Origin of the sequence: Pantoea sp. UYEF8 (assembly GCF_040546285.1) — a bacterium.
GTDB lineage: Bacteria > Pseudomonadota > Gammaproteobacteria > Enterobacterales > Enterobacteriaceae > Pantoea > Pantoea brenneri.
On record NZ_JBEPNM010000004.1, the window covers coordinates 56,483 to 284,055 of the forward strand.

The 227,573-nt window shown below is 55.8% G+C and carries 215 protein-coding genes, 4 tRNA genes, 3 pseudogenes and 1 other annotated feature (2 of these 223 running past the window's edge); of the genes and pseudogenes, 84 read left to right on the forward strand and 138 right to left on the reverse strand.

Annotated elements, in window-relative coordinates:
- The 15 genes from cheZ to otsB form a co-directional block, all read right to left on the reverse strand.
- Positions 1–511, reverse strand: the 5' portion of a protein-coding gene (gene cheZ, locus ABIB18_RS09250; RefSeq protein ID WP_031376442.1) for a protein phosphatase CheZ. 131 nt of this gene lie to the left of the window's left edge; 511 of the gene's 642 nt are visible here — the first part of the coding sequence; its start codon is at positions 509–511; its stop codon lies off the left edge, out of view.
- A gap of 9 nt (positions 512–520) precedes the next feature.
- The gene (cheY, locus tag ABIB18_RS09255; RefSeq protein WP_046288263.1) at positions 521–910 is read right to left on the reverse strand and encodes a chemotaxis response regulator CheY; all 390 of its coding nucleotides are present in this window, start codon (positions 908–910) and stop codon (positions 521–523) included.
- Positions 911–949: 39 nt separating this feature from the next.
- On the reverse strand, positions 950–1,999 hold the full coding sequence (locus ABIB18_RS09260; protein ID WP_031376440.1) for a protein-glutamate methylesterase/protein-glutamine glutaminase: 1,050 nt from the start codon (positions 1,997–1,999) through the stop codon (positions 950–952).
- The gene (gene cheR / locus ABIB18_RS09265; protein WP_031376439.1) at positions 1,999–2,868 is read right to left on the reverse strand and encodes a protein-glutamate O-methyltransferase CheR; all 870 of its coding nucleotides are present in this window, start codon (positions 2,866–2,868) and stop codon (positions 1,999–2,001) included. Before cheR ends, ABIB18_RS09260 begins: the two co-directional genes overlap by 1 nt.
- A gap of 83 nt (positions 2,869–2,951) precedes the next feature.
- On the reverse strand, positions 2,952–4,628 hold the full coding sequence (locus ABIB18_RS09270) for a methyl-accepting chemotaxis protein (protein WP_089562018.1): 1,677 nt from the start codon (positions 4,626–4,628) through the stop codon (positions 2,952–2,954).
- A 106-nt stretch (positions 4,629–4,734) separates the two neighbouring features.
- Entirely contained in the window at positions 4,735–6,297 is a 1,563-nt protein-coding gene (locus ABIB18_RS09275) for a methyl-accepting chemotaxis protein (protein WP_354474022.1), read from the reverse strand.
- A gap of 205 nt (positions 6,298–6,502) precedes the next feature.
- Complete coding sequence (locus ABIB18_RS09280; protein ID WP_354474023.1) at positions 6,503–8,173, reverse strand: methyl-accepting chemotaxis protein; 1,671 nt, start codon at positions 8,171–8,173, stop codon at positions 6,503–6,505.
- A 161-nt stretch (positions 8,174–8,334) separates the two neighbouring features.
- Complete coding sequence (gene cheW / locus ABIB18_RS09285; RefSeq protein WP_031376437.1) at positions 8,335–8,832, reverse strand: chemotaxis protein CheW; 498 nt, start codon at positions 8,830–8,832, stop codon at positions 8,335–8,337.
- A gap of 23 nt (positions 8,833–8,855) precedes the next feature.
- Positions 8,856–10,847 carry a chemotaxis protein CheA gene (gene cheA, locus ABIB18_RS09290; protein WP_031376436.1) on the reverse strand — a complete coding sequence of 664 codons (1,992 nt, stop codon included), beginning with the start codon at positions 10,845–10,847 and terminating at the stop codon, positions 8,856–8,858.
- 11 nt (positions 10,848–10,858) lie between these two features.
- The gene (motB, locus tag ABIB18_RS09295; RefSeq protein WP_031376435.1) at positions 10,859–11,800 is read right to left on the reverse strand and encodes a flagellar motor protein MotB; all 942 of its coding nucleotides are present in this window, start codon (positions 11,798–11,800) and stop codon (positions 10,859–10,861) included.
- Positions 11,797–12,684 carry a flagellar motor stator protein MotA gene (gene motA / locus ABIB18_RS09300; RefSeq protein WP_031376434.1) on the reverse strand — a complete coding sequence of 296 codons (888 nt, stop codon included), beginning with the start codon at positions 12,682–12,684 and terminating at the stop codon, positions 11,797–11,799. The genes motB and motA overlap by 4 nt, the downstream gene beginning before the upstream one ends.
- A 132-nt stretch (positions 12,685–12,816) precedes the next feature.
- Positions 12,817–13,395 (reverse strand): flagellar transcriptional regulator FlhC, encoded by a 579-nt coding sequence (gene flhC / locus ABIB18_RS09305; protein ID WP_031376433.1) that lies wholly within the window; start codon positions 13,393–13,395, stop codon positions 12,817–12,819.
- On the reverse strand, positions 13,395–13,745 hold the full coding sequence (flhD, locus tag ABIB18_RS09310) for a flagellar transcriptional regulator FlhD (protein WP_031376432.1): 351 nt from the start codon (positions 13,743–13,745) through the stop codon (positions 13,395–13,397). The genes flhC and flhD overlap by 1 nt, the downstream gene beginning before the upstream one ends.
- Before the next feature lie 1,018 nt (positions 13,746–14,763).
- Entirely contained in the window at positions 14,764–16,200 is a 1,437-nt protein-coding gene (gene otsA, locus ABIB18_RS09315; protein ID WP_031376431.1) for an alpha,alpha-trehalose-phosphate synthase, read from the reverse strand.
- Positions 16,197–16,985 carry a trehalose-phosphatase gene (gene otsB / locus ABIB18_RS09320; RefSeq protein ID WP_031376430.1) on the reverse strand — a complete coding sequence of 263 codons (789 nt, stop codon included), beginning with the start codon at positions 16,983–16,985 and terminating at the stop codon, positions 16,197–16,199. Before otsB ends, otsA begins: the two co-directional genes overlap by 4 nt.
- Before the next feature lie 446 nt (positions 16,986–17,431).
- Between otsB and eptA the strand changes: the two genes are divergently transcribed.
- The 6 genes from eptA to msrA all read left to right on the forward strand — a co-directional run bounded on the left by eptA (position 17,432) and on the right by msrA (position 23,412).
- On the forward strand, positions 17,432–19,066 hold the full coding sequence (gene eptA, locus ABIB18_RS09325) for a phosphoethanolamine transferase EptA (RefSeq protein ID WP_279810398.1): 1,635 nt from the start codon (positions 17,432–17,434) through the stop codon (positions 19,064–19,066).
- On the forward strand, positions 19,063–19,743 hold the full coding sequence (gene pmrA / locus ABIB18_RS09330; protein WP_031376428.1) for a two-component system response regulator PmrA: 681 nt from the start codon (positions 19,063–19,065) through the stop codon (positions 19,741–19,743). The genes eptA and pmrA overlap by 4 nt, the downstream gene beginning before the upstream one ends.
- Positions 19,740–20,798, forward strand: coding sequence for a two-component system sensor histidine kinase PmrB (gene pmrB, locus ABIB18_RS09335; protein WP_031376427.1), 1,059 nt, complete (start codon positions 19,740–19,742; stop codon positions 20,796–20,798). Before pmrA ends, pmrB begins: the two co-directional genes overlap by 4 nt.
- A 337-nt stretch (positions 20,799–21,135) precedes the next feature.
- Positions 21,136–22,125 (forward strand): aldo/keto reductase, encoded by a 990-nt coding sequence (locus tag ABIB18_RS09340; RefSeq protein ID WP_354474024.1) that lies wholly within the window; start codon positions 21,136–21,138, stop codon positions 22,123–22,125.
- A 127-nt stretch (positions 22,126–22,252) separates the two neighbouring features.
- Complete coding sequence (locus ABIB18_RS09345; protein ID WP_354474025.1) at positions 22,253–22,819, forward strand: flavin reductase family protein; 567 nt, start codon at positions 22,253–22,255, stop codon at positions 22,817–22,819.
- A gap of 59 nt (positions 22,820–22,878) precedes the next feature.
- Positions 22,879–23,412, forward strand: a complete 534-nt coding sequence (gene msrA / locus ABIB18_RS09350) for a peptide-methionine (S)-S-oxide reductase MsrA (protein WP_031376424.1) — start codon at positions 22,879–22,881, stop codon at positions 23,410–23,412.
- A gap of 40 nt (positions 23,413–23,452) precedes the next feature.
- On the opposite strand, the gene phoA is transcribed toward msrA, so the two are convergent.
- On the reverse strand, positions 23,453–24,871 hold the full coding sequence (gene phoA, locus ABIB18_RS09355; RefSeq protein WP_046288258.1) for an alkaline phosphatase: 1,419 nt from the start codon (positions 24,869–24,871) through the stop codon (positions 23,453–23,455).
- Positions 24,872–25,114: 243 nt separating this feature from the next.
- Here phoA and ABIB18_RS09360 point away from each other — a divergent pair.
- Positions 25,115–25,202 (forward strand) — tRNA-Ser (locus tag ABIB18_RS09360).
- A 247-nt stretch (positions 25,203–25,449) separates the two neighbouring features.
- Here ABIB18_RS09360 and ABIB18_RS09365 read toward each other — a convergent pair.
- The 14 genes and pseudogenes from ABIB18_RS09365 to ABIB18_RS09430 form a co-directional block, all read right to left on the reverse strand.
- On the reverse strand, positions 25,450–25,773 hold the full coding sequence (locus ABIB18_RS09365) for a LexA family transcriptional regulator (RefSeq protein ID WP_354474026.1): 324 nt from the start codon (positions 25,771–25,773) through the stop codon (positions 25,450–25,452).
- Position 25,774: 1 nt separating this feature from the next.
- Positions 25,775–26,014 (reverse strand): DNA polymerase V, encoded by a 240-nt coding sequence (locus ABIB18_RS09370; RefSeq protein WP_308546676.1) that lies wholly within the window; start codon positions 26,012–26,014, stop codon positions 25,775–25,777.
- A 179-nt stretch (positions 26,015–26,193) separates the two neighbouring features.
- Positions 26,194–26,358, reverse strand: a complete 165-nt coding sequence (locus ABIB18_RS09375; protein ID WP_354474027.1) for a con-10 family general stress protein — start codon at positions 26,356–26,358, stop codon at positions 26,194–26,196.
- 1,156 nt (positions 26,359–27,514) lie between these two features.
- Positions 27,515–28,900 (reverse strand): tail fiber domain-containing protein, encoded by a 1,386-nt coding sequence (locus ABIB18_RS09380; RefSeq protein ID WP_354474028.1) that lies wholly within the window; start codon positions 28,898–28,900, stop codon positions 27,515–27,517.
- The gene (locus ABIB18_RS09385; RefSeq protein ID WP_354474029.1) at positions 28,827–29,915 is read right to left on the reverse strand and encodes a DUF6453 family protein; all 1,089 of its coding nucleotides are present in this window, start codon (positions 29,913–29,915) and stop codon (positions 28,827–28,829) included. Before ABIB18_RS09385 ends, ABIB18_RS09380 begins: the two co-directional genes overlap by 74 nt.
- Positions 29,915–32,587, reverse strand: a complete 2,673-nt coding sequence (locus tag ABIB18_RS09390) for a phage tail tip fiber protein (RefSeq protein ID WP_354474030.1) — start codon at positions 32,585–32,587, stop codon at positions 29,915–29,917. Before ABIB18_RS09390 ends, ABIB18_RS09385 begins: the two co-directional genes overlap by 1 nt.
- Positions 32,587–32,985, reverse strand: coding sequence for a DUF6950 family protein (locus ABIB18_RS09395; RefSeq protein ID WP_354474031.1), 399 nt, complete (start codon positions 32,983–32,985; stop codon positions 32,587–32,589). Before ABIB18_RS09395 ends, ABIB18_RS09390 begins: the two co-directional genes overlap by 1 nt.
- A 6-nt stretch (positions 32,986–32,991) precedes the next feature.
- Complete coding sequence (locus ABIB18_RS09400) at positions 32,992–33,576, reverse strand: hypothetical protein (protein ID WP_354474032.1); 585 nt, start codon at positions 33,574–33,576, stop codon at positions 32,992–32,994.
- Positions 33,576–34,169: a hypothetical protein gene (locus ABIB18_RS09405; protein ID WP_354474033.1), complete on the reverse strand. Its 594-nt coding sequence runs from the start codon at positions 34,167–34,169 to the stop codon at positions 33,576–33,578. Before ABIB18_RS09405 ends, ABIB18_RS09400 begins: the two co-directional genes overlap by 1 nt.
- A gap of 14 nt (positions 34,170–34,183) precedes the next feature.
- A complete protein-coding gene (locus ABIB18_RS09410; protein ID WP_502922709.1) occupies positions 34,184–34,852 on the reverse strand; it encodes a phage tail tape measure protein in 669 nt (222 codons plus the stop codon).
- 22 nt (positions 34,853–34,874) lie between these two features.
- Positions 34,875–35,693: pseudogene (locus tag ABIB18_RS09415) on the reverse strand (terminase); the annotation flags it as partial.
- Complete coding sequence (locus tag ABIB18_RS09420) at positions 35,693–36,208, reverse strand: hypothetical protein (protein WP_308546730.1); 516 nt, start codon at positions 36,206–36,208, stop codon at positions 35,693–35,695. The gene ABIB18_RS09420 and the pseudogene ABIB18_RS09415, both read right to left, overlap by 1 nt.
- Positions 36,209–36,387: 179 nt before the next feature.
- Positions 36,388–36,582 (reverse strand): hypothetical protein, encoded by a 195-nt coding sequence (locus ABIB18_RS09425; protein WP_354474034.1) that lies wholly within the window; start codon positions 36,580–36,582, stop codon positions 36,388–36,390.
- 63 nt (positions 36,583–36,645) lie between these two features.
- The gene (locus ABIB18_RS09430; protein ID WP_354474035.1) at positions 36,646–37,068 is read right to left on the reverse strand and encodes a hypothetical protein; all 423 of its coding nucleotides are present in this window, start codon (positions 37,066–37,068) and stop codon (positions 36,646–36,648) included.
- Between the two features lie 337 nt (positions 37,069–37,405).
- Between ABIB18_RS09430 and ABIB18_RS09435 the strand changes: the two genes are divergently transcribed.
- Positions 37,406–38,038, forward strand: a complete 633-nt coding sequence (locus ABIB18_RS09435; RefSeq protein WP_354474036.1) for a hypothetical protein — start codon at positions 37,406–37,408, stop codon at positions 38,036–38,038.
- 33 nt (positions 38,039–38,071) lie between these two features.
- Here the strand turns inward: ABIB18_RS09435 and ABIB18_RS09440 are convergent, their stop codons facing one another.
- From ABIB18_RS09440 to ABIB18_RS09455, 4 genes are all read right to left on the reverse strand, one after another.
- Positions 38,072–38,539, reverse strand: coding sequence for a lysis protein (locus ABIB18_RS09440; protein WP_354474037.1), 468 nt, complete (start codon positions 38,537–38,539; stop codon positions 38,072–38,074).
- Complete coding sequence (locus ABIB18_RS09445; protein ID WP_354474038.1) at positions 38,523–39,032, reverse strand: lysozyme; 510 nt, start codon at positions 39,030–39,032, stop codon at positions 38,523–38,525. Before ABIB18_RS09445 ends, ABIB18_RS09440 begins: the two co-directional genes overlap by 17 nt.
- A 3-nt stretch (positions 39,033–39,035) precedes the next feature.
- Positions 39,036–39,278: a phage holin gene (locus ABIB18_RS09450; RefSeq protein ID WP_033772838.1), complete on the reverse strand. Its 243-nt coding sequence runs from the start codon at positions 39,276–39,278 to the stop codon at positions 39,036–39,038.
- A 144-nt stretch (positions 39,279–39,422) separates the two neighbouring features.
- A complete protein-coding gene (locus tag ABIB18_RS09455; protein WP_354474039.1) occupies positions 39,423–39,755 on the reverse strand; it encodes a hypothetical protein in 333 nt (110 codons plus the stop codon).
- Positions 39,756–40,417: 662 nt separating this feature from the next.
- On the opposite strand from ABIB18_RS09455, the gene ABIB18_RS09460 reads away from it, so the two are divergent.
- Positions 40,418–40,570, forward strand: coding sequence for a transmembrane anchored protein (locus ABIB18_RS09460; RefSeq protein WP_143788985.1), 153 nt, complete (start codon positions 40,418–40,420; stop codon positions 40,568–40,570).
- A 32-nt stretch (positions 40,571–40,602) separates the two neighbouring features.
- Here ABIB18_RS09460 and ABIB18_RS09465 read toward each other — a convergent pair whose 3' ends face one another.
- The 14 genes from ABIB18_RS09465 to ABIB18_RS09530 form a co-directional block, all read right to left on the reverse strand.
- Positions 40,603–41,370 carry an antitermination protein gene (locus ABIB18_RS09465; protein WP_354474040.1) on the reverse strand — a complete coding sequence of 256 codons (768 nt, stop codon included), beginning with the start codon at positions 41,368–41,370 and terminating at the stop codon, positions 40,603–40,605.
- Entirely contained in the window at positions 41,367–41,975 is a 609-nt protein-coding gene (locus ABIB18_RS09470) for a recombination protein NinG (protein ID WP_354474041.1), read from the reverse strand. Before ABIB18_RS09470 ends, ABIB18_RS09465 begins: the two co-directional genes overlap by 4 nt.
- Positions 41,950–42,111 (reverse strand): protein NinF, encoded by a 162-nt coding sequence (locus ABIB18_RS09475; protein WP_078805219.1) that lies wholly within the window; start codon positions 42,109–42,111, stop codon positions 41,950–41,952. The genes ABIB18_RS09470 and ABIB18_RS09475 overlap by 26 nt, the downstream gene beginning before the upstream one ends.
- Positions 42,112–42,230: 119 nt before the next feature.
- The gene (locus ABIB18_RS09480) at positions 42,231–42,431 is read right to left on the reverse strand and encodes a hypothetical protein (RefSeq protein ID WP_163851667.1); all 201 of its coding nucleotides are present in this window, start codon (positions 42,429–42,431) and stop codon (positions 42,231–42,233) included.
- Positions 42,406–42,657, reverse strand: a complete 252-nt coding sequence (locus tag ABIB18_RS09485) for a protein ninH (RefSeq protein ID WP_313903594.1) — start codon at positions 42,655–42,657, stop codon at positions 42,406–42,408. Before ABIB18_RS09485 ends, ABIB18_RS09480 begins: the two co-directional genes overlap by 26 nt.
- Positions 42,627–43,061, reverse strand: coding sequence for a recombination protein NinB (locus ABIB18_RS09490; RefSeq protein ID WP_354474042.1), 435 nt, complete (start codon positions 43,059–43,061; stop codon positions 42,627–42,629). Before ABIB18_RS09490 ends, ABIB18_RS09485 begins: the two co-directional genes overlap by 31 nt.
- 190 nt (positions 43,062–43,251) lie before the next feature.
- Positions 43,252–44,007, reverse strand: coding sequence for a hypothetical protein (locus ABIB18_RS09495; protein WP_354474043.1), 756 nt, complete (start codon positions 44,005–44,007; stop codon positions 43,252–43,254).
- The gene (locus ABIB18_RS09500) at positions 43,973–44,209 is read right to left on the reverse strand and encodes a hypothetical protein (RefSeq protein WP_354474044.1); all 237 of its coding nucleotides are present in this window, start codon (positions 44,207–44,209) and stop codon (positions 43,973–43,975) included. The genes ABIB18_RS09495 and ABIB18_RS09500 overlap by 35 nt, the downstream gene beginning before the upstream one ends.
- A complete protein-coding gene (locus ABIB18_RS09505) occupies positions 44,206–44,358 on the reverse strand; it encodes a hypothetical protein (RefSeq protein WP_354474045.1) in 153 nt (50 codons plus the stop codon). The genes ABIB18_RS09500 and ABIB18_RS09505 overlap by 4 nt, the downstream gene beginning before the upstream one ends.
- On the reverse strand, positions 44,351–45,010 hold the full coding sequence (locus ABIB18_RS09510) for a replication protein P (protein WP_354474046.1): 660 nt from the start codon (positions 45,008–45,010) through the stop codon (positions 44,351–44,353). The genes ABIB18_RS09505 and ABIB18_RS09510 overlap by 8 nt, the downstream gene beginning before the upstream one ends.
- A gap of 41 nt (positions 45,011–45,051) precedes the next feature.
- On the reverse strand, positions 45,052–45,912 hold the full coding sequence (locus tag ABIB18_RS09515; protein ID WP_354474047.1) for a replication protein: 861 nt from the start codon (positions 45,910–45,912) through the stop codon (positions 45,052–45,054).
- Positions 45,913–45,958: 46 nt separating this feature from the next.
- Complete coding sequence (locus tag ABIB18_RS09520) at positions 45,959–46,798, reverse strand: ParB/RepB/Spo0J family partition protein (protein WP_354474048.1); 840 nt, start codon at positions 46,796–46,798, stop codon at positions 45,959–45,961.
- A gap of 37 nt (positions 46,799–46,835) precedes the next feature.
- Entirely contained in the window at positions 46,836–47,135 is a 300-nt protein-coding gene (locus ABIB18_RS09525; RefSeq protein WP_354474049.1) for a CII family transcriptional regulator, read from the reverse strand.
- 116 nt (positions 47,136–47,251) lie between these two features.
- Positions 47,252–47,467: a helix-turn-helix domain-containing protein gene (locus ABIB18_RS09530; RefSeq protein WP_201499392.1), complete on the reverse strand. Its 216-nt coding sequence runs from the start codon at positions 47,465–47,467 to the stop codon at positions 47,252–47,254.
- Between the two features lie 100 nt (positions 47,468–47,567).
- Between ABIB18_RS09530 and ABIB18_RS09535 the strand changes: the two genes are divergently transcribed.
- The 6 genes from ABIB18_RS09535 to ABIB18_RS09560 all read left to right on the forward strand — a co-directional run bounded on the left by ABIB18_RS09535 (position 47,568) and on the right by ABIB18_RS09560 (position 50,022).
- Entirely contained in the window at positions 47,568–48,209 is a 642-nt protein-coding gene (locus tag ABIB18_RS09535) for a LexA family protein (protein ID WP_266306046.1), read from the forward strand.
- A 40-nt stretch (positions 48,210–48,249) separates the two neighbouring features.
- The gene (locus tag ABIB18_RS09540; RefSeq protein ID WP_354474050.1) at positions 48,250–48,408 is read left to right on the forward strand and encodes a hypothetical protein; all 159 of its coding nucleotides are present in this window, start codon (positions 48,250–48,252) and stop codon (positions 48,406–48,408) included.
- Positions 48,409–48,445: 37 nt separating this feature from the next.
- Entirely contained in the window at positions 48,446–48,754 is a 309-nt protein-coding gene (locus ABIB18_RS09545; protein ID WP_354474051.1) for a hypothetical protein, read from the forward strand.
- Positions 48,751–49,209, forward strand: coding sequence for a hypothetical protein (locus ABIB18_RS09550; RefSeq protein ID WP_354474052.1), 459 nt, complete (start codon positions 48,751–48,753; stop codon positions 49,207–49,209). Before ABIB18_RS09545 ends, ABIB18_RS09550 begins: the two co-directional genes overlap by 4 nt.
- Before the next feature lie 330 nt (positions 49,210–49,539).
- On the forward strand, positions 49,540–49,830 hold the full coding sequence (locus ABIB18_RS09555; protein WP_354474053.1) for a transcriptional antitermination N peptide: 291 nt from the start codon (positions 49,540–49,542) through the stop codon (positions 49,828–49,830).
- 3 nt (positions 49,831–49,833) lie between these two features.
- Positions 49,834–50,022, forward strand: a complete 189-nt coding sequence (locus tag ABIB18_RS09560) for a hypothetical protein (protein ID WP_069728509.1) — start codon at positions 49,834–49,836, stop codon at positions 50,020–50,022.
- Between the two features lie 132 nt (positions 50,023–50,154).
- On the opposite strand, the gene ABIB18_RS09565 is transcribed toward ABIB18_RS09560, so the two are convergent.
- On the reverse strand, positions 50,155–50,496 hold the full coding sequence (locus ABIB18_RS09565; RefSeq protein WP_354474054.1) for a hypothetical protein: 342 nt from the start codon (positions 50,494–50,496) through the stop codon (positions 50,155–50,157).
- 240 nt (positions 50,497–50,736) lie between these two features.
- On the opposite strand from ABIB18_RS09565, the gene ABIB18_RS09570 reads away from it, so the two are divergent.
- The 6 genes from ABIB18_RS09570 to ABIB18_RS09595 all read left to right on the forward strand — a co-directional run bounded on the left by ABIB18_RS09570 (position 50,737) and on the right by ABIB18_RS09595 (position 53,830).
- On the forward strand, positions 50,737–50,874 hold the full coding sequence (locus tag ABIB18_RS09570; RefSeq protein ID WP_137244741.1) for a protease FtsH-inhibitory lysogeny factor CIII: 138 nt from the start codon (positions 50,737–50,739) through the stop codon (positions 50,872–50,874).
- Between the two features lie 106 nt (positions 50,875–50,980).
- Positions 50,981–51,292, forward strand: a complete 312-nt coding sequence (locus ABIB18_RS09575) for a hypothetical protein (RefSeq protein WP_354474055.1) — start codon at positions 50,981–50,983, stop codon at positions 51,290–51,292.
- Complete coding sequence (locus ABIB18_RS09580) at positions 51,292–51,996, forward strand: PD-(D/E)XK nuclease-like domain-containing protein (RefSeq protein WP_354474056.1); 705 nt, start codon at positions 51,292–51,294, stop codon at positions 51,994–51,996. The genes ABIB18_RS09575 and ABIB18_RS09580 overlap by 1 nt, the downstream gene beginning before the upstream one ends.
- Positions 51,997–52,111: 115 nt before the next feature.
- Positions 52,112–52,681, forward strand: coding sequence for a hypothetical protein (locus ABIB18_RS09585; protein ID WP_354474164.1), 570 nt, complete (start codon positions 52,112–52,114; stop codon positions 52,679–52,681).
- 357 nt (positions 52,682–53,038) lie between these two features.
- Entirely contained in the window at positions 53,039–53,320 is a 282-nt protein-coding gene (locus tag ABIB18_RS09590) for a hypothetical protein (protein ID WP_354474057.1), read from the forward strand.
- Between the two features lie 99 nt (positions 53,321–53,419).
- Positions 53,420–53,830 (forward strand): hypothetical protein, encoded by a 411-nt coding sequence (locus ABIB18_RS09595; RefSeq protein ID WP_354474058.1) that lies wholly within the window; start codon positions 53,420–53,422, stop codon positions 53,828–53,830.
- A gap of 622 nt (positions 53,831–54,452) precedes the next feature.
- Here the strand turns inward: ABIB18_RS09595 and phoH are convergent.
- The 5 genes from phoH to putP form a co-directional block, all read right to left on the reverse strand.
- Positions 54,453–55,241 (reverse strand): phosphate starvation-inducible protein PhoH, encoded by a 789-nt coding sequence (gene phoH, locus ABIB18_RS09600; protein WP_031376423.1) that lies wholly within the window; start codon positions 55,239–55,241, stop codon positions 54,453–54,455.
- A 583-nt stretch (positions 55,242–55,824) separates the two neighbouring features.
- Positions 55,825–57,102, reverse strand: coding sequence for an iron uptake transporter deferrochelatase/peroxidase subunit (gene efeB / locus ABIB18_RS09605; protein WP_159223695.1), 1,278 nt, complete (start codon positions 57,100–57,102; stop codon positions 55,825–55,827).
- 2 nt (positions 57,103–57,104) lie between these two features.
- Positions 57,105–58,220, reverse strand: a complete 1,116-nt coding sequence (gene efeO, locus ABIB18_RS09610; protein WP_046288256.1) for an iron uptake system protein EfeO — start codon at positions 58,218–58,220, stop codon at positions 57,105–57,107.
- Between the two features lie 52 nt (positions 58,221–58,272).
- Positions 58,273–59,100, reverse strand: coding sequence for an iron uptake transporter permease EfeU (efeU, locus tag ABIB18_RS09615; protein ID WP_031378123.1), 828 nt, complete (start codon positions 59,098–59,100; stop codon positions 58,273–58,275).
- A gap of 193 nt (positions 59,101–59,293) precedes the next feature.
- Positions 59,294–60,778 carry a sodium/proline symporter PutP gene (putP, locus tag ABIB18_RS09620; protein ID WP_354474059.1) on the reverse strand — a complete coding sequence of 495 codons (1,485 nt, stop codon included), beginning with the start codon at positions 60,776–60,778 and terminating at the stop codon, positions 59,294–59,296.
- Positions 60,779–61,226: 448 nt separating this feature from the next.
- On the opposite strand from putP, the gene putA reads away from it, so the two are divergent.
- Complete coding sequence (gene putA / locus ABIB18_RS09625) at positions 61,227–65,174, forward strand: trifunctional transcriptional regulator/proline dehydrogenase/L-glutamate gamma-semialdehyde dehydrogenase (RefSeq protein WP_354474060.1); 3,948 nt, start codon at positions 61,227–61,229, stop codon at positions 65,172–65,174.
- A 2,354-nt stretch (positions 65,175–67,528) separates the two neighbouring features.
- Here the strand turns inward: putA and ABIB18_RS09630 are convergent.
- Entirely contained in the window at positions 67,529–68,827 is a 1,299-nt protein-coding gene (locus ABIB18_RS09630) for an NCS2 family permease (RefSeq protein WP_218833860.1), read from the reverse strand.
- 198 nt (positions 68,828–69,025) lie between these two features.
- Positions 69,026–69,196, reverse strand: a complete 171-nt coding sequence (locus ABIB18_RS09635; protein WP_158087053.1) for a hypothetical protein — start codon at positions 69,194–69,196, stop codon at positions 69,026–69,028.
- Positions 69,197–69,261: 65 nt separating this feature from the next.
- On the opposite strand from ABIB18_RS09635, the gene ABIB18_RS09640 reads away from it, so the two are divergent.
- Positions 69,262–70,005 carry a response regulator gene (locus tag ABIB18_RS09640; protein WP_031378040.1) on the forward strand — a complete coding sequence of 248 codons (744 nt, stop codon included), beginning with the start codon at positions 69,262–69,264 and terminating at the stop codon, positions 70,003–70,005.
- Positions 70,006–70,029: 24 nt separating this feature from the next.
- Here the strand turns inward: ABIB18_RS09640 and ABIB18_RS09645 are convergent, their stop codons facing one another.
- The 4 genes from ABIB18_RS09645 to ABIB18_RS09660 all read right to left on the reverse strand — a co-directional run bounded on the left by ABIB18_RS09645 (position 70,030) and on the right by ABIB18_RS09660 (position 74,289).
- Positions 70,030–70,713, reverse strand: a complete 684-nt coding sequence (locus ABIB18_RS09645; RefSeq protein ID WP_354474061.1) for a D-lyxose/D-mannose isomerase — start codon at positions 70,711–70,713, stop codon at positions 70,030–70,032.
- Between the two features lie 42 nt (positions 70,714–70,755).
- Positions 70,756–71,694 (reverse strand): ABC transporter substrate-binding protein, encoded by a 939-nt coding sequence (locus ABIB18_RS09650; protein WP_031378038.1) that lies wholly within the window; start codon positions 71,692–71,694, stop codon positions 70,756–70,758.
- 89 nt (positions 71,695–71,783) lie between these two features.
- Positions 71,784–72,764 carry an ABC transporter permease subunit gene (locus tag ABIB18_RS09655; RefSeq protein ID WP_031378037.1) on the reverse strand — a complete coding sequence of 327 codons (981 nt, stop codon included), beginning with the start codon at positions 72,762–72,764 and terminating at the stop codon, positions 71,784–71,786.
- A gap of 10 nt (positions 72,765–72,774) precedes the next feature.
- Entirely contained in the window at positions 72,775–74,289 is a 1,515-nt protein-coding gene (locus ABIB18_RS09660) for a sugar ABC transporter ATP-binding protein (protein ID WP_031378036.1), read from the reverse strand.
- A 147-nt stretch (positions 74,290–74,436) separates the two neighbouring features.
- Between ABIB18_RS09660 and ABIB18_RS09665 the strand changes: the two genes are divergently transcribed.
- Entirely contained in the window at positions 74,437–77,040 is a 2,604-nt protein-coding gene (locus ABIB18_RS09665; protein ID WP_046288246.1) for an ATP-binding protein, read from the forward strand.
- Here the strand turns inward: ABIB18_RS09665 and phnE (ABIB18_RS09670) are convergent.
- The 14 genes from phnE (ABIB18_RS09670) to phnF form a co-directional block, all read right to left on the reverse strand.
- The gene (phnE, locus tag ABIB18_RS09670; RefSeq protein ID WP_046288245.1) at positions 76,994–77,878 is read right to left on the reverse strand and encodes a phosphonate ABC transporter, permease protein PhnE; all 885 of its coding nucleotides are present in this window, start codon (positions 77,876–77,878) and stop codon (positions 76,994–76,996) included. The genes ABIB18_RS09665 and phnE (ABIB18_RS09670) overlap by 47 nt on opposite strands.
- Positions 77,875–78,735, reverse strand: coding sequence for a phosphonate ABC transporter, permease protein PhnE (gene phnE / locus ABIB18_RS09675; protein ID WP_031377626.1), 861 nt, complete (start codon positions 78,733–78,735; stop codon positions 77,875–77,877). The genes phnE (ABIB18_RS09670) and phnE (ABIB18_RS09675) overlap by 4 nt, the downstream gene beginning before the upstream one ends.
- Before the next feature lie 103 nt (positions 78,736–78,838).
- Entirely contained in the window at positions 78,839–79,765 is a 927-nt protein-coding gene (gene phnD / locus ABIB18_RS09680) for a phosphonate ABC transporter substrate-binding protein (protein ID WP_031377627.1), read from the reverse strand.
- Between the two features lie 26 nt (positions 79,766–79,791).
- Complete coding sequence (phnC, locus tag ABIB18_RS09685; protein ID WP_031377628.1) at positions 79,792–80,622, reverse strand: phosphonate ABC transporter ATP-binding protein; 831 nt, start codon at positions 80,620–80,622, stop codon at positions 79,792–79,794.
- A gap of 79 nt (positions 80,623–80,701) precedes the next feature.
- Complete coding sequence (gene phnP / locus ABIB18_RS09690; RefSeq protein WP_279810469.1) at positions 80,702–81,472, reverse strand: phosphonate metabolism protein PhnP; 771 nt, start codon at positions 81,470–81,472, stop codon at positions 80,702–80,704.
- Positions 81,473–81,536: 64 nt separating this feature from the next.
- On the reverse strand, positions 81,537–82,073 hold the full coding sequence (gene phnN, locus ABIB18_RS09695) for a ribose 1,5-bisphosphokinase (RefSeq protein WP_046288244.1): 537 nt from the start codon (positions 82,071–82,073) through the stop codon (positions 81,537–81,539).
- On the reverse strand, positions 82,073–83,209 hold the full coding sequence (gene phnM, locus ABIB18_RS09700; RefSeq protein ID WP_354474062.1) for an alpha-D-ribose 1-methylphosphonate 5-triphosphate diphosphatase: 1,137 nt from the start codon (positions 83,207–83,209) through the stop codon (positions 82,073–82,075). Before phnM ends, phnN begins: the two co-directional genes overlap by 1 nt.
- The gene (gene phnL, locus ABIB18_RS09705) at positions 83,206–83,919 is read right to left on the reverse strand and encodes a phosphonate C-P lyase system protein PhnL (protein WP_031377909.1); all 714 of its coding nucleotides are present in this window, start codon (positions 83,917–83,919) and stop codon (positions 83,206–83,208) included. Before phnL ends, phnM begins: the two co-directional genes overlap by 4 nt.
- Positions 83,920–84,681, reverse strand: a complete 762-nt coding sequence (phnK, locus tag ABIB18_RS09710) for a phosphonate C-P lyase system protein PhnK (RefSeq protein WP_031377908.1) — start codon at positions 84,679–84,681, stop codon at positions 83,920–83,922. It lies immediately after the preceding gene.
- Positions 84,671–85,519 carry an alpha-D-ribose 1-methylphosphonate 5-phosphate C-P-lyase PhnJ gene (locus ABIB18_RS09715; protein ID WP_046288242.1) on the reverse strand — a complete coding sequence of 283 codons (849 nt, stop codon included), beginning with the start codon at positions 85,517–85,519 and terminating at the stop codon, positions 84,671–84,673. The genes phnK and ABIB18_RS09715 overlap by 11 nt, the downstream gene beginning before the upstream one ends.
- Positions 85,512–86,588 carry a carbon-phosphorus lyase complex subunit gene (locus ABIB18_RS09720; protein ID WP_031377907.1) on the reverse strand — a complete coding sequence of 359 codons (1,077 nt, stop codon included), beginning with the start codon at positions 86,586–86,588 and terminating at the stop codon, positions 85,512–85,514. The genes ABIB18_RS09715 and ABIB18_RS09720 overlap by 8 nt, the downstream gene beginning before the upstream one ends.
- Entirely contained in the window at positions 86,588–87,163 is a 576-nt protein-coding gene (phnH, locus tag ABIB18_RS09725; RefSeq protein WP_354474063.1) for a phosphonate C-P lyase system protein PhnH, read from the reverse strand. The genes ABIB18_RS09720 and phnH overlap by 1 nt, the downstream gene beginning before the upstream one ends.
- Entirely contained in the window at positions 87,163–87,609 is a 447-nt protein-coding gene (gene phnG / locus ABIB18_RS09730; protein ID WP_031377905.1) for a phosphonate C-P lyase system protein PhnG, read from the reverse strand. Before phnG ends, phnH begins: the two co-directional genes overlap by 1 nt.
- Positions 87,609–88,322: a phosphonate metabolism transcriptional regulator PhnF gene (phnF, locus tag ABIB18_RS09735; RefSeq protein ID WP_159223972.1), complete on the reverse strand. Its 714-nt coding sequence runs from the start codon at positions 88,320–88,322 to the stop codon at positions 87,609–87,611. The genes phnG and phnF overlap by 1 nt, the downstream gene beginning before the upstream one ends.
- Before the next feature lie 338 nt (positions 88,323–88,660).
- Here phnF and ABIB18_RS09740 point away from each other — a divergent pair, with 338 nt between their 5' ends.
- The gene (locus ABIB18_RS09740; RefSeq protein ID WP_354474064.1) at positions 88,661–90,850 is read left to right on the forward strand and encodes a putative bifunctional diguanylate cyclase/phosphodiesterase; all 2,190 of its coding nucleotides are present in this window, start codon (positions 88,661–88,663) and stop codon (positions 90,848–90,850) included.
- 21 nt (positions 90,851–90,871) lie between these two features.
- Here ABIB18_RS09740 and biuH read toward each other — a convergent pair whose 3' ends face one another.
- Genes biuH through ABIB18_RS09755 form a run of 3 tightly spaced genes read right to left on the reverse strand, consistent with a single transcriptional unit; the run spans position 90,872 to position 94,288 of the window.
- Positions 90,872–91,558: a biuret amidohydrolase gene (biuH, locus tag ABIB18_RS09745; protein WP_046288241.1), complete on the reverse strand. Its 687-nt coding sequence runs from the start codon at positions 91,556–91,558 to the stop codon at positions 90,872–90,874.
- Complete coding sequence (locus tag ABIB18_RS09750; protein WP_046288240.1) at positions 91,551–92,855, reverse strand: purine-cytosine permease family protein; 1,305 nt, start codon at positions 92,853–92,855, stop codon at positions 91,551–91,553. Before ABIB18_RS09750 ends, biuH begins: the two co-directional genes overlap by 8 nt.
- Positions 92,852–94,288 carry an amidase gene (locus ABIB18_RS09755; protein ID WP_046288239.1) on the reverse strand — a complete coding sequence of 479 codons (1,437 nt, stop codon included), beginning with the start codon at positions 94,286–94,288 and terminating at the stop codon, positions 92,852–92,854. Before ABIB18_RS09755 ends, ABIB18_RS09750 begins: the two co-directional genes overlap by 4 nt.
- Positions 94,289–94,666: 378 nt before the next feature.
- Here ABIB18_RS09755 and ABIB18_RS09760 point away from each other — a divergent pair, with 378 nt between their 5' ends.
- Positions 94,667–95,236, forward strand: coding sequence for a hypothetical protein (locus ABIB18_RS09760; RefSeq protein ID WP_089562005.1), 570 nt, complete (start codon positions 94,667–94,669; stop codon positions 95,234–95,236).
- The gene (locus ABIB18_RS09765; protein ID WP_031377802.1) at positions 95,220–95,435 is read left to right on the forward strand and encodes a hypothetical protein; all 216 of its coding nucleotides are present in this window, start codon (positions 95,220–95,222) and stop codon (positions 95,433–95,435) included. Before ABIB18_RS09760 ends, ABIB18_RS09765 begins: the two co-directional genes overlap by 17 nt.
- A gap of 113 nt (positions 95,436–95,548) precedes the next feature.
- Here ABIB18_RS09765 and ABIB18_RS09770 read toward each other — a convergent pair whose 3' ends face one another.
- The 24 genes from ABIB18_RS09770 to ABIB18_RS09885 all read right to left on the reverse strand — a co-directional run bounded on the left by ABIB18_RS09770 (position 95,549) and on the right by ABIB18_RS09885 (position 128,987).
- Entirely contained in the window at positions 95,549–96,391 is an 843-nt protein-coding gene (locus ABIB18_RS09770) for an oxidoreductase (RefSeq protein WP_089562004.1), read from the reverse strand.
- 106 nt (positions 96,392–96,497) lie between these two features.
- On the reverse strand, positions 96,498–98,279 hold the full coding sequence (locus tag ABIB18_RS09775) for a thiamine pyrophosphate-requiring protein (RefSeq protein ID WP_354474065.1): 1,782 nt from the start codon (positions 98,277–98,279) through the stop codon (positions 96,498–96,500).
- 62 nt (positions 98,280–98,341) lie between these two features.
- On the reverse strand, positions 98,342–100,300 hold the full coding sequence (locus ABIB18_RS09780; protein WP_089562002.1) for a hydantoinase B/oxoprolinase family protein: 1,959 nt from the start codon (positions 100,298–100,300) through the stop codon (positions 98,342–98,344).
- Position 100,301: 1 nt separating this feature from the next.
- A complete protein-coding gene (locus ABIB18_RS09785; protein ID WP_354474066.1) occupies positions 100,302–102,347 on the reverse strand; it encodes a hydantoinase/oxoprolinase family protein in 2,046 nt (681 codons plus the stop codon).
- An 18-nt stretch (positions 102,348–102,365) separates the two neighbouring features.
- Complete coding sequence (locus ABIB18_RS09790; protein WP_031377063.1) at positions 102,366–102,812, reverse strand: GNAT family N-acetyltransferase; 447 nt, start codon at positions 102,810–102,812, stop codon at positions 102,366–102,368.
- 405 nt (positions 102,813–103,217) lie between these two features.
- Positions 103,218–103,730: an Lrp/AsnC family transcriptional regulator gene (locus ABIB18_RS09795; RefSeq protein WP_354474067.1), complete on the reverse strand. Its 513-nt coding sequence runs from the start codon at positions 103,728–103,730 to the stop codon at positions 103,218–103,220.
- 289 nt (positions 103,731–104,019) lie between these two features.
- Entirely contained in the window at positions 104,020–105,336 is a 1,317-nt protein-coding gene (gene gabT / locus ABIB18_RS09800; RefSeq protein ID WP_031377061.1) for a 4-aminobutyrate--2-oxoglutarate transaminase, read from the reverse strand.
- Positions 105,337–105,449: 113 nt separating this feature from the next.
- Positions 105,450–106,583 carry a M20 aminoacylase family protein gene (locus ABIB18_RS09805; RefSeq protein ID WP_354474068.1) on the reverse strand — a complete coding sequence of 378 codons (1,134 nt, stop codon included), beginning with the start codon at positions 106,581–106,583 and terminating at the stop codon, positions 105,450–105,452.
- A 1-nt stretch (position 106,584) separates the two neighbouring features.
- Positions 106,585–107,511 (reverse strand): 2-hydroxyacid dehydrogenase, encoded by a 927-nt coding sequence (locus ABIB18_RS09810; protein WP_279810483.1) that lies wholly within the window; start codon positions 107,509–107,511, stop codon positions 106,585–106,587.
- The gene (locus tag ABIB18_RS09815; RefSeq protein WP_089561999.1) at positions 107,511–108,353 is read right to left on the reverse strand and encodes a GNAT family N-acetyltransferase; all 843 of its coding nucleotides are present in this window, start codon (positions 108,351–108,353) and stop codon (positions 107,511–107,513) included. Before ABIB18_RS09815 ends, ABIB18_RS09810 begins: the two co-directional genes overlap by 1 nt.
- Before the next feature lie 9 nt (positions 108,354–108,362).
- Positions 108,363–109,694 (reverse strand): NAD(P)/FAD-dependent oxidoreductase, encoded by a 1,332-nt coding sequence (locus tag ABIB18_RS09820; RefSeq protein ID WP_354474069.1) that lies wholly within the window; start codon positions 109,692–109,694, stop codon positions 108,363–108,365.
- A gap of 155 nt (positions 109,695–109,849) precedes the next feature.
- Positions 109,850–111,514 (reverse strand): ABC transporter ATP-binding protein, encoded by a 1,665-nt coding sequence (locus ABIB18_RS09825; protein ID WP_031377058.1) that lies wholly within the window; start codon positions 111,512–111,514, stop codon positions 109,850–109,852.
- On the reverse strand, positions 111,511–112,362 hold the full coding sequence (locus ABIB18_RS09830; protein WP_031377057.1) for an ABC transporter permease: 852 nt from the start codon (positions 112,360–112,362) through the stop codon (positions 111,511–111,513). Before ABIB18_RS09830 ends, ABIB18_RS09825 begins: the two co-directional genes overlap by 4 nt.
- Entirely contained in the window at positions 112,359–113,315 is a 957-nt protein-coding gene (locus tag ABIB18_RS09835; RefSeq protein ID WP_031377056.1) for an ABC transporter permease, read from the reverse strand. Before ABIB18_RS09835 ends, ABIB18_RS09830 begins: the two co-directional genes overlap by 4 nt.
- A 172-nt stretch (positions 113,316–113,487) precedes the next feature.
- Positions 113,488–115,095: an ABC transporter substrate-binding protein gene (locus ABIB18_RS09840; RefSeq protein WP_031377055.1), complete on the reverse strand. Its 1,608-nt coding sequence runs from the start codon at positions 115,093–115,095 to the stop codon at positions 113,488–113,490.
- Between the two features lie 80 nt (positions 115,096–115,175).
- Positions 115,176–116,453, reverse strand: coding sequence for an NAD(P)/FAD-dependent oxidoreductase (locus ABIB18_RS09845; protein WP_354474070.1), 1,278 nt, complete (start codon positions 116,451–116,453; stop codon positions 115,176–115,178).
- Between the two features lie 10 nt (positions 116,454–116,463).
- Entirely contained in the window at positions 116,464–117,132 is a 669-nt protein-coding gene (locus ABIB18_RS09850) for a haloacid dehalogenase type II (protein ID WP_031377053.1), read from the reverse strand.
- Positions 117,133–117,160: 28 nt separating this feature from the next.
- Entirely contained in the window at positions 117,161–118,630 is a 1,470-nt protein-coding gene (locus tag ABIB18_RS09855) for an aldehyde dehydrogenase family protein (protein WP_354474071.1), read from the reverse strand.
- Between the two features lie 465 nt (positions 118,631–119,095).
- Entirely contained in the window at positions 119,096–120,553 is a 1,458-nt protein-coding gene (locus ABIB18_RS09860) for an NAD-dependent succinate-semialdehyde dehydrogenase (protein ID WP_031377052.1), read from the reverse strand.
- A 158-nt stretch (positions 120,554–120,711) separates the two neighbouring features.
- Positions 120,712–121,671, reverse strand: a complete 960-nt coding sequence (gene cbl / locus ABIB18_RS09865) for an HTH-type transcriptional regulator Cbl (protein WP_354474072.1) — start codon at positions 121,669–121,671, stop codon at positions 120,712–120,714.
- A 2,430-nt stretch (positions 121,672–124,101) separates the two neighbouring features.
- On the reverse strand, positions 124,102–125,019 hold the full coding sequence (gene nac / locus ABIB18_RS09870; RefSeq protein ID WP_279811243.1) for a nitrogen assimilation transcriptional regulator NAC: 918 nt from the start codon (positions 125,017–125,019) through the stop codon (positions 124,102–124,104).
- A gap of 478 nt (positions 125,020–125,497) precedes the next feature.
- Positions 125,498–126,523: an ABC transporter permease gene (locus tag ABIB18_RS09875; protein ID WP_176035913.1), complete on the reverse strand. Its 1,026-nt coding sequence runs from the start codon at positions 126,521–126,523 to the stop codon at positions 125,498–125,500.
- A 23-nt stretch (positions 126,524–126,546) separates the two neighbouring features.
- Positions 126,547–128,031, reverse strand: a complete 1,485-nt coding sequence (locus ABIB18_RS09880) for a sugar ABC transporter ATP-binding protein (protein WP_159223615.1) — start codon at positions 128,029–128,031, stop codon at positions 126,547–126,549.
- A 32-nt stretch (positions 128,032–128,063) separates the two neighbouring features.
- Positions 128,064–128,987 (reverse strand): sugar ABC transporter substrate-binding protein, encoded by a 924-nt coding sequence (locus tag ABIB18_RS09885; protein WP_069729732.1) that lies wholly within the window; start codon positions 128,985–128,987, stop codon positions 128,064–128,066.
- Positions 128,988–129,492: 505 nt separating this feature from the next.
- Between ABIB18_RS09885 and ABIB18_RS09890 the strand changes: the two genes are divergently transcribed.
- A tRNA-Asn gene (locus ABIB18_RS09890) sits at positions 129,493–129,568 on the forward strand.
- Between the two features lie 129 nt (positions 129,569–129,697).
- Here ABIB18_RS09890 and ABIB18_RS09895 read toward each other — a convergent pair.
- Complete coding sequence (locus ABIB18_RS09895; RefSeq protein WP_354474073.1) at positions 129,698–130,789, reverse strand: YncE family protein; 1,092 nt, start codon at positions 130,787–130,789, stop codon at positions 129,698–129,700.
- Positions 130,790–131,216: 427 nt separating this feature from the next.
- Between ABIB18_RS09895 and fhuE the strand changes: the two genes are divergently transcribed.
- Positions 131,217–133,385 (forward strand): ferric-rhodotorulic acid/ferric-coprogen receptor FhuE, encoded by a 2,169-nt coding sequence (gene fhuE / locus ABIB18_RS09900; RefSeq protein ID WP_354474074.1) that lies wholly within the window; start codon positions 131,217–131,219, stop codon positions 133,383–133,385.
- Between the two features lie 202 nt (positions 133,386–133,587).
- Here the strand turns inward: fhuE and ABIB18_RS09905 are convergent, their stop codons facing one another.
- Complete coding sequence (locus ABIB18_RS09905) at positions 133,588–134,661, reverse strand: class I mannose-6-phosphate isomerase (RefSeq protein ID WP_316552685.1); 1,074 nt, start codon at positions 134,659–134,661, stop codon at positions 133,588–133,590.
- A 16-nt stretch (positions 134,662–134,677) separates the two neighbouring features.
- Complete coding sequence (locus tag ABIB18_RS09910; RefSeq protein ID WP_354474165.1) at positions 134,678–135,004, reverse strand: SDR family oxidoreductase; 327 nt, start codon at positions 135,002–135,004, stop codon at positions 134,678–134,680.
- Between the two features lie 229 nt (positions 135,005–135,233).
- Here ABIB18_RS09910 and ABIB18_RS09915 point away from each other — a divergent pair.
- Positions 135,234–135,309, forward strand: a tRNA-Asn gene (locus ABIB18_RS09915).
- Between the two features lie 275 nt (positions 135,310–135,584).
- Here the strand turns inward: ABIB18_RS09915 and ABIB18_RS09920 are convergent.
- Positions 135,585–135,869: a hypothetical protein gene (locus ABIB18_RS09920; protein ID WP_354474075.1), complete on the reverse strand. Its 285-nt coding sequence runs from the start codon at positions 135,867–135,869 to the stop codon at positions 135,585–135,587.
- A gap of 160 nt (positions 135,870–136,029) precedes the next feature.
- Entirely contained in the window at positions 136,030–136,950 is a 921-nt protein-coding gene (locus ABIB18_RS09925; protein WP_354474076.1) for a DMT family transporter, read from the reverse strand.
- A 239-nt stretch (positions 136,951–137,189) separates the two neighbouring features.
- Between ABIB18_RS09925 and ABIB18_RS09930 the strand changes: the two genes are divergently transcribed.
- From ABIB18_RS09930 to ABIB18_RS09940, 3 genes are read left to right on the forward strand one after another with little or no spacing between them, the layout of a single operon-like run.
- Positions 137,190–138,029 (forward strand): transporter substrate-binding domain-containing protein, encoded by an 840-nt coding sequence (locus ABIB18_RS09930; RefSeq protein WP_354474166.1) that lies wholly within the window; start codon positions 137,190–137,192, stop codon positions 138,027–138,029.
- 3 nt (positions 138,030–138,032) lie between these two features.
- Positions 138,033–138,743 (forward strand): 5-oxoprolinase subunit PxpB, encoded by a 711-nt coding sequence (gene pxpB / locus ABIB18_RS09935; RefSeq protein ID WP_354474077.1) that lies wholly within the window; start codon positions 138,033–138,035, stop codon positions 138,741–138,743.
- An 11-nt stretch (positions 138,744–138,754) separates the two neighbouring features.
- A complete protein-coding gene (locus ABIB18_RS09940; protein ID WP_354474167.1) occupies positions 138,755–139,741 on the forward strand; it encodes a 5-oxoprolinase subunit C family protein in 987 nt (328 codons plus the stop codon).
- A 68-nt stretch (positions 139,742–139,809) separates the two neighbouring features.
- On the opposite strand, the gene ABIB18_RS09945 is transcribed toward ABIB18_RS09940, so the two are convergent.
- The gene (locus ABIB18_RS09945; RefSeq protein ID WP_354474078.1) at positions 139,810–141,015 is read right to left on the reverse strand and encodes a pyridoxal phosphate-dependent aminotransferase; all 1,206 of its coding nucleotides are present in this window, start codon (positions 141,013–141,015) and stop codon (positions 139,810–139,812) included.
- A gap of 369 nt (positions 141,016–141,384) precedes the next feature.
- Here ABIB18_RS09945 and nac (ABIB18_RS09950) point away from each other — a divergent pair, with 369 nt between their 5' ends.
- The 8 genes from nac (ABIB18_RS09950) (at position 141,385) to ABIB18_RS09985 (ending at position 147,253) form a co-directional block, all read left to right on the forward strand.
- Positions 141,385–142,308 (forward strand): nitrogen assimilation transcriptional regulator NAC, encoded by a 924-nt coding sequence (gene nac, locus ABIB18_RS09950; RefSeq protein WP_354474079.1) that lies wholly within the window; start codon positions 141,385–141,387, stop codon positions 142,306–142,308.
- Between the two features lie 140 nt (positions 142,309–142,448).
- A complete protein-coding gene (locus tag ABIB18_RS09955) occupies positions 142,449–142,889 on the forward strand; it encodes an acetyl-CoA carboxylase biotin carboxyl carrier protein (RefSeq protein ID WP_354474080.1) in 441 nt (146 codons plus the stop codon).
- Positions 142,886–143,668, forward strand: a complete 783-nt coding sequence (locus ABIB18_RS09960) for a LamB/YcsF family protein (RefSeq protein ID WP_354474081.1) — start codon at positions 142,886–142,888, stop codon at positions 143,666–143,668. The genes ABIB18_RS09955 and ABIB18_RS09960 overlap by 4 nt, the downstream gene beginning before the upstream one ends.
- A gap of 133 nt (positions 143,669–143,801) precedes the next feature.
- Positions 143,802–144,551 (forward strand): SDR family oxidoreductase, encoded by a 750-nt coding sequence (locus tag ABIB18_RS09965; protein ID WP_354474082.1) that lies wholly within the window; start codon positions 143,802–143,804, stop codon positions 144,549–144,551.
- A 50-nt stretch (positions 144,552–144,601) separates the two neighbouring features.
- Positions 144,602–145,297 (forward strand): amino acid ABC transporter permease, encoded by a 696-nt coding sequence (locus ABIB18_RS09970; protein WP_354474083.1) that lies wholly within the window; start codon positions 144,602–144,604, stop codon positions 145,295–145,297.
- Between the two features lie 4 nt (positions 145,298–145,301).
- The gene (locus tag ABIB18_RS09975) at positions 145,302–146,051 is read left to right on the forward strand and encodes an amino acid ABC transporter permease (RefSeq protein ID WP_013576020.1); all 750 of its coding nucleotides are present in this window, start codon (positions 145,302–145,304) and stop codon (positions 146,049–146,051) included.
- A gap of 12 nt (positions 146,052–146,063) precedes the next feature.
- Positions 146,064–146,801 (forward strand): amino acid ABC transporter ATP-binding protein, encoded by a 738-nt coding sequence (locus ABIB18_RS09980; protein ID WP_354474084.1) that lies wholly within the window; start codon positions 146,064–146,066, stop codon positions 146,799–146,801.
- Between the two features lie 248 nt (positions 146,802–147,049).
- Positions 147,050–147,253: a hypothetical protein gene (locus ABIB18_RS09985; RefSeq protein WP_354474168.1), complete on the forward strand. Its 204-nt coding sequence runs from the start codon at positions 147,050–147,052 to the stop codon at positions 147,251–147,253.
- A 72-nt stretch (positions 147,254–147,325) separates the two neighbouring features.
- On the opposite strand, the gene ABIB18_RS09990 is transcribed toward ABIB18_RS09985, so the two are convergent.
- The 5 genes from ABIB18_RS09990 to ABIB18_RS10010 form a co-directional block, all read right to left on the reverse strand.
- Positions 147,326–147,871, reverse strand: a complete 546-nt coding sequence (locus ABIB18_RS09990) for a hypothetical protein (protein ID WP_354474085.1) — start codon at positions 147,869–147,871, stop codon at positions 147,326–147,328.
- Positions 147,872–148,258: 387 nt separating this feature from the next.
- Positions 148,259–149,620, reverse strand: coding sequence for a NosD domain-containing protein (locus tag ABIB18_RS09995; protein WP_354474086.1), 1,362 nt, complete (start codon positions 149,618–149,620; stop codon positions 148,259–148,261).
- A gap of 50 nt (positions 149,621–149,670) precedes the next feature.
- Positions 149,671–151,395 (reverse strand): glycoside hydrolase family 32 protein, encoded by a 1,725-nt coding sequence (locus ABIB18_RS10000; RefSeq protein ID WP_354474087.1) that lies wholly within the window; start codon positions 151,393–151,395, stop codon positions 149,671–149,673.
- Positions 151,343–152,764 carry a glycoside-pentoside-hexuronide (GPH):cation symporter gene (locus tag ABIB18_RS10005; RefSeq protein WP_031376315.1) on the reverse strand — a complete coding sequence of 474 codons (1,422 nt, stop codon included), beginning with the start codon at positions 152,762–152,764 and terminating at the stop codon, positions 151,343–151,345. The genes ABIB18_RS10000 and ABIB18_RS10005 overlap by 53 nt, the downstream gene beginning before the upstream one ends.
- Positions 152,765–152,888: 124 nt before the next feature.
- Positions 152,889–153,899 (reverse strand): LacI family DNA-binding transcriptional regulator, encoded by a 1,011-nt coding sequence (locus ABIB18_RS10010; protein ID WP_046288232.1) that lies wholly within the window; start codon positions 153,897–153,899, stop codon positions 152,889–152,891.
- Positions 153,900–154,230: 331 nt separating this feature from the next.
- Between ABIB18_RS10010 and ABIB18_RS10015 the strand changes: the two genes are divergently transcribed.
- Positions 154,231–154,929, forward strand: a complete 699-nt coding sequence (locus ABIB18_RS10015; protein WP_354474088.1) for an RluA family pseudouridine synthase — start codon at positions 154,231–154,233, stop codon at positions 154,927–154,929.
- 69 nt (positions 154,930–154,998) lie between these two features.
- On the opposite strand, the gene ABIB18_RS10020 is transcribed toward ABIB18_RS10015, so the two are convergent.
- A complete protein-coding gene (locus tag ABIB18_RS10020) occupies positions 154,999–155,538 on the reverse strand; it encodes a DUF2058 domain-containing protein (RefSeq protein WP_031376317.1) in 540 nt (179 codons plus the stop codon).
- A gap of 186 nt (positions 155,539–155,724) precedes the next feature.
- On the opposite strand from ABIB18_RS10020, the gene ABIB18_RS10025 reads away from it, so the two are divergent.
- The 3 genes from ABIB18_RS10025 (at position 155,725) to ABIB18_RS10035 (ending at position 158,669) form a co-directional block, all read left to right on the forward strand.
- Positions 155,725–156,357 carry a TetR/AcrR family transcriptional regulator gene (locus ABIB18_RS10025; RefSeq protein ID WP_046288231.1) on the forward strand — a complete coding sequence of 211 codons (633 nt, stop codon included), beginning with the start codon at positions 155,725–155,727 and terminating at the stop codon, positions 156,355–156,357.
- An 82-nt stretch (positions 156,358–156,439) separates the two neighbouring features.
- Positions 156,440–157,822, forward strand: a complete 1,383-nt coding sequence (locus ABIB18_RS10030; RefSeq protein ID WP_069729569.1) for a D-arabinono-1,4-lactone oxidase — start codon at positions 156,440–156,442, stop codon at positions 157,820–157,822.
- Between the two features lie 16 nt (positions 157,823–157,838).
- Complete coding sequence (locus ABIB18_RS10035) at positions 157,839–158,669, forward strand: glycosyltransferase family 8 protein (protein WP_354474089.1); 831 nt, start codon at positions 157,839–157,841, stop codon at positions 158,667–158,669.
- A gap of 56 nt (positions 158,670–158,725) precedes the next feature.
- Here ABIB18_RS10035 and ABIB18_RS10040 read toward each other — a convergent pair whose 3' ends face one another.
- Positions 158,726–159,847, reverse strand: coding sequence for a Gfo/Idh/MocA family protein (locus ABIB18_RS10040; protein ID WP_354474090.1), 1,122 nt, complete (start codon positions 159,845–159,847; stop codon positions 158,726–158,728).
- A gap of 343 nt (positions 159,848–160,190) precedes the next feature.
- Between ABIB18_RS10040 and ABIB18_RS10045 the strand changes: the two genes are divergently transcribed.
- Positions 160,191–160,266: transfer RNA gene (locus tag ABIB18_RS10045), tRNA-Asn, on the forward strand.
- Positions 160,267–160,338: 72 nt separating this feature from the next.
- On the opposite strand, the pseudogene ABIB18_RS10050 reads toward ABIB18_RS10045, so the two are convergent.
- Positions 160,339–160,661, reverse strand: a pseudogene (locus tag ABIB18_RS10050) (zincin-like metallopeptidase domain-containing protein); the annotation flags it as partial.
- A 245-nt stretch (positions 160,662–160,906) separates the two neighbouring features.
- Between ABIB18_RS10050 and ABIB18_RS10055 the strand changes: the two are divergent.
- Both ABIB18_RS10055 and ABIB18_RS10060 read left to right on the forward strand, forming a co-directional pair.
- Entirely contained in the window at positions 160,907–162,157 is a 1,251-nt protein-coding gene (locus ABIB18_RS10055; RefSeq protein WP_069729567.1) for an MFS transporter, read from the forward strand.
- Between the two features lie 282 nt (positions 162,158–162,439).
- Positions 162,440–162,844 (forward strand): tautomerase family protein, encoded by a 405-nt coding sequence (locus tag ABIB18_RS10060; protein ID WP_031376322.1) that lies wholly within the window; start codon positions 162,440–162,442, stop codon positions 162,842–162,844.
- Positions 162,845–163,223: 379 nt separating this feature from the next.
- Here ABIB18_RS10060 and ABIB18_RS10065 read toward each other — a convergent pair whose 3' ends face one another.
- The 4 genes from ABIB18_RS10065 to ABIB18_RS10080 form a co-directional block, all read right to left on the reverse strand.
- A complete protein-coding gene (locus ABIB18_RS10065) occupies positions 163,224–164,213 on the reverse strand; it encodes an isopenicillin N synthase family dioxygenase (RefSeq protein ID WP_031376323.1) in 990 nt (329 codons plus the stop codon).
- A gap of 25 nt (positions 164,214–164,238) precedes the next feature.
- Positions 164,239–165,666, reverse strand: coding sequence for an amidohydrolase family protein (locus ABIB18_RS10070; RefSeq protein ID WP_031376324.1), 1,428 nt, complete (start codon positions 165,664–165,666; stop codon positions 164,239–164,241).
- An 11-nt stretch (positions 165,667–165,677) separates the two neighbouring features.
- A complete protein-coding gene (locus ABIB18_RS10075) occupies positions 165,678–166,667 on the reverse strand; it encodes an ABC transporter substrate-binding protein (protein WP_069729564.1) in 990 nt (329 codons plus the stop codon).
- Positions 166,668–166,928: 261 nt separating this feature from the next.
- Positions 166,929–167,852, reverse strand: coding sequence for a LysR family transcriptional regulator (locus ABIB18_RS10080; protein ID WP_031376326.1), 924 nt, complete (start codon positions 167,850–167,852; stop codon positions 166,929–166,931).
- Positions 167,853–168,072: 220 nt separating this feature from the next.
- Between ABIB18_RS10080 and ABIB18_RS10085 the strand changes: the two genes are divergently transcribed.
- Genes ABIB18_RS10085 through ABIB18_RS10120 form a run of 8 tightly spaced genes read left to right on the forward strand, consistent with a single transcriptional unit; the run spans position 168,073 to position 175,769 of the window.
- Positions 168,073–169,041: a PDR/VanB family oxidoreductase gene (locus ABIB18_RS10085; RefSeq protein ID WP_354474169.1), complete on the forward strand. Its 969-nt coding sequence runs from the start codon at positions 168,073–168,075 to the stop codon at positions 169,039–169,041.
- A 20-nt stretch (positions 169,042–169,061) separates the two neighbouring features.
- Positions 169,062–170,342: an amidohydrolase family protein gene (locus tag ABIB18_RS10090; RefSeq protein ID WP_354474091.1), complete on the forward strand. Its 1,281-nt coding sequence runs from the start codon at positions 169,062–169,064 to the stop codon at positions 170,340–170,342.
- Positions 170,332–170,793, forward strand: a complete 462-nt coding sequence (locus tag ABIB18_RS10095) for a RidA family protein (RefSeq protein WP_069729560.1) — start codon at positions 170,332–170,334, stop codon at positions 170,791–170,793. The genes ABIB18_RS10090 and ABIB18_RS10095 overlap by 11 nt, the downstream gene beginning before the upstream one ends.
- 21 nt (positions 170,794–170,814) lie before the next feature.
- Positions 170,815–171,693, forward strand: coding sequence for a creatininase family protein (locus tag ABIB18_RS10100; protein ID WP_354474092.1), 879 nt, complete (start codon positions 170,815–170,817; stop codon positions 171,691–171,693).
- 13 nt (positions 171,694–171,706) lie between these two features.
- Positions 171,707–172,690 (forward strand): ABC transporter substrate-binding protein, encoded by a 984-nt coding sequence (locus tag ABIB18_RS10105; protein ID WP_069729559.1) that lies wholly within the window; start codon positions 171,707–171,709, stop codon positions 172,688–172,690.
- Positions 172,687–173,514, forward strand: a complete 828-nt coding sequence (locus ABIB18_RS10110; RefSeq protein WP_031375216.1) for an ABC transporter ATP-binding protein — start codon at positions 172,687–172,689, stop codon at positions 173,512–173,514. The genes ABIB18_RS10105 and ABIB18_RS10110 overlap by 4 nt, the downstream gene beginning before the upstream one ends.
- 4 nt (positions 173,515–173,518) lie before the next feature.
- The gene (locus ABIB18_RS10115; RefSeq protein WP_069729557.1) at positions 173,519–174,334 is read left to right on the forward strand and encodes an ABC transporter permease; all 816 of its coding nucleotides are present in this window, start codon (positions 173,519–173,521) and stop codon (positions 174,332–174,334) included.
- 25 nt (positions 174,335–174,359) lie between these two features.
- On the forward strand, positions 174,360–175,769 hold the full coding sequence (locus tag ABIB18_RS10120; RefSeq protein WP_069729556.1) for an FAD-binding oxidoreductase: 1,410 nt from the start codon (positions 174,360–174,362) through the stop codon (positions 175,767–175,769).
- A 106-nt stretch (positions 175,770–175,875) separates the two neighbouring features.
- Here the strand turns inward: ABIB18_RS10120 and katG are convergent, their stop codons facing one another.
- Together katG and ABIB18_RS10130 are read right to left on the reverse strand one after the other, a co-directional pair.
- Positions 175,876–178,086 carry a catalase/peroxidase HPI gene (gene katG / locus ABIB18_RS10125; RefSeq protein WP_094106276.1) on the reverse strand — a complete coding sequence of 737 codons (2,211 nt, stop codon included), beginning with the start codon at positions 178,084–178,086 and terminating at the stop codon, positions 175,876–175,878.
- 408 nt (positions 178,087–178,494) lie between these two features.
- Positions 178,495–179,517, reverse strand: a complete 1,023-nt coding sequence (locus ABIB18_RS10130; protein WP_031375219.1) for an LLM class flavin-dependent oxidoreductase — start codon at positions 179,515–179,517, stop codon at positions 178,495–178,497.
- A gap of 210 nt (positions 179,518–179,727) precedes the next feature.
- Here ABIB18_RS10130 and ABIB18_RS10135 point away from each other — a divergent pair, with 210 nt between their 5' ends.
- Complete coding sequence (locus tag ABIB18_RS10135) at positions 179,728–180,699, forward strand: fatty acid desaturase (protein ID WP_046288225.1); 972 nt, start codon at positions 179,728–179,730, stop codon at positions 180,697–180,699.
- On the forward strand, positions 180,692–181,465 hold the full coding sequence (locus ABIB18_RS10140; protein WP_354474093.1) for a phosphate/phosphite/phosphonate ABC transporter substrate-binding protein: 774 nt from the start codon (positions 180,692–180,694) through the stop codon (positions 181,463–181,465). Before ABIB18_RS10135 ends, ABIB18_RS10140 begins: the two co-directional genes overlap by 8 nt.
- Before the next feature lie 34 nt (positions 181,466–181,499).
- Here ABIB18_RS10140 and fusA read toward each other — a convergent pair whose 3' ends face one another.
- Positions 181,500–183,596 (reverse strand): elongation factor G, encoded by a 2,097-nt coding sequence (gene fusA / locus ABIB18_RS10145; RefSeq protein WP_354474094.1) that lies wholly within the window; start codon positions 183,594–183,596, stop codon positions 181,500–181,502.
- A 138-nt stretch (positions 183,597–183,734) separates the two neighbouring features.
- Between fusA and ABIB18_RS10150 the strand changes: the two genes are divergently transcribed.
- Both ABIB18_RS10150 and ABIB18_RS10155 read left to right on the forward strand, forming a co-directional pair.
- The gene (locus ABIB18_RS10150; RefSeq protein ID WP_046288224.1) at positions 183,735–184,088 is read left to right on the forward strand and encodes an ArsR/SmtB family transcription factor; all 354 of its coding nucleotides are present in this window, start codon (positions 183,735–183,737) and stop codon (positions 184,086–184,088) included.
- Positions 184,089–184,113: 25 nt separating this feature from the next.
- Positions 184,114–185,028 carry a ketopantoate reductase family protein gene (locus ABIB18_RS10155; protein ID WP_354474095.1) on the forward strand — a complete coding sequence of 305 codons (915 nt, stop codon included), beginning with the start codon at positions 184,114–184,116 and terminating at the stop codon, positions 185,026–185,028.
- Positions 185,029–185,064: 36 nt separating this feature from the next.
- Here the strand turns inward: ABIB18_RS10155 and ABIB18_RS10160 are convergent, their stop codons facing one another.
- Entirely contained in the window at positions 185,065–185,841 is a 777-nt protein-coding gene (locus tag ABIB18_RS10160) for a YdcF family protein (RefSeq protein ID WP_354474096.1), read from the reverse strand.
- 95 nt (positions 185,842–185,936) lie between these two features.
- Between ABIB18_RS10160 and ABIB18_RS10165 the strand changes: the two genes are divergently transcribed.
- On the forward strand, positions 185,937–186,998 hold the full coding sequence (locus tag ABIB18_RS10165) for a LacI family DNA-binding transcriptional regulator (protein ID WP_031375225.1): 1,062 nt from the start codon (positions 185,937–185,939) through the stop codon (positions 186,996–186,998).
- A gap of 122 nt (positions 186,999–187,120) precedes the next feature.
- On the opposite strand, the gene tmaR is transcribed toward ABIB18_RS10165, so the two are convergent.
- Together tmaR and ABIB18_RS10175 are read right to left on the reverse strand one after the other, a co-directional pair.
- Positions 187,121–187,447 (reverse strand): PTS system regulator TmaR, encoded by a 327-nt coding sequence (gene tmaR / locus ABIB18_RS10170; RefSeq protein WP_004571340.1) that lies wholly within the window; start codon positions 187,445–187,447, stop codon positions 187,121–187,123.
- A 160-nt stretch (positions 187,448–187,607) separates the two neighbouring features.
- The gene (locus tag ABIB18_RS10175; protein WP_069729551.1) at positions 187,608–188,666 is read right to left on the reverse strand and encodes an FUSC family protein; all 1,059 of its coding nucleotides are present in this window, start codon (positions 188,664–188,666) and stop codon (positions 187,608–187,610) included.
- A 209-nt stretch (positions 188,667–188,875) separates the two neighbouring features.
- On the opposite strand from ABIB18_RS10175, the gene ABIB18_RS10180 reads away from it, so the two are divergent.
- The 3 genes from ABIB18_RS10180 to ABIB18_RS10190 are packed head-to-tail and all read left to right on the forward strand — an operon-like array spanning position 188,876 to position 192,602.
- Positions 188,876–189,622, forward strand: coding sequence for a gluconate 2-dehydrogenase subunit 3 family protein (locus ABIB18_RS10180; protein ID WP_031375227.1), 747 nt, complete (start codon positions 188,876–188,878; stop codon positions 189,620–189,622).
- Positions 189,622–191,388 carry a GMC family oxidoreductase gene (locus ABIB18_RS10185; RefSeq protein ID WP_031375228.1) on the forward strand — a complete coding sequence of 589 codons (1,767 nt, stop codon included), beginning with the start codon at positions 189,622–189,624 and terminating at the stop codon, positions 191,386–191,388. Before ABIB18_RS10180 ends, ABIB18_RS10185 begins: the two co-directional genes overlap by 1 nt.
- Positions 191,385–192,602 carry a cytochrome c gene (locus ABIB18_RS10190; protein ID WP_354474097.1) on the forward strand — a complete coding sequence of 406 codons (1,218 nt, stop codon included), beginning with the start codon at positions 191,385–191,387 and terminating at the stop codon, positions 192,600–192,602. The genes ABIB18_RS10185 and ABIB18_RS10190 overlap by 4 nt, the downstream gene beginning before the upstream one ends.
- A gap of 54 nt (positions 192,603–192,656) precedes the next feature.
- Here the strand turns inward: ABIB18_RS10190 and dacD are convergent, their stop codons facing one another.
- Positions 192,657–193,820, reverse strand: a complete 1,164-nt coding sequence (gene dacD / locus ABIB18_RS10195) for a serine-type D-Ala-D-Ala carboxypeptidase DacD (protein ID WP_201306438.1) — start codon at positions 193,818–193,820, stop codon at positions 192,657–192,659.
- A 462-nt stretch (positions 193,821–194,282) separates the two neighbouring features.
- Here dacD and ABIB18_RS10200 point away from each other — a divergent pair, with 462 nt between their 5' ends.
- The 3 genes and pseudogenes from ABIB18_RS10200 to sbcB all read left to right on the forward strand — a co-directional run bounded on the left by ABIB18_RS10200 (position 194,283) and on the right by sbcB (position 197,486).
- A complete protein-coding gene (locus ABIB18_RS10200; RefSeq protein WP_354474098.1) occupies positions 194,283–194,975 on the forward strand; it encodes a hypothetical protein in 693 nt (230 codons plus the stop codon).
- A gap of 241 nt (positions 194,976–195,216) precedes the next feature.
- Positions 195,217–195,695: pseudogene (locus ABIB18_RS10205) on the forward strand (Hcp family type VI secretion system effector).
- 363 nt (positions 195,696–196,058) lie between these two features.
- Positions 196,059–197,486 carry an exodeoxyribonuclease I gene (gene sbcB / locus ABIB18_RS10210; protein WP_354474099.1) on the forward strand — a complete coding sequence of 476 codons (1,428 nt, stop codon included), beginning with the start codon at positions 196,059–196,061 and terminating at the stop codon, positions 197,484–197,486.
- Positions 197,487–197,560: 74 nt separating this feature from the next.
- Here sbcB and ABIB18_RS10215 read toward each other — a convergent pair whose 3' ends face one another.
- From ABIB18_RS10215 to ltnD, 5 genes are all read right to left on the reverse strand, one after another.
- Complete coding sequence (locus ABIB18_RS10215; RefSeq protein WP_089561755.1) at positions 197,561–198,919, reverse strand: GntP family transporter; 1,359 nt, start codon at positions 198,917–198,919, stop codon at positions 197,561–197,563.
- Positions 198,920–199,047: 128 nt separating this feature from the next.
- Positions 199,048–199,833 (reverse strand): HPr family phosphocarrier protein, encoded by a 786-nt coding sequence (locus ABIB18_RS10220; RefSeq protein ID WP_046288223.1) that lies wholly within the window; start codon positions 199,831–199,833, stop codon positions 199,048–199,050.
- Positions 199,833–200,477, reverse strand: coding sequence for a 3-oxo-tetronate 4-phosphate decarboxylase (gene otnC / locus ABIB18_RS10225; RefSeq protein WP_069729547.1), 645 nt, complete (start codon positions 200,475–200,477; stop codon positions 199,833–199,835). Before otnC ends, ABIB18_RS10220 begins: the two co-directional genes overlap by 1 nt.
- Positions 200,470–201,735, reverse strand: a complete 1,266-nt coding sequence (otnK, locus tag ABIB18_RS10230) for a 3-oxo-tetronate kinase (RefSeq protein ID WP_354474100.1) — start codon at positions 201,733–201,735, stop codon at positions 200,470–200,472. Before otnK ends, otnC begins: the two co-directional genes overlap by 8 nt.
- Positions 201,735–202,640 (reverse strand): L-threonate dehydrogenase, encoded by a 906-nt coding sequence (gene ltnD, locus ABIB18_RS10235; protein WP_031375365.1) that lies wholly within the window; start codon positions 202,638–202,640, stop codon positions 201,735–201,737. Before ltnD ends, otnK begins: the two co-directional genes overlap by 1 nt.
- Positions 202,641–202,909: 269 nt before the next feature.
- Between ltnD and ygbI the strand changes: the two genes are divergently transcribed.
- A complete protein-coding gene (gene ygbI / locus ABIB18_RS10240; protein WP_354474101.1) occupies positions 202,910–203,671 on the forward strand; it encodes a DNA-binding transcriptional repressor YgbI in 762 nt (253 codons plus the stop codon).
- Between the two features lie 54 nt (positions 203,672–203,725).
- Here ygbI and ABIB18_RS10245 read toward each other — a convergent pair whose 3' ends face one another.
- Positions 203,726–205,084 (reverse strand): APC family permease, encoded by a 1,359-nt coding sequence (locus ABIB18_RS10245; RefSeq protein ID WP_069729544.1) that lies wholly within the window; start codon positions 205,082–205,084, stop codon positions 203,726–203,728.
- A 381-nt stretch (positions 205,085–205,465) separates the two neighbouring features.
- Complete coding sequence (locus tag ABIB18_RS10250) at positions 205,466–206,881, reverse strand: glutamine synthetase family protein (RefSeq protein ID WP_046288221.1); 1,416 nt, start codon at positions 206,879–206,881, stop codon at positions 205,466–205,468.
- Between the two features lie 204 nt (positions 206,882–207,085).
- Here ABIB18_RS10250 and puuD point away from each other — a divergent pair, with 204 nt between their 5' ends.
- Genes puuD through ABIB18_RS10265 form a run of 3 tightly spaced genes read left to right on the forward strand, consistent with a single transcriptional unit; the run spans position 207,086 to position 209,700 of the window.
- Positions 207,086–207,853 (forward strand): gamma-glutamyl-gamma-aminobutyrate hydrolase, encoded by a 768-nt coding sequence (puuD, locus tag ABIB18_RS10255; protein ID WP_046288220.1) that lies wholly within the window; start codon positions 207,086–207,088, stop codon positions 207,851–207,853.
- The gene (gene puuR / locus ABIB18_RS10260) at positions 207,846–208,403 is read left to right on the forward strand and encodes an HTH-type transcriptional regulator PuuR (RefSeq protein WP_031375362.1); all 558 of its coding nucleotides are present in this window, start codon (positions 207,846–207,848) and stop codon (positions 208,401–208,403) included. Before puuD ends, puuR begins: the two co-directional genes overlap by 8 nt.
- 19 nt (positions 208,404–208,422) lie before the next feature.
- Positions 208,423–209,700: an NAD(P)/FAD-dependent oxidoreductase gene (locus ABIB18_RS10265; protein ID WP_031375361.1), complete on the forward strand. Its 1,278-nt coding sequence runs from the start codon at positions 208,423–208,425 to the stop codon at positions 209,698–209,700.
- Positions 209,701–209,864: 164 nt separating this feature from the next.
- On the opposite strand, the gene ABIB18_RS10270 is transcribed toward ABIB18_RS10265, so the two are convergent.
- Positions 209,865–210,692: an SDR family oxidoreductase gene (locus tag ABIB18_RS10270; RefSeq protein WP_031375360.1), complete on the reverse strand. Its 828-nt coding sequence runs from the start codon at positions 210,690–210,692 to the stop codon at positions 209,865–209,867.
- Positions 210,693–210,872: 180 nt separating this feature from the next.
- Between ABIB18_RS10270 and hisL the strand changes: the two genes are divergently transcribed.
- The 13 genes from hisL (at position 210,873) to ABIB18_RS10335 (ending at position 221,431) form a co-directional block, all read left to right on the forward strand.
- Entirely contained in the window at positions 210,873–210,920 is a 48-nt protein-coding gene (gene hisL, locus ABIB18_RS10275; protein ID WP_100396937.1) for a his operon leader peptide, read from the forward strand.
- Positions 210,896–211,016: a sequence feature (His leader region), on the forward strand. Its footprint overlaps the gene before it by 25 nt.
- A 197-nt stretch (positions 211,017–211,213) precedes the next feature.
- Entirely contained in the window at positions 211,214–212,113 is a 900-nt protein-coding gene (hisG, locus tag ABIB18_RS10280; RefSeq protein ID WP_031375359.1) for an ATP phosphoribosyltransferase, read from the forward strand.
- 3 nt (positions 212,114–212,116) lie between these two features.
- Positions 212,117–213,421 (forward strand): histidinol dehydrogenase, encoded by a 1,305-nt coding sequence (gene hisD, locus ABIB18_RS10285; protein ID WP_031375358.1) that lies wholly within the window; start codon positions 212,117–212,119, stop codon positions 213,419–213,421.
- Positions 213,418–214,494 carry a histidinol-phosphate transaminase gene (gene hisC / locus ABIB18_RS10290; RefSeq protein ID WP_159223587.1) on the forward strand — a complete coding sequence of 359 codons (1,077 nt, stop codon included), beginning with the start codon at positions 213,418–213,420 and terminating at the stop codon, positions 214,492–214,494. The genes hisD and hisC overlap by 4 nt, the downstream gene beginning before the upstream one ends.
- On the forward strand, positions 214,491–215,558 hold the full coding sequence (gene hisB / locus ABIB18_RS10295) for a bifunctional histidinol-phosphatase/imidazoleglycerol-phosphate dehydratase HisB (protein ID WP_354474102.1): 1,068 nt from the start codon (positions 214,491–214,493) through the stop codon (positions 215,556–215,558). Before hisC ends, hisB begins: the two co-directional genes overlap by 4 nt.
- The gene (gene hisH / locus ABIB18_RS10300) at positions 215,558–216,148 is read left to right on the forward strand and encodes an imidazole glycerol phosphate synthase subunit HisH (protein WP_031375355.1); all 591 of its coding nucleotides are present in this window, start codon (positions 215,558–215,560) and stop codon (positions 216,146–216,148) included. Before hisB ends, hisH begins: the two co-directional genes overlap by 1 nt.
- Positions 216,148–216,885 (forward strand): 1-(5-phosphoribosyl)-5-[(5-phosphoribosylamino)methylideneamino]imidazole-4-carboxamide isomerase, encoded by a 738-nt coding sequence (hisA, locus tag ABIB18_RS10305; protein ID WP_089561750.1) that lies wholly within the window; start codon positions 216,148–216,150, stop codon positions 216,883–216,885. Before hisH ends, hisA begins: the two co-directional genes overlap by 1 nt.
- Positions 216,867–217,643 carry an imidazole glycerol phosphate synthase subunit HisF gene (hisF, locus tag ABIB18_RS10310; RefSeq protein ID WP_031375353.1) on the forward strand — a complete coding sequence of 259 codons (777 nt, stop codon included), beginning with the start codon at positions 216,867–216,869 and terminating at the stop codon, positions 217,641–217,643. The genes hisA and hisF overlap by 19 nt, the downstream gene beginning before the upstream one ends.
- The gene (hisIE, locus tag ABIB18_RS10315) at positions 217,637–218,248 is read left to right on the forward strand and encodes a bifunctional phosphoribosyl-AMP cyclohydrolase/phosphoribosyl-ATP diphosphatase HisIE (RefSeq protein ID WP_089561749.1); all 612 of its coding nucleotides are present in this window, start codon (positions 217,637–217,639) and stop codon (positions 218,246–218,248) included. The genes hisF and hisIE overlap by 7 nt, the downstream gene beginning before the upstream one ends.
- A gap of 123 nt (positions 218,249–218,371) precedes the next feature.
- A complete protein-coding gene (locus tag ABIB18_RS10320; protein WP_354474103.1) occupies positions 218,372–218,689 on the forward strand; it encodes a helix-turn-helix domain-containing protein in 318 nt (105 codons plus the stop codon).
- Complete coding sequence (locus ABIB18_RS10325) at positions 218,686–219,162, forward strand: YbaK/prolyl-tRNA synthetase associated domain-containing protein (RefSeq protein ID WP_089561748.1); 477 nt, start codon at positions 218,686–218,688, stop codon at positions 219,160–219,162. The genes ABIB18_RS10320 and ABIB18_RS10325 overlap by 4 nt, the downstream gene beginning before the upstream one ends.
- Before the next feature lie 71 nt (positions 219,163–219,233).
- On the forward strand, positions 219,234–220,025 hold the full coding sequence (locus tag ABIB18_RS10330; RefSeq protein WP_089561771.1) for an ABC transporter substrate-binding protein: 792 nt from the start codon (positions 219,234–219,236) through the stop codon (positions 220,023–220,025).
- Positions 220,026–220,132: 107 nt separating this feature from the next.
- Complete coding sequence (locus ABIB18_RS10335; RefSeq protein WP_159223584.1) at positions 220,133–221,431, forward strand: succinylglutamate desuccinylase/aspartoacylase family protein; 1,299 nt, start codon at positions 220,133–220,135, stop codon at positions 221,429–221,431.
- A 96-nt stretch (positions 221,432–221,527) separates the two neighbouring features.
- Here the strand turns inward: ABIB18_RS10335 and ABIB18_RS10340 are convergent, their stop codons facing one another.
- The 4 genes from ABIB18_RS10340 to ABIB18_RS10355 form a co-directional block, all read right to left on the reverse strand.
- Entirely contained in the window at positions 221,528–225,346 is a 3,819-nt protein-coding gene (locus ABIB18_RS10340; RefSeq protein WP_354474104.1) for a glycosyltransferase, read from the reverse strand.
- A gap of 102 nt (positions 225,347–225,448) precedes the next feature.
- Complete coding sequence (locus tag ABIB18_RS10345; RefSeq protein ID WP_354474105.1) at positions 225,449–226,723, reverse strand: class I SAM-dependent methyltransferase; 1,275 nt, start codon at positions 226,721–226,723, stop codon at positions 225,449–225,451.
- A 19-nt stretch (positions 226,724–226,742) separates the two neighbouring features.
- On the reverse strand, positions 226,743–227,486 hold the full coding sequence (locus ABIB18_RS10350; protein ID WP_354474106.1) for an ABC transporter ATP-binding protein: 744 nt from the start codon (positions 227,484–227,486) through the stop codon (positions 226,743–226,745).
- Positions 227,487–227,497: 11 nt separating this feature from the next.
- On the reverse strand, positions 227,498–227,573 hold the final stretch of the coding sequence (locus ABIB18_RS10355) for an ABC transporter permease (RefSeq protein ID WP_354474107.1). The gene runs 725 nt beyond the window's last position; 76 of the gene's 801 nt are visible here — the last part of the coding sequence; its start codon lies beyond the right edge, outside the window — the gene reads right to left on this strand; its stop codon occupies positions 227,498–227,500.

Below are 227,573 nucleotides of genomic sequence, written 5' to 3' on the forward strand. Positions count from 1 at the left end.
GCATGTTTTCCAGCAGCACCATTAACAGCTGGCGCTCAATTTCCTGGATAACATCCATCATGCGTTTGATCACCTGACCGGTCAGGTCCTGGAAATCCTGCGCCATCATGATTTCAAGCAACTGCTTGTTGGTAAAGGACGTATGATCCGGCACGGCAGCAAGGTATTCGCGAGTATCCGTCACCAACTCACGCGCATCGGCCAGTTCAATTGGGTTTTCAAACCATTGGTCCCAACGCCCTTTCAGCTGGGTTGCCCCGGCTTCCATCTTATCCTGATGCGGTTGTGCCGCTTCAACGCAGTTCAACGCACGGTCGGCGGCCTGCGCCGTCATCTGCACCACATAATCCAGACGATCGCGGGCATCGGGAATGGCTTCAGCCGCATCGGCAATGGCTTTATCCAGCCCCAGCTCACGCAGGCTATCGCGCAGCATACGCGTCAGAGAGCCGATGCGGGTAATGATGTCGTGTGCCGAGGCATCCTCAGTTGGTTTCGGAAGGTCGCTCATCACATCTCCTTACATGCCCAGTTTTTCGAAAATTTTGCCCAGTTTTTCTTCCAGCGTGGCGGCAGTAAATGGCTTCACTACGTATCCACTGGCGCCGGCCTGAGCGGCAGCAATAATGTTTTCTTTTTTCGCTTCCGCGGTCACCATCAATACCGGCAGGCTGCTCATCGCAGCATCGGCACGGATGGTTTGCAGCAGCTGCAGGCCATCCATGTTCGGCATGTTCCAGTCGGAAATGACGAAGTCAAAACCACCTGCTTTCAGCTTTGACAGCGCGTCCACGCCGTCTTCTGCTTCTTCTACGTTATTGAAGCCCAGCTCTTTCAGCAGGTTACGTACAATACGACGCATCGTATTGAAGTCGTCTACTACCAAAAAGCGCATGTTTTTATCAGCCATATCTACTCCTGTGTTATCTCGCCCGGCAGGACGGGCCTGTTAAATACGCAATGCCTGTCCGGCGCTAATTTTCGCCAGCATGTGCTGGCTGATGTTGCTTAAATCCACCACTTCGCTCACGCCGCCTGTGGCAATCGCCTCACGCGGCATGCCAAATACCACACAGCTGGCTTCGTTCTGGGCAATCGTCCAGGCGCCGGCCCGATGCATTTCCAGCATCCCGGCCGCGCCGTCGTTGCCCATGCCGGTGAGGATCACACCGACCGCATTTCGTCCGGCGTTGATCGCTACCGATTTGAACAGCACATCCACTGAAGGCTTATGCCGGTTAACCGGTGGCCCTTCATTCAGTTTCACCACATAGTTGGCCCCGCTACGGCCCAGCTCCATGTGCATCGCACCTGGCGCGATGTAAGCGTGTCCCGGCAGAATACGTTCACCGTCTTCCGCTTCTTTCACCGTGATCTGACACAGTTTGTTCAGACGCTCGGCGAAGGAGCGGGTAAAACCTGGCGGCATATGCTGGGTAATCAGCAGCGCCGGACTGGTGGCAGGCAGCGGCTGCAGCACATGGCGAATCGCCTCGGTGCCGCCGGTAGAGGAGCCAATCGCAATCAACTTCTCGCTACTCAGCAGCGGACCCGCCTTCAGCGCGACCGGCACCGGCATCGCCGCCCGGTTGTGCAGTCGGGCGCGCGCCGCCGCACGAATTTTGTCGCCAATCATCTGGCTGTACGCCAGCATCCCTTCACGGATGCCGAGCTGCGGCTTGGTGACGAAGTCCACCGCCCCCAGCTCCAGCGCCCGCAGGGTAATTTCCGAGCCTTTGCCGGTCAGCGAAGAGACCATCACTACCGGCATCGGCCGTAAACGCATCAGTTTTTCGAGGAAGTCGAGGCCATCCATGCGCGGCATTTCCACATCCAGCGTCAGCACCTGCGGATTAAACTGCTTAATCAGATCGCGGGCGACTAACGGATCGGGCGCCGTAGCGACCATCTCCATATCCGGATGGCTATTGATGATTTCCGTCATCAGTTGCCGCATCAGCGCAGAGTCATCTACGCACATCACGGTGATTTTGCTCATCATCTTTCCTTCGTCAGTCCATAGACGGTTTGTCCGCGCAGCCAGAACTCTTTACTGATCTGACTGAAGTTCTCTGAGTGACCGGCAAACAGGATGCCGCCGGGCTTGAGCAGCGGAACAAACCGACGCAGAATTTTCTCCTGCGTCTCTTTATCGAAATAGATCATCACATTGCGGCAGAAAATGGCGTCGAACTGGCCCGGCAGCGCCCAGTCATTGGCCAGCAGATTGAGCTGGGCAAAGCTGACCATGCTGGCCAGTTCAGAACGCACCCGCACCATCCCGGCGTGAGGACCGGTGCCGCGCAGGAAGAAGCGTTGCAGCTGCGCCGGTGACAGCGTGCGCAATTCCTCCTGGCGATAGACGCCGGCCACCGCTTTCTCCAGCACCTGGGTGTCGATATCGCTGGCGTGGACCTGGAACTTACCCGGTCCGGTACCCAGCGTTTCGGCCAGCGTCATGGCAATCGAGTAAGGCTCTTCACCGGTTGACGCGGCGGTACTCCAGACGCTGAAATTTCCCTGACGCTTACGGGCATGCTCCGCGAGAATTGGAAAGTGATGCGCCTCGCGGAAAAACGCCGTCAGGTTGGTGGTCAGGGCATTGATAAACGCCTGCCACTCTGCGCTGTTAGGATCGTGTTCCAGCAGCGCCAGGTAACGACCGAAATCATCAATATTCAGCGTACGCAGACGACGAACCAGACGGTTGTAAACCATCTCGCGCTTGTGATCGGCCAGCACGATACCGGCACGCTGATAGATCAGCTGGCTGATGCGACGGAAATGCGTATCCGAGAGCGGTAAGCGCTGCACCATTTGCGACAGCAGCGTTGTCGTCTCATTTTGCTCGAATGTCGATTTTTTCATTTCTGCACCTGGCCTGAACTAAAACACATTAATTTTCTGCTGCGATGCCCGACTGCCACAGGGTGGTCGGGCCTTCCAGGCGATTAAAAGGTTTCCCAGTTGTCGTCGCCGCGAGAGGCAGACTGACGGGCAACGGTTAACGGCGCATCCAGCTGGAGGCTTTTTGTCGCCGTTGTCTTGTTAACGGCCTGGGCGACAAATTCTTTACCAATATTGAACACTGAGACCGCTTGTTTTAAGTGGCTGGCCTGATCTTCCAGTGCCGCCGCCGCCGCAGCCGACTCTTCCACCAGTGAGGCGTTCTGTTGCGTAACCCGATCCATCTCGGTTACGGCCAGACCGACCTGATCGATCCCGCGGCTCTGCTCATCCGACGCCGAGGCGATTTCGCCCATGATGTCGGTGACGCGCGTCACCGCACTGACGATGTTGCTCATGGTGTCGCCGGCGCTCTCTACCAGCACCGAGCCGGTATTGACGCGGCTGACCGAATCTTCAATCAGACCTTTGATCTCTTTAGCGGCCTGCGCGCTGCGCTGTGCCAGGCTGCGCACCTCGCCCGCCACCACCGCAAAACCGCGACCCTGTTCACCGGCACGGGCAGCTTCCACCGCGGCGTTGAGCGCCAGGATGTTGGTCTGGAAGGCGATGCCGTCGATCACGCTGGTGATATCAGCAATCTTCTTCGAGCTACCGGCAATCTCTTTCATGGTGGTCACGACGCCATCCACCACTTTGCCACCCTGCTGGGCCGTTTCTGAGGCGTTGAGCGCCAGCTGCGACGCCTGACGGGCGTTTTCGGCGTTCTGCTTCACGGTTGCGGTCAGCTGCTCCATGCTGGCAGCGGTCTGCTCCAGCGAGGCGGCCTGCTGTTCGGTACGCGATGAGAGATCGTTATTGCCGATGGCGATTTCGCTGGCACCGGTATAAATGGCGTCAGACCCGTCGCGCACGGTACGCACGGTGCGCACCAGCTCCTGCTGCATGTACTGTAATGAGGTCAGCAACTCGCCAATTTCGTTACGCACTGAAAGATCAATCGGCTGAGTCAAATCGCCGCGCGCAATATGCTGGATATGCTCAATGCTCTGACGCAGAGGACGGATCAGTACGCTGCGCATTACGTTCCACACCAGGATAATCATCAGCAGAGTGACGGCCAGCGTCGCGATCACGATGGTGATTGAGCGGCTGTAGGCCTGTTCATTGGCCTGAACGCCCTGCTTCGACAGCACCAGGTTGTACTCCAGCCAGGCGTTGTAATCTTTCTGAAATTTGTCCTGATAACTCTGGGTCGGCTGATCGACAAAGCCCTTGAAGTTGCCGCTGTTGAAAAACACCATCAGCTCTGCCAGCGCGTCGTGGTACGCCTGGTAGTTGGCCTGCAGCGCCTTGACGTTATCGGCATTTTTGCCTTTTTCCGACAGGTTGGCATTGAACTGTTGATAGCCCAGTTCGGCCTGTTTCAGCTCCTCACCCGCCAGCGCCACCAGCTCTTTGACCGTGGCACCCGATCCCGACATCTGCGCATCCTGCAGGAAGCGAATACCGGCGCGGTTAAGGGTGTTACGCGCCTGAACCAGCGAAACCCATGAGGTGCCCATCGCCTGCTGCAGCGTGTTCAAACGCTGGTTATAAGCAAAATTTTCTTTATCTGAACTAACGGTTTTGAAAAACATTCCGCCGGAAAACAGCTGCAGCAGCGCAAACAGCGCCAGCACGCACAGCAGACCGGTCACAACACGTACACGACTAAACATACACACCTCATTGGTTGGCGATTCGCTTCTATTTATCGGCGCATCGGAGGGGAACTTTATGCACGGCGGCGGCTTTACCGCAGCCGCCGTGAGGAGAGGAGAGAAATTACGCGCGGGAGACTTTAAATACGGAGACGGCCTGGGTCAGCACGCTGGCCTGCTGCTCCAGTGCAGCAGCAGCCGCGGCGGATTGTTCAACCAGTGAGGCGTTCTGCTGGGTGACGCGATCCATCTCGGTAACCGCCTGGCCGACCTGCTCAATGCCACGGCTCTGCTCATCAGACGCCGAGGCGATCTCGCCCATGATGTCGGTCACGCGGGTTACCGCCCCGACGATATCGTTCATGGTGCTGCCGGCGCTTTCAACCTGCAATGAGCCGCTGTTGACGCGCGCCACCGAATCTTCGATCAACCCTTTGATCTCTTTAGCTGCCTGAGCACTGCGCTGCGCCAGGTTACGCACTTCACCGGCCACCACCGCAAAACCGCGACCCTGCTCACCGGCCCGGGCGGCTTCCACCGCGGCGTTGAGCGCCAGGATGTTGGTCTGGAAGGCGATGCCGTCAATCACGCTGATGATGTCGGCAATCTTCTTCAAACTGCCGGCGATCTCTTTCATGGTGCTGACCACGCCATCAACCACTTTGCCACCCTGCTGAGCGGTTTCTGACGCGGTCAGCGCCAGCTGTGATGCCTGACGTGCATTGTCTGCGTTCTGTTTCACCGTGGCGGTCAGCTGCTCCATGCTGGCGGCGGTCTGCTCCAGTGAGGCGGCCTGCTCTTCGGTACGGGCGGAGAGATCGTTATTGCCGGCGGCGATCTCACTGGCACCGGTAAAGATGGCGTCAGATCCGTCACGCACGTTGCTGACGGTCATCACCAGAGACTGCTGCATTTCCTGAATGCCGGCCGCCAGCTGGCTCATTTCATTGCGTCCTTCCACGACGATCGGCTGCGTCAGATCGCCAGAGGCGATCGCGCGGATCTGCGCCAGCAGCTGTTGCAGCGGCTGAATCAGCACCTGACGCAGGCCAAACCAGCAGGCGACGATCACCACCAGCACCGATACGGCAATTACGCCCAGCAGCCACATCATCTGGGTAAAGGCCTGCTGGTTCTGTTCGATTCCCTGCTCAGCCAGTGCGGTCTGACGGGCGCGCCACTCACCGTAGCTGCCCTGCATCGCCACCTGTTTCTGTTCAATATTCTGTTTGAACATCCCTTCCAGATCGCGCGCCTGCAGACTTTTAATCATCTCTTTCAGGCCGCTGTCGTAGCGGGCGTAATCAGCTTCCAGCCGGTCGCGCAGCGACACCTCCATGCCTGCGGTGCCCGGCAGATTGTAATAAACCTGGAAGTGACGATCGGCTTCGGCTAACTGTGCGTTAGCTTTGTTCATCAGATCGTCGAGCTGACCGCCGTTCATCTGTGAAGCCATGCTGGTTTGCAGTCGCAGCATGGCGCGGTTCAGCGTGGTCCGGCTGTTGTTTAACGAAATATAGGCGTCGGTCATCGCCGTGACGTTACGATTGGCGACTTGCGACAGGGCAAACGCCGCTTTGTCGGTGTTCAGCGCTGACCAGAACAGGCTGCCAGACAGCAGCTGGAGCGCGCCAAAGATCACCAGTACCGCGATCAGACTGGTCACCACTTTTATTCTTTTTAACATCTTGTTCCCCTGCAGGTTGATTAAGGTGCAGCGGCTATATCGGCGGCCAGTCGCGATGTGTTAACGCTTTTCGCCGCTTTTCAGCGACAATCGGCTTTTGTAATTAATGATATTGCGGCAGGACGGTGGGTTTGGCTTTAGTCAGGCTGGCGGGAGAAAAAGCGCAGGTGCGCGCCCCGGCTATGCAGACGGGGCGCGCGATCGATCAGAAGGTTTCCCAGTGGGTATCGCTGACCGGTGCGGTCAACGCTTTACGCGGCGCCAGCGCCGTCGCTGGTGCGGCAATCGGCAGATGTTTAGTCAACGCCTGGCCCACGGCTGCACGCTTAATCTTAAACACCGCAACCGACTGGCTGAGGCGACTGGCCTGATCTTCCAGTGAGGCCGCCGCGGCAGCGGACTCTTCCACCAGCGAGGCGTTCTGCTGAGTCACGCGATCCATTTCGGTAACCGCCTGGCCGACCTGGTCGATACCGCGACTCTGCTCATCCGACGCCGAGGCAATCTCGCCCATGATGTCGGTTACGCGGGTCACCGCATTGACGATATCGCTCATGGTTTCACCGGCGGTGCCGACCAGCTGAGAACCGGTGTTCACCCGGTTAACCGAATCTTCAATCAGCCTTTTAATCTCTTTGGCTGCCTGCGCGCTGCGCTGGGCCAGATTACGCACTTCACCGGCCACCACCGCAAAACCACGGCCCTGTTCACCGGCGCGAGCGGCTTCCACCGCGGCGTTGAGCGCCAGGATGTTGGTCTGGAAGGCGATGCCGTCAATCACGCTGGTGATATCGGCAATCTTTTTTGAGCTGCCGGCGATGTCGCGCATGGTTTTCACCACGCCATCGACCACATTGCCGCCTTTCTGCGCCGTTTCTGAGGCGCTTAACGCCAGCTGCGACGCCTGACGCGCGTTCTCGGCGTTCTGTTTCACCGTGGCGGTCAGCTGTTCCATGCTGGCAGCGGTCTGCTCCAGCGAAGCCGCCTGCTGTTCAGTACGGGCCGAGAGGTCATTGTTACCGGCAGAAATTTCGCTGGCTCCGGTGAAAATGGCATCTGAACCTTCACGCACGTTGCTCACGGTGCGCACCAGCGACTGCTGCATATCGTGCAGGCTGGCCGCCAGCTGGGTCATCTCATTACGGCCTTCAACCGCGATCGGCTGGGTCAGGTCGCCCTGAGCGATGTGCTGAATATGAGTAATGTTGGTGTTCAGCGGAGTAATTAATACCTTACGCAGACCGAACCAGCACAGCACGATCACTGCTGCCACCACCGCCATGATGGTACCCAGTATCCACAGCATCCGGCTGTAGGCAGAACTGTTCTCGTCAACACCGATGGTGGTCAGGCGGTTCTGATCGGTACGCCAGTCGGTATACAGCTTCAGAAACGCACTCTGGCTGGGCGCCACCGGGGCTTTGCCGGCCGCTACCAGATCGTCAGACTGCAACGCGACCTGCAGCGCATTCAGCGCATCGGCGTAGGCGCTGTAGCGCTGATCCAGCTGCTCGTTAAGCTGCAGATTTTGTCCCGGCGTATCGGGCGTCTCTTTGAACACTTTGTAAAAACCGGCCGCCGCCTGCTGAAAGCCTTTGCTGTCGTCAAACAGGCCGGCTACGTCCGCCGGTTTCCCTTCCAGTTTACTGGTGGCGAAACGCAGCTGAATGCGGGTCAGTAACACCCGGCTCTGGTTAAGACTCATATAGGCATCATTGAGCGCCTGGGTGTTCTGCATCGCCAGCTGCGAAACGGCAAAACTTTGCTTGTCGTGGCTGAGGGCGGAATAAAAAACGGAGCCGGAAAAGGCCTGTAACAGCCCAAACATCAGCAATACCAGCAGCAAACTGGTAACTACGCGGATTTTCGTTAACATGATTAACCCTGAAAAATGTAAGTGGTAAAGCAGCAAGGTGATTATCGGCAGGCGATAGCGGGAAATTAGGCCAGACAGAATTTTTATTGATTGAAAAATAAAGAAATTATTCAGCAGAAAAACTGTCACAGGCCGGGCATATCCGGCCTGTGACGGTGGGATTATGCGCTACGCAGATTATCCACCAGCGCCATTTCATCGCTGCTCAGCAGCTTCTCAATGTCCACCAGAATCAGCATCCGCTCGCCGAGTGCGCCCAGCCCGGTCAGGTACTCGGTCGACATGGTGACCGCGAACTCCGGTGAAGGACGGATCTGATCCTGAGTCAGCGACAGCACATCAGAGACGCCATCCACCACGATACCGACCACGCGGTTCTCAAGATTCAGTACGATCACCACGGTGTTGTCGTTGTATTCAACATCGGGCTGCGAAAACTTCACCCGCAGGTCGATAATCGGCACGATCACGCCACGCAGGTTGGTGACGCCGCGAATAAATTCAGGCGTATTGGCGATACGCGTTACCTGATCGTAACCGCGAATTTCCTGAACTTTGAGAATATCGATGCCGTACTCTTCGTCGCCCAGCGTGAAGACCAGAAACTCCTGACCCACAGTTTCGCCAGCGATTTTTGTCACGGTTGCCATTCCATTCATGTTATTTACCCTTTCGTTATCAATCAGGCGGCAGCGCCGGCCACACGTTTTTCACGGTTAAGTGATTGCAGTGCTGATACATCGACAATCAGCGCTACGCTACCATCGCCAAGAATGGTGGCGGCTGAGATGCCCGGCACTTTGCGATAGTTACTTTCCAGATTCTTCACCACCACCTGATGTTGACCAATCAGCTGATCGACCAGCAGCGCGTAACGCTTGCCCGCGCTTTGCAGAATGACGACGATGCCTTGCGTGGCCTCGGTTTTCGCCCCCTGCACATCAAAGACGTTCCACAGCTCGACCAGCGGCAGATATTCTCCGCGCACTTCCAGAACGCACTCGCCACCGGCCAGCGGTTTCAGCTCTTCGGCGCGCGGTTGCAGTGATTCCATCACCGCATTCAGCGGCAGGATAAACACTTCATCGGCAACGCGTACCGACATGCCGTCGAGGATCGCCAGCGTCAGTGGCAGCAGGATACGGATGGTCGTGCCCTTGCCCTGCTTAGACGAGATTTCGACGTGACCGCCCATCTCCTGGATGTTTCGTTTCACCACGTCCATGCCAACGCCGCGTCCGGAGACATCGGTCACCTGCTCGGCGGTTGAGAAGCCAGGCGCGAAAATCAGCATGCCGACATCTTCGTCGCTCATGTTTTCGCTGACCGGCAGGCCGGATGACAGCGCTTTCGCCAGGATACGCTCACGGTTCAGGCCGGCACCGTCATCGGATACTTCGATGCAGATGTTGCCGCCCTGATGTTCCGCTGACAGCGTCAGGTTACCGGTCGCCACTTTACCGGCTGCCAGACGTTTATCCGGCGATTCGATACCGTGGTCGAGGCTGTTACGCACCAGGTGAGTTAACGGATCGATGATGCGTTCAATCAGGCTCTTATCGAGTTCGGTTGAGCTGCCCAGCAGGGTCAGTTCCACCTCTTTGCCGAGCTTGCTCGCCAGGTCACGCACCAGACGCGGGAAGCGGCTGAAGACATATTCCATTGGCATCATACGAATCGACATCACCGATTCCTGCAGATCGCGGGCGTTACGCTCCAGCTGACCCATGCTGTTAAGCAGGTCGCCGTGGGCTACCGGATCGAGTTCGCCGGAACGCTGGGCCAGCATCGACTGGGTGATCACCAGTTCGCCAACCAGGTTGATCAGCTGATCGACCTTTTCCACCGCGACGCGGATGCTGGTTGATTCGTTTGATTTGGCCGGGGCCGCCACGCGCTTGCTTTCGCGTTTCACGGCAGCAACCGGCAGTTCGGTAACGCTGGCCGTCTGCACTTCAGCAGCCACCGCTGCCGCTGGCACTTCTGGCGCCACAACCGCCGCGACCGGTGCGTTCTCTTCAGGCTGCGGGAAGCGAATCTGGGCTTCATCAATCACGAAGCAGAGCACCGCAACGATGTCATCTTTACCGACGCCATCAATGCAGACGTCCAGCATGTTGCTGCCCTTCTGCACGTTGGTCAGGGTGCCGAGATTGCCCATCTCTTCCAGCATCAGATCGACTTCTTTCTCTTTCAGGTCGATCAGCTGTACCCGCAGCGCACTGCTGCTGGTCGCGGGCGCGCTGGCAGATGGCGCAGCACTGGCTGGCGCTTCAACCGGCAGGCCTTTAGCCTCTAACGCCAGCTGACGCAGCGCTTCACAGATATATTTAAAGCTCTCCGCGTTCGGCTCTTGCGCGGTTTTATAAGCATCGAGCTGTTCCTGCATAATATCTTTGGTTTCCAAAAACAGGTTGATGATGTCGGTGCTGAGCTGCATCTCGCCGCGACGAGCACCATCCAGAATGTTTTCCAGGATGTGAGTGGTTTCCTGTAATACCGTAAAACCAAAGGTTCCGGCTCCACCTTTAATCGAGTGGGCGGCGCGGAAGATGGCGTTAAGCTGTTCAGAGTCTGGTTCCTGCGGGTCGAGACCCAACAGGTGTTGTTCCATATCCGCTAACAGCTCATCGGCTTCATCAAAAAACGTCTGGTAAAAATCGCTGATGTCCATACTCACGGGGATCACCTCGGCTGTGAGGGGGCTGCTGTATTCACCGCGCTGCCTGGTGATGCAGGTGCGGTAATCTGTTCAATCGCCGCCGGATCGCTGATCTGGACGGCATCACTTTCTGCGTTCTCTTTTTCTATTGCCGCTTCGGTGTCGTGGTTCAACACCAGCAGGCTGATACGGCGGTTAACCGCATCATTCCCGCCGCGATTTTTCAGGCGCATGGTGTCGGCCATGCCTAACACCCGCAAAATTTTGCCGCTGTCTAACCCGCCAATGACCAGTTCACGCCGCGAGGCGTTGGCACGATCGGCCGATAACTCCCAGTTGCTGTACCCTTTTTCACCGCTGGCATACTGGAAGTCATCGGTATGACCCGCCAGGCTGATGCGGTTAGGGATGTCATTCAGAATCGGCGCAATGGCGCGCAGAATGTCGCGCATATAAGGCTCGACTTCGGCTCTGCCGGTCTTAAACATCGGGCGATTCTGGCTGTCGATAATCTGGATACGCAGCCCCTCTTCCACCATGTTGATGATCAGATGCGGGCGCAGCGCTTTCAGACGCGGATCGGCTTCAATCAGCTGATCGAGCTTTTCCCGCAGCCGGTTAAGACGAATCTCGTCCAGCTTGCGTTTCTGCTCATCCATATCGACCACTTTCTTTACTTCACCAATCTTTTGCGTCGGATCGTCACCGCCGCCAGGGATCGGGCTTTCACTGTCGCTGCTGCGCTGTCCACCGGTTATCGCCACTTTAAGCGGCGTTTTGAAGTAGTCAGCGATCTGCACCAGCTGCTGCGGGTTAGCGATAGAGAGCAGCCACATCACCATAAAAAACGCCATCATCGCCGTCATAAAGTCGGCATAGGCGATTTTCCACGAGCCGTGGCTGCCTTCATGTCCTTTATGTTTGCGCTTTTTAATCAGCACAATTGGGCGATTGCCGTGCTTCATGAGGTCTCGTCCGAAGTCTGTTTAGCCGGGTTTTTCGCGTTACGTACGTGCTCTTCCAGTTCGCTGAAGGAAGGACGTTCAGCCGAGTAGAGCGTTTTACGACCAAATTCCACTGCAATCTGCGGTGCATAGCCATTGAGGCTGGAGAGCAACGTCACCTTGATGCACTGCATCATCTTGGTGGTTTCAGCACACTTCTGGCGCAGCACTGACGCCAGCGGTGAGATAAAGCCATACGCCAGCAGAATACCGAGGAAGGTACCGACCATCGCATGGGCGACCAGCGCACCCAGTTCCGCCGCCGGGCGATCGGCCGAGGCCAGTGCGTGCACCACCCCCATTACTGCCGCCACGATACCGAAAGCTGGCAGGCCATCACCCACCGCCGCTATACTTTGCGCCGGTACGTCACACTCGTGTTCGTAGGTCTCAATTTCTTCATCCATCAACGCTTCAATCTCGAAGGCGTTCATGTTGCCGCTGACCATCAGACGTAAATAATCGGTAATAAAATCCACTAACTGCTTATCGGCAAGAATACGCGGATAATTAGCAAAAATTTCGCTCTGGCTGGGATCTTCAATATCGCGTTCCAGCGATAACATCCCCTGCTGACGTGATTTGGCCATCAGGCGATAAAGCAGCGCCATTAAGTCCATGTAAACAGCTTTGTTATATTTTGATCCGCGAAATAACAAAGGTAACGCTTTCAGCGTTTTTTTAATCGACTTACCGTTGTTACCCACTAAAAATGCGCCGGCACCGGCCCCGCCGATCATTAATAATTCGGCTGGCTGATACAGCGCGCCAAGATGACCGCCCACCAGCGCATATCCGCCCAACACGGAGCCTAAAACAATCAAATAACCTACAATTATTAGCACAAGAAATCCTTACGTCCGTAACGTGTTGGTGGAAGTTAAGCCAGAGAGCCGCAGGTGTTATTCGTAAAACGGAAGCAAAAAAAAAGCAGCGGTATTAACCGCTGCTGGATGGCTTCCACAGTGCGAACAAACTTAAACGGCGCGTTTAACCTGTTCATCCAGCAGTTGTGGAAACATATCGGCAGAATCTGCAGAAAGTTTACGTCTTTTTACGGCACGTGATGGCGGCTGGCACAGGCTGCAGACAAAGCTGCCTACCGGCTGATGGGCATGATTAATAAAGCTGCCATTACAGCTTTTGCAATCGGCCAGTTCCAGCATGCCACTTTCAACGAATCGCACCAGGGTCCATGCACGCGTTAGCGCCAACAGCGGGCCCTCGTCCGATTGCGGACACTGTTCGAGATATAACCGGTAGGCTTTGATCACGGCCTCAACGCCGCTGCACAGTCCGGTTTTCAGTAAAAATTTCCAGGCGTTACAGAACATGGAAGCATGAATGTTCTGCTCCCAGGTCATAAACCAGTCGGTCGAAAAAGGCAGCATGCCTTTAGGTGGTGGGCTGCCACGCAACTCTTTATACAGCTTAATCAGACGGCCACGGCTCAGCTGGGTTTCGCTTTCTAACATCTGTAAGCGCGCGCCAAGGGTAATCAGCTCCATCGCGAGCTGAATATCACGCGCTTCCTGAACAATACTTTTCTCAGTCATCACATCGCCCTCTTTTTAGCAGGCGCGTCATCTTTAGACGCGTTACGCAGTAAACGGCTGGATAATAAAATGCCGGTGTGGATTTGTTGTAAATCATCCACGCGTGATTCCTGCGTCAGGCGATTAATTGTGCTGCTGTCGGTAAAACGAAACTGGCAAACCAATTGATTGGTTTCCGCCATTTTTACCATTTCAGGCAGAGTTAATTCAGATAATGCATCCGCCATTTTCTCGTCAATACCGAGGCGAAACATTGCAGATGCTTTTTCCTGGTTAATTAATCGCTGCGCAAGCAGTAAATATGACAAATTGAGATCGTAAATATGTTTTAGTAATTCAGATGTACCCATTTTTCCATCCTGAGAGATGCGACGTAACTTCACCACAGATTATTTTCTGCGTATCGAGCTGCTGATTGGTAAATCTAAAGATGGCAAAAAAAAATTGTTTGTCGTGCAAATGTCACTGCTCTTCGCCTTCATCTTATGTGCGGGTTTCAGGTCCGCCGAAAGTCAAAAATCCAGGCCATTTTATTTTCGAGTTGTAACCATCTTCCGTGACGTCTTCTTACATTTTTTAAGACTAATCCGAAAACAACGCAAATCTATATCGTCTGATTTCCACATACAACGACAGTAATGTGAAATTTTAGATAAAGTGTGACGCAGGTCACACTTTTAACGCAAATTTCTTCAGCAACCCTTTACGATCCTTTGTCTGTTGCTCGTTTTTTAAGCAAAAAAAGGCGATTTTAAGTCGAATTGGTCCTGAGAAAGGTTTAATAGGGGGTAAAACAGGCTCTATTCCACGGTTTGACAGCAGGCTGATCTAATGTTGGTGTTAATCGATTTAACACCCTATTTAGAACCATTTAAAACAGACATAACAGAATATTATGCTGTTCAACGGGGTGATCAATCGCTTTCAAATTAATAACTTAGGGTAAGTATCGCAGGGAGTGAGTAATGAAAGCGTTAAGGTTTTTACGGCAGTATTGGCACTGACTGGCAACTTAACGTTAACAGTTGCAGTCGTGTGTTTAGTATACGACACCAGATGTAACAATGGGTTACATAAGCAAGACGAATGAATCGAGGGGAGTTTTAATCAGGCCTGATAAGTATCGGCAGCCAGCGGAAAAACTTGAGTTAAGAAGTTAAAGAAAGCGGGCTGAGCCTCTTATCAGTCGTTTTTTCGCGCATTTGATTTTTTTTGGCCGATCTGCCCACAGTTGTGGCATCAGGCAAACCCCGCGTGGGGTAACGGTAATGGCAGGGAACGTGTCGGAATGTAACAGAAGGATACAGCGCGCGCTGGTTGTAAAAAAGGCCACGACATCCGCAAATATCGTGGCCCGTCAGCGCCTAATCAGGCCAGTTTTGGAAAGGTCGCGACTTTATTTACCGTGCCGTGGTCGGCACTGCGCGGCGCAATGCGTTCCAGGTCTTTCAGGAAGTTCTCGCGCCAGGCGGTGATGTCGTTTTTACGCAGAACCGCCATCATGTCGTTGTAGCGTGAAATCCTTTCGGTACGCGGCATGGTGATCGCTTTATCGAGCGCCGCCGCAACTTCGTCGCGGTCATACGGGTTAACGATCAGCGCCGAGGTCAGCTCATTGGCCGCACCGGCAAAGCGCGACAGCACCAGTACACCCGGATCGTCCGGGTCCTGCGCCGCCACGTACTCTTTCGCCACCAGGTTCATCCCGTCGCGCAGCGGCGTCACCAGACCGACATCGGTCAGGCGGAAGATTTTCATCAACAGCCGGCGATCAAAATGCTGGTTAAGGTAGTAGAGCGGCGTCCAGCCCAGCGTGCCGTATTTACCGTTGATGCGCCCTGCTTCGGTTTCCAGCTGGTGACGGATATCCTGATAGGCCTGCACATCGCTACGTGAGGTCGGGGCAATCTGCGAATAGCGGATTTTACCGCGGTGCTGCGGGAAGTTCTCCAGCAGCGCCTCGTAGGCCAGGAAACGTTCCGGCAGCCCTTTAGAATAGTCGAGACGCTCACAGGCAATAATATTGCGCGCGTCACCCAGTTCTTTCTTCATCGCCGCCATCTTCGGTGGCAACGGACCTTCCGCCATCTCTTTAATGCTGTCAGGTTCAATCCCGATAGGGTAAACCTCAGTCATAAAGGTATTGCCGAAGGCGCGGTGTTTTTTATCACCTTTATTCTGCAACTGCGTAAGCTGGCTGACGCTGTCGAGGAAGGCGACCCGATCCGACTCGGTCTGGAAGCCCAGCAGGTCATATTCACACAGCATTTCCAGTAGTTCCTGATGCGGAGGCAAGGCGTTGAAGATTTCAGGCGTCGGGAACGGAATATGCAGGAAGAAACCAATGCGGTTATTAATGCCGGCGCGACGCAGTGCCGCCGCAAATGGCAGGAAGTGATAATCGTGGATCCACAGAATATCATCCGGCTTAATCAACGGTTTTAACCGCTGAGCCACCGCATCATTCACTTCGCAGTAACCTTCCCACGCTTCGCGCTGGAACTTCACCAGATCAAGACGATAATGGAAGGCGGGCCAGATAACCGTATTTGAGAACTGGCAGTAGTAGAGATCGTATTCGTTCTGGCTTAACGGGAAGGAGGCGTACTCAATGCCCTCATGCTGCTGGACCGACACATCATCCTCTTCTTCACCGGAGAACTCGCTGATTTCACCGTTCCAGCCAAACCACAATCCGCCAGTGCTTTTCAACGCGTCCAGAATGCCGACGGCCAGGCCGCCTGCGCTGGTTTTAGCCCCATTTGGAATGGCGATACGGTTAGATACAACCACTAAACGACTCATAACCTAAACTCCTTACCGACGTTGTCTTGCTTTAATCGTAATAATGTTCGTTCCAGCCAGCTATACACTGCATCGACATCATTCAGCCGAAACGGTGCCTGACTGGAACCTTCGCCGACCTTAATCGAAATGCCCTGCATGGCGTTGACCACGGCAAAACCTTTCTCGTCTGTCAGGTCGTCTCCAATAAATACCGGAATGCGTCCGGCAAAAGGCGCTTGTTGCATAAAATCGCGAATGGCGGCGCCCTTATCAATACCTAAGGGTTTAATCTCCACCACACATTTGCCCGGCTGAAGCGCCAGCCCCGGAAATCGTTTCACCGACTGTTCAGCCAGTCGTAATACATCCTGTTCATGCTGCATTGCCTGACGATAGTGAAGCGCAAAGGCCATGCCTTTGATCTCCAGCTGAGTGCCAGGCCATAACGCCATCGCGTTTTGCAGTTCCGTCCTGAGTTGCTGTTCAACCTCGACCGGCAGGCTGATGCGCTGCATCTCCCCGTCGGCATCACGACGCTCTGCACCGTGAACACCGGCGGCAGGACCGCGCCACGGCGCAGCCAGTGCGTCGAGCTGCTCAATCGGCCGGCCGGAAACCAGTGCCAGCGCGCCCTGACTGAGCGCAGAGAGTTGTTGCAGCTGCGTGACAACCTGTTCAGGAATAAACACCGCTTCGGGACGGGACTGTATCGCTGCCAGCGTGCCATCGACATCAAAAAAGAAGGCGTAACGTCCGCCCTCCAGTGTCGGGAACGTGTCAGAGGTATTTACCGCTTGGGTCACGTCACTTCTCCTGAATTTGGAAATTTGAGTTCAAATCGAGGATGTCCTGACGCAGTAGGGTCAGCAAGAGGGAAATTCTGATAACGCGGTGATTGAGGGGTAAAACAGGACGATTTGATAGGTCACTCTCCTCAAACTTACAAGCTCATTACTGACAATACTGGCTGACTGAGAACATCTACCGGTTAAGTGTAGACGGAAACAGGGGTTATGCCAGAAAGATGCATGTTTCATGCCAGCCGCTGCGGTTAACTAAGCACAAGCTGCCCAATCGGCCGGGGTTGCCTTTGCAGTGGCTGCGCTGATTTCGCACCAGCAGCGGCTGGAGCCAGGCGAGGTCATCGCGACTGAACCGGTAAAACCGGAGAAAGCTTAAGCTTCTTAAGGTATTCCTAATATTGAAAGTGCAATCTCAGCACACTTTTGATATTCGGACTTTTTTGATCATGGCATTTTCACTGAACAGGCCGGTCATCAGCCGCCTTACTCTGCTGATCCTTGCTGCGGTTTATATCGCGGTTTTCCTTAATCTGGCCTATTACCGTCAGGTGCTGGCCCTGATGCCGCTGACCAGCCTGCACGCCACGCTGGTCTTCCTGTCGATGCCGCTGGTGGCGTTCAGCGTGATCAACATTGTGATCACCCTCGCCTCGTTTCTCTGGCTCGATCGGGTACTGATGGCGCTGTTTATTCTGATCTCAGCCACCGCTCAGTTTTTTATTCAGACCTATAACATCGTGGTCGATCGCTCGATGATCACCAATATGATGGACACCACCGCCTCTGAATCGTTTGCCCTGATCACGCCGCAGCTGCTGTTTACCCTGCTGACCTCCGGCGTTCTGATGGCGCTGCTGGTATTCTGGCCACGGCTGAAAAAGCAAAACTGGCGCGGTGTGGTGCAGCGTTTGCTCAGCATCCTGATCTCAGCGGCAATCATCCTGTTGGTCGCCCTGCTGTTTTATAAAGATTACGCCTCACTGTTCCGCAATAACCGCGAACTGGTGAAGGCGCTTAGCCCGTCCAACAGCATCGCCGCCAGCCTGTCATGGTATAAGCATCAGCAGCTGGAGAACCTGCCGCTGGTGCGGATCGGCGAAGATGCGCATCAGCAGCCTGACCGGCTTAACGGCGGTAAACAGAATCTGACTATCCTGATCGTCGGCGAAACGTCGCGGGCGCAGAATTTCTCGCTGGGCGGCTATGCGCGCCAGACCAATCCGCTGCTGGCCAAAGATAATGTGATCTATTTCCCGCATACTGTCTCGTGCGGCACGGCGACGGCAGTGTCAGTCCCCTGCATGTTTTCGAATATGCCGCGCGCCCATTACGACGACGTGCTGGCCGCCCATCAGGAAGGATTGCTGGATATTATTCAGCGCGCCGGCATCAGCGTGTTATGGAATGAAAATGATGGCGGCTGTAAGGGTGCCTGCGACCGCGTGCCGCACCAGGATATGACCAGCCTGAACCTGCCCGGCATGTGCATTAACGGTGAGTGTTACGACGATGTGCTGTTTCACGGCCTGGATGACTACATTAACCAGCTCAAGGGCAACGCGGTGATCGTGCTGCACACCATCGGCAGCCACGGTCCGACCTACAGTCACCGCTATCCGCCGCAGCTGCGCCAGTTCGTCCCGACCTGCGATACCAATCAGATCCAGGATTGTTCACAGCAGCAGCTGGTCAACACCTACGACAACACGCTATTAAATGTTGATCACATCGTCGACAAGGCAATTGGCGTGCTGCGTGCCCATCAGGATCGTTTTACCACCAGCCTGGTCTATCTGTCCGATCATGGCGAATCGCTGGGCGAAAATGGCGAATACCTGCACGGTCTGCCCTACGCTATCGCCCCCGATACCCAGAAACATGTGCCTATGCTGATCTGGCTGTCCGATGATTATCAGCAGCGTTATGCGGTGAATCGTGGTTGTCTGACTAAACTGGCGGCGACAGACGATTTCTCACAGGATAATCTGTTTTCCACCATGCTGGGTTTAACCGGCACCGCGACCCACGAATATCTACCCGCGGATGACATTTTGACGATGTGTCGGAGCCGACCACAATGAAAATTCTGATCGTAGAAGATGATGCGCTGTTATTGCAGGGCCTGATGCTGGCGCTGGAGGGCGAAGGATACGTCTGTGATGGCGTCACCACGGTGCGGGATGCCGAAGCGCATTTTTCCACTGGCCTGTATAGCCTGGTGGTGCTGGACCTGGGGTTGCCGGATGAAGACGGGCTGCATTTTCTGCTGCGCCTGCGGCGGCAGAAGAAAATGACGCCGGTGCTGATCCTTACCGCACGCGATACCATCAGCGAACGTATCGCCGGGCTGGACGCCGGTGCCGACGATTACCTGATCAAGCCCTTCTCGCTGGATGAACTGCTGGCGCGCATTCGCGCCCTGATTCGCCGTCACGTGAACCAGGGCGACAGCCAGCTGATGGTCGGCGCGCTGGCGCTGGACATGACGCATCGCCAGATAACGCTCGGCGGCACGCTGCTGGATCTGACGCCGAAAGAGTATGCCATCCTCTCCCGTCTGATGCTGAAAGCGGGCAATCCGGTTCACCGCGAAATCCTCTATCAGGATATCTATAACTGGGAAACCGAGCCGTCTACTAATACGCTGGAGGTTCATATTCACAACCTGCGTGACAAAATTGGCAAAAGCGCCATCCGCACGGTGCGCGGTTTTGGCTACGCGCTGGTGACGGCTGACGTGATTCGCGAGGCACCATGAAACCCCGGATTGACCATCGCAGTATGCGCTTTCGCCTGATCCTGACCATTGGCCTGATTCTGCTGGTTTTCCAGGTGATCAGCGTCGCCTGGCTGTGGCATGAGAGCAAAGAGCAGATTCAGTTTCTGGTCGAAGCGCAGCTGCAAAAGCGCAACATGGATCGGCACGTCGAACGCGAGGTGCATGAAGCCGTTGCCAGCCTGGCGGTGCCCAGTCTGGTGATGATCAGCCTGACGCTGCTGCTCTGCTATCAGGCGGTAAAATGGATTACCCGGCCGCTGTATCAGCTGCAGCGTGAGCTGGAAAACCGCAGCGAAGAAAATCTCGACCCCATCGCCTGCCACAGTCCGGTGCAGGAGATTGATGCGGTGACCCAGGCGATTAACCAGCTGGTGGCGCGGCTGAATAACAGTCTGGAGCGCGAACGGCTGTTTACCGCCGATGTGGCGCATGAACTGCGTACGCCGCTGGCGGGCCTGCGGCTGCATCTGGAACTGATTGAACGCAACAGCGACGTTAACGTGCAGCCGTTACTGCAGCGGCTCGATCAGATGACCAACAGCGTGTCGCAGCTGCTACAGCTGGCGCGCGCCGGTCAGTCTTTTACCTCTGGTACTTACCAGAACGTGGCGCTGATTGAAGATGTGATTCTGCCGATGGAGGCGGAGCTGAGCACCATGCTGGATGCACACCAGCAGACCCTGACGCTCGATCTACCGCAGGATATCTTTGTGCGCGGCGACGCGACGCTGCTAAAAATGTTGCTGCGTAACCTGGTCGAGAACGCCCATCGTTACAGCCCCAAAAAAAGCGCAATCACTCTGCGGCTGGCATCGGGCGAACAGCCGACCCTGACGGTGGAAGATGAGGGACCGGGGATTGACGAAAGTAAAAGTGGTGAACTGAGTAAAGCATTTATCCGGATGGACAGTCGTTATGGCGGGATTGGGCTGGGGTTAAGCATTGTCAGCCGCATTGTGCAGCTGCATCGCTTTCAGTTCTTTTTAGAGAACCGCCGCGACCGTAGTGGCTGTCGTGCGGTCATTAAATTCTGATGGCTGCCGACTCAGGCGCTAAACCATGCCGCCAGAAACAGGATCACCGTGGTTGCGGCGATCAGCAGCGCGGCATATTCACTGAAAGGTCGGGCGGGTGCAGCAATTACCGCAGTGGTAGCAGATTTCATGGCATTCTCCTCATGTTGTACCCGGAGTATCCTCGCCCCACATTAAGGAAACCTTAAGCTCGCCTTGATCGCATCAGATAAACGCCCTCTCCCCGGCTATTTATGAGCAGCGCTCATAAACCCATCTCTTTTTAACCCCCTAATCAGCCCGCCCGCCGTGCTCTATTCTCAGGCATTCCCCGCAACGTTTTCAGAGGAGAGTAACAGTGCAAACCCGCAAATTAGGTCAGTCCGGTCTTGAGGTTTCCAGCCTGGGTCTCGGCTGCATGGGACTGAGCCACGGTTATGGTCCGGCAACCGATAAACAGCAGGCGATTGCGCTCATCCGCGCCGCCGTCGATCAGGGGGTTACTTTTTTCGATACCGCTGAGGTTTATGGACCGTGGCTGAATGAAGAGGTGGTCGGCGAGGCGCTGGCTCCGGTTCGCGATCGGGTGGTCATCGCCACTAAGTTTGGCTTCACCTTTGGCGAGGATAACAGACAGCAGATCCTTAACAGCCGGCCAGAGCAGATTCGCCGGGCAATTGAAGGATCGTTACGCCGATTGAAAACCGAGGTGATCGATCTCTATTATCAGCACCGGGTTGATCCTGAGGTGCCGATTGAAGATGTCGCTGGCACCATCCGGGATCTGATCGCTGAAGGCAAGGTCAAACATTTTGGCTTATCCGAAGCCGGTGTGCAGACCGTGCGACGTGCTCATGCGGTCCAGCCGGTTACCGCGTTACAAAGCGAATATTCGATGTGGTGGCGTGAGCCGGAAGCAGAGATGATCCCGACGCTGGAGTCGTTGGGTATCGGCTTTGTGCCGTTCAGCCCGCTGGGAAAAGGCTACCTGACCGGCGCGATTCAGCCTGACAGTACCTTTGGCAGTGACGATTTCCGCAGCCAGGTTCCGCGCTTTTCTCCCGAGGCGCTAGCCGCCAATCAGGCTCTGATCGATCTGCTCGGCACTATCGCTCAGGATAAAGCCGTCACCCCGGCACAGATCGCGCTCGCCTGGCTGCTGGCGCAAAAACCGTGGATTGTCCCGATTCCCGGCACCACCAAACTGCACCGCCTGAAGGAAAACCTGCAGGCTGCGGAGCTGCAACTTAGCACCGAAGACCTGCAGCGCATTAATCAGGCGCTGGCTGCTGTCGAGGTACAAGGCGACCGCTATCCTGCGGCACTACAGGCTCGGGTTGGCCGCTAAGACCGGACGTTGCCGGGTGCTGAATGGTGCCCGGCCGCACTTTTGCTGATTCTGCGGGCTGACGCCAGCGCTGCGCTGGCGTGGTGCTCTACACTTAATGGCTATGTTCCGTTCAGGGAGTTCCGCCATGAGTCAACGCATGCACAAATACGCTTTTCCGGTCAGCAAAGCGCGTAAATATCTCGAGCCGGGTCCGGTGCTGTTGCTCAGCTCGCAGTTTGAGGATCAGTACGACATCATGACCCTCGGCTGGCACACCGTACTTGAATTCTCCCCTTCACTGGTCGGCTGTATGATTGCCGGCATGAACTACAGTCACGAACTGATCCGCAACAGCGGACAGTGCGTGCTGAATGTGCCTTCGGCGTCGCTGATTGATCAGGTGGTGGCGATTGGTAACAGTCACGGTGACCAGCTGGATAAGTTCGACGCCTTTGGCCTGACGGCTGAGCCGGCGCAGGTGGTCCGCGCACCGATGATCGCCGAATGTTTTGCCAGTTTCGAATGTCAGCTGTATGACGATTCGATGGTTGATAACTACAACCTGTTTATCTTTGAAATTGTTAAAGCGCACGTCGCCGAACAGCCGGAATATCCCACTACGCTGCACTACACCGGTGAAGGCCGCTTCAGCGTGATGAGCGATAAGCTGCTGGATAAAAGCAAAGATTTTAAACCAGAGATGCTGATTTAGTTGAAAGTGGATCCTCTCGTCCCCATTCTCCTCTTTCGACCTGACAGGAGTAAATCATTATGGCAATCGAATATGCAGTGATCGCGGGTGGCTGTTTCTGGTGCACCGAGGCGGTATTTAAGGATGTGATCGGCGTGGAGTCGGTAGAGAGCGGTTATACCGGCGGTGCCCGTCCCAACCCAACCTACGAACAGGTCTGCAGCGGTGCCACCGGCCACGCAGAAGCGATCCGCATCGGCTTTGATCCGGAGAAAGTCAGCTATGGCGATTTACTGGACATCAGCTTTGTGACCCACGATCCGACCCAGCTTAATCGTCAGGGCAACGATATTGGCACCCAGTATCGCTCAGCGATTTTCCCGGCTAATGCCGAACAGGAAGCAGAAGCCCGTGCGGCGATTGAACGTGCCCAGGCCGATCACGACGTGCCGGTAGTAACCACTATCGAGCCGCTGAAAGAGTGGTATCCGGCCGAAGCCTATCATCAGGATTACTGGGACGGTGCCGGTCAGCGTAACGGTTACTGCCTGGCGGTGATCCCACCGAAGTTGCAGAAGCTGCGCAAAAGCTTCGCTAATAAAGTGAAGAGCTAAGGTTGGATGCGGGGTGGCGTAAACCGCCCCGCATCGGCTTTTACTGGCCAGGCAGCTTCAGCCCCATTGCATTTCCTAAGGTATAGAACAGATCGGTTTGGTCGGTCAGCCCCACCACGTTACCCGCATGCGGGCCATAGGCCGCAATCCGCAACTGCGATCCGGTATGTTCCTGCGAATCCTCTTCTGAATTGCCGTAACTGATGGTCATCACCGCACCGTCTTTGGTGTTCAGCGCCTGGGTCAGTCCCGGTGCTTTAGTGCCGTTCTCAACGATCTGACTGCTATGGGCATGATCCGCCGTCACCACCACCAGGGTATTGCCTTCTTCACGGGCAAATGCCAGCGCCTGCTGGACCGCTTCATCCAGGTCCACCGTTTCACCAATCTGACCACAAGGATTGGCCGCGTGATCCTGCTTATCAATTGATGCGCCTTCAACCTGCAGGAAGAAACCATTCGGATTGTTACGCAGCAGGTCGATCGCTTTGGCGGTCATCTGCGCCAGCGTAGGCGTTGACAGCGGGCGGTCCTTATTGACTTCACAGGTCACCACCGGCTTATCAATATTGCCGTGATAGCTGGCTTTCGGCCCCTGCCAGCGCACCGGCATATTGCCTGCAGAGAACAGACCCAGCAGCGGTTTTTGCTGATCGGCCACGGTGACGGCGTTAAGCCCCTGCCAGTCGCTGACCAGCTGATAGCCCAGTGCCTGCGCCTGCTCATTCAGCGTTTTACCCTGATATTCGCCGGCTTTCGCTACCTCGGCGAACGATTTTGCCCCGCCTCCTAAGGTTACGTCGGGACGGGTTTTCAGTAACTGTTCGCTAATCGATCCCTTACCGCCCTGCTCTGCGGCGTTGGTCGGACAGAGTTCGCTGGTCTTCTCCGGTCCGTAACATTTACGTGAGGTCACGTGCGAGAACAGCACCGCGGGCGTCGCATCCTGCAGTTCGGCGGTCGAGACATCGCCGGTGGCTTTGCCCGCTGCTTTCGCCAGCTCCAGCAGCGTCATCTGATCCTGACCATTAACATCGACGCTGATGGCACCGTTATAACTTTTGGTGCCGGTTGCCCAGGCCGTGGCTGACGCGGCCGAGTCGGTGACGTAATTAGGTTTGTGGGTTTTCTTATCTAACGAATAATGGGTGTACTGGCCGGTCAGCGGCAGCGCATCGATACCTTTAAAAAAGCCGCCTGCGCCTTCTGCCAGATTACGCGCCGCGGTGATTTCAGAGTCACCCATGCCATCGCCAATCAGCAGGATGACGTTTTTGGCGGTGCTATTGCGTAGCGAGGCTTTTAACGCCTCAGTCTGGTCACCGGTCAGCCGACGAGCCCCACCATGCTGGCTGAGATCGCCCTGCGCCGCTCGGGAAACGAGGTCGGTATCCGCTATGGCCGAAGTCGCGATCGCTGAAGCGAGCAGAGAGAGGGTAAACAGAGGAAGCTTTTTCATTATTCGATCCTTGTAAGCAAAAAATACCAATGATTTCAGGCGGTAATTTTGCGACGATCGGGTGATATTTTTGTGTCACTGGGATTTCAATTTGATGACAAAACCGGCGGAGTGCGTAACGCTAAATCGATTCGTTCAGAGCTTAAGCGAATAGAACAAAAGAGAAAAATAGTGCTTGACCCTTTTCAGCCGACTCCCTATAGTAGCGCCCCGTTGACCCGGCGCGGTCAATGGAAAAAATGTGGTGAGGTGTCCGAGTGGCTGAAGGAGCACGCCTGGAAAGTGTGTATACGGCAACGTATCGGGGGTTCGAATCCCCCTCTCACCGCCATAATTAGTAGGACGTTGAGCGGACAAAGCCGCGTGTAGACTGAATCCAAGGACTACATAAAGACAACGGAACTACGAAGGCAGTACAAAAAAGTGCACGTGAAATGCACGCGCATCCTGGATGCAAAGAAAAAGCCTTTGGTTAACGCCAGAGGCTTTTCTGTTTGTGTCTAATTGAAACACTAGATGTCAGGATGCTGCTCATATTCCGCAGCATCCATAATTATCAGGATCGCTTCGCGCTACCTTTATATAGTCGGCCGGTATGGCTCATAAATAGGCAGCACTTCCGCCGTCACCTTTCCCAGCACCACTACCCCATCAAGACCCAGACCGTCGATCGTCTCTCCGTCCTGAGTGATGATGCCGCTGGGGAACAATTTCCCAATCTGCGGGTAATCATCAAGCTGGTACGCGACCTTGTCGCCAGGCTTCATCCGGGCAGAACGGTCAACCAGCACGAATCCTTCCGGCGTTTCAATGCGCATCATATTGGCCGGGTTTGGCATCAGAATGCTGTTCAGGTTAAGTCGGTGCTCAACATGGTCCTGCGCAGGAGATGGAAAGCCCATGTCAGATTCCCCCGTTCGGGTTGAACTGCTTATACGTCTTAGCCTCACCCTCCTGAGTAGAGACGTCCCGGAACGTCACCGTATGCGACTTGATCCACTGATTAGCCTCACGCAGGCTGAAGTGCCAGTTGAGAAGCTCCAATTGGCGAACAAACTCCTGAGTAGTGACAGTGACGCCACCATCCGGGCTGCGCCTTATGGCGCTTACAAATGCATCTTTAATCTCATAATCACGCGGCATGACAAATCCTCCATTGATAAACACTGTATGGATAAACAGTAATATCGATCGGTGGTTTTGATCAAGGCTGACCAGTTGTGTGATTTGTAAAGGTGAGGTAGTTGCTGAGAATTCGAGATAAGGCAGTTTTTTTCAGATGCTGTGAAGTCCAGCCTCACAGCATCCTAACTTACAAACAATTACTTTCTACGGCTTTTAATACCGCCTTTTCGACCTGCGATAACTGCCCGCTCTGGGTCATTCTTGAAGTTTCCTCCACTGAGGGCTCCTCCCTTTCGTCCGGCCTCTACAGCTCTCTCTGGATTGGCCGCGAAATTACCTGCTCCACCTCTGTGACTAGTCATAATAATCTCTAATAAATTAAGGGCTTTCTAAGCATAGGATACTTTTAAAAATCTTGCTGGCAGTACAAGATGTTTCTCATCGGGTTACTTGCGGTACTAAATTACCTAACGAGCAGGCTTTCCTAACTTCTCCGAACGATAGGTCACCGTAATTCTTCGAACTGAATTTTTTACCGCTTACGCTTGTTGTTGAATTGTTTATGAATAAAATTTTTAATGTGGAAGGTGAATGGATGCAACTCCCATCCGGCAAGAAGTGAAATCCACCCTACGTCCTTCTTGCAAGCACAGTAGAGAGCCTAAAAACAACAGAATGCCTTTGCGCGTTCGAACGCTTCACCTCCCCTTGTACCTGTCTCTTTCATTGGAGTGACGGGTATTTTTTTGCATGCCGCAGCTAAAGAATTCATCAGCCAGGCCGTAAAAATTTATGCCATTGCAAACGCAGTGGTACCCATAACAAAAAATCGAGAAGATGCTGATTGGCCCGCTTCGTGCGGGCATTTTTGCGTCTGGAAAATCTACTTATGCAATCCTATCGAGTAAAATTACTACGCTATCTTTCATAGCAACGCTGCGGCAGTATCCTAAGCTTATATAGCATATTATAAGCTGTGTTTGATGGTTCTCCCCCGTTGGAGATTGCGTCTCGTCGCCCGCTTCGAGCGGGCGTTTTTTATGCTGTTGTGAAGGAGTGACTAATGCCAGCCCCACCACAGCCTACTAAGATGGACGGCACAAACGTGAGAAAGCATGTATAAACTCACAACCACCACAGTTTCCTATTCAGGGTATGATCTGGCGATATGGCTAGCTAATGGCCGGAAGAGAAGTTGTTATAGCCCGCCACACTAAGGGCGGGACATTTTTGCTCAGGGAAGCCGGAGAGGCGGCTGTGTGGCAGAATACAATATATAGCGAGGAGTAATGAAAAAAATAATAGTCCCTGTCGTCGCTTTCGCTATTAACGTAGCGTTAGTCTTGGCGCTGGCCATGAAAGGTGCTTATTTTTTTAGTTGATGCTAAGTAATCGAGCCAGCCCCTGCGTCGACTTTTCCATGCCTGAATCCTGTTCTGATGCTCACCAAGACTTAGTGCCCCACCGCAGCCTGCTGAGACTGACGCGGTCTGTACCTGCCCCGTCGCCGGGGCTTTTTTACGCCTCACCTTCTGAGGGGTTGTCTTCAGTCACTTCGTCTGGAGATGAGACGGGAGGGTTAAGCAAAGCCCATTCCATTTTCATGTCAGTTTCGTTCGCGTCATCTGTTGATGCGTTGATAGAATCAACCAGATTTATAAGCTTGGATTTAGCTGAATCGGGGTCAGTCAGACACTCGAGCATCAACTTAACTACATCTTTTAATGCCTCAGTATTCAATGCCGTAATCCCGGCATAATCCAGAGACAGCTGATCATTAATTATTTCGCCGTCTTCTAGCACTATTTCTTCGCCGTCAACGGTCACAGACTCCGGGAGTACCCTCTGCACATCTTGTGCTATAACACCTGCCCGCGCTTCTCCCTGAATTTGGTAGGTCATACCCCTCAGTGTCATGGACTTGGAGAGCGCGTCGCCAATGAAACGCTTATTAAATTTAAGTCTTGAGTCAGACGTCGGGTTGAATGAAGCCGCATAGCAGGCCCCGTTGGATCTCACACTTAGTGACACTACTGCATTCTGCACAGACCTCCATGAGTGATATTGGCCCTTAACAAGATAATACTGGTGGTAGACATCATAATTGCGATCAAGCCCATACGCGCGCATAAATGTCGAGGTAGCGTCAGTGGTTGTGTCGCTGACATTATCGCAAAAAAAACCACTGCCAGTAGCCACAATAGGTCCATTGCAGCCCAGCGTACCCGCTGAAACCTGAACGCTTGACGATATTGCTCCCCCAGTTTTACCATTTACCGTATTAAGCCGCGAATCATTCCCCGCCGCTACTGTTCCAGATGTTGTTCCCACATTTCTAGTTGCAGAATCTCCCAGCCCGCTGAGTGAGGTTGCCAGGCTTTTCCATGATGGTCCACTGTACTGAGTACCGTCTGGCAGCGTAACGGTGATATTGCCGGCAGTGCTGTATACCTGCTGCCAGTTAGCCTTGTCGAGATTGAGCCCGCGAATGGCTTTCGCAACATCAGCTGCTACCTGAGCAGTAATCCCAACCAGCGCCGCATTAGGAACCGCAGTCCATGCCAGCCCTGACGTTGTCGGACCGTTATATGCCGTAGTCAGCGTCACACTTGTGGCTGAGTTAACTGACTGCACGCCAAGTGTGTAAGTCACGCCGCCCACAATGGCTACCAGGAAATCGTTAGCCTTCAGCTCAGAGGAAAAATTAGTGCCTGAGCCGGTAACTGCGGTTGAGTTGTTAGTTAGTGCAATAGTGCCTGCTGGCATAGATTTCTCCGGGCAATAAAAAAACCCGGCGCGGTGGCCGGTTATATAGTTATACGGGGATTTTTCAAAAATAATATGATGCTTCGATGCAAGGTAATTGGCACGCCGCCTGTACCGCTTTAGGGTACTGGTAAACAACCACCTCCCGTCCTGTAGTCTTGGCTCTTGCTGTTGAAATAGCATTGCCATTCATCTTTAGGCCAGACTCTAAGCACTTTCTGAAGCTGTACCCGTTATTATCCCTGCTGTAATCGCCGCGTTGCAGGCCGAGGCTACAAAGCGGAACCATTGGTTGAGACACGGCGCCAGTGGGGTTAACCCATGACAGGACTTCACCCGAAGAGCCGTCATAGCTCTCATAAAACCCGAAATCGTAGTAGGCGTCAGGCCACATTACGGGTGGATATTTGCTGGAATACGTGACTTGATTTGAGGCGTTTCGAATAACCATCCCATAACCAGAAACGGGAAGTGAGGGGGAGAATCCGCAGGAGACAATCACAACCTGAACATTATTAACTATACCACCCTCCATTGACCCTTCGATGCTTCCAAATGCCGTATATGACTTAATGGCATTACTTCCTCTGTCCAGATATAGCGGGTTATTAGTATTTGACCATCGCGCAAATACAATATAATTCCCGAGATTTACAATTTCTGACGGGATGCTCCACGACCCATTTATATTGATGACGGCTCTGTAGGTTACAAATCCAAGATACGATGTGTCGCCTATCTCCATAAAGTTTGAACCGTTGGTGATTCTCGCTCCATATTCCACTGAAGGGTTTTCAGCGTATGAGACAGAAAATACATCAGAAAACCCCGCCTCATCGGTAGGTAATGGTTTGCCGCCATCCGGATCGGTGAACTTTGCATCGTAAACAAGAGCGCTGCCGTTAAAAGACATGCTGCGAACATATGCCATAGGCGGTCCGGCAGGATTGCTTCCTGGATACACCCGAACCAGATTTCGTGGCACTATCAGCGCCTTGCTGTTGGCGGGCTGAGGCTTAAACCCACCCACTGACCCGGTGTTTGCCAGCATGGACGCGCTACCAAGATATGATGCGTAACGCATTGAGGCGTCCAGTATGATTTGTTTGCCTCCATCGTCGGGAGTGATACGAACCCCATAAATATCAGCCATTAGTTGAGCTTCCCCGCTTTAAACCTTTCCACTCCGTTAGCGTCGTAAACGGCCATTCCAGTTTCATTGAACACGCTACCCCCAGAGCGGCCAGAGCCTCCGTACAGTTCAAAAGAACCATCACTCCTCATGATTGTTCCTGATCTGCCAGCTACATAGTTTGCTGAGTACCATGATCCCACTTTGGCGAGGGTTATAGAGGCGTAGTTGATAAGCGCGTCATTAATGAAGACCTGGCCATTTACTGCAGTGAAGGCCAGTTGATAACCAAGGGTACTTGTGTTGTAGATTGCGAATGTATCTGCGCTAAAGAGTGCAAATGATTGAGTGGACCCGCCGTTGCCTTCCACCCCAAGCTGCATGCCAGCGACATATTTAGTCCCATTCCTGTCAATCTGAACCTTCACGCCCCACTGAGCCGAAAGCTTGCCGCTGAGGTCAGCGTAAGCACTGGAGACCTGCTGCACTGACGCAGTGTTCTGGTCTGACTGGGCCTGAATCTGCTCAAATTTCTGAGCATAGGCGCTGTCAATGGTGGCAATGGTCTGACGGACAGTTATGATGTCGGCTCGGTTTCGACCGTAAGCCTCAAACTGATGATCCACAGAGGCATCAAGGTTAAGGGCGTTCTGCAGGATTGCATCGACACTCGTATCAATGGATGAAGTGAGCCGGTCAAATGCTTCTGACTTGCGGATCTGATTATCGATGTAGTCAATCAACTCGCCAGTATCTGTGTTGCAAACAACTGGCACCTCTACAAACGCAGATGTTCCAAAGGCATTTATGGTTCTCACATACCAGTAATATGTAGGGCCAATTTTCAGTTCGTAAGCTGTCCAGTTACTTCCGATGCCGGCACGACTTGCATTGCCTTCCACTGTAGACTGGTTGGCATTAGGTAGCTGAGTCAGGCCTGAAGTCCAGAAGTCGAACTGTGTTGAGACGTTGGTTATCTCATTGATGCGAGGGATGAGAGTTACTGAAAAATAACCCTGCTTCTGATCCACTGCAGAAGGTGGTGGCGGCGCTTCGATACTGAATTCAAGGTATGCCTCAGGAGACTGGGCGCCCATCTGGTTAACCGCTATGACATGCGCTGTGTACGTGTCTCGCAGCAGTCCGGTGAGGCGGGTGAATGAGCCAGGAACCTGCACCGATAAAACCAGCTGTCCGTCTTTCCTGATAAGGACCTGATTATAAACATACTGACCCACATTCTGCCATGAAAGCACCCCCTGAACCACCTGACCGATTTCTTCAACGGTGTATTTCAGGTTCTGAGGTTGAGCTACTCCGCCAGTTGGCAATTGCGTGAATGGAGGGCGATCGATAGGCTTCCCAATTGCGTCACCCCATACCCCGGCTGTTTCCTGCTTGAGTGTGAGTTGTACGCCATTCTGAACGCCGAATCTCCAGTCCGTTACACGCATCTCAACGCCGACAATCCCCAGTGAAGGAAAGTTAACCTTCACATACATTCCCGGTCGATAACGATATCCGCTCAGGTTCAGCGTAACGTTCATGGTCCGAGATATGCGAGTACGCTTTAGCTTAATGTCAGCCAACCGCTGAGCCTGAAATTCAGACGTCACAAAGCGAAGCTTGAGGTCCTGAGAAATTTCAACGCCGTCTTCCGCAACCCATTCAGCAACAGAGACCGTCGGAAAATCCACCTCAGCGAATCGTTGCTCCGGGTCAGTGAATGTCCCTTTGATGGTATTCACACGCTCAGACTGAGATACCTCGGGCATGATTTCAATATCGCCCGCCAGCTGACTTTCAGTGATCTCTTCTGTCGCTGGACCGTAATAAGCACCAACCAGAATGCCGTGCTTGCCCGCGATATAAGTAGCCTCTCCAGAGCATGCAGAAAGCATTGATTCAAGGATGCTTGCCTTATTCTCGCTCAGGTCGAACTCACCATTTATGGTGTAACGAAGCTCGGTCAGATTGCCGGTGCTGGTAACCCTTTCGTCTGAAATGTTCGCTGCTTCCTTGAACTGATCCCAGTTGATGTCAGAGTCAGGAACCTTGAGGTAGTTGCGGTAATAGTCGAGGATGCACAGAGCGGCATTGTTGCTGTAAAGCGTCTGGCCCGTGCGTGGGTCATACACCTTACGACCAAGCTTCTCAACGGTAATATTGGGAATGCCAGAGGGGAATTTTTCCGCATCAAACTGAAGTGTCACCCTAAGCCAGCTAATGCCCTTACCAATCATGTCCTCCTTCCATGAAGGTGCATTTGCCAGCAGATAAGGATCTGCTGTCTGGCGATCAATATGCACCTCATGAGAGGCCTTGCTTCCGTAGGTCGAAATGTCATCGTCGCCTAGATAAACAGCGCCTACGCCGGTAATTGGATGGCCGGCGAGTGTAATGGCCAGGTGTAGCAGCTCTCCATCAGTTTGGTCACCCTCCTGCTCTTCCGAAAAGAAGAGCGTGCCGGCCGAAAGAGTTTTGCCATAAATAACTGTTTTGGCACTGGCAGCGGCGCGAAGAACCTGCTTCCTCTCCTGGGTGTCCCGGTAACCACCCATGGAGGGCTTTTTCGCCAGAGCCTGAGAGGCAAGCTGAGCGGCCACGGTGATTACCATTGCGATGGCGTAAGCCTGGTTAGCAACGGCAATACCACCGGCCACAGCCGCAACGATTGGAATAGCAGCAGGCATCAGTTAACCCTCCATGCACTCAATACATTTCCGCGTAATCCAACCAGGCCTGAATCGCCCGGAACCCATACCGCGCCGCTATAAAAAACCCCTGCGCACCTGCGCCCGGCGTTCTCGACCACAGCGATATCTCCACGCTGTATAAATGCCGGACTCACCTCTTCAAGAAAGCGTGAGAGAACACGCTCAAGTGAACCGCCGCCGCGCAGCAACGCCTTTTTCGCTCCGGTTTCGCTGTCATACTTCCCGCGGAATTCAGCGGCAAAATCTTCGCCACACATTGCCTGCGCGCAATCGGCGGCAAACAGGCAGCAGTCATGCTCTCCCCATGAAAAAGGCCGCTTCTCGGCGGCCTTAATTACAGTTACAAGTCTCTTCTGCCAGTCAGGGTGCTTCATAAAACCTCACGAATAGGTAAAGCCTGGCGCATCCTTTTTACTACCCCAGAAAATTGACCGCTCAGACATCTGCGCAACGTAACGGAATATCCTGTCACCCGGCTGCGACGACTGATGTGATTCATCGGTAAATCGGTCTGGAAATGGTCGCTGCCAGTCCTCAAAGATATTGCTGACGGTATACTGCAATGCGTTAGTTTCGCCCGCGGTTGCGCCAGTACTGGATACCTTGCCCTGGAAGATCAGGTCAGCGCCAAGCACTTGCCCGTTATCGTCTATCGCGACCAGAAATATCTCCGCAGACCGGCCTACGCATCTCTCATTAAGTGTTTTGGCAAAAAGAGACATATCCAGACCTGACAGCGTCATCTTCAGCTGAGAAGGACTTGTCGTGTTCGTTTCGTTTACATCATCGATGGAACCCATTCGACCCATGCCGTAGTAGACAAACCCGTTTATAACGATCGTCCCGGTCCCGGAATGCACGTATGCGGTTCCTGATTCGAACTGGATATTTGCGGCCACCACCACTGTTACGCGATCGCGAGAAAGCCAGTCCACCATTGAGTCTGAAAACGGTGAGTACATCATCAGAAAGCCTCCTCAAACTCGATGGTTGTTGATGAGATAAGGCCGGGTGCGCGCCGGATTTCGCCCTGAGAGTTGTCGACAAGCTTGAATATCCCCCACGGGTTTTGAACTTCCAGTGGGGAGTTTGCGGCAGGAGACGTTCGCAGCATTGGGGCAAACGAAATAACCGCTACGCCAGAAGCATTGCTGGTCACATCCGCTGTCACTTTTTTAAGCTCAGAGTTAACGGTAAAGTAATCCCCCGCCCGGAGTACTACCGTGTTTGCCTTCCAGCCACTTGTTGAAAGGGCCACTCCCGTTTGATCTGGGTCTGACACAACAGGAGTTCCTTCCGGAGTTCTTCCTGCCCGACCCCAATCCCGTATCCTGACCCGACCATATTCACCATCCATCGCCGCCAGCACCGCCTCAATCCTGCGGGCCTGTGCTTCTTCAAGTACCGCGTACTCAACAGTGCATTTCCACCGGGAGCCGGGGAAGCGAACCGTCTGTGATGCGCCGTTGAAGGGAGAGCGAAAGGTTTTAGTATTTGATTCGAGGTGCCAGTTAAGCGAGGAAGGATTGGGGCCGGGCCATTCCAGTACATCTGCCATTATTTACTCCTGTCTTATACGCCCAGCAGTCGACGGCCCTGCCCTCTGTTCTGGAAGTCCTGCAGCATGTCCTGTCGGGCCTGTTTCGCGCCATCAGTAGCACCTCTTCGCGCAGCTTCTTCCATTGCCTGCTTCAGTGCTGCATCGCCATTACCATTCACCTGGATAGTCTGGTGAATAACCGTGTTACCAGCACTCTTAGCATCAGCCTGGCCGCCATTTACCATCCTTACACCCAGTGAACCGTCTGATGAACGTGTTAACGGCATAATTGCTTCAGGCCCTGCCTCTCCAAAAACACCAGCCCCCTTAGCGAAGGCAAAGAATTTCGGTGAGTCATACACGCCACCGCTATAAGTGCTCAGGGATGGAGAATCGTATACGCCCCCCTTCGCGTTAAGCTTGAGGTTGCTGTATGCCCCACTGGAGAAGGCATTGCTTGATGATGCAGAAGAAGCCGCTGCTGCTCCGGACGAAGCTGCAGCAGCGCCACCAAACATTCCTCCCGCCATCCCGGCAAAGCTTGTGCCGATCCCAATAAGCGACTGGCGAATGGCAATGCGGGCAATGTCTGAAAGAACTGAGTTTGCGAAGTCAGAAAAGGAAGCCTTGCCGGTGGTGGCAAACTTAACAAGCGCGTCCTCCATGTTCCCGAAAGCATTACTGAACAACTGCTGAGACATCGCAGAAACGTTCGCAGCGCTACTCGCGCTTCATGTCATCGCCGAGCGTCTTCTCTTTGGCGTAATACCAGGCTTTCTGGCGATCATTGAGAATGACACCGTGCTTCTGCTCGATATCGTCAAAATAATCGTCGAGGCGTTGCGGTAGAGGCTCTACGGGGTCGATTGCATACAGGGGATTCTTCCACCAGGAGAAGAAGAAAAACTTCCAGTCCAGATTCGAAAGCGTCTTTCCCTGCAACTGGGCTTTCTCAGCGGTCTGGCAGTAATCAAAGAAGTAACTGGCCCGCCCTTCTGCTGTGCTCTCAATAGTGGTGAAGCAATCGCTGGATACCGCCTCAAACGCACCAGTGACAATCTCACGCGCTTTGTCGGGGAACTTAGCGCATATCTTCCCAAACTCGGAAACGTGCAGGAAACGCAGCGTGCCGCCACGGAATGACGTGCTGACGTAAAGTGACCCGCCCTTTCTGAATACCAGTTCACCCGCCGAATCATTGCTCGCCGGATTGGCAGCCCTGATTTCTGCCGGCAGCCGGTCATAGGCGTACTTCACCTTTTCCCGGAACAGGCGCTTAGCATCGTTGAGGGTGTGGGCGATTAGGGCGCACTTGGCAGCCTCGAACAAAGCCGCATCCAACTGGATAATGCAGACTTCTGTGGTGAAACCAAGTTGACGTGCTTTAAGGATGATGTTGCGTGTGTGCATGCCCTCGAAGTATTCGCGCTGCTCTGGCGTCATCCGGAATCGCTGAGGCTTACCCTCTTTGTCGGTTATCCAGTACAGATTATTCAGCCGCCAGTCCTTATCGGATAGCAGCTTGATGTACTCAGGTTTCATTAAGCCCCCTGAGACAATGAATCCATCAGATTCGACAGGTCATCGACCGTCTTATTACCTTCCTCGCTATCGAGGTTGTAGGCCTTACGCTCGGCGTTGATCACCTTAATCTGCGCGTCAACACCAGCAGTGATTGAGCGTGACATTGAGGCATGATTGTCTTCGGTGATTTCAGCATCCTCGAGGAAGTCGCGGAGCTTGTTGGTAATGCCACGCCATGCTGCTAACCCCTCACGGTGAGCCATCACTACAGCGGCAGCTTCGTCTGATGCCTGGTCAACAATCTGCGCATCAGTAACCACTGGTGACTGGTTACCGCCGCTGGTTACCGATTTGGTTACCTTGGCTTTAACGGCCGATCTGACTTGCTCTGTCAGGTCACGTTGCCAGCCTTCTTTGTTTGCTCTTTTGAGGATGGTGGCATGGTTAACGCCATGCTTTTCACCAATCGCCCTTACTGACATCAAGCCAGCCCGGTAAGCCGACTCGATGGCCTCCCAATCTGGTGATGCCATGTCTTTCTCCAATTATGAGACACGTTATAGAGAGGCTATTAACCCTCACAATAGAAGCACAGCCCCGCTGCGCTTTTCCTATAACTTTGCGGAGGTAAAAATGAAATTAACCTATCTGGATCTGCTTATTGCTTTTGCGCCATCAATCAACAGTTTTTCCGAGGTTGCGTGTGCTTACGTCAAGTATCGGATAGCTGTTCTTGCGGCACGTATTCCATCTTGAGCACATCATCAGGCGCGAGGTATACCCAAGCGCCATCTTCCCTTGCAACACCAATGAAGCCATTAACCATCTCAGGCTGTGATCGGTTCATCAGGCCTTCGTGAGTTTCGCCTGACTTCGTGGTAACGGTGATGCGGTAGGTATCGGTCATATAGGACCCAATAAAAAAGGCCCGCCGAAGCGAGCCCTTAATGAGCAAAAATCAAGTATCCTTTTACTTTTTTTTCCTGCTTTTTATCTTTCCTTTGAAAATATCATCGGTCACATAACAAATGTGTACCCACATAGAAAAGGCAAAGACTATTACACCACCACCCCATGCAAGAATTGGATGTTTCGCATCCATGAACACGCCGAAAGGAATAATAGACCAGCATAAACTCAAATATACATAGCATATAAATAGAGGTATTAAGCTCCATCTACTTAAAACCAATAAAGCAGCGGATATACCATAAACTAACGCAAACAATAACCCAATAGATCCCTTTGAATGTTCATAAATCATAAAAACAAGCCCGAAGTTAAAAACAACGAGTTGTGCGATGATAGCCCAAAGGTTTCCTGTAGACGGCCCGCCGTAAGCGATCCTGTGTAAGCTTTCCTTGATTTCTTTCAGATCATCTTCAGTACGCATTTCTATACCCTTCTTTAAAAGCGAACCCCGTTCGCAACGGCAATCAAGCCAAAGGTGAACACCCTAACTGTGCTCAGGTATAATTTTTTCCCTTACTCATATATGCGTTTGCGTCATTTTATCGAGCCAATTACCGTGGTACAAGTTTCTTTTGCATCGGTTTTAAGCTTGTCTGAAAATTATATCTTGCAAGCGGTATAATCAAGCGCCTTCTGAAGCGTTTTTCCAAACAACCTACTAAATTTCGTAGTGGAATTTTTTATGCTTGCAGGTATTATCTGAAAGTTTGCAATTTAGCTATGCCCTTCAGGCAATTTTCATTTAGATAGGGATGATTATGAGTTCAGAACATAAAGGTAAAAACGTTTTTGGCCAAGATATGTATCAGGGATCTGATGGGCTTTACGGCAGCAAGTATGAAGCAGATCAAACTTATCGATCCGACTATAAAAAAGAAAACTACCATGAGCCCTTTGAGTTCCCGCCAATCACTACACCCGGCGCCCTCACTAATCAGCAAAATTATTCCACTATTTCAAATGTATCCGGGCTATCTGACAACAAAATCTCACCTGAATCCAGAAGTCGCATTATTGGGCTGCTAATTCTTTATGTAGGAGGCTGGCTCAATCAGCAAGCCATCGGCTACTTAATAACCAACTCATTTACTGGCTTTTCCCTACACAATATTCTGGCTGCATGCGCGACCGTCTTGTTTTGGCCAGCAAAATTAATACTTGCTCTTTTTGGTAGCAAAGTGGGGGTAACAAGTATCTTACTCCCTTATGCCTTACCATTAGCAAACCTGCTTTGGATTTTATTCGTTGCTCACCTGCTCCTTAAAAATGGTAAGTTAAAGGCGCTTTTAGGAATAAAATCTACAGGTTATAAGAAGGTTTCGTGGATAAAGGCAGCGCTGATTCATTTGATTGTTCAAATCGCGCTAACTGCATCCTTAATGTTTATGTGATGATGATTTAGCGAGTCCTATTGAAGGAAAATATTAAAGGCACTGCTCTCTGATGTACTGTTGCAGCCCCGCTATTTGCTTTCCGGCAACTTCGATTCGCCCTCTGAGGGTGAAATAATCCCGCTGAGCGGCGTCAGTAAGTCGGGCGCTGGCTGCATCATCCAGGCTGGAGGTTCCGGAGGAGGATTGTTTCTGGCAGGTGGCGTTGAGCTGCAACCGACGCTTGCCAGTAGCAACATCATCATGCAGCTGATCGATAGTTGCTTTAGCATCAGCTAGTTCCTTAGTGTATTTCGCATCGAGAGCAGCGACACTTTTCTGGCGTGTCTGCATATCGGTAATGGTGTCATTTGCCAGCTTGAGACTGTTATTTGCCGTGTCACGCTGCGCCTTGTAGTCAATGGCATTGCCGCGGTAATAAAGCGCGAGCGCTACTGAGGTGGCTAATAGCAGCAGAGCCAGCAGGATGAGTGCAGAAAGCACCTTAGCCTTTAAGGTCATCGGCACTCTCCGCCAGGCACATGGTGCGCTCCATATCGCGCCGATTCATTAATCCACGCCATTTCTGGCCGCCAGCGTAAATCCAGCGGCGTAATTCTTCACATGCGCCATCAACATCACCGGCATTAAGACGCTTAAGCAGTGTCGATTTCGAGAACGCGTTTGTACCAACGTTATAGGTGAAGCTGTACAATGCGGCCCGCTGATATTCACCCAGTGGGATTTTGACCATCCCATCAACAGCTTTTTTGACTGGCTGCAGATCGTTCCACATCAGGCGATCGCATTCGCGGTCGGTATACTTCTTTCCTTTGATGATGTCGGTGCCGGTGTGCCCGTCGCAGACAGTCCAGACGCCCGCCACATCTTTGTAAGGCTCGTACACCCTCCCCTCTACTCCACCCTTTCCGCCGAGGAATACCGTAGCGATAGCTATAGCTCCGCCACCCGCGACAGCAATAAGCTTATTGCGCAGGCTGTTTGACATAGCCATGGGTTAATCCTCGTTGATGTCCGGAGCAGTAGGCCAGCGCTGAAGGGCTTTGATTTGCGCCAGGGTAGCCTTGCGCTTGTAGTACCAGTTGATGCCGAGCGTGAAAAGCGCGACCAAAATACCGGCCAGCACGCCTACAGCACTCCACTCATCGGGACTTAGCCGGGTCAGAAGACCATTGGCGATTGTCCCGGCAGATGCGCCATATGCTGCGCCTGAAGCCAGTTTGCTCATATCGATACTCATAACACCTCCGTGATTACGGTCGGTGCTGCAGGTAGTCAGAAGAAAAGATCGCCCGCTGCCACATAGGAAAGGGTGAAAGTCGATGTTGATTGGCAGGGGCGAAAAACGAAAAAAGCCCACCGAAGTGAGCTTTTGAAATGAAATTTAATCTTGATTCCAGACTGTCTCATCCAAACTGACGTTTAAATGACCATTAGTGATTTCATAATAAGCACTTCCGCCTACATCAATATCATGGTCTTGGTCTTTGCATCCGGAGAAATAGTTTACTACTGCAATGAATTCAATAAAGTTTTCTGTTGCACCTGTAATTTCGAATGACCCATCCACTACTTGATATTGCCCATCACCGCCATACTTTGTTAAAAGGTACCCATCAAAATATGAAGAGTACTCTTCAAACAATGCGGACAGCCCATCAAGATTTGATGGCGAAACATTACCGAGGGGTATCGAATAAGTTTTTATGCTTTGCATGCTTTAACCTCTTTGATTGAAAGTTTTACATGCTAAGCGACAACAGGTTATGTCAGAAATCTTTTGAAAGTCTGCAATGAAAAAGGCCAGTTCTATGACTGACCTTTGAAATAGTTTAGTGATGTTACTTACCCGCTAGAGGGTATAAGGGGCGCTTTATCCGCTCTTGGGGATAATAAAAAAGCCCCGCAGACTGATGAGGTCGCGAGGCTGTTTGGCATCCACATTATCAGTGATGGAACTGACTGGATTAAGTTAACGCTTCAAACAACAGCGCGCAACTTCAACTGTTAGGAATCATATCCCCAGCTTCCTGAAAAGTAAATAGCTCACGATAAAATAACCAGCGATTTTATGTCCTTTATTTTCAGTTAAGCCTACAAGAGAAATTAAATCATAAGAACTGATCATATATCAGTATTAATTAATAGGAATCTTCTGATAGATTGTTGTGACCATCTCTTCACTCCTCTCTTGTTCAGGATGCTATAAATTTATGAAAAAGATTGCCGCACTTTTAATGCTCACCGCAGTATTTGCTTTCTCAAGCTCAGCTCTGGCATGTCCTAAAGGCACACATCCACACGGCGGAACCGGTTCTCACCATGCTGGCGGTTCATGTTACTAACCTAGTAATTTAATCAAATGCAAAGGTGCATGCCTTGAAAAAAACATTAGCAATACTCTTCCTTGCCTTATCTCTCGGCTCAATTACACAAGCTTTTGCTGGCAACTGCCAACATGCTAACGATACGGCAGCAGATGGTTCTCGCTGTGGTGGACGTTCATCAGATTCACGTCCCGGCGGAAACTAATTAGCAATAGCCCACCTTACGGTGGGTTTTTTTCAAACTGTAACTTTATTCAGTGAGGAGTTAGCCCATGATTCCTCAACTTCCAGCTTGCCGATAAGCTGGTCAAAGAATGGCTTTCCACTCCTGTCCCACGTTGCCAAACTGATAGCCTCCGTAAATGCGCAAATGCTTCGGAATGCTTCAACTGCGGGGATGCGCTCATACCCTCGCCCGCAGCAACGCTTGCAATCCCCCATGACAGGCACGCCCTGCTCTTCAGTCAGCTTGCGATCAACGGCACGTCCACGTCCGCTACAGTCACGACACGCTGATGACACGACGCCCTTACCTTTACAGGTCTTGCAGATAACGCGAACAACCTCCTTCACGCTTCGTGCAGAGCCACCTGATAGCGGTGACTTCATGCTGAAAACGTCAGCCTCAATAAATCCTTTCGCCTGGCAGCATTCGCAGGGTTTGACGCTGGCGGCGCTTCGGCAATAATCCATGTAGGCATAAGTTGCGAGCGTTTGCATAACTGCTGTCTTAATATCGGTGTCTAGCTTGCGCAAGGCGGCAACCTTATCGCAGGTACTCAATGCATATTCAGTTAATAACGATACGGCGCGTCGGGCGTCGTTATCGCTCACTCCAACCTTACCCATGAACGCACTATAGCCCAGCGGCGCTCGGCTCTGAGTCATTCCCATGGCAGCCATGTAGTCAGTGCCTGATAGCGCATCTGTAGCTGTTGCAGGCGGCATACCCGCAAAGCTCGCTGTTTTTGGAAAATAATATTTTACTGTCGCTTCAAGGCTCATGGTGTCTCGCTCCTCTGCTTGATCAGCTCTCTGGTTTTCTGCCGATAGTGCGCAGCCAGCTCCTGCAGCTCTTCCCGCGTCCATTTCTTTTGCTCATGCGGACCCATAAGGCGATCGAAAGCAGCCTGACCGATCTTCTTAATCAGGTTAGGCGTGTAGTTTTCAATGTTGCCGGAAAGGTGCTGGTTGCATGGTACGCACTGCTTATGGCAGTTGGTTTCTTCGTAGCGTGTAGCCGGTGAAGCGCCGCGAGTTCGATAGTGCCCGGCGTCATATTTTCCTTCGTGGAATCGTCCGCAGCTGATGCACGGATCGGCGGCATCACGAGTGCGGATATATTCGTTGAAGGCTGACTGGGTTTGCTTATGGAAGTGACTGAGGGGCTTTACTGCTAACTTGCGGATTTTGGTATGGCGCTTTTCCTGCTGAGCTTCATCTTTTCGCCGTCGCTCTGCTTCCTGTATCGCCTTATGCCGGTCCTTCTCTCTCTTTGTCAGTGCTATCACGGTTCCGCATTTTGGTGAGCACCACGTTTGATTTGAGAAACCCGGATGAAACCATTCTCGACAGTCCGCATTCTTACATCTTCGCCTGACTTTTCTCATCGCCCCCTCCGTGCATTCTGATGTTGTCGTCTTGCATCCAGCCGGCGCAGCAGCGGACGCAGGCATATGTCTCGTCCGTAGCCAGCGGTATGCCACAGCCAGCGCAGTTGATAGCAGGTATATCGCCATGCGGCATGAATTGGCAGATAGTCGAGGTGCTCGTAATACCAGATATCCTCTTCGCAGATTTCACAGCTAACTCCGAACCGGTGTTTATCTTCACTGGTCAGCACAGTACTGCAGCTACAACAACGCTTACGCCCAGCATTTGTTCTCATAAGTTTTGTCTCTTCGTGGTTCGCGATTACCTTCAGGCAACAGCGCGCTAACCAGCCATAAACGGGGATCGGCGGCGAGTGTCTTTTGGGTATGAATGTTGCGGGCGTTGTAACGGGAAATGAGTTCGTTTGCAGTGTCTGTATCTACAGGGTCATGGGTGAACCATGTTTTCTTCATTGCTTTTCCTTTTGTGAAGCCCACGATCGCCCTGACTGACCATCAACACACCATTGACTACGACGTGATACCGGCAGTTAAAGTCTCGGGCATATTTCCTGACAGTTGTGCGAGTGGATTTGATCGCTCGGCCAACTGCTGTTTGGTTTCCTCGGGTCTCAATGAGTAACTGAGGAATTGAGGTAACCTGTGGTGTCATGCTGTCCTCCCGAATCTTCCAGCCCATTCAGCCGCGCGCGCTGATTCATCGCTAAACCTGACGTTCTGCTCGGCACCGAATGCATGGATTAAGGTGATTAAATCTCGCATCTCACCGACGCGCATTTTGCTTGTTGACTGGCCCAGCACCACAAAGCCGCCATTGATACCCGGCACCGTCTCCTGTCCTTTCAGGCTGGCGCTGAAAATGTGTTTCCAGCTCTCAGGATCGAGCTTCTTCCCGTACCAGACCACCTGGCTCGATACGTCATGCAGGCAGGCCCAAAGCATGCGGTTTTGCGCAAGGCTTCTGGTGTCTTCCTGAATGGTTACCTGCAGAGGTTTGTCGGGATTGGCGGGGAGTTGCTGGATGGCGCTGATGCAGTTCTGCCGGATGCTGTTGTCTCTCAGTAGATAACGTTGCGTCTCCACTGCTACCTCCCTTCGATTGTCTCCACGTAATCATGGATGTTGTCGGCTGCGGCGCTCAACAACAGGTCAATGCTCTGCTTACTGTGTCCGCCTTCACGAAGCATCTTGAGGGCTGTCAGTATCGCTGAGTGTGAGTCTTTGAGGGGTTGGTGCTTAGGTCTGAGAGGGATTACGTTATTCATGCGTCCTCCTATACAGCCAACTGCAGCTGCATGTTGAACCGGTCCCGTTGCTCGCAGTAATGCAGTGAGCCGGGGCTGTTGTGTGACTCGATACGTTCGACCATCAATGCAGCGCGGGTTTCTTTTGATGCAGGGGCGTACGCTCCTGACCATGCCTTATCGATACCAATGTTTCTGCCAACGTTAGTGCTGTCAGCGCTCGCCAGCGGTAGTTTGGTGAAGATAATTGGGTTAAGCATGCGCAGGCCGTGAAGCTTGGCGATGGGCTGGCCGTAATCGTCTGTAACGTGCCGGATCAGGTCCTTCATGCGCGCCACAGCAAGATTCGGACGCTTAACGTCATATTCTCCACAACTACCGATAGCCACTCTCGGGTACTTATTGCAAAGCCGGATGAATCGATCATCGCTCTCGTTCATGTGCCATACCGGTACGCCATAGAAATCACCGTGTGGCCACTCATCAAGCAATGCTTCGTTCTCTGCTTCTCCGCCGTCGATAACATCAGGGATGATGGCGAAATCGAAGCCGGGATGGTTTTTCCATCTAGCCACGAATTCGTAGTAATCCCTCCAGTCGATTTTGTTTCGTCCAGCTGCCTTCCAAGCTGTGAACGCACCGTTATCCAGAGCGAATGACTGACAGAACTCTGAGGCGAGATTTATTTGGCCGGCATGAGCAAAGGAGATGAAAGCATGCCGCCCTTTCCATGCCCGAATTGCGCAGGTGTCAGGCGTTATTGGTCCGCCGTGATAGTGGATCATGATCTTCTCCTTCCTTTTCAAACTCAGCATCGACTATCAGGTCATGTGCTTCGCGCGCCAGCATGTCGATAGCGTTCAGGTGCGCCCGGAACTGCTCCGGCGTCAGGTCGCGCGTCTTAGCCAGGTCGATGATTGCCAGCGTCATGTTGCGGGCCTGACGCATCAGCGGGGTTTTGATTACCAGTTGAGTAACCTGTGTCATGCTGCGCTCTCCTTTCCCTCAAGCCAGAAGAAAAACGCCCGGTCTACCGTGGCATCCTGATATCCAAGATGTGATCGGGTCAGGTTGTGTTTATCGCCGTGCACGCTGCGATACAGGCGCTCAAAGCAGATGCGGTTCATCTCAGTCATGGCGGCCACCTTTCAGACCGAAGCGGCGGCGAATGTCGGCGAGGTGGTCCAGTGCCTTTTCGTTACCGGTCGGAATGTGCAATTGAGGAATCTGTTTGCGCGGCGGCGGGATGACTTCGCCAGCTTCAATGCGGCGGGACATCTTGCGCAGCTCATCGCCCAGGCGTTTGCGACACTCTGTGTCGGTCAGGTTGAATGATCGCATCTGGTTATAGACCGCTGTCACCATGTGGAAACAGGCCGGGCTTTCCCATGGGAACTCTTCGCTGCTGTCGTACATGCCACGGTCCCGGCAGTACAGGCGGAACATGTCATACAGTTCATCATCGGCTGGCAGACCGGCTGCGCGGTGTTCACCCTGCTTGCACCACTCGATAAACTGGCCGGGTGATGGCAGGAACGGTGAGCCACTGGCGCGGGCCAGTTTCATGCCTGCTGATAGCTGCTGCTTGTTGTGGATGCCGTTCTCTGCAAACGCCGCGATCCACTGGCGTTTCGCTGCTGCTTCGTCGTTGGGGTTGCGCCACGCAGTGCTGACCGATGCCGGAAACACCTGCTTCAGGTTTGAAAACAGGGCGTCTACCAGACGTTCAACGTCTTCATGCACTCCACGCTCAACTGGACGCGGCCCATCTCCTGCAATGCGAGCCATTGCGCCTGCATCACGATTCTGAATTGCTGATATGAGATTTCTCATAGGAATTCATTCTCCCAGGCTTCGCGGCTGTTCCAGTGCTGAGCGGGTTGCTGAGCTACTGCCTGCCGGTTACGCCCTGGCTGGCTCATCTGCGCACGGAGCGTGTCCCACTTTGCGCGGAGTTTTGCAGGGCTGAGGATATTGGTCTGCCAGAAGTGATCGGCGTTGGCCCATTTGAAGGTTTCGCAGATGTCATGGTGCGTAACTTCAAGTGTTCCTCTCAGAAGGCGTACTTCGTTAGCCCAGGCAGGCCAGTTAGGGGATTTAGCTGTTGGAGTAACAATCTTCACCCTGCTGAACATCCACTCAGCAGCCTTCAGGTCGTCAGCAGTTCCCCACTTGTCACCTTTCAGTGAATGGGTCGCTGCTTCAGGCCGAATGACCGGGAGATTCCTCAGGGGGGTGTCGGAGGATTCGCCAGAATCCTCTGACGTATGTTTATTGTCTTTCTTGTCTTTTGTAATAGTGTCTTTTGTGTGTCCCTGTTTTGGTGACAACCCTGTCACCATTTTGGTGACACTTTTTGTCACTGATTTGGTGACAGTGACACCATCATGGTGACACTCTGGAATTTGCCACTCTGCGAGGTTCTTATTTGGTCCGATTAGCATGCCTTCCCTGACCAGAACACACATCTGAATTAACTCGTTTTTTGCCTTATTCACCTTCTGCCTGGGCAGCCTGGTGAGATGGCTAATCTGGCTGTCAGCAATGCGATCCATCTTCTTGTTGAAGCCGTATGTTTTCCGGCAAACAGCATGCGCAACCTTAGCCTGATTCCTGGTCAGGTTGGCTCCTATCAGCTCTTCGTACAGCTCGTTTGCCAGACGCGTGTATCCATCGTCTGTATCTGCCACACGTTGCTCCACGGCCCTGAGAGCGGGCCTGATTGGTGATACGTTGTCATGCGCAAGATTCATCGCCGCCCCCGTCAGAAGGAATGCCTGAGCGATAATCAGAGAGAATCCGCTTTATCTCTTCAGTGGTGCCATGAGAGAGAATCAAGCTGTCGAAACCACCATCCCGATCGAACTCTGCATCAACCAGTAATTCAGCCAGGCGGCGTGCTTTTGCTGCACTGAACTGCGGTATGGCAGCAGAGCGCGTCAGCTTCGTTTTACCAGCAGCCTTGGCCTTCTCCATCTGAACCTGCGCCACGGCTTCCGCTTTCGCGCCATGTTCACGTGATAGCGCCACAGCCGTTGTCGGTGCTACCTCGCCCGCTTTGACCATTGCGATTAGACCATCGCCACACTCCAGTAGCTGAAGATGCTGATCCACATCAGCTGGTGAACGCTTAACCTTTTTGGCAATCTCTGCAGGTGTCCAGCCCTGATTCAGCAGGCGCTGATATGCTGCCGCACGTTCCAGAGGAGACAGTGCCTTACCCTGTGAACTGGTGACCATGAATGCGATGCGATCAGCTTCGGAGCCTGAGAAGTCCTTGCACTCAAGGCGGGGTATTTCGTGTCCGGCTTCTGACGCCATTTTTGCGCCGTAGTACCGGTGGTGACCGTCGATAATCTTGATTCCCTGCTCTGTCACCTGAACCGCCAGCGGCGGCACAAATTCACCGGCAATGAAAGCGTCTCGAAATTCAGCGACATGCTCCTGGTCGATTTCTCGGACGTTGTAGCCAGGCTCGACGTAAAGCTCAGCCAATGGCACCAGAAAAGTTTTCTTAACCGTTGTTTCAGTGCCGTTTTTCTCTTTAGCCTTGTAAAGCGATAATAAAGAACTCATAATTACTCCTGTACGTTGATCCAGTAAGATTCGTGCATCAGGCCTCGAAGCTGTTCGCGCAGCTCGTGGCTTTTTCTTTTGTCAGTAGCTGCTCTATGCGCAACAACCTCTGCGCCACTTCTGATTCAGGTGAAACCACATCCAGATAAGCCAGCGCCAGACTCATCATCTGGAAGAAGCTGTGACGCTGCTTTCCTGATGGACGCTTCATGCGGCTTACAGCTGCGTCGTCCAGGTCGAGTACCTTCGCCAGTGTTCCCTGTCCACGTTCAGCCAGTTTGTTCAGTAACTGGCTTTCAATCTCTCTCGCTTTTTTGCGATAGCTTGCAATTTCCATGATGTAAAATTCCTTTGTTGGTTAAGTAATTGCGTGACATTGCGGTGAGCAAGTCACTTGGGTTTAAAATTTCCCCGCGTTGGCGGCGGGCTAGATTGTGTAAAGAGCGGTGGAAATCAGGCGGCGGTATTGACGCCGTTTCCGTATTGCAGCCAGACAGGATCACATTGCAGAGCTACAGCGATTTCGAAGATCTTCCGTGGGCGCTTGGTGATACCAGCTTCAATCTGTTGGATTGATTGCTGCTTCACACCTGCCTTAAGCGCCAATTCGGTCTGAGTCATCTTCAGCTCTGCTCGTTTCTGCTTGAGGCGCTGGGAGATAGTTTGCATATAGCCTCCTTGACAAACTTTCTTGTATTTTAAATACAAACTACTTTGTTTGTCAATTACAGCTTTTCTTGTGAACATCTCTTTTTTGATGAGGTGTTAAATGACAATTGCGGCAAGGGTGCTTTCAAAAAGGACTGAGCTGGGTTTGACTCAGACAGAGCTAGCGGAAAAGGCCGGCACAACGCAGCAGGCGATTGTCCAGCTTGAGAGCGGTAAAACTAAAAGACCAAGGTATTTGCCTGAGCTAGCTAAGGCGTTAAATTGCGACATCCAATGGCTTCTTGATGGAACAGGGGCAACCTTAGACAGCAATGTGTCTAACCCTCGGGACTACAAGCCGACTGCGCGCTACCCCGTTTTAAGCAAGGTTCAGGCTGGCGCATGGGATGAAGCCTGTGAACCCTATACGATTAAGGATGTCGATATGTGGCTTGAATCTGACGCACATACGCAGGGAGATGCATTCTGGCTGCAGGTGGAAGGCGATTCAATGACTGCGCCGATTGGGCTGAGTATTCCGGCAGGAACCTATGTGCTGTTCGATACCGGACGTGAAGCAGTCAATGGAAGCCTGGTCGTTGCGAAGCTAACCGACGATAACGAAGCGACATTCAAGAAGCTCATCATTGATGGCAGCCAGAAGTACCTGAAGGGGCTGAACCCACAGTGGCCTATGGTGCCGGTGAACGGTAACTGCAAAGTGCTTGGCGTAGCGATCGAGACGAAGATGAGGCTGGTTTGAGACTCGATAGCAGGAAGAGACTTTTGGCTAAGGAGATGGCATGTCAGTTTTTGCGAAGATAGCGATTCCGATGTTCTGCATTGCGTTCGCGATGTTCTACCTGGCCCGTAAGAAGCGGGACAAAAATTACCTGATTCCGGGCTTTGTTCTGTTAGCTGCTGGAGTTGTAAATGCGGTGATAGCGATTACTGCAGCTTAGTGGCCGGAAGAGACGTTTGGATGATAAGGAGTGAGTTATGGACGCGGATAAAAAAATTAATCTACCTGAATTGGTCCTTTCAGCGACGACACAAGATTTCAAAGACTTTTTGAAGAGCTTTGAAAAAGATGGGAAAGATCTTCAGTGCTCATGCTGTGGTGGCTCTCACTGGGAGATAAACAGTAATCCTAATGACAAGGAAAAGCCGGTTATCATCACGCTTCCTCTCCCAATGATAAGTGGCTCTGGGGTATGGGCATTCTTCGTAATATGCAGTACATGTGGCGAGATAAAGCTTTTCAACACCAATAAGGTTGCAACCTGGCTGCATGCGAGAAAAAAATGATCACGCCTTGTTTTGATGATAGTTTCTTCTTTCAAAATCCAAAATTTAACCCGCAACAACCTAACCCAGAAACTGGTATACTTGAAAATCACGATGGCAGCCATATGTTGGTTGCTGAAACCGTAACGATAGATTTAGAGGAGGATATTATGCCAATTGAAAAAGATAGCCCTCTAACTATCCGTTGGGCAATTGGACTGTGTGTAGCGACTTTACTAGGTGCTCTTGCTATAGCGGGAGGCACTTACGCTTTAATCCATTCTGATGTTAATGACGTGCGCTCAGACCTGACCTCTTCACGTGATAAAAGCGGGGACGATGTGGATTCGCTTCGCGGCGAGATGAACCAAGGATTCACCCGCGTTGCCGATAAGCTGGATGATATAAACAAAACGCTGCTAAAAATTCAGGTTGATCAGGCCACCCAAAGAGCTAAAGAAGAAAAATCCAATTAACCGGCCGCGACGAAGTTTTTACTGGTTCCCCCTAATAGCCCGCCATTGAGCGGGCTTTTTTGTGCCTGCAGATCCCACTTCGCAAAAATAAATCCCCTTTAAAAACAAAGCTATTTGTATTCTTCGCCACCAAATACAATATTTATTGTTTACAGCCTACAAACTTTATTGTAATTTTATCCCATCAGCAGGACGCACTATTCACCAGGACGGTGATGCTCTTTAACAACATTGCAGCGCTGACAAAGCGCCAACTAACCAACCGAGATGGATTTGGACTGTCTATCGGCTTACCAGTCGGCAGTACCAAAACCACTTCAGGAGGCAACCATGACAGTAATCACTTACGGCACATCGGTTAAAGAGAACGCCAAATCACGCCGCCATGCTCGTCGTCGTGCGGTGGCAATGGATCGTGATCGCATCGAATCAATCATCGACACGGCTTTCGGCATTGAGCCAGAGGTTGTGGCGATTCAGGTTAAGCACATCAGCCGCATCGAGAAGGCTTGCATCTCCCCTTCTCTGCGTGACAGGCATGAAGGTGGGGCTGTTTGCCTGCCTGAGGTTGCGCTATACAATGCCGGCAATCGCAAGTCCAATTCCGTTACAGCAAGGTAAGTCATGAAAAAACTTAAATGCATCCAGTCAAATCAGCACCAGGCATTTACTGAGGGCAAGATTTACGAAGCCGATGATCGGCTCCGGTTTGTAGTGGGAAATGATGCGGATCAGGAGTCACCCTGGCAGTTAACAGGGATGAACGTGAAGATAGACATTGGCATCGTAGCCAAATTTGAAGAGGTCGCTTAGGCGGCCTTTTTTATTGTCTGCGTGACAGGCATGAGAGCACATCGGTATGTCTGCCGGAGATTGCAATATTCAACGCGGGTTACCGCACCGTCCGGAAGGACGTAACACACATCATTAAATAGCACTACTTAATTAAGACCGTATATCTATTCCCGAGGTAAAGGCATCGGCTGAATATATGGATTGGTTTTTACAGTCAACTACACCACCCATAGCTTTCGCGGTGTCCCAACCATTGGAATAAAGACGGATGACAGCATTCCTTTTCACATCGGTACGACTTTTTGTCATGGCATCAAGCTTGAACCATTTAGGAAAATCTCCATCCAGAAGACCATTTTTGTAGTCGAGGCAGCCAGTCATCCATATTCCCCTGCCTTCTTCTTTTGCCTCATCCTCACTCATCTGCGCATGAGCAGCAGAGAGATGAGCGGTTAGGAAAAATAACAAGGTCGCAGTTAGCATCTTTTTCATAGTCGTTTTCTATACACGGAACGGAGGATTTCATAATGCCTAATACAAAAAATCGCTTCCATGAAAATATCAACTGAGTGACACCGTAAAGCTGTCTACTCAGACGGCTTTGAGGTGCTACGCACCAACGCTAAGAAGTTTCAAATGACAGGATAGATAACCAGAACGTATCACCCCTATGGGAGCCGCAATGGCTCCCTTCTTTTTGACACCAACCTAACCAAATTCAAGGAACCCACGATGAACTATGCCATCGCGGGCGGCGCCATCGTGGGCGCTGCTCAGTTAGACGAATCACTTCTCGACACCATTACACGCCGCCTCCGCACTGGCTGGCGCAACCTTATCGACACTCTGAATCAAAGAGGCCAGCCATGAAATCACGTTACTTCACGAAGGCTCAGGAGCTTTCAAGAGAGGCTCATCTGTTCGGCGATGGTGCCAAGTGGGCTATGGCGATGCAGTTACTGCGGAGGGCTTTGCAATGAGACTGAACAGAACTGCCCGGCATGAGGTGCAGGATATCGCCGATAACCTGCCGGATAGCGAACTGGAGTTCATCGCAGCTGAAGTTGATGCACGTATGAGCCAGCACAAGACAAACCCGTTAATGCCTGCCCTGTGCGCCTTCCTGACGCGCCATTACGACTATCCGGCCATCGAGATGTTCGACGAAGACGACGAGCAGCACGAAGCGGCTGAGGCTTTTTTACGTGATGCGATGATTAAGGCTGCGCGGCGTGAAGTGGCGATCGGGATTTACCGCAACAAACATGGAAATCAGGAGGCGGCGTAATGCAGCCAGGGATTTACTACGACCTCAGCAATGAGGACTACCATGCAGACCCCGCCATTGGATCGACGTCGGTAAAAGCTATCAGTGTCAGCCCAGCAAACCTCTACTTCAATCCATTCAAGGGAAGCAAGTCAGCGCATATTGGAACGGCAATACATGCCGCTCTGCTTGAGCCTCAGTTATTCAAAAGTCAGTTTCTTATGCTGTCTTCCGCAGCGGACCGTCGATCCAGAGAGTACAAGGATGCGCTGGCACAGTATGGATGTGATCGCATATTGGTAGGTCAGGATGTCGACACAGTTTCAAGGATGATTGAAACCGCAAGGATGAACGACGACTTTGTCGACTATATGCGTTCTGCAGGGAAGTCTGAGGTTTCTATGTTCGCGACGTGCGACATAACAGGACTTCCGCTTAAATGCCGATTCGACCGACTGTCAGATAGCTACCCATACCCTATGGATGTCAAAAGCTGTAATGACGCCTCAGCCAGAGGTTTCAGTCAGGCATTTGGTAGGTTTCACTACCACATTCAGGCCGCCTTTTACTTACACGTTCTCAAATTGGTTACCGGTAAAACCGTGGACCAGTTTTGCTTTTTCGCTATCGAGAATAAGCCGCCATATCGGAACTGTATGTATTTCATCGGGAAGAATCGCTCGAAGCGGGCCGAAAGGCGATGTTTGCAGCTCTCGAAAAGATAGCTGAGTGCCTTGAAAACGAAGAAATAAAAACCGAGGGGATTGTACTGCCTTCCGCAGAGATAAACATCCCGTCATATCTTTTTGATGAAGAATTCAATGATGAGGTGTTTCTGTGATGGACCTTTCAAGAACCATTATCCCTAAGTCTGACCAAATCAACTTTGAAGACGTACAGACCAGTTCCATAACAGCCACGATTAAATCAGTGCGCGCCGGCAACAAGGAGCAGCCGGTATTTATCGACCTCGAAGGATATGAGGGCCGGCCATACAAACCATCGCTTTCAATGCGCCGCGTTCTGGTAGGGGGATGGGGTAACGATGGTAAGGATTGGGTTGGTAAATCACTGACTCTGGTAGGTGATCCGAATGTGAAATTTGGTGGCGTGAAAGTTGGCGGCATTAAAGTTAAGGCTATGAGCGGCATTGAAGCAAATTTCTCCATGATGCTCTCGGTTTCTCGTGGGAAACGTGTTGAGCACTTTGTTGAGAAACTGACAGTCAATAACCCACCTGTAAGCCCGCTCGTGTGGTTCACAGCAAATGCTGGCTCTATGGATTTAAACAAGCTGAATTCAGCTTATGAGCGAGCCAGATCAGCAATGGCAGGAAATGAGTCAGACCTGCAAAAGCTTGATGATGTTTATCTGCTTCGTAAGGCAGAAATTGAAGAGGCAATCGGATAATCATAGGAGGCTGCATGCAATCACCTGAATATCAGCGCCGGGGGAATCAACTAACTCTCGGCCGCCGTTGGTCACCCGATGAGATAGGCCTTCTTAAAGAACTCGCAGCGACTACCCCACCAAAACTTATAGCCCGGCAACTCAACCGATCCTATGAATCCGTTCGCCAGCGTGCCAGTCGCAGCCGGATACGTTTTCTGGAAGAGCGCAGTAAACGCAGAAGTGGCACTAAGCCAAATTTATGACACAAATATACTGTACATATAAACAGTATTTTACTGGTCATCACCAGGTGCTGAGAGTAATGTGACTGAGTGAATTCACAGCCTAACTCACTCAACTGAAAGAGGATTTATTATGTCTCATACCGACCAGGAATTTGAAGACCTGCAAGACCTCAATACCCTGTATCGCTCTGCGATTCTGGATACCACTGAAGCCGTGGGCTGGGGTATCGAAATTCTGACCAAAGTTGTTGCGGCGATTAACGCAGGTACGGCTGGTTCACTCTCTCCAGATGATCAGTATCAGGCCAAGCAGACCCTGATGTATCTGAAAAGCCGCAAAGACGACAACGCCCAGTACCGTAAGCCCGGCGACCCGGTACCGCGCACTTTCCAGCAGTACGATCACCCATAACAGCTAGTCAGTAACTGACTTTTTTTAGGCCGATTTTGATCGGCCTTTTTAACCTCATTGAATTTTCTTAATTAAAAATTTTTCAAAAGGATACTGAATATGACTACTGCAACTGACCTTGCACAACAGGCGATCGATAACGTCAACGCACTTAAAACGCTGGCTGAAAAAAATGGTGAAATCCCCGCCGATGTTCAGGCCCAGCTGGATGACTATGCCAATCAGGTCGATAAACTGACCAGGCAGTTAGGCAGCGAGCAGGATACCAGTGAGGGTTATCGCGTCAATATTCTGATTGATGAGGAGCAGATTGCCCTGGCTCTCGAAATCATGAATAAAATTGAGAATGGACTGACCGATAAAACCATTCCTCAAATGCCTACTACCCTGCGACGTCAGCTTACTGAAACATTGGGGTATGTTACGAATCGGAAGGAAGAACTGCTTTCTTTCCGTAAAGAAGGTGACTCGGAACCTCGCACGTACGAAGAGTACCGCATGGGAATTTAATCCCTTTAACATCCTTATAAACAGCCGCCTTCGGGCGGTTTTTTGTTGCCTGCAATCTGACTATTTTCGCCGCGGCATTGAGCCTGACAGCGGCATAAGGGGTAAGAGATGAAAACATTTTTAGTCTGGTGGGCATCTGACACGACCGGGGATCAAAACGGGCAGCGAATAACATCGATTTTTCAACATTAATGCACGTCTTCTGCACGCGTAAAAGGATCGCAAAATGAAACAGCTATTTATCAGTAAGTTAGAAAGATTAAAGCGCGGGTTCGAATCCCCCTCTCACCGCCACATTCAAAGAAGAGCCTGAACGAAAGTTCAGGCTTTTTTTTATGCGTAGTTTTGTGCAAAGTTCAGAGAGGGGGTGAGAAGCCCCGCCGGGGTTCGACAACTGGCGCAGCCAGTTGAACAGCGGAGCCTGCGACGCTGCCCGCAGGGCGAGCGCAGCGAGTTCATCCCCCTCTCACCGCCACATTCAAAGAAGAGCCTGAACGAAAGTTCAGGCTTTTTTTTATGCGCAATTCTATGCGCTGTTCAGCAACGGTAAGAAGCCCCGCCCCACCATAAGAAAACCCGGCCGAAGCCGGGTTTGGGCGCTACACTGCTACTCAATCAAACGCTAGCTATACGCGTGCAGGGTGCGCTGACACAGCGCAGAACGCACACAATCCTCTTTGCCGAAACGTACGATGCCAACCATCTCGTCCTCTTCGAAACGCGCCAGCGCGTCTGCGAGACCGGAAGGCACCCCAGCGGGCAAGTCGCACTGGGTAATATCACCATTCACAATGACCGTGACGTTTTCGCCCAGTCGGGTCAGGAACATTTTCATCTGGGCGGCAGTCACGTTTTGCGCCTCATCCAGAATAACCACGGCATTTTCAAAAGTCCGGCCGCGCATATAGGCGAACGGGGCAATCTCGACCTTGGCGATTTCCGGACGCAGACAGTACTGCATAAAGGATGCGCCAAGACGTTTAACCAGAATGTCGTACACCGGTCGGAAATAAGGGGCAAATTTCTCGGAGATATCGCCGGGCAGGAATCCCAGATCCTCATCGGCCTGTAATACCGGGCGCGTAACGATAATTCTGTCAATATCCTTATGAATCAGGGCCTCTGCCGCTTTCGCAGCGCTGATCCAGGTTTTGCCGCAACCGGCTTCACCGGTAGCAAAGATCAGCTGTTTCGTTTCTATGGCGTTGAGATAGTGTGCCTGAGCTTCATTACGGGCTTCTATCGGTCCCCGGTCGCGCACATCGCGCGCCATGCCAATCGAGTCCAGCCCACCCATTTGCACCAGCGAAGTGACCGATTCTTCTTCACGCTGACGATGACTCCGGGAGTCATTGCGAAGCACTCGTCTTGCTTCCCGACGCGCTTTGATCACTGCTTTCTGTCTTCCCATAGTGGCACCTTACAGTTGGTTTCATTTCCCGCGTCAGGCCAGTAGCCCGTTGCGATTACGTGAACGCTTTAGAGGTTTCAGTTGGCTTCCTTTAGAGCCGTGACAGGCCATGAATTCAGGCATGCAGCAGCAGTACAGCGTTGCTGTATACCGGTAAAAAAAGGATGCGAAATGACAAGAGAGAACGTTGAAGAGAGGAGGATGTTACGAGGCAGAATAGCCCTCGCGGTTAAGCGCAATCTAATTACTGATACAGACTTTCCATAAAAGAATCGACCCATGCGCGAACTCCAGTGTGATACATCAACACGTCTGATTACGCTTACTGAATAAAGTGCACCATTTTATTGGCGCTTTGCAACAGTAATTTTACTTCATGGCAAAGTAATTGCGAATCGGGTGTTAACACTTTAGCAGTCAAATACAGCATATTCTTTTATTTTCAATGCTTTATTTTATTTTGTCACACTCAAAATCGCGTTAAAATTTCAGCTAAAACTGAGCAAAAAAAGCGTCTGAGCGGGTTATCAGACAAAAAAATGCTCCGCCGGTGGCCAGGCAGAGCAGGATGGATGAAATTTAATCAGGCTTCAAGTAACGGCTGGGCTAAATAATGGCTGGCATCGGCGACGCCGGGCAGAACAAAAAAGTATCCACCGCCAAACGGCCGGATATATTCTTCCAGCGCTTCGCCATTCAGACGCTGCTGGACGGTAATAAAGCCCTTTTCCAGATCGTGCTGATAACAGACAAACAGCAGCCCCATCTCCAGCTGCCCTGAAGCGGAAATTCCTGCCGAATAGCTGTAGCCGCGACGCAGCATCAGGCTGCTGGCGGTTTCCGGGGTTCGCGGGTTGGCGAGACGAATGTGCGAATCCAGCGCAATCACCTCACCATCCGGATCGTTGTGGTAATCCGGAATGTCGCGTTCATGCTGCATCCCCAGCGGCGCCCCGCTCAGCTTATCGCGGCCAAAAATGGTTTGCTGCTCGCCCAGCGGCGTGCGGTCCCACATCTCAACGCGAAAACGGATCAGTCGCACCGCCTGATAGCTGCCGTTACGTGCCCAGACCGGTTCATCCTGATCGTCCGTCACCCATAACAGCTGATTCATCAGGGCACGATCGTGAGTATCCGGATTGGCGGTGCCATCTTTGAATCCCAGCAGGTTGATCGGCGTCTCCGCCCCCTGACTGCGCGCCGCGTGATCGGAAATAAACCCTTCTCGCCGCCAGCGTACGCCCAGCAGATCGGGCGTATGCTTGATGATGTCACGCAGGGCATGAATCACCGTATCCTGGGTGTTGGCGCACAGCTGCAACAGCAGGTCACCATGGCACTCGGCAGCATCCAGTGAATCGTTGGGAAAACGGGTCATCCGCTGCAGTTTTTTCGGCTTATGCGGTGCCAGACCAAAACGTTCATCGAACAGCGAATCCCCCACTGACACGGTAATTGTCAGGTTATCCGGGGCGATAGTGGCACCCAGAATGCCGGAGTCCATCGGCGGCAGACGCGGATTGGTCACCTGCGGCGCAGGACCGCCAGCGGTCAGAAAAGCGATGCGCTGGGTCAGCAGACGAAACAGCCGCTCCAGCTCTGCTTTGTCACTGCTCAGCAGATCAAATGCCACCAGCATCATTGACGCCTGCTGTGGCGTCACGATGCCCGCCTGATGCGGACCATAAAATGGCTGCGCCTGTTGCCGCGCCTGCGGCGTTACCGTGCCCGGTGAAAAGCTGTCGGCGGCCGCCGCATGAAACGGACAACCGCCACCCAGTGCGGCCGCCCCACCCAGCAGGCCCAGACCTTTTAATAAACGACGACGCGCGGGCTGCGCGTCATCTTCCTGACGACTCATGATTAATCCAGACCCAGGGTGCCACGCAGTAATGAAAGATCTTCCGCCAGGGCGGTAATCGGTCCTTTCAGCGCATTACGATCGGCGCTGGTCAGTTTCTCATACGATTCGAAACCGGTTTTGGTGCGATATTTGCTCAGGATCGCATCCACTTTCTTAAAGTTGCCGTCGATTTTTGCCAGTAACTGCGGGTTAGCCTGACTGACCATCGGCCGCAGCAGTTCAACAATTTTCTGGGCACCATCAACGTTGGCCTGGAAGTCCCACAGGTCGGTACGGCTGTAGCGATCTTCTTCACCTGAAATTTTGCTGGAGGCGACCTCTTCAATCAGCCCAGCCGCACCACCGACCACTTTGGCTGGCGGGAAAGCCAGTTCGCTGATGCGGGTCTGTAAATCTTTAACGTCTTTGTTCAGCTGATCCGCGTAACCCGCCATCCCTTCGGTGCTGTGATCGGCAAACAGCGCTTTTTCCAGCCGGTGGAAACCGGTGAATTTTGGATCTTCCGCTTTCTTCTCATAATCATCTTCGCGGGCGTCAATGCTGCCGTCGAGATCGGAGAACAGCTCAGCAATCGGCTCAATACGCTCATAATACTGACGCGTCGGGGCAAACAGCGCTTTAGCTTTTTCAACATCGCCAGCTTTAACCGCATCGGTAAAGGCCTGAGTTCCACTCACCAGCTGATTCACCTGCTCAGTGACATAGGCTTTGTAGGCGCTGATCGGGCCGACCAGCTGCATCCGCTCGGACGGCGCGCTTTTCGCTGCGGCGTCACCGGCCTCAACCACCAGCTTGCCTTTCGGATTACTCAGCAGGCCACAGGTCATCTCATATTCGCCTGGCTGCAGATTGGCGGTCAGCTTCTGGCTGAATCCGGGTGCGATGTTCTCGCGCTCTTCAACCACCATCACCCCTTTCAGGATCTCCCACTCCAGCGCTTTCTGACTGTTGTTCTTAATCAGGAACTGAGTTTTACCGGCCTTAACGGTTAAGGTCATCGGTTCACACTGCTTGTCGTTAACGCTGACGGTCACCTGAGGCACCGCGGCGGCAGCGGAGGCGGAGATCGCCAGCAAAGGAACCAGCAGTGCCTTGCGGCGGAAACGCATTGTCATGTTTATTTCCCTATCACGTTGTTGAGCGCGGCAGGCGCACCCGATAAATGGCTTAGCGCACAGTGGCCGACGCGGCAGGACGCGCGGGCATAAAAAACAGAATCAGAGCGGGGATCAGATAGAGGCCCCAGACCACCACTTCGCTGACGCTGGGGGCTTCCTGATAGCCAAGTACCCCTTCCAGCAGCGTACCGAACAGCGAATGGGTCGATAAGGTGTTGCTGAGATCAAACGCCACATCCTGAAAGCGATTCCATAGTCCTGCTTCATGGAAAGCCCGAATCGCCCCGGCCGCCAGGCCCGCCGCGACAAACAGGATAAAGATGCTGGTCCAGCGGAAAAAATGGGCCATGTTAAGGCGAATACCGCCCCAGTAAAGCAGCATGCCCAGTACCACCGCGGTCGCCAGCCCCAGCACCGCACCAATCGGCGGCGCGTAGCCAACATCCTGGGTAAAGGCCGCCAGCAGGAAGAACACCGACTCCAGCCCTTCGCGCGCCACCGCCAGGAACACCATCAGCACCAGTGCCAGTCCGCCGCGCCCTGAGCGTTGCAGCGCCTGGTCCACCGCCTGCTCCAGCTCCACTTTGATATTGCGCGCCACTTTGCGCATCCAGAACACCATCGAGGTGAGGATAACCACCGCGACCAGCGCAACCAGCCCTTCAAACAGTTCCTGCTGTTTCTGCGGAAACTCGCCGGTGGTGGCGTTGATGAACAGCCCGAGCCCGAGGCAGAGCGCCGCAGCGATTACTACCCCAGCCCACATGGCAGGAAACCATTGGGTGCGCTGGGTGCGCTTCAGGTAGCTGGCTATCAGGCTGACAATCAGTGCGGCTTCTAAGCCTTCGCGCAGCATGATGAGAAACGGAACAAACATCGCCAACCTCTTGAATGTTAAGCAGCGTCAATAAAAGTAAAATCAGGTAAAATGTAAACGATACCGATTATCATTATCGCCACGAAAAAAACAAGTTGCCGGATGAGATAATTTCGCATTTGAGTGGTTTATCTTTGTAACAAAAAAAAGCCCGCCACGATTAACCGGCGGGCTTTTTTACGCTCTGCGCGCGTTATTTAGTCTGGAACTCCGCTTCCGCGGCGGCAAAACGCTGCTGTGCTTCGGCTGAAGGTTCACGTCCCATCAGGCTGAACACCACGATGGCGATACTGGCGAACAGGAAGCCCGGGATGATTTCATACAGGCCGAGCCAGCCATATTGCTTCCACACCAGCACGGTTAACGCGCCGATGATCATGCCCGCCAGCGCGCCGTTGCGGTTCATGCGCTTCCAGCACACCCCGAACAGCACCACCGGACCAAACGCTGCCCCAAAGCCCGCCCAGGCGTAGCTTACCAGGCCCAGCACCCGGTTCTCCGGATTAGACGCCAGCGCGATAGCGATTAACGCCACCAGCAGCACCATCAGACGTCCGACCCACACCAGCTCTTTCTGGCTGGCGTTTTTTCGCAGCAAACCTTTATACAGATCTTCAGTCAGGGCGCTGGAGCAGACCAGCAGTTGGCAGCTCAGGGTCGACATCACCGCCGCCAGAATCGCTGACAGCAGAATACCGGCCACCCACGGGTTAAACAGGATACGCGCCAGTTCGATAAACACCCGCTCCGCGTTGTCATTGACGCCCGCCGCCAGGGTCGGGTTGTTCTGGAAATAAGCGATACCGAAGAAGCCCACGCCGACCGCACCGGCCAGGCAGAGGATCATCCAGGTCATACCGATACGGCGTGCGGTGCGGATTGAACGGTGGGAGTCGGCCGCCATAAAGCGCGCCAGGATATGCGGCTGACCAAAATAGCCCAGTCCCCAGCCAAGCAGTGAAATCACCGCGACAAAGTTCAGACCTTTCAGCATGTCGAGGTTTTCGAGGCTTTTCGCTTCAATCACGGCCATGGAGTCAGACCAGCCGCCGACCGCGATGATGACAAACACCGGCGTCAGAATCAGCGCAAAAATCATCAGGCTGGCCTGCACCGTGTCAGTCCAGCTCACCGCGAGGAAACCGCCAACCAGGGTGTAGAGGATGGTCGCGGCTGCGCCCGCCCACAGCGCCGTCTGGTAACTCATCCCAAAGGTGCTTTCGAACAAACGTGCGCCAGCCACCACGCCAGAAGCACAATAGATGGTGAAGAACACCAGGATCACGATGGCAGAAATGATGCGCAGGATTTTACTGTGATCTTCAAAGCGGCTGGTGAAAAAGTCCGGCAGCGTCAGCGCGTTATTGTGATGCTCAGTCTGTACCCGCAGGCGACCGGCAACAATTTTCCAGTTCAGCCAGGCACCAATCGTCAGGCCGATGGCAATCCAGCTCTCGGAGATGCCGGAGATGAAAATGGCACCGGGTAATCCCATCAGCAGCCAGCCGCTCATGTCTGACGCACCGGCAGACAGCGCCGTAACCACGCTGCCGAGACTGCGGCCGCCGAGGATATAGTCATCAAAGTTTTTGGTTGAGCGGTATGCCGCAAAACCGATCAGCACCATCCCAAGAATATAAACTACAAAGGTCACCAGCATCGGTGTACTTAGACTCATCTGTCTCTCCACTTATTATTTGATATCCCAGAGAAATCGCCAGCTGCCTGCTTGCCGGAACGGGGCAAAACGGACCGATTATCCTCGTCAGGGCGTTAGCCATTTCCCTGCGGCGCGGTATCCTGCCGGAAAGGCGTTCGGCGCACAATGGATTTAACACAGGCGTTACAGCGATTTCACTAACCGATTGCGAAAAAGTGTTCAGAGGTTGCACTCGCTCACATAACGTCGGTTGCAACCCGGCGCAACCTCACATAAACCGCGCGTTGCCAGGCCCGTCAGGTTGGCGAGGATTTTGCAGCAATATCCGTGCCGCATTGCAAAAATTAACAATTGACGGCGTTAAAAGGGTGTTAACTGGCTCACATTTAACACGGTTGCACAAAGTTGCAACTTAAGTGATAGTGCAGCCACGCCGTATCGAACCACTATAAGGAGCACTGGAGTCATGGGTACAACCACCATGGGGGTAAAACTGGATGACGCGACACGTGAGCGCATCAAACTGGCTGCGCAGCGTATCGATCGCACGCCACACTGGCTGATTAAACAGGCGATCTTTAACTACCTCGGCCAGCTTGAGTCGGGCGATTCGCTGCCTGAAATCCCGTTATCCAGCCTGGCGACAGTGGAGGCTGATGAGGCGCTGACCGACGAGACGCATCAGCCGTTCCTTGACTTCGCAGAGCAGATTTTGCCGCAGTCGGTGACCCGTTCGACCGTGACCGCCGCCTGGCGTCGCCCGGAGACCGACGCGGTGCCGATGCTGCTGGAGCAGGCACGTCTGCCTGCGGCGCTGGCGGAGAAAACCCATCAGCTGGCTTACCAGCTGGCCGACAAGCTGCGGCACCAAAAAGGAGCAACCGGACGCGCTGGCATGGTGCAAAGCCTGCTGCAGGAGTTCTCTTTATCCTCGCAGGAAGGCGTGGCGCTGATGTGCCTCGCCGAAGCGTTATTACGTATCCCTGACAAGCCGACCCGCGATGCGCTGATCCGCGATAAGATCAGCAACGGCAACTGGCAGTCGCATCTCGGTCGCAGCCCGTCGCTGTTCGTTAACGCCGCCACCTGGGGCCTGCTGTTCACCGGCCGTCTGGTCTCAACCCATAACGAAGCCAATCTGTCGCGATCGCTGAACCGCATTATTGGCAAGAGCGGCGAGCCGCTGATCCGTAAAGGCGTGGATATGGCGATGCGTCTGATGGGTGAGCAGTTCGTCACCGGCGAAACCATTGCTGAAGCGCTGGCTAACGCCCGCAAGCTGGAAGAGAAAGGGTTCCGTTACTCTTACGACATGCTAGGTGAAGCGGCGCTGACCGCCAGCGATGCCAAAGCCTATCTGGTCTCCTACCAGCAGGCGATTCACGCCATTGGCAAAGCGTCCAATGGCCGCGGCATTTATGAAGGCCCGGGCATCTCGATCAAGCTGTCGGCGCTGCATCCGCGCTACAGCCGCGCTCAGTATGAGCGGGTGATGGAGGAGCTCTACCCTATTCTGAAATCGCTGACGCTGCTGGCTCGCTCCTATGACATCGGCATCAACATTGATGCCGAAGAAGCTGACCGGCTGGAGCTGTCGCTCGACCTGCTGGAAAAACTCTGTTTCGAGCCGGAACTGGAAGGCTGGAACGGCATCGGCTTTGTCATCCAGGCCTACATGAAGCGCTGTCCGTTCGTGATTGACGAGCTGATCGACCTGGCACAACGGAGCCGCCGTCGCCTGATGATCCGTCTGGTTAAAGGTGCCTACTGGGACAGCGAAATCAAACGCGCCCAGATGGAGGGGCTGGAGGGCTATCCGGTCTATACCCGCAAGGTCTACACCGACATCTCTTATCTGGCCTGCGCCCGTAAACTGCTGGCGGTGCCGAACCTGATCTACCCGCAGTTTGCCACCCACAATGCCCATACGCTGGCGGCGATTTATCAGCTGGCTGGCAACAACTACTATCCGGGTCAGTATGAGTTCCAGTGCCTGCACGGCATGGGCGAACCGCTGTATGAGCAGGTGGTAGGCAAAGTGGCGGACGGCAAACTTAACCGTCCCTGCCGTATTTATGCGCCGGTCGGTACGCACGAAACGCTGCTGGCTTATCTGGTGCGTCGCCTGCTGGAGAACGGTGCCAACACCTCCTTCGTTAACCGTATCGCCGATACCTCACTGCCGATTGATGAGCTGGTCGCCGATCCGGTGACGGCGGTGGAGAAGCTGGGTGCCAGCGAAGGGGCGATTGGCCTGCCGCATCCGAAGATTCCTCTGCCGCGCGATTTGTATGGGGCTAACCGCGTCAACTCGGCCGGTCTGGATATGGCCAATGAACACCGTCTGGCCTCACTGTCCAGCGCCCTGCTGAGCAGTGCCGCGCAGCCGTGGCTGGCTCAGCCGATGATTGAAGGTAAGCTGGGTGAAGGTGAAAGCCGCACTATTGTTAACCCCGCTGCGCCGAACGATATTGTCGGACAGGTACGCGAAGCGACTGAGCAGGAAGTCTCTCAGGCGCTGGATGCGGCGGTCAACAGCGGCCCGATCTGGTTCGCCACTCCGCCTCAGGAGCGTGCTGCAATTCTGGAGCGCGCGGCACAGATCATGGAAGGTCAGATGCAGCAGCTGATTGGCATCCTGGTGCGTGAAGCCGGTAAGACCTACAACAACGCCATCGCTGAAGTGCGCGAAGCGGTCGATTTCCTCTATTACTATGCCGGTATGGTGCGGGATGATTTCGATAACGAAACTCATCGCCCACTGGGTCCAGTGGTCTGTATCAGCCCGTGGAACTTCCCGCTGGCGATCTTTACCGGTCAGATTGCTGCGGCGCTGGCTGCGGGTAACAGCGTGCTGGCCAAACCGGCGGAGCAGACACCGCTGATTGCGGCGCAGGCGGTACAGATTCTGCTGGATGCGGGCGTGCCAGCTGGCGTGCTGCAACTGCTGCCGGGTCTGGGTGAAACGGTTGGCGCGCAGCTGACCGGCGACGATCGGGTTCGCGGCGTCATGTTCACCGGTTCAACCGCGGTTGCGACGCTGCTGCAACGTAATCTGGCCGGTCGTCTCGATCCGCAGGGTCGCCCGACGCCGCTGATTGCTGAAACCGGCGGAATGAATGCGATGATCGTCGACTCCTCCGCGCTGACTGAGCAGGTGGTGATTGATATCGTCGCGTCTGCCTTCGACAGCGCCGGTCAACGTTGTTCTGCCCTGCGTCTGCTGTGCATTCAGGAAGATGTTGCCGACCACACACTGAAGATGTTGCGCGGTGCGATGGCGGAATGCCGGATGGGTAATCCGGAGCGCCTGTCGACCGATATTGGTCCGGTGATCGATGCTGAAGCCAAAGCCAATATTGAGCGTCACATTCAGGCGATGCGCAATAAAGGCTTCACGGTCTATCAGGCGGTGCAGGAGAATCCACACGACAGCAAAGAGTGGAGCAGCGGCACCTTCATCAAACCGACCCTGATTGAACTGGATCAGGTTAAAGATCTGGATAAAGAGGTGTTCGGCCCGGTACTGCACGTGGTGCGTTTCACCCGCAATAATCTGCCGCAGTTAATTGAACAGATTAACGCCTCGGGTTATGGCCTGACGCTGGGTGTACATACCCGCATCGACGAGACTATTGCTCAGGTGACGGCGAATGCCAGAGTCGGCAACCTCTACGTCAACCGGAATATGGTTGGCGCGGTGGTTGGCGTGCAGCCGTTTGGTGGCGAAGGATTATCCGGTACCGGCCCGAAAGCCGGCGGACCGCTCTATCTCTATCGTCTGCTGGCGCATCGTCCGGACGGCGCGCTGCGACTGACGTTTGATCGTCAGGATGCCGAGCGCCCTGCCGACAGCGCCCTGCGTCAGGCGTTGCTGGCACCTCATCAGGCGCTGACGGGTTGGGCTAAAGAGAAGCCTGAACTGGCGGCGTTGTGCCAGCACTATGCCGATCTGGCGCAGGCGGGCGTGGTACGGTTACTGCCCGGTCCGACCGGCGAGCGCAACACGTTCTCGCTGTTGCCGCGTGATCAGGTGCTCTGCCTTGCCGACAACGAGCAGGATGCTTTAGTGCAACTGGCCGCCGTCACCAGCGTGGGCAGCAAGGCGCTGTGGCAGGATGATGAGTTGCATCGTCGCCTGCTGACTTCCCTGCCAGACGCGGTGAAAGCGCGTATTACCCTGGCGCGTGATCCGTTAGCGGCAGAATTTGATGCGGTGATTTATCACGGTGATGCCGATCAGCTGCGCACCCTGTGTGAGCAAATTGCCGCACGCGAAGGCGCGATTGTTTCGGTGCAGGGCTTCGCCCGCGGTGAGACCAATCTGCTGCTGGAACGGTTGCTGATTGAGCGTTCGCTGAGTGTGAATACCGCCGCAGCCGGCGGGAATGCCAGTCTGATGACAATCGGGTAAGGAGCTGCGTGTTCGCTGTGCGAACGGGGCTGAGAGGGTTTCGTTCGCCTGGTAAGCCGGGCAGTTTCAGATCGCCCGAGCAGGCGACCGACAAGGGGCGCCAGTCGCCGCGCCCCCTTGACCCCGGGCTCCGGCCTGCTTCACCGCCGCTTCGCGGTCCCTTCGCCTCTTCCGGATTTCTCACGGAACACCGGGACGCGCCATCCATGGCGCGATCCCGCCTCTTCGCGACCTCCCTGTCGCTCGTCCTGAAATCCCTCATCGGCTCAGCGGTTCTGACGGCCTCCTAACTTCTCGCTGTTATTTCTTTTTTTCTTTGTTTGGTGCTTCGTCGCTGTGATGAGTGAGTAACATTACTTTCAGCGTTTTTCTGCGTTCAGGACCGTTAGCCGTCAGAAAAGGAAAGTATCCATTACCGCCGCCAGGCGTAATCCACAAGCCACCAGACGACACAAAGCCCTGTAACAAGACAGAGAGATTACAGACGAGGGTTTTACCAGAGGCGTCCGCTGCGCGAATGGCTGGGAGAAGATTTCGTTCGCCGGCCGGTGAGGTTTGGGGGTTCGCTGCGCGAACGGGCTATGAGAGGTTTTCGTTCGCCTGGTAAGCCGGGCAGTTTCAGATCGCCCGAGCAGGCGACCGACAAGGGGCGCCAGTCGCCGCGCCCCCTAGACCCCGGGCTCCGGCCTGCTTCACCGCCGCTTCGCGGTCCCTTCGCCTCTTCCGGATTTCTCACGGACCGGCGGGACGCGCCATCCCTGGCACGAACCCGCCTCTTCGCGACCTCCCTGTCGCTCGTCCTGAAATCCCTCATCGGCTCAGCGGTTCTGACGGCCTCCTAACTTCTCGCTGTTATCTCTTTTTTTATGTCGGGTACTTTATCGCTGTCGGTTTTTGGGATTGCCTCTGGCTTTCGGCTCAGCAGACAAAATGTTATTTAACCCACCCGCTGTTATCTCTTCTTTTTATGTTGGGTATTTTATCGCTGTGGATTTTTGGGATTGTCTTTTCTATCGGGTCGGCAGACAGCGCGGCTTTGTAAATCGCAGCGGTTGTTTCGTCTTTTTCAAGTTGGGTTCGTCATCCCGGTAATTATTGAGGTTTGTCTTTGCAACGGGCCAGCAGACAGCACGGCAACAGCGAAATGAAAAGATAATTACAGACGGGGGTTTTACCAGAGGCGTCCGCAGCGCTGAGGAATGAGCGGAGGCCAGGAGAGCCGACAGGAGGTCGGCGAAAGGACGGATCGCGCCACGGATGGCGCGTCCGGCCGGTCCGTCGGCCGCAGGGAATGACGAAGGAACCGCGCGCAGCGTGGCGCGCAGGCCGCCGGACGCCGGGATTGTTAAGGGGCGGGCGGCCGCCCCTTGACGCGTCCGCCTGCTCAGGCAACCTGAAACTCCCCATCGCCTGGCGGGCGTAACCTCACTCAATGTCAGACCGCAGCAGGTCTAACTAACCCACCAGCCACCAGGCAAAACCAGTCCATCTACAAGAAAGAGAGTTTACAGACGGGGATTTTAGCAGAGGCGTCCGCAGCGCTGAGAAGTGAACGGAGGCCAGGAGAGCCGACAGGAGGTCGGCGAAAGGACGGAACGCGCCACGGAAGGCGCGTCCGGCCGGTCCGTCGGCCGCAGGGAGTGACGAAGGCACCGCGCGCAGCGTGGCGCGCAGGCCGCCGGACGCCGGGATTGTTAAGGGGCGGGCGTCCGCCCCTTGACGCGACCGCCTGCTCAGGCAACCTGAAACTCCTCACCGCCCGGCGGGCGAAACCTGCTCAATGTCAGCCCATAGACATGTGAAACCCTGCTTTATGCCAGACCAGCCTGACGTCACTCTGCACAGCGCGCCCCCTGCTACAAAGCGCACCGCCGCCAGGCGTAATCCACCAGCCACCAGACGATACTAAGCCCTGTAACAAGAAAGAGAGATTACAGACGAGGGTTTCACCAGAGGCGTCCGCAGCGCTGAGGAATGAACGGAGGCCAGGAGAGCCGACAGGAGGTCGGCGAAAGGACGGAACGCGCCACGGAAGGCGCGTCCGGCCGGTCCGTCGGCCGCAGGGAATGACGAAGGGACCGCGCACAGCGTGGCGCGCAGGCCGCCGGACGCCGGGATTGTTAAGGGGCGGGCGGCCGCCCCTTGACGCGTCCGCCTGCTCAGGCAACCTGAAACTCCCCACTGCCCGGCGGGCGTAACCTTACTCTATGCCAGCCCGCAGCAAGGCGTAACCTGCTCGATTTCAGATCTAAGCGAGGCGTAACCTCACTCACCGCCAGCCCGCAGCAGGCGTAACCTGCTGAATGTCAGCCCGCTGCACAGCGTTAAACCACTGCCAGCCGGCCCCTGCGCATTCAGGCGCTCAGCCACCCCAACTTAATCACAAACAGAATCGACAGGATCACCAGCGCCGCGTTGACCTCTTTGGTGCGGCCACTCAGCAGCTTCACCAGCGTCCAGGTAATAAAACCAAACGCGATACCGTTGGCGATCGAATAGGTCAGAGGCATCGCCAGCGCCGTGACGGTTACCGGTGCGGCAGTGGTGATATCTTTCCAGTCAATCTCCGCCAGACCCGAGGCCATCAGCACGGCGACAAACAATAAGGCAGGCGCAGTTGCATAGACCGGTACGCTGGAGGCCAGCGGTGAGAAGAACAGCGCCAGCAGGAACAGGACAGCGACCACAATTGCCGTCAGACCGGTACGGCCGCCCGCACTGACGCCAGCCGCAGATTCCACATAGCTGGTGGTGGTCGAAGTACCCAGCAGCGAACCAAACAGGGCGGCCGCACTGTCAGCGATCAGCGCCCGGCCCATCTTCGGCACGTTACCCTGCTCATCCGCCAGACCGGCACGTTTGGTCACGCCCAGCAGCGTCCCGGTATTGTCGAACACATCAACAAACAGGAAGGCGAAAATCACGCTTACCAGCCCGACGTTAAAGGCACCGGCAATGTCCAGTTGCATAAAGGTCGGCGCGATCGACGGCGGTGCAGAGAACACGCCGGCAAAAGGTGACAGGCCGATACCCATCGAAATAAAGGTCACCAGTAAGATACCGATCAGCACTGCGCCGGTTACACGACGCGCTTCCAGCACCACAATCACGATAAACCCCAGCATGGCCAGCAGCGGCCCAGGCTTAGTCAGATCGCCAATCCCCACCAGCGTAGCGGGGTTATCGACCACAATGCCCGCCCCTTCCAGCGCAATCAGCGCCAGGAACAGCCCGATACCGGCACCAATACCGGCGCGCAGCGGCAGCGGAATGCTGGCAATGATCCATTCGCGGATTTTAAAAATCGACAGCGCAAAGAAGATTACCGCCGACAGGAATACCGCACCCAGCGCCACCTGCCAGGTGTAGCCCATGTGCAGCACCACGGTGTAGGTAAAGAAGGCGTTCAATCCCATGCCCGGTGCCAGTGCAATCGGGTAGTTAGCGATCAGCCCCATCAGAACGCAGCCAATCGCCGCCGCCAGACAGGTGGCCACAAATACCGCGCCTTTATCCATGCCGGTGGCACCCAGAATGCTCGGGTTCACAAACAGAATGTAAGCCATCGCCAGGAAGGTGGTGATGCCGGCGATAATCTCGGTGCGAACCGTAGTGTTGTGTGCTTTGAGTTTGAATAATTTTTCTAACATCATCATCTCTCGATACAGGAGACGTCACGAATGTGCGTTCTCACTTGCCAAAGGGGTTTGCATGCTGATTATTCTGTTTCCGGTACAGCGAAACGGGCTGCTGCATACTCGCTAGCCTGAATTCGGTGAAAAAACGTTTATTGACCCACAGCCCAAAGCAATTGCCATGCCATAAGCCGACGCAATCGATTACCTGCCGCGCTACAGAAGGGCTAAGACAATTCCGAACCAAAACAAGGCGCGATTATGGTGCAATGCACTGATTGTGCGCAATCGTTTTCCTGCGGCGACATTGACCGCCTGAAAAACTCTGCGCCAGCGCACGATTCCGCACTCTGCCAGGCGAAGCTGGTCACGTTTCAGCAGGCTCATACAGCAACCGTTGTTAGCCTGTGTACACTCCAGAATTAACTCTTTCGTAACATTGGGGCCGCGCAATGAAGCCAGCGATTTTGGTGGTGGATGATGATCTTGCCGTCTGCGACGTGTTGCAGGACGCGCTAAGTGAACATGTGTTCAATGTCTACAGCTGTCATCAGGGCAAAGAGGCCCTGACGATGCTCCATCAGCACCCGGAGATTGGGCTGGTGATGCTGGATATGATGCTGCCGGATACCAATGGCCTGCTGGTGTTACAGCAGTTACAGCGCCAGCGGCCCGATGTGCTGGTGATTATGCTGACCGGAATGGGATCGGAAGCGGAAATGGTGGTCGGGCTGGAGATGGGCGCGGATGATTATATTGCCAAACCGTTTAATCCGCGGGTGGTAGTGGCGCGCGCGCGGGCGGCCCTGCGCCGGGGAGGACGCCTGCTGCCGGCCGAACAGGAACAGGAAGGCTGGCGCTTTAACGGCTGGCAACTCGACGAGAGCCGCTGCCAGTTATTTAATCCGCAACGTGAACTGGTGCCGCTGACGCAGGGCGAATATAGCCTGTTGCGTGCGCTGGTGCGTCATGCCCGCAAGGTGCTGACCCGCGATCAGTTGCTGGAGCTGACCCACAGCGAAACGCTCGACGTATTTGATCGCACCATCGACGTACTGATCATGCGGCTGCGGCGTAAGATCGAAACCAATCCACATCAGCCTAACCTGATCCGCACCATTCGCGGCCTCGGCTATGTCTTTTCCGCTGATGTGGTCAAACCCGATACGCTGGCGCGCACCAGCCAGATTGCCTGACTGACCGCGCCGCGCCTGCCCTGCTCACGGTAGCCAGTGCGCATAATCGCTGCACAGCAGCCAGCGCGGCGTCTCATCCTCCAGCAGTGGATTGAAACGTGCCAGCGGCGTCAGAAACACGTTGTCATTTTCGTCATCATTCGGCATCGACACCTCACCCACCAGCACGTCCCCGAAGCCGTTCTCGCCCCAGAAACTGTGCCAGATGCCCGCTTCCAGCGTCACGCTTTCACCCGGTGACAGCCGCAGTTGCGAGCCGGCAGCGTGCGACTGACGCATGCCGTCGAGCGTCACCGCGACCGCCGAATGTGCCAGTCCGTCGCCGTCGCGGTTATGTATTTCGATAATCAGATTGCCGCCGCCGCGATTGATAATGTCTTCCATTTTCTGCGGATGATAGTGCATCGGCGTCCGCTGGCCCTCACGCACGTGCATCACCTTTTCGGCATAGGGTTTGTGCCACGGATGCCCACCCGGTGAACCGTTACGCAGAGTGAACAGCGTCAGACCGGTGTGCAAAAAGTCAGCCGCGCCAAAGCTGGTCAGATCCCAGCCCAGCCGCAGCGCCAGAATCTCCTGCGCCTGCCGACGATCCTGAGCGCGCCACTGGCTGAGGCTGAAATCGGCCCACGGCGGCAGATGCACATCCTGACGCATCAGAAACTCGCGGGTCAGTTGCAGATAGTGATTCACTTCTGATCGCTGCATTGTGGCCTCCTGTGGGCGGCACCCGACGGTGCCGCCGGTGGCTTATTTCACCGTCCAGCCCTGATAGCTGCCGATGTTGTTACGATCGATCAGCTTCACCGGAATCAGCACCGGCTTATCGGGTGCCGGTTTGCCCTGCAGAATGTCATAGCCGATCTCCACCGCTTTGGCCGCCATCACCTGCGGGTCCTGCGCCGGTGTAGCGACGAACAGCGAGTTCTTACGTTTCAGCGCCTCTTCACCGTCCGGCGATCCATCGACGCCGACAATAAAGAATTCGTTACGTTGCGCCTGTTTGGCCGCCAGATCGGCACCAATCGCCGTCGGATCGTTGATGGCGAATACCGCATCGATCTTCGGATTCGCCGACAGCAGACCGGTCATCACTTCCAGCCCGCCTTCGCGGCTGCCTTTGGCGTTCTGGTTGTAAGAGAGCAGCTTGATATCCGGATGGCGCTTCAGCTCGGTCATACAGCCCTCAACGCGGTTCTGTACCGCCGAAACCGGCGGCCCGTTGATGATCACCACGTTGCCTTTGGCTTTCAGACGGTCAGAAATATATTTACACGCCATCACCCCGGCCTCGGTGTTATCGGAGGTGATGGTGGCGTTGGCACCATCGGCCGCCACGTCAACCGCCACCACCACGATGCCGGCGTCCCGCGCCCGTTTCACCGCCGGGGCGATGCCTTTGGAGTCGGCAGCGTTGAGGATGATCATATCGACTTTCGCCGCGATAAAGTTATCGATCTGGCCGACCTGCTGACCGAGATCGTAACCGCTGGAGACCAGCGTCACGTTGACCTTATCCCCCGCCAGTTCCCGCGCTTTCATCTCCGCACCTTTGGTGATCTGCACGAAAAACGGGTTAGCCAGATCGCCGACCGTCACGCCGATAGATTTGAGTTCTTTTGCCTGAGCCATGCCGGTACTGAACAGCGTCGCCGCCAGCAGTCCGGTTACAATCGGATTAAAACGCATAGACCTTCTCCTGCGGTTATCAAAGTGCCAACGACTAAATGGCGTTTTTATGGCGGCGGACGCGCGGCTGCGCATCCCCCTTTCCAGCCTTAACTCACGTGATGACGGGTGCGATATTTGTCGATCAGCACCGCAATAATGATCACCGCGCCCTTGATCACCAGCTGCCAGAAATAGGAGACGCCCATCAGCGTCATGCCGTTATTCAGGGTGGCGATAATCAGCGCGCCAATCAGCGTACCGGTAATGGTGCCGATGCCGCCGACGAAACTGGTGCCGCCGAGGATCACCGCAGCGATTGCATCCAGCTCATAGCCGACGCCGAGGTTACCGTTGGCGCTGTAGAGCCGTGAGGCGCTCATCAGTCCGCCCAGCCCCGACAGCAGGCCGCTCATGCCGTAGACAAAAATCAGCACCATGCCGACCTTGATGCCGGTCAGGCGGGCAGCCTGCATGTTGCCGCCCACCGCGTAGATATGTACCCCAAGCGTGGTGCGGCGCAGGATAAACCAGCAGATAGCGATGACAGCGAATGCGATCACAATCAGCCACGGCACCGGGCCGAGATAGCCGTTGCCGATCCATTCAAAATTGATATCGGAGTTGATTACCGTGGTGCCGTCCGCCAGCAGATAGGCCGCTCCGCGCAGCGCGGTATAGGTGCCGAGCGTGACGATAAACGGCGGCAGCCCTGCCCACGCCACCAGCACACCGTTGAACAGCCCCATCACCAGTCCGGCACCCAGCGCCATCGGAATGGTCATTGAGGCCAGCATTGGATCGAGCGACGCCACCAGCGCCACCACTGCGGTAGTGCCCAGCATCGATCCGACCGACAAATCGATGCCGCCGGTCAGGATGACAAAGGTCATGCCCGCCGCCAGCACGATATTGATTGAGGCCTGGCGGGTAATGTTCAGCAGGTTCGCTTCGGTAAAGAAGTTCGGCGTAACAAAGCCAAACACCGCCACGATCAGGATCAGAATCGGCAGGATACCGACGGTTTGCAGCAGATCGCCCATCAGCGCGCGTTTCAGCGTCGGGGCTTTGGTCCGGGCCAGTTGTGTCATGATGGTATCCTTATACCTCGAGCGGTGACGCGCTATGCGCACCGGTTGCCAGCGTCATAATATTTTCCTGACTGATGTTGCTGCCTTCCAGCTCACCCACGATGGTGCCTTCGTGCATCACGTAAACGCGGTCGCTCATCCCGACCACCTCCGGCAGTTCGCTGGAGATCATTAAAATCGCCACGCCCTGCCGCGCCATCTGCTGCATCATGCGATAAATTTCGCTCTTCGCGCCGACATCGACGCCACGCGTCGGCTCGTCGAGGATCAGAATGCGCGGGCCAATCGCCACCCAGCGCGATATCAGCAGCTTCTGCTGATTACCGCCGGAGAGTCCGCCAGCCCGAACCTGGGCATGCGGCACCCGGATATTGAGTGAAGCGATCGCCTCATTGGCAATCGACTGTCCTTTGCGACGGTCTAGCATGCCGTAGCTGGCATCACGTTCCAGCGTGGCCATCACGATGTTTTCCTGCGCCGCCATCTCCAGAAACAGCCCCTGCTCTTTGCGGTTCTCGGTCAGAAAACCGATCCCGCGCGCAATCGCCTCACGGGGTGAGCGAATCGTGACCTTCTCGCCGTCGATCCAGATCTCGCCGTCTTTCGGTGGGTGTACGCCAAATATCAGCTGCGCCAGTTCGCTGCGCCCCGCACCCACCAGCCCGGCCAGCGCCACGATTTCACCGGCCCGCACCGCCAGACTGCTGGGATGAATTTTGCCGCCGTCGGTGAGGTGATTCACCGCCAGCCGGATATCGCCGAGCGGAATAGTACGGTCCTTATTGAACAGATCGCTGAGCGGCCGCCCGACCATCATCCGCACCAGTTCGCTGGCGTTGAGCTGTTCGCGGGTCAGACTGCCGACATACTGGCCGTCGCGCAGCACGCTGACCCGGTCGGACAGCTCATAGACTTCGGCCATTCGATGACTGATGTAGATGATCGCCATCCCTTCGCTGCGCAGCCGTTTAATCAGCGCAAACAGCTGTTCGGTCTCACGGTTGGATAGCGCCGCGGTTGGCTCATCCATCACCAGAATGCGGCTGTTACGTTGCAGCGCACGGGCAATTTCTACCTGTTGCTGCTCGGCAATGCTCAGCCGGCTGACCAAATCCCAGGCGCTGAACTGCGCGCCCAGCCGGTCGATAACCCGCTGCGCCTGCTCCGCCATCTGCCGCCGCTTCACCAGCCCACCGGGCGCAATTTCGCTGCCGAGGAAGATGTTCTCCGCCACCGTCAGATTGGGCGCCAGATTGATCTCCTGATAGATCAGGGTAATCCCGGCGGCCAGCGCCTCTTTGGGCCCCTTCAGCGCATAGGGTTTACCTTCGATTAAAATTTCCCCGCTGCTGGCGGTATAGGCACCGGCCAGAATCTTCATCAGCGTACTTTTACCGGCGCCGTTCTCGCCCATCAGGGCGTGAACTTCGCCGGGATAGACGGTGAGATCGACCCCTTTCAGGGCATAAAAACTGCCGAAGCGCCGGGTGATCTCCCGCATTTCCAGTATCGGTGTGGCTGTCATCGGCCGGCTCCTGCTGATTATGAAGAGCCGCCAGTTAAGCAACGCCAGATAAACGGAAAATGTCAGGGCCCGTTCATATTTGTCATATTCGTCCGCCTGTGCGCTCCTATACTCGGCCCATCGTTGCAGTGATGATGAGGTCGTGGGATGCAGCGCAGTTATCCGTGGCAGGCCGGGGCGCGCGGCCGCCTGTTACTGTTCAATCTGCTGGTGGTGCTGGTCACGCTGATGGTGAGCGTGGTGGCGATCTTTGGCTTTCGTCATGCTGGCGCGATTCAGGAACAGGCCCAGGCGCAGACGCTGGCCGACATGAACGGCAGTCTGGCGCTGGCGCGCGATACCGCCAACGTGGCCACGGCGGCGGTGCGGCTGTCGCAGGTGGTCGGGGCGCTGGAGTACCAGAGCGAATCACAACGCCTGAAACAGAATCAGCAGGCGCTGCAGCATTCACTGACGCTGCTGGCCAGTGCGCCGCTGGCAGCGCGCCAGCCGGAACGCATCGCCCGCATTCGCGCCCGCAGCCTGATGCTGGAACAGACCATCAACCAGTTACTGCTGACCGGCCATCAGCGCCACCTGCAACGTAACACCATGCTGAGCGACCTGTGGCAGGCGCAGCTGTTGCTCAGCCATATCGACCAGCTGGTGCGACGTGAACAGCAGACTCAGCCAGACGCCGCGCTGCGCCAGCAGACCGAGCGGCTGATCGGGATCGCCATTCGTACTCCCTCGCCCGTCGCGGTGATCGATCAGTTACAGCAGGTGATGATGCAGTGGCGCGCGGTGCCGTTGCAGGGCGTCACCGGCGAGAAAGTGCAGCGCCTGCTGGCGACTCAGCAGCGCCTGCTGCCGCTGGCCGATGCGCTGGAACAGAGCGATCTGGCGATTGCCTACGCCACCTATCGCATCAAAGCGCTGGTGGCGATGCTCAATGAGGACATCAGTGCCTCGGTGCAGCAGGTGGCGTTGCAGAGTGAGGCGCGGACCCTCGCCACCCACCGCGAGCTGGATTCGATAATCGGCTTTATTACGCTGTTTGCGCTGCTGGCGCTGGCGATCACCGGTTATGCCGGCATCTATATCTACCGCAATCTCGGTTCCAGCCTGACGGCGATTGCCGGGGCGATGACCCGGCTGGCGCAGGGTGAACAAAACGTCAGCGTGCCGGGGCTGCAACGGCGGGATGAGCTGGGCGAGCTGGCGCGCGCCTTCAACGTCTTCGCCCGCAATACTGCCTCGCTGGCCCACACTTCACGCCTGCTGAAAGAGAAGAGCAACCAGCTGGAATCCACTTTTCTGGCGATGCGCGACGGGTTTGCGCTGTTTGATAACGACGGTCAGCTGGTGGTGTGGAATGCGCAGTATGCCGAGCTGCTGGGCATTCCGCCGCGTGAACTGCACCGGGGCGTGCCGTGGCAGCAGCTGCTGCAACCGCTGGCGGTTGATCTGCATGGACCCGGTGAACCGCAGGAGATCCGGCTGGCCGATGGGCGGACGCTGGAACTGCGCTTCAGCCCGATCCCCCGGCGCGGCATGGTCAATACGGTGCTGGAACGCACCACCCGCAAAGCGCTGGAAGAGGCGTTGCTGCACAGCCAGAAGATGAAAGCGGTCGGTCAGCTGACCGGCGGCCTGGCGCACGACTTTAATAATCTGCTGGCGGTGATCATCGGTAGCCTGGCGCTGACCGAAGGCCAGCTGACGCCTGGCCCACTCGCCAGCCGGATTGAGCGGGCGCGCCAGGCAGCCGATCGCGCTGCCCAGCTGACCCAGCGTTTGCTGGCCTTCTCACGTAAACAGGCGCTGTTTCCACGCGCGGTCTCGGTGGTGACGCTGGTGGATAATCTGCAGGGGCTGTTGCAGCACTCGCTGCTGCCCGGTCAGCAACTGGTTATTGATGCGCAGCGTCCCGGCTGGCCCGCCTGGATCGATGCCAGCCAGCTGGAAAACGCGCTGATGAATCTGGTGGTCAACGCCCGGGATGCGATGCAGCAGCAGAGCGGAGAAATCCGCATCCGCATCTGGAACCAGCGGCGACTGGAGCAGGAGGAGAAACGTGACCGTGTCACAATTGAGGTAATTGACCACGGTTGCGGCATGTCGGCCGCGGTGCGCGAGCAGGTATTTGAGCCGTTCTTCACCACCAAAGCCACCGGCAGTGGCAGCGGGCTGGGGCTGTCGATGGTGTATGGCTTTGTCCGCCAGTCCGGCGGTCAGATTGAACTGGAGACGGCACCGGGACAGGGAACCACGGTGCGGCTGCTGTTGCCGCGCGCGCCAGAGATGCCGGCCACCGCCCCGCTCCCGCCGGTCCAGCCGACGCCACCCGACGCGGCCAACGATCGGCTGGTGCTGGTGCTGGATGATGAACCGGCGGTGCGACAGACGCTGTGTGAGCATCTGCACCAGCTAGGCTACCTGACGCTGGAGTGCGGCGACGGTGAACAGGCGCTGGCGCTGCTGCGTCAGACGCCCGATATCGATCTGCTGATCAGCGATCTGATGCTGCCGGGCGAGATCAACGGCGCTGAGGTGATCCGCCAGGCGCAGCAGAACTGGCCGCAGCTGGCGACCCTGTTGATCAGTGGTCAGGACCTGCGCCACCAGCCGGTCACCTTACCGCTGTGCGAACGGCTGGCGAAGCCCTGGCAGCAGGCGCAGCTGGTGCAGGCGCTGCAGCGCGCCTGGCAACGCAGCGAACGGCTTAATCGCGCCCAGCAGGCTGCCACAGCGGCACCGGTGTCCCGCTGATATAGCGCTTGCGCAGACGACTGGAGAGCGCATCCATCGCCATCACCACCACCACCAGGATCAGCGTCAGGAACATCACCACGTCCCAGTTCCACAGCCGCATATTCTCGGCATACACCAGGCCGACGCCACCGGCGCCGACGAAGCCCAGCACCGCCGCTGAGCGGGTATTGGACTCAATCTGATAGAGGCTGAGCGCCAGAAACTGCGGGAACGACTGGGTAAAAATGCCGAAACGGTGCTTCTGCAGACTGTTGGCACCGACGGCACCCAAGCCGCGGCTCGGCGAGCGCTCAACCGATTCGTGCCCTTCGGCATACAGTTTGCCCAGCAGCCCGACATCCTGCAGGATAATCGCCAGTACCCCGGCCAGTGGCCCCATGCCGACTGCCCGGACAAAAATCAATCCCCAGATCGCCATGTCGATGCCGCGCAGCAGGTCAAACAGCCGGCGCATCACAAAGGCAACCGGTCGGGTCGCCCGGCTGTGCATCACGTTGCGCGCCGCCAGAAATGACAGCGGCAGCGCCAGCAGCGTGGCGGTCAGGGTGCCGGCAAACACGATGCCCAGCGTAATCCCGACCTGCGAGAAGTAGTAGCCAAACGGCCAGTTGGCAAAATCCTGCCAGACAAACATCCGCAGAAAGTAGCGCCCCAGTTGCTGACAGCCGTTCAGCAGGCGCGACCACTCAATGCCATAAAACGAAAAGAAGAACAGATAGTAGAGCAGCAGCGCCAGCGCCAGCAGGCCAAGGCGGCGCAGGTAGCGCGGTTGCGCGGCAAACAGCGCGCGATGCTGCGCTCTGAGATGCGTGATATCCGGTACGACGCTGATCATGCGGTTTCTCCTACGACGCGACGGCGCAACTGGCCGGAGAGCGTATCCAGCAGCGACACTACAATCAGGATCAGCAGCAAGGTCATGCTCACCTGGTCGTAGCGATCGAGTTTGATATTGGTCATCAGCTCCTGGCCGATGCCGCCCGCGCCCACCAGCCCGAGGATGGTTGAGGAGCGGAAGTTGATCTCCAGCCGCATAAAGCTGTAGGAGAGAAAGATCGGTTTTACCTGCGGCCAGAAGGCGAAGCGCATCCGCTGCAGGGTGGTGGCACCACAGGCCGCCAGGCCGCGCACCGGCTTGTCAGACGCCGATTCAATCGCCTCGTAAAACAGTTTGGTCAGGCTACCTATCGTGTGCAGCGCCAGCGCCAGAAAGCCGGGGATTGCGCCGATGCCAAACGCCATCACGAACATCACCGCCCACGCCAGCTCCGGCATGGTGCGCAGAAAGGCGACAAAGGCGCGGATAGCCAGTCGCAGGCTGGCGGGCGTACGGGTATTGTCAGCGGCAAAAAAGGCCAGCATTGCCGCCAGCGCCACTGCCAGCAGAGTGGAGGCCAGCGCCAGCTGCAGCGTTTCCCAGATCAGCGGCAGCTGGATCGGCAGACGGTAGCCCCAGTAAGCCAGCGACCCTTCGGTTTTGCCATCCGCGAACAGCAGCGGCAGATGCAGCACCGGCATAATTTCATGCAGATAGTCGAAGAAGTGTGGCAGCGACTGCCAGACGGTCAGCAGATTGAACTCCGCCACGTTGCCCGCCGCCAGATAGAGGGCGACCAGCAGCAGTGACCAGAGCAGCGTGTCGCGCTTCTGCTGGTGTCGGATGCGTTGGTAGTAACGTTCGAATTCGGTCAAGAGGGGGATCTCCGGAGCTGAAGCAGCGGGACGCCGGCCGGTTTGCCGCATCCCCCTTCCCCGGATAGTCAGGGAAGGAGGTAATGAGATTGCCGCCGCCGCGTTAGCCGCGGCTGCCTTTCATCAGGTCGCGCTTCATATCAATGATGTTCTGATAATCTGCCACGGTGGCATTACCGATATGCTGCTCACCGCCAACCGCTTTGACGAAACAGGCGTGATCTTCTTTATCCAGCTTCTTAATCGCCGCCACCACTTTGGCTTTAAAATCCGCCGGCAGTTTGTTGCTGACCAGCACCGGACCGTTGGGGATCAGCGGCGACTGCCAGATAATGCGGATCTGCTTCATCAGATCCGGATGGTCCATACGGATCAGACGGCCAAATGCGCCGGAGGTATAGCCGCTGTTGTAATCGCCGACCAGTGAGGTCCAGGTCACTGCGCCGTCGAACTGGTTGTTCAGCACGCCGAGAATGTCCTGCTCATGGCCGCCGGAGAAGGTCACGCTGGAGAAGGTATTGTTGTATTTATCGTCTACCGTGCCGCCAAACTGTTTCTTAAAGGTCTGGTTAGGCATCAGGAAACCGGAGGTCGAATCGGGATCGGCCATGCCAAACGATTTGCCTTTCAGGTCTTCCAGTTTTTTATACGGGCTGTCCGCTTTGACGATCACCACCGAGTGATAGCCGCGTGACTGATCTTTGTCATCCACCACAATGCCGACCACATCGACCGCTTTCGGGTCCTGCAGGTAAACCGAGGCAAACGAGGCCGGTGACATGCTCAGCACCATATCAATTTTGCCGCCCAGCAATCCCTGGATCACCCCGGAGTAGTCAGAGGCGTTACGCATCTGCGTATCCACGCCCAGCTCTTTATCAAAGAAAGTCTTCACACACTGGTTATCACCAATCTGCTGGGTGGCGTTTTGTCCGCCCAGAATGCCGAGGTTGAGTTGTTTCGGCGCATCCGCTGCGTTAACACCAAAAGCCATTACACCCGTCAGTAGCGCTAAAGAAGTCAGTTTCATTCGAGGTTGTTCTCTTGCCGTGGAAGTTAGTGGATCTGATTAAGTTCATCGCCGTACAACTGATGCAGCAGGCTGTCGGTAAGCTGCGACGGATGGCCATCGAACAGCACCACCCCGCGCTGAATACCAATCACCCGGGTGCAGTAACTTTTTACCAGTTCGATTGAGTGCAGGTTCACCATCACGCTGATGCCCTGCTCGCTCACCTGACGCAGCACATCCATGATGCGTTTGGTGTTTTTCGGGTCGAGTGACGCCACCGGCTCATCGGCCAGCAGGATTTTGGGGTTCTGCATCAGCGCCCGGCAGATCGCCACGCGCTGCATCTGACCGCCCGACAGGTTTTCCGCGCGTTGCAGCGCCTGCGGCAGCATGTTCATCCACTGCAGCAGTTCAATTGCGTGGGCGCGGTCATGGTCAGAAAAAATTTTAAAGAAGGATTTCAGCGTACTGGTCTGGCTCAGTCGGCCCAGCAGCACGTTGGTCAGCACATCGAGACGCGGCACCAGACAGAAATCCTGAAAGATCATGCCGCACTGGCTGCGCCATTCCCGCAGCTGGCGGCTGCTGAGTGCGACCACGTTGCGGTCCGCTTCGCCCTGATGCAGGCTGATAATCGCGCCGGAGCTGGCGGCAATGGTGCCGTTGAGCATGTGCAGCAGGGTCGATTTTCCTGCGCCGGAACGGCCAATCACCGCCACCAGTTCCCCGGCGTGCAGATCGAAGCTGACCTTATCCAGCACCTTGCTGTCGCCGTACGCTTTGCTCAGACTCTGCACCGACAACACTTTTTGTCCGCCGAGACTGGCCGGTGGCAGGTCGTTATCGACCACCGTTTTCAGAAGTGCCTGTGCCATATTGTTCTCCGTCATCACTGATTACGTTCTGCCGGTTATTAAGGCGTGGCGGCATGAAGGCGGCATGACAGTCAGATGATCAAACTGTGACAGGCCAGCCGGAGCCCGATGACAGGATCAGACCATCGCGCGCAGGCTGAACCGCCTCTGGCAGCGGGTGATCGGCTAACCAGTTGTCCATCTCGTGACTGAGGTGGGTTAACCAGGCCTGACGCGGCTGAAGCCGGTCGATGATCGCCAGCGCCAGGTTGAGATCGTTGTGATTGCGCGGCGCGGTCTGCGGCGGATCGTTACAGTCGATCACCAGCCGATCGAGCGGCTGACCGCGCAGAAAATCTTCGGTATCAGGCGGCAGGCCACAGGTATCGCACAGCCAGGCCAGCCGGCTGCCCTGCCAGTCGAACAGGTAGCCATGGGTCAGCCGTGAATGCTGCAACGGCAGCGGCGTGACCTGCAGTTCACCAAACGACTGGGCAACAAACGGGGTTAATGAGGGCCGGAAATCGAGCAGGCCGGGATGCTTAAACAGGTCATCGCTGCCGCGCGTGTCGGGCGGCCCCCACACCGGAATAGAGGCACCCTTGCCCCAGCGCAGCGCAAACAGCCCCTGCACGTGATCCATATGGTAGTGCGTCAGCAGAATGCGGGTCAGCTCACCGGGCCGGAAACGCGTGGCCAGCAGCGGCAGGCCGGCGTCGAGCAGGATGCGCTCGTTGCCCGCCTCAATCAGCGCACTGCACGGCGCACGATGATAACGCCGGTCCTGCTGCGCTCGCTGACAGGCGCGGCAGTCGCAGCCAAACAGTGGCGCGGCGGTGACCCCGCCAGTCCCCAGAAAAGTGAGCTTCATTGATACGCCTCCGGTCGCTGAAGTCGATGCCGGACTGTCTCCGCGCTGCCAGCAAAGGTCTGTTTCATTGATGCGCCTCCAGCAGCTGTCGAAGTTGCTGTACCGTGCGGTCCAGCGCCCCGTCATTATTGAGCAGCAGACACCCGTCCGGCTGGGGCTGGGCAGCACGCGCCAGCCGCCGGGCGATCGCCGCGTCATCTTCCCGTCCCCGCTGACGCAGCCGCACCGCCAGCACCGACGGTGTCACCTGCAGACAGAGCGGCAGCAGCTGCGGCCCGAATCGCGCCTGTGCCTGCGCCAGATGCAGCCGCGATCCGTTAACCACCACGTTCTGACCGCGCTGCAGCCAGCTTTCCACTTCAGTACCGATGCCGTAATGAAACCCGTGCGCCTGCCAGCTGACCGCGAACAGCCCCAGCGCGGCACGCCGGGCGAACTCCGCCTCGCTCAGCGCCACATGGTTTTCACCGCCGGCATCGGCGGCGCGGGTGATGTAGCGATGGGCAATCAGCAGCCGTGCCGGCGGGGCATCGCGCAGCGCATTCAGCAGGCTATCCTTGCCCGATCCGGACGGCCCGATTAACCAGATAAGGCGCGCCATTAATAGACCTGCCGGCCTTTGCTCCAGACGTGGCGCACGTGCGGGTGACCGTGGGCGGTATGCGCCAGCACCAGATCGGCGCGGCAGCCTTCTGCAATCACGCCGCGATCTTCCAGTCCCAGCGCCCGCGCCGGATTACAGGTCACCAGCGCGATAGCCTGCGCCATGCCAAGGCTGTTGCGCTCATCCGCCGCCAGCCGGAACGACGCATCCAGCAGGCTGGCCGGGTAGTAATCTGACGACAGGATATTCAGCAACCCGTGTGACGCCAGCTCCCAGGCGGCGACGTTGCCGGAGTGCGAGCCGCCGCGCACGATGTTTGGCGCGCCCATCAGCACCTGCATATTGCGATAACGCGAGGCGCGGGCCGCCTCCAGCGTGGTCGGGAACTCGGCGATACGGCTGCCCGCCGCATGTGACTCCTCAACGTGCGCCGCGGTGGCATCGTCGTGGCTGGCGATGGCGATGCCATGCTCACGGCACAGCGCAGCAATCGCCTGGCGGTTAGGCTGAGACCAGGCAGCCGCCAGCGTGAGCTGGTCATGCTCGAACAGGTTCATCTCCTGATCGTTGAGCTGATATTTGCCCTGATAGTATTCGCGATATTTTTCCAGCGAGGCGTACTGACGCTGCCCCGGTGAGTGATCCATCAGCGATACCAGCGCCAGTTCCGGCGTCCCCATCAGCGCCTCAAACAGCGGCACGGTGGTCGGATGCGGCAACTCACAGCGCAGGTGCAGCAGATGCTCGGCGCGGTTCAGCCCTTTACGGTTGCTGTCGCGGATGGCGTCGATCATCTTGCTGAGATTCTCCAGCCGGTGCCCGCCGTCGCGCACGTCTCCGACGCCAATCGCATCCAGCACGGTGGTAATCCCGCTGGAAACCATCAGCGCATCGTGGCTGCTCATCGCCGAATGGGCCGGCCAGTCCACTTTGGGCCGGGGAGTGAAAAACTTGTCGAGGTTATCGGTGTGCAGCTCCACCAGCCCCGGCAGCAGCCAGGCACCCTCGCCGTCCAGCGCGCCCGGTTGCTGACTGGCGGTTTCGCTGAAGCTGCTGATGCGGTCGTCACGGAACTCCAGCGATCCGGCGACCACCTCGTTTTCCAGCACCAGTCGGACGTTATTAATGATCATGCTTGTGCTCCTGTGGCGATCGGTTGCATCAGGTGCAGCCGATCGGCCACCCGGTCGCGCACCGCTTCATCGTGGAAAATGCCGACAATGGCGGCACCGCGGGCGCGCGCCTGTTCAATCAGTCCGACCACCGCGTCACGGTTAACACTGTCGAGTGAGGCAGTCGGTTCATCCAGCAGCAGCACCGGATAGTCGGCGATAAAGCCGCGCGCGATGTTAACCCGCTGCTGCTCACCGCCGGAAAAGGTCGACGGGGCCAGCGACCAGAGACGCTCCGGCACGTTAAGCCGGCTCAGCAGCTCACGGGCGCGCTTTTCACAGAAGGCGCGCTCGACGCCGCGCTCCAGCAGCGGCTGCATCACAATCTCCAGCGTCGGCACCCGCGGAATAACCCGCAGGAACTGGCTGACCCAGCCGACCGTATCCCGCCGGATGGCGATGATCTGCCGCGCCGTCGCCTGCGCCATATCGATCAATTCACCCTGATGCTGCAGCCGGATATGGCCGCTGTTGGGCTGATAGTTGCCGTACAGCGCCCGCAGCAGAGTCGATTTACCGCTGCCGGAGTGGCCCTGCAGCACCACACATTCGCCCTGACTGACCGTCAGGCTGGCGTTCTGCAATACCGGCAGCGCAGCGCCGTTCTGGTTATGCAGCACAAAGGTTTTACACAGATTCTCAACCTGCAACATGGGGGTGTGAGTCATCATTTAATTGAGCACCGAAGAGACCAGCAATTGCGTGTAAGGATGATGGGGATCGTCAAGCACCCGATCGGTTAATCCGCTCTCCACCACCCGCCCCTGCTTCATCACCAGCAGCCGGTGCGCCAGCAGTCGCGCCACCCCGAGATCGTGGGTGACAATCACCACCGCCAGATTAAGTTCCCGCACCAGCGTGCGCAGCAAATCCAGCAGTCGCGCCTGTACCGACACATCCAGCCCGCCGGTCGGCTCATCCATAAACATCAGGCGCGGCTGGGTCACCAGGTTGCGGGCAATCTGCAGACGCTGCTGCATCCCGCCGGAAAAGGTGGTCGGCAGATCGTCGATACGGTTAGCGGCAATCTCTACCGCCTGCAGCCAGCGGCTGGCTTCGGCACGGATATCGCCATAGTGGCGCTGGCCGACCGCCATCAGCCGTTCGCCGATATTGCCGCCGGCGCTGACCTGCGGCCGCAATCCGTCCAGCGGATGCTGATGCACCACGCCCCATTCGGTGCGCAGCAGACGACGGCGATCGCTTTCGCTCATCTGATAGAGGTCGCGTCCCTGATAAAGAATGCTGCCCTGTTGCGGCGTCAGACGCGCCGACAGGCTGTGCAGCAGTGTGGTTTTGCCGGAGCCGGACTCGCCGACAATGCCCAGCACTTCGCCCGGATAGAGATCAAAACTGACCTGTTCGAACCCTTTGCCCGGCGCATAAAGATGGGTGAGCTGGCTGACCGCAAGCAGCGGCTGATCACTGTGCATGTTGCTGTTCCTGCTGCTGATGGCAAAAGTCGGTGTCGGAGCAGACAAACATCCGCGTTCCCTGATCGTCCATCACTACCTCGTCGAGATAGCTGTGGCGCGAGCCGCACAGCGCACAGGGTTCATCCCACTGCTGAACGGTGAATGGATGGTCGTCGAAGTCGAGACTTTCTACTTTGGTATAGGGCGGTAAGGCGTAAATGCGCTTTTCGCGGCCGGCACCGAACAGTTGCAGGGCCGGCATCATGTGCATTTTCGGGTTATCGAATTTGGGGATCGGCGACGGGTCCATGACATAACGATCGTTGACCCTGACCGGATAGGCATAGGTGGTGGCGATATGACCGTAGCGGGCAATATCTTCATACAGTTTGACCTGCATGATGCCGTACTCCTCCAGCGCGTGCATGGTCCGGGTTTCGGTTTCACGCGGCTCGATAAAGCGCAGCGGCTCCGGGATCGGCACCTGGAAGATCAAAATCTGGTCCTCTTCCAGCGGCGTTTCCGGAATGCGATGCCGGGTCTGGATCAGCGTGGCATCGGCGGTACGTTCGGTGGTCGCCGCCCCGCTGACCCGCTGAAAAAAGCGACGAATCGACACCGCATTGGTGGTGTCATCCGCACCCTGATCGATCACCTTCAGCACATCCTGATCGCCAATCACGCTGGCGGTGATCTGAATGCCGCCGGTGCCCCAGCCGTAAGGCATCGGCATTTCCCGTCCGGCAAACGGCACCTGATAGCCAGGGATCGCCACTGCTTTGAGGATCGCGCGGCGGATGGTGCGTTTGGTCTGCTCATCCAGATAGCCGTTGTTATAACCGTGGAGTTCAGCCATGGTTGCGCTCCTGATGATCCTGCCGCAGCCGTTTCAGCAGTTCCAGCTCGGCCTGGAAATCGACGTAGTGCGGCAGTTTGAGGTGGGAGACGAAGCCCGCGGCTTCGACGTTATCGGCGTGCGACAGAACAAACTCTTCATCCTGCGCCGGGCTGGTGATGCGTTCCTGCTGCTCACGGCTCTGCAGCGCCCGGTCAACCAGCGCCATCGCCATCGCTTTGCGTTCGGCGCGACCAAACACCAGACCGTAGCCGCGGGTGAAATGCGGCGCGCTGTCGTCGCTGTGGGCGAAGCCGTTGACCATTTCGCACTCGGTCAGCAGCAGTTCACCGATCTCCAGCTCAAACCCCAGCTCTTCCGGGCAGATGCTGACGCTGAGATAGCCGGTACGGATCTCACCGGCAAACGGGTGGGTGCGACCATAGCCGCGCTGGGTTGAATAACCGAGCGCCAGCAGAAAACCTTCATCACCGCGCACCAGTTGCTGTAACCGGGCGGCGCGTGAGGCAGGAAAGCTCATCGGCTCGCGGGTGATATCGGTCGGTTCGCTGCCGTCATCCTCTTCACGCACCGCCAGCCCTTCATTGCTCATCATGCAGAACATGTGCGGACAGGCGGCGTCCAGTGCCCGATCGTCGCGTGGCGATGCCGGCGTTTCACCGTTGGCCAGCAGCGTAAAGTCGAGCAGACGGTGGCTGTAGTCATAGGTCGGTCCCAGTACCTGGCCGCCCGGCAGATCTTTGTAGACCGCCGAGATACGCCGCTCGATACGCATCGATCCGGTCGCCAGCGGTCGGCTCTCCGCCAGTCGTGGCAGCGTGGTGCGATAGGCGCGCAGCAGGAAGATCGCCTCCACCAGATCGCCGCTGGCCTGCTTGATCGCCAGCGCCGCCAGTTCCGGATCGTAAATTCCACCTTCAGTCATCACCCGATCGACCGCCAGACCGAGCTGCTGTGCCACCTGATCGCAGCCCAGTTCGGCGACATCCCGATCGCCGCGCCGCAGATCGGCCTGCAGTTGATGGGCGTGGGCAATCGCCTTTTCGCCCCCTTTTACCGCAACATACATCAGCACACCTCCACAAGCGTGGTGCGCGGCACCGCCATCATCGCTTCGCCACAGGTAAAAATCAGATCGACGCCCTGCGGGAACGGATGTAGTCGGCTACGCAGATAGGCCAGCACGCTTTCCGGCAGCTGCGGCGCAATGGCGCGGGTTTCACGCAGGCCCGGTCCGGAGAGACGCAGCGTCAGGCCGCCATTCAGCGACGGCACTTCAATAATCAGGGTGGTGCTCTTTTCCGGCGCCAGATTATCACCGGCGGCAAAATGGGCCGGATCGGGATGTGAGCTGGCATGACTGAGCGCGAAAGGCGCATCCTGTTGCGCAGTAATCGGCGCGCCGGTATGGAAGCGCAGGTTATTGCGCAGCTGTTCGTTATCGATCTGCGCATCCAGCCAGACCGGGCTTTCCTGATCGACCAGCGTCAGTAACAGTGCGGTGGCGGCAGGCGACAGTGCGCCCCAGCCCTGTTGCAGCGGCAGCGACACCATCACGCCAGGTTCGCTCATCGCCTTGAGGATGCGACGAAATGCGCGCTGTGCATCCGCCACCGGATGGTTAAAACTTGCCAGTAAAGTCATCAGTTATCTCCGCGTACCAGCGTAAAGAAGTCCACTTTGCTGCTGGCAATTTCACGCGCGCGCAGCTGACGCTGCTCATCACGCCATGCCGCCAGCGGGGTAATAATTTTCTCTTCCAACAGCGTCCGGGTTTCCGGCTGCTGTAACAGGGCATCGAGTAAGGCGCAGCGCTCGGCATGGGCTTTGTCACGTCCCAGGATGTAGCTGTAGCCCAGCGTGCCGTCGCTGAGCTGCACCACCGCGCGCGTCACCGTCGCATCCCCCATCACAAAGCGTTTACCGGTCGCGCCCATCCGCGCCTGCAGCCGGGTCAGGCCGATCTCTGCCGGACGAATCAGGGTGAACGCTGGCTGGAGGTTAAGCGCCTGCCAGTGCGCGTTAAGCTGTGCCGCGCTGCTGTGTGCCAGCACTGAAAGCCAGCGCTGGCGGGCCGTTTGCTGTTCCATTAATGCTCCAGAGTCAGTTCAATCATGTCGCCGCGCGTCAGGCTGACCGAGTATTCGGCCATCGCACCGTCACGGGTTTTATTCAGCGTCCGCACGCAGAGCAGCGGCGAATGCAGCGCGATTTCCAGCTGCTTGCACTCTTTCGCCTGCGCTCGCCGGGTGCTGATGCGGGTCTGGGTACGCACCAGCTGTTTGCCGGTGTGCTTGTCGAGGTAATCGTGCAGCGAACCGCTGTTAAAATGCTGCAACTGCGGCCACCAGCTGAGATCGGCAAGGAAATGGTTGATGACACACAACGGCACGCCGTTGGCACGTCGCAGAGTGCGCAGGTGAATGACGTTGTCGCCCTCTTTGACGCCCAGTGCGCTGGCGACGTCCTGGCTGGCCGGACGCAACACCGCCAACAGCCGCTCGCTGGTCGGGTGACTGCCCTGCTCCATCAGGTTCTGGCTAAAACGCGCCTGAGCGTGCAGCGGATAGTCATAAGGCCGCATCAGCACCAGAATGCCGACGCCATGACGGCGTTGCAGCAGCCCTTTGTTCACCAGTTCATCCACCGCCCGGCGCAGGGTATGGCGGTTAACTTCATAGTGATCGGCCAGTTGTTGCTCGGAGGGAAGATAGTCGCCACAGCGGTAGCGTTGCTGTAGCGCCTGTTCGAGTTGTGCAGCGACGGCCTGATAGACAGTGGTCGGATGTCTGGATAACTCCATCACGATGAAATCCTCACGGGTTACAGAGTGGGGACGCAGCGAAAAGTCACTGCGGGATGGCATTACCTTGACCGGATCAGATGACAGAACCGTGACGGAGGAGTGAAGGAGAGGTGAATTTGGGGGATGGGGGCACATCAAAAAACCCATCACCCATAAGCCTGACTGGATTAAATCCCCTCAAGCCATCTTTTCCTTTCTGTCACAGCTGCTCCTGCTTCCCTCACCTTCACCGCAAAAACCATCGCCGGCTTCACTGTGCGTGAAGGTTTGTGTGGAAGACCCGTTACCGTCTGCTAGTTTTTAAGCTGTACTCCTGCTGCAGAGAAAAAATAAAAATGATAAACAGCCTTAAACTTTCTGGCGATTTCCGCCGCAGTTTTCTGCGTGAAGTGCTGGTGCCGCTGGTGGCGATTCTGCTGCTGACCTTTGGCGGCGCGGGCACAGCGCTGTTCATTGGCACCTCGCTGACCAACGCCGAGGCCCGGCAACAGCAGCAGCGGATGATTGAAGCCTCTTTCTCCCAGAGCCTGGACGAACATCTGCGCCAGCTACGCAGCCTGTCGCGCTGGCGGCCGCTTCAGCAGTATCTGCTGGATCAGGATACCGCGCCGGGCTGGCTGGATGAGAACATTGGCAACTGGCTGTTTGAGATGTTTGGCCATCAGCTGATTCTGGTGCTGGACCCGCAAAACCAGATCGTCAGGGTATGGCGTGATGGCCAGCCGGTCGCGCCACAGCAGGAAGCCACACTGATTAACGACATCCTGCAAAGCCCGGTGGTTCAGAGTCGGGGCCGTGAGGATAAGGTCGATTATGCCCGCTTAGCTGGTCGTGCAGCCGCGCTGGCGGTCGGTAATATTCAGCGCGACAGTGATGCCCTGCCGCGCTTCCGGCTGGTCAGCCTTAAGTTCCTCGACGATGGCTATCTGGCCAGCCTGGCCGAACGCAACCAGCTAAAAGGACTGCACTTCTCCGACGGGACGCCGCAGCCCGGAACCGAAGCGCGCTACCTGCTGATTGCGCAATCCGGTGATGCGGTCGGCTACCTCAACTGGGTGCCAGCCCGTCCCGGCGCGCAGATGTTGCGCACGATCGGCCCGTCAACCGGTCTGGCGGTGCTGGCGATCTCCCTGCTCTGCCTGTATATGGTGCGTCGCCTCTGGACCTCGTCGATCACTCTGTCGCAGTCGATGCTGAAGCTGGGCGCGTCTGAGGCGCAGGCGCAGCATCTGGCGTTTCACGATGTGCTGACCGGTCTGCCCAATCGTGCGCTGGTAGAAGATCGTCTGACTCAGGCTCTGGCGCTGGCCACGCGTCACGATCAGCGGGTGGCGCTGCTGCTGATCGATCTGGATCGTTTTAAAGCGATCAACGATACCCATGGCCATCATGCCGGTGACGAGCTGATCATTGCCGTGGCGCAGCGCCTGAGCCGGATGGTGCGCGCCAGCGATACCGTCGGGCGGATCGGCGGCGATGAGTTTATCGTGGTGATGCCAGAAGTAGAGACGCTTTCCCAGGCGCAGGGGTTGGCGCAGCGCATCATCGACCAGCTCAGCCAGCCGTTTACGCTGTTTGGCAGCGAAGTCTGGAGCGGTGCCAGCATCGGTCTGGCGCTGGCCCCCAAAGATGGCGTTGATCGGCTGGAATTAATGCGCAAAGCGGACATTGCGCTGTACGAAGCCAAAAGCGGCGGACGCGGCAAATATCGACAGTTTGAACGGGCGATGGATGAGTCGGTGCGTACCCGTCAGACCATCGCCGCTGACCTGCGCAGCGCGCTGCAACGCCAGCAGGGGCTGGAAGTCTGGTATCAGCCGCTGATGGACATTGGCGGTCAGCAGATGGTCGGCGTCGAGGCGCTGCTGCGCTGGCATCATCCGACCCGTGGCCTGGTGGTGCCCGGCGAATTTATTGCGATTGCCGAAGAGACCGGGCTGATTATTCCGCTCGGAGAGTGGGTGCTGGCGGAAGCCTGCGCCACCCAGCAGCGTTTTCCCGGCCTGATGGTGGCGGTCAACGTCTCGCCGGTGCAGTTTCGTGCCACCGGCTTTGTTGAACGGATGACTGAAATTGTCCGGCAGCACGGCGGCGATCCGATGTGGATTGAGCTGGAGATCACCGAAGGAGTGTTGATCGAAGATGAGCAAGAGGCGCGCGCCATCATTATCGCGCTACGCGAGGCGGGTTTCCGCATCGCGCTGGATGATTTTGGTACCGGCTACTCCAGCCTGAACTATCTCAGCCACTTCCCGGTCGATAAGATCAAAATTGACCGCTCGTTTACGCAGTCGCTGGGCGTAGCGGATAATTCGGTCGCCATTATTGAGTCAGTGGTTAAGCTGGGACATGCGATGGGCCTGATGGTGACCGCCGAAGGCGTTGAGACGCCAGGCCAGATGTCAGCGCTGGCAGATGCGGGCTGTAATCAGCTACAGGGTTATCTGTTCAGTCACGCGGTTCCGGTCGATCAGCTTGCCAGTCTGGTTGAGGCCAGCCCACAGCGCGATGCGCGGCAGAGCTGACCGACTGCGGGCCGCTGTGGGTTATCCACCGAGGCTATCCAGCAAGGCAGCCGAACTGGCAACCGCGCCAAAAATCCCGCCCTGCATGTGGATCATACTCAGCGCCGCTTCATGATGTCGCCGCTCGGTGGCGGCGCAGCAGTCAGACAGCACCAGACATTCAAATCCGCGATCGTTGGCTTCACGCAGCGTGGTGTGCACGCAAACATCAGTGGTGATGCCGCTGAGGATCAGATTGCGGATGTTGCGGCTGCGCAGGATCAACTCCAGATCGGTGGCGTAAAACGAACCTTTGCCCGGTTTATCAATCACCACCTCGCCCGGTAGCGGCGCCAGTTCCGGGATAATCTCCCAGCCGGGTTCGCCTCGTACCAGAATACGACCGCACGGCCCGGCATCACCGATGCCCGCCTTCATCCGTCGCGATCGCCAGTGCTTATTGGCCGGCAAATCGCTGAGGTCCGGCCGATGCCCTTCGCGGGTATGGATGATCGGAAACTGTCGGGCGCGCATCGCCGCCAGCACCTGCTGCAACGGCGCAATCGGGGCACGGGTCAGCGCCACATCGTAACCCATAGTATCGACGTAGCCGCCAACGCCGCAAAAGTCAGTCTGCATATCAATCACCACCAGCGCGGTATCGGCCGGGCTGAAACCGCCGTCAAACGGCCAGGCGTAAGGCACAGAGTTGACGCTGTAATCAGGCATTTTTATTCTCCATCACCGGCTGCGGCGCACGCGCCCGGCTAATCAGGCTGTAACTGAGGGCGGCGGTCACCAGGCCAATCACCGCCTCACCAAATTGCGGAAAGGCCAGATGAGCGATGACCGCGCACAGGCTGCCGATCGCCCAGGCCGCAAAGGCGGTAGCGCGAAAACGCTGTGACGGTCGCTGCTCGCTGATTTTCGCCATAAAAATCAGATCAACAATCATCACTGCGCCAAACGGCGGCACCACAATCCCCAGCAGACTCAGCCATTCAAGGAAGTAAGACCAGACGCCGGCCAGCGCCAGCGCCCCGCCAATCGCGCCCAGAATCAGCGTCCAGAGGCGCATTTTGCTGCTGAACAGATGGCTGAAACCCACTGCGCCGTTATACAGGCAGTGGGTGCAGACCGAGCCGAGGTTGATGAACACGAACAGGCAGGCCACTACCGATAAAAAGGCGCTGTGTCCCATCAGCATCGGCAGAAAGTTGCCGCCATTGGTCAGCGGATCGACCGCCGCGCCGACCGCGACGATCACCACCCCAAACAGATAGGAGATCACATTCGCCACCGGAAAGGCTGAGAATGCGGCGATCACCGCGGAACGGCCATTTTTCGACCAGCGGGTAAAGTCGGCGGTCATGGTGCCGGAGTCGGCAAAGCCAGCTACCACCATGGTGACGGCGGTGCCCATACTCATCGCGCCCGCCGCACTGGCGCTGCCCTGCCAGTGGGTGACGGTTGTGAAATCATGCTGCTGGCTAATCAGCCAGAGCGCCACCCCGCCCAGCACCACAAACAGCGGCGCGGCGATCATCCCCAGTACCGACAGCGCACGCACCCCGAGAAAGGTAATGGCGGTATAAAGCACCATGGCAAAGGCGGTAACCGCCAGCGCATTCCAGCCAAAGGTCTGATTAATTACCGTGCCGGTCAGCCCGGTCTGAAACGCGTACCAGCCAATCACCACGGTCGAGAGAAAGCCGGAGACCAGAATGTAACCTTTACTGCCAAAAGTGCGGCGCGCCTGTAAGGCAAAGTTCATCCCGCTGTTACCGGCGTACCAGCTCAGCGCGCCGACGTAGGCGAACAGCACCAGATTACCGAGCAGAATGGCGATCAGCGCCGGCCAGAAGCCCAGGTGCCAGGTGATGATGCCGCCGAATAGCGCATTGGTCAGGATCATCGGAAAGCCGAACCAGACTGCCGAGACGGAACGGGTGGAGTGACGGTGCGTTAGCGGCACCGGCTGATGTTCAAATTCCTGTTCTAATGCAGGTGCAGAGGCGTTTTTCATTGGGCGATTCCAGGTTGGAGGTGGTTCCACGGCTGAATGCGCTCGAAAGCCGCGCTGGCAGCCAGCACTAAAGCATCATCAAGATGCCGTCCGACAATTTGCAGTCCCACCGGCAGGCCACTGGCGGTGAAACCGGCCGGCACCGAGGCCGCTGGCTGGCCGGTGAAGTTGAACGGGAAGCAGAACGACAGCCAGTGATCGCTGCGTACCATGCGGCCATCGATGATTTCCGGCCCCTGCATACCGAGCGCGAACGGCGGCACCGCCAGCGTCGGGGTGATCAGCAGATCGTAGCGCTGCATAAAACGCCACAGGCTATTGCTGACCGCTTTGCGGGTGGTGATGGCGTCGGTAAAGGTTTCGGCCCGCCAGTCGCGCTGTAGCATGGCGACCAGGTGCGGCGACATCCGATCGCCCTGCTGCTCCATCATCCTGCGCATCCCACTAAGATCGCTTTCCATCGCCACCAGCGCACCAAATGCCGCCGAGGGATCGCTGAAACCAGGATCGGCCAGCTCCAGCTCTGCGCCGATTTCCGCCGCAAAACGCTGCGCGGCGCCACTGACCACGGCGCGGACCTCAGGATCGACCGCCACGTAGCCAAAATCGGCGCTAAAGGCGATGCGCAGTTTTTCGACCGGCTGATCGGGCGCGCCCAGCCAGTCAACGTCGCTACAGGGAATCGAGTGGCGATCGCGCATATCCGGGCCAGCCATCAGCGACATCATCAAGGCGGCGTCGCGTACCGTGCGCGTCATCGGGCCAATGTGCTCCAGCGATTCCCAGCTCGAGACGCCCGGATAACGTTCATCGCGACAGCCGGGCCACAGCGGGACGCGTCCCATTGAGGCTTTGAACCCGTAAATGCCGCAGTGAGCCGCCGGAATGCGCACCGAGCCGCCGCCATCACTGCCAAGGGCGATCGGACAGAGCCGCGCCGCCACTGCCGCGCCCGATCCGGCACTGGAGCCGCCAGGTGTCTTCGTCAGATCCCACGGATTGCGGGGCGACGGGAACAGAGGATTGTGTCCGACGCCGCTATAACCAAACTCCGGCGCGGTGGTTTTGCCCAGCAGAATGGCATCGGCTGCCAGCAGTCGCTCGACCGTAATATCGTCGTCGTCAGGAATAAAATCCTGATATGCAGCCGAACCCGAGGTGGTACGTACGCTGGCGGTGCAGATCAAATCCTTTACCGCCAGCGGCACGCCTGCCAGCGCACCCAGCGTTTCACCGCGTGCCCTGCGGGCATCCAGCGCTTTTGCCTGTGCCAGCGCCCGATCCGGCGTCGGCGTACAAAACGCCTGAATGTCAGGCTCCCGCCGCGCCATACGCGCCAGCGCGGCCTGAGTCAGTTCGCTGGCCGAAACGTCACCGCTGCGGATCATCGCCGCCAGGGTGGTCGCATCTTCATCTAATAAGGAGTCAAACATGGTCTACCTCGCCAGTAACATCGCTGATGAGTAAGTGCAGGAAGCGTGCCAGAAAGCGGTGAACGGACCGGTCTGAAACGGGGATGCCAGACGGGATACGGACTGGGATACAAGATCGAATTCTTATGATGGCCTGAGACCACTAACGGATGCGGGGGCGGATTTTTTCAGCACGGCGATAGCGCACGGATGCGCGATAACGGGGCGCATTGCTGAGATGAAGTGCGGCAAGGGTCGCAAAATAAGGTCGATGCGCAGCAACAGCGACTATCACTCTGGAATGGATAACCCTAATTTTCATATGGGTGTTTGACGAGTCCGGGCAGCTACTGAAAAATCGCGGCTTAAGGATTTACAGGCTGCATGCAGGGATGATAAGTGCGCATAGACGAAGAGGTTTTTCTCGAACACTACGACATCAGGCGAAAAAGATTCATTTACGACCGGCGGGTTCATCACAGCTACGTGTTTGTTGCCGGTAATAAGTCTTACACCGTTATCGCTGGCAACCTGATTGATGAACATATCTTTACCCGTATCGGATACCGGATGCCACAAGGCATCTCCTTTCCGGTTAACGGCCTGGCTGAGGTCTGTTTTGACGTGTTCGATGGTCTGGAGTGCCTGGGTGATTTTCGCCACATTAGCCTTGCCGGATTGGGCAGTGCTGTCGTTTTAAAGAACGTAGTACTGGCGTTAATTGCACACTATGAAAGCTGCTGTATTGGCGGTTTTGTTTTCCAGGCCGCGTCAGGAGAGATCGTTGACCGCAATCGTCCGACACCCCTGGAGGAGATTTACGATGCCATGCTTGGGTTAAAAAATGAACTACGCTACAATCGCCGAACAGGGTTGCCGAAGAAAGCACCGCAACCTTTAATCCCGGAATTTTTCCAGGCTTATAAAATAGTGACTACAGGGAGAGCTTGTTATGTCGTATTACGATAAACACGATGATACCACCGCTTTGGATCCGACTGAGGTCGGGAACCGGGAGTTAAAGGCACTGTTGATTGCTGAGTGGATGGCCAGACCCGATCTGCCCGCCATTAAAGCCCAGTTAGCTCAGGCGAAAAAACGCTCCTCCTCTGCCCTGGTGCGCCGCAAGTTGCAAGAGCTGCAGGTGCGCGAAACGCAGGAAATTTAGGCTCGCGCTTCGCGGTGAAAGGCCCGTTGTCCGGGCCTTTCTGTTTTACCGGCTTCGGATTCAATTCCACATTCTGACGACTTCCCGCCATCCGCAGTACAGTCACCTACTACCTACTCAGGAAAATCGGTGTCCACCGACGTCTGTTTCCACGCTTCAATCTGCGCCAGACGTTCTTTGAGCTTACTGGTGACTGCCTCATAGCCCCATGCGCCCATTACCAGATGACGTGGCGGATTATCATGTTCGGTAATCGCAATCATCGCCTGAGCGGCACGGGCAGGATCGCCTTTCTGAGTGCCGCTGTATTCGGCGGTAGCTTTCATCCGGGCGGCAGCGGTATCAGCATATTCCGGCAAGGTGCTCGGGGTCTGATGCAGCGAGCGGCCGGCCCAGTCGGTGCGGAATGGACCCGGCTCGACGCAGGTGACGTGAATACCCAGCGGACCCGCTTCCTGTGCCAGCGAGTCGGACCAGCCTTCCACCGCATGCTTGCTGGCCGAGTAGTAACCGGAGCTGGCAAAGCCGATAAAGCCCGCCACTGAGGTGATGTTAATGATGTGCCCGCTGCGCGCCTTGCGCATCGCCGGCAGCACTGCCCGGGTCAGGGCAAACAGACCGAATACGTTGGCATCGAACTGAGCGCGGATCTCCTGCTCCTCACCCTCTTCCACCGAACTCTGGTAGCCATAACCGGCATTATTCACCAGAACATCAATGGTGCCGAACGCATTCAGCGCTGCCTGCACCGCCTGATCGATGCTGGATTGCTGAGTGACATCCAGCGCCACCGCCAGCGCATTGTCATGCCCTTCAACCAGATCGGCGACTTTCGCGGTGTCACGTGCCGTGACCACCACCCGGAAACCGCGCGCGATAGTCTGCTGCGCCAGTTCGCGACCAAAACCGGTAGAGCATCCCGAAATAAACCAGACAGGGCTTGTATCAGTAGCCATGGTAAGACTCCCGTTAGTTATGCTGAAGAAGGGGGAATACCCGGACGCGAGTGCGCCCGGGGAGAAAAGCGTAAGGGTAGCGGCGCAACATGGCCCGGCTTAACCCTTAATGCTTTTTATGCAACAGCTGACTGGCGGTATCACTGATGATTTGCGCCGCGCCACGGTCACCTTTCGCCATCGACGCCATAAAGGCTTTTGCCTGCTTAAAGGTGATGTGCGGCGGCAGCGGAGCGACTTCCGGATCGGTTTTCACCTCCAGCAACACCGGGCGGTCGGCGCTCAACGCACGCTGCCAGGCGGCAGCCAGATCGTCAGGGTTGTCGACAAAAATGCCAGTTAATCCCAGCGACTCAGCAAACTCGGCGTATTTTACATCCGGCAGCTGCTGCGAAGCGTCAAAGCGCGGATTGCCTTCCATCACCCGCTGTTCCCAGGTCACCTGATTAAGATCCTGATTGTTGAACACGCAGACGATCAGATGCGGGTCGGCCCACTGTTGCCAGTATTTCTGAATGGTGATCAGCTCCGCCATGTTATTCATCTGCATTGCGCCATCACCGACCAGCGCCACCACCGGTTTTTCCGGGTGAGCAAACTTAGCCGCGATGGCGTAAGGGACAGCGGCACCCATGCAGGCCAGCCCGCCGGAGAGCGAGGCGCGCTGTCCCTGTTTGACCCGATAATCGCGGGCAAACCAGTTGGCGCACGAGCCGGAGTCAGAGGTGACAATCGCATTGTCCGGCAGCTGTGGTGACATCTCCCACACGACGCGCTGCGGATTGACCGGATTCGCCGGTGCCATGGCCCGCTCTTCCATCAGCGTCCACCAGTCACGTACCTGAACCGCAATATCTTCCTGCCAGCTTCGATCCTGCTTATGCTCCAGCAACGGCAGCAGCGCGCGCAGGGTTTCGGCGGCATCGCCATGCAGGTTGACTTCACAGGGATAGCGCAGGCCGAGCATCGCCGGATCGATATCGATCTGTACCGCCCGCGCCTTGCCCTCTTCCGGCAAAAATTCGGTCCACGGGAAGCCGCTGCCAATCATCAACAGGGTATCGCAGTTTTTCATTAAATCTGACGAGGGTTTGGTACCGAGCAGGCCAATCGATCCGGTAACAAACGGCGCGTCGTCCGGCAGCACATCTTTGCCCAGCAGCGCTTTCGCCACGCCGGCACCCAGCACGTTGGCGGCCTGCACCACCTCAACCGCGGCGTTGCGCGCGCCGGCACCAATCAGAATCGCCACTTTTTTACCGGCGTTCAGTATGTCGGCAGCCCGTTGCAGATCCGCTTCATACGGAACCACTTTTGGCCGCTGATAGCCGCTGCCCGAATGGGTGAAGCCGTGCAGATGCTGCGGCGCCTGCCACTCTTCATCCTGGATATCTTTGGGGATGATCACCACCGCGACGCCGTTCTGGGCCTTCGCAATACGCACGCCGCGATCGATCAGGTGACGAACCTGAGCAGGCGCGGCCGCTTCCTGGACGAAATTCGCCACGTCCGAGAAGATGCGATCCAGATTCATCTCCTGCTGATAGCTGGCTCCCCGGGCCGTGGCTTCCGCCTGACCGGCAATCGCCAGCACCGGCGCATGGTCCATTTTGGCGTCATACAGACCGGTCAGCAGATGGGTTGCGCCAGGCCCGCCGGTTGACAGGCAAACACCCATTTCACCGGTGAACTTGGCGTGACCGGCCGCCATAAATGCGGCCATTTCCTCGTGGCGCACCTGAATAAATTCGATGCCATCACCCTTCTCATTGGCGCGCTGAATCGCCCCCAGCACGCCGTTAATACCGTCGCCAGGGTAGCCGTAAATCCGGGTGACGCCCCATTCTTTCAGGCGCTGGACAAAAAAATCACTGGTTTTCATGCTCATCGTCGCGTTTCCCTTGGTTGTCCTTGCAGACTTAAAGCGTAGTAGACGATGCCGCATTGCCGTTAGTTGTTCGCCATTGCCGGGTATCGCTGACGCAAATCACTGAATATTTGCGCCATATCCGCCGTTTCGCCTATTTCTTCCACCGCGCGGAATACCTGGGTTTTCAGGAAGTGCCGCCAGCTGACCGGCGCTGCGGCAAGAAAAACCGTAAGCAAGTGATACCGCTGCGCTGTCCAGAGCGATTCAAAGCGCTGACGCGCCGCGCCGTGCTCAAAATGCTGGCTCGCTTGCTGTGGCATCGCGGCGCGCAACCGGGCTGTCTCCTGCAGATCCAGCTGATCATCCACTATCGCCACGCCATACTGTTGCCGGGCCGCGTTAAGGCTGAGAAAGCCGCAGCGCACATCCTGTAGCACCGCTTGCGGGTCGCGCTGTGACGGCAAACCATAACCGCCTGCGCCCGGCCCGCGCACTTCCACCACGTCGCCCGGCTCTGCGCTGATCACATCGGTATTGCCGTGGTTAATCACTCTGCCGTCACGCAGAGTGCGGAAGTGCGACAGCGCCCCGCTCTGCCCGCCGACCACGCCGGCGGAGGCAAATACCGACCGGTTGCGGTTACGTGCGGTAATAGTGGTATTGGGCGAGAAAACTTCGAATGCCATTTCGGTGGCTAATCCGCCGCGATACTGGCCTGCACCGGCGCTGTCCTGGGCCAGTCCATAGCGGTGAAAACGAATCGGTACTTCCGCTTCATTAATCTCAATCGGGGTATTTTTCAGGAAGGCGGAGAGGCCACCCGAGCCGTCTGGTCCGTCATGACGCGGCGTGCCGCCTGCGCCACCGCCGACCGGACCGAGCGAGGCAACCACGCTGCGGTTTTGAGTCTGGGTGCGGATATTCATGATCGAGTTGCCGCCGGGCGAGTTAGCAGGCAGACGGTCCGGCATTGCCAGCGAGAAGACGCCGACGGTAGCAATCTGCGACAGCGCGCAGGTCAGTGAGCGCATGCCCACCGCCGCCGGTGCCTCACAGTTCATCACCGTGCCCGGCGGCAGTATCGCCCGGGTCGGCCGCAGCGTACCGGCGTTGAGCAGCAGCGAACGATCGAGCGTAGAGAGCACATAGGTCACGCCGACCAGCGCCAGCGGATGCCGCTCACGGCCGCCGGTCGGCATGTTCAGCGAGGAGGCTAACTGGGGATCGCTGCCGGTGTAGTCCAGCTCCAGCCGATCGCCCTCTACCCGCAGCGTAATGGCGATGCGACAGGGATAGCCGCCTTCGCCATCTTCATCGGCGTAGTCGGCATAAAAATAGTCGCCGTCAGGAATGGTGGCGATAATGCTGCGCGCCTGTGCTTCGGCATAATCGAGAATCCCTTCAATGCCCTGCAGGAAATCATCAACGCCAAAACGGGCAATAATGTCGTGAATTTTGCGCTCACCCACGTTAACCGACGCCAGCTGTGCTTTGAAATCGCCCCAGTTCTGCTCTGGTGCCCGCACGTTGAGCCGCATGATGCGGGCCACATCGTCGTTCAGTTCGCCGTTGCTGACGATTTTCAGCGGCGGAATGCGGATCCCCTCCTGCACGATATCGGTCAGCGAACGCGACAGCGAAGCCGGTACTGCCCCTCCGACATCGGTGTTATGAATGTGGCCAACCACGAAGCAGACAATTTCGCCCTGATGAAACACCGGCTTCCAGATATGGATATCGGGCGAATGGGTGGCGACGTTACCGGCGTAGGCATCATTGGTAATGCAGATGTCGCCCTCGGCGTAATCCTCAATCAGCGCCAGCACCGGCGCATAGTCGATGCCGCTGTACCAGGGTGCGCCAAAGCTGCGCGGTGAGGCGAACGCCAGGCCAGTGCGGCTGACAATCTGGCAGGAGAAATCTTCAGTCTCTTTGACAAAAGTCGAGTGCGCGGTGCGCATCAGGGTAAACGCCATCGCATCGGCGGCGGCCGCGCAGTAGTTGGCGAGGATTTGCAGGTTACGTCCGTCAATTGCCATATTACGCCTCGCTCGCAGTGATCAGCAGGTTACCAAAGGGGTCGACTTTGACCCACATGCCGGGCGGCACGCAGGTGGTGCAATCATCCTGGGCGACGATCACCGGGCCGGTCAGCCGATGCCCGGCGCGCAGTTCCGACCGCAGCACCACATCCACCTGATGCCACGCGCCATCAATCCACGACGTCACCTGCTTCAGCACCGCGACCGGTTCGGTGGCGGCTGGCAGGCGATTAATTTCTGGTTTTGGCACCGGCGAGGCGATCACCAGCCGCAGATTGATCAGCTGCACCGGCGCATCCGCGTCACAGTGGCCGAACAGCTGCTGATGCTGACGATCAAACGCCTGATGCAGCGCCGTGACGTCAGCCGTCGTCAGCCAGGTCGCCTCCAGCGGCACTTCAATCTCAAACGACTGGCCGCGATAGCGCATATCCGCGCTGAATTGCAGCTGGTACGGCATCTCGCTGCCATGCTCCTGCGCCAGCCAGCCACAGGCACGTTGCTGTAACGCCTGCGCTTCGCTGGCTAAGGTGTCGGCCAGCGCTGGCGTCAGGTCACTGTAAAGAGTGCGGATAAAGTCATTGCGGATGTCGGCCACCAGCCCGCCGAGCGCCGAAAGGACACCAGGCGTGGGCGGCACGATCACCCCTTTCATGTTCAGCTCGCGTGCCAGGAAGCAGCCCATCATCGGCCCTGCGCCGCCAAAGGCGAGGAACCAGAATTCGCGCGGGTCGAGGCCAAACCGTGACAGCAAACCGCTGGTATCGCTGTACATGCTGGAGATCGCCAGCTGGATGGCGGTCTCTGCCGTTTCATGCACCGTCACCTTGAGCGCATCGGCCAGTGGCTGCCAGGCCGCGCAGGCGGCGGCTACATCTACGCTCACGGCGTTATAGCCGAGCGCGCCGTGGCCCATCATGCCGCAGGCGGCAAAGGCATCGGTGGCGGTAGGCTGCGTCCCGCCGCGCTGGAAGCAGACCGGTCCCGGCAGCGAACCGGCGCTGTCCGGTCCCATCTGCAGCACGCCCTGGCCGTCGATCCATGCCAGTGAACCGCCGCCCTGCCCGACCGAGGTCACGGCAACCGACGGAATAAAGATCGGGAAATCACCAATGATTTCGCCGTTGCCCTGCGCCACCTTGCCATCCACAATCACCGCCACGTCGGCACTGGTGCCGCCGATATCGAGGCTGAGAATTTTGTCGAAACCGCAGGCGCTGGCGAGATAACTGGCCCCGATCACTCCGGATGCGGTCCCGGAGAGTACCATCTGTACGCACTCGCGTTTCGCCTGCTCAATGCCCATCACGCCGCCATTCGATTTGGTAATGCGCGGCGGGGGCTTCACCCCGATACGCTGCAGCGCCTGCTCAAACGATTCGAGGTAGTTGATCACCATCGGCTGGACATAGGCGTTGATGGTGGCGGTGATGGTGCGTTCGTATTCACGAATGATCGGCCAGATATCGGCCGAACAGGAGGTCAGCAGCTCGGGTGCCACTTCGTCAATAATCGCTTTAACGGCAGCTTCATTGTGCCGGTTGCGGTAACTGTGCAGCAGCGAAACCACAATGCCCTGACAGCCCGCCGCCCGCGCCTGCGCGATCGCATCCAGCACGCTTTGACGATCGACCGGTTGCAGCACGTTGCCGTGACAGTCACTGCGTTCGCGGATAGCAAACACCCGATCGCGGCTAATCAGCGGTGCGGGACGCCGCGAGAAGAGGTCGTGGATATGCGGAATTTTCAGCCGCGCCAGCTCCAGCACATCGCAGAAGCCTTCGGTGGCAAACAGCGCCAGCCGAACGCCGCGGCGCTGGATCACCGCGTTGATTCCGACCGTGGTGCCGTGGGTAAAATAGCCAATCTCTGTCGGTTCAATGCCATCACGCTGCTGAAACTGCGTCAGCCCGTTGACGATTTCGCTGCCCGGCCGATCCGGGCGCGACAGGACTTTGAGGGTATGAATCTGATTGGTTTGCTGATCGAGCACGGCGAAATCGGTAAAGGATCCGCCAATATCCACGCCAACGCGGTATCGCATCTCAGGGTAACTCCGGAGTCAGGAGGGAGGAAATTCCATCAGCGTCTGCGGATCTTGCACCACACGCCAGCCGAGTCGCTGGTAGACCTGATGGGCATCACGGGTTGACAGCATCCAGCGGTGCACCGTTTGCAGTTCGGGATGTTCACGGACGCAGGCGGCCAGCCAGCTGCCCAGCCCGTGCCCACGCCAGTTTTCATCGATCATCACATCACACAGCCAGCCAAAACGGGTGTAGTCAGTAATCAGCCGGGCGAAACCGATCTGCGCCTGCTGGTGATAGAGGCCAAACGGCAATGATCCGGCAATCGCCCGCTCGGTTTTGGCCCGCGGCTGACCCTGCGCCCAGTAGGACTTTTCAGCCAGCTGGCGATGGATCCAGTCAAGGTCCAGCTGCTGGCGCGCGGTGGACACGGTGAACGCATCACGTTGCCAGTGCTGGTCAGCAATGATTAATGAACTCATGACAACTCCTTGTATCGGTTGAAAACAGTGTAAAAGGGTTTGCGAAACGGTTAAGACCGTAGCGTGCATCAGAAGGTGTTGTAGCGCCTGAATTTCAGCGGCGAAAGAAATTTTATGCTGTGCGCCGGATTCCCGCTGCTGGCATGACCGGCCATCAGTTTCACTGTGGCGCGTCGACGCAGAAAACAGGGCTAAAATGACGGACGCGTTGGCGGGGGAAATCAGAACGGGAAATGCGGGGTTAAATAACAGGCACGTTGGCGAAGGCAAATCTGAACAAGGAACGCGGAGAATATGCCGTTAAGCCGCAGTCATGACCAGCGGCGGGATCGTTACTGACAGTGCAGCCGCCCCGCCTTCCCCGGTGATGAGGGAAAGCGGGGATGAGCGATCACAGACCGCCCGCTACACACCAAACTCGACCGAATTTTGTTTACCGATCAGCGATCGCAACGGCACGCTGCTTTTCATGATCGGTGACTTAATAACGATATAGCTGAAGTACTTATCGATGCCGATCTGTGCGTCGAGCATCTTCTCAATCACTTCCTGGTAATGTTCAATGCTGCGGGTAATAAAGCGCAGCAAATAGTCGTAACCGCCGGTGATCAGATGGCACTCCATCAGTTCATCCACGTCGCGCATCGCACTTTCGAATTTCATAAAGTCTTCGCGACGATGACCGGAGAGAGTCACTTCGGTAAATACCGTTACCGAATCGGTGATCCGCGTCAGGTTAATATGCGCTTCATAGCCGGTGATAAAGCCCGCCTGTTCCAGACGCTTGACCCGTTGCAGACAGAGGCTGGGGGAAAGGCCTACCGCATCGGCGAGGTTAACGTTGCTGATACGGCCATCTTTCTGGAGTTGCACCAGGATATTGATGTCGATGCGGTCAAGTTTCATTAAGCCGTTCATAGCACCCCTCATTGTCAGAGCCTATCCCAGTAGGCGTAATTGTTGCAGGCAGTCTGGGCACGAACAGCGCGGAACAACCGGAGCGTACCAGGTAGTACGGGAGGATTGTGAGCACTGCCCAGGTTCAGACTGACAAATGAAATAGCCTAATGGGATAGGCTCTTAATCAAATGTGCAGAACCTCCCGAAGGTATAACACGCTTTACGGTAAACGCGCCAGCGCTAAGCAGTGGTTATACCAGCGGGAGATTTTCAAATTACTTTAACAATATCAATGAGGAAGCTCGACTTACCCTAACCGTCCCGTGGCACGGGCCAGGGCAATATCGAAGATATGCAACGCTTCTTCCAGTTGCGAGTCGGTGGTGACCAGCGGCGCCAGAAAGCGAATAGTATTACGATGCAGCCCACACTTAATCAGCAGCAAACCTTCCTGGCAGGCGCTATCCAGGATCTTCTGCGTCAGTGCCGCGTCGGGCCGTCCGGTCTCAAAATCCAGAATCTCTACCGCCTGCATAAAGCCGACGCCACGCACGTCACCGATGCAGGCATATTTATCCGCCAGCTGCCGCAGACGCGCATTGAGCTGTTCGCCAAGCTGGCAGGATCGCTGCAGCAGGTTGTCCTGCTCGAACAGGTCCAGTACCGCCAGCGCCGCGGCACAGGCCAGCGCATTGCCGCCATAGGTGCCGCCCAGCCCGCCGGGAGTCGGCGCATCCATAATCTCTGCTTTACCGACTACGCCGGAAATCGGCAGGCCGCCGCCCAGACTTTTCGCCAGAGTAACCAGATCGGGTTTGATGTCGAGATGCTGGAAGGCGAACATCTTGCCGGTACGGCCAAAACCGGTCTGCACTTCATCACAAATCAACAGAATGCCGTGCTGAGCGGTGATGCGCCGCAGCGCCTGCATAAACGCCGGACCGGCCGGCAGGAAGCCGCCGTCGCCCTGCACCGGCTCGATAATAATTGCCGCCACCCGCTCCGGCAGGATCTGTACCGCAAACAGCTGATCCAGCGCTTTCAGGCAGTCCACTTCACTGATGCCATGCAGCGGATTAGGAAACGGCAGGCGATAGATATCGCCAGGGAACGGACCAAAATTCTGTTTATAAGGCGCAGACATGCCGGTCAGAGTGACACCCAGCAGCGTGCGGCCATGAAAGGCGCCATCAAAGGCGATGATGCCGGGGCGCTGGGTATGCGCACGGGCGATCTTCACCGCATTTTCTACCGCTTCGGCACCGCTGGTGAAAAAGACGCTTTTGTACGCGTCGTCACCGCCCACCAGCTTGTTCAGCCGCTGGGCCAGCGTAATGTAGCCCGGATAGGCGACCACCTGAAAACAGGCGTGGGACACCATGCCCAGCTGACGGGTGACGGCGTTGACCACCGCCGGATGATTATGACCGACATTCAGCACGCCAATGCCGCCAACAAAATCGAGATAGCGATTGCCTTCTACATCCCACACTTCGCTGCCTTTGGCTCGTTCGATCACCAACGGATGTGCGGTGACCACGCCACGCGGCACGTTCTGCTCGCGTGCATCCAGTAACAGGCTGTTATCGGAGTATGCTTGCTGCTCTGCCATGACATTCTGCATTTTAAACCCTCATCCACGTAACGTTCGGTTGGCTCAAGTATCGCAACCCGTTGGTTTCTTACGCTGCCGTAATTCCGCAGGCAGCGGCATTTCCTGTCAAAATCCTGCTGCATTCAGCAGGGAAATTTCTCTGCCAGCGCCTGACGGATCAGCGCGACAAATACCTGAATGCCATGCGGAATCAGCGCATCATTAAAGTCATAGGCAGCATGATGCAGTGGCTTACTGGGGGCCGATCCCAGCCACAGATACGCGCCGGGACGCGCCTGCAGCATGAAAGCGAAATCTTCGGAAGTGAGCGCCGGCTGCGGTGCGACGTCAGTCGGGATGCCCGCCTGACTCAGCGCCTGCAGACAGAACTGCGCTTCGGCGGCACTGTTGATGGTCGCCGGGTAATAGCGGTGATAGCTGACCTCGGCACGCAGGCCGTGCGCGGCGGTGATGTGTTCTGCCATCTGGCGCAGCCGCGCTTCCAGCGTCGCCTGTGCCGCCGGGTTGAAGGTGCGAACCGTGCCGGTAAGGCTGGCTTCGGCCGGGATCATATTGTGCGAAAAGCCGCCCTGCATCCGGGTGACGGTTAACAACCCGGTTTCGCAGGGATCGAGCGCACGCGCCACCAGGGTATTGAGCTGCACCACCAGTTCACTGGTGGCCAGCAGGGTATCGCGTGTCAGGTGCGGTTGTGCTGCATGACCGCCACCGCCGAACACCCGGATATCAAAGCGATCGGCCGCCGCCATAATCGGCCCGGGCCGGGTTTGCACCGTGCCCAGCGGCAGTTGCGGCCAGTTATGAATGGCATAGACGGCGTCACAGGGAAAACGACTGAACAGCCCGTCGTCGATCATCGCCTTCGCCCCGGCCAATCCTTCTTCGGCTGGCTGGAAAATAAAGCAGACGCTGCCATCAAAGGCGATATCGCGTGCCAGCACCTCCGCGGCCCCCAGCAGCATCACGGTGTGACCATCGTGACCGCAGGCGTGACTGACCTGCTCCACCTGACTTTTCCACGCCGCCTCCCCCTGATCCTGCATCGGCAGCGCATCCATATCGGCGCGCAGCCCGATCATGCGGGAGCTGGTGCCCTTTTTCAGCACCCCGACCACGCCGGTTTTACCGATGCCGCGATAGACCTCAATACCCTGCTGCTCAAGAAAGGTGGCCACGATATCGCTGGTGCGTTGCTCCTGAAAACCGATCTCCGGATGAGCGTGCAAATCACGGCGCAGTGCGACTAAAGCGTCCATTTTAATATCCTCGCGAGCGGTCAATCAGCCCGTGCAGCGGCTCCCCGCGCTGATAGCGCCGCAGGTTATCCAGCAGGGCGACAATGGCACTTTCGTTTTGAGTCTGGCTGGCGATGTGCGGCGTCAGCCAGATCGCCGGATGACGCCAGAAGGGGTGCGACGGCGGTAACGGTTCCGGATCGGTGACATCAATCACCGCCGCGCGAAGCTGACCGCTCTCCAGTGCCAGCAGCAGATCGTCATGATTGAGCTGCGGACCGCGGCCAGCCTGCACCAGCGCGGCACCGTGCGGAAGCTGGTTAAACAGCGCGCTATTGAGGAGGCCGTGAGTCGTGGCGGTCAGCGGCAGCAGGCAGACCAGGATATCGCTGTGTGCCAGAAATTCGGCCAGCTGGTCGTCGCCGTGCCAGCAGCGTACACCGCTATACTGGCGTGGGGTCCGGCTCCAGCCGGCGCAGTCAAAACCCAGCGCCACCAACTGTCGCAATGCCGCCTGGCCCAGTTCGCCCATTCCCATTACCCCAACCCGCCGCTGCGCGGCTGGCAGCGCACTGTGCGCCTGCCACTGTTGCAGGCGTTGCTGCTGGAAATAGCGCGGCATATCCCGATGCAGGCCCAGCACCGAGAAGGTGACATATTCAACCATGCCCTGCGTCAGGCCCGGTTCAATCATCCGGATGACCGGTAAATCGGGTGGCAAGATGGTCAGGTCAAACTGATCGGCCCCTGCGCCAACTGAAAACAGCAGTTTCAGATTGGGGAAACAGGCGGCTATATCGTCGGGTGGCTGCCAGGCGATCAGCGCATCAACCTGATCCGGTTCACCGGTTTCGGGCCAGATATGCAGCGTAATGTCTGGCGCATGTTGTGCCAGCCAGCGCTGCCACAGCCGGCCACGTTCCGGCTCAGATTTATAGACGAGCTGCATCAGGCCATCGCCTGCGTCATCAGGCCAAACGCCTGCATTCCCTGCGGCGTCCACGGCGTGCCGCGTACCATGGTGGTCGGCGCGTCAACCTGTTCCACTCCCAGAGTGCTGAGCCAGGCGGCCAGCGGCAGGCTGGCATCGGTATCAATGCGCAGAAACTCCCCCTGCACGCCCTGCATCAGCGCGGCGACCAGCGTCTGCGCCAGCGGGAAATCATCGGCAATCACCGGACCAATCGCCCAGCCGTGACCAAAGCGGCGCAGGCTGGCGAAACCGTGGATCTGCCGATCGGCATCCTGTAACAGTACGGTCTGCGTGTCGCTGAGCAGATGATCAAACAGCGCCGGACGGTGCATCCCGTGCGCCTGATAATCCAGCGCCACCAGCGACGATTTGTCGGCTGCGCTGGCGCGGCGCAGTTCCAGTCCGGCAGGCACGGTGACCTGCGGTACGCTTAACAGTGCGCGGGTCTGATGCTGGCGGATCTCACCGCAGCTGACAAAACCGAGTTTTTCATACAGTCCTTTGCCCATTTCCGTAGCGTGCAGACGCACGTTGTAGCCGGGCAGTTTTTCCAGTTGCGCCAGCATCAGCTGTTTGCCGAGCCCCCGTCCCTGCTGCTGATTGTCAACGATCACCAGACCGACGGTGGCCGCCTGTTCGCCCCAGCGCCACAGCACGGCGCTGGCAATCAGTTTGCCCTGCTCCTCAATCACCGTGCCCTCACCTAGTTGCAACGCCAGCTGCCAGTCTTCGCGGCGATGCGGCCATTTCAGCGCCTGGGTCATCGCGTAGCAGTTATCGAGGTCATCTGGCGTCATTGCACGTAGCGTTATGCTCATCGGGTCTCCTTACATCATGCCGGGGGTTTCTAAGCCGCTGCCGTCAACCAGACGGCTGTAGCGATAAGGTCTGGGATCGACGATCGGGGTGGCGTCAGTGGCGAGATCGGCGGCCAGCCGTCCGGCACCCGGCCCGATGCCGAAGCCGTGCGCACTATAGCCGGCTGATAACACCAGCCCGGGCAGTTTTGCCACGGTCGAAATCACCGGAATCGCGTCCGGGGTGCTGTCGATCATGCCGCCCCACGACTGTGCCAGTCGCAGATTAGCCAGCGCCGGATATTCCCGACGCATCGCCGCCAGCCCCTCTTCGACGATATGCGCATCCGCCGCCGGATCGAGAATTCGCATCCGCTCAAAGGGCGACATGCGGTCAAATTCCCAGCGTCCCATCGCTTCCGGACCACGGAAGAACGGGGTAATGCCGAGGTTGAGGGTGAGATTTTTACGCCGGCTTTTAAAGGTCGGATAGAACTGACGGGCATAGCGCAGCCCCTGAGCCCCCGGCTCCAGCCGTCCCCGCCCGGAGACTGACACGGTGTAGCTGCCATCCAGCTGTGGCCGGCAGGCGAAGCCCGGCGTGTAGAGCGGCATGGCAATCGCCTGCTCAATCGGCTGGGTGCGGAAGGCGGTGCCGATTACGTTGCCGAGCGGCAGATCGATACCGTGACGACGGCAGAACATCGAAGTCCAGGCACCCGCGGCACAGATTACCCGGCTGGTTTTAATCAGGCCGCGCTCGGTCCAGACGCCGCTGACCCGGCCTGCGGCAATATCCAGCCCACGCACCGCACATTGCTGGAACACCAGCGCGCCGTGCTTCTGCGCTCCCATCACCAGGCCAGGTGCGGCAAGACGCGGTTCGGCATGGCCGTCGGTCGGGGATGAGACGCCACCACACCAGGCGGTGGTGCTGCCAGGCGTCATCGCTTTCGCCTGTTCGGCAGTCAGGATGTCGCTGCGGACACCGTAGCTTTTCGCCATCTGCCCCCACTTCTCCCATGCGGCGATATCCGCTTCAATCCGGGTGGCATAAACCAGACCGCTGCGGCGAAAACCCAGCTCTTCACCGGTTTCGGCGTTGAGTTCACCCCAGCGTTGCAGGGCATAGATAATCAGCGGCAATTCACGCTCATCACGGTTTTGCTGGCGACACCAGCCCCAGTTGCGGCTCGATTGCTCTGCCCCCACCAGTCCTTTTTCGATTAACACCACCTTCAGTCCCTGTTTTGCCAGCTCCCAGGTGGCGGCAGCCCCGGCGATACCGGCGCCAATCACCACCACATCGGCGGCCTCGGGAAAGTTTGCACTGTCCTGTACATAACGAATCGGTGCAGGCATAGCATTGCTACCTCTGTTATTGGTTATCAGGCCGGGCGCGATCCGGTAAACCGGCCGCCGGCCCTGCTCCGCGCCTCTGCCACCGTGGGCAGAGACCTCTGTCAGATGCGCTTCGCTGCGTCTCTACCGCTGTGCGGCGAATGACGTAACGGGGCCTACTCCGCTTTCAGCACCTCTTCATGCTCATCCAGCCAGCCCTGACGCAGTTCCGGTACGGCCCGCTTCAGGCGCTCAAAATAAAGCTCACTGGTCGGCTTATCGTAATCGTTACGCGCCAGCTGCGTGACGATACGTCCGCTCTTCATCACCACGATTTCATCACACACCGCGCGTACCGCATGCATATCATGGCTGATAAAGATCACTGAGAGACCCAGTTCGCGGCGCAGCTCGCTGATTAAGTCCAGCACCGCTGCGGCCACCACGGTATCCAGTGCCGAGGTCACCTCATCACACAGGATCAAATCCGGCTCAGCTGCCAGTGCGCGCGCCAGATTCACCCGCTGTTTCTGCCCACCGGACAGCGCCCATGGGCGACGCCACAACACGCTGCGCGGCAATTTGACCAGATCCAGCAGCTGCCAGAGCCGCTGTTGCCGGGCCGCACCGCTCAGACCGTGAAACAGGGTCAGCGGCCGCGACAAAATGCGTTCGACGCTGTGCGCCGGATTGAGTGCGGTGTCCGCCATCTGAAACACATACTGAATGCGACGCAGCTCGTTGTCAGGACGTTTTTGCATATCACCGGCAATGTAGTGGCCGTTGAACAGAATATGGCCGTGACTCGGCGCGTTCAGCCCGGCGATGGCGTGTGCCAGCGTGGTTTTACCTGACCCCGATTCGCCAATGATGCCGATTGCCTGCCCCTTCCACAGCTTGAGGTTGATCTCTTCCAGAATGCGTACTTTCGGGTGGCCGTCACTGCCGCGTGGACCGTAACCTGCATTCAGGTCGCGCACCTCCAGCAGTGGCTGAACATCAGCCGCCGCCGGGCACCAGTTGCTGGGCCGCTCTTTCTGTCGTGCCGCATCCATCAGTAACCGGGTGTACTCTGCCTGCGGCGCGCCAATCAGATGGGCGGTGGTGCCGTACTCCGCCATCTGGCCGCGCAGCAGCACCAGAATCCGATCGGCCATCTGCGCCACCACCGCCAGATCGTGGCTGACGTAAATGGCGGTGACACCACGCTGAGCCACCACGCGGCGGAACGCTTTAAGCACCTCCACCTGGGTGGTGACATCCAGCGCGGTGGTCGGTTCGTCGAGGATCACCACGTCCGGATCGCCAATCAGCGCCATCGCCGTCATCAGGCGTTGCAGTTGCCCACCGGAAACCTGATGCGGAAAGCGGTCGCCAATGGTGTCCGGGTCGGGCAGCGCCAGTTCGCGAAACAGGCCAATCGCCTTGGCCCTGGCCGCTTTACGGGTCATGGTGCCGTGGATCACCACTGGCTCGATGACCTGGTCAAGAATCTTCATGCCGGGGTTAAAGGATGCGGCGGCGCTCTGGGCAATATACGAGACTTTATTACCGCGAAAGGCGCGTAGCTGGCCCGGCGACAGGCTGTTGACGTCGGTGCCCGCCACGTGAATATTGCCTTCGGCGATGCGGCAGCCGCTGCGGGCATAGCCCATCAGCGCCATGGCGATGGTGGTTTTTCCCGAGCCGGATTCGCCAATCAGCGCCAGCACTTCGCCTTTCTGAACGGTAAAGTGAATGTCGGAGACCAGATCGATCTCTTCGCCGCGATCGGTCTGCGCGGTAACACGCAGCTTATCCACCGAAATCACCGGCATTGCAGTATGTGGCGTCACGTTCATGCTCCCTCCTTCGCCAGCGTCATCGGACGCATCGCCTGCAGGCTGTCGATAAACAGGTTGGCCCCGATAGTCAGGCTGGCAATCGCCAGCGCCGGCATCAGTACCGCGGGCGAGCCATCAAACAGTCCCTGGATATTTTCGCGCACCAGCGTGCCCCAGTCGGCATACGGTGGCTGAACACCGAGGCCAAGAAAACTCAGGCCGCTCAACAGCAGCACGATGTAGACGAAGCGCAGGCCAAAATCGGTCAGCATCGGATGCACCATGTTAGGCAGAATGTCATGAATGGCGATGTACCAGCGGCTTTCACCGCGCAGTCGCGAGGCGCGGACGTAATCCATGCTGCGCAGCGTGCTGGCCATGGCGAAAGCGATGCGGAATGCGCCCGGCCAGTAGGTGAAGACCGCAGTCAGAATCAGCATCGGCAGCGACGAACCGAACACCGCGACAATCATCAGCGACAGCACTTTGCCCGGCAGCACCAGCAGCGCATCGTTGACCCGTCCCAGCAGCTCCTCCAGCCAGCGGCCAGCTACCGCCGCCAGCAGCGCCAGCAGCGTACCAATCAGGCTGGCCAGCAGCGCGGCGCTGAGTGCCAGACCGATGGAGAACTTCGCGCCATACAGAATGCGGCTCAGCATGTCGCGCCCGAGGTAGTCGGTGCCCAGCAGGTTATCCGGCGTCAGGCCGCCCATCAGCGGTCCACCGCCGATATCATCAATGTTGTGCGGTGCCAGCTGAGTACCGAATGCCGCCATCAGCAGCCAGAACAGTGACATCAGCAGTCCCAGTCGTCCCGACCAGGAGAGCGACTGAAAAAAACGCACCGGAAGCAGGAGTGTATTCATGCGCTTCTCCATTTTGGGTTAAATGCGATGGTCAGAACATCAGCCGCCAGCAGCAGCACCAGATAACAGGCAGCAAACAGCATGACGCAGAGCTGCACCACCGGCAGATCGCGGTTGCTGACCGCGTCTACCAGCTGACTGGCGAGGCCGGGATAGCTGAAGATGGTTTCGATAATGATTACGCCGCCAAACAGATAGGAGAGACTGAGTGAAATGGCGTTGGCAATTGGCCCGACCGCATTGGGCAGTGCGTGACGGAGCACCGCCCGCAGTGGCGATACGCCCTTCAGCAGCGCCATCTCCAGATAGGGACTGTCGAGCTGATTGATGATTGCCGCCCGCGTCATACGCGCCATCTGCGCCACCAGCACGCAGCACAAGGTCAGCACCGGCAGTGCGTAAGCTTTGAGGTAGCTCAGCAGATCGCTATCCGGGCTGCCGAACGACATCGCCGACACCCAGTGCAGCTTGACGGCAAAAATCAGTACCGCCACCGTCGCCACCAGAAACTCCGGCACCGCGACCGTCGCCATGGTGCCGATCACCAGCACCCGGTCGAGCCGTGAACCACGGTTCATCGCCGCGATGATGCCGATAATCAACGCCAGCGGCACGCAGATCAGGGTGGTGATGGCCGCCAGTTCAAAAGTGGCCGGAATACGCTGCGCCACCAGCTGCGAGACCGGCAGATGGCTGGCAAACGAGGTGCCGAAGTCACCCTGCAGCATCCCAGCCAGCCAGCTGAAGTAGCGCATCAGCAGCGGCTGATCTAAGCCCAGTTGCTGACGTAACGCTGCGACCGTTTCTGGCGTGGCGTTCTGCCCAAGGATCATTTGCGCCGCATCGCCCGGCAGCAGGCTGGTGATAAAAAACACCACCGCCGAGACGATAAGTAAAGTCAGGATGCCGGCCCCCACGCGCCGGGCAATCAGCAGCATCATGTATCGGTTCATCGGCGTACTCCTTATGACGAGCCTGGCCCACCAGGCGTAATTGTTGCTGGCAGTCCGGACACGGACTGCGCGGAACAACCGGAACGTACACGTAGTACGTGTGGATTGTGAGCACTGCCCAGCTTCAGACTGACAAATAAAATCGCCTGACTGGATAAGCGCTAAGCCAGGATCAGGCGGTCAGCCAGGCAAACTCATGGAAGCGATAACCCATCATCATGCCCGACGGCCAGGCCTCCACACCTTTCACCTTTTTGTTGTAACCGTCGGTCGAGCTGATAAAGGTCGGGATAATGGTGCCGCAATGGTCATAAATCAGCGCCTGCATATCGCCATACATCTGCTTGCGCTTCGCCTGATCGCGCTCGCCACGTGCAGCAATCACCAGCTGATCGAACTGTGCGTTCTTCCAGCCTGATTCGTTATTCGGTGCGCTAGAGAGATAAAACTGTGAGAACAGCATGTCGAGCGTCGGACGCGGGTTTATCGAGCCGTATCCCACCGGATCTTTGGTCCAGTGCGAAGACCAGTAACCATCATACGGCACGCGTCGCACTTTGAAGTTGATACCCGCCCCTCGCGCCACCTGCTGAATCAGCTGGCCGCCTTCGTTGGCGCCTTCAATATTCGGGGTGGTAATGATCTCCACCGTCGAACCGGTCATGCCGGCTTTTTTGATGTGGAATTTCGCCTTTTCGACGTCGAGTGGCCGCGGTTTGAGATCGGCGTTGTAGAGCGGGTGCCACGGCGGAACCGGCGTGTCATTGCTGACGTCGCCGTAGCCCTGCAGCACGGTTTTGACCAGCATTTCACGCGGCTGCAGGTATTTCATTGCCAGCACGAAATCTTCGTTGCTGCCCGGCTTGACGTCGGTGCGCACAATCAGGTTGGTGTACATGCCCGATTTACTCTCCAGCACGCCGAAGTCAGCGGTGGCCTTGATGCGTTTGCAATCGGCTGCCGACAGGGTGGAGACAATATGCAGATCGCCCGACATCAGCGCATTGACCCGCGCCGCATTGTCGGTAACACCAATCAGCTCAACCTCATCCAGATGCGGTAAGCCGGGCTTGTAGTAGTTGGGGTTTTTGCTGCCAATCGAGCGCACGCCCGGCATAAAGGCTTTGCAGATGAACGGGCCGGTACCGATGCCCTTGCTGAAATCTTTGGTGCCATCCTGCACGATCAGAAACGGCGGCGTCGCCAGCATGTAAGGCACATCGAAGTTGGCGCTATTCAGCTCCAGCAGCACCTCATGATCGCCAACTGCGCTGATGGTTTTGAACTGATCGGCCAGCTTGAAAGCGTTGGAGGCGACGGCCGGATCTTTATGGCGGCTGAGCGAGTAGACCACATCTTTGGCGGTAAAGGGTTTGCCGTCGTGGAAGGTAACGCCCTGCCGCAGTTTGATATGCCAGCTGATGCCGTCACTGGACTCCAGCGATTCAGCCAGCGCCGGCTGCGCCATCAGGCTTTTATCCAGCTCGGTCAGGCCGCTGTAAAACATGTACTGGCGGGTGTAGTCGCCGCTGTTGTTACTTTTTGCCGGATCAAGGGTGTCCGTGGCGGAGGCGTTCGACATCGCCGCCCGCAGCTTGCCGCCTTTGACCGGCTTATCATCGGCCAGTGCCGCGCCGGAGAAACCGATCAGGCCGCTGCTCATCACTGCGCCGGCTGAGAGAATTTTCATCAGGCTACGGCGTGACAGCGATCCTTCAGTGATCATTCGCGTCAGTGCCGGATTGACCGCGTCAGGCTCTTTATTATCAAATTTGCTCATCTGTACACCCTCAATAAACCATCAAGCGAACGTGAAGTGACTCTTCCGGTGGCCGGAGGTGGCCTGAACCCGGCGGGAATTTATGACAGGCGATCCTTTGCTTTGTAATAGAGCCCGGCGAGGGGCAAAAACCATGGCTTGCCGTGATAACCGGGCAGCGCTGGCCATGACGCGCGCTGCCAGGGATTTTCAGTCTGTTTTTCGGCCAGCAGATCGGCCATCACCCGGCCCATCCACACCGACATCTGGGTGCCGTGGCCGCTGTAACCCAGCGAATAGAACAGGCCATCCTGCTCACCGGCATGCGGCAAACGATCGGCCGTCATATCGACCATGCCGCCCCAGCAGTAGGCCAGTGACGTATTGCTGAGCTGAGGAAACATCTGCGTCATGGCCCGACGCAGGATCTCGCCGCTGCGCGAATCGGAGGTCGGGTTGCTGACCGCAAAACGCGCCCGGCCGCCGAACACCAACCGACGATCGGCGGTGCTGCGAAAATAGTTACCGATGTTGAGTGACGTGACGTAGGTGCGATCGTGAGGTAACACCTGGCGCAGCAAGTCTTCATCCAGCGTCTCGGTCACCACGATAAAGCTACCGACCGGCACGATGCGGCGCTGAAACCACGGAAAAGGCCCGACGTTGGAGCAGCCTGTTGCCATCAGTACTTTGTCGGCCAGAATCACGCCCTGATCGGTATGCACCCGATGCTGATAACCACTGAGTCGCTCCAGCCGGGTCACCGGATGATGCGGGTAAATTTTTGCTCCGCTTCGGGCGGCGGCGTTGGCCAGTCCGACGCCAAACTTGCCCATGTGCATCTGTCCGCCGCGTTTTTGCAGCAGGCCACCGTGAAAATCATCGCTGCCGATCTCCTGCCGGACGGCCGCTTTGTCGAGCAGCTCAATCTCCGGGTCCACCGTGCGACACATCAGCTCGGCGGCTTCACGCAGCCCGGCGAGGTGGGTCGCTTTGCTGGCCAGCTTGAGCTTGCCGCACAGGCGAAAATCGCAGTCGATCCGTTCGTCCCGCACCAGCTGTTCGACGTAGCTGACCGCGTCATCAAAAGCCCGATAGAAGCGACTGGCCTGTTCCAGCCCCTGACTCGCCACCAGCGCGGCAAAGTTATGCGCCACCCCGGTATTGCAGTGCCCGCCATTACGCGACGAGGCCTGACTCATCACCTCGCCACTCTCCAGCAGCACCACGCTGAGGCCGCTGCGCGCCAGGCTGAGCGCCGCCGAGACGCCGGTAAAACCACCGCCAATCACCACCACATCCGCCTGTGATGGCAGCGGGTCGCTGGCGGCCCCGCTAAAGGCCGGCGCGGTGGCTTGCCAGAACGATTCCAGTTTCATGGCGCTATCCTCAGAGTCCAACGACGCCTGGCAGGCCGCCGATGTCTTTAATTTCGGTGTACTGGTAGTACGGATTGGCCGGTTCGTGACCGCGGTTGACCCACACTTTGTTTTTGATGCCGAGATCGTGCGCGGTCATCAGGTCGTAGCGGAAACTGGAAGAGACATGGAGGATCTCATCCGGGCGACAGTCGAGCTTCTCCAGCATGTACTCGAAGCCTTTCATCTGCGGCTTGTAAGCCCCCGCCTCTTCTGCGGTGATGGTCATATGGATCGGCGCACCGAGACGCGGCACGTGATGCGGGATCAGGTCGTTCATCGAGTTAGTCAGCAGCACCAGCGGAAACGCCTCCGCTACTTTTGCCAGCCCGGCCGGCACGTCGGGATGCGGTCCCCAGCTGGCACAGTCGGTATAAATAAAGTCGCTGTCGGCTTTGTCCCAGCTGACACCCCACTTTTTACAGGTGCGCTGCAGGGCGTTGCTGACCACGTCGTAATAGGGTTTCCAGGCGCCCAGGACCTCATCCAGCCGATAGCTGGAGAAATCGGTAGTGAACGCGTGCATCTGCTGCGGGGCGATGCGGTCGCTGAAGCGACGCTGCGCGGCACCGGCCATGTCGAACAGAATCAGCGTGCCGTAACAGTCGAACGTGATGTATTTCGGTTTAAACAGTGCCATGTAACAACCTCGTCATTGTCAGTTGCGCTTAGAAATCGATGAGTACGCTTTTCTGGCGCTGGCAGGCCTGAAATGCCTGACGCCCTAAATCTTTCCCGATGCCCGATCCCAGGAAGCCACCGGTTGGAATAATGAAATCGCCGGAGCGGCCATAGCGGTTGATCCAGACGGTGCCGGCGTCGATGGCGCGCATCGCCCGCATCGCACGTGGCAGGCTGAGGGTGTGAACCCCCGCGCACAGGCCGTAAGTGTCGTGTGCCGCCAGCGCCAGACCCTGCTCTTCATCGTCGAACGGCTGGATGGTCAGCACCGGACCAAAAATTTCCTGCTGCACTGCCGGATTGTCCTGGCTGACGTGGCTTAGCAAGGTGGGTTGCCAGAACCAGCCGCCGTCGGTATCCGCGAAGCGTTCACCGCCCACCAGCACCTCGGCACCCTGCGCTTTGGCGGCTTCAATCACTGAACAGACCTTGTTGCCCTGACGTTCATCGATCAGCGGCGCATAGCGACTGCCTTCGTGCCAGGTGACGCCCGGAGTCACTTCACGGCACAGCCGCGCCAGCCGTTCAGTCAGCGCATCGGCAATGCCGCGCTGGACGATTAAGCGGGTGCCCGCCACGCAGGCCTGGCCGCCGTTGGCGGTGAAACCCCGCAGAATGCGCTGCGCCAGGATGTCCGGGTCACCGGCATCATCAAACACCAGCTGTGGACTTTTACCGCCAAGTTCCAGCGTGACCGGTTTCATGCCGAACTGCGCCGCATCGCTCATGATGCGCGCGCCGGTCAGGGTGGAGCCGGTGAAGGAGACTTTGCGCACCAGAGGATGTTTCACCAGCGCACTGCCGGTCACCGCACCACTGCCCTGCATGATGTTGAGGATTCCGGCCGGTAAGCCAGCCTGAATCGCCAGCTCGGCCAGTCGCACGGTGGAAAACGGGGTCAGTTCAGAAGGTTTGAGCACCACGGCATTACCGGCTGCCAGCGCCGGTCCGCATTTCCATGACGCCATCGACAGCGGGAAATTCCACGGGGTGATGGCCCCAATCACGCCATAGGGTTCGGCCACCAGCATACCGAGACTGCTGTCGCGGGTCGGAAACAGGTCGCCGCTGTATTTGTCGGCGCATTCGGCATAAAAGCGAATCGCTTCGGCGGTGAACGGAATTTCGTGCAGTACCACATCACTGATTGGCCGGGTCGACCCGAGCGCTTCGAGCTGAGCCAGCAGCGGGTCCTGCTCGATCAGATCGGCCCAGCGCCGTAATACCCGACCGCGCTCACGCGGCGCACAGCCGGACCAGCCGCTGGTTTTCAGCGCCTGATGAGCCACGGTCACGGCATGGTCGACATCCTGCGGCGTGGCGTCATGCAGCGTGGCGTATACCTTGCCGTCGGAGGGACGCTTCACCGCAAAGGGCGCGCCCTGGCTCTGAAGATGCTGGCCGCCAATATAATGACCAACCGGAAGGGAAACTTTTTCAGGGTCGAAACTTAACATGGAAGAATCCTTATTTGTTACACCCGTCATTCGCTGGCTTATTAGCGTTTTAAACGTCACTTAGTTATCGCGTTAATAAGCTAATGCAGAAAGTATGCCAGCCGGGCAAAAAATAAAAATGCGTTTAAAACAGCGCAAAAAAATTTTCTGCCGTATTGGCGGAGGAATTTTTGCGGAATTGCCGAACAATTAAACAGATGATTTACTTCACAAAATTTATGCACTCTGCGGGTGCAACGCGCACGGAAATTGCACCATTACGGGTATCGCTGAGTCAGCGTTGCACCCGACGACAGAATTTCGCCTTCAATTTATCGACACAGTTCACATCATTGATAAATTTCCAGCTTTTTCAGAGTGCAGATAAATCAGAGCGCAGATAAATAAGTCAGCCGGTGAGAAAAAATTCAGCAAAAAAAACGCCAGCCCGAAATGCAGGCTGACGCGTTTTTATTCACTGCTTATTCAGAGGCTGCCGATATGAAATGTTTTTTGTTCCAGGTACTCATCAATTCCATATCGCGAACCTTCCCGGCCAATGCCGGATAATTTCACCCCGCCAAACGGTGCCACTTCTAATGAAATTGCCCCGGTATTGAAGCCGACCATGCCGAACTCCAGCGCTTCCGCCACCCGCCACGCCCGGCGGATATTTTCAGTGAAGAAGTAGGCTCCCAGCCCATACGGCGTGTCATTAGCCATCGCAATTGCCTGCTCTTCATCATCAAAAATAAACAGCGGCGCGACCGGGCCGAAGGTTTCTTCATGGGCGATACGCATGCTACTGGTCACGTTACCCAGCACCGTCGGTTCAACAAAGGTACCGTTGTTGCGGCTGATCCCGCCGGTCAGCAGCGTGGCACCCTGACTCAGAGCATCGTCGATGTGTCCGTTCACTTTCTCTACTGCCCGGTTGTTGATCAGCGGGCCAATGGTGGTGCCTGGCGTAAAGCCATCACCGACTTTCAGGGTGGCGACCGCCTCCAGCAGTCTGGCGCTAAAGCGTGGATAGATGTCGCGCTGCACCAGAATCCGGTTGGCGCAGACGCAGGTCTGGCCGGCATTGCGGAACTTGCTGACCATCACCCCGGCCACCGCTATCTCAATATCGGCATCGTCAAAGACGATCAACGGGGCATTGCCGCCCAGCTCAAGGCTCAGGCGTTTGATGCTGTCAGCGCTTTGCTGCATCAGCAGTTGTCCGACCCGGGTAGAGCCGGTAAAGGAGATTTTGCGCACCGTGCGGCTGGCAGTCAGCGCTTCACCGATTTCGGTCGGCAGACCGGTAAGCACCTGCAGCACGCCAGACGGGAAGCCGGCACGCTCCGCCAGTACCGCCAGCGCCAGCGCTGAGAGCGGCGTCAGTTCAGACGGTTTGACTATGATCGGGCAGCCAGCGGCCAGCGCGGGGGCGACTTTGCGGGTGATCATCGCAATCGGGAAATTCCACGGCGTAATGGCGGCTGCCACGCCGACCGGCTGTTTCAGCACCAGAATACGGCGGTCATCGCTGGGGGCCGGAATGGTGTCGCCATAGATGCGGCGCGCCTCTTCAGCGAACCATTTAACAAAGCTGGCACCGTACAGCACCTCACCTTTGGCTTCTGCCAGCGGTTTGCCCTGCTCGGCGGTCATGATAATCGCCAGATCGTCGGCATGATCAATAATCAGCTGGTGCCATTTTTCCAGCAGCGCCGCACGCGTGGCATTGGGCGTCTTTCCCCAGGCAATGCGGACCGATTCGGCATGCGCAATCGCCTGCTCAGTCTCGGTTTTTCCCAGCGCTGGAATAGTGGCGATGGTTTCGCCAGTGGCAGGATCGGTAACCGGCAGTGTGACGCCCTGCTGTGCGCCCTGCCAGCGTCCGGCGAACAACGCCTGCTGGCGCAGTAGATCGCTATCTTTCAGTTGTAGTCGCGACATAACATCCCCTTGTGATCGGCTGATTCCACTTTATCGCGGCGGGTCAGCGCAGGATGTTGTTGTCAGAGAGGAGAAAGTGTCGGAAAGGAATTTTTCGCCGCGAAAAGAAATTTTATGCCGTGCGGCGAAATGCGCACCCCAGCGGATGCGCATCAGCGTTAAATCTGGAAGTCGATTACCGGTTCATCTTCATTACCGTAGGAGAGTGCCTGACGTTTGATCTCTTCCAGTGACAGGTTAGCGTTGCACAATTCAAGGAATTGCCAGACATAGTTACGCTGTAGCTGCCCGCGCTTGAGGCCGAGCCAGACGGTGCTGGCATCGAACAGGTGCGTCGCCTCGACCCGGACCAGGTCATCGTTCTCTTCGGTTTCGCATGCCTGATCGGCCAGTATCCCGACGCCTAAACCGAGTTTAACGTAGGTTTTCACCACGTCGGAGTCCTGTGCGCTGAGCACAATATCGGGTTTCAGTCCGGCCGACTGGAAAGCCCGATCGACGCGTGACCGTCCGGTGATCCCCTGACGATAGGTGATCAGCGGATAGCGGCTGAGGGTGCTGAGCGATACCGACTGATTCTGCACCAGCTCATGCTCTTTCGGCACCAGTAAAGCGTGGTGCCAGCTGAACCACGGGAACGCCGCCAGGCTGCTGTTATTGACCAGCATTTCACTGGCAATGCCGATATCCGCCTCACCCGCCAGCAGCATGCTGACAATTTCCTGCGGCGAACCCTGATTCAGTTCCAGCCGGACGTTGGGATAGAGCTGACGGAACGCCTTAATGATTTTCGGCAGGCTGTAGCGCGCCTGGGTGTGGGTGGTAGCGATAGTCAGTATGCCGCTGGTTTCATTGGTAAAAACATCGGCCAGCCGACGCACTTTGCCGGCCTCATCGAGAATGCGCTCGGCGATGGTCAGTAATGCTTTTCCTGGCTCCGTCATGCCCAGCAGGCGTTTGCCACGCCGGATAAAAATTTCGACGCCCAGTTCATCTTCAAGGTCACGAATATGCCTGCTCACACCCGACTGGGACGTAAATAGCGTATTGGCGACTTCCGTTAAATTAAATTCACAGCGTGCCGCCTCGCGGATGATTTTAAGTTGCTGGAAATTCACGGTATTTACCTCCCTTTACGTAATCTGATTTGTTGATGGTAAGAACTATTATTGATAACAGGAAATACTAAAAAAGTTACTTATATGACAATAGGGAATAAAGAGGTGGGATTGAGGGGGGGCGTGTTCGCTGCGCGAACGGGGCTGCAGAGGGTTTCGTTTGCCGGCCAGTGAGGTTTTGAGGTTCGCTGCGCGAACGGGGGCTGAGAAGATTTCGTTCGCCGGCTGGCTGCGGCAGTTTCAGTTTCGCCGCTGCCGGCGACCGACAAGGGGCACCAGTCGCCGCGCCCCCTTGACCCCGGGCTCCGGCCTGCTTCACCGCCGCTTCGCGGTCCCTTCGCCTCTTCCGGATTTCTCACGGACCGTCGGGACGCGCCATCCCTGGCACGACCCCGACTCTTCGCGACATCCCTGTCGCTCGTCCGGAAATCCCTCATCTGCTCAGCGCTTCAGATGGCCTCCCTAACCCCTCGCTGTGATTTCTTTTTTTCTTTGTTTGGTGCTTCGTCGCTGTAAGGAGTGAGCACCACAACTGTCAGCGCTTCTTTTAAGTTCAGAGGAGTTAACCGTCAGGAAAAAGAAAGTATCCATACAGCCACCAGATGTAATCCCTGCCACCAGACACCAGCCAAAACCAGTCCATCTACAAGAAAGAGGATTTACAGACGAGGATTTTACCAGAGGCGTCCGCAGCGCTGAGGAACAACCGGAGGCCAGGAGAGCCGACAGGAGGTCGGCGAAAGGACGGATCGTGCCAGGGATGGCGCGTCCGGCCGGTCCGTCGGCCGCAGGGAGTGACGAAGGGACCGCGCGCAGCGTGGCGCGCAGGCCGCCGGACGCCGGGATTGTTAAGGGGCGGGCGGCCGCCCCTTGACGCGTCCGCCTGCTCAGGCAACCTGAAACTCCCCATCGCCTGGCGGGCGAAACCTGCTCAGTGTCAGCCTGCTGCAAAGCGAAACCTTATCAATCTTTCCCCGCTTTCAGCGGCCTGAACCCAGCCAGTCAGGGCTAAAAACTCACCGGCAGGGTTTCACCAGAGGCGTCCGCAGCGCTGAGGAACAACCGGAGGCCAGGAGAGCCGACAGGAGGTCGGCGAAAGGACGGATCGCGCCACGGATGGCGCGTCCGGCCGGTCCGTCGGCCGCAGGGAGTGACGAAGGCACCGCGCGAAGCGGGGCGCGCAGGCCGCCGGACGCCGGGATTGTTAAGGGGCGGGCGTCCGCCCCTTGACGCGACCGCCTGCTCAGGCGACCTGAAACTCCCCATCGCCTGGCGGGCGAAACCCGCTCAGTGTCAGACCGCAGCAGGTCTAACTAACCCACCAGCCACCAGGCAAAACCAGTCCATATACAAGTCAGAGAGATTACAGACGAGGATTTTACCAGAGGCGTCCGCAGCGCTGAGAAGTGAACGGAGGCCAGGAGAGCCGACAGGAGGTCGGCGAAAGGACGGATCGCGCCAGGGATGGCGCGTCCGGCCGGTCCGTCGGCCGCAGGGAATGACGAAGGGACCACGCGCAGCGTGGCGCGCAGGCCGCCGGACGCCGGGATTGTTAAGGGGCGGGCGTCCGCCCCTTGACGCGACCGCCTGCTCAGGCAACCTGAAACTCCCCATCGCCTGGCGGGCGAAACCTCACTCAATGTCAGACAGCAGCAGGTCTAACTAACCCACCAGCCACCAGCCAAAACCAGTCCATATACAAGTCAGAGAGATTACAGACGAGGGTTTTACCAGAGGCGTCCGCAGCGCTGAGAAGTGAACGGAGGCCAGGAGAGCCGACAGGAGGTCGGCGAAAGGACGGATCGCGCCACGGATGGCGCGTCCGGCCGGTCCGTCGGCCGCAGGGAGTGACGAAGGCACCGCGCGCAGCGTGGCGCGCAGGCCGCCGGACGCCGGGATTGTTAAGGGGCGGGCGTCCGCCCCTTGACGCGACCGCCTGCTCAGGCAATCTGAAACTCCCCATCGCCTGGCGGGCGAAACCCGCTCAGTGTCAGACCGCAGCAGGTCTAACTAACCCACCAGCCACCAGGCAAAACCAGTCCATATACAAGTCAGAGAGATTACAGACGAGGATTTTACCAGAGGCGTCCGCAGCGCTGAGGAACAACCGGAGGCCAGGAGAGCCGACAGGAAGTCGGCGAAAGGACGGATCGTGCCAGGGATGGCGCGTCCGGCCGGTCCGTCGGCCGCAGGGAGTGACGAAGGCACCGCGCGCAGCGTGGCGCGCAGGCCGCCGGACGCCGGGATTGTTAAGGGGCGGGCGGCCGCCCCTTGACGCGTCCGCCTGCTCAGGCAACCTGAAACTCCCCATCGCCCGGCGGGCGAAACCCGCTCAGTGTCAGACCGCAGCAAACGCAACATTACTCAGTGTCAGCCCGCAGCAAGCGAAACCCGCTCAATATCAGACCGCAGCAAGCGTAACCTGCCCCATTAACTCACCAACATCAACTCACGCTCTTCGCTCATCGGCTTATTCAGCAGCGACAGCAGAATATTTTTTACTGCCTGCGCCGACGGCGACAACGGTAAACGGGCGGAGATATTCAGCGACAGCGGCAGGCTCAGTGACGGACTGTTGATCCGTGCCATCCAGGCATTGGTTGAGCCAACCAGCGAACGTGCGGCGGATTCCGGCAACACCGTGACGCCCATACCGCTGGAGATTGCCGCCGTCAACGTAGAGATCGATTCGATTTCGCCGATGATACGTGCACTCAGGCGACGCAGTGAAAACGCCTCATCGACACGTTTGCGCACTGCACTGTAGTCGCGCGGCAGGAACAGGCTCATCTGTGCCACATCAGCCAGATCGACACTGGCACCCGGACAGTCGGTGGCACCGACCAGATACAGCTCCTCTTTCATCAGCGCCATGCTGTTAATTCCGGCGGTCGGCGCACGATCGTACAACACCGCCATATCCAGCTGACCGTTCATCACTTTCTCATTCAGCGAACTGCCGCTGTTTTCATGCAGATAAACCAGCACTTCCGGGAACTGATCGCGTACCGTCTGCAACAGCGGCATGGTCAGCGATGACGCCGCCGTACCCGGAGCCAGCCCAATCGAAACCTGACCGCTTAACACCTGGCCAGCATTGATCACCGCGGTTTGTGCCTGCTCACACTGGCGCAGGATGGTCCGTGCATGCGAGTAAAGAATCTTACCGGCTTCGGTCGGTGTGACGCCGCGCTTGGTGCGAATCAACAGTTGTTGATCCAGTTCGTTCTCCAGCGTCGCAACCTGCTGACTCAGCGCAGGCTGGGCGATGTGCAGCACTTCTGCCGCCTGAGTCAGACTGCCGATATCGACGATTTTAACAAAGTACTTCAGTCGTCTTAAATTCATCTTGCCTCCGTCACTAACCCCGAATAGCTAAATTGGTCTGAGCCAACCGCGTTGTTGCTAAGGAAATTGCAAGATGCAGGCCAGGTTTCATCCGGGCAGCCATCAGCCCAACCAGAATTTTCCTAACGCGCCGGAAAATAAGCGTTTCTGATTACCTCATAAGAGTTAATAAGCGGCGGCGATAGGCTGTCCGGCGACGAAACGGCCAGTCACGCACCGCGATAGTGCAGACACTGCGAGTCAGGCGTGCATAAAAGTGATGACCTGCAGATCCGTTTTAGTGCAGCGGTAAGCGGATAAGGCACGCACAGCCTGGCTTCAGGCGCTGGCGAGGCGGCTCAGCGTGTAAACGTTATCAGTGGGATTTCTTATCGTTGGCGGGAATTCGGCGGGATCGGACTGAACATTGCCCTCTCTGCCAGGCAGCAGAGAGGGCAATGCATGCGCCAGGGTCCGGCGGCGCAGTACCGGTGGCAAATCAGCGTTTTTTACGGTTGCGATGCATATCAATCGAGACCGCAGCGACAATGATGATCCCTTTGATGATGTCCTGAATATAGGCATCGACACCGACAAAGGTGAATCCGCTTTTAATCAGGCCGAGGATCACTGCACCGATTAGCGTACCGGTGATGCGGCCGACGCCGCCCATCAGGCTGCTGCCACCGATTACGGCTGCGGCAATCGCATCCAGCTCATAGGACATCCCCATGCTCGACTGTCCGCTGCTGACACGGGCCGCCAGCACCACACCGGCCAGGCCAGAGAGCGCACCGGCAATGGTATAGACGATGATCAGGTACTTATTAACCTTGATACCCGAGACTTTGGCGGAGGTCATGTTACCGCCGATGGCGTAAACATATTTACCGTAGCGGGTATGCTTCAGGGCGATATGAAACAGCAGCGCCACCACCAGGAAAATCACCACCGGCATCGCGCCCTGGCCGATAGAGGTAAAGCCATCGGAGAGGAAGCTGATCGGGTTACCCTGAGTGTAATACTGTGCCAGACCGCGCGCCGACACCATCATGCCGAGAGTGGCAATAAACGGCGGGATACCGGTGCGGGTGATCAACACGCCATTCACCAGACCACACAGCAAGCCGACCCCGATACCGGCGGCGATCGGGATCACCGCCGGCATATTCACCAGCGACGGATACATCGGCGACAGGCTGTCCGAGGTTTGCGCCAGGCTGGCGGCGACGACGGCCGTCAGGGCGATAACCGACCCGGATGAAAGGTCGATACCGGTGGTAATGATCACCTGGGTCACGCCTACCGCGATAATCCCGATAATCGCCACCTGCAACACAATCAGGATCAGACGGTTGGTGTTGAGCAGGAAAGACTGGTCACGCACGTACCAGCCGAACATTTCAAAAATTAACGCTATCCCCACCATCACCACAAAAATGCCGGTATCTTTCGGCAATTTGTGACGCAGACTGGCGAAAAAGGAGGGTTGCTGCGGAGCTGCCGGGGTGGCAGTGGCTTTCATATTGCTCATAGTTGTCTCGCGCCTCACTCGGATGCCAACGACAGAATGGTTTCCTGATCGGCTTCTTCTTTATCGAGGATGCCGGTTATACGCCCGCCGTGCATCACCATTACCCGGTCGCTCATGCCGAGAATTTCCGGCAATTCAGACGACACCATAATGATGGCTACGCCACGGTTGGCGAGTTCACTGATTAAGCGGTAAATCTCCGCTTTTGCCCCGACGTCGATACCGCGCGTCGGTTCATCCAGAATCAGGATCTTGGGTTGCGCCAGCAGCCAGCGGGCAATCAATACCTTTTGCTGATTGCCGCCGCTGAGGTTGTTGATGATCTGATCCATGGTCGGGGTTTTGATGTTGAGTCGCCGGATTTGATCCATGCAGTCCTGCGCCATCTTCACATGGCTGACAAAACCACTTTTCCCGCTGTACTCCGGCATGTTGACGATGCTCATGTTCTCCATCACCGATAGCACCAGAAACAGCCCGGACTTTTTGCGATCCTCGGTGAGAAACGCCATCCCCTTCTCAATCGCGGTGGACGGCGAGTCGATATTGACCGGCACACCATCAATTAAAATTTCACCGCTATCGAAGCTTTCCATGCCGAACAGGCTTTCCATCACCTCGCTGCGGCCCGCGCCTACCAGACCGGCCACGCCGAGGATCTCGCCACGGCGAACGCTGAAGTTGATATCGGTGAAGCGGTCTTTACAGCTCAGATTACGAACCGTCAGCACATCTTCGCCGATATCGTTGTTGAATTTCGGGAACAGCTGGGTCAGTTCACGCCCGACCATTTGGGTGATTAATGACTGGCGGGTGTATTTCGCCGTCTGGTCGCTGCCAATCCAGCTGCCGTCGCGGAAAATACTCACTTCGTCGGTGATGGTGAAAATCTCATCCATCTTGTGACTGATATAGATGATGGCCTTGCCCTGCTCACGCAGGTCACGGATGATGGTGAACAGATGCGCAACTTCCGTTTCAGTTAACGCGGAGGTGGGCTCATCCATAATGACGATGTCGGAATCCCACGAAACGGCTTTGGCAATTTCCACCATCTGCTGCGATGCGATACTCAGATCGCCGACCATACGATCGGCTTTCAGGCGGATGTTCAGTCGGTTCAGCAGCGTCTGCGTCATCTGGTTCAGGCGGGCGTGATCGACAAAGCCAAACTTCATCGGTTCACGACCCAGCCAGATATTCTCGGCCACCGTCATGTACGGCACCAGATTCAGTTCCTGGTGGATCATCGAGACACCGGAACGCAAGGCATCCATAGTGTCCTGAAACTGCACCGGCTCCCCTTTAATGCGGATGGTGCCCTTATCGGGACGATACATCCCGATAAGGCACTTCATTAAAGTGGATTTGCCCGCGCCATTTTCGCCCATCAAGGCATGTACCGTTCCCGGACGCACCCGCAACGAGACGTTGTCGAGTGCCTTCACCCCAGGGAAGAACTTGCTGATGCCTTCGGCTTCAAGCGCAAAAGCGGTCATACATCACCTCCGTACAGCTGGGTCGGGAACGATTATTTCAGATTACGCTGGGTAAACTGGTCCATATTTTCTTTGGTAATCAACTGGTAAGGGATATTGATAACTTTCTGTACTTTTTCGCCCTTCGCCAGTTTCACCGCAGCCTGAACCGCGCCTTCACCCTGGCCCTGCGCATCCTGGAACACGGTGGCGATCATCTTGCCTTGCTTCAGCATCTGTAACGCATCTGGCGTGCCGTCGACGCCAGCAATCAGGATTTTGTCGGGATTCTTACCCAGCGCCTGTAAGGCACCGATTGCCATTTCATCGTTGTTTGAGGCGATGGCGTTGATGTCGTTGCCAGCGGTCATCCAGTTGCTGACCACATCCACCGCGTCGTTACGCATGAATTTTGCGGTCTGCTTCTGCACGATTTTGATGCCGGGGAATTTTGCGGCGACTTCTTCTACCCCTTTGGTGCGGTCACGGGTCGATTCATTCGCCAGGTCGCCCATCAGAATGGCGACGTTGCCTTTGCCGTTCATCGCTTTGGCGAGTGCTTCCATTTGTAAACGTCCGGCCAGTTCGGAATCGGAACCGACGTAGGCCATTTTGTCGGTCAGCTCAGCCTGTGGACGACGGTTAACGAAGATCAGCGGGATACCGGCTTTACTGGCCTGATCCATAATCGGCTTCACCGCGTTGGTGTCGACCGGGTTGACGATGATGGCGTCAACGCCCTGACCGATGAAGGTCTGAACCTGTTGCAGCTGCTGTGAAACGTCACCTTTGGCATCTTCTACCTGACCTTTAACGCCATCTTTCTGCATCTCTTTCTGCATTGAGGTGCGCAGGATGGTGAGAAAGTTGTCGTCAAACAGTGCCATAGAGACACCAACCGAGAGATCTTTTGCCATGACGGCGGCAGGCAACATGCAGGCTAACAGTGAGGCGACAATCGTTTTTTTAATGTTCATAGGGACCCTTCTTATTTGTTAACTTGCTCAGTGGCTGACACTGCGAATGAAAAATATCTTTTACATTCATCCAACCGGGCTGGCGTCTGTTTCGGTAAATTTGAGGTAAGACTTCCGCTTCTGGCTATTTTTGTGACCGACCACTCCTTTTCACAATCACTTGATTCACAAACAGTTAATTTCAAAATGACGTTTTACTTTTTCAGAAAGGTTGCGTCCGTGATGATAAGCAGTTTATTTATTCCATATAATCACGTTTTGAAATTTTTATCATAAAAGCACTGAAATGATTGTTTTAACATCGCCAAATAACAAAACTTTGACACGCATCTAACATCTGTGGAGAAATGCCTTTAAATTGAGATCCTGTTGGCAGTTTGAAAAGTCACCGAAAACCCTAAAAAAACGCCGATCCGCTGCTTTTACGAGCATCTGAACGCAATTCATCAAAGAGGGCTTTGACAAGCTGAACCCACGCCGCTAATATTCGCCCCGTTCCAGCAATTCCTCTGTAGTTCAGTCGGTAGAACGGCGGACTGTTAATCCGTATGTCACTGGTTCGAGTCCAGTCAGAGGAGCCAGAATTAGAAAAGCCCGCTCAGGGAAACCTGAGCGGGCTTTTTGCTGTTGTCTTTTTATGGCGGCAGCGTGCCGCAGCCGTGCTGCTTCATCAGCGCCTGCGCGGCATAGCCGGACAGGCGCGGTGGCGATTACTTCAGCGCAATCCGCACGATTTCGTCAGTGCCTTTGGTAGACGAGTCCTCATTAAACTCGGCCTTCAGGGTGACGTACAGCGTGGCGTTATCCGGTCCAATCAGCAGGCTGTTAGGGTTTTTATCAAACGACCAGCTCTTTTTCACCGCGTAGGTGGTGGCGTCCAGTTGCAGCACTTTTTTCGATTCACGCTGACTGATGTAGAGTTCATTTCGCTGCGGGTTGAACTTAATGCCCAGCGCATCGCCTTCGATACGTTTGATCACCTTCCCGCTCCGTTCGTCGAACACCAGCGTGGTTTTGGCTTTGGAATCGTCAGTGACAAACAGACGGCCGGTAGCCGGATCTTCCGCCATATTAAGGAAAAGGTACTCTTTGCCATCACCCGCGGTCAGGCGTTTTTCGATTTTGTGACTGCGCGGATTGATGACCAGGATTTCGCCGGAACCGTTGGCGGCATAAATACGTTCGGTCAGCGGGGAATAGATGATGCCGGTGACCCATTTACCGGCATTTTTAATCTCGGTTTTCAGCTTAAAGGTTTTGGTATCCACCACCGAGATATAGCCAGGATCGGCGACCCGGCCGACGTATAACTCGTTGCCGTGCCACAGCACTTCACGCGCACCGGCAGGATAACCCTCTTTGCTGATCTTGCCGGGGAATACCAGCCGCTGCAGCACTTTGCCGCTCTGCGCATCCACTTTGGAGAGCGCGCCATCCAGCGAGTTGGTGGTATAGAACACGCTGCCCTGCCGATCGATGGCGGTACCGAAATTTTTCAGGTCGGTATGGGTTTCGCCTTTGGTATCCAGCGTGGCTGGATCGAGGCGATAGATCATGCCGCCATTCACATCCTTAAACGCCTGAGCACTGGCAACAAACAGCGCTTTGGACGCCGGCGAATAGGCCATCTCGTACAGACCCTCTCCCAGCGCGCGTTGCGTTATCGCCGTATCAACCGGTTTTGCTGCTTCAGCAGCAGGCGCGTCAACTTTTTTGGCCGGCGCCTGACAGGCGGTCAGGCTAAAGGCCGCGGCAACGGCCAGGGCAACAGCGGCTTTGCGCGGACTAAACAACGATTTCATGCTGAACTCCATCAAGGGATGAATCGCGCCGGTCCAGTGTGGCCGCGCGGAAGAATGAGAATCATACGCATTAACAACCGGTAATCAACTTAACCGGCAGATTGCGGCCCGCATTTCCCGCTTGATTGATGTCCGATTCGGCTTTTGTTGCCGCTATTTAGCGTCAGCCGCCCCTTTTTACAGCCCTGAAAACCTGTAAACATCCGTTACTATCCGGATTAAAATGCTTTTATCTGTTTGATTATCAAAACCTTTACATCTTCTTACACTTGGTGTTGAATCATTCCGAAAAAATATAAAGCAAATGATTATCATTGGCATTCGCAAATCATCATTCCCTGCTGATTTCACCAGGGTAAAGGCGCGCGAAGCTCACTGAAAAAGCGTAACGGCTTAAAAATAATAATCATTGCTTACGGAAACTATTATGTCTTTAAACGGCATGGAATCAGGCTTCAGGAAAACCTTTCGCGTTTCGTTGCTGGCAGTGGCGGTACCGGCGCTGTTCACTCCCCGGCTGGCACAGGCGGCTGAGGAGTCACAGCAGGATCTGGTGGTGAAGGCCGCCCCCGACAATGACAACCGCAGCTCTGAGCAGGACTATGCTGTTCAGACCACCCGGGCTGGTACAAAACTGCTGTTAACGCCGCGAGACGTCCCGCAATCGGTCAGCGTAGTGACCCAGCAGCGGATGAAAGATCAGGATCTGCAATCGGTTAACGATGTTCTGACCAATGCCACCGGTATCTCGACTAATCTGATCGACAGTGAACGTTCTGAATACTATTCGCGCGGCTTTAAGGTGAGTAATTTCACCTACGACGGCATCCCCACTTCGGTCAACGATGCGTGGAACTACGGCGATGCGGCCTCTGATACGGCGATTTACGATCGCATCGAAATCGTCCGTGGCGCTACCGGGCTGATGAGCGGAGCAGGCAGCCCTGCCGCCTCGATTAATATGGTACGTAAACATGCCGACAGTAAAACCTTCACCGGTACGCTGGATGCCAGCTACGGCAGCTGGAATAAGCAGCGTTATGTGGCGGATCTCTCAGCCCCGCTAAACAGTGATGGCAGCCTGCGCGGCCGGGTCGTCACCGGCTATACCGATCAGGACAGCTGGCTGGACCGCTATCATAAAACCAAAAAGTTTGTTTATGGCGTTATCGATGCCGACCTGAGCGAACGAACTACCCTGTCGCTGGGTTACGATTATGAAGATAACAACACCGGCAATCCCACCTGGGGCGGTCTGCCGATGTTTTACAGCAACAACGCCACCACCCACTACGATCGCAGCCTGAATTCAGCGGCCAACTGGGCGCGTTACAACACCAATGCCCGCAAAGTTTTCGCCGATATCGATCACAACTTTGATAACGGCTGGAACGTTCACTTTAACGGGACCCACGCCGAGAATACCTTCAGCGATAAGCTGCTCTACGTAATGGGCAGTGCCGATCAGGATAGCGGCGAAGGCACCACCGGTTTCGGCAGCATGGACCGCGGAAAGCGTAAGGTGGATTCCTTCGATGGTTTCGCCAGCGGTCCGTTTGCGCTGTTGGGCCGTCAGCACCTGTTGATGGCGGGCATCAGCTACAGCCGCCAGCATAACGCGACCTGGAGTCAGGATGGGGTCAGCAATGCCGGGGCAGGCGAAATCACCGCTGAAGATATGGGCATCTTCAACAACAGCTGGAGTGGCAATATTGCCGAACCTGAATGGCAGGGCTGGTATCTCAATGCGAACGACACCATCCGTCAGAAATCGGCTTATAGTGCAGCACGCTTCTCGCTGACCGATCCGCTGTCGTTGATTATTGGCGCGCGTTATACCCAATGGAGCACCGAGGGCAGCAGCGGAGATATGACCAAAAACAACACCACGCCTTATGCCGGCCTGGTGTACGACATCAACGATACCTGGTCCGCGTATGGCAGCTATACCGCGATCTTCCTGCCGCAAACCTATCGCGATACCCGCGGGAAATATCTGGCGCCGGTCACCGGTAAAAGCTACGAGACCGGACTGAAATCGGCGTGGTACGACGGCCGGCTGACTGCAACCGTCGCGATCTTCCGCATTGAGCAGGACAACGTGGGTCAGGCGCTTGACGGGGTGTATCTCAGCGGCAGCGAGCAGGCTTATGCGCCGGCGAAAGGCGCAGTAAGTAAAGGTGCCGAGTTCGAACTGAACGGAGCGTTGACCGATTATCTGCAGCTGACCTTTGGCGCAACCCGCTATGTCGCACGGGACAAGAGTGGCCGCTTCAACAGCTATCAGCCGCAAACGTCCTTTAAATTCTTCACCCGCTACCAGTTGCCAATGCTGCCCGATCTTACGCTCGGCGGCGGCCTTAACTGGCAGAACCGGGTGTTCGAAGATTCCACCAACGCCAGCGGCGATAGCGTGCGCGTTTACCAGGGCAGCTATCCGCTGGCCTCGCTGTTTGCCCGTTATCAGATTAACCGGCAGGTTGCGCTGCAGGCTAACGTCGATAATCTGTTTGATCGCGAGTACTACAGCTATATGAACAGCTACGTTTACGGTGAGCCGCGCAACATCAACGTCAGCGTTTCCTGGCAGTTCTGATCCGCCGGGGTAGATACGCGCGTTGCCTGGTTTGCAGGTTTAAAAACGGCCGCAGCGCATCAGGCTGCGGCGGTTCTGGCGTCAGGGTTGCTGTTTACAGCGTCAAAAAGTTACAAAAGAGCACGTTAAGGGGTAAAACCCGCTGCAATGCGCATCATTCCCGCGCGGGTCTCGCCCTGCCCCTGACTGCTGCAGGGAAGCATTATCCCTGCTGTGTTAACTGCGGAATATCACCCAGCGCGGCAATTGCCCGATCGCTATAACCGGCCTGCTGGAGCGGCTGCACAACTTCAGCAGCCAGATCCGGCACATAGCCAATCAATACCTCGCCCGCAGGCTGCAGGGTCACTTCATCTAACGCGGCGGGTAACAACACTGACTCCGCCCGCCCGATTTCCACCGTGACGCCATTAGCCGTTACCGTTAGCGGCTCACCGAGGTTAGAGAGAATGCGCGCGCGATTGAAACTCAGGCGTTGTGGCTGGCTAAACTGCCAGCGTTCCAGCGCAAAATAGGGCCCGGCACAGCAAAACAGTCGGGTCAGATCCGCGCTATTCAACGCCAGACCGGGCTGAGGTTCACAGCGCAGTTCCGGCCGCAGCTCCTGTAACAGCGCATCAATATTCTTCTCCCACTCCGCCTGGCTCAGACGCGAGCCGTCTTCCATTTTCCACGGCATGGCGTGCTGCTGAATGTCGGAGGTCTGTTCGATTTCATAGATCAGCGTGTCGGGACCAAAGCTGTGCAGCATCCCGCCGGGAACGTAAAAAGTATCACCGGTTTTTACCGCCACCCGATGCATCACCGCATCGTAATCCTCTGCCAGCAGCGCCGCTTTGAGCCGATCATTATTCACACCCGCGCGCACCCCTAACAGACAGGTGGCATCCGGCGCCGCCGACAGAATATGCCAGGCTTCGGTTTTGCCATTCGGCTGCTGCTCCAGCCGCTGTGCCGCTTCATCATTGGCATGCAGATGCACCGGCAGCATTCCGCTGCCATCAATAAATTTGCTCAGCAGCGGGAAGTGCGGACCGCGCCAGCCGGGTGCGACGATTTCATCGGGATAACGGGTGATCAACTCGCGCAGGCTGGTGCCCGCCAGCTCGCCGTTGGTTACTGAGGCGATCATGCCGTCGACATCGCTGATCTCCCAGGTTTCGGCCACCCGTGAGTCAGGCAGTCCAGCCTTACTCAGTTGCTGCCTGATGCGCTGACCGCCAAAAATATGGCTGGCGATTGGCGTGGTCAGCTTCAATGGATACGCTTTCATCATTCCCCCTTAGCCTTAATCAGATCACTGCGACACCACCGGTAACCGCAATGGTCGCGCCGGAGATATAGCTCGCTTCGTCACTGGCCAGCATCACCCAGGATGAAGCCAGCTGCGCCGGCTGCCCCATACGCTGCAACGGCACTTCACCGCCAAAGCTTTCCACCTGCTCGGGTGGCATGGTGGCCGGAATTAACGGTGTCCAGATGGGGCCAGGCGCCACGGCGTTGGCGCGAATGCCTCTATCCGCCAGCAGCGCAGCCAGGCTGCCTGAGAAGTTAACGATTGCCGCCTTCGTAGCCGAATAAGCGATCAGCTTCGGCTTAGGCTTAGGCTTAGGCTGAATCGTTACTGTTTACGACAGTAAGTCTAGCAGCCCTTACTAAAGCGCAAGGACGATGACGTGGTGTAACAGTTTGAGTGGTCAACTATTTTAGTGCTAAGCGTGACTGCGCCGGGTAAAATTGAACGGCTTGAGTGCCAAACTGATTACGCTTTCTGCAATCGCGCGCAAAGGGTTAAAAAGGCCATTGCACCTGCGGCAGAAATCAGTAAACTGCGCGCCATCAACCGATTCCTCTGTAGTTCAGTCGGTAGAACGGCGGACTGTTAATCCGTATGTCACTGGTTCGAGTCCAGTCAGAGGAGCCAGAATTAGAAAAGCCCGCTCAGGGAAACCTGAGCGGGCTTTTCTAATTCTGACAACGTCCTTATCCTCTCCCGGCAAACTTTTATAGGATGCTATCGTCTTGCCTTCCTCATCAGAGCAATAATTTCCATGCTTACCATTAATCTCTTTGCTACTCCGCCGCGATCTGTTTTTTTAGTTTCACCCGCAAATTCATCAAGTATGAACCACGTAGGCTTTTCTGCCTGAACCGTCTTCTACGTCTCGGATCGCGTTTTGATGCGGTGCACCTTGACCGCTAACTGCAATCGCGACAAGCAATAGGGTTAAAGTACATTTGCAGTTCTAACCCATCTTCGACTACCGTAAACCTGTCCTTAAACTCGCTACCCGTCGGGCAAATATAAATGTCTTTTTCCTGGTCATATTTGAACAATGATCGGTTAAAAAGACCTTTGCGGTCTGCGTCAGAGGTATCGCCTTTTGGTACTACGGCTACGGCACCTAAGTCCTGTGTTGATTTAATATCACCCCGGCTGTAGTAACCTTTATCAGCCAGTGCGGTAATATCCGCTTTGCCCACAGCGTTTTGCGCTAATTACGATGTGGCCTTTTGTTTTCTGGGACGTGAAGTTGTTCGATTTGCTGTTTACCGCCTTGAACTTGTAAGCACCTGTTTTAGTTCCACGCACGTTTGAGATATCGTGGAGGAGATCAGGATGCCTGCCGCCTCCCTTACTCCCCTACTTTGCTGATTTGATAATAGCCGTTCTGTTTATACGCCTCTCACTCAATAAGGCGAAAATCCCGGCTGCGGCCACGATTGACGCACCGGCCAGCGTGGAAGATGATGGAAAACTATCGAGGAACAGAAAACCAAGCATCATCGACCAGACCATCGTGGTGTAATCAAAAGGCGCCAGCAGCGACGCATCGGCGTAACGCAGGCTCAGCGTAATCAGGATCTGTGCCATTCCGCCAAAAAAACCGCAACCGATGAGCAGTAAAAGCTGCAAGCTAGTCGGGATTTTCCAGCCGAAGAAAATCGTCGCCAGACCAATCAGCGTGGTCATCAGCGAGAAGTAAAAAACGATCGCGCCCGGTCTTTCGATGCCATTTAAAAAACGGATTTGCACCGAAGATACCGCCGTACACATTGCCGCCAGCAGTGCCAGAATCACGCCCAGCCCCGCCGAAACCTGCTTAAAACTGCCCGACAGCAGCGAACCGCTGTCTGTCAGATGCGCCCACAGCATGACGATAATGCCGGTGAAACCGATGCCCACCGCCAGCCAGCGGGCAGCGTGAACATGTTCACGCAGTAAAACCGCGGCCATGACCATCGTAAATAACGGCGCGGCGTAGCTTATCGCCGTGGCATCCGCCAGCGAGATATACACTAACGCCAGATAGTTAAAATACATTCCACCCGTGCCGGAAAAGCCGCGAATTAAATGGCCGAATATATTGTTCGTTTTAATTTGGGGCAAAACAGGGCCCTGCAATTTGAGCCAGATCAGCAGCGGGAATAAGGCAACGAAAGAGCGAAAAAATATCACTTCTCCGGTAGGTATATTTCCGCTCAACCCTTTCACGCAGGCCAGCATTAATGTGGCACACAGGGCTGATAATATTTTGAGCGAAATACCCATTCTTGCGTTCATTATTAACCTTCGTTCCTGGTGAGTCACGGGATGAATCTGTTCGCTATTCTGGCAGAGCCGCCTTTTTCCCGGTCATACAAAAAGCGTATCGCCATACAGGGTTTACTTCTTATACAACGTAAGGGTGAGCTTATATAGTCGGGCTGACTCATAAAGAAACCGCAGCCAGTTTTGCTCACAGTGAGCCAGGGGAAGTTGTCGTCACACACTGCTAATTAAAAAATCCCGGAGAATGAATGATGAAACTGAAGTTACTGTCTTGTTCCTTGCTGGCGTTGCCACTGATGGCGGCCTTTTCCTCTGCGAAAGCGGATGTTCTTTCTGATATTCAGGCACGCGGTTCACTCAATTGTGCCGTGTATTCCGATGTGCCGCCGTTCTCTTCGCCGGATCCAAAAACGCGCCAGCTGGCGGGAATGGACGTCGATTTATGTACGGCGTTAGCCAAACAGATGGGCGTAAAACTCAATCTGATGCCGACGTCTATTGAAGCGCGTATTGCGGTGATCGCCACTGGCCGCGCCGACGTGCTGATTGCCAATCTGGCGTATACCAAAACACGCGGCCAGCAGATTCAGTTCAGCGATCCGTATTATGTGGCGAAAGAAGTGCTGGTGGTGAAAAAGCCCAACGTCGATAAAACTCGTGCGGATTTTAAAGGCAAACGCATCAGCGCCACCAAAGGCACAACATCTGAACAATCGATTTATCTGGCTGGGGCAAAAGCCGTGACCTTCCAGGATGCCGCGTCGGCGTTTCTGGCGCTGGAACAGAACAAAGTGGTGGGTTTTGTGACCAACACCATGACCGCCATCAAAATGATTTCTCAGGCCGGAAAAGACGGCATTGAACTGGGGATGATCAAAGAGCCGATGGCGCTGGAGCCGATTGGCGTCGGCATGAAAAAAGACGAACCGGCATTGCTGGCGAAGGTTAACAGCAGCCTGAAAGCGATGGATGACGACGGCACCATCGATAAAATCTGGGATAGCTGGATCGGGCCAAATACCGCATACAAAATGGTGCGCGAAGACAAAGTACAGCCGCTCTCCAGCCTTAAATTCGAACCTCTGGAATAACCGATGATCACTGCGTCGCACGAGGCGCCTTCCCGCGCCTCTTTTATTCTTGCCAGTCAGGGCGACAACATTAAAATTTCCACCATCGGCAGCCGTGCATGGCTGATTGAAGCGCCGGGAGATTTCGACCTGCCCGCCCAGCGCCGCATCTGGTCACTGGCGGTCGCATTGCGTGCGCGTGATGATATCGAATCACTGATCCCCGGCGTGACCAATCTGCTGGTGCTGTTTCGCCAGACACCGGCAGATTACGACGCCACCTTTGCCCTGCTGGTGGCTGCCTGGGAACAGGCTCAGGCGGTACATCCACAAGGCAAACTGATTGAAATTCCGGTAACTTACGGCGGCCAACATGCCACCGATCTGGACGCGGTTTGCCAGCATACCGGGCTTTCGCCGTGCGAGGTCATCCGCCGCCATTCTGAGGGTTGCTACACGGTGTTTTCACTGGGCAGCGCGCCGGGTTTTGGCTATCTCCACGGGCTGGATCCGTCTCTTGCCACGCCGCGTAAAAAAGTCCCCTCGCTGAATATGCTCAAAGGCACCGTGACCATCGGCGGCGCACAGACCGGGATTTCCGCGCTGACCGGGCCAAACGGCTGGAACGCCATCGGATTCGCCGAACTGACGCTGTTTGACCCGCAGGCGGAGAATCCTGCACTCATGGCACCGGGTGACAGCGTGCGCTTTCTGCCAGAAAGGATTGAATTGTGACTGAACCAGCCGTGATTGAAATAGTGAAAACCGGCCCGCTGAATACCGTTCAGGACGCGGGCCGCAACGGATTTCGGGATATCGGCGTGTCCGTCAGCGGTGTGATGGATCCGCTGGCGTTTCACGCGGGCAACATCATGCTGGACAATGACGAAAACGCCGCCTGCATTGAAGTGCAGATGTTTCCGTTTAAGGTCAGGTTTCTCGCCGATACCAGCATTGCCATCACCGGCGCAGATTGCCGCACGAAGCTCGACGGTATAGATCTTCCGCCCTGGTGGGCGTGTTCCGTCCGCGCAGGGCAGGAACTGGAAATGCAGTTCCCGCGTTACGGTGCCCGCAGCTATTTGTGCGTCGCCGGAGGTATTGACGTGCCGGTCGTTATGGGATCGTGCAGTACCGCACTGCGTGGTGGTTTTGGTGGTTTAGACGGACGACCGCTGGAGAAAAACGATCGCCTCGCGGCGGGTAAAACCACCGCATCTCCCCTGTCAGCGCAAGGTATGGGCATTGAGCCGCCGGAGATCGCGCTGGCAAACGTATTCCCGACCAGCACTGAGGGATGCGTGCAACTGCGGGCTATTCCCGCCGGAGAATATTCGCTGTTTGAAGCCGATCTTCCCCGCTTCTGGTCGCAGCGGTGGAAAGTGTCTCTGCACAGCAACCGCACCGGTTACCGCTTATCCGGCGCGCCGGTCACGCCCTCGAAAGTCATCGAAATGCGTTCATACGGTTTAGTCCCCGGCATCGTTCAGGTTCCGCCTGCCGGCGAGCCGATCATTCAGCTGGCTGACGCCAACACCGCCGGAGGCTATCCGAAAATTGCCGGAATTATTGAAGAAGACTTATGGCGCCTGGCGCAGGTTCAGCCCGGTCAGAGTATTCAGTTGATCGAAAGCGATGCACGCGAAGCCATTGCTGTTGCGGCGCAGATCAGCCAGTGGCTCACCCGCCTGCGCGATAGCGTTATGCCGGTGAAGAAAATCATGGGTGTTTAAAATGCCCTATGGATGAAACGGAAAACGGGCCAGAACAGGCCCGTTTTTTTATGCTTCTGACTCAGACATTATGACTTCAGCTCCGCACAAAACTCTGCAATCCGGTCGCAGCCGTCTTGCAAAACTTCCATGCTGGTCGCATACGAAATGCGGAAATACGGGCTCATGCCGTAGGCCGCGCCCTGCACGGTGACGACGTGTTTTTCTTCGATCAGCGCCATCACGAAATCGGCATCGCTATTGATGTGACGCCCGCCTGCGGTCGTTTTCCCGATGCAGCCTTCAATGTTTACGAACAGATAGAATGCGCCCTGCGGTTTATGACAGCGCAGTTCATGCACGGACGTTAACCGCTCCAGCACGTAATCGCGGCGCTGGCGGTAGATTTCGGCGCGCTCTTTCAGTAAATCCTGCGGGCCGTTCAGCACCGCAACCGCAGCCGCCTGCGTGAGCGTGGTGACGCCACCGCTGTTTTGCGTATTCACGTTACTCATGGCTTTAATCAGATCCTCCGGGCCGCCGCAAAAACCTAAACGCCAGCCGGTCATGGAATAGGCTTTCGACACGCCGTTGACCGTCAGCACGCGATCGAGCAAACGCGGTTCCACTTCGGCCAGCGTATAAAATGTCACGTCGTCATAGATCAGATGTTCGTAAATGTCATCGGTCAGGATCCACACGCCCGGATGGCGCAGCATCACCTCGCCCATCGCCTGCAATTCCTGGCGGGTAGCCACGGAACCGGTCGGATTGCTCGGGTAATTCAGCAGCAGCCACTTGGTTTTCGGCGTAATCGCCGCTTCGATGTCCTGCGGATACGGCTTGAAATTGTTCTCCTCCGGGCAGGCCACCGGCACCGGAATACCGCCCGCGAATTTGACGATATCCGCATAGCTAATCCACGACGGCGTCGGGATCACCACTTCATCGCCCGGATTAATCGTCGCCAGCATCGCGTTAAAAATAATTTGCTTCGCGCCGCCTGCGGTGAGGATCTGGCTCACGTTGTAATTCAGGTTGTTATCGCGCTGAAATTTACGCGCAATGGCCGCCCGCAGCGCCGGGGTTCCGTCGGTCGGCGGATAACGTGTATCACCGCCGAGCGCGGCGGCGTAGGCGGCTTCCGTGGCATGAGGGGGCGTCGGAAAATCCGGTTCACCGGTAGAAAGCGCAATGACGTTCACGCCTGCAGCTGCGAGGTCACGGGCCTTTTGCGTCATGGCGACGGAGGCAGAAACAGAGACATTTTTTAAGCGATCGGCGATATCAGGCATGGTCCTGGGATTCCATTATTTTTATCGAACGTAAAAAGACGGACAGCGATGAGGCACTTCAGGGAAAAGAGTAATGAGGAGCGGACCGCGCCGACCAATAGCGCTTTGTTGTGGTGACATAACACAAAACAATGGCTGAACGCGCAAAGCAGGCAATTTGCACCGGCGCAGTGCAGGCGGAGATTTTCATTATTCGGGAGGCTGCACAAAGGCAGAAAACATCCGGTTATGCAGTTAATAAATCGGCGGGTAAATCAGAAGGAAAACCGGATATCGCACATAAATCAGCCTGTTAGTGCATGTTGGCACTCATCTTGCTTCATACACATTACTTAAAACATCACTTTTTTCCTTGATGAGGATGCCATCGTGAATCTCCGCCGCCTTAAATATTTTATCAAGATTGTCGATGTGGGTAGCCTCACTCAGGCCGCAGATATCCTGCACATTGCGCAGCCTGCGCTCAGCCAGCAACTCGCGACGCTGAAAGGCGAAGTGAATCAGCAACTGCTTATCCGCACCAAACGCGGCGTGACGCCGACCGAAGCGGGCAAGATTTTGTATATCCACGCGCAGGCCATTTTACGCCAGTGCGATCAGGCCCAGAGCGCGATTGACGGCTCGGCGCTGGCACTTTCGGGCAGCGTTTCTGTCGGGCTTGCACCAGGCACCGCCGCACAGCAACTGGCATTGCCGCTGATGGAAGAAGTCCACCAGCAATATCCGGGCATCGTATTGTATTTCAATGAAAACTTCGGCACCACGCTCAGCGAGCTGATCATGAATGGCCGGATGGATATGGCGGTGATTTACGGCAACCGGGAAATTCACGGATTACGGTTTATACCGCTGATGAAAGAAGAGTTGTATTTCGTGTGCCCGCACGCGCTGAGCAAACCGCTGAAATCCATCAGTCTGGCGCAGGTGGCAAAGTATGATCTGTTCCTGCCGCGCATTTACAACATCATGCGTAAAGTCATCGACGACGCGTTTATCCATGAAGCAGTGACGTACCGTGTTAAGTGCGAAATCGAATCGCAAACCACCCTCAATGCCGCGCTGGCGGCAGGTTTAGGCTGCACGATCATGCCGGAATCCGCCGCCCGCGCGATGCTCAAAGCCTCGGATTCGTGGATGGCGAAAATTGATAAACCGAATATTCAGGCGGCGCTGTCATTTTGTATGTCCGACCATCTGCCGCTGTCCCAGCCCGCCGAAGCGGTCAAAGCGATTTTATTGTCGCTGATGGCCAGCCGCACGGTGGATAACCGGCCACTGACGCTGGTGGGGTAATAAGCACACCTTATTACCGCAAAGCGAAATCCTCTTTCCTGACGTCGGCAGTGACACGATAGAGTGCTTTTACCGCCCGCAAAGCGGGTCGTTTTGTCGTCGTTATTGCGCGAGGGCACTCTCTCTTCGACGGGAAGAATATGGAAAAAAAAGCACCAGCACTCAGCGAGTTGCGAGATATCGCACGAAAGATGCGTAAGTCCGGCCTGAGCCAGATTGAACTCAGCGGAAACGGCTTTCGGATCAGCATGAAATACGCGCCAGTCTCCCCCGCCATTTTGCCATGCCGCATGCCGGACGAAACGCCTGCGCTTCCCGCGCTGACCGCCCCCGACGCGGTGTGTGCACCGTTCCCCGGCATCGTGTTGTTACGGCATCCGCTCAACAAAATTCCGTTCGCACAACCGGGTGAAAAAGTCGGGAAAGATGCGCTGCTCGGCTTGCTGAAAGTCGGCGTGATTTATCTGCCGCTGCGCAGCCCGGTGCAGGGCGTGGTGGAATCCCTGTCCGTAGAAGACGGTGACTGCGTGGAATACGGTGCGGAGATTTTCACTTTACGCCGCGAGGAGCTGGCCGCATGAAATACATCGATTTAAACGCCGATATCGGCGAAGGCTTTGGCGATTACACCATCGCCGACGACGCCGCGCTGATGCCACTGATCACCTCCGCCAACGTGGCCTGCGGGTTTCACGCGGGGGATGCGGTGATTATGGCGAAAACCGTCGCGCTGGCGAAAAAGTATCAGGTGGATCTCGGCGCGCACGTCGGATTTCCCGATTTGTCCGGGTTTGGTCGCCGCCGGATGCACATCGAACCGGAGGTGATGGCGCATTACGTTACCTATCAGCTTGGCGCGCTTTCTGCTTTTGCTAAAGCGGCGGATTACCCCCTGACGCACATGAGTTTCCACGGTGCGCTGGGCAATATGGTGTCCGAAGACGCCCGGCTGGCGCGGGTGTTATTGCAGGCGGTGAAGAGTTTCGATGCACAAATGATCATCAGCACGATGCCCGGCAACGCCGTCGAACGCATGGCGCGGACGCTGGATTTGCCGGTGATTTGTACGTTTCTCGCTGACCGCGCCTATGAAAGCAACGGCCTGCTGGTCAGCCGGACTAAACCGGGCGCGGTTATTCATGACAAAGAGCAGGTACGCGCGCGCATCCGCCAGTTGCTGCGCGAAGGCACGGTGCAAAGCATCGACGGCGTGACGTTGCCGGTAGATGCGACATCGATTCTGGTTCACGGCGATACGCCGGAATCCCTCGAAATGGTGCATACGCTGCGGGAAATTATTGCCGAAATGGAGATCGCGCTGATGCCGCCAGCCCGGCAACGCCGCCAGATGGCACGGTAAAACACGCTGTTATAAGCCCCTCTTATCGCCTCACACGGTTTATGTCTTATACCGTCTGAGAATTACTGGATACAGTCAGAAAACACTCACCGGCAGAACATGATGGAGCCGGAGGTTTAACAGGAGAGTCGCAATGCCATTTTCAGATTACAAAACCGCGCTGGTGACCGGCGCATCGGCCGGAATGGGTGAAGCCATTGTCGAACGCCTTTGTCAGGAAGGGATCATTGTTCATGCCGTCGCGCGCCGCGCCGATCAGCTGGCCGCCCTCGCCGACCGCACCGGTTGTATTCCGTATGCGCTCGACGTCAGCGACCTCGACGCCGTGACGCGCCTGTGCAGCGAGATCAGCGTGGATATTCTGGTGAACAACGCCGGGGTTTCCCGTCCCGGATCTATCCTGAGCGCCGATGAAGAATCCGTGGATACGCAGGTGGATGTGAATCTGCGCGCCGTTTTGCATCTTTGCCGCCTGCTGGTGCCGGGCATGATGGAACGCGATCGCGGCCACGTCATCAACATCACCTCGATTGCCGCGATTTATAACTTCGGCGGCAACTCGATTTATCACGCCACCAAAGCCGGGGTTCACGCCCTGTCACGCCAGCTACGCGTTGACTGCTACGGCAAGCGTGTGCGCATCACTGAAATCTGCCCGGGCCGCGTGGCGACTGACATTTTCGGCAATGTTTCTGGCGATCACGAAGAAGCCCGCCGCCGTTTCATTGACGGCTTTGAACTGCCTGAAGCCAAAGATATCGCCGATTGCGTGGCGTTTGCCGTTTCTGCGCCGATTGCCGTCAACATCGGCAACATCGAAATCACCCCGACTTTGCAGGTTCCCGGTGGCCTTTCCACCATGCGCCCCGACGAAGGTCTGTGATCTTTTTCTTATAAACCCACAGTTCAACCATTCAGGAGGGTGAAAATACGATGATGCTCGATTTCAGCAAAGTCCTGACCGGTCAGTTCGGGCAGATGATCGTCGATGGCATGGTTGTCACCCTCAAGCTGGCGCTGGGGTCCTGGCTGTTCGCAATGTGCATTGCCCTGCTGCTGGTCGTCATCCGGCTGACGCACAAACGCGCCGCCGAATATTTCGTCCGTGCATATGTGTCGTATCACCGCAATGTACCGACGCTTATTCAACTGATGATGTGGTATTTCGCCATTCCGACGCTGCTGCCGGAATCTGTGCAGATGTGGATTAACGATTTCAACGCCGAGTTTCTGTTCTCGATGTTTGCGCTCGGATTGTGTCAGGCGGCGTATTTCTCAGAAGACATCCGCAGTGGATTACGCGCGATTCCTGAAGGGCAAACCGAAGCATCTCGCGCGCTGGGCATGAGTTACACCCGATCGCTGCGTTCGGTTATTTTACCGCAGGGCATCCGCAACGCGCTGCCCTCGCTGCTCAACCACACCGTTTTGCTGTTCAAAAACACCAGTCTGGCTATGGTCATTGGCGTAGCTGAACTGACTTACGTGACCCGTGATATTGAAAACCAGACGTTCCGGACTTTCGAATCGTATCTGGTGGCCTCTGCCGGTTATCTGTTCTTCTCTCTGCTGCTGATGGGTGCTGGCGCATTGCTGGCCCGCCGGTTCCAGCGGGCCTACGCGAGGTAATCACATGCTCGAGATGTTCACGATTTTGCACGACAACGGGATGCTGTTCCTGATGGGGCAATACCCGCAGGGGCCACTGGGCGGGATACTTTGTACGTTACTGATTTCCTTGCTGGCCGTTTTGTTTGCACTACCGGTGGGTATTCTGCTCGGACTGGCGCGTTTATCGCCTTTCCGCTGGTTGAGCTGGCCCGCCGCCTGCTGGGTCTACGGCTTACGCGGCATTCCGCTGCTGATGGTGGTGTTCTGGACGTATTTCTGCGTTCCACTGTTAATCGGTCACAACATCAGCGGCTTCAGCACTATGCTATGTACGCTGGTGATTTATGAAAGTGCGTATATCGCCGAGATCGTGCGCGGCGGCATTCAGGCGCTGCCGGGCGGCCAGTACGAAGCGGCGCGCGCTTTAGGGATGAGTTATTTCAAAACGCTGCGTCTGATTATTCTGCCGCAGGCGTTATACAACACGCTGCCAAGTCTGGTCAGCCAGCTGGTTTCTATCATTAAAGACAGCACGCTGGGTTACGTCATTAACGTGCCGGAGCTGACCTTTGCCGCTAATCAGGTGAATAACCAACTGCTGACCAAACCTTTTCAAGTGTTCGCGATTGTCGCGATTGGCTATTACATCATCTGTTTCAGCCTGACGTGGCTGGCCAATAAGCTTGAAGCCCGTATCACGCGCAAACGGCAGAACCGGATGCCGGAAGCGGAGAAAATGACGAAGGCTCCACTGCTGAAGACTCAATCATAATAAGGAACGACGATGCGACCGATGATCTTATTTAATCGGGTTAATAAATGGTATGGCGAATATCAGGCGCTGACCGATCTGAGTGCAGAAATTAGAAGTGGTGAAGTCGTGGTGGTTTGCGGACCGTCCGGCTCGGGAAAATCAACGCTGATCCGCACCGTGAACCGGCTGGAACCTATTGAAGAGGGCCAGATCCTGTTCGATGGCATGGATATTCATGGCACCAGTACCCGCCTGAACCAGTTACGCACGCGTATCGGTTTTGTCTTTCAGAACTTTAATCTTTTCCCGCACGTTTCGGTGCTGGACAACATCATGATGTCGCCGGTAAAGGTGCTCGGCGTGAAACGTCAGGAAGCGCGCAAGCACGCGGGTGAACTGCTGGAACGTGTCGGATTATCACACAAAGCCAATGCCTATCCGGCACAGCTTTCCGGCGGGCAGCAGCAACGTGTTGCCATCGCCCGGGCATTAGCCATGAAACCGCCAGTGATGTTGTTTGATGAACCGACGTCGGCGCTTGATCCGGAAATGGTCGGTGAAGTCCTGAATGTGATGCGCAGTCTGGCACGTGAAGGTATGACCATGATGTGCGTCACACACGAAATGAATTTTGCCCGCGACGTGGCGGACACAATCTGGTTTATGGATCAGGGGAAAATTCTGGAAAAATCCAAACCGGAAAACTTCTTTAATCATCCGCAACACCCACGTGCCAGGAAGTTTTTAAGTGACTTATTGCACCATTAATTATGCACAGGGCGTATTCCTTTGCAGCGCCTTGCCGCTCAGAGCTTATCCATCAAAAGATGCTTAAGAAATAACGCCGGCATATGTATCTTTGTCTTTGAAGATATTATCAGCATGTCAATTCATGACTGACGGTAAGCAGCTCGTATATTTCATCTGCCGACAGCGGTCCGGAAAGTGACTTTAAGGCAAGCAACGTCCGCTTTGGAACAGAGCAGACTCCCCTGCCAGATATAGCCATAGTAACAATCTCCACATACCAAGGAGAGTTCAAACCGGATTTATGTAACCTACAACTATTGGTGGTCATTCTGGTGGTATTGACAGAAAGGGAATTCGGTTTTAGCTTACATATTAGCCAGTTACTGGTGAAGGCGATCCCAGTCAGAGGAGCCAGAATTAGAAAAGCCCGCTCAGGGAAACCTGAGTGGGCTTTTTGCTTTGATGTCTGAATCGGATTCGGCATCTGCCTCGGCTCTCAGCTGACGTAACGCTTTGCCATAAACAGGAAGGCTACTGCTTTCTTAGTCTGTTTCGCTATCGGGCAGCGGATAGATCAATTCGATTTCAGGAGCATCCGCTAAATGCCGGCCTGACCGGGCCATCAAATAGCCTCCGATCTGTTCCGGACTCAGGGCGATAGCCATCATATCCGGGTTGCGGAACCATTCATCAGGCCAGTAGATGAGATCGGAGGGATTAGCGTCAAAATTCTTTTCCAACAGTGAAATGGCGAAATGCTGTTCAGCATCCTTACCTTCTGCGTTACAGATAAAATTGATTGTTTGCACCAGCTCATCCCAGCTGAAATCCGCGTAAAATTTTATCGGGTTAATCGCGATACGGGTAAAGTCGCTGGCATCCATCGATGAAGAAAAATCTCTGAAGTCTGAATAGCCATAAGGATGGGTTACCTGAGCGTTCCAGTCAGCGATCATCATCGTTAATTCACTCTCCTGCGGGTCTGTTCCGGCATCCATTTTGGCGAGTATCTGCTGAGCCTGGCTGGCCAGCTGTGCGATTTTTTTTCGGCTTACGCTGGCGGGTTTCATACGTTCAGGTAGCGGCATTTTTACTCCTTTAAAATAGCCTGCAATAAAACAGCGTGATCAGCGGATTAGGTTACTCAAAATTTAACAGTCCCGATAGTGATTCAGATATACCGACTCCGGTTTGTCTGTGTGGTATCGGCATGCCAGCGTCATTGAGTCACATCACCACCCACAGTCGATTCCCGGCATGGCTCATGCCATACAAATGCGCGTCTGCTGCTGATCAACAGATGATTACTGCCCCGCCGGTGCCTATGTTTCGCCTGACCACCGCTATCAACGGTAGCGGTGGTCACCTTTCACATGCGCCACCTGTGTAGAGAAAGGGGGTGCCGCATCGGTTGCCGCCAGTCAGCTCAGCATAAAATCATTCATAAACTGTCTGCGTGAGCCCGTTAAGCGCTCTCAGCTTAGCAAGCCAGGTACGGGCGTAGCCCTGAACGCATTCACTTTCTTATCCAGCAAAACCTGACTCTCACTGCCTGAATCCAGTACGGTATTTTGCAAAGAGGCTTTTTCGATCTGTACTGCGATAACCTCCAGAGCGACCAGCCCTTTTGTTGCCAGCAGTGCACTCACCTGAGTTGAGAAACAGGATCCGGTGGCCGCACTCTCCGCCGGTGAAGCTTCAGTGGTCGCGACAATATGGTTATCAGAAATATAATTCCTCTCACCCGACACCAGCCGGATTATCACCGGTGTTGCGCCCTGCGGGATGATATGCTGAGAATCAATCGTTTCCGAAATATGATTAGCAATAATGGAGTTATTGTTACCGCTGATATAAAGCAGACCATACAAATCATCCAATCCATTATTATAATCCTGCATCGGTCCCCAGGGTTCACGCTCACGGAAAAAATGGTTAGCCGTGATCAGGTTTTCTGAACTATTGCCTTCCAGAACCAGCATTCCCGGATAAAATGAATGAAGTCTGTTGCTGGATATCGAAGAGCGAACTACCCCAGAAAAATGTACGCTGCTTTTGCCGCGCGGGAAAATATTATTGGCCGTAATCAGCAGGCCGCCAAAATTTTCTGCATAAATGGAATAGCCTCTGTAACCCGCACCTATCAGATTATCGGTAATTTTTGATGCCTGTCCCGAACCGCGCAACTCAATACAGTTCCCACATTCAGCGATGAAATTATTGTGTATCGCCAGCGCATCAGCGTTAAAAATTGTCACCCCATGCTCTAAATAGACCAGACCCATACCGCTGATACGGAAAGAGTCTTGCGCGCTCGCGATATAGATACCCGTTTTACCGTTCAGATAACTATTTTCGGGATCATCATTGCCTGATCCATCATCGACAAAATGTAAGCCATCAATACAAAAATCAGCAAACTCGACCGAACTTATGCGTGGCTCACCGCTACGTTCGACATAAAAGGCAGCACCGGCAGAGGGGTCAGCTCCGGCTGCGGGAGAGAGATTAACGCATAGTCGGCTTCCCCCCGGCCACACTTCATGCCAGTTCGCCCACTCACTTTCGGGCGTATTAAATCGAATACTTGAAGAGGTGAAACCATGCCCCGAACCAATAATCTTCAGATAGCTAATATCAATTAACACCTGGGTAAGAAGCGGATAATCGCCGGGTGGAATATAGATAACCGCGCCGGGCTTCCCGCCTTGATTGAGATCCGTTTCGGTTTGTCTTTTTTTAATATCAGAAATAATACTGTTTATAACCTCACCAATATCCTGATAAGGGTTACCTTCCTTCCATTCTGTAACATCGTAATAGTTTTGGCTTGTCATGACTAATTCCTTCGGTGACAGTAATAAGAAAAAATCGGCAGTAATTTGAGTTATGGCTGTGCGTAAGGGGAGTGATAACGGGTTATTTTTGCCTGTGCGCCAGAGAGCGTTATTTCAGTCAGTGAGCTGCATGAATAATAACGTCGCGTTCCACACACACTCCCCTGCTGAGCGAAAACTTCCACTATTCCGGCATCAAAACATAATGTCACATCGCCCACCTTGGCCAGCGGAGCCTGATAACGGCCGTCATCCCGATCTTTTTCCAGCAGACTCAGAGTGTGTCCATCGTGCGCCAGAATAATCTGCTGCCCGGTTTGACCGGTCAGGGTCAGGCAAAAATGCGAGGTTGGGGTAAAGGTAATTATGCAGGACTTACAGGCAGTACTGCCTGACCAATGACTCCACGCATCCAGCCGTTCTTCACTGATGATCAGCGATGCTGGCGGCAATACCGGTGTCATACAGAGTTGTTGCCGGGCATTAAGATGAAAACGACGCGGCAGAGACATTTCGCCGGAATAGGCAGAATGAACACTCTTTTGTGTCGCCCAGTTGTATAACCAGGCAAACCCTGTTCGACTGTCGCTTTCACCCCAGGTCTGCAGGGCATAGAAATCGGTGCCGAAATCCAGTATCTGCAGCGGTTGCGCTGAGGGAGTGAAATAACCGTGCCGAAAATCACCCGTTTGTGCAAATAACAGATTATGTCGTCCGGTTGTCGGCTCGGTGTAACCCACAATACCGATAATCAATACCCAGATGCCGTCAAGGCAGAAAAAGTCCGGGCATTCGACGCAGCGGCCCCCATTTTCCCGAAAATAAGGGGGAGCGGTGTAGAGCACATGATGGAATTGCCAGCTGTCACTGTCTTCGGAGTGAAACAGCAGCATGGCTGGATCGCCGTTCACCGACGCGCCCAGGATCATATAAAAGGTCGCGTCCGCTTCCTCATACCAGACTTTCGGATCGCGGAAATCACAATCGACGCCTGCTGGCAGCGCTGTTAATACTGTTTTTATCAAAGCAGGCTTGTCGTAAGCAGGCTGCGGGACCGCCATTTTCTGGATTTCTCGATAACCGCGATAGAGATCGTAAGCCGGAAGCCTTTCGGTATACCAGAAACGCGTTTGCCCCTCGGCATCGATGAAAGCGCTGCCAGAAAATGCGCCGCCCGTTGCCCCAAGCGCGGATAAATTCTGCTCTGGCTGAAGGAAAACCGGATAGTGACGCCAGTGGTAAAGGTCCTGACTCACCGCGTGGTTCCAGTGCATCGGCCCCCATTGAGTACTATGCGGATGGTATTGGTAAAACAGATGCCACTCATCACCTTTCCGATGCAGACCATTAGGGTCATTCATCCAGCCGGTACGTGGAGAAAAATGTAATGCCGGGCGTAAGTCTTCCTGCTGATAGTGCTCTGCAACTGCGCGGTCATCTCGCAGGCAAAGGTCGTTATTTTCGATATCAATAAAGCTGACGCCCTGTTGAGGGAGCGTGTCAGGGTGCCAGCTGTAACACAACGAAATTTCACTGTGCTCCGGTAAGCACTCCAGAGAGACAATACCCTGCTGCCATGCGGTCCAGGTAAAGTATTGATAATACGGCGGAGCTGTTTCTATTTTGAAAAGCACCGCATTTTCCATGTGGATAGCAAATAGGGGCTGACCGGCCGGCTTTGTTTGCTTTAGCCATAAATCAAGCCGCTGACCTTGCTTAACATTAATGGACAGGGACATTTTTAAACTCCTGCGATTGAACCGAACCTTTTTCAAGCTCGCGTTTTGCGAGATCGACTTTAATTTTTTCCAGGAAGAGGTTATCCAGTTTGAAGTAGCGCACCATAAATGCGCTGATGAAATAACTCACCATCGGCAGTAGTGAGAACATGATAATAATGCCCTCAAGGGTCTGCGCATTTTGTTGCGGTTTGTTAGCGACATAGCCGGTATAGGACAGAATCCAGGCGACGATTGCTCCAGCGACCGCCAGTCCCATTTTCAGCATAAACAGATTACCGGCAAACGAAATACCGGTGAGCCGTTTGCCAAATTTCCAGTCACCGTAGTCATCGACGTCTGACATCATTGCCCACAGGATAGGTCCGGACTGAATTAAATGCAGAATATTAATGATCACAAATAGCGTAAGCAGTGGCGTCAGCGATTTTGGGTCAACAAACCACAGCGCGAAAGAGAGAACACCAAGGATAATATTAATAATGCGGAAGAGCTTAATTTTATCAAACCGGTCAGTCAGTGGCTTAGCTATTACGCTTCCCAGCATATTACAGGCGACACCAAGCGCCATAAAAAAGGTAATAAATCCAACGGAGGCCTGCATTACATAGGTGGCATAATAAATAGTTACAGCCCCCCGAATAAAGGCCGGGAAGACATTAAGAAAGGTAATCGTAATCATCAGCAGCCATTGGTCATTTTTAGCAATGTCTTTCAAATCTTTCATTAACGAATCATCAGACTTAATTGAAACAACGCGCTCTTTAATACTGGCAAAACAGAACAGGAACATCAGCGTCGCGGCGCACCCCATGATCACCATGGTCAACTGAAAGCCTGAAGCGCGGTTACCGTTACCCAACCAGTCGGTTAACGGTAAAATTGAGGAAGAGACAATCAGCGTCGCCAGGCCATTCAGGAAGAACCGCCATGATAAACAGCCCAGTCGCTCTTTTTGATTCAGGGTGATCACCCCCGCGACTGAGCAATAGGGAATGTTGATCGCGGTATAGATCAGTGACATCACCAGATAGGTCACCCAGGCATAAATAATTTTTCCGTTCATGCTCAGGTCAGGTGTGGTAAACATCACGATGGCGCCCAGGCCAAAGGGTACCGCCATCCATAACAGCCACGGGCGGAACTTACCCCATCGACTTTGCGTACGATCGCAGATTGCGCCCATGATCGGATCGCTGAAGGCGTCAAAAATACGGATGACCAGAAATAGTGTTCCAACGACGCCAGGCGCTAATCCATATACATCGGTATAAAACCACGTCAGATAGAGCGCCAGTACACTCCAGATCATACAGGATCCCGCATCCCCCATCCCGTAACCGATCTTCTCTTTCAGACGCAGCTTTCCATAAGCGCTTTGTTTTTCCATTACCGTTGCGGACATAAAATCACCTCAATAATGCACAGCTCTAAAAATTAAACACAGAGCATTATCGCCAGCCCCTGTGCGGATGACTGAATAAAAATTTTCGACTCTTTTAAAAAGGATTAAGTGGGAAAAGCAGAAATCAGACAGCCGTGATATTAAGCGCGATACTGCTCTCGCGTATAATTAACCGTGAGACAATTTCATACATTTCGATACTCTCTTGCTTATGGGTATTATTCACCATCTGGAATGCCAGGTGGGCAATCTCGCCAATCGGTTGAGCCACGCTGGTTATTTTTTTGGTCTGCGCCAGCAAGGTATTGTCAAAACTGGCGATAGCAATATCCTGCGGGACAGCCACCCCTCTTTCCTTTAAGCCATCGATAACATAACTGGCAGCAACATCGTTATAGATCCAAAGAGAAGAGCATGCTTTTTTCCGGTCAGCTAATATCCCGATAATATCGTCCAGTATCCGAATATGGCCGGATATTTTTTCACCTTCGCCTTTCGCTATCCAGAATTGATTCTCTTTAGCGAGTGTTAAACCCTGACTGGTGATTTTCTTACTCCAGGCAGAGACCTTTCGATTATCGACGCCCTCCTGAGCAATAAAACCAAAAGTGGTATGCCCGGTCTGGATAAAATGCTCCGCAATAGCCTCTGCACCTTTCCTTTGATTGATAGAGACAGAATTAAAAAAACGAGAAACCTGCGTTACCACTGCCACCGGAATGCGGGTTGCGGTCAACCATTCCGCAAGTTCGCTTTCGGCCTCTGTCGGCACCCATAGCAGACTGTCGATCCCCATTCCGATTAGGCTGTGAATAATCTGCTTATCCTGTTGAGGCTGATTCTGATGGGTCTTAATAATTACCGATTTCCCGATGTATCTTGCCTCCTCTTCAAAGGTTGCCAGTAACTCAGAAAAGTGAGGATTCACCAGGTTTGGTAGCACCACGCCAATCAGCCCGGAACATTTACCACTCAGCTGAAACGCACTTTTGCTGGGGACATAGCAAAGGTAATCCATTGCATCACGTACTGCCTGGCGTGTTTCCGGCGTCACGCTGGGATGATGGTTCAGCACACGCGATACGGTCGCCGTAGACACTCCTGCTTTTTTTGCTACGTCTTTAATGGATGCCATGATAATGAGATGCGTCGTTTAATCAGGCGGTCACTATAAAGTGTGATGAAGGTCAAAAATGTAAGCCAGTTCACATGTTGCTGCGTTACATAAATCCCTGCTTATCCACTCAATTCAGTCTGAATTACGCTTTACCTTAAAAGAGAGACAACAGAGTATGTCATGGTTAGCCCGTTCCGCATTAGCTGGCGGCCAGGCAACACGCAGCCCCACAGCGGGCTGGTTAGACGGCGAGCATAACCGGCTGGCGTTCTGATCGCCCGCCATCCACCATTCGTCACATCAGGCAAAATTGGTTATTATCCGCCTCCCCTCACCTGCCGGTAGTCCGATGTCTGAGATAGTCGATAGTTTTATTGCGCCGCCGTGTCATGACCCGATTGAGATCCTCTATCAGGATGAGCATCTGCTGCTGATCAATAAGCCCGGCGGGCTGCTGAGCCTGTCCGGCAAAAATCCGCTGAATCTTGATTCGGTGCATCACCGGCTGGTGAAAAGCTTCCCCGGCTGCACGCTGGTCCATCGACTGGATTTCGGTACTTCCGGGTTGATGGTGATTGCCCGCAACAAGGCGATCAATGCGGCGCTCTGCCAGCAGTTCAGCCAGCGCAGCGTGCGCAAAATCTATAGCGCGCTGTTGTGTGGCCATCTGGCCGATAACGACGGAGTGATTGAGGCGGCGATTGCCAAAGATCCGGCGCGCTTTCCGCGGATGACGATTTGCGATCGCCACGGCAAGCCGGCACGTTCACATTATCAGGTGGTTGAGCGCGTTGATTACGCGCAGCAGGATGGCAGCACGGTGCCGGTTACGCGGGTGGTGCTGACCCCGGAAACCGGGCGCACTCATCAACTGCGGATTCACTGCCAGCTGCGCGGTCATCCGATTCTGGGCTGCGACCTGTATGGCGGGCTGCTGTTACCCGGCAGTGAAAATACGCCGCGACTGATGCTGCACGCCAGCGAACTGCATTTTGTTCATCCGGTCAGTGGCGAAGCGATTCACGCCCGGCACGCCACTCCGTTCTGACCCGGCTGAGACGCAGCAGCGCCAGCTCTGGCCCGGCTGGCACTGCGCAACATCCGCTTTAACGCGGACTTACCACATCAGGTCATCCGGCACTTTGAAGTCTGCATACGGATCGTCCTCATCCTGCGCTTCCTGACTCAGCGCGCTGTTCAGTACGATGCTGCTGGCATCGCGCTGCGCAATTTTATCCGCCACGCTGGCCGGGATAATCGCATACTGATTCTCGCCGCCGTTCTCTGCCGCCAGGCGGGCAATAGCAAGACGGCCGCTGATCAGCTGCGCCTGGGTCAGCTTATCGACATTGATTTTTTTAATCAGGTTGTTATCGGTGAAGTTAAAGCCGATATTGCCTTTTGAAATATCAATCTTATTCATTTCAATCAGCTGCTTGACCTGCGCTTTATACTCTTTGGATAAAACGGCTTGTTTCTGCTGCTCATTCAACTGCCTGTCGCGCTCAAGCTGCGCTTTTTTATTTTCTTCGACCGCCGCTCTGGCTTCACGCGCCTGAACCCGTGATTTCTTAGCGGTACGCTGCACTTTGTCCATCTTCTTGCTGCTGACTAATCCCGCTTTCAGCATCTGCTCTTGTAAGGTGAGTTTGGTCATTTTGGTTTCTGAGCCTGTTACGAAATTTCAGCGATTATACCTGTAAATTCCCGGCCTGTGTCAGGTTGCGGGCGTTGATCGCCGCGCACAATCTTCGGCGCTGCCTGCCGCGCCGCGCTGTCGGTTAAACGCATCCTTCTGCCGCTGTGCTACCATTCTCCGGTCAAAATCACCCTGTTGAGCACTATGTCGGAATTAACCAAACGTAAAAATGACCCTGAAGGGTTGAAGAAACGTATTATCGCGGGCGCACTGAAAACCTTTGCCGAGTTTGGCATGCAGGGCGCACGGCTGGAGCAAATTGCCGAACATGCGCAGACCACTAAACGGATGGTGGTGTATCACTTCGGCAGCAAAGAGCAGCTCTATATTGATGTGCTGGAACAGGTTTATCAGCAGATCCGCCAGCACGAAACCGGCCTCAACCTGGCGGCGATGGAACCGGAACTGGCCATGACCCGCCTGGTCGAAGCCAGCTTTGATTACCATGTCGCCCACCCCGACTTTATGCGACTGGTGTGCAGCGAGAACCTGTTACGTGGCCGCTATATCAGCCAGTCAACCCAGATCAAAACCCTTAATCGCAGCGCGCTGGACGTGCTGGATGACATTCTGGCCCGTGGTCAGCAGCAGGGGCTGTTTATCGAAGAGGTGCAGACGATAGACGTGCACCGCCTGATCAGCAGTATCTGCGTGCACCACGTCTCCAACCGCTACACCTTTAATGCGTTGTTCAGTCCGGATAACAGTGAAGAAGAGAGTATTCGCCGTAATCGTCAGCTGGCTGTAACCGCAACGTTACGTTATATCCGCAAATAATCTGGCGTCGTTCCGGCTTGGCTTAGTCATAGTCTACGCTTAGTGAATACCGTCATAAAATCGCCATAAAAGGAATGCTGTTGTGAGCAGAGACGCCCACCTTTATCCGCTTCGCCACACCGACGTTAATCCCAAAGATGACGTGCTATGGAACTGGGCGCAAAACGCACAGATCGGTAGCCGCCACCAGGTGCAGCGTCCTGCCAGTGAAGCAGAACTTCAGGCACTGCTGCGCCAGTCACAGGGCCAGATCCGGGTGATTGGCAGCAAACTCTCCCCTGGCCGTATGCTGCACGTCAGCGAACAGGATCTGCTGCTGGATCTCAGCGCATTCAGCGGTCAGACTGCCAGCGATGAACATAGCGTGACCTTTGGTGGTGCGACCCCGCTCGATCAGGTTTACCGCACCCTGACCGGGATGAACCGGATGCTGGCATCGTCGCCAGGGGTGATTGCCATTCAGACGCTGGCCGGTGCCATGGCGACCGGTACTCACGGTCAGGGTCTGCAGCAAAGTTCGATTGCTGATGAAGCGCTGTCGATTCGCATGGTGCTGACCGATGGCAGCGTGCGGGAGTTTACGCGCGGCGAACCTGACTTCCCGGCGGCGCAGGTTTCACTTGGCGCGCTGGGTATCGTGACTGCCGTGACGCTGCGAACCGAACCGTTTCGCATCTTCACCTGCCACAAAAATGCGGTTTCTGCCGATACGCTGGAGCAGGATCTGCTGCGCTGGAATGATGAATATCCGCTCAGCAAAGCCTGGTGGTTTGTCGACGATAATCGGGTCCACGTCTGGAACGCTCACCAGGCGAGTGACGACGAACGTCTGCGCTATGAACAGCAGGATCGTCAGGTGGTTGAGCATGAAGGTCAGGCTGATGACAGTCTGAACGACACCATCGATCAGACGCTGGCGCACATGCATCGTGATACCCAGATCCAGGGCAAAGGCGGTAAGCAGTTTCGCACCGTGACCCGTTTTCGCGATTTCACCGATGTTACCGGTGACATCTACCAGCTGTTTTGCCGCGGCATCGCAGTGCCGCAGATCAATGTCGAAATCGGCGTACCGCTGGCGAAAACGCCTGCCATCATCAGCCGGATCAAGCAGTGGTATGCGGCAAACCGTCCGCATATGCACTACCCGATCATCCTGCGCTGTACCGGTGCCTCCTCTGCCTGGCTGAGTCCGGCGTATGACCAGCCAACCTGCTTCTTCGGCTTCGTGGTGTACTACGCGGATGACGGCTCGCTCTCGCCCGACGGTCTGCATTTTCTGACCGAAGTAGAAAAACTGCTGGCCGATGAGGGCGGACGCCCGCACTGGGGCAAATATTACGACGAAGAACGCTATCGCTGGCGTGAGATCTACCCGCAGTGGGATGCGTTCCGTGCCCTGCGCAGCCAGCTCGATCCGCAAGGCCGATTAGGCAATGACTACATCGCCCCACTTTTTGACTGAATTAATAAGGGAAAATATGTTTGCCTGGGTAACGCTGTTAACTCAACCCGACTATCTGGTGGGCGTGAAAGCGCTGCACCATTCGCTGAAGCAGAGCAACAGCCAGTGGTCGCTGGTGGTGATGACCACCTCAGCGATTTCCGCCGAAGATTGCCAGGCTTTGCAGGCCGAAGGCTGCGTGATAGCGCCGGTTGAGCCGATCTACCCGCGCGCCGATCTGGATCAGCATTATGCTTCGGCGCAATTTGGCGAAGTGTGGACCAAGCTGCGTGCCTGGCAGCTGACTGATTATCAGCGCGTGGTGTTTCTCGATGCCGATATGCTGGTGCTGCAGAATATGGATGAGCTGTTCACGCTCGATCTCGGGGATAACCTGATGGCGGCGTGTCACGCCTGTCGCTGCAATCCGAACCAGATTGCCTCTTATCCGGCGGACTGGCAGCCCGAGCAGTGCCATTACACCTGGCAGGCGCGGGGTGAAGCCGCGCCTGCCAGCCTGGACTATTACCTGAACGGCGGTTTTCTGGTGCTGACGCCGGATAATGCGGTTTACGAGTCACTGGAACAGCGGATTGCGGCGATTGATGACCTGAGTGCGTATCCCTTCTCAGAGCAGGACCTGCTGAACGAGGCGTTCGCCGGTCGCTGGAAACCGCTCTCTTACGTTTATAATGCGCTGAAAACCTTACCGTTCCAGCACAGCGCGATCTGGCGTGACGACGAGGTGAAGAATCTGCACTTCATCCTGGCGAAGCCGTGGAAACGCGACCTGAATCAGCCGGAAAGCCAGCGCGACCGCTACTACGCGCTGGATAAGCTGTGGTGGGAAAAAAGCGGCCTCGCCTGATCTCTACCGGGCAGGAAGTCACCGCTTCCTGCCCGCTTAGTCCCCCACCGCCAGCGCTACACCGTCATCCAGCGACGCTCCAGCGCAGACAGCGCAATCGCCTCCAGCACCTTCTGCACCTGTAATCCTTCCGCAAAATCGGGCCACATACGATCGCCTGCCGCAATGCCGTTAATTAAATCGCGGATCTCAACCGTCTTCTGATCGTTGAAGCCGATGCCATGTCCGGCCGACACGCAAAAGTTGGCATAATCGGGGTGCGCTGGCCCGGTCAGCAGCGTTTTAAAGCCCTGCCGTCCGGCCGGTTCATCGTGAATATAGAGTTCCAGTTCCGCCATGCGCTCCTGGGTATAGCGCAGCGTGCCTTTGGTGCCGGTGACGACATAGGTCAGCCCCATCTTGGCACCACAGGCGATGCGGGAGGTTTCAATTACGCCATGCGCCCCGTTGTAGAAACGCAGCAGCGCACTGGCCTGATCTTCGTTTTCCACCGGCAGCTGACGGCTGAGATCTTTCGGGTCCGGGCGTGAAGTGATGACCGTCATCATGTCGCCACTGACCTCGGCGATATCCCCCACCAGATAGTGCGCCATGTTGACGATATGCGCCGCCAGATCGCCGAGCGCACCGAGCCCGGCCAGCGCTTTCTGACAGTGCCAGTCGAGCGGCGTCTGCGGTTTTGCCAGATAATCTTCGTTATGGGTGCCGTAGAAATGCACCACCTCACCAATCTCGCCATTGGCAATAATCTCTCTCGCCAGCTGGCTGGTGGGGTTTTTCATATAGTTAAAGCCGACCAGGGTTTTGACGCCGGCGGCCGTGGCGGCGGCCACCATCTCTTCGGCATCAGCCACACTCAGCGACAGCGGCTTTTCGGAGTAGACGTGCTTACCGTGGCGGATCGCCTCCAGCGCCATCTCTTTATGCAGGAAGTTGGGGGCGCAAATGTCGACCACATCGATAGCCGGATCGCGCACCAGCTCGCGCCAGTCGCCGGTCGAACGGGCGAAACCAAAGGTTGCGGCCTGGCGGGCGGCCAGGTCCGGGTTTACTTCCGCCAGCATCTCCCGCACGATCTCGCCTTTCAGCGCAAAAACGGTGGGTGCCTGGGCATATGCAATGGCGTGACAGCGACCAATATACCCACTGCCGATCATGCCGATTCTGACTTTGTTCATCTCAACTCCATACACGCATCATAAGGTTGAAATGAAATCTAAATTTCATTTATGCCGTTTACAAAGCCAGAATGAAATAAATGTGACGATGGTGGAAAACAACCCGCCAGAACCACTGATTACGCCGCCTGACAAGGACTGCTCTGCGGCAAAACACCTCATAAAAACCTCACTTTTGCCGGCCCGAGCTTTTTTACTTAGCGGCGGGAAACCGGCGAAAAGCGGACATTTCAGACGCGACCACCACCGGCAGTGGCGACTATTTCAGCAGTCAGGCGATTTTGTGAAAAAGAGCTTTGACATGGCCCGGACGGGCCGTTACTATGCGCCCCGTTCCAACAATTCCTCTGTAGTTCAGTCGGTAGAACGGCGGACTGTTAATCCGTATGTCACTGGTTCGAGTCCAGTCAGAGGAGCCAAATTTAAGAAGCCCGCTCAGGGAAACCTGAGCGGGCTTTTTGCTTTGTGTTATTAGTGAATCAGTAACAAACTCAGTGGCTATCCATCAAATAACGATGCGCTTTGGACGCTGCACTAGCGGCCTTGAAAATATAGCGCGTGTCATTCTTCAGTGGTTTCAGCCAGGAAGCAATATCGCTTTAATGCTGCCCCTCTCCAGCGATCCCCAGATCCGCCATCAGGTACGCGCTTCCCGGCTTGGCGATCAACTCCTCAAAAGCCTAACTCGCACTGCCAAACTTCCCTTTCATTTCACGATTCAGGCGGCTTTTGCCCCAGTCCAGTGAACCAGCTCATGCAGACCGGTGGCGTGAAAATTGGCCGCATCAGAAAAAAGGTAACGCTCCGGCAACCATGTAAACATCCTGTAAAACCCGGCCACCTGATTTTAGATATCTTTCCTTAATGTGTCGTGATGTTCGTGAAGTCAGCTCCTGGCACGAGACGGACAGACATACAGGCCAATATCCATGAGGAGCGGAAGTTATTTCTCTGCTTACCTAAACGACATAATGCAGTGTAACTATCAGATCATGCTAAAGTATTAGCAAAATACAGGCGTTCTAAAATAAATCCTCTTATCCAGAAGCCATTTTTATAATGAAAACATTTACTAAAAAAGTTAGCGTTTTTCACTTCAGTCCTTTTCGTTATCTGTTTGCTGCTCGCCTTCTTACCGTTTTGGGCAATGGTATTGCACCGATTGCATTAGCGTTCGCAGTGCTTGATATTGGCGGATCGGTATCTGATTTAGGTCTCGTTGTTGCGTCCCGCTCCATTTTTAACGTTTTATTCTTGTTGATCGGGGGCGTATTAGCGGACCGCTACTCTCGTAACCAGGTATTGGTATCCTCTTCTGTTATTGCGGCAGTTTCACAAGCTATTGTCGCATGGTCTGTGTTGGACGGATCAGCAACTGTGATGAGTCTGGCATTACCTGGAGCTTTGAATGGAGCAGCAGCTGGCATCGCGTTACCTGCCTCCTCCGCGCTGGTCCCCCAAACTGTTCCAGTGCAGAATTTGCGAGCAGCGAATGCATTAATTCAGCTTGGTATTTATGGCGGTACGATTATCGGCACTTCGCTTGGTGGGATCCTAATCAGTTCTGTCGGACCCGGTTGGGGACTGGCAATTGATGCGATTGGTTTCGCAGCCTCTGCACCGCTTTATTTCTTAATTCGTATTACATCAATCAAAGCATGCCCACCATCAGGTAATATCCTGCAGGACTTAAAAGAAGGATGGGAAGAATTCACAAGCCGAGCCTGGGTATGGGCAATTGTGGTCCAATTCACCATTATCAATGCAGCATTTAGTGGCGTAATGATGGTACTTGGCCCTGTGATTGCTGATGCTTCTTTTGGGCGAGCTAATTGGGGAATTATGGTTGCTGCGCAAAGCGTTGGCCTTATGACAGGTTCGTTCTTCGCCCTAAGATGGCGTCCACGACGCGATCTTTTTATTGGTGCAATGCTAGTAGCACTATGCTCAGTGCCAATTTTTATGCTTAGTCAACCTGCTTCTGCAACGTGGCTTATTGCAGCTTTTTTTATTGCTGGCGTAACGTTCGGTCTATTCGGAGTCTCCTGGGCTCATTCATTACAAACTCATATTCCTCAGGAAAAATTGGCTCGCGTGTACGCCTATGACGCTGTAGGTTCGTTTGTGGCCATTCCCTTAGGTGAACTGGTCGCTGGGCCGCTGGCAATTCATTATGGCAGGAGTAATGTGCTTCTGGTTTCAGCGATAGCAGTAGTCATAGCAACTTTAGGAACCTGCCTGGTCCCTGGGATTAGACAGCTCGACAATTTTTCACAGGTGAATTCGAAAAAAGCCACCAGCTCCTCATGACAATATTCAAAAAATTACAAAATATGAAATGTAGATTATTGCTTGAGACTATATAAAACGATGAAACATTCCCAATGGATTAGTATTCCCTGAACGCTTAAATCTCCGTTTTTGGCACACAGCGGTTGAGCTATCGAATCGGAAGGTCCGCTGTGAGCGAGAAGCGGACGTAAGTTGTACTCACGTTTTCGATTATGCCATCTTATTCATCTAGTATCGTTCAAAAAATGCGGCAACACTTTTGATAATCAAGCTATGTAATGACACATTTAAGGAATCATTATGCCTGGAATAACGCTCACATTGTCTGGTTGCAAAGATCAAAAATTAACCAAAAAGTGTGTACTTTTAGCTACTCAAATCACATGCGAGATATTGAAGAAAAACAGCTTCGAAACCATGGTCATAGTAAGACATGTGGACGATGATGACTGGTTTATTGATGGCAAGAGTCTGGCTGAATGGGGAAAAAATTCGTTCAGACTTGAAGTTACTGTCGTGGATGAAACCTGTAGCAAAGATCAGAAAGCAGCGTATCAAAAAGCAATTTACAACGCTATGGAACAAGCTATTGGTAACCTACATCCTCAGTCAAATGTGCATGTTATTGATTGTAAAGCTGCTTCATATGGATACACAGGGATAACGCAAGAATACAGATATCAGCATAAAGATGAGTTTTACTAACCAAAATTTCTTTTCTATCACCGTTAATGTGGCGCATTTTGATTGTGGACTTAAGGCGCTAACGTCCGCTTCTGGCACAGAGCAGACCGTCAGAGCTCTTTGACCACCATCACGCTTCGAGCCGACTTTTAGATGCTTGTTCTGAACACCCGTCTTTTGCAGAGAACCTCGTGGCACGATCAGCGATGAAGCGAAGTTTTAAACCTGTTTTACGTAACGAGCAACTATTGGTGGTCATTCTGGTGGTCTTGACAGAAAGATAACTCAGCTTTATCTTTCTTATCAGACAGTTACTGGAAAAGGCGAGTCCAGTCTGAGCAGCCATATTTAAGCAGCCCGCTCAGGGAAACCTGAGCGGACTTTTTGCTGTTACTGCCACTTAGCCTTTGGCAAAGTTCGCCTGGATACGCTGTTGCAGATAATCTTCAGCACTGATCGCCGGATACTTCGCCTGCGGGCCGAGGATCTCAACGTCTTTATTCGCCTGACAGAAGAAAGCCAGGCTGTAGCGCGCGCCCTGATATTCCCCCGGTAGCGGGCTTCTTACCCGATGGAAGTTTGACGGCAACTGGTCGTCACTCCAGCGCATCAGCATGTCGCCAATATTGCAGGTGATCACCTCTTCACGTGGTTCAATGCTGGTCCACTGCTGACTTTCGCGATCTTTGCCGGGACAGACCTGCAGGCCGCCCTGGCCGGGGCGCTGGAACAGCAGCGTCAGGCAGTCGAAATCGGTATGCGCACCGGCGCGCCACATCCCCTGCTCCGACTGTTCGGTGGCATAGTAGTGCAACATTCGCAGCGTGCTCTGGTAGGTATTCCGATCGGGATTGTGCGCCTGCTCGAAGAAGTGCTCAGGAAAACCCAGCTTAAGCGCAAAGCAGGAGAGCAACTTCATCCCCAGCTGCCAGCATTGCGACTCAAAGCTCAGCATGGTTTGCTTAAAGGCGGGCAGCTCCTGCTCTGTCGGCCACAGCGAATCCATTAACGGACGGGTAATCTGATAGGACTCTTTCTGGTCCGGGGTTTTGGTCGAGGGACGGACCTGCGACTTATTTTCCCAGCCGGCGTTGCGCGCCAGCGGATAGCGGGCTTTGACCGCTTCCGGCAGCGAGAAAAAATCCTCCGTCATGCTGAATGCCTGGCGGATATCGTCGAGGGCAATGCCGTGATTGCTGACCTGAAAGAAACCGATCTCTACCGCTGCCTGCCACAGTTCATCGGCAATCTCATGTTTACGCTGTTCGAAATCTGACAGGTCGATGCAGCGCACCTCGCGGGCAAAAGTCTCTTCACCCATTGCGCCCATTGCCGCTTCTTTCTCCAGTTCCTGCAGTGCATAACCTTGTGTCCGGGTTGATTGTGTCATGGTATTTTTCCTATACAGAAGAGGGTTAACCGGCGGCACGCTGTTGCAGCGTCCGGACGGCTGACATTGCCTGATGGCGCATGGCATCCAGATCGAGACCAGGAATGTGATCGTTTTCGACAATCACCCGGCCATTGATCATCAGCGCCTTTAACGAAGCCCGACCGCCGCAGGCCACCGGCCCAATTGCCATGTCATGCAGGCCGAAATAGCGCGGATCGTCCAGCCGGTACACGGCGATATCGGCCAGCATCCCGACCTGCACGGTGCCGCTCTGCGGCAGACCGAGGATCTGCGCCCCGCCGGCGCTGCCCCAGCGCACCACATCTTCAATGGTTGCCGCATCGCCACCGCCTTCAAAAGTTCCACCGTCATAGCGTGGCGTGGCGAACATGCCTTTTCTGGCGCGCTGCAACAGCCACGCCGCATGCGCTTCACTCTGCATATCGGCTGCCTCGTTCGATGCCGCGCCGTCCACGCCCAGGGAAACCGGCACGCCCGCCTGCTCCAGCGCCAGCAGATCGGCAATGCCGCTGCCCAGTCGTCCGTTACTTTGCGGGCAGTGCGCAATACCGGTCCGGCTGTCACCCAGCAGCGTGATCTCCTGCGGCAACAGCTTCACCAGATGGGCAAACCAGACGTCATTACCCAGCCAGTCGTGTTCAGCACAAAACTGCACCGGCGTCATGTTGAAGCGGTCGCGCGCCGCATCCAGATAATCCACCGTTTCCGACAGGTGACTGTGCAACCGGATACCCAACTGACGCGCCAGCCTGGCCATTTCGCGCAGCTGCGCGCCCGGCGCTGAGTGCAGCAGCGTGGTCGGAGCCATCACCACCCGACACAGCGAGGTCGGCCGCGGATCGTGGTAGCGTCCCACCAGCCGTTCTATGTCGGCCATATAGTGATCAAAATTCTCCGGGCGCAGCGCCTGCGGTAAATCCTGCTCAATCGTCCGTCCCTGAGTCGCACCACCCCGGCACAGCACAATCCGCATGCCCAGCGCCTCGCCTTCACTGAACAAAATGTCGGAAGGATCAAACGGCATATCTGGCCAGTAGAGATAGTTATGATCGGCGACCGTGGCGCAGCCGGATCGCAGTAACTCGATCAGGCCGATACGAACCGCCAGCCGGAACGTCTGTTCGTCAAAGGTGGCGCGAAAACGATACGGCGTGGCGCTTAACCAGGCGGTCAGGCTTTTGTTCAGCCCCTGCGGCTCACCTTTCAGCAACGACTGAAACAGGTGGTGATGGGTATTGACCCAGGCGGGATAAACCACGCAGTCGCGGGCATCAATCAGCCGCTCGTCCGGCAACGCGGTCAGCGACCCAATGGCTTCGATCACGCCTTCGCGGATGCGAATATCGGGTCCGGCATGTCGTGCCCGCTCGCCCGGCAGGCCGGTCAGAATGGCGTGCGCGTTTTTAATCAGTAATGATTGAGATGACATCGCAACGTTCCTCACGGTTTAACCTGCATCTGCTGAACAAACTCAGTGGTGTAAGCCTGTTTCCAGTCGGTATCCGCTTTAAGCAGGCTGGCTTTGACCATGAAATCGCGGGTTTTTTGCCAGCGATCCTGCGTCATGGTGCCCCAGCCGGCTGTCGCGGCATCGCCACCGTCAATCAGATGGTGCTGTTTGATCTGCGTGACGCCCCAGGCCAGCAAATCATCGGTCATTTTTGGATTCTCTTTTTTAATCAGCGCGTTGCCTGGTGCCGGATTAGTGAGATAGCTGACCCAGCCCTCCATTGAGGCACGTACAAATTTCGCCATCGCTTCGCTGCGGCTGCTGATCTGGTCCGGACGGGTAATCAGAATGCCGCCGTAGGGCGGATAGCCGTGCTCGGAAAACAGGAAGAAATTCGATTTCACCCCGGCCTTTTGCGCCTGGAAAACCTCAGAGCTGACATAAGCCTGCTGTGCCACATTCTGATCGGCGATAAACGGCTGGATATTGAAGGTATAGGGGCGCACCTGCCCATCGCTGAGCTGATACTGTGCCTTTAGCCACGGCCACCAGGTGGCTTGCCCGGAACTGGAGACCAGAATGGTTTTGTCTTTCAGGCCGTCGAGGGAGGTGACGGAGGCGTGGGTCAGCAGTCCCTGAGGGTCATACTGAAACGGGGCGGCAATCGCTTTAGCCTGAAAGCCACGCTGCACCGCTTCAAGTAACTGCAGGTCATAACCGATGATCACATCGGCGCGCTTCGATAACAGCAACTGCATGCCGTTGATCTGCGGCCCGCCGGACTGAATGCTGACGTCCAGCCCGTAGCGCTGATAGATGCCGGTCGCCAGCGCCTGATAATAGCCGCCCTGCTCAGCCTGCGCGTACCAGGAGGTGAGTAAGGCAATCTTCTCTGCGGCATCGGCCGGCAGGATGAATGCGCCAGAAATCAGCGTGCTCAGCACGCAGCCAGACAGGGGAATGCGGGATCGTAACTTCATTGCTCCTCTCCTAATCGTCACCGGAGGGAGGCTGAGCAAAGGCGACTCAGCCCCCAGCCGGTTCAACATGAACCGCGAAATGGTGGCTGAGCAATGTCCCGCGCAGTTGCCTGCACTGACCGCTTCTACTCACAGTGAGTTATACAAAAAGGATGCCAGGTTAGCCGATCGGCGCGGCTTAAGGGCTGCGCGGCGATCGGCGGAGGCGGCGCTGCAACCTTTGATTCATTAAGGAGCAACCAGCACCATACTGGTGCAGCGTCAGGGCCGCTGGCGTCCGGGCGTCTGAATCTGGCTGAACAGCATTTCCAGCTGTTTGAGCATCATCGACGCCGCCAGCGACAGCTGCCTTGCCGGGGCGACGCACAGTGACAGGGTGAAGGTTTTGAGTTGCGGATCGGTCAGCGGAATAAACTGCAGTTCGTCGCTTTCCACCTCATCCATGATATCGAGCCAGCAGAGAATGCCGATGCCGATTTTCTCTTTGATCAGCGAGCGGATCATGTGGATGTTATTGGAGACCGCCACCTCGTTGATCATCTCGCCATGGATGTTGATCAGCGCCTGCACCGGTTCAGCCAGCATCAGCGGGGCAGAAGGCAGGATAAACGGATACTCACTGCACTGGTTAAACCGCACCCCGCTTTTGCTGCTGAGCGGATGGCCGGTCGGGACCACAATCCCCAGATCGATCTCGGCAAAGGCCCGCACCTGCAGTTCGCGTGACGATTGCGGGTTCAGCATCACCCCGAAATCGGCATCACCCGACATCAGCGCCTGCTGAATATCGACGTTGTTCATGGTGGTCAGGGTGAAAGAGATGTTCGGATAGTCGAGATGCACCTGTCTGAGCATTGACGAGAAAAACTGCCGGTTAATCGCGTCGATGGTGGCGATGCGCACATGGCCGCGTCGCAGTCCACGCAGGTCATCCAGTTGTTCGCAGACCCGCGAAAAATCCTTTTTCCAGTTACTGGCGGCGTGCAGCAGCAGTTCGCCCGCTGCGGTCAGCCGCAGGCCGCTGGGGTGACGCTCAAACAGCGGCATCGCCAGCTCTTTCTCAACCCGCAGGATTTGCCGATCGATCGACGACGCCGCCACGTGCAGGCTTTCAGACGCCTTGCGAAACGATCCCTGACGGGCCACTTCAGTGAAATAGAGCAGAAATCGGGAGAAGGCAAACATAGGGAGTGCTCTCTTTTATGCAACGGGATGTGCGAATCAAAGCGCTGGACGCAACAGTTTTATCACAATAACGTAGATTTCATGGCAACGGGAACAATCGTTTCATCACTCAGCTGGCTGCTGTTGCGCAGCGCTGGGTGATAGCACCGCCGGTCAGGCGGCAGCGACGATGACCTGCTTTTTTATCACTGCTCTCTTTAAGCACAGACGGTAAATAATGATGAAAGAGTCCGGACTTATTCCAGTCACGATCAGCGCTGTCCATATTAATGGTGTCGGCAATCTTTCATTACAGCTTATTGCCCGGCGCGGTGGTTTATTACCGGCTTATTTACCGGGCGCGCACATTGACGTTTTCATTCCGCAAATCGGGCCGCGCCAGTATTCACTTTGCAGCGAAAGCCACGGCGGTGAATATTACGAGATCTGCGTGAAGCGGGCAGACCTCTCCAGCGGCGGATCGCATTATATTCATCACCATTTACGGCCTGGCGATGCGCTGGAAATCTCAGCACCGCGCAATCATTTCCCGCTGCCCGACGCGGGACGCTATCTGCTGTTTGCCGGTGGAATCGGTATTACCCCACTGTTGCCGATGGCGGAACAGCTTGCCCGACAAGGGTTTGACTATGAACTGCATTATTTTATCTCGTCGCCAGAACAGGCGGCGTTTGTGCCGCGATTAACCGCACCGCGATTAGCAGACCAGGTTTATTTTCATCACAGCAGCGCAAACGATTCTCTGCGTGTGAATACGCCGCCGTGTTTATCGCAGCCCGATCCACAGACCCGGATAATAGCCTGCGGCCCGGACGGCTTTATTCAGCATCTGCAGCACCTTATGCAGCAGCATGGCTGGCAACCGGATCAATTGATTTTTGAGCGATTCAGCAATGCAGCGCTAAATAATAGCGCCAGCGACAGCGCCTTTTATATCCAGCTCAATTCTACCGGCACCCGCTATTTAGTCAGCCCGCAGCAGACTATTGCCGAAGTCTTATTAAGCGCCCGGGTCGATATTATGCTGTCGTGCGAACAGGGAATATGTGGTTCCTGCATCACTGAGGTAATCGACGGTATTCCCGATCATCGTGACTGCGTGCTGACTGCCGAAGAGAAAGCGGAGAATACGCAGATAACCTTGTGCTGCTCCCGATCCAGAACGCCGGTTCTGGTGCTCGACCTTTAATCTCAGCGCGGAGTCTTATCATGTCTGTTGCCCGGTCCGATGCACCGCTTGCTGGCCTTGCCAGCGTTCGCCTCCCCGCCTGGCTGCTGCCGGCGGACTGGCCGCGTGAAGCCGGTGAGCCGGTGCTGGCCGATCTGCGCTTTGCGGCTGGCAAAATTACTGCGCTGACGCCAGCCCGGCCCGATCAGAGCGATCTGTGGCCGGTGGATGGCGCACTGGCGCTGCCGGGGCTGATTGAACCGCATGCGCACCTCGATAAAACCTTCACCCTCGCCCGCAGCCGTCCGTCAAAACCGGGCCTGCTGGCCGCCATTGAAACCCTGCATCAGGATCGCCAGCACTGGACGGCGTCGGACCTTCAACAGCGTGCCGGCCGGGCTTTCGGCTGGGCGGCCGCCAACGGCGTGACCCGTTTGCGCAGCCATATCGACTGGTTTGACGATCGCCCTCCGCTGGCCTGGACGGAACTGGCTGGCATGGCACCTCCCGGCATCACGCTGGAACGGGTGGCGCTGGTGCCGCTGAGCCTGTTCGCTGATGCCGGGAGCGCTGACCGCATCGCCCGCGCGGTGGCGCAGAGCGGCGCCGGTTGCCTGCTGGGCGGCTTTATCCACTCCTCAAACTGGGACCCGGCGGCGATGACCCACCTGATGCGCAGCGCCGCCCGCTGGCAGCTGGATCTGGATTTGCATATTGATGAAGAGCTTTCGCCAGTGGCCCACGGCCTGAGCTGGCTGGCGCACTACCTGGCTGAAAACAGCTTCAGCGGCCACATCTGTTGCAGCCACGGCTGCGCGCTGGCGTCCGGCAGTGAACTGCAGGCGCAGCAGGTACTGCGGCAACTGGCTGCCCACGCCGTCACGCTGATTGCCCTGCCGATGACCAACCTGCTGTTGCAGGATGCGGTAACCGGACGCACGCCGCGTCAGCGCGGCATTACCCTGCTGAAAGAGGCGCAGACGGCAGGCGTTCCACTGCTGATCGGCTGTGACAACGTTCAGGATGCCTTTTGTCCGGCAGGCAGTTATGACCCGCTGGATACCCTGAGCTGCGCGCTGTTCGCTTTGCAGCTGAACAACGTTTTTGACCAGCATTCGCGGCTGATTTGTGATGCCGCCGCCCTGACCGGCGCGCACTCAGCCCCACCGCCGCTGTCACCGGGCAGCGACGCTACGCTGGTGCTGTTCCCGGGCAGCGACAGCGCCAGCTGGCCGTTAAACAGCGCAGCCCGCCAGGTTATCCATCACGGCAGGCTGACCCATCAACGTATCTGGCAGCAGGAGATATCCCATGAGTCTTGAAGAGGGTGCGGGCAAACCGCTCGCCCACTATGCCGCCTGGCGTCGGGCCGGTGATTTTGTCTTTCTCTCCGGCATCATTCCGGTTAATCCGCAGAGCGGCACTATCGTGCGCGGCTTTAAGGATATCCCGGTTGAAGTCCGTCAGTTAGTTGGCGAAACCGGCGAGTTCTCGACCGACGCCAGACAGGGGCCGATCCTCGCGCAGAGCTGGTATGTGCTGGAAAGCATTCGCCACACCGTGCAACAGGCGGGCGGACAGATGAGCGATGTGATCAAGCTGGTGCAGTACTTCCGCAATCTCGATCACTTTCCCTGCTACAGCCGGGTCAGAAAGCTGTTTTATGACGGACAACCGCCGGTTTCAACCGTGGTGCAGGTCAGTGAAATGCTGCCGAGCGCCGAGGTGCTGATTGAAGTGGAAGCCACCGCCTGGTTACCGCTAACCCCCTAATCTCCGACTACGAGGCACAGCATGATTAACGGTTATATTCCTGCAGCGCGTTTTCTGCCTTTTCTGAGCTGGACGGCCATCGCGGCTCTGCCCGACAAAGCCAACACGGTGATTGTTCTGCCGACCGGCGCGATTGAGCAGCACGGTCCGCATCTGCCCTGTTCGGTCGACAGCGTGATCGCCTCCGGCGTGGCGGGCCATGCGCTGGCCAGACTGCCAAAAACCATCCCGGCTTACGCCATTCCGCCGATTACCTACGGCAAATCGGATGAACATCTGAATTTCCCCGGCACGCTGACCTTAACCGGCGACACCCTGCTGCAAACCGTGCTGGAGATCGCTGAATCGCTTTACCGCGCTGGCTTCCGCAAGCTGCTGATGATCAACGGTCACGGCGGACAGCCGCAGGTGCTGCAAATGGCGGCACGGGAAATGCGTCTGCGTCACGGCGATATGATCATCATCCCGCACGACGTGTTTCGGGTGCCGAACGTCGAAAACCAGTTCCTCAGCGCCCGGGAGCAGAAAATGGCGATGCATGCCGGTCACAGCGAAACCGCGGTGATGCTGGCGCTGGCACCGGAATGCGTCCACCCCGACCAGGCGGTGGCCAGTTATCCGCCGGAATTCCCCTGCCCGACGCTCTCCGCCGGTCGCCCGGCGGCCGCCTGGGTCTCTTACGATTTCGGACCGAGCGGCGTAATTGGCGATCCGACCGGTGCCACCGCAGAACAGGGTCACGCAATCCTTGATTCGCTGGCCGCAAGCTGGGCGCAGGCGATCACCGAAATCCACCAGATGAGCTGGCCGGTGCGCAGCGAACCCACCTGGGGAAAACAGCACTGGAGCGGTTTTGTGCAAACCGGCTTTACTCCTCCGTCTTCTTTGGCCTCTGAATAGTGGAGTAGTTACGATGAAAATTGGGCGTAAATCGACTTTCTCCCTGCTTGCTCTGATGCTGGCCGGGGTCTCTGCTTCCGGCATGGCGGAAGAGAAGTTTACCTTCCTGACTAACTGGTACGCGCAGGCGGAGCACGGTGGCTTTTATCAGGCTCAGGCTAGCGGGCTGTACAAAAAAGCCGGGCTGGATGTCAGCATCAACATGGGCGGGCCACAGGTGAACGTGATGCAACTGATGGCGGCCGGACGCGCAGACTGTACGCTGGGTGACAACGGCCAGGCGCTGGAGACCTGGGAGGCTGGGGTGCACGCCGTCACGGTCGCTACGGTGTTTCAGCATTCACCGACGGTATTTATCAGCCATGACAAAGTCGACCAGCCTCAGCAGCTGAAAGACAAAACTTTCCTGCTGGCCACCGAGGCTTATAACTCGTTCTGGCCGTGGGCAAAAAGCGAACTCGGACTGGAGAAGGTGAAAATCCGTCCCTACACCTTCAGCGTCCAGCCTTTCCTCGCCGACCGCAATCTGGTGCAGCAGGGATACGTCACCTCTGAACCATTCTCGATTGAGAAAGGCGGCAAACCGTTTTACGTCTACATGCTGAGCGACTGGGGCTACCCGCCGTATGGCAACTCGATTATCTGCATGGCCGACACGGTTAAACAACGCCCGGCTGCGGTAGCCGCCTTCGTTAAAGCCTCCATGCAGGGCTGGAAAGCTTATCTACAGGACCCGACCGCCGGCAATGCATTGATCGCCAGAGATAACCCGCAGATGACCGCCGACCAGATCGCTTTTGGTATCGCGCAGATGAAGAAATATCAGCTGGTGACGGGCGGCGACGCACAAACCGGCGGTATCGGCATCATCACGGAATCGCGGCTGAAAAAGAGCTGGGACATGCTGGTTAAAAACAAGCTGATCGACGCGGAGAAAGTGCCGTTCGGCCAGACCTATACCCTCGATATGATTAAAGACGCGAAGGTTATGCCATGAATACTGTCCCCAACCTCACCGTGATGCGCGACGTTCGCGCAGCCACGCCGCAGGCAGAGCCGGCGATCGAAGTGCTGTCGGCAGAGAAGATTTACAGCAACGGCACCCGCGCCCTGCTGCCGGTCAATCTCACCATTCATCAGGGCGAATTTGTCACCCTGCTCGGTCCGTCGGGCTGTGGCAAAAGCACCCTGCTGAAAATGGTCGCCGGGCTGACCGAGCCCAGCGACGGCAAACTGGTGTTGTGGCGTCGTGACAGCCGGGAAAGCGCCCAGGTCCCGCTCTCCTTCGTGTTCCAGGAAGCGACGCTGATGCCCTGGAGCACGGTGCAAAACAACGTCCGTCTGCCGCTGGATCTGGCGGGCGTACCGCGGGCCGAAGCTAATACCCGCGTTGCCGAGGCGCTGGAACTGGTCGGGCTGGGTAAATTTGCCCGGGTCCTGCCGCGTGAACTCTCCGGTGGCATGCAGATGCGGGTCTCGATTGCCCGTGGGCTGGTGACGCGCCCGAAACTGCTGCTAATGGATGAACCCTTTGGCGCGCTCGACGAAATCACCCGCAATAAACTCGACAGCGACCTGCTGCGGCTGTGGCGTGAACAGGGCCTGACGGTGGTGTTCGTGACTCACTCAATTCACGAAGCGGTTTTTCTGTCGCAGCGGGTGATCATGATGGCTGCCCGGCCGGGCCGGGTGGTGGAAGATATCGCCATCAATGAGCCGTTCCCGCGCAGCGAAGATTTCCGCGTCAGTCCGGCCTTTTCACGTTATGCGAAGCAACTGCAGGATAGCCTGCTGCAAGCCAGCCAATCGGGAATGGAGTAATACCATGCAGACGCAAAAATCTTCTCCGTGGATGGCTAATCCCGGCTTTCGTAAAGTGTTTTATCCCACCGTTGTGGCGGTGGTCGTGGTGCTGTTGTGGCAGGGATGGGTGAGCTATTTCAATATCCCGCAGTTTCTGGTGCCGTCACCGCTGGTGATGCTGCAAAGCCTGTGGACCCACTTCGGCTCGCTGATGATGGCGCTGCTTTTCACCCTGAAAATCACCCTGATCTCGTTTTTACTCTCGATCATCATCGGTGCCGCCGTGGCTTTCGTGCTGGTGCAGAATCGCTTTGTCGAAACCGCCCTGTTTCCCTACATCGTCTTTCTGCAGGTGACGCCGATCGTCGCCATCGCGCCGCTGATTATTATCTGGGTCAAAGACACCACCCTGTCGCTGGTGGTCTGTTCAACGCTGATGGCGGTGTTCCCGATTATTTCCAACACCACCCAGGGATTGCGCAGCGTTTCGCCGGGGCTGCTGAGCTACTTCAGGCTGAGCCGCGCCAGTCGTCTGCAGGTGCTGATTCGTCTGCGCATTCCGTCCGCGCTGCCCTACTTTTTTGGTGCGCTACGAATTTCCAGCGGGCTGTCGCTGATCGGAGCGGTGGTTGCCGAGTTCGTGGCGGGCACCGGCGGGAATAATACCGGGCTGGCCTACCAGATCCTGCAAGCGGGCTATCAGCTGGACATTCCGCTGATGTTTGCGGCGCTGCTGCTGATCTCCCTCGCCGGTATTGCGCTGTTTGGCATGATGTCGTGGATTTCCCGTCGCGCCCTCTCCGCCTGGCATGAGAGCGAAGCGGTTCAGTCTCATTAACTCCCTATTTTCAGGCAGGAAAATTATGCACAGCGAACACCGTCAGCACGCGCTTGCCCTGATACAGCAGGCGCTTCCCGATCTCGACTGGACTTTGCAGGCCGCCAGAGTTAAACGCCTGTCACGCGATTTTCACTGGTTCAGCCCGCTACTGAAACGGCAACTGGAAGATAAACAGGCCGATGCGGTGGTCAGACCGCGCAGTGAAGAGGAGCTGAGCCTGCTGGTCAAAGCCTGCGTCCGCCATCAGCTACCGCTGATCCTGCGCGGCGGAGCAACCGGTAACTATGGTCAGCTGGTGCCGCTGGCGGGCGGCATTCTGGTCGATATGACCGGCTTTAATCAGCTGTGTGAACTCACCCCTGGCGTGGTCCGCGCGCAGGCCGGGATGCGGCTGGCGGAGATTGAAGCCCTGACCCGTCCGACCGGCTGGGAACTGCGCTGCATGCCTTCGACCTATCGCCTTGCCACGCTGGGCGGGCTGTACGGTGGCGGCTTTGGCGGCATCGGCTCAATCAACTATGGCCCGCTGGCCGCCGCCGGAAACGTACTCAGCGTGAAAGTGATGACCGTGGAAGCGGAACCACGCATTCTGCAGGTTCCGGCACCGCAGGCGCTGCTGCTGCATCACGCTTACGGCAGTAACGGTATCGTGCTGGAGGTTGAACTGGCGCTGGCACCGGTACATGACTGGATAGAGCGGCTGGACGTGTTCGACGACTTTACCGACGCGCTGGATTACGCTAATGCCTTCGCCCGCTCACCAGGACTGGTGAAACGTCAGCTGGCGTTATTCGCCGCGCCGATCCCCGGCTACTTCACCCATCTCAGCGGCCATTATCAGGCGGATCAGCATGCGGTGATCAGCGTGATTGGGCAGGAAAGTGACGGGTTAGCGGCGGGCCTGCTGGAAAAATATCGCGGAAAGAGTGCGCTGCGGCAGTCTGCCAGCGCCGCTCGCGATGCGAATGCGTCACTGATGGAATATTGCTGGAACCACACTACCCTGCACGCGCTAAAAGTTGACAATACCCTGACCTATTTACAGACCGCGTTTAACCCGGCCTGTTATCGCCAGCAGATTATCGACATGGCCGCTCTGCTGGGTGATGAGGTGATGTCGCATATTGAGTTTCTGCGTGACGCTGACGGCAATCTGACCGCCAGCGGCCTGCAACTGGTGCGCTACAGCAGTGACGCGCGACTGAACGAGATCATGAACGCTTTTCGCGCCAACGGCGTCCGGATCAATAATCCGCATGTTTATCAGATTGAAGAAGGCAAACAGGGAGAGATCAAACCGGCGGTGGTCTCGGTTAAACAGTGTCTGGACCCGGATGGATTACTCAATCCCGGCAAACTCAAAGGCTGGGAACTGCGCGATACGCTGGTGCTGGATGACGATCCGCTGGCGTTGCGCCGCCCTTCACCCTGAGCGCGCCCTGATCAGCCGGCTGCAACGGCATCGCTGTCATCGCTGATATAAAAAAACCCGCTTATCACTAAGCGGGTTTTGCCTTTCAGTGGTTAATCGTAAGCCATCAGAGCTCGAACCGATCCAGGTTCATCACTTTGGTCCAGGCAGCGACGAAGTCCTTGACGAACTTCTCTTTGGCATCGCTGCTGGCATAGACTTCCGCCGACGCGCGTAACACCGCATTGGAGCCGAATACCAGGTCAGCGCGGGTGGCGGTAAAGCGGACTTCACCGGTCAGGCGATCGCGTCCTTCGAACTGCTCGCTGGAGCCATCAATGGCTTTCCATTCAATACGCATATCCAGCAGGTTGATGAAGAAATCGGTGTTCAGTTCACCGACGCTGCGGCTGAAGACGCCGTGCTGGCTGCCGTCATAGTTGGTTCCCAGCGCGCGCATCCCGCCAATCAGTACCGTTAATTCCGGCACCGTCAGCGTCAGCTGCTGTGCTTTATCAATCAGCAGGTGCTCGGTGGTGGTTTTGCCGTATCCGCGACCGTAGTTACGGAAACCGTCAGCGCGAGGTTTCAGCAACTCAAACGATTCGATATCGGTCTGATCCTGACGCGCATCGACCCGGCCCGGGATAAAGGGCACCTCAATCTCAACGCCGGCCGCTTTCGCCGCCTGCTCAATCCCAACCACTCCGGCCAGCACAATGACATCGGCCAGCGAGACTTTATTGAATTCCCGCTGCAGCGCTTCCAGCTTCGGCAATACCCGGGCCGCATTGGCGTTAACGTCCCACTCGCGTTGCGGCAGCAGCGCCAGGCGCGCGCCGTTGGCACCGCCGCGTTTGTCACCGCCACGGAAGGTTGAGGCTGACGCCCAGGCAACCGAGGTCAGTTCACTGACGCTCAGGCCAGCGGCCGCAATCTTCTCTTTCAGCTGCGCGATGTCGGCGCCGGTCGGATGATAAACCGGTGTCGGCAGCGGGTCCTGCCAGATCAGATCTTCTTTCGGCACTTCCGGACCGATATAACGCGCTTTTGGCCCCATATCACGGTGCGTCAGCTTGTACCAGGCGCGGGCAAAAGCTTCATTGAATGCCTGCGGATCGTTGTAAAAACGACGCGATATTTTCTCGAATTCCGGATCGAAACGCAGGGTCAGATCGGTGACCAGCATGGTCGGCTTACGTTTCTTCGTCTGGTCAAACGCATCAGGAATGATCTCTGGCGCGTCGATCGCTTCAAACTGGATGGCACCGGCCGGGCTGCGGGTCTGCACCCACTCATATTTGAACAGGTTCTCGAAGAAGTAGTTGCTCCACTGGGTCGGCGTCTGCGACCAGATCACTTCCAGACCCGAGGTAATCGCATCGGCACCCACGCCGGTGCCGTGGCTGCTTGCCCAGCCCAGACCCTGTGCTTCAATCGGTGCGGTTTCCGGATCAACGCCAACGTGCTCGGCCGAACCGGCACCGTGGGTTTTGCCCAGCGTATGGCCACCAGCGATCAGGGCAACGATCTCTTCATCGTTCATTCCCATATTGCCGAAGGTCGCACGAATGGCCGGAGCGGCTGACGCCGGATCGCCGCTGTGTTCCGGGCCTTCAGGGTTAACGTAGATCAGCCCCATTTCGGTCGCGCCGAGCGGTGACTGTGCCAGCGATTCCGGATGACGGTGTTCCAGCCAGGTGCTTTCATCGCCCCAGTTGACGTCCATATCCGGTTCCCAGACATCTTCACGTCCGGCACCAAAACCAAAGGTGCGGAAGCCGGAATTTTCCAGCGCCACGTTACCCGCCAGGATATACAGGTCGGCCCAGGAAATTTTCTGACCGTACTTCTGCTTCACCGGCCACAGCAGACGGCGCGCTTTATCCAGGCTGACGTTATCGGGCCACGAGTTTAATGGAGCGAAGCGCTGCTGGCCGCGGCCTGAACCACCGCGACCGTCTACTGCGCGATAGGTACCGGCGCTGTGCCAGGCCATACGGATGAAGAGACCGATGTAGCTGCCCCAGTCGGCAGGCCACCAGGCTTGTGACTCAGTGAGCAAGGCTTTGAGATCGGCTTTTAGCGCAGCGTAGTCTAATTTGGCAAATTCTTTACGGTAGTCGAACGACTCGCCCAATGGGTTAGAGCGGGATGAGTGCTGGTTCAGCAGGTCGACACGCAGCTGGTTAGGCCACCAGTCACGGTTGGACGTGCCGCCGCCTGATGTCTGATTGGCCTTTCCTGCATGAAAAGGACATTTACCTGCCGCTGCTTCGCGATCGGCTTCGACAATAGGCTTTGCATCTTTTGCATCTTCATCAACAGAATTGCTCATGGTCACACCTCTTTTATGTATTCTCAGCGCTACTCTATAGTGGCTTTTGAAAAAGGCACACCTGTCTCATCCTATACCTTTGATAGCCTGACCCTTTGAATATGATTAGCTGAAAAAGGTTTTAACGATTAAAAAAGAACCGCGCCGGTCAGTTCAGGCGAAGCGGTTAAAAATACCATTACCCTTGCCGCCAGGGATCGCGTCTGCCAAATAATAATCAGCAGCGTGACGGCGATCATGATTGGCAAAAGTGGCGCTATCGCCTGCTGATTCAGGCTGAAATGCCGGGCCAGCACCTGCGGTGTTGAAATCAGATCAGGGATAAAAGAGGATGCGGAGAGCGGCAGGGATCACTACAGAATGAGATGAACAGCGCCTTATCACTAAGGCGCTGGGTCGGGAACGGTATTAACGCCAGCCGAGTTCCGGCGCGACATACTTCAGTATCGCCTCAATCACATGCGCGTTATACGCCACCCCAAGCTGGTTCGGCACGGTCAGCAGCAGCGTATCGGCTTCAGCAATCGCTTCATCCTGCGCCAGTTGCTTAATTAACTGCTCCGGTTCAGCGGCATAGCTGCGGCCAAAGATGGCGCGGGTTTTTTCGTCGAGGAATCCCACCGAATCCTGGTCGCTACCGCTGCGGCCGAAGTAGGCGCGGTCCATGTCATTGACCAGCGCAAAAATGCTGCGGCTGACCGAAACCCGTGGCTCTCGCTGATGGCCGGCGGCTTTCCACGCTTCACGGTAGGCACGGATCTGCTTCGCCTGCTGGATGTGGAACGGTTCGCCGGTTTCATCATCTTTCAGGGTCGAACTTTGCAGGTTCATGCCCATTTTTGCTGCCCACTCTGCAGTGGCGTTGGAGCCGGAGCCCCACCAGATGCGGTCACGCAGCCCTTCAGACAGCGGTTCAAGGCGCAGCAGGCCCGGCGGATTCGGGAACATCGGCTGCGGATTCGGTTTGGCAAAGCCTTCACCGCGCAGCACTTCCAGAAACTCTTCGGTATGACGACGCCCCATATCAGCGTCGGTCTCGCCCGCTTTTGGCTCAAAGCCAAAATAGCGCCAGCCATCCACCACCTGCTCAGGCGAGCCACGGCTCAGGCCGAGCTGCAAACGGCCGTTGGAAATCAGGTCGGCTGAACCGGCATCTTCCACCATATAGAGCGGGTTTTCATAGCGCATGTCGATCACGCCGGTACCGATTTCAATATTTTTGGTACGGGCACCGACCGCCGCCAGCAGCGGGAACGGCGAACTCAGCTGGCGGGCAAAATGGTGCACGCGAAAGTAAGCTCCGTCTGCGCCCAGCTCTTCGGCTGCAACCGCCAGGTCAATCGACTGCAGTAACACATCCTGCGCCGAACGGGTGGCTGACTGTGAAGAGGGCGTCCAGTGACCGAAGGATAAAAAGCCAATCTTTTTCATCTGTTACTTCTCCTGGCGGGCAAAAGTGGCCCACACATGCTAAGGCGGTTTTCGATAGGCAAAGGTTACGCCGTCGTCGTCACCACTGATAGTCAATATCTTTCAGCGCCATATTCAGGATTTTCGACATAGCTAAGAAAAATAACGTCTTTGTCTTTGCGCAGCGTTTATTTCACTGTGGCTCTCTGTTCCTCTTCTGCCAGGTCGATCATGCAAAAAAGCCGTGCCGCTTACCTTCATCCGCAGCAGCGCGCCCTGCTGCAACAGCTCTCGCGCAGCTGGTTATGGCGCACTGAACTGCCCACCTGGCTGCTGATCGTCGCGGTCTATGGCGGCTGGTTCGGCACGCTGCTCGGCTGGCAGATCCTCGGACGGCTGCCCGCTACCCTGCTGCTGACTGGCTTCACCGCCTGGTATATGTCGCTGCAGCATGAGCTGATCCACGGCCATCCGACGCGCTGGCCGCGGATCAATCAGCTGTTCGGCATCCTGCCGCTGGCGGTGTGGTTTCCGTTTGGCCTCTACCGCGATTCTCATCTGGCCCATCACCGCAATCACACCCTGACCGAACCGGATGACGATCCGGAAAGTTACTACCTGTCCGCCGCACGCTGGGCGCAGCTGTCGCCGTGGCAGCAGCAGCTGATCCACCTGCGTAATACCTTTTTTGGCCGTCTGCTGCTGGCTCCGTTGCTGGATATCTGCGGCACTTTCAGGGCGATGTGGCAGGCGTTTCGTCACGGTGAGCGGGCCGCCATCGGCATGTGGCTGCTGCACTGGAGCCTGCTGGCGCTGCTGTTTTACGGCATGGCGCAGTGCGGCTTCTCCCCGCTGTGGTATCTGCTGGCGGTCAGCTATCCGGCGCTGGCGCTGACCAAAGTGCGCTCCTTTTATGAACATCGCGCGGCTGACGATCCGCTGGCGCGTTCGGTTAATAATGAGGCGGCGCTGCCCTGGCGGATCCTGTTCCTGAATCTGAACTACCATTCAGTGCATCACGATCTGCCCGGCGTGCCCTGGTATGGCCTGCGTCGCCTTTATCTGCGCGACCGTGAGCGCTATTACCAGCGCAATCACGGTTTCCGCGTGGCGGGCTACCGGGTCTGGCTGCGTCAGTTCTGGGCGCGGCCGGTCGGGGTTAATGCCCATCCGGGGCGTTCTGAAGAGGCTCGCCATGACTGACCTGCTGGCATTACCGATGTACGACATTGATCACCCTGCCACTGAGGCGCTCAGCCAGGCGATAGTAACGTTACTGGCGCAGCACGGCACGGCGGCGCAGCCAGTCTGGCCCGACGATCTGCTTACCCACTGGCAGGATGATCGGCTGCTGCTGAGTCAGACCTGCGGCTATCCGCTGGTGACGCGACTGCCTGCGGTGCAGCTGGTCGGCGCGTTTCACTACAGCGCGCCAGGCTGCAGCGGACCCGATTATCGTAGCTGGCTGGTGGCGCGGGATAAGGGCGCGACGCTGAGCGATTTTCACGCCCGCCGGGCGGTGGCCAACGGCCTCGATTCACACTCCGGCTATAACGCGCTGCGCCTGGTGGCGGCCCTGTCGGGCGTGCTGTTTTCACGGCTGGTGCTGAGTGGCGGGCATCGTCAGTCACTGGCGGCGGTGCGCCAGCATCAGGCGGATATTGCCGCCATTGATTGTGTCAGCTGGGCCCTGATCGCCCGGTACGCGCCAGAGGAACTACAGGGATTGCACATTATCGACGAAACACCGCCTGCGCCTGGGTTGCCACTCATCACTTCGGCCTCCACCTCGGCGCAGCAGCGCCAGACGCTGCAGTCGGTGCTGGGCGAACTGGTGACGAGTCCGGCGTGGCGTGAAGTCTGTGCGGCCAGCCTGATTAGCGGATTCAGCCCGCTGCAGCGCCAGGATTATCAGACGATAATCCGCTTTGAACAGCAGGCGGCGGCGCATGGGGTGGCCCGGCTTTGAGCTGAAAGAAAGGCGGCTTCCCTGCCGCATCGCCCTATTTACGGGCGGCAATGATCTCATCGGCCACGTTGCGCGGTGCCTGCGCGTAGTGGCTGAACTCCATGCTGTAGGTGGCGCGCCCCTGGGTCAGCGAACGCAGGCTGGTGGAGTAGCCGAACATCTCCGACAACGGCACTTCGGCGCGAATAATCCGGCCGCCAAAATGCTCATCCATGCCCTGCACCGCGCCGCGCCGTGACGACAGATCGCCCATAATCCCGCCGGCGTACTCTTCCGGCGTCTCCACTTCCACTTTCATTACCGGCTCCAGAATCGCCGGATCGGCCAGTTTTGCCGCCGCACGGAAACCGAGAATCGCTGCCATGCGGAACGCCATCTCCGAGGAATCGACCTCATGATAGGAGCCAAACGTCAGGGTCGCTTTGATATCGACAATCGGATAGCCCGCCAGCACGCCGCTGTTCAGCGCTTCGCGGACCCCTTTCTCTACTGACGGGATATATTCGCGCGGCACCACCCCGCCTTTGGTGGCATCCTCAAAGACAAACCCGCTGCCCGCCGCACCCGGTTGCAGGCTCAGCACCACATGGCCGTACTGCCCTTTGCCGCCCGACTGGCGCACAAACTTGCCTTCAACATCCTGCACCGCCTTGCGCAGCGTCTCACGGTAGGTAACCTGCGGCCGCCCGATATTGGCCTCTACGCCAAATTCACGTTTCAGACGATCGACGATAATCTCCAGATGCAGTTCGCCCATACCGGAGATAATCGACTGGCCTGACTCCTCGTCGGTGTGCAGCCGGAACGACGGATCTTCTGCCGCCAGCCGCTGTAACGCCAGCCCCATCTTCTCCTGGTCCGCTTTGGTCTTCGGTTCTATCGACAGCGAAATCACCGGTTCAGGAAACTCCATCCGCTCCAGAGTAATAATGGCGTGCGGATCGCACAGGGTTTCGCCGGTCGTCGCCTCTTTCAGCCCGACGCAGGCGGCAATATCCCCGGCGCGTATCTCGTCGATTTCATGGCGGGCGTTGGCGTGCATCTGCACGATACGGCCAATGCGCTCCTTCTTGCCTTTGACCGCGTTATAGACGCTGTCGCCCTTGCGTAACACGCCCGAGTAGACCCGTACAAAGGTCAGCTGCCCGACAAAGGGATCGCTCATCAGCTTAAACGCCAGCGCCGAGAACGGTTCGTCATCATCAGCGTGCCGTTCGGCGTGGTTTCCGGCCTCATCCACGCCGCTGATCGCTGGCACATCGGCCGGTGACGGCATCAGTTCGATCACCGCATCCAGCATCCGCTGTACCCCTTTATTTTTAAACGCACTGCCGCACAGCATCGGCTGGATCTGGTTGAGCAGCGTGCGCTGGCGTAAACCGGCAATCACCTGCTGCTCGCTGAGATCGCCCTGCTCCAGCCAGGCTTCGGTCAGGGTTTCATTGGCTTCCGCCGCCGCCGCGACCATTTTTTCACGCCAGCTCTGCGCTTCGGCCAGCTGATCAGACGGAATTTCACCATAGCTGAAGGTCATCCCCTGGCTCTCTTCATCCCAGTAGATGGCCTGCATGCGGATCAGATCGATCACCCCGACGAAATGCTCTTCGCGACCGATGGGAATCACAATCGGCACCGGATTGGCTTTCAGCCGTGACTGCATCATGGTGACCACGCGGAAAAAATCGGCGCCCTGCCGATCCATTTTGTTGACGAACGCCAGCCGCGGCACATGATATTTATTTGCCTGCCGCCACACCGTCTCCGACTGCGGCTGTACGCCGCCCACTGCGTCATACACCATTACCGCGCCGTCCAGCACCCGCATTGAGCGCTCGACCTCGATGGTGAAATCAACGTGGCCCGGGGTGTCGATAATATTGATGCGGTGCGGCTCAAAGCGCTTATCCATGCCCGGCCAGAAGCAACTGACCGCGGCAGAGGTGATGGTTATGCCGCGCTCCTGCTCCTGCGCCATCCAGTCGGTTGTTGCAGCGCCATCGTGCACTTCCCCCAGCTTGTGGCTCATTCCGGTATAAAACAGAATGCGCTCGGTGGTGGTGGTTTTACCGGCATCGATGTGCGCGGAGATGCCGATGTTGCGGTAACGTTCGATCGGAAGGGATCGGGGCATGATGTATCCTTAGTCAGTTTGACGGAAAGAGGTGCACACTTTTCAGGCACCCATGTCAGCAAGCTTAGACTAATGGTACGACTCCATACGAACAGATTGAGCTATAATTAACCGGATCATTCCCCTGACAGGAACGTTATGCTGAGTAATCACCCTGATACTGAACAGTTACGGTTAGAAAATGTGTTGTTTGCGCTGGGCAATCCGCTGCGGCTGGCTATTGTTGATGCGCTGGCGCGTGAAGGTGAACAGCCTTGCGGCCTGTTGCGTGGTGAGGTGGCGAAATCGACCATGACCCATCACTGGCGGGTTCTGCGTGACAGTGGCGTGATCTGGCAACGGCCGCTGGGGCGGGAAAATCTGATTTCGCTGCGCCGTGAAGATCTTGAACATCGCTTTCCAGGCTTACTCACCAGCGTGCTGACGGCTATCAGTCAGGATGCCTCACCGCACGGACCGGCTGGCAAGCCCGGCGATGACGTTTTAAGGTAACGGTTTTTACTTAAAGGGAAATTCTATGCGCATTCTGATAGCAGGTGCCGGCGCGACCGGTGGATATTTTGGCGCGCGACTGGCCCAGGCCGGCCAGGACGTGACCTTTCTGGTGCGCGAACGGCGTTACCGCCAGTTGCAGCAAAAGGGACTGGTGTTGCAGACCCCGAGCGGCACCGAAACGCTGCAGCCGCAGCTGGTGCAGGCGGCTTCTCTGCACGGTCACTATGACCTGATTATCCTGACGGTAAAAAGCTTTGCCCTCGAGCAGGTGATGCAAGATATTGCACCCGCCGTCGGCCCGCAGACGCTGATTATGCCGATCCTTAACGGCATGCGGCACATTGAAACGCTGCAACAGCGCTTTGGCCGCGAAGCGGTGATCGGCGGGTTGTGTAAAATCAACGCTACGCTGGGCGATAACGGCGAAGTGATCCAGATGACGCCGCTGCATCAGCTCTATTACGGCGCGCTCGACGGTAATAACGATGCGCGCCTGCAGCGGGTCGATGCTGCACTGCGCGACAGTCAGGTTGATACCCGCTTCAGCGACAACATCATGGATGAGCTGTGGGAGAAATGGCTGCTGCTCAGCACGCTCGGCGCGGTGTGCTGTCTGGCTCGCGGCGATACTCAGCAGGTGCTGCGATCCCACGGCGGTGAAGCGCTGTTACAGGCTGTTTTTAGCGAGATCCTGACGGTAATCAGCGCTGCAGGTTATCACCCGCGCCCGGCGGTGACCGCCAAAATCTTCGAGCTGCTGAACAATCCAGCCACACCGATGACCTCCTCCATGTACCGCGATTTATGCCAGGGATTCGATATTGAAGCCGACCAGATCATCGGCGATCTGCTGCTGCGCGCCAGTCACTATGGCCTGAGCGCGCCTTTATTGAATGCGGTGTATGTCAATCTGCAGGTCTATCTGCAGAACCGTTAAGCGCCAGCGGGCCGCATCACGCCGGCCCGCCACTTTTCAGCGGCCCTGAATCCGCTGCTGCACCCCGGAAAGGCGCATCAGGCGCTGCCACGCCGCATCAATCTGATCAGGCAGTATCACTTCCGCGAAGAACCCTTTCCCGCGCGGTCCGTAGCCCTGCTCATCGTTTCGCAGCCGTTGCACCTCTCCCATCAGCAGGGAGATAAAGCGCTCCAGCGACCACATACCCTGCGGCGCGGCGCCGGTGATGCGCGGCTGGCCCGCCTCCAGCCTCAGTTGTGGAATGAAAACCGGCCAGTTGATAAAGCGGGGAGCCGCCGGCCGATCGCGCCACTGCCAGCGGAAGGTGGCGTCAGTACGCCGCTGCAGTAACGGGTCCTGAATCAGAATGACCTGCTGCGGCTGTATGCCACGGCTATCCAGTAACCGCTGGCTGAATGCCGCATTTTCGCCGCAGTTGCGCGATTCCCCTTCCAGCAGCAGCTGCTGTTGCGGCAGATCGGCCAGCCGATGCGCGATAGCCGCCAGCATCTGCGCCTCGCTCTTTCCCTGAGTATCAAGCGGGTGAAAGCGCGGATCTGCCGCCATCGCCTGCGCTAACAGCGGCGTGGCGTGGCCGACGCCGCCACTGATCAGCAGCGGCAGACCGGAGGTTTTCGCCAGCGCCACCGCGCCCTCAATATTTGGCAGCACCGCATGGCCCGCCAGAATCAGCAGATCGGCGTCGGGGTGCTGCGGATCTGTCAGCTGATCAAGCGCCAGCCAGTTGGCGATCAGGTTGATGTCATCAATATCATGCTCAGTAAGCTGCATATTTTTCTCCTTATTGCTGAGCAGTGTAGCGCGCAGCAGCAGCGCTGCAGCCGGAAAATTTGCTACAATCGCCGCTTCATCTACTGGAGAGATCAATGACTTCCCGCTCTGTGACCCTTGATGATGTCGCTCAACTGGCTGGCGTCTCTTACCAAACCGTTTCACGGGTGCTTAATCGTTCTGAACAGGTCTCGGTCCGCACCCGGCAACGGGTCGAAGCGGCGATGCAGCAGCTCAATTACGTGCCGAACCGGGTCGCGCAACAGCTGGCGGGTAAAGCGACCCGCACCCTGGGTCTCGCCACCAGCGATCTGGCGCTGATGGCCCCGGCACAGATTGCTTCGGCGATTCAGCGGCGCGCAGCGGCAGCGGGCTATCATCTGGTGATCGCTATGCAGAGCGGCAATGACGCGGCGGCGACCATCAATGAATTGCTGGCGCAGCGGGTGGATGGATTGCTGATCAATCTGCCGCTGCAGGCGGAGGAAGCGCAGCAGATCCAGGCGCTGTGCGCTGCGAAACCGGTGCTGTTTCTGGACGTCGAGCCGCAGGCGGCCGTGGCGCAGTGTCAGTATCCGAATCATCACGGCGCGCGGGCGGCGGTAGAGCACCTGGTGGCGCTGGGACACCGGCAAATCGGCTTGCTGAACGGTCCGGAGCGGTCCGTGTCGGCGCGTCAGCGTGAAGCCGCCTGGCATCAGGCGCTGGCCGATCATCAATTAACGCCGCATTGTTCCCTGCGCGGCGACTGGAGTGCGCAATCAGGTTATCAGGCGCTACTGGCACAGTTACCGAATGCCTTACCTCAGGCGCTGCTGGTAGCGAACGATCAGATGGCGCTGGGCGCGATGCGGGCGCTGCATCAGCACGGCGTGGCGATTCCGGGGCAGATTTCGGTGATTGGCTATGACGATACCGCCGAGAGCGCGTGGTATCAGCCGCCGCTGACCACGGTGCGGCAGGATTTACAACAGTTGGGCGTACTCAGCGTTGAGCAGCTGCTGGCGCGGTTACAGGGCGAATCAGTCAGTGATGAAGCGCTGGAAACCACGCTGGTGATCAGAGAAACCACCGCACCACCCGCCGATTCACACCGCGATCTCACCGCGCTGGCGCAGCAGCTTCAGGCGATTGCCCGCCAGCTGACCGAAAAATAATGCCTTCCTGCCGCCAGGCAAATGATGCTGCAGCGTCGATCCCGGCGATAAAAAAACCCGCCCTCCTGACGGGGAGCGGGTCTCTGTTAACCGAGCGGAGCGTTCACGCTCTGTTATCAGCCTCAGGCTTTCGGGTGTTCGCCGACGCCCATGGCTTTGATCTTTTTCGATAGCTCACGACGCTCTTTCGACAGATCGGCGTTTTTGATGATGTATTCATCAACGCGGTCTTCATAATCCACACGCATGCTGGCGATAATTTCCTGAATCGCCTCGACGCTCATGCCGGGTTTGATGTACTCGCTCAGGTTGTCTAACAGCAGGACGCGCTTCTGGTTGTCACGAATTTTCTTCTCGTTATCGACAATTTCACGCTGCAGTTTGTTTTTGCGGCGGAACATACGCACGAACTCCAGGACGTCCTGAAATGATTGCTTGGCATTTTCCATGATGGCACCTTTCTTTGAGCCTGCTGACGCAGGGAGAGAGACAAAACGATCAGCTTAGCGGCTAGCCAGCCTTATACGCAATTTTCACAGCTAATTTCGGACTGGCCCTTATCTTAGCGCAAAGAAACCCGGTTTCACATTAAGTCATTGTCTGAGGTGATTATTTGCGCAGCGCCATTCGCATCAAATCGGTCATCCGCTCCAGCTGTTTTGCCAGCTCAAGGCTTAACCAGACGTAACCGTAAATCGGCGTCTCCTCCAGTCCTTCACTGCCCGCCTCGGCAATCAGCCGCCGCAGCTCGCCGCTGATTTCGGTCAGCTCATGGCTGTTAGCCAGCACCTCGTCGGTTTCGCCTTCAATCGCCATCACCGACAGCGCACGCAGCGTGCTTTCGGTCATCTGCTGGGTTCGGCGTAATGCCGGGGCGTTAAGCAGAATCAGATGGCTCTGACGCGAGGCCCACCAGGCATCAATCTGCATCTCGATGGTGTACACCATATTACGGTTTATGGTCTGAATGGCTTCAAGCACCGATTTCGGGATGCGCGTCTCTTTGCTTGACGGTTCCAGCAGCGCCCGCATTTTGATCACGCTGGTCAGCAATTTGCCCAGCGGCTTGTTAAGGCGCGGCTTATCCACCAGGTTGGGCGAGAAACCGGCGTGGTAGATTTTCGCCATCTCCGCCAGCGTGTCCGAGAGCTGGATTCGCCAGTGAATGTAGGCGCGCTGCGCCCAGATGGCGGTAAACAGCAGCGCCATCAGCGAGCCAAGAATCACATCGCCGCCGCGCCACAGCGCCATGGTGAAATCGCCGGTGGGCGCGCCGACCACCACGCTGAGGGTGATGCCGATCAGCAGCGCCATATACGGATGTTTACCCAGCGTCAGGTAGCCGCTGATAAACATCGCTACGCCACACCAGGCCAGCATCATCGGCATGGAGATCAGCTCCAGCTTCAGGGCAATCAGTCCTGAGATCGACCCCGCCACCGTGCCGCAGATACGCTGCAGCGCGCGCGGAAACACATTCCCCCAGGTTGAGATCGGCCCCATCACCACCACCAGCGTAATCAGCGGCCAGGTGCCTTCCGGAATATCCGTCGCCCGGACAAAAATAAAACAGAGCAAAAAGGCAATAGCGATGCGTACGCCGTGAACGGTGCGGTAATGGCGGTAGAACCAAAACTCAAGTTTTGATATGGGCTTATCAGATCGCAAATTGGTTTTCCGGTTGAGGGATCATTTTGTGCGCTATCTTAACCCCTGATGTTGCTAAGGCTTAGTGCGCCATCTACATTTCAAAACAGTTTTGACGTTCCCTTACAATTATCAACATCGCCTTTACATACGGCCCCGAACTCAAAAAACAAATTGCCAACAATTTTTAACCTTTAGCTTTTGTTAGTAACACTTGAGAAGGAAGCACGATGCGAAAAAGAGCAAAAACCCTGCCGGGCGTTACGCGGCGGCAGGTTCTGACATGGTCGACGCTGGGCGTAGCAGCGACTGTCAGCCAGGTCGCCGATGCCGTTTCGCTGAAAGGCAGTCCAGGCTGGACGCCATTCTCCGATAATCCTCCAGAAACTTACCCACAACAAGGCTGGCTGTTTTTTACCGATGCCGAAGCCAAAACCATCGAGGCGATAGTTGACCGGCTGATCCCGGCCGATGATCTTAGCGTGGGCGGCAAAGAGGCGGGCTGCGCCGTCTTTATCGATCGTCAACTGCACGGCTCCTACGGTACTTTTGAGCGCCTTTATATGCAGGGCCCCTTTCAGCAAGGCACCACCGAGCAGGGCGATCAGTCGCCGCTGGTGCCGCGTCAGCGCTACCGCCAGGGCATCGCCGCACTTAACCGCTACGTTCAGCAGACCTCAAATAAAAACTTCACTGACCTGACGCCGCAACAGCAGGACGAACTGCTGCAGGCGATGGAAGCCGGTAAGGTGCACTTCAGCGATTTCGATGCGCAGTCCTTCTTTCTCGAAGTGCTGAATAACACCATGGAAGGCTTCTTTGCCGATCCGGTGTATGGCGGCAACCGTGAGATGGTGTCGTGGAAGATGCTCGGTTTTCCGGGTGCGCGCTATGACTATCGCGACTACATCGAACGGCATAACGAAAATCTGCACTTCGAGCCGATCAGTATTGCGCAATGGAAGGCAAAGGACTAATCATGAAAAAACTTCCCAAAACCGATGTAGTGGTGATTGGACTCGGCTGGGCCGGATCGATTATTGCCAATGAGCTGGCCGATGAAGGCCTCGACGTGGTGGGCATTGAACGGGGTCCGTGGCGCGATACCGCTCGCGACTTTAATATCGGCACCGTAACCGATGAGCTGCGTTATGTGATGCGCGAAGAGCTGATGCTGCGCACCCGCCAGAACACCTGCACCATGCGTAATAATCCGTCGCAGACCGCGCTACCGATGCGGACCTGGGGATCATTTCACCCCGGCAACGGCACTGGCGGCGCAGGCAACCACTGGGCTGGCATCACCTTTCGCTTCCAGCCGGAAGAATTCCGCCTGAAAAGCCATCTGATCGAGCGTTACGGTGCCAGTGCCATACCTGATGAGCTGGTGCTGCAGGACTGGGGCACTAGCTGGGAGGAGATGGAGCCGCACTATATGCAGTTTGAACGTGTGGCCGGCACCTCGGGCCGCGCCGGCAACCTCAACGGTGAAAAACGGCCGGGCGGGAATCCCTTTGAGGGCGCGCGCTCCGGCGACTATCCGACACCGCCGCTGCGTCAGCCTTATGGTCCGACCCTGTTTGCCGATGCGGCAAAAAACCTTGGCTATCAGCCGTTCCCGGTGCCCTCTTCGCTGGTCTCTGAAGCCTATACCAATCCGTATGGCGTCACCATGGGGCCCTGCACCTTCTGCGGCTTCTGCACTAACTACGGATGTGCCAACTACTCCAAAGCCAGCGCCATCACCACCGTACTGCCGGCGCTGATGCGCAAGCCTAACTTCACCGCCTATACCAACAGTGAAGTGTTGCAGGTGCTGACTGACTCTACCGGCAAAAAAGCCACCGGCGTCACCTACATCGACTCGTCGGGTGATGAGTGGGAACAGCCGGCCGATCTGGTGATCGTCGCCGCCTTTACCTTCGAGAATGTGCGCCTGATGCTGCTGTCGGGCATTGGCGAGGCCTACGATCCGGTGACTAACACCGGCACCACCGGACGCAACTACGCCTATCAGACCGCCAACAACGTCACGCTGTTTTTCGATAACAAAAACTTCAATCCGTTTATCGGCGCTGGCGCGGTCGGCATGGGAATCGACGAATTCAATAACGATAACTTTGACCACAGCGGCCTCGGCTTTTTTGGCGGCGGCAGTATCCGCGTCACCCCGATTGGCGCGGCTCCGATTGGTTATCGTCCGTTGCCACCTGACACGCCAAAGTGGGGATCGAAATGGAAACAGACGCTGAAAGATAACTATCTCAGCACCATGTCGATCGGCTGTGAAGCCAGCAGCTATACCACCCGCACCAACTATCTGTCGCTGGATCCTAACTACAAAGATCCGCATGGCCGCCCGCTGTTGCGTATCACCTTCGACTTCGCGCAGAACGACCTGAAAATGGCGCAGTACTGCACTAACAAGGTGGCTGAGATCGCTAAGGTGATGAACCCGCGCGAGATGATCGTTAAACCGATGACCGGCCACTGGAGCAGCGTGCCCTATCAGTCCTCTCACGTGGTAGGCGGCTTCATCATGGGTGCCGATCCACGGACCAGCTCGGTGAATAAACATCTGCAGGTGTGGGATGTGCCGAATCTGTTTGTGGTGGGCGCTTCCGCCTTCCCGCAGAATCCCGGCTATAACCCGACCGGCACGGTGGGCGCTCTGGCCTTTAAAGCGGCGCACGATATCCGTCGCTACTACCTGAAACGTCCGGGGGAGATGATTAGCGCATGAAAACGTTACCGCTTCTCTCCGCCGCCGCATGGTTACTGGCCTGCAGCTTCAGCAGCCAGGCGCAACCGGAATATGATCAGATCGCCCGCGGCAGTTATATCGCCACGCTGGGCGACTGTACCGCCTGTCACACCATCGATGAGAAACAGCCTTTCGCCGGTGGCGTTAAGTTACAGACGCCGTTTGGGACGCTGCTCGGCGCGAATATCACTCCTGACCGTGAAACCGGGATTGGCGACTGGAGTTATGATGATTTCCGCCGCGCCATGAATACCGGTGTCGGCCATGACGGTAAGCGTCTGTATGGCGCGATGCCGTTTACCGCCTACACCAAAATGTCGGAAAAGGATCTGCAGGACCTGTGGGCCTGGATGCAGACGCTGCAACCGATCCATCATCCGGTAGAAACCAATCAGCTGCCCTTTCCGTTCAATATCCGTACCAGCCTGATGGTGTGGAACTGGATTAACTTTGATAAGGGCGAATTCAAACCGAATCCGGACAAATCGGCGGAATGGAATCGCGGGGCCTATCTGGTTGAGGGACTCGGCCACTGCGGCACCTGCCACTCACCGAAAAATCTGCTGGGCGGCGACAAAAATGGCCGCTTCCTTGGCGGCAGCGAGGTCGAGGACTGGTATGCGCCGAATCTGGACGCCAGCGATCATACCGGACTCGGTAAATGGACCCAGCAGGATATCGTCAGCTACCTGCGGACCGGCGTGAACCGCTATGCCATCGCTTCCGGCCCGATGGCCGATGCGGTGCGTCATTCAACCCAGCACTGGCGCGAGGACGATCTCAACGCAGTGGCGGTTTATCTCAAGGATGGCGAGAAAAAAGCCGACGAGAATCCAAAACCGCTGGATGCTAATGATGACAGGATGAAGCTTGGGGCGACGATCTATGAAGCCAAATGCTCGGCCTGCCACAGTCCGGGTGGCCATGGTGAGAAGAATATCTTCCCGCAGCTGGCGGATAATCCGCTGATCAATCAGCCGAATGCGACATCACTGATGCATGTGGTGCTGGCGGGCAGTCGCGGCGTGGATACCAATGCGCGCCCAACGGCACCGGCGATGCCAGCCTTTGCCGGCACCCTGAGTGATGACAATATTGCGGCGGTGCTCACCTACATTCGCAACAGCTGGGGCAATGCCGCCGCGCCGGTTGAGGCCAGTGAAGTGAAGAAGATGAAGGAAGCGTTGCATTAAGCAGTCAGGGGGCAGCCTGAAGGCTGCCCCCGATTACGCGGCCAGCAATGCCGATCAGAACTTCTGCTTGAGATAATCGGTAATGCGGGTAATGACGCCAGCAGGTTCAACTGCGCTCAGCGCCACCAGCGGATAGTGAGCAATCTGCTGATCCTTATCCATCACCTGAATTTCACCAATCACTTCATTGGCTTTCAGCGGCGCTTCCAGCTCGCTGCGGTTAATAATGTATTTCGCCTTGACGTTCTGCACTTCACTGCGCGGCAGCGACAGGTAGACATCATTCGCGGTACCCACTTCGACCTGATGCGGATTGCCGTACCAGACATTCTCGCTGCCAATTTTCTTACCGGCATGGAACAGCTGCACGGTATCAAAGGTATTCTGACCCCATACCAGCAGCTTGCGCGCCTGCTCTTCCCGCCCTTTTGGACTCTTGCCACCCATCACCACGGCGATCAGACGATGTTTGCCCACCACGTTAGAGGCGATGATATTAAAGCCCGCGGTTTCGGTGTGGCCGGTTTTCAGCCCGTCCACATGCAGGGCGTTATCCCACAGTAAGCCGTTACGGTTGTTCTGGGTGATGCCGTTCCAGGTCAGGGTTTTCTCACTGTACATGGCATAGAAGTCAGGCTCGCCGTCGATAATCGCCCGCGACAGTTTTGCCATATCCAGCGCGCTGGAGAACTGGCCCGGCGCGTCCAGCCCATGCACCGTTTCGAAGTGCGTATTTTGCAGGCCCAGCTTATCGACATAGTGATTCATCATTTTGACGAAATTGTCTTCGCTGCCCGCCACATAATCTGCCAGCGCCACGCAGGCGTCATTACCGGAATCGATGATTACTCCCCGGCTTAAATCACGTACGCTCAGCTTGTCGCCCGGCTTAAGGAACATCAGCGATGAGCCTTTAAATACCGGATTACCGGCTGCCCAGGCATCTTTGCCGACGGTGACCATATCATCGCGGCTGATTTTCTTTTGATCGATAGCGCGATCGACGACGTAACCGGTCATCAGCTTGGTCAGACTGGCAGGATTGCGGCGCTCATCCGGATTACCGGCGGTCAGGACCTGGCCGGTGGTGGCATCCATTAACACCCAGGACGCCGCATCAATCGCCGGTGGCGTCACGGGAAATGGCATGTCGTCAGCCTGTGCCAGCGAAGCCCAAAAAACAGTAGCGGTAACGGTAATCAACAGACGCCTTTTCAACACTTCATCCTTACCTGCACGGGAGAAAAATTCATATATGAAACGAAACGGAAACAGCCGCACGTTTTACGGCAAAACCGTTGTGAAGGTTTGAATAAATTGAAAAAAAGTATGAACTGCGGCGGCTAAGACACCGGCTGGCTGTTCGATGGATCACGGCGCGCGGTGAAAGCTGTTTACTTAATGACCATCTACCCATACCTTTTGTACGGTTAAAAAAGGAACATCGACCTGAGGGATAAGGTTATGTATTACGCTGATGAGATTATCGATTTTCTGCAAACCAACAGGATACTGGCGCTGAAACTTGATCACGCCTTAACCGATGTGAATAACGCGCTCTCTGCTCAGAGGGAACTTATTGGAAAAGGTGCAAGCGCGCTTTGTACTACACATTACTAAATGATTATTTCCCTAAAGTTTAAAGGTGGCAGGACACAGACTAACCATAAGGAAACGGTTATGTACAATAATAAAAACGTTATCAGTTACTTGAAGTCAAATAATATCCTCGCGTTAAAACTTGACCGCACATTTACCGGCGTTGGAAAAGCTGTATCTGATCAAATTGATATAATAGGCGCAGGCGCAAAGCGTGCACTGTTTTACACATCGTGCTTTACTGAGGAATATCAGGATGTTTGTCAGAAACAAAAAAATGAAGACCTAAGATTCATCGGAGGTATTTATAAGCTAGTGGAGCATGGCGATATTATATTTGATATGCTCAAAATATATTTTGAAGAAATATTCAGGCATAAAACCAGTAGTCAATTAGGAAAGATAAAAGAATCTCTGATGGCAGTAAATATTCACATTGCAGTAAGTCAATTTACAAAATACGGATTTATTTTGGCCGTGTCTGCTGCAGTAGCTGCTGGCATGAAGCTCAGCCTCGATATGAGTGTACTGGCTGGCCGAAGAGCTGGCGTTGCCATTGCCATAGCTGGGATGTATGGAGTTGTTCAGAAAGCAGCTGATAGCGCAAACCGCCTGCGTTATGCCTTACCTGAATATTATTCAGCATTGTATGCCAATGAACTGGAAATGATGTTTTTCTTGATTGAACCTCTATTCGAAAGATCTGATGCGCTTCTTAGTGCGTGGGCATCTGATGACGAAGTTTCCCGAATTATTACTAATATGATTCGGTAATAAAATTATGAAAAATTTAATGACGAGGTTTTTTAAAAGAATATTTAAATCTTTATTTTTTGTCTATGCACCGGTCATTCTCGTTCTTGCATTTGCATTATTTTATCTAAAATTATTTCCTGATGGGCCTTTGTGGCCTATACCAGTTTTTGTAGTACTGGTAATAATTTACTTCCCCCTGATTGTTAAATGGTAATATTCCATTTAACGAAAGCCTGATTACCTTTAAGGATAAAATAACATGTCTGCTCCCGCACATTTATGGCTTAACGATGAAAAGGGTTCTCCAATCGTCGGTAGTTGTCAGATGCCACTGCGTTCAGGCTCTATTGAACTCAAATCATTCTCCCACGGCGTTACTATTCCGGTCGATCCTAACTGGGGAAAACTACAGGCACACGCATTCACCAGCCTGTTACGATAGTGAAAGAGTTTGATCAAACAACTCCACTTCTATACAGAGCTGTCTGCGAAGGCCGAATCATGAAGAAGGCGATAATCAGGATGTACCGGATAATTGATGCAGGAATTGAGACTGAATATTTTAATATCATCCTGGAAAACGTGAAGGTCACCACGATATCGCCCTATCTTGCACCCAACGGCATGAGCAGCACGCATCTGGAAACGCTGGAATTACGCTATGAAGCGATAACCTGGAAATATACCGAAGGTAATATTATCTATCGAGACACATGGAACGATCGTGCTATAGGCTGACCGGTAAAACAGGTTAATCCTTGTCCCCTGACTTCTCAGGCAGTTGTTATGCCTATCCCCGGGCGGTGCCGCAACTGCGCTAACCGCTCAGGCGCTGCCGCGCCACCAGCCGCGGTTTTGAGCCTCATGTCAGCTTTGTCAGAACCGTACAGCCTGCCCCCGCAACCATCCGAAACTTCAGGCCGGTCGGATTATGGTTTACCATATAGGTTGTGAAGCCTGATGCTGCCTGGGTGATTTTGCTCTGCACCGGCACATGCGCACCAGCAGTCAGGCGCAGATGAAGAAAGGCATCAAGCGAACGGGAAGAGTGACAACTTGCTGTTCACCAGTTTAGTGAATGAAATTAAGCGGATATGAAATTTGAATAACGATCGCGTCCAGGCCACCTTCCTCTTCCACGATTACGAGACCTTCGGCACCAGCCCTTCACGCGATCGGCCGGCACAGTTCGCCGGTCTGCGTACCGACAGCGATTTTAATCCGATTGGTGAGCCGCAGGTGTTTTACTGCCGTCCGCCGGATGACTATCTGCCGCAGCCGGAAGCCGTGATGATTACCGGCATCACGCCACAGGTGGCGATGGCGCGCGGTGTGACAGAAGCGGAGTTCGCTGAACGCATTCACGCCCTGTTTACCACCGAACAAACCTGCGTGGTCGGCTACAACAACGTGCGCTTTGATGATGAAGTGACGCGCAATATCTTCTACCGCAACTTCTACGATCCCTATGGCTGGAGCTGGCAGAACGGCAACTCGCGCTGGGATCTGCTCGACGTGATGCGGGCCTGCTATGCATTGCGCCCGGAAGGGATCAACTGGCCGGAAAATGAAGAAGGCTTTCCCAGCTTCCGGCTGGAACATCTGACCAAAGCCAACGGCGTAGCGCATGAAAATGCCCATGACGCGATGTCTGATGTCTATGCCACGCTGGCGATGGCCCGGCTGGTGAAAGAGAAGCAGCCTAAGCTGTTTGAGTTTTTGTTTACCCACCGTAACAAAAACAAGCTGATGAACCTGATTGATATCCCGCAGATGAAGCCGCTGGTTCACGTCTCCGGCATGTTCGGCGCGGTACGCGGCAACACCAGCTGGGTAGTTCCGCTGGCCTGGCACCCGGATAACCGCAATGCGCTGATTGTGGTCGATCTGGCCGGTGATATCTCACCGCTGCTGCAGCTGGATGCCGATACCCTGCGCGAGCGGCTCTATACGCCGAAAAACGATCTCGGCGATCTGCCAGCAGTGCCGGTTAAGCTGGTTCATATCAACAAATGTCCGGTGCTGGCACCGGCTAATACGCTGCGTCCGGAGGATGCCGCCCGGCTGGGTATCGATCGTCAGCACTGCCTGGCGAATCTGGCGCTGCTGCGTCAGCAACCAGAGGTGCGTGAGAAGCTGGTGACGCTGTTTGCTGACGCTGAACCGTTTACCCCGTCGGACGATGTTGACACCCAGCTGTACGATGGCTTTTTCAGCGATGCCGATCGCGCGGGTATGAACATTATTCGCCAGACTGCACCCGCTAACCTGCCGGCGCTGGATTTAACTTTCGACAGCGCGCGCGTGGCGAAACTGCTGTTCCGTTATCGGGCGCGTAACTTCTCCGGCACGCTGGATGATGCGGAACAGCAGCGCTGGTTGCAGCATCGGCGCGAGGTGCTCAATGCTGAGCGGGTGCAGGCGTTTTTGCAGGAGCTGGAGTCACTGGCGAGTCTGCATGAAGCCGATCCGGAGAAGCTGGGACAGTTAAAAGCGCTCTATCTCTATGCGCAGGAACTGGTTTCCTAGCCCCGAGTCTGCCCGGCCGTGCTGCCTGCTAAGGCCGGGACCGCAACTGTTCGCGGTCCCGGCACGTTGCCGCATTACATCATTACCCATACCAGCCAGGTCAGCGCAAAACCACACAGTCCCATCATTGTGGTCAGTATTGTCCAGCTGCGTAACCCATCAGCCACCGACAAACCAAGATAACGGGTGACCACCCAGAAGCCGGAATCATTAACGTGTGACAAGCCCAGCGCACCAAAACAGGCTGACAGGGCGACCAGCACCAGTTGCAGCTCGCCAAGCCCCGTCACGGCAGTACTTAACAACCCACAGGTTGTGACAATCGCCACCGTTGCCGACCCCTGTGAAGCGCGCAGCGCCAGTGAAAGAATAAACGCAGCCGGGATCAACGGCAGATGAATCGTCTGCAATGAATTGGCCAGCGCTTTGCCTACGCCTGATTCCACCAGCACCTTGCCGAATGCTCCCCCGGCGCCTGAGACTAAAATCACCCCGGCAGCGGTGGATATCGCGTTATTTGACAGCGTCTCCAGCTTCTCTTTGGTCCAGCCACGACGCAGACCCAGCAGCCATCCTGCAAGCGCCAGGGTAATCAGCAATGCCACAGCTGGCGATGCCACTAACGTCAGAATCTTCAGTGGCAGGCTATCGGGGGTAAGATGCGGCGGCAATAACGTACCCAGCATGATCAGCAGAATCGGCAATAAGATTAAGCCCGAAATCAGCAAGGCGCCCGGCGCATCTTTACCGCTGGCAGATGTCGTCTGGGCGGTGGGTGCAGTAAGCTGCAGCTGCTCCAGTACCTGAACAGAAAGATGGTATTTTTTAAGATTTAGCGCCTTAGCCACGAAATAACCGGCAATGCCTGTCGGTATCGACAATGCTATCCCGGTCATCATTAACCAGCCAGGATCGGCATTCAGCAAACCGGCGGCGGCGGCCGGTCCTGGATGAGTGGGCACCGTAACATGCACCATCAGCATCATACCTGCCATTGGCAAACCAAACTTCAGCGGCGATACGCGCATCACTTTGGTAAAACCATAAATCAGCGGGACCACGATAATAAACCCGACGTCAAAAAACACCGGCAATCCCAGAATAAAGGCTACGGTGGTTAACGCCGCGACCATGCGCTGTGGTCCGCACAGCTGCGCGAAGCGGTTTGCCAGCCGATCAGCGCCGCCAGATGCTTCAATAATCGCGCCGAGTATCGCCCCCAGTACAATTATTGCGGCAATGCTGCCGAGCAAGCTGCCCATCCCGCCAAGGATCACTTTCATAATGTTTTCAGCCGGGATACCGGTAGTGATGGCGACAAACAGGCTGGCAATCAGTAACGCAATAAAGGGATGGACTTTGGCTTTGATTACCAACAGCAACAGCAGAATCACGCTGACCAGCGCGATGGATAACAGCAGCGTAGTGGACATCGGCAGACCTCTGATTAATTATAATTTTCAGTAAGTTATATTTTTATTGATTGAACACTGGTGTGATTAAGCTGCAGCAGGACTCACACCGTTTGTCTGACAATCGGTGTGAGTGGCCGTGCAGGTGATTAACGGCGCGTACGCCAGCGGGCAAACCAGCCGAGGCCAGCGGTGGTGCTGGTTCGCGGGAAGTATTCGCAGCCGACCCAGCCCTGATAGCCGACCTCATCCAGCAGGGTAAACAGCCACGGGTAGTTAATTTCCCCCTCATCCGGCTCATGGCGATCCGGTGCTGAGGCGATTTGTACGTGACGATAGCGCCCGGCGTAGTGGCGAATCAGATGGCTGAGGTTGCCATCCACTAACTGCGCGTGGAACAGGTCGAGCTGGGTAAACACATTGGGCCGATCGATCTGCTCCACCATTTCCAGCGTCTGATACTGACTGGAATAGAGATAGTTCGGCTTAGTGGTCGGGTTCAGTGCCTCAATCAGCAGGTTGATGCCGTGCGGCGCAAAGCGTTCAGCGGCATAACGCATCGCGCTGATAAAGGTCTCAACATAGCGCTGGCGATCGGCTCCCGGCGGCACCGTGGCCGCCATGATATGCACCTGCGGGCAGTTGAGCGCCAGCGCATACTGCAGAGCGCGATCGATATCCGCTCTGGCTTCCGCTTCACGGCCGGGAATGGCGGAAACGCCCCACTCACCCGCGGCAACGTTGCCAGGCGCGGTATTGAACAGCACCAGCTGGAGCTGATTCTCATCCAGCCACTGCTTCAGCTGTTCTGCGGGATAGTCATAGGGAAACAGAAACTCCACCGCCTCAAAACCGGCCGCCGCTGCGGCAGCGAAGCGTTCAGCAAACGGCAGTTCGGTAAACTGGGTCGACAGGTTAGCAGCAAACTCAGGCATTATCGGCTCCTTAACTCGGCCACTTCGGCGTCATTGAGATAACGGATGGCGCGGTCGCCAAGGGTAAAGATCAGCCGGGCCGTCTCTTCCAGCTCCTCGGTGTTATCTGCCGCTTCACGCAATGATTTCCCCACTACCACCGGCCCATGGTTGGCCAGCAAAAAGGCGCGGTAGCGCGGTGCCAGCTGCGCCAGATCTTCCGCCAGCCGCTGATCGCCCGGCTTGTAGTACGGCACAACCGGTACATCTCCGACCCGCATCACCACATACGGCGTGAACGGACGGATGCAGTTTTCCGGGTCCAGTCCCTGTAAACAGGAGAGCGCCGTCAGGTAGTGACTGTGCAGATGCACCACCGCTTTGCAGTCGGGATTGTTCAGGTAGAGCGCGCGGTGAAACGCGATCTCTTTGGACGGTTTATCGCCAGAGAGCCACTCACCGTCAGGCGTGACTTTAGCGAGGCGGTCACCCTGTAACTCACCGAGGCAGGAGCCGGTGGGGGTTGCCAGCAGATTGCCATCTTCCAGCCGCACGGACAGATTGCCGGCCGAGCCGGTGGCGTAGCCGCGCTGAAAGAAGGAGGCGCCGAGCCGGACCATTTCGTCACGCGCCTGCTGCTCGGCTAAAGAGAAAGATTCAGACATGGGAAAACTCCGTTTGCGCGCGGCGGAAAAAGTCTTCATCGCCAAAGTTACCGGACTTCAGCGCCAGCGACAGCGGCTGCTGAATATCACGCACCCACGGCACGCCAGGCGAGATGGTCGGGCCGATATGAAACGCCGTAACCCCCAGGCTCTGGGCCACCACGCCGGAGGTTTCGCCGCCCGCCACGATAAAGCGCTGCCAGCCGCGCCGCTGCAGCTCACGGGTCACGGCGGCAAACAGCTGCTCGACCGCCTCACTGCTGCGCCGGGCACCATATTGTTGCTGAATCAGCTGCAACTGCTGCGCGTCAGCGGTAGCAAACAGCAGCGGCGCCAGTGCCTGATGACTGTTGGCTGCTACCCAGTCACACAGCTGCAGGGCGTAGCCGTCAGCATCCTGCAGACAGCGTTCGACCTGCACTTCCTGAGCGGGTGCCAGCTGGCGATAGACACTGACCTGGCGTTGGGTCATCTGCGAGCAGGAGCCGGAAAGCACCACCGCACGATCGCCCTGCGGTCGTCCTGCCTGCTCCGCCTCCGCTGCATCCGCTCCGGCCATCGCCCACTGGCGCGCCAGCCCGATTGCCAGCCCGGAACCGCCGGTCACCAGCCGCAGATCGCGTAGCGCCTCGCCCTGGGTCAGCAAATGTTGTTCATTCAGCGTGTCGATAACCACATAGTTAATGCCCTGCTCCGCCAGCTGGCCCAGCGCCTGACGCACTGCCTCCGCGCCTTGATCGACCTGCGCGGCAGCGATCAGCCCGGCCTGACCGGTGGCCTGCGCCGCCATCAGACGCAGCAGGTTGCTGTCGTGCATTGGCGTGACCGGGTGATGGCGCATGCCGGAGTCCGACAGCAGCCGATCGCCGACAAACAGATGCCCCTGATACACCGTGCGCCCGTTCACCGGCAGCGCCGGACAGATCACCGTCAGGCTTTCGCCCAGTGCGGTCAGCAACGCATCGGTCACCGGGCCGATATTGCCCTGCGCGGTGCTGTCGAAGGTGGAGCAGTATTTAAAGTAGAAGCGCTCACAGCCCTGCTGTTGCAGCCACGCCAGCGCCGCCAGCGACTGCGCTACCGCCTGCTCTGCCGGGCAGGATCGGCTCTTCAGGCTGATCACTATCGCCTGCGCCCCGACGGCCCGATCGCCGGCCGGTACGCCGTTGAACTGAATGGTGGTCAGGCCGTTTTGCGCCAGAAAACTGGCGATGTCGGTCGCACCGGTAAAATCGTCGGCTATCACTCCAAGACGCATCAGGTATTCTCCTTACCCTGTGGCAGGCTGATGCCGCTGAAGATTTTAATCACCGCGCTGTCATCTTCACGGCCATAACCGGCGTTGCTGGCTTCGGTAAACATATTGAGCGCGGTCGAGGCCAGCGGCAGCGGGAAGTGCAGCGATTTGGCGGTATCAGCCACCAGGTTGAGATCTTTGACGAAGATATCGACCGCCGACTTCGGACTGTAGTCACCGTCCACCACGTGCCGCATGCGGTTTTCGAACATCCACGAGTTACCGGCGGCATGGGTAACCACCTGATACATGGTCTCCAGCGGAATGCCCGCCCGTGCTGCCAGCGCCATCGCTTCTGCCCCGACTGCGATGTGTACCCCGGCCAGCAGCTGATGAATGATTTTGACCGTCGAGCCGAGGCCGATGTCGCTGCCCACCCGATAGACTTTGGCCGCCACAGCATCCAGCACCGGTTGCAGCTGCGTAAAAGCCTCTTCGCTGCCGGACGCCATTACCGTCATCTCACCGCTGGCGGCTTTTGCTGCCCCACCGGAGACCGGCGCGTCGAGCATCAGCAACTGATGTTGTGCCAGCCGCTGTTCAATCTGCTGCGCATCCTGCGCTGAGAGGGTCGATGACACCATCACCGCCGTGCCGGGCCGTAGCTTCGCGGCCAGGCCATCGTCACCGAAAAGAATGGCGTTCACCTGCTGCGCATTCACCACCAGCAGCAGCACCGCGTCGAGCTGGTCAGCAAACCGGGCGGCGGAGGATTGCGCGTCACGAGCGCCCGCCTGGCGCAGGGTCTCCAGCGCGGCGGGATTCAGATCGACGCCCCAGGTGTTAAGACCGGCGCGGATACAGGATTGCGCGGCGCCCATGCCCATGGAACCTAACCCGATAACACAGATATTTTCGACTGGCACTGTCGGCCTCCACTGTTAAATTAAGTGATTATTTGTTTGTTACTGTTAATCCTGCCAGCTTTACCCCAGCAAAAACGTGTGGTAACTCACAAAAAAACATCTGTGATGTGATCAGGAACAATTCTTAACATCCACCATAACCCCTGACATACCCCGCTTTGCGGGCATTATCACCCGGCTTAACAGCGGGCGCAGGCTGTTATTTTCTGTTCTTCCCGACCGGCAGATGCTCTACAATGTGAAAAAATGATAAATCTCAGGGAGCGAATATGATTCCGGTTGAACGTCATCAACAGATTCTGGCGCTGGTGGCCGATCGTGGCGTGGTGAGCATTGCTGAACTGACCGAGCGGCTGGGCGTGTCGCACATGACTATCCGGCGTGATGTGCAAAAGCTGGAGGAGCAAGGCGCGGTGCTGTCGGTGTCAGGGGGAGTACGTTCGGCGGATCGGCTGGCGGCCGAACCGTCACATCTGACCAAAAGTGCCTTGTACAACGATGAGAAGCGGGCGATTGGTCGCTATGCCGCTCAGCACATCCCGCGCAATAGCTGCATCTATCTGGATGCCGGCACCACAACGCTGGCGCTGGCGCGGGAAGTGGTGGATCGGGACGATTTACTGGTGGTGACCAATGATTTTATGGTGGCTAACCTGCTGATGGAAGCCAGTCACTGCCGGGTGATCCACACCGGCGGTACGGTCTGCCGTGAGAACCGTTCCTGCGTCGGCGAGTCGGCAGCGCGCAGCCTGGGTCATCTGGCGATCGACATCGCCTTTATTTCTGCCTCCTGCTGGGGGCCGCGCGGGCTGTTTACGCCGGATGAGGATAAGGTGACGGTGAAGCAGACGGTCAGCGAGGTGAGCAGTAAGCGGGTGCTGCTGAGCGACAGTTCGAAATATAACAAGATTGCGACCTTTCTGGCCCTGCCGCTGGAGAAGTTTGATCTGGTGGTGACCGACAGTCAGTTGAGTGAGGCGGGACGGATGGCATTGAACGCCGGACACTGGGAGCTGGTGCTCGCCAGTTAAGACTTTCGCCGCCTTCCCGTTTTTAGCGCGGGAAGGCGGCGAGGTTTAGCGCGATTAAATCTCTTCGCTGAACTGCGGCACCGGATTACGGAAGCTGCGGGTCACGAACGCCAGATAGATAATGCCAATGGTCGCCCAGATCAGACCCAGCACCATTGAACTCTCTTCCAGGTTCACCCACAACGCACCGACCGTCAACGCACCCATCAGCGGCAGAACCAGATACTGGAAGTGATCTTTCAGCGTACGGTTACGCTTTTCACGGATCCAGAACTGGGCAATCACCGACAGGTTAACGAAGGTGAAGGCCACCAGCGCACCGAAGTTAATCAGCGCCGTTGCGGTCACCAGGTCGAAGTTAATCGCCATCAGCGCAATCGCACCCACCAGCAGCACGTTGAGCGACGGGGTCCGCCACTTCGGATGAACGTAACCGAAGAAACGCTCCGGGAATACGCCATCACGGCCCATCACATACATCAGACGTGAGACGCCGGCATGCGCCGCCATACCGGATGCAAGCACCGTGACCACCGAGAAGATCAGGATGCCGACCTGCAGCGCTTTACCGGCAACAAACAGCATGATTTCAGGCTGAGAGGAGTCCGGGTCCTGGAAGCGCGTGATGTCCGGGAAGTAAAGCTGCAGGAAGTAGGAGGCGATGATGAAGATCACGCCGCCAATCAGCGCGGTCAGGAAAATCGCACGCGGAATGGTACGTTCTGCATCTTTGGTCTCTTCTGACAGCGAGCTGATGCCATCAAAACCGAGGAACGAGAAACAGAGTATCGTCGCTCCGGTGATCATCGGCACCACGTGCGCGTTCTCAGACCAGAACGGTTTGCTGCTGGCCAGCGTACCGGCACCAACGCCGTTCGCCACGCCGTAGATGACCATCGCCGTAATCCCGACCATGACAATCACCTGCAGTACCACGATCACGCTGTTAAAGTTGGCGACAGTTTTGATGCCCTTGAGGTTGGAGAGCGTCATAAAGCCGACCAGCAGCACCACGAAAATCCACGAAGGGATACCGGGCACCAGCGATTCGAAATAGTTTTTCGCCAGCAGGATGTTGATCATCGGCATGAACAGGTAGTCCAGCAGCGATGACCAGCCGACCATAAAGCCGACGTGCGGACTGATCGCCTTCTGAGCGTAGGTATAAGCGGAGCCCGCAGAGGGGAAGCGGCGTACCAGCTTACCGTAGCTCACGGCAGTAAACAGAATCGCAATCAGCGCGAAAGCGTAAGCCGTCGCGACGTGACCGTCGGTCAGCCCGGAAACGATGCCAAAGGTATCGAACAGGGTCATAGGCTGCATGTAGGCTAAGCCCATCATGACGACCGGAAGTAACGTTAGCGTTTTTTTCAGCTGTGCACGCTGTGGTGCAGCGGAGGTGTTAAGCGACATGCTTCAGTCCCTCCTGCGCAACAACCTGACTGGGTTGGGTCACAGGGCAACTGCGCATTAAGCGACAGGGAGTAAGGTTGGTGATCAACGCGGCGCCGTAGTCATCACGAAAACGCGCACCAGCCTGAGCTGGCAGTGTGGAAAACATCCCCATCTTTGTATCCTCAATCTCACGCTAACGCGTGTTTTCAGTGTTTATCTATCCGGGTGCGTGCCCGGCCTCGGTTAAGTCAGCGAAAAACTATTTGTTAAAACAGGATGCAAAAAAAATAACCGGCGCGGTAAGCGTCGGTTATGGTCTGATTTTGCAGGCCGCGTATTCTGCCTCATCCCAGGGCCGAAATACAAGCCACCGGGGCACCGGATGCAAAAAAAAGGTTATCAGGCGTTTTTCAGCATCCAGTCAATCTCCGTTGCGGTTATCAGCCGTTCGAACTGCATCAGTTCATAATTCTTGCAGCTATACCAGACGCTGGCAAAGCGTTCGCCGAGTAATTTTTGCAGCGGATAGCTGTTGTTGAACTCATACAGAGCGTCACTCTGCCGAATCGGCAGCGCCAGACCCTCGGCGTGATGGCCGTTGCCGGTCACCGGCTGTGGCAACGGCAGCTGGGTATCCAGACCGTGCAGCATCCCGGCAAGTATCGCCGACACCACCAGATAAGGATTGGCATCCGCCCCCGCTACCCGGTATTCGATGCGATGATTATCGATATCGCCGCACGGCACCCGCAGCGCCACGGTGCGATTGTTATGGCCCCACGACGCCTGCAACGGTACGTAAGCCTCCGGCACAAAGCGGCGATAGGCGTTAACGTTTGGTGCCAGCAGCGCCATCGAGGCGGGCATCAGGTCGATCATTCCGGCCAGCGCGCGCTTCATCAGCGGCGAGTCACTGCCGTCATCACAGGCGAAGGCGTTGTGATCGGCGGCATCCAGCATACTGATGTGGACATGCATGCCGCTGCCCGCATACTCCTCATACGGCTTGGCCATAAAGGTGGCGGTCATAGCGTGATTTTCAGCCACCTGACGGATCAGCCGTTTCAGCTGCACCGCGTGATCGCAGGCGCGCAGTACGTCGCCAGTATGATGCAGGTTGATTTCGAACTGACCCGGCGACGCTTCAGCCAGCGCGCCATCGGCCGGAATACCCTGCTGACGCGCCAGATCGTCAATATCACGCAGCACATCGGCGAAATGATCGAGATTATCGACCGAATAGACCTGGCTCTGCATATTGCGTTCATCGCTGCCCGGCGCGCACGGCGGCTGGATGAAGCCCTCGGCATCGCGCTTTTTATCCACCAGATAGAACTCCAGCTCTACCGCTACCACCGGAAACAGGCCTCGGTTGCGCAACTGTTGCCACAGCCGGTTAAGGACATTTCGGGGTTCAACGTCAAAGGGAGTGCCATCTTGGTTGCACATGGTGAGCAGCAGTTGCGCGATGTGCTGAGGATCGGAAGCGGAGGGAACTAAGGTGCCCGCGACAGGCAGACAGAGGTTGTCAGGTTCGCCCAAAGACTGGCCGAGTCCGGCTTCTTCCACCGTGTTGCCGAGGATATCCATGGCGAACACTGAGGCGGGGAAGTAACAGCCCTTTTCCAGCTTTGGCAGCGCTGAGACGGGAATGCGCTTACCGCGAAAGACACCGTTTAAATCGTTTAACAGAATGTCGACATACTGCGTTTCAGGATGGCGCTCCAGCCAGGCTTTCACCTCAAGCTGGAACGCGCTGGTTCGTTTCTCTTCACTGTGAAGCGTGAAGTCTTCCACTTCTACCAGGTTAGTCATGATCTCACCCGCCCCTATTCGGTTTGCGCAATGCTCAAAATAACAGCCACTCCTCTAACATAGCGCCAACATAAAAAGTGTGCAAATGTAACAAATCTGTTTGAAGAACAAACAGCAGATTGCTAGATTGACAAAATATTGCACACTTAACCGCCAGACGTGCCCTTTCGGTAGATATTTCGAACAGCGATGCGAGGACGTGAGATGGGCATTATTTTTGACAAACCCTTGATTGGCGTAGTGATGTGCCAGAGCCACATCGGTGGCCATCTGACGCAAACGGTGCACAACAAATACCCCGACGCGGTGATCCTCGCGGGCGGCGTTCCGCTTGCCCTGCCCCACAGCCTGATGAACGCTCCCCACCTATTAGAAAACGCTATGACGGTGCTGGATGGTCTGCTGCTGACCGGCAGTCCGAGCAATATCGAACCCTGGCATTACGGTGAAGCCGGTGAAGAGCCGCACGCCGATCCGGGTCGCGATCGTCTCGCCTTCCAGCTGATTACCTGGGCCACCAGCCGAAAGATGCCGATGCTGGGGATCTGCCGTGGAATGCAGGAACTGGTGGTGGCTAACGGCGGTGCGCTGTGGCGCGATCTCAGCCAGCAAAAACAGTTCCAGCGCCATCATGAAGATGAGACCCAGCCGCTGGATCAGCAGTACGCCCCGGCGCATCCGGTGACTATTGAAGCGAATGGGCTGCTCAGTTCCCTGCTCGACAGCACGCAGCCGCTGCAGGTTAACTCGTTGCATCATCAGGGCATACGCGAACCGGGCCCGCAGCTGCGGGTTGAAGCACGCGCGCCGGACGGGCTGATTGAAGCGGTCAGCCTGCGCCATCATCCCTTCGCGCTGGCGGTGCAGTGGCACCCGGAATGGCAGGCGGATCGCACAACCGGCTCGCGTCAGCTGTTTGACGGTTTTATCCAGGCCGCAGTTCGCTTTCATAAGGAAAAAGATCATGAATGACGCCACGCTGGCACCCGGACGCCGGCTGTCGCAGATTCGTCAGGCGCTGGGTTTGTCACAGCGCCGCGTGGCTGAACTGGCGGGCCTGACCCACAGCGCCATCAGCACCATTGAGCAGGATAAAGTCAGTCCGGCCGTCAGTACCTTACAGAAGCTATTAAAGGTATACGGGCTCTCCCTGTCGGAATTTTTCTCAGAACCGAAAGCCGACGCCACGCCTAAAGTGATTGTCCGTCCGGACGATCTGCTGGAAATCGGCAGTCAGGGCGTCTCGCTGAAGCTGGTCGAAAATGGCAATCCGCAGCGCTCGCTGGGCATGCTGCTGGAAACCTATCAGCCTGGCGCCAGCACCGGCGAAAAACTGCGTCATCCCGGTGAGGAGACCGGCACGCTGCTGGCGGGCGAAATCACCTTAGTGATTAACGGCCAGAGCTTTCACCTGTACGCCGGTGAAAGTTACGTGATTGATACCGGCCTGCCGCACAGTTTTACCAATACGTCTGACGAACCCTGCCGCATTGTCAGTGCTCATACGCCTGCCAATTTCTGAGCGCATCAAGGAGGTAGTTATGAATTACGTGGAGAGTTATTACGCCGCGACCGCCAATCCGCACGCGCCGTGGCCGACGTTGCAGGAGAGCATTCAGTGTGATGTCTGCATTATTGGCGGCGGCTTCACCGGCCTGTCGGCGGCGCTGCATCTGACCGAAGCGGGTTACGAGGTGGTGGTGCTGGAAGCAGCGCGCATCGGCTTTGGTGCCAGCGGGCGCAACGGCGGTCAGGTGGTCAATTCCTACAGCCGCGATGTGGACGTGATCGAACAGCGTTACGGTAAAGAGAGCGCACGGATGCTGGGCAGCATGATGTTTGAGGGAGCAGAGATCATCCGCGATCGTATAGATCGTTACGCCATTGCCTGCGACTACCGGCCCGGCGGCATTTTTGCGGCACTTAATGCCCGCCAGATGGCGCACCTGCGTAAACAGAAAGCGTTATGGCAGCAGTATGGCAATCATGATCTGGAGTTGCTGGATGAGCGCGGGATTCGTCGTGAAGTGGCGACCGAGCGCTACGTCGGCGGGCTGCTGGATCGGCGCGGCGGCCATCTGCATCCGCTCAACCTGGCACTGGGTGAAGCGGAAGCGATTCGGCGGCACGGCGGACGTATCTATGAACAGTCCGCCGCAGTGAAAGTGGCCTACGGCTCGCCAAATCGGGTAAAAACCGCGCACGGTGAAGTCACTGCAAAATTTGTGATTTTCGCCGGTAATGCCTATCTGGCCAGTGAAGTTGAGCCCCGTCTGAGCGGTAAAAGCATGCCGTGCGGCTCGCAGATTGTGGCCACCGAGCCGCTGTCACCCGATCAGGCGCTGTCGCTGCTGCCGAATAATCATTGCGTGGAAGATTGTAATTATCTGCTCGACTATTTTCGTCTGACCGCCGATAACCGGCTGCTGTATGGCGGTGGCGTGGTTTACGGCGCGCGCGAGCCGGGCGATATTGAGGCGCTAATCCGGCCAAAGCTACGCCGCACCTTTCCTCAGTTGCAGAACGTAAAGCTGGATTTCAGCTGGAGCGGTAATTTTCTGTTAACGCTGTCACGTATGCCGCAGTTTGGCCGGCTGGAGAATAATGTCTATTTCATGCAGGGCGACAGCGGCCACGGCGTGACCAGCACCCATCTGTCCGGCAAGCTGATCAGCGAAGTGCTGCGCGGCGATGCCGAGCGTTTTGATGCCTTCGCCCGCCTCCCTCACCTGCCATTTCCCGGCGGACGACGTTTCAAGGTGCCACTGACCGCCATGGGCGCGGTGTGGTACGCCATTCGCGATCGTTTAGGGGTTTGATGTAGCGCCAGGCCCCTGCCCGGCGTGCTTAGCTGAAAAGCGGGGTCGGGGCAGGCTCTGGCGTGCTTTCGCAGGCTTTAAGTATGTTGTAACTATGAGGTGGCCGGCGAGGTCTGCCTTGATGGCTGTTCCGGTGACGTGCGGCCGGAACAGCAGCTTCCGCTTTACTCCAGCGGCATTTTAACCGGATCGTCGTAGCGATATTCAAAGCCCAGCTCGGTGCAGATGCGCGAGCCATCAATCAGTTTGCCGCTTTCGTTAGCGGTTTCCGGCGCGAAGTGTGGCGGTTGCAGCCCCAGCTGACGGGAGACCGCCGGGTAAAAGGTATCGCGCGACGGATGTTTTGCGGCGCACAGGTTATAGACCCGTCCCCCTTTTGGCGTCTGCAGCAGCAGCGTAATCGCCTCAACCACGTCATCCAGATGTACCAGGTTAACGCCCTGTGACCCATTTGCTACCTGTTGCTTACCGGCCAGAAACCGGCCCGGATGGCGCTTCGGTCCCACCAGCCCGGCAAGGCGGACGATATCGACGCTGGTGCCCGGCAGATCGTGCAGCCAGTTCTCCAGTTTAACCAGCGTTTTGCCGGCCACGGTTTCGGGCGTCAGCGGAGTGGTTTCGCGTTTGATGCCCGATCCGCTGCCGTATACCGAGGTCGAGCTGGTAAAGATGATGCGCGGAACGTTATAGACCAGCGCGCTGTCCACCACGTTCTGGACCGCCTGCAGATAGGCTTCGCCCCCTTCCGCCGTGCGGCTGGCGGGTAACGTCACCACCAGCGCATCGACGTTGAACAGCGGCTCGACATCGGCGGCATCACAGATAAGTTCCGGCGTCAGCTCCAGCTGAAAGGCTTCGATGCCGCAGCGGCGTGCCGCATCCACCCCATCCGGCGTGGTTTTGCTGCCGGTCACCTGCCAGCCTCGTGCGGTTAACGCCGTGGCCAGCGGCATGCCCAACCAACCCAGCCCCACAATTGCGACCTTCTTCATTTTGACTCCTGGCGTAAAACATCAACCCTGACTTCAACGTAGTTTGCCCCCGGATTGCAAATCAGAACAACCTGTTTCAGTGCTTTCCGAACCCCCTGGTTAAAAAAGGGTTGCCAATCGCGGCCATCTTCGCTAGGTTAAACCTCACAAATGAATACTCATTCATCTACGGAATTTTTTATGACACGCGTTCAGTTCAACCATCACCACCACCATCATCCTGACTAGTCTTTCAGGCGATGTGTGCTGGAAGACTTTTAAGATCTTCCAGTGGTGCGAACGCAAGAGAACCCCCGGAAGATCGTCTTCCGGGGGTTTTTTTATGGGCTGAAGCATATCCACCAACCAGGACAGGAATAATAGCCTATCCCATCAGGCTATTTTATTTGCCACTCTGGCCCTGGGCGGTGCTCACCATCCTTACGTACTGCGTGTACGTTCCGGTTGTTGCGCGCTGTCCGTGACCAGACTGACTGCAACAATATACGCCTACCGGAATAGGCTTAAAGAGGACAGGAACCATGTTAGATAACACCCGTTTACGCATAGCTATGCAAAAATCCGGCCGTTTAAGTGATGATTCACGCGAACTGCTGGCGCGCTGCGGCGTTAAAATTAACCTTCAGCAACAGCGCCTGATTGCGTTTGCGGAAAACATGCCGATCGATATCCTGCGGGTGCGTGATGACGATATTCCTGGCCTGGTGATGGATGGCGTGGTCGATCTGGGGATTATTGGCGAGAACGTGCTGGAAGAGGAGCTGCTGTCTCGCCGTGCCCAGGGTGAAGACCCGCGCTACTTCACGCTGCGCCGCCTCGACTTCGGCGGTTGCCGTCTGTCGCTGGCGATGGCGGTTGATGATGAATATACCGGTCCGCAATGCCTCGATAATGCCCGCATCGCCACCTCTTATCCGCACCTGTTAAAGCAGTACCTCGATAAAAAAGGCGTCAGTTTCAAAACCTGTATGCTGAACGGTTCCGTTGAAGTGGCAACCCGCGCCGGGCTGGCAGATGCGATCTGCGATCTGGTCTCGACCGGTGCCACGCTGGAAGCCAACGGTCTGCGCGAAGTCGAAGTCATTTACCGCTCAAAAGCGGTGCTGATTCAGCGCGACGGCGAGATGCCTGCCGCCAAACAGGAACTGATCGACAAGATGATGACCCGTATTCAGGGCGTGATTAAAGCGCGTGAATCGAAGTACATCATGCTGCACGCGCCAAGCGAGCGGCTGGAAGAGGTCATCAGCCTGCTGCCCGGGGCCGAGCGCCCGACCGTGCTGCCGCTGGCCGGTGATGTCAGCCGCGTGGCAATGCACATGGTGAGCAGCGAAACCCTGTTCTGGGAAACGATGGAAAAACTGAAAGCGCTGGGTGCCAGTTCGATTCTGGTGCTGCCAATTGAGAAGATGATGGAGTAAGCCATGGCCTTTTCTACCCCGATTGACTGGCAGCAATGCAGTGCAGAACAGCAGCAGGCGCTGTTGTTACGTCCGGCTATTGCCGCCTCAGAGAATGTGACCCAGACGGTACGTGACGTGCTGGAGCAGGTAAAGGCGAACGGCGATGAGGCCCTGCGCACCTTCAGCGCCCGCTTCGATAAGGCGCAGGTTGATAATCTGCGCGTTACGCCGCAGCAGATCAGCGACGCCAGTGCCCGGCTCAGCGATACGCTGAAACAGGCGATGGCGGTGGCGGTAGCCAACATCGAAACCTTCCATAATGCGCAGATCCTGCCGCCGGTCGATGTTGAAACCCAGCCGGGTGTGCGCTGCCAGCAGATTACCCGCCCGGTTCAATCGGTCGGGCTCTACATTCCTGGCGGCTCTGCGCCGCTGTTCTCTACCGTGCTGATGCTGGCAACGCCAGCGCGCATTGCCGGATGCGGGCGCGTGGTGCTCTGCTCACCGCCGCCGATTGCTGATGAGATCCTTTATGCTGCCCAATTGTGTGGCGTTGAAGAGGTGTTTCAGGTCGGCGGCGCGCAGGCGATTGCCGCCCTCGCCTTTGGCACCGAAACGGTACCGCGGGTAGATAAAATTTTTGGTCCGGGCAATGCCTGGGTGACGGAAGCGAAGCGTCAGGTCAGTCAGCGGCTGGACGGGGCGGCAATTGATATGCCGGCCGGTCCATCAGAGGTGCTGGTGATTGCCGATGCGGGTGCCACGCCCGCCTTCGTCGCCTCGGATCTGCTGTCCCAGGCCGAGCACGGTCCGGATTCGCAGGTTATCCTGCTGACGCCTTCGCGGACGCTGGCCGACGCGGTCGCTGACGCGGTTGAGCAGCAGCTGGCGCAGTTGCCACGTGCCGCTACCGCGCGTCAGGCGCTGGAGAGCAGTCGTCTGATCGTGGCGCGCGACCTGCAGCAGTGTGTAGAGATTTCAAACCAGTATGGCCCGGAGCACCTGATCCTGCAGACCCGCCAGCCGCGCGAACTGGTGGAGTCAATTACCAGTGCCGGTTCAGTATTCCTCGGCGACTGGTCGCCGGAATCGGCGGGTGACTATGCGTCGGGAACCAATCACGTGCTGCCGACCTACGGTTATACCTCGACCTGTTCCAGCCTGGGTCTGGCTGATTTCCAGAAACGCATGACGGTACAGGAGCTGACGCCGCAGGGCTTCCTTAACCTGGCCGCCACCATTGAAACGCTGGCTGCCGCCGAGCAGCTGGATGCCCACAAAAACGCTGTCACCCTGCGCGTTGCCGCACTGAAGGAGCAAGCATGAGCCAGAATATCGAGCAACTGGCGCGCGCCAACGTTCGCGCGCTGACGCCTTATCAGTCGGCACGCCGGCTGGGTGGTAATGGTGATGTCTGGCTCAATGCCAACGAGTTTCCACTGCCGGTGCCGTTTGAGCTGTCGCAGCAGACGCTGAACCGCTACCCGGAATGCCAGCCCAAAATAGTGATTGAGCGTTACGCGGCCTATGCCGGCCTGAAACCGGAGCAGGTGCTGGTCAGCCGCGGCGCCGACGAGGCGATTGAACTGATCATGCGGGCGTTTTGTGAGCCGGGCCAGGACGCGATTCTGTTCTGCCCGCCGACTTACGGCATGTACAGCGTCAGCGCAGAAACCATCGGCATTGAGTACCGCACGGTGCCTGCGCTGGCCGACTGGCAGCTTAACCTGCCTGCCATTGCGGACCAGCTGGAAGGCGTTAAGGTGGTTTACCTCTGCAGCCCGAATAACCCGACCGGCAACCTGATCAATCAGGATGATATCCGTCAGCTGCTGGCGATGACCGCTGGCAAAGCGCTGGTGGTGGCAGACGAAGCCTATATTGAGTTCTGTCCGCAGGCGACGCTGACCGGCTGGCTGAAAGATTATCCCAACCTGGTGATCCTGCGCACCCTGTCGAAAGCCTTTGCGCTGGCTGGCCTGCGCTGTGGCTTTGCGCTGGCGAATCAGCCGGTAATCGATCTGTTGATGAAGGTGATTGCCCCCTACCCGCTGGCGACGCCGGTGGCGGATGTGGCCGGTCAGGCGCTGAGCGAGCAAGGCATCGCCCTGATGCGTGAACATGTGGCACAGCTCAACGACAATCGCAGCTGGTTACTGGCGGAACTGGCGAAGCTGGCCTGCGTCGAGCAGGTTTTCGCCAGTGAAACCAACTACGTGCTGGCGCGGTTTACCGATTCACCAGAAGTGTTTAAAACCTTATGGAATCAGGGCATTATCCTGCGTGACCAGAACAAAAATCCGGGCCTGTCGGGATGCCTGCGCATCTCCATCGGCACGCGTGAAGAGTGCGGACGTGTGATCGCCGCGCTGCAAGCCTTATCTGTGGAGCAAGCATGAGCCAGAAGACCCTTTTTATTGACCGCGACGGCACCCTTATCTCTGAGCCGCCTGAAGATTATCAGGTGGATCGCATGGACAAACTGGCCTTTGAGCCGGACGTGATCCCGGCACTGCTGGCGTTGCAGGCCGCCGGTTATCATCTGGTGATGATCACCAATCAGGATGGACTGGGCAGCTCAAGCTTCCCACAGGCGGACTTTGACGGCCCGCACAACCTGATGATGCAGGTGCTGACCTCGCAGGGTATCGCGTTTGATCAGGTGCTGATTTGCCCGCACCTGCCGGAGGAAAACTGTGACTGCCGCAAGCCGAAAACCAAAATGGTGGAAGCCTGGCTGGCCGAAGGCGCGCTGGATACCGCCAACAGCTACGTGATTGGCGATCGCCTGACCGATGTGCAACTGGCAGAGAACATGGGCATTCAGCCGATCCGTTACGGTGCCGAAGGGGAAAACTGGCAGACCATTCAGCAGCGTCTGACCCAGCGCGATCGCCATGCGCTGGTGCAGCGTAATACCAAAGAGACCCAGGTGCGGGTCGAGCTGTGGCTGGATCGCGAAGGCGGCAGCAAAATCAACACCGGCGTCGGCTTCTTTGACCACATGCTGGACCAGATTGCGGTGCACGGCGGTTTCCGCATGCATATCGAAGTGAAAGGCGATCTCTATATCGACGATCACCACACGGTGGAAGATACCGGGCTGGCGCTGGGTGAAGCATTGCTCAAAGCGCTGGGCGACAAACGCGGCATTGGCCGGTTTGGCTTTGTGCTGCCGATGGATGAATGTCTGGCACGCTGTGCGCTGGATATCTCCGGCCGCCCGCACATCGAATTTAAAGCGGAATTCAACTATCAGCGCGTCGGTGACCTGAGCACCGAAATGGTTGAGCACTTCTTCAGTTCCCTCTCCTACGCCATGATGAGCACCCTGCATCTTAAAACCAAGGGTAAGAACGATCATCACCGCGTCGAAAGCCTGTTTAAAGCCTTTGGCCGCACCTTGCGCCAGGCAATCCGCGTTGAAGGTAATACGCTGCCGAGCTCGAAAGGAGTGCTGTGATGAACGTGGTGATCATGGATACCGGTTGCGCCAACCTCTCGTCGGTAAAATGGGCGATTGAACGTCTGGGGTATACCCCGGAAGTCAGCCGCGATCCCGATGTGGTACTGCGCGCCGACAAACTGTTTCTGCCGGGCGTCGGTACGGCGCAGGCGGCGATGAATCAGCTGGAAGAGCGTGACCTGATCGATCTGGTCAAGGCCTGTACCCAGCCGGTGCTGGGTATCTGTCTCGGCATGCAGCTGCTGGGACGCGGCAGTGATGAAAACGGCGGCGTGCCGACGCTGGGTATAATCGACCAGCCGGTCTCGCTGATGGACACGCACGGTCTGCCATTGCCGCACATGGGCTGGAACCAGATTACCGCGCAGGCGGGCAATCACCTGTTCCGCGGCATTGATGAAGGCTGCTACTTCTACTTCGTGCACAGCTACGCCATGCCGGTCAACGCCAGCACTATCGCCCAGTGTCACTACGGTGAAGCCTTCACCGCGGCGGTGCAGAAAGATAACTTCTTCGGCGTACAGTTCCACCCGGAACGCTCGGGCAAAGCGGGCGCGCAGTTGCTGAAAAACTTCCTGGAGATGTGATGATTATCCCCGCGTTAGATTTAATCGACGGCAAAGTGGTCCGTCTGCATCAGGGCGATTATGGCCAGCAGCGCGATTACGGCAGCGATCCGTTGCCGCGTTTGCAGCAGTATGCGCAGGAAGGCGCCACGGTGCTGCATCTGGTGGACTTAACCGGCGCGAAAGATCCGGCAAAGCGGCAGATTGCGCTGCTGAAAACCCTGCTCGACGGCGTCGAGGTGATTGTGCAGGTCGGCGGCGGCATTCGTCATCGTGACGATGTGAAGGCGCTGCTGGACGCCGGAGCCAGCCGTGTGGTGGTCGGTTCGACCGCGGTAAAACAGCCTGACGAGGTAAAACGCTGGTTTGCCGAGTTTGGCGCAGAGGCGATTGTGCTGGCGCTGGACGTGCGCATTGATGCTGATAACCGCAAAGAAGTGGCGATCAGCGGCTGGCAGGAAGCGGCGGGCGTCACGCTGGAGCAGGTGATCGCCGATTTTCAGCCAGTCGGCCTGAAACATGTGCTGTGCACTGATATTTCCCGCGACGGCACCCTGAGCGGCTCAAACGTTGCACTTTACCAGGAAGTGACCGCTCGCTTCCCGCAGATTGCCTTCCAGTCCTCGGGCGGCATTGGTGAACTTAACGATATCGCGGCCCTGCGCGGCAGTGGCGTCCAGGGCGTGATCGTCGGACGTGCGCTGCTGGAAGGTAAATTCACAGTTTCGGAGGCTATTTCATGCTGGCAAAACGGATAATTCCCTGTCTTGATGTACGTGACGGCCAGGTGGTGAAAGGCGTGCAGTTTCGCAATCACGAGATCATTGGCGACATCGTGCCACTGGCGCAGCGTTATGCCGCCGAAGGTGCCGATGAGCTGGTGTTTTATGATATCACCGCCTCATCCGATGGCCGGGTGGTTGATAAAAGCTGGGTATCGCGGGTCGCTGAAGTGATCGATATTCCGTTCTGCGTGGCTGGCGGTATCAAAACCCCGGAAGACGCCGCGCGCATTCTGGAGTTCGGTGCCGACAAAATTTCGGTTAACTCACCGGCGCTGGCCGATCCCTCGCTGATTACCCGGCTGGCTGACCGCTTCGGCGTACAGTGCATTGTGGTCGGCATTGATACCTGGTTCGATGAAGCCAGCGGCAAGTATCAGGTCAATCAGTACACCGGCGACGAAGCCCGTACCCGGGTGACGCAGTGGGAAACGCTGGATTGGGTGCAGGAAGTGCAGAAGCTGGGTGCTGGCGAAATCGTGCTGAACATGATGAACCAGGATGGCGTGCGTAACGGTTATGACCTGGTGCAGCTGAAAAAAGTGCGTGAAGTCTGTCATGTACCGCTGATCGCCTCTGGCGGCGCAGGCACCATGCCGCATTTTCTCGAGGCATTTACCGATGCCAACGTCGATGGCGCGCTGGCGGCCTCGGTGTTCCATAAGCAGATTATCAATATTGGTGAGCTGAAAAGCTTCCTGATCGACAACGGAGTGGAGATTCGCGCGTGTTAACCGAACAACAACTGGCCCAGCTCGACTGGGACAAAACGCAGGGCATGATGCCGGTGATTGTGCAGCATAACGTCTCAGGCGAAGTGCTGATGCACGGTTATATGAACCAGCCGGCGCTGGAAAAAACCCTGGCCGAAGGCAACGTGACCTTTTTCTCGCGTACCAAAAACCGGTTATGGACCAAAGGCGAGACCTCCGGCAACTTTCTGCAGGTAGTCAGCATCACGCCAGACTGCGATAACGATACGCTGCTGGTGCTGGCGAATCCCATCGGTCCGACCTGCCATCTCGGCACCTCCAGCTGCTTCTCCCCGGCCGCTGCGGAGTGGACCTTCCTCTATCAGCTGGAGCAGCTGCTGGCGTCACGTAAGAGCGCCGATCCTGAAAGCTCCTACACCGCCCGGCTCTACGCCAGCGGCACCAAGCGCATCGCGCAGAAAGTAGGAGAGGAAGGCGTTGAAACCGCCCTGGCGGCCACGGTTAACGATCGCCATGAGCTGACCAATGAAGCCTCCGATCTGATCTATCACCTGATGGTGCTGTTGCAGGACCAGGACTTAGACTTCAGCGCGGTAATCAATAACCTGCGCGCCCGTCATCAGTAAAATATGCAATAAGCTGCTCAAAATCCGGCTGAGTCGACGATTTTGAGCAGCATCCTTCTCAAAAATGACTCTGCCAGGGATGGGATTTGACTATCTCGATCAGCGCATTGAGAGCTGGCAACGATGAATAAAACACTGTCTCCCCTGGAACGAGAAGCCATTATGCTCACGCTGCGACAGCAGTTTATTCAGGAAGAGCTGACGCAGGGCGAGCTACCCAAGCTGCTTCGTAAAAAAGTGTTGGGGTTTTCTCAACAACGCTACGTGCTGCTGGCAGGAATTAGCCGACGGACGCTGTCCGATATTGAGCAGGATAAAGGCAACACCACCTTAACTACGCTGAATCGCGCCTTTAAACCGTTCGGTCTCAGGACAGGGCTATTACCGCGTCAGCCAGCCGCCCCTGATCCAGCAACGCACTGCGCCAGGAGAGCACCATGACAACCCATGAAAAACTGATCGCCCTGCTCGACCAGCACCAGGCACGCTATCGACTGATGGAACATCTGGCTACCGGTAAGTGCGAAGCGGTGGCGGCGATCCGCGGTACCGAGGTCGGTCAGGGTGCCAAAGCGCTGGTCTGCCACGTCAAAGGCAATGGTGTTAAGCAACATGTCCTGGCGGTGCTGCCCGCCGATCGTCAGGCGGACCTCAGCAAAGTGGCTGCCGCAGTGGGTGGACGTCGCGCCTCGCTGGCCAGTCCGGCAGAAACCGATGCCCTGACCGGCTGTGTGTTTGGCGCTATCCCACCATTTAGCTTTCACCCCGCTTTAGCCCTGGTGGTTGATCCGCTGCTGTTTGAACGCTATCCGGAGATCGCTTTTAACGCCGGTCTGCTGGATCGCTCGGTGATCCTTAATACCGAAGATTATCGGGCGCTGTGCCGTGCTAACGTCGTGAAAATAATCCAGTAATTGCCATCAATGCGGGTCAACGTTACTCTGCGTTAACCCTCATCACGACAAAAGAAGACCTTAATATGGCAATGAACCGCTTTTCTAACCGCCTGCGTCAGACGCTGATGCTGGCTGTAATGGCTGGCAGTACCTTTGGTGCGCAGGCAAAAATCGACCAGGTACGCTTCGCCGTTGATCCCACCTATCCTCCGTTTGAATCCAAAACCCCGCAGGGTAAACTGGTCGGTTTCGATATCGATCTGGGCAATGCGCTTTGTGCCCAGATGCAGGCGAAGTGCGTCTGGGTTGAGAGCCAGTTTGACGGCATGATCCCGGCGCTGAAGGCGCGTAAGTTCGATGCCATCCTGTCGGACATGGGCATTACGGAAGAGCGTCTGAAGCAGATCGATTTCACCGTGCCACTGTACGACACCCACACCCAGCTGATTGCCCGTAAAGGTGCTGGCGTGCTGCCGACGGCGGAATCCCTGAAAGGCAAAACGGTGGGTGTTGAACAGGGAACGGTGCAGGAGCGTTATGCCCTGGCGAAATGGCAACCGCATGGCGTGAACGTGGTGCCGTATGGCGATCAGGCACAGGTCGAGAGTGATTTAGTTGCCGGTCGTCTGGATGCGGTGTTTACCGATGCGGCGCAGGCGGCAATTGGCTTCCTCAAACATCCGCAGGGGAAAGATTTCGAGCTGGCAGGCCCGATTGTTCAGGATCCGATTATCGGTCCCGGTACCGCTATTGGCCTGCGCAAAGGTGACGCGGAGCTTAAAACCGCGCTGGATAACGCCTTTAGCGAGATCAAGAAGAATGGCACCTTCGACCAGATCCAGAAGCGCTATTTCGCCACCGATATCTCTATTCAGCAGTAACGGCGCGAGCCGGCTTTTCCGTCATTGACTGCGATCCGGCACTATACTCTAACCTTTTCGGGACGGCGCGCTGTCGTCCTTCGCCGACTACAGGACATTAACACGGTATGCATCAACAACATCATCCTCTGTTAAGCGCCTCTTTAGGCACCCAACGTGAAATCATCAGTTTCCATTTTGCTGAAAACCACGCGCGTCAGGTTTATATCCAGGCTGCGCTGCATGGCGATGAGTTGCCGGGCATGGCGGTGGCGTGGTTTTTAAAGCAGCGGCTGCAGGCGCTGGAGTCAGCCGGCCAGCTGAGAGCCGCTTTCACACTGGTGCCGGTCGCCAATCCGCTGGCGCTGGGCCAGCACTGGCACGGTACTCATCTTGGTCGTTTTCATACCTTATCGGGACAGGATTTTAATCGCCGCTTCCCCTCGCTGGGCGAGACGCTGGCAACCGGGCTGGCCGACAGTCTGACCCAGAGCGAAGCGCAGAATAAAACGCTGATCCGTGAGGCGATCGATCGTCACTACCGCGATACGGTGCCAAAAACCGAGCTGGACGCGCAGCGTTTTACCCTGATGCGTATGGCCAGCCAGGCGGATCTGATGATTGATCTACACTGTGACTGGGAAGCGGTGCCGCACCTTTACACCACGCCGCACGCCTGGCCTGATATCGAGCCGCTGGCGCGCTGGTTAGGCAGTGAAGTACAGCTGCTGGCGCAGATTTCAGGCGGCGAACCGTTTGATGAAGCCTGCTGTGAGCCCTGGCTGACGCTGGCCGAACGTTATGGCAAAGATTTCCCGATGCCGCGCGGCTTGCTGCCGGTCACTCTCGAACTGCGTGGTGTGCGCGATGTCTCTCCGGAGCAGGCAGAGAAAGATGCTGATGCGATTATTTCGGCGTTGCAGGAAGGCGGCTATATCGGTTACAGCGAACCGGCGGTGTCGGTGGAAGTGGCGGCCCCGGTGATTGGCGGCGATGAACTGGTATCGGTGACCACCGGTGGCGAAGATGTGGTGGCAATTGGCGAAAACGGTACCGGCCTGAGCGCGCCTGAGGTGGTCGAAGCAGCCGATGAGCAGAGCATGATTAAAGAGCGCTACAGTGAAGGTTCAGCTACGCCCTCGCCTGCCCTGAAGAATCCACCGACGCCATTGGCGGCCTGTGAATACATTCATTCGCCGGTTTCCGGTTTGATCCTGCACCGCAAGCCACTGGGCGCGCGGATTCGCGCTGGCGAAGTGGTGGCAGAAATTGTTGATCCGGTCACCGATCAGATCACGCCATTAATGGCTGAGCACGGCGGCATTCTGTATGCGAGGCACTGGGTACGGTTTGCAACGGCAGGCATGCTGGTGGTGAGACTGGCGGGCGAGAGTGAGATTCGGAGCGGGGATTTGCTGGTGGGATGAAATAATTACAGAATTTAAAAAGCCTGCTTCTACTGTTAGCACAGGAAGAAACAGGCTTTATATTACGTGGACTGCATCAAGTCATAATAATCTGATTTAATGGTATATTTTATTCTTAAGGTGGTTAATTTTTCGTTTTAACCGAAAAGCGAACCCCAGCTTTTGCTGAATGGGCAACCCATCATTAACGGAAGTATTATTCTGTGCAGGCTGGATAACGCCCTCTCCAGAAATAGGCACAATATGCTCAAGTCCTGAAGTAGGGCTACATCTTCTAAGCGTAACACTGCGTACATGCAGTCCCAAATAGCGCGCGTCGCTAGCACCAAATTGTGACGGTGATTTAGGGTTTTCAATATGCAATTTTACGATCAAATTACGAGACGCTTTGATAACAGACTCAGGAATAGGGGCTAAAATTTGCGTCTCGCTTCCAAACACTTCCTGTTTAGTGATAAAAACATTATTTATAAAAACATTAACTTTGATCGCCTCACCTTCAGGACAGTAACCAAAAGTCTGGATAGAAATCGATAGATCATCAAATATTGTCTGGTCATACTGAAAGCCAATGAAAGCTTCATGACCTGAACTCCAGCAACCTCTGCTCTCTGCTTTATACCAACCATTTAAGGTAAACTTCTCAAATTTACAGCTGCCTTTATTATTTTCGGCTGCAAAACTAATAACATTGTCTAGCGCAAGTGAAGGCAACCTCACAGAAGAATGGAGGTTTTCAAGAGAATTTATTACTTGCTGAGCAGTCTGATGCCAGTCTGTAGGCTGATAGCTCAGAGCAAGATTGGTTTTAACAGCCAGTAAATCAGGTTCAAAACAATATTTTTGTAACGCTTTATACCAGGCAATAAAGTCTAACGGATCAATGTATTCTGCGCATCCTGGCGCAACCTCAGGCAAAGAGCCAGCATCAGAAGCCAGGCAAAATTTACCATACCGGCAACTTTCTGCAACCGGTAGTCCCCAGCCCTCATAACGAGATGGAAAGACGGTAAACAGACAATTTTTATAAAGCCAGTCCAGAGCGGAGTCTTTAATCCCATGAAGCATTAAGACTTTTTCTTTAAGCGCTGGGTCATCATTTAAGATATTTATTGCTTCTTGTCCACGCCAGCCTATGCTTCCGACAAGAACGAGCTTGGGAACTGCATCGCCATACTCACTGATTAAACCTTTCCATAACATGAGTAATAAGGAATGATTTTTTCTTACGTCAATGGTACTGACAAAGAGCACAAATTTATCATTAATGGCTAAATCACCCAAGCCTTCTCTCTGCAACTCAATATTGTTTTCAGTATCAATATGAACCGCTTCATCTCCTAATCTGAAAACAGAAATTGGACAGACTGGCGTTTGCGTTTCAATGCAAAAATCAATGATATCGTTACGACTTTGCTCGGAACATGTCATAACCATATCTGAAATTGATATAATTTTTTTGCAGTTTACTGCAAATTCATCACCTACTCCGTCAGGGAAAAGGAATTTCATTTTGTGCTGAATAACATCATAAACAGTACTAACTAAAGCAACTTTGTGTATTTGCTTCAACGCCAGCAAGTCACGAAGATAATTTTGATTCCTGATCCAGGCTCCGCCAAAGGTCAGCACTATGTCATTTTCATGAAATTCAACGTTTGACTCAGGAATACCATTTTTAAATCCAGGTAGATATTTACCAGCATGTCTTTTAATACGACCAATGACAAAATCTTCATAGGTAACCTTGATGAACTTGCAATAATGTGAATTCCAGATGATGAAATTAACTTTATTGCCATAAAGGTTATGCATGTTTTCAGCCATACGACTTTCTACACGTGCAATTCCGGTCGGCGGCGCATTATGATGAGCTAAAGTTGTAAGATCGATGTAAATCTTTTTATTGTCCGATAGTTTAAATTTGAAATTATTATGCTCGGACGATATTATGGCTTCTTCGTACGCTGATTTTGTATTGGCCGCATATTTCTCCCAGCTATGCTCCAGTTTCATCTGTTGCTTAAGCGTCTGAGAAAGCAAGGATTTATCATGCGCTGTATCATTCCATGCGCTCAGAACCTTCTCTCTGATATCATTGACATCAGCTGGGTTAACATAACGGGCCAGGTTTCCAAAATATTCTTTCTCGGATGAACGATCGCTTAATACCATGTTGCATCCGGAGGCTGCCGCCTCAAGCGCTACTAATGGCGCACCTTCGCTCCAGGATGGTAAGCAAAAAACTTTTGCTCCGGCAAATGCAGAGGCCAACATAGGGCTGTTAGATTCAACACGTCCCGCGAATATAACATTATCCCCACCCCATTTCTTAATTAGCTCAGCATACTTTTCATCTGCAACGTGACCAATTAAAACTAATGGAATTTTTGAATCTCTTAGCGCCAATGCAAGTAAAGCCTGATTTTTTCTAGCTTCTATCCTTCCTACGCAAAGAATATAATTTTCGACACCAATTTGCTCTCTAAATAAAGAAGGGTCGCCATTCTCAAATACAGCAGCGTTTACAGGATTTTTTACAATGCTGGTAGATTGATGAGAAACACCGATTTGCTCAAGTAATTTTCGTTCATGCTCACTAAGGAAAATAAGATGTTTAGCATAAGAAACTAATCTTCTGACGGACATATAGTAATTTGGGAAAGGCTCTCTTTCAGTCAAAGGAAGTTGACGGTACAGAGCATTTTCATGCCTCAACTCTTCAAGTCTGTCATAAACGTTTTCTGCGGTTTCGCTTTCAGAAAGTATGTGTTTGACTTTTAAATTGAAGAAGTGAATCTCTGAAAGATCGAGAAATATTGGCGAGAAAACGGAAGGACAATTATTTTTCTCAATCTGGCGAAGCAGCACTTCACACTCATCAGGGTGCCAAACATTTAAAGCATGAACAACATCAACATCCATTGTTGAAAATTTTCTGCCGCTTACAAAATCAGCATTAATACTCAGCTTACGAAGAGCTTCGACTGTACGTGGTGCCCGGACAGAGGGTCCACCAAGTGAGGCGGTCATTTCAGTCCCGTGCACAGCAACCAAGGCGCTCATTTTAGTGGGTTTTTTAATTTGGTCTGCACTATTGTTAGACAAAGGATCCTGACCCAGCAAGTCTGTAAACAATGCATGATGTTTATCAGCCCATGCCTGCCACGTATAACTTTCTACAGTCCTTCTCAGTGCCATTTTTTCTTCAACAACGAGCATAAGCACCCGGCGCAAATCTTCTGCATCGCCAACTTTAAACTCAATATGAGGGAACTGTGGAACCCAGCCGACCGAAGGCGCAATGATTTTACATCCGCTTGCGAGCGCTTCAAGAACACACATCGGCCCACCCTCTATAAGCGCAGGCACTAAGATATAATCAAGAGAACGATAAAAAGCGGGCAACTCTTCATCCGGTATAAATTTAGCAGGTCCAGGCCATCCTTCACCGGTGAAATGCCATTCTATCCCGGGTAAATCCATAACCTGTGCAACAAGTTTCTCCCCCTTACGCCCCGTATGGTATGTACGCCCGACAACACCAATCCGGACTACAGGTGAGTATTTATCAAGGTCGACGCCGGGAGAAATAGTCTGAATGTTTGACAGGCCTGTTTCACGAATAATAGACTCAGTTTTTAAAGACTGGGCAACACAAAAATCAACCGCTGCCGCAACGGCATCAAACTTTGCTGCCGCAGAGGGAACCTCTTCCTTATGAGTAAAAAGCGCAATTTCGATAGGTGAAACGCGCTCTTTACGACATCCATAAGTCATATAGTATTGAATTTTGGCATTAGCATCTTCATCAAGACCATATCCTACATAGGGTAATCTTTTTGAAATTTCATGCGCTAATTTTTCAAGAATCCAGCCCTTATCTGAAATCTTAATATGCACTATCTTCTTCATGTTAATCCGTTTGATAAGCAATTTAAATTGGAAATTATTTCAGGCATCTAAACTGATGCTCAAATACCGGTGCTATTTATATAGTGTGAACTGCCCAGAAGGCTAACGCAGATTTGGGTGATTTTTTAGACGACTCAAAAGCTCTGAAAAATCAACATTGCCAGGTGCTAAATCACTCGCACGGTTTGCAGAAATGAAAGAATCTTTGATTCGTTCTGACTTTTCAAGCGCTAAAGCCAGACGATAGTGAAAGATTGCCACATTATCTTGTAACCTAACAGCCTCACTTAGATAAGCTTCTGCTTTGACGATGTCGTTGGTGCGAAGATAAAGTTCACCGAGAAATGAGATGTAGTGAGCATTGGCACCATCAATTTTAACAGCGCGTAGCGAATGATCAATAGCCTTTTCTAAATTGTTGTTGCGGTAGTGCAAAACAGAGATATGATGTTGAAGTTTAGAAGATTGAGGAAAAACAGGCTCAGCTGATTGCAACATGTTCAAATGCGAAATAGATCTGGGATGTTGAGATACTACTCGTATTAAACTTTCAATAAAATCAAAGTTGCCAACATTATTTTCTTTAGAAAGATTCATTTTATGAAAAGCTGCCTGAAACCTTTGCCCCCATTCATTTCCATAGTTTTGCGAAATAGATCGCGCAATTTTATTTAATACTGAAACATCAACATTAATTTCCCATGGAGTATAGACTGTATTCAGCAACGTAGTTAATAGTGAACCCTCAATAGAAGATGGCAATTTAATGGCCCCGATCATTGTTAAAACTTGGGAGGAATGAATTTTTTCAAGAGGCCAACATTCGAACAGATACTTTGGTCCACGGTATGCTTGCTCATGTCTGATATAGGTAGAAAGATTTATATCATGAATTAAAACATAAGCATCAGGACTAAGTACAGGAAGAAGTGATAAAAGGTCTAATATTGCCCAAGGATGTTTATGATCTCCATCAATAAAAGCAAGATCAACGCCTTTACCGATATCATCAATATAATCTATAGCATAGCCACCAAGTAGAAGGCGTTTTTTTACATCTGACTCTGGGAAAAGTTGTGCTATAGCACTGCCTGTTTCTTTAGTACTATCTAAAAAATATTGTTGAGAAAAGTCCACACCAATATATTCAGCATTATTATTATTTTTTTGTAAAGCATCGATAAACAGGCAACCACTCCAGCCACTTGCAACACCTATTTCTACAACTTTAACAGGTTTTAATAAAAGTGTTAAGCCAATTAAAAGCGGCTGGTCTGCTTTTGATATATTCCCACTAATCCAGGATGGCATTCTCTCAAGCATATCTTGAGAGGACTTCATCGCAATAGTTTCGCATAATTCTGCTGTAACCTTCATAAATGAAGCCCTCTAATAGTTACTTACCAAAATAGTGAGAACAAATCTCCTCTACATCCCCATCCATTTTAATCTTGCCATGTTCAAGCCATATAGCGCGATTACAGGATTTCATAAGCATACTTTTGGAGTGAGATGCGATAACAAGAATATTCGTCGCCTGAACCATTTCAGAAAGACGTGCTTCCGCTTTCTTTTTAAAAGCTTCATCGCCGACTGAAAGCCATTCGTCCATTAACAGTATTTCTGGGCGCACGATAGTAGAGACGGCAAAAGCCAAACGCAAATGCATCCCAGACGAGTAGGTTCGCACCGGCATATCAACGAAATCGCCTAGCTCTGAAAACTCGATGATTTCATCAAGCTTCTCGCTGATTTGAGCTCGGGTTCGGCCAAGAAGTCCGCCACGCAAAAAGATATTTTCTCTTCCCGTCGATTCGACATCAATTCCCAGAGAAATATCAATGAGAGAGCCGACTTCACCCTGGCTGATAGCGGTACCGGAAGAAGGTTCATAAGCGCCGCTCAAAAGTCGTAAAAGCGTACTTTTTCCCGCACCGTTATGTCCTAACAGACCCACCCTGTCGCCATCTTTTAGAGTGAAGGACAGATTATCAATCGCTCGTACAACAACTCGCCCCTGATCGTCCGCGCCTAACTGACCGCCAGTTGCAACCTGCATCAAGCGTTTTTTTAGCGAACGTCCATTTGCGTTATAAATTGGAAAATCGACGCAAACATTATTGAATTCAATCAAAGCCATAAAGAATCTTCTTATAACCAGTAAGCGATACGACGCTTATAGCGTCCATAAACCAGAATAGTTGCAGTCCATCCACATACTGCAATT

What these genes read in the sequence shown, in the direction of transcription:
- ABIB18_RS09395 (WP_354474031.1), bottom strand. Translation starts at nt 32,985, where the DNA reads ATGAAGCACCCTGACTGGCAGAAGAGACTTGTAACTGTAATTAAGGCC.
- biuH (WP_046288241.1), bottom strand. Translation starts at nt 91,558, where the DNA reads ATGCCTGATTACAGCGTCAACTCTGTGCCTTACGCCTGGCCGTTTGAC.
- phnH (WP_354474063.1), bottom strand. Translation starts at nt 87,163, where the DNA reads ATGACTTTACTGGCAAGTTTTAACCATCCGGTGGCGGATGCACAGCGC.
- ABIB18_RS10245 (WP_069729544.1), bottom strand. Translation starts at nt 205,084, where the DNA reads ATGTCGCTTAACACCTCCGCTGCACCACAGCGTGCACAGCTGAAAAAA.
- ABIB18_RS09270 (WP_089562018.1), bottom strand. Translation starts at nt 4,628, where the DNA reads ATGTTTAGTCGTGTACGTGTTGTGACCGGTCTGCTGTGCGTGCTGGCG.
- ABIB18_RS09770 (WP_089562004.1), bottom strand. Translation starts at nt 96,391, where the DNA reads ATGGCTACTGATACAAGCCCTGTCTGGTTTATTTCGGGATGCTCTACC.
- ABIB18_RS10165 (WP_031375225.1), top strand. Translation starts at nt 185,937, where the DNA reads ATGACTTCCCGCTCTGTGACCCTTGATGATGTCGCTCAACTGGCTGGC.
- ABIB18_RS09635 (WP_158087053.1), bottom strand. Translation starts at nt 69,196, where the DNA reads ATGAGCCTGCTGAAACGTGACCAGCTTCGCCTGGCAGAGTGCGGAATC.
- ABIB18_RS09715 (WP_046288242.1), bottom strand. Translation starts at nt 85,519, where the DNA reads ATGGCTGAACTCCACGGTTATAACAACGGCTATCTGGATGAGCAGACC.
- ABIB18_RS09420 (WP_308546730.1), bottom strand. Translation starts at nt 36,208, where the DNA reads ATGGCATCACCAGATTGGGAGGCCATCGAGTCGGCTTACCGGGCTGGC.
- ABIB18_RS09410 (WP_502922709.1), bottom strand. Translation starts at nt 34,852, where the DNA reads ATGTCTCAGCAGTTGTTCAGTAATGCTTTCGGGAACATGGAGGACGCG.
- ABIB18_RS09280 (WP_354474023.1), bottom strand. Translation starts at nt 8,173, where the DNA reads ATGTTAACGAAAATCCGCGTAGTTACCAGTTTGCTGCTGGTATTGCTG.
- ABIB18_RS10110 (WP_031375216.1), top strand. Translation starts at nt 172,687, where the DNA reads ATGAATACTGTCCCCAACCTCACCGTGATGCGCGACGTTCGCGCAGCC.
- ABIB18_RS10025 (WP_046288231.1), top strand. Translation starts at nt 155,725, where the DNA reads ATGTCGGAATTAACCAAACGTAAAAATGACCCTGAAGGGTTGAAGAAA.
- ABIB18_RS09720 (WP_031377907.1), bottom strand. Translation starts at nt 86,588, where the DNA reads ATGTATGTTGCGGTAAAAGGGGGCGAAAAGGCGATTGCCCACGCCCAT.
- ABIB18_RS10180 (WP_031375227.1), top strand. Translation starts at nt 188,876, where the DNA reads ATGCGAAAAAGAGCAAAAACCCTGCCGGGCGTTACGCGGCGGCAGGTT.
- ABIB18_RS09390 (WP_354474030.1), bottom strand. Translation starts at nt 32,587, where the DNA reads ATGCCTGCTGCTATTCCAATCGTTGCGGCTGTGGCCGGTGGTATTGCC.
- ABIB18_RS09805 (WP_354474068.1), bottom strand. Translation starts at nt 106,583, where the DNA reads ATGGACGCTTTAGTCGCACTGCGCCGTGATTTGCACGCTCATCCGGAG.
- ABIB18_RS09475 (WP_078805219.1), bottom strand. Translation starts at nt 42,111, where the DNA reads ATGCCGCATGGCGATATACCTGCTATCAACTGCGCTGGCTGTGGCATA.
- ABIB18_RS09775 (WP_354474065.1), bottom strand. Translation starts at nt 98,279, where the DNA reads ATGAGCATGAAAACCAGTGATTTTTTTGTCCAGCGCCTGAAAGAATGG.
- ABIB18_RS10140 (WP_354474093.1), top strand. Translation starts at nt 180,692, where the DNA reads ATGACTGACCTGCTGGCATTACCGATGTACGACATTGATCACCCTGCC.
- puuR (WP_031375362.1), top strand. Translation starts at nt 207,846, where the DNA reads ATGAATGACGCCACGCTGGCACCCGGACGCCGGCTGTCGCAGATTCGT.
- putA (WP_354474060.1), top strand. Translation starts at nt 61,227, where the DNA reads ATGGGTACAACCACCATGGGGGTAAAACTGGATGACGCGACACGTGAG.
- ABIB18_RS10075 (WP_069729564.1), bottom strand. Translation starts at nt 166,667, where the DNA reads ATGAAGTTACGATCCCGCATTCCCCTGTCTGGCTGCGTGCTGAGCACG.
- ABIB18_RS10085 (WP_354474169.1), top strand. Translation starts at nt 168,073, where the DNA reads ATGAAAGAGTCCGGACTTATTCCAGTCACGATCAGCGCTGTCCATATT.
- hisH (WP_031375355.1), top strand. Translation starts at nt 215,558, where the DNA reads ATGAACGTGGTGATCATGGATACCGGTTGCGCCAACCTCTCGTCGGTA.
- tmaR (WP_004571340.1), bottom strand. Translation starts at nt 187,447, where the DNA reads ATGGAAAATGCCAAGCAATCATTTCAGGACGTCCTGGAGTTCGTGCGT.
- efeO (WP_046288256.1), bottom strand. Translation starts at nt 58,220, where the DNA reads ATGACAATGCGTTTCCGCCGCAAGGCACTGCTGGTTCCTTTGCTGGCG.
- ABIB18_RS09550 (WP_354474052.1), top strand. Translation starts at nt 48,751, where the DNA reads ATGATCACGCCTTGTTTTGATGATAGTTTCTTCTTTCAAAATCCAAAA.
- ABIB18_RS09555 (WP_354474053.1), top strand. Translation starts at nt 49,540, where the DNA reads ATGACAGTAATCACTTACGGCACATCGGTTAAAGAGAACGCCAAATCA.
- efeB (WP_159223695.1), bottom strand. Translation starts at nt 57,102, where the DNA reads ATGAGTCGTCAGGAAGATGACGCGCAGCCCGCGCGTCGTCGTTTATTA.
- ABIB18_RS09790 (WP_031377063.1), bottom strand. Translation starts at nt 102,812, where the DNA reads ATGAGTTCATTAATCATTGCTGACCAGCACTGGCAACGTGATGCGTTC.
- ABIB18_RS09470 (WP_354474041.1), bottom strand. Translation starts at nt 41,975, where the DNA reads ATGAGAAAAGTCAGGCGAAGATGTAAGAATGCGGACTGTCGAGAATGG.
- ABIB18_RS09520 (WP_354474048.1), bottom strand. Translation starts at nt 46,798, where the DNA reads ATGAGTTCTTTATTATCGCTTTACAAGGCTAAAGAGAAAAACGGCACT.
- ABIB18_RS09530 (WP_201499392.1), bottom strand. Translation starts at nt 47,467, where the DNA reads ATGCAAACTATCTCCCAGCGCCTCAAGCAGAAACGAGCAGAGCTGAAG.
- phnG (WP_031377905.1), bottom strand. Translation starts at nt 87,609, where the DNA reads ATGGAACAGCAAACGGCCCGCCAGCGCTGGCTTTCAGTGCTGGCACAC.
- ABIB18_RS10055 (WP_069729567.1), top strand. Translation starts at nt 160,907, where the DNA reads ATGAAAACATTTACTAAAAAAGTTAGCGTTTTTCACTTCAGTCCTTTT.
- phnM (WP_354474062.1), bottom strand. Translation starts at nt 83,209, where the DNA reads ATGATCATTAATAACGTCCGACTGGTGCTGGAAAACGAGGTGGTCGCC.
- ABIB18_RS09895 (WP_354474073.1), bottom strand. Translation starts at nt 130,789, where the DNA reads ATGAAATCGTTGTTTAGTCCGCGCAAAGCCGCTGTTGCCCTGGCCGTT.
- otsA (WP_031376431.1), bottom strand. Translation starts at nt 16,200, where the DNA reads ATGAGTCGTTTAGTGGTTGTATCTAACCGTATCGCCATTCCAAATGGG.
- efeU (WP_031378123.1), bottom strand. Translation starts at nt 59,100, where the DNA reads ATGTTTGTTCCGTTTCTCATCATGCTGCGCGAAGGCTTAGAAGCCGCA.
- phnE (WP_046288245.1), bottom strand. Translation starts at nt 77,878, where the DNA reads ATGATCAGCGTCGTACCGGATATCACGCATCTCAGAGCGCAGCATCGC.
- ABIB18_RS10095 (WP_069729560.1), top strand. Translation starts at nt 170,332, where the DNA reads ATGAGTCTTGAAGAGGGTGCGGGCAAACCGCTCGCCCACTATGCCGCC.
- ABIB18_RS09860 (WP_031377052.1), bottom strand. Translation starts at nt 120,553, where the DNA reads ATGTCGCGACTACAACTGAAAGATAGCGATCTACTGCGCCAGCAGGCG.
- hisC (WP_159223587.1), top strand. Translation starts at nt 213,418, where the DNA reads ATGAGCCAGAATATCGAGCAACTGGCGCGCGCCAACGTTCGCGCGCTG.
- pmrA (WP_031376428.1), top strand. Translation starts at nt 19,063, where the DNA reads ATGAAAATTCTGATCGTAGAAGATGATGCGCTGTTATTGCAGGGCCTG.
- ABIB18_RS09835 (WP_031377056.1), bottom strand. Translation starts at nt 113,315, where the DNA reads ATGAACCGATACATGATGCTGCTGATTGCCCGGCGCGTGGGGGCCGGC.
- ABIB18_RS10105 (WP_069729559.1), top strand. Translation starts at nt 171,707, where the DNA reads ATGAAAATTGGGCGTAAATCGACTTTCTCCCTGCTTGCTCTGATGCTG.
- puuD (WP_046288220.1), top strand. Translation starts at nt 207,086, where the DNA reads ATGGGCATTATTTTTGACAAACCCTTGATTGGCGTAGTGATGTGCCAG.
- ABIB18_RS09980 (WP_354474084.1), top strand. Translation starts at nt 146,064, where the DNA reads ATGCGACCGATGATCTTATTTAATCGGGTTAATAAATGGTATGGCGAA.
- ABIB18_RS10060 (WP_031376322.1), top strand. Translation starts at nt 162,440, where the DNA reads ATGCCTGGAATAACGCTCACATTGTCTGGTTGCAAAGATCAAAAATTA.
- ABIB18_RS10015 (WP_354474088.1), top strand. Translation starts at nt 154,231, where the DNA reads ATGTCTGAGATAGTCGATAGTTTTATTGCGCCGCCGTGTCATGACCCG.
- phnC (WP_031377628.1), bottom strand. Translation starts at nt 80,622, where the DNA reads ATGGCACAGGCACTTCTGAAAACGGTGGTCGATAACGACCTGCCACCG.
- ABIB18_RS09585 (WP_354474164.1), top strand. Translation starts at nt 52,112, where the DNA reads ATGGACCTTTCAAGAACCATTATCCCTAAGTCTGACCAAATCAACTTT.
- ABIB18_RS09510 (WP_354474046.1), bottom strand. Translation starts at nt 45,010, where the DNA reads ATGGCTCGCATTGCAGGAGATGGGCCGCGTCCAGTTGAGCGTGGAGTG.
- ABIB18_RS09785 (WP_354474066.1), bottom strand. Translation starts at nt 102,347, where the DNA reads ATGCGATACCGCGTTGGCGTGGATATTGGCGGATCCTTTACCGATTTC.
- ABIB18_RS09370 (WP_308546676.1), bottom strand. Translation starts at nt 26,014, where the DNA reads ATGCCGCGTGATTATGAGATTAAAGATGCATTTGTAAGCGCCATAAGG.
- ABIB18_RS10115 (WP_069729557.1), top strand. Translation starts at nt 173,519, where the DNA reads ATGCAGACGCAAAAATCTTCTCCGTGGATGGCTAATCCCGGCTTTCGT.
- ABIB18_RS09580 (WP_354474056.1), top strand. Translation starts at nt 51,292, where the DNA reads ATGCAGCCAGGGATTTACTACGACCTCAGCAATGAGGACTACCATGCA.
- ABIB18_RS09595 (WP_354474058.1), top strand. Translation starts at nt 53,420, where the DNA reads ATGACTACTGCAACTGACCTTGCACAACAGGCGATCGATAACGTCAAC.
- ABIB18_RS09855 (WP_354474071.1), bottom strand. Translation starts at nt 118,630, where the DNA reads ATGTTAAGTTTCGACCCTGAAAAAGTTTCCCTTCCGGTTGGTCATTAT.
- ABIB18_RS10200 (WP_354474098.1), top strand. Translation starts at nt 194,283, where the DNA reads ATGTACAATAATAAAAACGTTATCAGTTACTTGAAGTCAAATAATATC.
- ABIB18_RS09780 (WP_089562002.1), bottom strand. Translation starts at nt 100,300, where the DNA reads ATGGCAATTGACGGACGTAACCTGCAAATCCTCGCCAACTACTGCGCG.
- ABIB18_RS09275 (WP_354474022.1), bottom strand. Translation starts at nt 6,297, where the DNA reads ATGTTAAAAAGAATAAAAGTGGTGACCAGTCTGATCGCGGTACTGGTG.
- ABIB18_RS09435 (WP_354474036.1), top strand. Translation starts at nt 37,406, where the DNA reads ATGAGTTCAGAACATAAAGGTAAAAACGTTTTTGGCCAAGATATGTAT.
- ABIB18_RS09845 (WP_354474070.1), bottom strand. Translation starts at nt 116,453, where the DNA reads ATGAAACTGGAATCGTTCTGGCAAGCCACCGCGCCGGCCTTTAGCGGG.
- fusA (WP_354474094.1), bottom strand. Translation starts at nt 183,596, where the DNA reads ATGCCCCGATCCCTTCCGATCGAACGTTACCGCAACATCGGCATCTCC.
- ABIB18_RS09495 (WP_354474043.1), bottom strand. Translation starts at nt 44,007, where the DNA reads ATGATCCACTATCACGGCGGACCAATAACGCCTGACACCTGCGCAATT.
- ABIB18_RS10035 (WP_354474089.1), top strand. Translation starts at nt 157,839, where the DNA reads ATGTTTGCCTGGGTAACGCTGTTAACTCAACCCGACTATCTGGTGGGC.
- ABIB18_RS10040 (WP_354474090.1), bottom strand. Translation starts at nt 159,847, where the DNA reads ATGAACAAAGTCAGAATCGGCATGATCGGCAGTGGGTATATTGGTCGC.
- ABIB18_RS10160 (WP_354474096.1), bottom strand. Translation starts at nt 185,841, where the DNA reads ATGCAGCTTACTGAGCATGATATTGATGACATCAACCTGATCGCCAAC.
- ABIB18_RS09540 (WP_354474050.1), top strand. Translation starts at nt 48,250, where the DNA reads ATGTCAGTTTTTGCGAAGATAGCGATTCCGATGTTCTGCATTGCGTTC.
- ABIB18_RS09660 (WP_031378036.1), bottom strand. Translation starts at nt 74,289, where the DNA reads ATGACAGCCACACCGATACTGGAAATGCGGGAGATCACCCGGCGCTTC.
- ABIB18_RS09505 (WP_354474045.1), bottom strand. Translation starts at nt 44,358, where the DNA reads ATGACTGAGATGAACCGCATCTGCTTTGAGCGCCTGTATCGCAGCGTG.
- ABIB18_RS10010 (WP_046288232.1), bottom strand. Translation starts at nt 153,899, where the DNA reads ATGGCATCCATTAAAGACGTAGCAAAAAAAGCAGGAGTGTCTACGGCG.
- otnC (WP_069729547.1), bottom strand. Translation starts at nt 200,477, where the DNA reads ATGTCTGAATCTTTCTCTTTAGCCGAGCAGCAGGCGCGTGACGAAATG.
- cheR (WP_031376439.1), bottom strand. Translation starts at nt 2,868, where the DNA reads ATGAAAAAATCGACATTCGAGCAAAATGAGACGACAACGCTGCTGTCG.
- hisB (WP_354474102.1), top strand. Translation starts at nt 214,491, where the DNA reads ATGAGCCAGAAGACCCTTTTTATTGACCGCGACGGCACCCTTATCTCT.
- ABIB18_RS09905 (WP_316552685.1), bottom strand. Translation starts at nt 134,661, where the DNA reads ATGATGAAAGCGTATCCATTGAAGCTGACCACGCCAATCGCCAGCCAT.
- ABIB18_RS10120 (WP_069729556.1), top strand. Translation starts at nt 174,360, where the DNA reads ATGCACAGCGAACACCGTCAGCACGCGCTTGCCCTGATACAGCAGGCG.
- cheY (WP_046288263.1), bottom strand. Translation starts at nt 910, where the DNA reads ATGGCTGATAAAAACATGCGCTTTTTGGTAGTAGACGACTTCAATACG.
- ABIB18_RS10330 (WP_089561771.1), top strand. Translation starts at nt 219,234, where the DNA reads ATGAACCGCTTTTCTAACCGCCTGCGTCAGACGCTGATGCTGGCTGTA.
- msrA (WP_031376424.1), top strand. Translation starts at nt 22,879, where the DNA reads ATGGCAATCGAATATGCAGTGATCGCGGGTGGCTGTTTCTGGTGCACC.
- ABIB18_RS10005 (WP_031376315.1), bottom strand. Translation starts at nt 152,764, where the DNA reads ATGTCCGCAACGGTAATGGAAAAACAAAGCGCTTATGGAAAGCTGCGT.
- ABIB18_RS10325 (WP_089561748.1), top strand. Translation starts at nt 218,686, where the DNA reads ATGACAACCCATGAAAAACTGATCGCCCTGCTCGACCAGCACCAGGCA.
- ABIB18_RS10340 (WP_354474104.1), bottom strand. Translation starts at nt 225,346, where the DNA reads ATGAAGAAGATAGTGCATATTAAGATTTCAGATAAGGGCTGGATTCTT.
- hisG (WP_031375359.1), top strand. Translation starts at nt 211,214, where the DNA reads ATGTTAGATAACACCCGTTTACGCATAGCTATGCAAAAATCCGGCCGT.
- ABIB18_RS09425 (WP_354474034.1), bottom strand. Translation starts at nt 36,582, where the DNA reads ATGACCGATACCTACCGCATCACCGTTACCACGAAGTCAGGCGAAACT.
- ABIB18_RS09455 (WP_354474039.1), bottom strand. Translation starts at nt 39,755, where the DNA reads ATGCAAAGCATAAAAACTTATTCGATACCCCTCGGTAATGTTTCGCCA.
- ABIB18_RS09755 (WP_046288239.1), bottom strand. Translation starts at nt 94,288, where the DNA reads ATGTTTGACTCCTTATTAGATGAAGATGCGACCACCCTGGCGGCGATG.
- eptA (WP_279810398.1), top strand. Translation starts at nt 17,432, where the DNA reads ATGGCATTTTCACTGAACAGGCCGGTCATCAGCCGCCTTACTCTGCTG.
- phnK (WP_031377908.1), bottom strand. Translation starts at nt 84,681, where the DNA reads ATGCACAGTGATCAGCCGCTGCTTGCGGTCAGCCAGCTCACCCATCTT.
- ABIB18_RS10270 (WP_031375360.1), bottom strand. Translation starts at nt 210,692, where the DNA reads ATGAAGAAGGTCGCAATTGTGGGGCTGGGTTGGTTGGGCATGCCGCTG.
- ABIB18_RS09840 (WP_031377055.1), bottom strand. Translation starts at nt 115,095, where the DNA reads ATGAGCAAATTTGATAATAAAGAGCCTGACGCGGTCAATCCGGCACTG.
- ABIB18_RS09750 (WP_046288240.1), bottom strand. Translation starts at nt 92,855, where the DNA reads ATGAAAAACGCCTCTGCACCTGCATTAGAACAGGAATTTGAACATCAG.
- ABIB18_RS09820 (WP_354474069.1), bottom strand. Translation starts at nt 109,694, where the DNA reads ATGCCTGCACCGATTCGTTATGTACAGGACAGTGCAAACTTTCCCGAG.
- ABIB18_RS09990 (WP_354474085.1), bottom strand. Translation starts at nt 147,871, where the DNA reads ATGCCGCTACCTGAACGTATGAAACCCGCCAGCGTAAGCCGAAAAAAA.
- ABIB18_RS09650 (WP_031378038.1), bottom strand. Translation starts at nt 71,694, where the DNA reads ATGCGTTTTAATCCGATTGTAACCGGACTGCTGGCGGCGACGCTGTTC.
- ABIB18_RS09260 (WP_031376440.1), bottom strand. Translation starts at nt 1,999, where the DNA reads ATGAGCAAAATCACCGTGATGTGCGTAGATGACTCTGCGCTGATGCGG.
- phoA (WP_046288258.1), bottom strand. Translation starts at nt 24,871, where the DNA reads ATGAAAAAGCTTCCTCTGTTTACCCTCTCTCTGCTCGCTTCAGCGATC.
- ABIB18_RS09825 (WP_031377058.1), bottom strand. Translation starts at nt 111,514, where the DNA reads ATGAACGTGACGCCACATACTGCAATGCCGGTGATTTCGGTGGATAAG.
- ABIB18_RS09880 (WP_159223615.1), bottom strand. Translation starts at nt 128,031, where the DNA reads ATGACCGCTTTTGCGCTTGAAGCCGAAGGCATCAGCAAGTTCTTCCCT.
- ABIB18_RS09765 (WP_031377802.1), top strand. Translation starts at nt 95,220, where the DNA reads ATGTCGTATTACGATAAACACGATGATACCACCGCTTTGGATCCGACT.
- ABIB18_RS10190 (WP_354474097.1), top strand. Translation starts at nt 191,385, where the DNA reads ATGAAAACGTTACCGCTTCTCTCCGCCGCCGCATGGTTACTGGCCTGC.
- ABIB18_RS09930 (WP_354474166.1), top strand. Translation starts at nt 137,190, where the DNA reads ATGAAACTGAAGTTACTGTCTTGTTCCTTGCTGGCGTTGCCACTGATG.
- ABIB18_RS09575 (WP_354474055.1), top strand. Translation starts at nt 50,981, where the DNA reads ATGAGACTGAACAGAACTGCCCGGCATGAGGTGCAGGATATCGCCGAT.
- ABIB18_RS09545 (WP_354474051.1), top strand. Translation starts at nt 48,446, where the DNA reads ATGGACGCGGATAAAAAAATTAATCTACCTGAATTGGTCCTTTCAGCG.
- fhuE (WP_354474074.1), top strand. Translation starts at nt 131,217, where the DNA reads ATGTCTTTAAACGGCATGGAATCAGGCTTCAGGAAAACCTTTCGCGTT.
- ABIB18_RS09345 (WP_354474025.1), top strand. Translation starts at nt 22,253, where the DNA reads ATGAGTCAACGCATGCACAAATACGCTTTTCCGGTCAGCAAAGCGCGT.
- phnP (WP_279810469.1), bottom strand. Translation starts at nt 81,472, where the DNA reads ATGAAGCTCACTTTTCTGGGGACTGGCGGGGTCACCGCCGCGCCACTG.
- ABIB18_RS10265 (WP_031375361.1), top strand. Translation starts at nt 208,423, where the DNA reads ATGAATTACGTGGAGAGTTATTACGCCGCGACCGCCAATCCGCACGCG.
- ABIB18_RS09645 (WP_354474061.1), bottom strand. Translation starts at nt 70,713, where the DNA reads ATGCAGCGATCAGAAGTGAATCACTATCTGCAACTGACCCGCGAGTTT.
- ABIB18_RS09815 (WP_089561999.1), bottom strand. Translation starts at nt 108,353, where the DNA reads ATGAGCATAACGCTACGTGCAATGACGCCAGATGACCTCGATAACTGC.
- flhC (WP_031376433.1), bottom strand. Translation starts at nt 13,395, where the DNA reads ATGACTGAGAAAAGTATTGTTCAGGAAGCGCGTGATATTCAGCTCGCG.
- ABIB18_RS10250 (WP_046288221.1), bottom strand. Translation starts at nt 206,881, where the DNA reads ATGACTAACCTGGTAGAAGTGGAAGACTTCACGCTTCACAGTGAAGAG.
- ABIB18_RS10070 (WP_031376324.1), bottom strand. Translation starts at nt 165,666, where the DNA reads ATGTCATCTCAATCATTACTGATTAAAAACGCGCACGCCATTCTGACC.
- ABIB18_RS10220 (WP_046288223.1), bottom strand. Translation starts at nt 199,833, where the DNA reads ATGCCTGAGTTTGCTGCTAACCTGTCGACCCAGTTTACCGAACTGCCG.
- ABIB18_RS09500 (WP_354474044.1), bottom strand. Translation starts at nt 44,209, where the DNA reads ATGACACAGGTTACTCAACTGGTAATCAAAACCCCGCTGATGCGTCAG.
- ABIB18_RS10100 (WP_354474092.1), top strand. Translation starts at nt 170,815, where the DNA reads ATGATTAACGGTTATATTCCTGCAGCGCGTTTTCTGCCTTTTCTGAGC.
- ABIB18_RS09405 (WP_354474033.1), bottom strand. Translation starts at nt 34,169, where the DNA reads ATGGCAGATGTACTGGAATGGCCCGGCCCCAATCCTTCCTCGCTTAAC.
- ABIB18_RS09970 (WP_354474083.1), top strand. Translation starts at nt 144,602, where the DNA reads ATGATGCTCGATTTCAGCAAAGTCCTGACCGGTCAGTTCGGGCAGATG.
- ABIB18_RS09535 (WP_266306046.1), top strand. Translation starts at nt 47,568, where the DNA reads ATGACAATTGCGGCAAGGGTGCTTTCAAAAAGGACTGAGCTGGGTTTG.
- phnD (WP_031377627.1), bottom strand. Translation starts at nt 79,765, where the DNA reads ATGAAACTGACTTCTTTAGCGCTACTGACGGGTGTAATGGCTTTTGGT.
- ABIB18_RS09655 (WP_031378037.1), bottom strand. Translation starts at nt 72,764, where the DNA reads ATGACACAACTGGCCCGGACCAAAGCCCCGACGCTGAAACGCGCGCTG.
- ABIB18_RS09955 (WP_354474080.1), top strand. Translation starts at nt 142,449, where the DNA reads ATGGAAAAAAAAGCACCAGCACTCAGCGAGTTGCGAGATATCGCACGA.
- motB (WP_031376435.1), bottom strand. Translation starts at nt 11,800, where the DNA reads ATGAAGCACGGCAATCGCCCAATTGTGCTGATTAAAAAGCGCAAACAT.
- phnL (WP_031377909.1), bottom strand. Translation starts at nt 83,919, where the DNA reads ATGATGACTCACACCCCCATGTTGCAGGTTGAGAATCTGTGTAAAACC.
- ABIB18_RS09480 (WP_163851667.1), bottom strand. Translation starts at nt 42,431, where the DNA reads ATGAAGAAAACATGGTTCACCCATGACCCTGTAGATACAGACACTGCA.
- ABIB18_RS09385 (WP_354474029.1), bottom strand. Translation starts at nt 29,915, where the DNA reads ATGGCTGATATTTATGGGGTTCGTATCACTCCCGACGATGGAGGCAAA.
- ABIB18_RS09400 (WP_354474032.1), bottom strand. Translation starts at nt 33,576, where the DNA reads ATGATGTACTCACCGTTTTCAGACTCAATGGTGGACTGGCTTTCTCGC.
- ABIB18_RS09630 (WP_218833860.1), bottom strand. Translation starts at nt 68,827, where the DNA reads ATGATGTTAGAAAAATTATTCAAACTCAAAGCACACAACACTACGGTT.
- pxpB (WP_354474077.1), top strand. Translation starts at nt 138,033, where the DNA reads ATGATCACTGCGTCGCACGAGGCGCCTTCCCGCGCCTCTTTTATTCTT.
- ABIB18_RS10350 (WP_354474106.1), bottom strand. Translation starts at nt 227,486, where the DNA reads ATGGCTTTGATTGAATTCAATAATGTTTGCGTCGATTTTCCAATTTAT.
- phnN (WP_046288244.1), bottom strand. Translation starts at nt 82,073, where the DNA reads ATGGCGCGCCTTATCTGGTTAATCGGGCCGTCCGGATCGGGCAAGGAT.
- ABIB18_RS10215 (WP_089561755.1), bottom strand. Translation starts at nt 198,919, where the DNA reads ATGTCCACTACGCTGCTGTTATCCATCGCGCTGGTCAGCGTGATTCTG.
- ABIB18_RS09830 (WP_031377057.1), bottom strand. Translation starts at nt 112,362, where the DNA reads ATGAATACACTCCTGCTTCCGGTGCGTTTTTTTCAGTCGCTCTCCTGG.
- ABIB18_RS09795 (WP_354474067.1), bottom strand. Translation starts at nt 103,730, where the DNA reads ATGAACGGCTTAATGAAACTTGACCGCATCGACATCAATATCCTGGTG.
- ABIB18_RS09365 (WP_354474026.1), bottom strand. Translation starts at nt 25,773, where the DNA reads ATGGGCTTTCCATCTCCTGCGCAGGACCATGTTGAGCACCGACTTAAC.
- ABIB18_RS09525 (WP_354474049.1), bottom strand. Translation starts at nt 47,135, where the DNA reads ATGGAAATTGCAAGCTATCGCAAAAAAGCGAGAGAGATTGAAAGCCAG.
- ABIB18_RS10135 (WP_046288225.1), top strand. Translation starts at nt 179,728, where the DNA reads ATGCAAAAAAGCCGTGCCGCTTACCTTCATCCGCAGCAGCGCGCCCTG.
- ABIB18_RS09885 (WP_069729732.1), bottom strand. Translation starts at nt 128,987, where the DNA reads ATGAACATTAAAAAAACGATTGTCGCCTCACTGTTAGCCTGCATGTTG.
- hisD (WP_031375358.1), top strand. Translation starts at nt 212,117, where the DNA reads ATGGCCTTTTCTACCCCGATTGACTGGCAGCAATGCAGTGCAGAACAG.
- putP (WP_354474059.1), bottom strand. Translation starts at nt 60,778, where the DNA reads ATGAGTCTAAGTACACCGATGCTGGTGACCTTTGTAGTTTATATTCTT.
- ABIB18_RS09450 (WP_033772838.1), bottom strand. Translation starts at nt 39,278, where the DNA reads ATGAGTATCGATATGAGCAAACTGGCTTCAGGCGCAGCATATGGCGCA.
- ABIB18_RS09960 (WP_354474081.1), top strand. Translation starts at nt 142,886, where the DNA reads ATGAAATACATCGATTTAAACGCCGATATCGGCGAAGGCTTTGGCGAT.
- ABIB18_RS10335 (WP_159223584.1), top strand. Translation starts at nt 220,133, where the DNA reads ATGCATCAACAACATCATCCTCTGTTAAGCGCCTCTTTAGGCACCCAA.
- ABIB18_RS10150 (WP_046288224.1), top strand. Translation starts at nt 183,735, where the DNA reads ATGCTGAGTAATCACCCTGATACTGAACAGTTACGGTTAGAAAATGTG.
- cheW (WP_031376437.1), bottom strand. Translation starts at nt 8,832, where the DNA reads ATGAATGGAATGGCAACCGTGACAAAAATCGCTGGCGAAACTGTGGGT.
- ABIB18_RS09570 (WP_137244741.1), top strand. Translation starts at nt 50,737, where the DNA reads ATGAACTATGCCATCGCGGGCGGCGCCATCGTGGGCGCTGCTCAGTTA.
- ABIB18_RS09590 (WP_354474057.1), top strand. Translation starts at nt 53,039, where the DNA reads ATGTCTCATACCGACCAGGAATTTGAAGACCTGCAAGACCTCAATACC.
- pmrB (WP_031376427.1), top strand. Translation starts at nt 19,740, where the DNA reads ATGAAACCCCGGATTGACCATCGCAGTATGCGCTTTCGCCTGATCCTG.
- nac (WP_279811243.1), bottom strand. Translation starts at nt 125,019, where the DNA reads ATGAATTTAAGACGACTGAAGTACTTTGTTAAAATCGTCGATATCGGC.
- flhD (WP_031376432.1), bottom strand. Translation starts at nt 13,745, where the DNA reads ATGGGTACATCTGAATTACTAAAACATATTTACGATCTCAATTTGTCA.
- ABIB18_RS09995 (WP_354474086.1), bottom strand. Translation starts at nt 149,620, where the DNA reads ATGACAAGCCAAAACTATTACGATGTTACAGAATGGAAGGAAGGTAAC.
- katG (WP_094106276.1), bottom strand. Translation starts at nt 178,086, where the DNA reads ATGAGCAATTCTGTTGATGAAGATGCAAAAGATGCAAAGCCTATTGTC.
- phnF (WP_159223972.1), bottom strand. Translation starts at nt 88,322, where the DNA reads ATGGAGTTATCCAGACATCCGACCACTGTCTATCAGGCCGTCGCTGCA.
- ABIB18_RS10080 (WP_031376326.1), bottom strand. Translation starts at nt 167,852, where the DNA reads ATGTTTGCCTTCTCCCGATTTCTGCTCTATTTCACTGAAGTGGCCCGT.
- ABIB18_RS09565 (WP_354474054.1), bottom strand. Translation starts at nt 50,496, where the DNA reads ATGAAAAAGATGCTAACTGCGACCTTGTTATTTTTCCTAACCGCTCAT.
- cheA (WP_031376436.1), bottom strand. Translation starts at nt 10,847, where the DNA reads ATGGACATCAGCGATTTTTACCAGACGTTTTTTGATGAAGCCGATGAG.
- ABIB18_RS09485 (WP_313903594.1), bottom strand. Translation starts at nt 42,657, where the DNA reads ATGGGCTGGAAGATTCGGGAGGACAGCATGACACCACAGGTTACCTCA.
- ABIB18_RS09925 (WP_354474076.1), bottom strand. Translation starts at nt 136,950, where the DNA reads ATGAACGCAAGAATGGGTATTTCGCTCAAAATATTATCAGCCCTGTGT.
- ABIB18_RS10320 (WP_354474103.1), top strand. Translation starts at nt 218,372, where the DNA reads ATGAATAAAACACTGTCTCCCCTGGAACGAGAAGCCATTATGCTCACG.
- ABIB18_RS09445 (WP_354474038.1), bottom strand. Translation starts at nt 39,032, where the DNA reads ATGGCTATGTCAAACAGCCTGCGCAATAAGCTTATTGCTGTCGCGGGT.
- ABIB18_RS09850 (WP_031377053.1), bottom strand. Translation starts at nt 117,132, where the DNA reads ATGGCACTGTTTAAACCGAAATACATCACGTTCGACTGTTACGGCACG.
- hisA (WP_089561750.1), top strand. Translation starts at nt 216,148, where the DNA reads ATGATTATCCCCGCGTTAGATTTAATCGACGGCAAAGTGGTCCGTCTG.
- ABIB18_RS09465 (WP_354474040.1), bottom strand. Translation starts at nt 41,370, where the DNA reads ATGAGCCTTGAAGCGACAGTAAAATATTATTTTCCAAAAACAGCGAGC.
- ABIB18_RS09740 (WP_354474064.1), top strand. Translation starts at nt 88,661, where the DNA reads ATGATAAACAGCCTTAAACTTTCTGGCGATTTCCGCCGCAGTTTTCTG.
- ABIB18_RS09665 (WP_046288246.1), top strand. Translation starts at nt 74,437, where the DNA reads ATGCAGCGCAGTTATCCGTGGCAGGCCGGGGCGCGCGGCCGCCTGTTA.
- ABIB18_RS09875 (WP_176035913.1), bottom strand. Translation starts at nt 126,523, where the DNA reads ATGAAAGCCACTGCCACCCCGGCAGCTCCGCAGCAACCCTCCTTTTTC.
- ABIB18_RS10345 (WP_354474105.1), bottom strand. Translation starts at nt 226,723, where the DNA reads ATGAAGGTTACAGCAGAATTATGCGAAACTATTGCGATGAAGTCCTCT.
- ABIB18_RS09640 (WP_031378040.1), top strand. Translation starts at nt 69,262, where the DNA reads ATGAAGCCAGCGATTTTGGTGGTGGATGATGATCTTGCCGTCTGCGAC.
- ABIB18_RS09965 (WP_354474082.1), top strand. Translation starts at nt 143,802, where the DNA reads ATGCCATTTTCAGATTACAAAACCGCGCTGGTGACCGGCGCATCGGCC.
- ABIB18_RS10130 (WP_031375219.1), bottom strand. Translation starts at nt 179,517, where the DNA reads ATGAAAAAGATTGGCTTTTTATCCTTCGGTCACTGGACGCCCTCTTCA.
- gabT (WP_031377061.1), bottom strand. Translation starts at nt 105,336, where the DNA reads ATGCAGAATGTCATGGCAGAGCAGCAAGCATACTCCGATAACAGCCTG.
- ABIB18_RS09975 (WP_013576020.1), top strand. Translation starts at nt 145,302, where the DNA reads ATGCTCGAGATGTTCACGATTTTGCACGACAACGGGATGCTGTTCCTG.
- ABIB18_RS10020 (WP_031376317.1), bottom strand. Translation starts at nt 155,538, where the DNA reads ATGACCAAACTCACCTTACAAGAGCAGATGCTGAAAGCGGGATTAGTC.
- ABIB18_RS09560 (WP_069728509.1), top strand. Translation starts at nt 49,834, where the DNA reads ATGAAAAAACTTAAATGCATCCAGTCAAATCAGCACCAGGCATTTACT.
- ABIB18_RS10155 (WP_354474095.1), top strand. Translation starts at nt 184,114, where the DNA reads ATGCGCATTCTGATAGCAGGTGCCGGCGCGACCGGTGGATATTTTGGC.
- ABIB18_RS09810 (WP_279810483.1), bottom strand. Translation starts at nt 107,511, where the DNA reads ATGCAGCTCGTCTATAAATCTGAGCCGGAACGTGGCCGGCTGTGGCAG.
- ABIB18_RS09440 (WP_354474037.1), bottom strand. Translation starts at nt 38,539, where the DNA reads ATGACCTTAAAGGCTAAGGTGCTTTCTGCACTCATCCTGCTGGCTCTG.
- ygbI (WP_354474101.1), top strand. Translation starts at nt 202,910, where the DNA reads ATGATTCCGGTTGAACGTCATCAACAGATTCTGGCGCTGGTGGCCGAT.
- ABIB18_RS09430 (WP_354474035.1), bottom strand. Translation starts at nt 37,068, where the DNA reads ATGCGTACTGAAGATGATCTGAAAGAAATCAAGGAAAGCTTACACAGG.
- ABIB18_RS10090 (WP_354474091.1), top strand. Translation starts at nt 169,062, where the DNA reads ATGTCTGTTGCCCGGTCCGATGCACCGCTTGCTGGCCTTGCCAGCGTT.
- ABIB18_RS09375 (WP_354474027.1), bottom strand. Translation starts at nt 26,358, where the DNA reads ATGACTAGTCACAGAGGTGGAGCAGGTAATTTCGCGGCCAATCCAGAG.
- hisF (WP_031375353.1), top strand. Translation starts at nt 216,867, where the DNA reads ATGCTGGCAAAACGGATAATTCCCTGTCTTGATGTACGTGACGGCCAG.
- phoH (WP_031376423.1), bottom strand. Translation starts at nt 55,241, where the DNA reads ATGGGAAGACAGAAAGCAGTGATCAAAGCGCGTCGGGAAGCAAGACGA.
- ABIB18_RS09945 (WP_354474078.1), bottom strand. Translation starts at nt 141,015, where the DNA reads ATGCCTGATATCGCCGATCGCTTAAAAAATGTCTCTGTTTCTGCCTCC.
- otnK (WP_354474100.1), bottom strand. Translation starts at nt 201,735, where the DNA reads ATGCGTCTTGGAGTGATAGCCGACGATTTTACCGGTGCGACCGACATC.
- ABIB18_RS10065 (WP_031376323.1), bottom strand. Translation starts at nt 164,213, where the DNA reads ATGACACAATCAACCCGGACACAAGGTTATGCACTGCAGGAACTGGAG.